This is a genomic window from Streptomyces nitrosporeus, assembly GCF_008704555.1.
Taxonomy (GTDB): domain Bacteria; phylum Actinomycetota; class Actinomycetes; order Streptomycetales; family Streptomycetaceae; genus Streptomyces; species Streptomyces nitrosporeus.
Map to the genome: position 1 here is coordinate 4,750,001 of NZ_CP023702.1, position 230,686 is coordinate 4,980,686.

Annotated in this window: 184 protein-coding genes, 5 tRNA genes, 2 rRNA genes, 1 other RNA gene, 2 pseudogenes and 1 riboswitch (2 of these 195 cut by a window edge); of the genes and pseudogenes, 115 read left to right on the plus strand and 79 right to left on the minus strand. The window is 71.9% G+C overall.

Annotated elements, in window-relative coordinates:
* From CP967_RS21095 to CP967_RS21105, 3 genes are all read left to right on the plus strand, one after another.
* A 23S ribosomal RNA gene (locus CP967_RS21095) occupies positions 1-2,068 on the plus strand; it begins 1,057 nt to the left of the window's first position.
* Positions 2,069-2,147: 79 nt separating this feature from the next.
* Positions 2,148-2,264 (plus strand): 5S ribosomal RNA (gene rrf, locus CP967_RS21100).
* A gap of 174 nt (positions 2,265-2,438) precedes the next feature.
* The gene (locus CP967_RS21105; RefSeq protein WP_150489463.1) at positions 2,439-2,972 is read left to right on the plus strand and encodes a VOC family protein; all 534 of its coding nucleotides are present in this window, start codon (positions 2,439-2,441) and stop codon (positions 2,970-2,972) included.
* Positions 2,973-3,008: 36 nt separating this feature from the next.
* Here the strand turns inward: CP967_RS21105 and CP967_RS21110 are convergent, their stop codons facing one another.
* From CP967_RS21110 to CP967_RS21130, 5 genes are read right to left on the minus strand one after another with little or no spacing between them, the layout of a single operon-like run.
* A complete protein-coding gene (locus tag CP967_RS21110) occupies positions 3,009-4,322 on the minus strand; it encodes a DUF58 domain-containing protein (RefSeq protein WP_150489464.1) in 1,314 nt (437 codons plus the stop codon).
* Positions 4,323-4,332: 10 nt separating this feature from the next.
* Positions 4,333-5,358 (minus strand): AAA family ATPase, encoded by a 1,026-nt coding sequence (locus tag CP967_RS21115; RefSeq protein ID WP_190175078.1) that lies wholly within the window; start codon positions 5,356-5,358, stop codon positions 4,333-4,335.
* On the minus strand, positions 5,355-6,626 hold the full coding sequence (locus CP967_RS21120; protein ID WP_150489465.1) for a DUF4350 domain-containing protein: 1,272 nt from the start codon (positions 6,624-6,626) through the stop codon (positions 5,355-5,357). The genes CP967_RS21115 and CP967_RS21120 overlap by 4 nt, the downstream gene beginning before the upstream one ends.
* A complete protein-coding gene (locus CP967_RS21125; RefSeq protein WP_150489466.1) occupies positions 6,626-7,315 on the minus strand; it encodes a DUF4129 domain-containing protein in 690 nt (229 codons plus the stop codon). The genes CP967_RS21120 and CP967_RS21125 overlap by 1 nt, the downstream gene beginning before the upstream one ends.
* Before the next feature lie 4 nt (positions 7,316-7,319).
* On the minus strand, positions 7,320-8,528 hold the full coding sequence (locus tag CP967_RS21130; RefSeq protein WP_150489467.1) for a DUF7847 domain-containing protein: 1,209 nt from the start codon (positions 8,526-8,528) through the stop codon (positions 7,320-7,322).
* Positions 8,529-8,668: 140 nt separating this feature from the next.
* Between CP967_RS21130 and mtnA the strand changes: the two genes are divergently transcribed.
* The 7 genes from mtnA (at position 8,669) to CP967_RS21170 (ending at position 17,395) form a co-directional block, all read left to right on the plus strand.
* A complete protein-coding gene (gene mtnA, locus CP967_RS21135; protein ID WP_150489468.1) occupies positions 8,669-9,814 on the plus strand; it encodes an S-methyl-5-thioribose-1-phosphate isomerase in 1,146 nt (381 codons plus the stop codon).
* Positions 9,815-9,818: 4 nt separating this feature from the next.
* Positions 9,819-10,508: a two-component system response regulator MtrA gene (gene mtrA / locus CP967_RS21140; protein WP_187282414.1), complete on the plus strand. Its 690-nt coding sequence runs from the start codon at positions 9,819-9,821 to the stop codon at positions 10,506-10,508.
* Position 10,509: 1 nt separating this feature from the next.
* Positions 10,510-12,546, plus strand: coding sequence for an MtrAB system histidine kinase MtrB (gene mtrB, locus CP967_RS21145; protein WP_150489469.1), 2,037 nt, complete (start codon positions 10,510-10,512; stop codon positions 12,544-12,546).
* A complete protein-coding gene (locus CP967_RS21150) occupies positions 12,536-14,404 on the plus strand; it encodes an LpqB family beta-propeller domain-containing protein (protein ID WP_150489470.1) in 1,869 nt (622 codons plus the stop codon). Before mtrB ends, CP967_RS21150 begins: the two co-directional genes overlap by 11 nt.
* A gap of 205 nt (positions 14,405-14,609) precedes the next feature.
* Positions 14,610-15,431 carry a ComF family protein gene (locus CP967_RS21155; protein WP_150489471.1) on the plus strand — a complete coding sequence of 274 codons (822 nt, stop codon included), beginning with the start codon at positions 14,610-14,612 and terminating at the stop codon, positions 15,429-15,431.
* 328 nt (positions 15,432-15,759) lie between these two features.
* Complete coding sequence (gene hpf / locus CP967_RS21165; RefSeq protein WP_150489473.1) at positions 15,760-16,449, plus strand: ribosome hibernation-promoting factor, HPF/YfiA family; 690 nt, start codon at positions 15,760-15,762, stop codon at positions 16,447-16,449.
* A 193-nt stretch (positions 16,450-16,642) separates the two neighbouring features.
* A complete protein-coding gene (locus CP967_RS21170; RefSeq protein WP_150489474.1) occupies positions 16,643-17,395 on the plus strand; it encodes a response regulator in 753 nt (250 codons plus the stop codon).
* A 69-nt stretch (positions 17,396-17,464) separates the two neighbouring features.
* Here the strand turns inward: CP967_RS21170 and CP967_RS21175 are convergent, their stop codons facing one another.
* Together CP967_RS21175 and CP967_RS21180 are read right to left on the minus strand one after the other, a co-directional pair.
* Complete coding sequence (locus CP967_RS21175; RefSeq protein WP_150489475.1) at positions 17,465-18,640, minus strand: winged helix-turn-helix domain-containing protein; 1,176 nt, start codon at positions 18,638-18,640, stop codon at positions 17,465-17,467.
* A gap of 9 nt (positions 18,641-18,649) precedes the next feature.
* The gene (locus tag CP967_RS21180) at positions 18,650-19,240 is read right to left on the minus strand and encodes a GNAT family N-acetyltransferase (RefSeq protein WP_150489476.1); all 591 of its coding nucleotides are present in this window, start codon (positions 19,238-19,240) and stop codon (positions 18,650-18,652) included.
* Positions 19,241-19,480: 240 nt separating this feature from the next.
* Here CP967_RS21180 and secA point away from each other — a divergent pair, with 240 nt between their 5' ends.
* Positions 19,481-22,306, plus strand: coding sequence for a preprotein translocase subunit SecA (gene secA / locus CP967_RS21185; RefSeq protein WP_150489477.1), 2,826 nt, complete (start codon positions 19,481-19,483; stop codon positions 22,304-22,306).
* Between the two features lie 132 nt (positions 22,307-22,438).
* On the opposite strand, the gene CP967_RS21190 is transcribed toward secA, so the two are convergent.
* Positions 22,439-22,873 carry an Rv3235 family protein gene (locus tag CP967_RS21190; protein ID WP_150489478.1) on the minus strand — a complete coding sequence of 145 codons (435 nt, stop codon included), beginning with the start codon at positions 22,871-22,873 and terminating at the stop codon, positions 22,439-22,441.
* A gap of 284 nt (positions 22,874-23,157) precedes the next feature.
* On the opposite strand from CP967_RS21190, the gene CP967_RS21195 reads away from it, so the two are divergent.
* Positions 23,158-23,664 carry a DUF6912 family protein gene (locus CP967_RS21195; RefSeq protein ID WP_150489479.1) on the plus strand — a complete coding sequence of 169 codons (507 nt, stop codon included), beginning with the start codon at positions 23,158-23,160 and terminating at the stop codon, positions 23,662-23,664.
* A gap of 87 nt (positions 23,665-23,751) precedes the next feature.
* Positions 23,752-24,423 carry an HAD family hydrolase gene (locus tag CP967_RS21200; protein ID WP_150489480.1) on the plus strand — a complete coding sequence of 224 codons (672 nt, stop codon included), beginning with the start codon at positions 23,752-23,754 and terminating at the stop codon, positions 24,421-24,423.
* 116 nt (positions 24,424-24,539) lie between these two features.
* Here CP967_RS21200 and CP967_RS21205 read toward each other — a convergent pair whose 3' ends face one another.
* A complete protein-coding gene (locus CP967_RS21205; protein WP_150489481.1) occupies positions 24,540-25,133 on the minus strand; it encodes a TetR/AcrR family transcriptional regulator in 594 nt (197 codons plus the stop codon).
* Positions 25,134-25,226: 93 nt separating this feature from the next.
* Between CP967_RS21205 and CP967_RS21210 the strand changes: the two genes are divergently transcribed.
* Complete coding sequence (locus CP967_RS21210) at positions 25,227-25,442, plus strand: hypothetical protein (RefSeq protein WP_150489482.1); 216 nt, start codon at positions 25,227-25,229, stop codon at positions 25,440-25,442.
* Between the two features lie 444 nt (positions 25,443-25,886).
* Entirely contained in the window at positions 25,887-30,899 is a 5,013-nt protein-coding gene (locus tag CP967_RS21215; protein WP_150489483.1) for an NAD-glutamate dehydrogenase, read from the plus strand.
* A 65-nt stretch (positions 30,900-30,964) separates the two neighbouring features.
* On the opposite strand, the gene CP967_RS21220 is transcribed toward CP967_RS21215, so the two are convergent.
* Together CP967_RS21220 and CP967_RS21225 are read right to left on the minus strand one after the other, a co-directional pair.
* A complete protein-coding gene (locus tag CP967_RS21220) occupies positions 30,965-31,765 on the minus strand; it encodes an ABC transporter ATP-binding protein (protein WP_150489484.1) in 801 nt (266 codons plus the stop codon).
* Positions 31,758-32,705 (minus strand): ABC transporter permease, encoded by a 948-nt coding sequence (locus tag CP967_RS21225; RefSeq protein WP_150489485.1) that lies wholly within the window; start codon positions 32,703-32,705, stop codon positions 31,758-31,760. The genes CP967_RS21220 and CP967_RS21225 overlap by 8 nt, the downstream gene beginning before the upstream one ends.
* A 173-nt stretch (positions 32,706-32,878) precedes the next feature.
* Here CP967_RS21225 and CP967_RS21230 point away from each other — a divergent pair, with 173 nt between their 5' ends.
* Positions 32,879-33,484, plus strand: coding sequence for a TetR/AcrR family transcriptional regulator (locus CP967_RS21230; RefSeq protein WP_150489486.1), 606 nt, complete (start codon positions 32,879-32,881; stop codon positions 33,482-33,484).
* Between the two features lie 211 nt (positions 33,485-33,695).
* Here CP967_RS21230 and CP967_RS21235 read toward each other — a convergent pair whose 3' ends face one another.
* Positions 33,696-37,316: a CDP-glycerol glycerophosphotransferase family protein gene (locus tag CP967_RS21235; protein ID WP_150489487.1), complete on the minus strand. Its 3,621-nt coding sequence runs from the start codon at positions 37,314-37,316 to the stop codon at positions 33,696-33,698.
* A 100-nt stretch (positions 37,317-37,416) separates the two neighbouring features.
* Between CP967_RS21235 and CP967_RS21240 the strand changes: the two genes are divergently transcribed.
* From CP967_RS21240 to CP967_RS21265, 6 genes are all read left to right on the plus strand, one after another.
* Positions 37,417-39,555, plus strand: a complete 2,139-nt coding sequence (locus CP967_RS21240; RefSeq protein ID WP_150489488.1) for a CDP-glycerol glycerophosphotransferase family protein — start codon at positions 37,417-37,419, stop codon at positions 39,553-39,555.
* 89 nt (positions 39,556-39,644) lie between these two features.
* Entirely contained in the window at positions 39,645-40,367 is a 723-nt protein-coding gene (locus CP967_RS21245) for a methyltransferase domain-containing protein (RefSeq protein ID WP_150489489.1), read from the plus strand.
* 11 nt (positions 40,368-40,378) lie between these two features.
* On the plus strand, positions 40,379-41,299 hold the full coding sequence (locus tag CP967_RS21250; RefSeq protein WP_190175077.1) for a TylF/MycF/NovP-related O-methyltransferase: 921 nt from the start codon (positions 40,379-40,381) through the stop codon (positions 41,297-41,299).
* A 116-nt stretch (positions 41,300-41,415) separates the two neighbouring features.
* Entirely contained in the window at positions 41,416-45,030 is a 3,615-nt protein-coding gene (locus CP967_RS21255; RefSeq protein ID WP_150489491.1) for a bifunctional glycosyltransferase/CDP-glycerol:glycerophosphate glycerophosphotransferase, read from the plus strand.
* Positions 45,027-48,095 carry a bifunctional glycosyltransferase/CDP-glycerol:glycerophosphate glycerophosphotransferase gene (locus CP967_RS21260; RefSeq protein WP_150489492.1) on the plus strand — a complete coding sequence of 1,023 codons (3,069 nt, stop codon included), beginning with the start codon at positions 45,027-45,029 and terminating at the stop codon, positions 48,093-48,095. The genes CP967_RS21255 and CP967_RS21260 overlap by 4 nt, the downstream gene beginning before the upstream one ends.
* Positions 48,095-49,246, plus strand: coding sequence for a glycosyltransferase (locus CP967_RS21265; protein ID WP_150489493.1), 1,152 nt, complete (start codon positions 48,095-48,097; stop codon positions 49,244-49,246). The genes CP967_RS21260 and CP967_RS21265 overlap by 1 nt, the downstream gene beginning before the upstream one ends.
* 235 nt (positions 49,247-49,481) lie before the next feature.
* On the opposite strand, the gene CP967_RS21270 is transcribed toward CP967_RS21265, so the two are convergent.
* The 5 genes from CP967_RS21270 to CP967_RS21290 form a co-directional block, all read right to left on the minus strand.
* Positions 49,482-51,716 (minus strand): bifunctional glycosyltransferase/CDP-glycerol:glycerophosphate glycerophosphotransferase, encoded by a 2,235-nt coding sequence (locus CP967_RS21270; RefSeq protein WP_150489494.1) that lies wholly within the window; start codon positions 51,714-51,716, stop codon positions 49,482-49,484.
* A gap of 281 nt (positions 51,717-51,997) precedes the next feature.
* Positions 51,998-52,939, minus strand: coding sequence for a carbohydrate ABC transporter permease (locus CP967_RS21275; protein WP_150489495.1), 942 nt, complete (start codon positions 52,937-52,939; stop codon positions 51,998-52,000).
* Complete coding sequence (locus CP967_RS21280) at positions 52,936-54,312, minus strand: carbohydrate ABC transporter permease (protein ID WP_150489496.1); 1,377 nt, start codon at positions 54,310-54,312, stop codon at positions 52,936-52,938. Before CP967_RS21280 ends, CP967_RS21275 begins: the two co-directional genes overlap by 4 nt.
* Positions 54,313-54,316: 4 nt before the next feature.
* The gene (locus CP967_RS21285) at positions 54,317-55,678 is read right to left on the minus strand and encodes an ABC transporter substrate-binding protein (protein WP_150489497.1); all 1,362 of its coding nucleotides are present in this window, start codon (positions 55,676-55,678) and stop codon (positions 54,317-54,319) included.
* 186 nt (positions 55,679-55,864) lie between these two features.
* Positions 55,865-59,323: an FHA domain-containing protein gene (locus tag CP967_RS21290; protein ID WP_150489498.1), complete on the minus strand. Its 3,459-nt coding sequence runs from the start codon at positions 59,321-59,323 to the stop codon at positions 55,865-55,867.
* A gap of 399 nt (positions 59,324-59,722) precedes the next feature.
* Here CP967_RS21290 and CP967_RS21295 point away from each other — a divergent pair, with 399 nt between their 5' ends.
* The 4 genes from CP967_RS21295 (at position 59,723) to CP967_RS21310 (ending at position 65,164) form a co-directional block, all read left to right on the plus strand.
* Positions 59,723-61,378 (plus strand): serine/threonine-protein kinase, encoded by a 1,656-nt coding sequence (locus tag CP967_RS21295; RefSeq protein WP_150489499.1) that lies wholly within the window; start codon positions 59,723-59,725, stop codon positions 61,376-61,378.
* 145 nt (positions 61,379-61,523) lie between these two features.
* Positions 61,524-62,762 carry a serine/threonine-protein kinase gene (locus tag CP967_RS21300; RefSeq protein WP_150489500.1) on the plus strand — a complete coding sequence of 413 codons (1,239 nt, stop codon included), beginning with the start codon at positions 61,524-61,526 and terminating at the stop codon, positions 62,760-62,762.
* Positions 62,763-62,844: 82 nt separating this feature from the next.
* Positions 62,845-63,951, plus strand: a complete 1,107-nt coding sequence (prfB, locus tag CP967_RS21305) for a peptide chain release factor 2 (RefSeq protein WP_150489501.1) — start codon at positions 62,845-62,847, stop codon at positions 63,949-63,951.
* 361 nt (positions 63,952-64,312) lie between these two features.
* Positions 64,313-65,164, plus strand: a complete 852-nt coding sequence (locus CP967_RS21310; protein ID WP_150489502.1) for an LPXTG cell wall anchor domain-containing protein — start codon at positions 64,313-64,315, stop codon at positions 65,162-65,164.
* A 172-nt stretch (positions 65,165-65,336) separates the two neighbouring features.
* On the opposite strand, the gene CP967_RS21315 is transcribed toward CP967_RS21310, so the two are convergent.
* Positions 65,337-65,528, minus strand: coding sequence for a hypothetical protein (locus CP967_RS21315; RefSeq protein ID WP_150489503.1), 192 nt, complete (start codon positions 65,526-65,528; stop codon positions 65,337-65,339).
* Between the two features lie 270 nt (positions 65,529-65,798).
* Here CP967_RS21315 and ftsE point away from each other — a divergent pair, with 270 nt between their 5' ends.
* From ftsE to CP967_RS21350, 7 genes are all read left to right on the plus strand, one after another.
* Positions 65,799-66,488 (plus strand): cell division ATP-binding protein FtsE, encoded by a 690-nt coding sequence (gene ftsE, locus CP967_RS21320; protein WP_150489504.1) that lies wholly within the window; start codon positions 65,799-65,801, stop codon positions 66,486-66,488.
* Between the two features lie 53 nt (positions 66,489-66,541).
* Positions 66,542-67,462 carry a permease-like cell division protein FtsX gene (ftsX, locus tag CP967_RS21325; RefSeq protein WP_150489505.1) on the plus strand — a complete coding sequence of 307 codons (921 nt, stop codon included), beginning with the start codon at positions 66,542-66,544 and terminating at the stop codon, positions 67,460-67,462.
* A gap of 68 nt (positions 67,463-67,530) precedes the next feature.
* On the plus strand, positions 67,531-68,730 hold the full coding sequence (locus CP967_RS21330) for a S41 family peptidase (RefSeq protein ID WP_150489506.1): 1,200 nt from the start codon (positions 67,531-67,533) through the stop codon (positions 68,728-68,730).
* 18 nt (positions 68,731-68,748) lie between these two features.
* A complete protein-coding gene (gene smpB, locus CP967_RS21335) occupies positions 68,749-69,243 on the plus strand; it encodes an SsrA-binding protein SmpB (RefSeq protein WP_150489507.1) in 495 nt (164 codons plus the stop codon).
* Positions 69,244-69,363: 120 nt separating this feature from the next.
* Positions 69,364-69,751: a transfer-messenger RNA gene (gene ssrA, locus CP967_RS21340) on the plus strand.
* A 318-nt stretch (positions 69,752-70,069) separates the two neighbouring features.
* On the plus strand, positions 70,070-70,492 hold the full coding sequence (locus CP967_RS21345) for an effector-associated constant component EACC1 (RefSeq protein WP_150489508.1): 423 nt from the start codon (positions 70,070-70,072) through the stop codon (positions 70,490-70,492).
* Positions 70,482-74,894, plus strand: coding sequence for a caspase, EACC1-associated type (locus CP967_RS21350; RefSeq protein WP_150489509.1), 4,413 nt, complete (start codon positions 70,482-70,484; stop codon positions 74,892-74,894). Before CP967_RS21345 ends, CP967_RS21350 begins: the two co-directional genes overlap by 11 nt.
* A gap of 68 nt (positions 74,895-74,962) precedes the next feature.
* Here CP967_RS21350 and CP967_RS21355 read toward each other — a convergent pair whose 3' ends face one another.
* Positions 74,963-75,169 (minus strand): DUF397 domain-containing protein, encoded by a 207-nt coding sequence (locus CP967_RS21355; protein ID WP_150489510.1) that lies wholly within the window; start codon positions 75,167-75,169, stop codon positions 74,963-74,965.
* Entirely contained in the window at positions 75,166-76,035 is an 870-nt protein-coding gene (locus CP967_RS21360; RefSeq protein ID WP_150489511.1) for a helix-turn-helix domain-containing protein, read from the minus strand. The genes CP967_RS21355 and CP967_RS21360 overlap by 4 nt, the downstream gene beginning before the upstream one ends.
* A 226-nt stretch (positions 76,036-76,261) precedes the next feature.
* Here CP967_RS21360 and CP967_RS21365 point away from each other — a divergent pair, with 226 nt between their 5' ends.
* On the plus strand, positions 76,262-76,831 hold the full coding sequence (locus tag CP967_RS21365; protein ID WP_150489512.1) for an ATP-binding protein: 570 nt from the start codon (positions 76,262-76,264) through the stop codon (positions 76,829-76,831).
* Between the two features lie 24 nt (positions 76,832-76,855).
* Here CP967_RS21365 and CP967_RS21370 read toward each other — a convergent pair whose 3' ends face one another.
* Both CP967_RS21370 and CP967_RS21375 read right to left on the minus strand, forming a co-directional pair.
* On the minus strand, positions 76,856-77,200 hold the full coding sequence (locus CP967_RS21370) for a hypothetical protein (protein ID WP_150489513.1): 345 nt from the start codon (positions 77,198-77,200) through the stop codon (positions 76,856-76,858).
* 331 nt (positions 77,201-77,531) lie between these two features.
* Positions 77,532-78,749, minus strand: a complete 1,218-nt coding sequence (locus tag CP967_RS21375) for an MFS transporter (protein ID WP_150491976.1) — start codon at positions 78,747-78,749, stop codon at positions 77,532-77,534.
* A 179-nt stretch (positions 78,750-78,928) separates the two neighbouring features.
* On the opposite strand from CP967_RS21375, the gene CP967_RS21385 reads away from it, so the two are divergent.
* The 7 genes from CP967_RS21385 to CP967_RS21415 all read left to right on the plus strand — a co-directional run bounded on the left by CP967_RS21385 (position 78,929) and on the right by CP967_RS21415 (position 87,958).
* Positions 78,929-79,912, plus strand: a complete 984-nt coding sequence (locus tag CP967_RS21385; protein ID WP_150489514.1) for a LysR family transcriptional regulator — start codon at positions 78,929-78,931, stop codon at positions 79,910-79,912.
* A 165-nt stretch (positions 79,913-80,077) separates the two neighbouring features.
* Positions 80,078-80,848 (plus strand): hypothetical protein, encoded by a 771-nt coding sequence (locus tag CP967_RS34745; protein ID WP_229888364.1) that lies wholly within the window; start codon positions 80,078-80,080, stop codon positions 80,846-80,848.
* Positions 80,849-83,053, plus strand: a complete 2,205-nt coding sequence (locus CP967_RS21395) for a bifunctional polysaccharide deacetylase/glycosyltransferase family 2 protein (protein WP_150489515.1) — start codon at positions 80,849-80,851, stop codon at positions 83,051-83,053.
* Positions 83,050-84,474, plus strand: a complete 1,425-nt coding sequence (locus CP967_RS21400) for an acyltransferase family protein (protein ID WP_229888363.1) — start codon at positions 83,050-83,052, stop codon at positions 84,472-84,474. Before CP967_RS21395 ends, CP967_RS21400 begins: the two co-directional genes overlap by 4 nt.
* A 232-nt stretch (positions 84,475-84,706) precedes the next feature.
* Positions 84,707-86,038 (plus strand): nitrate/nitrite transporter, encoded by a 1,332-nt coding sequence (locus CP967_RS21405; protein WP_150489516.1) that lies wholly within the window; start codon positions 84,707-84,709, stop codon positions 86,036-86,038.
* 170 nt (positions 86,039-86,208) lie between these two features.
* Positions 86,209-87,354 (plus strand): uroporphyrinogen-III synthase, encoded by a 1,146-nt coding sequence (locus CP967_RS21410; RefSeq protein ID WP_150489517.1) that lies wholly within the window; start codon positions 86,209-86,211, stop codon positions 87,352-87,354.
* Positions 87,355-87,394: 40 nt separating this feature from the next.
* A complete protein-coding gene (locus tag CP967_RS21415) occupies positions 87,395-87,958 on the plus strand; it encodes a GNAT family N-acetyltransferase (protein WP_150489518.1) in 564 nt (187 codons plus the stop codon).
* Between the two features lie 4 nt (positions 87,959-87,962).
* On the opposite strand, the gene CP967_RS21420 is transcribed toward CP967_RS21415, so the two are convergent.
* Positions 87,963-88,514 (minus strand): GNAT family N-acetyltransferase, encoded by a 552-nt coding sequence (locus tag CP967_RS21420; RefSeq protein WP_150489519.1) that lies wholly within the window; start codon positions 88,512-88,514, stop codon positions 87,963-87,965.
* 190 nt (positions 88,515-88,704) lie between these two features.
* Between CP967_RS21420 and CP967_RS21425 the strand changes: the two genes are divergently transcribed.
* The 4 genes from CP967_RS21425 (at position 88,705) to CP967_RS21445 (ending at position 94,603) form a co-directional block, all read left to right on the plus strand.
* Positions 88,705-89,304 carry a CGNR zinc finger domain-containing protein gene (locus tag CP967_RS21425; protein WP_150489520.1) on the plus strand — a complete coding sequence of 200 codons (600 nt, stop codon included), beginning with the start codon at positions 88,705-88,707 and terminating at the stop codon, positions 89,302-89,304.
* Positions 89,305-89,518: 214 nt separating this feature from the next.
* Positions 89,519-91,903: a HelD family protein gene (locus CP967_RS21430; RefSeq protein ID WP_150489521.1), complete on the plus strand. Its 2,385-nt coding sequence runs from the start codon at positions 89,519-89,521 to the stop codon at positions 91,901-91,903.
* A gap of 578 nt (positions 91,904-92,481) precedes the next feature.
* Entirely contained in the window at positions 92,482-93,915 is a 1,434-nt protein-coding gene (locus tag CP967_RS21435) for an NAD-dependent malic enzyme (protein ID WP_150489522.1), read from the plus strand.
* A 406-nt stretch (positions 93,916-94,321) separates the two neighbouring features.
* Positions 94,322-94,603: an HU family DNA-binding protein gene (locus CP967_RS21445; protein WP_017237029.1), complete on the plus strand. Its 282-nt coding sequence runs from the start codon at positions 94,322-94,324 to the stop codon at positions 94,601-94,603.
* Positions 94,604-95,013: 410 nt separating this feature from the next.
* Here CP967_RS21445 and murA read toward each other — a convergent pair whose 3' ends face one another.
* Positions 95,014-96,354 (minus strand): UDP-N-acetylglucosamine 1-carboxyvinyltransferase, encoded by a 1,341-nt coding sequence (murA, locus tag CP967_RS21450; protein ID WP_150489523.1) that lies wholly within the window; start codon positions 96,352-96,354, stop codon positions 95,014-95,016.
* Between the two features lie 297 nt (positions 96,355-96,651).
* Here murA and CP967_RS21455 point away from each other — a divergent pair, with 297 nt between their 5' ends.
* The 15 genes from CP967_RS21455 (at position 96,652) to CP967_RS21525 (ending at position 115,069) form a co-directional block, all read left to right on the plus strand.
* Positions 96,652-97,251 carry a YqgE/AlgH family protein gene (locus CP967_RS21455; RefSeq protein WP_150489524.1) on the plus strand — a complete coding sequence of 200 codons (600 nt, stop codon included), beginning with the start codon at positions 96,652-96,654 and terminating at the stop codon, positions 97,249-97,251.
* 30 nt (positions 97,252-97,281) lie between these two features.
* Complete coding sequence (locus CP967_RS21460; protein ID WP_150489525.1) at positions 97,282-97,578, plus strand: DUF3039 domain-containing protein; 297 nt, start codon at positions 97,282-97,284, stop codon at positions 97,576-97,578.
* A 254-nt stretch (positions 97,579-97,832) separates the two neighbouring features.
* Positions 97,833-99,137, plus strand: coding sequence for an extracellular solute-binding protein (locus CP967_RS21465; protein WP_150489526.1), 1,305 nt, complete (start codon positions 97,833-97,835; stop codon positions 99,135-99,137).
* A gap of 2 nt (positions 99,138-99,139) precedes the next feature.
* Positions 99,140-100,120 (plus strand): carbohydrate ABC transporter permease, encoded by a 981-nt coding sequence (locus CP967_RS21470; protein WP_150489527.1) that lies wholly within the window; start codon positions 99,140-99,142, stop codon positions 100,118-100,120.
* Entirely contained in the window at positions 100,117-100,965 is an 849-nt protein-coding gene (locus tag CP967_RS21475) for a carbohydrate ABC transporter permease (RefSeq protein WP_150489528.1), read from the plus strand. The genes CP967_RS21470 and CP967_RS21475 overlap by 4 nt, the downstream gene beginning before the upstream one ends.
* Position 100,966: 1 nt before the next feature.
* A complete protein-coding gene (locus CP967_RS21480) occupies positions 100,967-102,622 on the plus strand; it encodes a beta-N-acetylhexosaminidase (RefSeq protein WP_150489529.1) in 1,656 nt (551 codons plus the stop codon).
* A gap of 249 nt (positions 102,623-102,871) precedes the next feature.
* Positions 102,872-103,768, plus strand: a complete 897-nt coding sequence (locus CP967_RS21485) for an FAD binding domain-containing protein (protein ID WP_150489530.1) — start codon at positions 102,872-102,874, stop codon at positions 103,766-103,768.
* Entirely contained in the window at positions 103,765-105,777 is a 2,013-nt protein-coding gene (locus tag CP967_RS21490; RefSeq protein WP_150489531.1) for a 2Fe-2S iron-sulfur cluster-binding protein, read from the plus strand. Before CP967_RS21485 ends, CP967_RS21490 begins: the two co-directional genes overlap by 4 nt.
* A gap of 238 nt (positions 105,778-106,015) precedes the next feature.
* Positions 106,016-108,343, plus strand: coding sequence for a xanthine dehydrogenase family protein molybdopterin-binding subunit (locus CP967_RS21495; RefSeq protein ID WP_150489532.1), 2,328 nt, complete (start codon positions 106,016-106,018; stop codon positions 108,341-108,343).
* Positions 108,344-108,634: 291 nt separating this feature from the next.
* Positions 108,635-109,069: a hypothetical protein gene (locus tag CP967_RS21500; RefSeq protein ID WP_150491978.1), complete on the plus strand. Its 435-nt coding sequence runs from the start codon at positions 108,635-108,637 to the stop codon at positions 109,067-109,069.
* Positions 109,070-109,088: 19 nt separating this feature from the next.
* Positions 109,089-111,434, plus strand: a complete 2,346-nt coding sequence (locus tag CP967_RS21505) for a hypothetical protein (RefSeq protein ID WP_150489533.1) — start codon at positions 109,089-109,091, stop codon at positions 111,432-111,434.
* 251 nt (positions 111,435-111,685) lie between these two features.
* On the plus strand, positions 111,686-112,435 hold the full coding sequence (locus tag CP967_RS21510) for a hypothetical protein (RefSeq protein WP_229888362.1): 750 nt from the start codon (positions 111,686-111,688) through the stop codon (positions 112,433-112,435).
* A gap of 216 nt (positions 112,436-112,651) precedes the next feature.
* Positions 112,652-113,317 carry a hypothetical protein gene (locus CP967_RS21515; RefSeq protein WP_150489534.1) on the plus strand — a complete coding sequence of 222 codons (666 nt, stop codon included), beginning with the start codon at positions 112,652-112,654 and terminating at the stop codon, positions 113,315-113,317.
* 337 nt (positions 113,318-113,654) lie between these two features.
* Positions 113,655-114,248, plus strand: a complete 594-nt coding sequence (locus tag CP967_RS21520; RefSeq protein ID WP_229888361.1) for a hypothetical protein — start codon at positions 113,655-113,657, stop codon at positions 114,246-114,248.
* A gap of 143 nt (positions 114,249-114,391) precedes the next feature.
* The gene (locus CP967_RS21525; protein WP_190175076.1) at positions 114,392-115,069 is read left to right on the plus strand and encodes a hypothetical protein; all 678 of its coding nucleotides are present in this window, start codon (positions 114,392-114,394) and stop codon (positions 115,067-115,069) included.
* 50 nt (positions 115,070-115,119) lie between these two features.
* Here CP967_RS21525 and CP967_RS21530 read toward each other — a convergent pair.
* Positions 115,120-115,194: transfer RNA gene (locus CP967_RS21530), tRNA-Cys, on the minus strand.
* A gap of 199 nt (positions 115,195-115,393) precedes the next feature.
* Between CP967_RS21530 and CP967_RS21535 the strand changes: the two genes are divergently transcribed.
* Both CP967_RS21535 and CP967_RS21540 read left to right on the plus strand, forming a co-directional pair.
* Positions 115,394-116,893, plus strand: a complete 1,500-nt coding sequence (locus tag CP967_RS21535) for an MFS transporter (protein WP_150489535.1) — start codon at positions 115,394-115,396, stop codon at positions 116,891-116,893.
* A gap of 412 nt (positions 116,894-117,305) precedes the next feature.
* Positions 117,306-119,087, plus strand: coding sequence for a DEAD/DEAH box helicase (locus CP967_RS21540; RefSeq protein WP_150489536.1), 1,782 nt, complete (start codon positions 117,306-117,308; stop codon positions 119,085-119,087).
* 52 nt (positions 119,088-119,139) lie between these two features.
* Here CP967_RS21540 and CP967_RS21545 read toward each other — a convergent pair whose 3' ends face one another.
* The 3 genes from CP967_RS21545 to CP967_RS21555 are packed head-to-tail and all read right to left on the minus strand — an operon-like array spanning position 119,140 to position 122,591.
* Positions 119,140-119,787: a hypothetical protein gene (locus CP967_RS21545; RefSeq protein WP_150489537.1), complete on the minus strand. Its 648-nt coding sequence runs from the start codon at positions 119,785-119,787 to the stop codon at positions 119,140-119,142.
* Positions 119,788-119,844: 57 nt separating this feature from the next.
* Positions 119,845-122,142 (minus strand): DUF6571 family protein, encoded by a 2,298-nt coding sequence (locus tag CP967_RS21550; RefSeq protein ID WP_150489538.1) that lies wholly within the window; start codon positions 122,140-122,142, stop codon positions 119,845-119,847.
* Positions 122,142-122,591, minus strand: coding sequence for a hypothetical protein (locus CP967_RS21555; protein WP_150489539.1), 450 nt, complete (start codon positions 122,589-122,591; stop codon positions 122,142-122,144). Before CP967_RS21555 ends, CP967_RS21550 begins: the two co-directional genes overlap by 1 nt.
* 586 nt (positions 122,592-123,177) lie before the next feature.
* Here CP967_RS21555 and CP967_RS21560 point away from each other — a divergent pair.
* A complete protein-coding gene (locus CP967_RS21560; protein WP_150489540.1) occupies positions 123,178-123,822 on the plus strand; it encodes an IclR family transcriptional regulator in 645 nt (214 codons plus the stop codon).
* 121 nt (positions 123,823-123,943) lie between these two features.
* Positions 123,944-124,732, plus strand: coding sequence for a S16 family serine protease (locus CP967_RS21565; RefSeq protein ID WP_150489541.1), 789 nt, complete (start codon positions 123,944-123,946; stop codon positions 124,730-124,732).
* On the opposite strand, the gene CP967_RS21570 is transcribed toward CP967_RS21565, so the two are convergent.
* From CP967_RS21570 to CP967_RS21585, 4 genes are all read right to left on the minus strand, one after another.
* The gene (locus tag CP967_RS21570) at positions 124,662-125,981 is read right to left on the minus strand and encodes an MFS transporter (RefSeq protein WP_150489542.1); all 1,320 of its coding nucleotides are present in this window, start codon (positions 125,979-125,981) and stop codon (positions 124,662-124,664) included. The genes CP967_RS21565 and CP967_RS21570 overlap by 71 nt on opposite strands.
* The gene (locus tag CP967_RS21575; protein WP_150489543.1) at positions 125,981-126,163 is read right to left on the minus strand and encodes a hypothetical protein; all 183 of its coding nucleotides are present in this window, start codon (positions 126,161-126,163) and stop codon (positions 125,981-125,983) included. Before CP967_RS21575 ends, CP967_RS21570 begins: the two co-directional genes overlap by 1 nt.
* Positions 126,164-126,175: 12 nt before the next feature.
* Positions 126,176-126,793, minus strand: a complete 618-nt coding sequence (locus CP967_RS21580; protein ID WP_150489544.1) for an ArsR/SmtB family transcription factor — start codon at positions 126,791-126,793, stop codon at positions 126,176-126,178.
* Positions 126,794-127,005: 212 nt separating this feature from the next.
* Positions 127,006-127,479 carry an Lrp/AsnC family transcriptional regulator gene (locus CP967_RS21585; protein WP_190175075.1) on the minus strand — a complete coding sequence of 158 codons (474 nt, stop codon included), beginning with the start codon at positions 127,477-127,479 and terminating at the stop codon, positions 127,006-127,008.
* Between the two features lie 122 nt (positions 127,480-127,601).
* Here CP967_RS21585 and hppD point away from each other — a divergent pair, with 122 nt between their 5' ends.
* The gene (gene hppD / locus CP967_RS21590; RefSeq protein WP_150489545.1) at positions 127,602-128,747 is read left to right on the plus strand and encodes a 4-hydroxyphenylpyruvate dioxygenase; all 1,146 of its coding nucleotides are present in this window, start codon (positions 127,602-127,604) and stop codon (positions 128,745-128,747) included.
* Between the two features lie 202 nt (positions 128,748-128,949).
* On the opposite strand, the gene CP967_RS21595 is transcribed toward hppD, so the two are convergent.
* The gene (locus CP967_RS21595) at positions 128,950-130,680 is read right to left on the minus strand and encodes a tetratricopeptide repeat protein (RefSeq protein WP_150489546.1); all 1,731 of its coding nucleotides are present in this window, start codon (positions 130,678-130,680) and stop codon (positions 128,950-128,952) included.
* Between the two features lie 98 nt (positions 130,681-130,778).
* Here CP967_RS21595 and CP967_RS21600 point away from each other — a divergent pair, with 98 nt between their 5' ends.
* A complete protein-coding gene (locus CP967_RS21600) occupies positions 130,779-132,146 on the plus strand; it encodes an FAD-binding oxidoreductase (protein ID WP_150489547.1) in 1,368 nt (455 codons plus the stop codon).
* A 38-nt stretch (positions 132,147-132,184) separates the two neighbouring features.
* On the opposite strand, the gene CP967_RS21605 is transcribed toward CP967_RS21600, so the two are convergent.
* On the minus strand, positions 132,185-132,661 hold the full coding sequence (locus tag CP967_RS21605) for an SsgA family sporulation/cell division regulator (RefSeq protein WP_150489548.1): 477 nt from the start codon (positions 132,659-132,661) through the stop codon (positions 132,185-132,187).
* A 416-nt stretch (positions 132,662-133,077) separates the two neighbouring features.
* On the opposite strand from CP967_RS21605, the gene CP967_RS21610 reads away from it, so the two are divergent.
* Positions 133,078-134,616, plus strand: coding sequence for an RDD family protein (locus CP967_RS21610; RefSeq protein WP_150489549.1), 1,539 nt, complete (start codon positions 133,078-133,080; stop codon positions 134,614-134,616).
* 129 nt (positions 134,617-134,745) lie between these two features.
* A complete protein-coding gene (locus CP967_RS21615; RefSeq protein ID WP_150489550.1) occupies positions 134,746-135,405 on the plus strand; it encodes an RDD family protein in 660 nt (219 codons plus the stop codon).
* Positions 135,406-135,505: 100 nt separating this feature from the next.
* Here the strand turns inward: CP967_RS21615 and CP967_RS21620 are convergent, their stop codons facing one another.
* Positions 135,506-135,793 (minus strand): hypothetical protein, encoded by a 288-nt coding sequence (locus tag CP967_RS21620; protein ID WP_150489551.1) that lies wholly within the window; start codon positions 135,791-135,793, stop codon positions 135,506-135,508.
* A 381-nt stretch (positions 135,794-136,174) separates the two neighbouring features.
* Between CP967_RS21620 and CP967_RS21625 the strand changes: the two genes are divergently transcribed.
* Positions 136,175-138,574: an immune inhibitor A domain-containing protein gene (locus CP967_RS21625; protein ID WP_150489552.1), complete on the plus strand. Its 2,400-nt coding sequence runs from the start codon at positions 136,175-136,177 to the stop codon at positions 138,572-138,574.
* A gap of 122 nt (positions 138,575-138,696) precedes the next feature.
* A complete protein-coding gene (locus tag CP967_RS21630) occupies positions 138,697-139,044 on the plus strand; it encodes a hypothetical protein (RefSeq protein ID WP_150489553.1) in 348 nt (115 codons plus the stop codon).
* 37 nt (positions 139,045-139,081) lie between these two features.
* Here the strand turns inward: CP967_RS21630 and CP967_RS21635 are convergent, their stop codons facing one another.
* Both CP967_RS21635 and CP967_RS21640 read right to left on the minus strand, forming a co-directional pair.
* Positions 139,082-139,666: an isochorismatase family protein gene (locus CP967_RS21635; RefSeq protein WP_150489554.1), complete on the minus strand. Its 585-nt coding sequence runs from the start codon at positions 139,664-139,666 to the stop codon at positions 139,082-139,084.
* A gap of 213 nt (positions 139,667-139,879) precedes the next feature.
* Positions 139,880-141,208 (minus strand): nicotinate phosphoribosyltransferase, encoded by a 1,329-nt coding sequence (locus tag CP967_RS21640; protein ID WP_150489555.1) that lies wholly within the window; start codon positions 141,206-141,208, stop codon positions 139,880-139,882.
* A 79-nt stretch (positions 141,209-141,287) separates the two neighbouring features.
* Here CP967_RS21640 and clpS point away from each other — a divergent pair, with 79 nt between their 5' ends.
* From clpS to CP967_RS21675, 7 genes are all read left to right on the plus strand, one after another.
* On the plus strand, positions 141,288-141,605 hold the full coding sequence (gene clpS, locus CP967_RS21645; RefSeq protein ID WP_150489556.1) for an ATP-dependent Clp protease adapter ClpS: 318 nt from the start codon (positions 141,288-141,290) through the stop codon (positions 141,603-141,605).
* 56 nt (positions 141,606-141,661) lie between these two features.
* The gene (locus CP967_RS21650) at positions 141,662-142,249 is read left to right on the plus strand and encodes a DUF2017 domain-containing protein (protein ID WP_150489557.1); all 588 of its coding nucleotides are present in this window, start codon (positions 141,662-141,664) and stop codon (positions 142,247-142,249) included.
* A gap of 299 nt (positions 142,250-142,548) precedes the next feature.
* The gene (locus CP967_RS21655) at positions 142,549-143,985 is read left to right on the plus strand and encodes an amino acid permease (protein WP_150489558.1); all 1,437 of its coding nucleotides are present in this window, start codon (positions 142,549-142,551) and stop codon (positions 143,983-143,985) included.
* Between the two features lie 99 nt (positions 143,986-144,084).
* Complete coding sequence (locus CP967_RS21660; protein ID WP_150489559.1) at positions 144,085-144,519, plus strand: M67 family metallopeptidase; 435 nt, start codon at positions 144,085-144,087, stop codon at positions 144,517-144,519.
* A 142-nt stretch (positions 144,520-144,661) separates the two neighbouring features.
* Positions 144,662-144,775, plus strand: coding sequence for a putative leader peptide (locus CP967_RS35250; protein ID WP_341874673.1), 114 nt, complete (start codon positions 144,662-144,664; stop codon positions 144,773-144,775).
* Between the two features lie 115 nt (positions 144,776-144,890).
* Positions 144,891-145,169 carry a MoaD/ThiS family protein gene (locus tag CP967_RS21670; RefSeq protein WP_150489561.1) on the plus strand — a complete coding sequence of 93 codons (279 nt, stop codon included), beginning with the start codon at positions 144,891-144,893 and terminating at the stop codon, positions 145,167-145,169.
* Entirely contained in the window at positions 145,169-146,119 is a 951-nt protein-coding gene (locus tag CP967_RS21675) for a PLP-dependent cysteine synthase family protein (RefSeq protein WP_150489562.1), read from the plus strand. The genes CP967_RS21670 and CP967_RS21675 overlap by 1 nt, the downstream gene beginning before the upstream one ends.
* Positions 146,120-146,366: 247 nt before the next feature.
* Here the strand turns inward: CP967_RS21675 and CP967_RS21680 are convergent, their stop codons facing one another.
* The gene (locus CP967_RS21680) at positions 146,367-146,855 is read right to left on the minus strand and encodes a type II toxin-antitoxin system PemK/MazF family toxin (protein WP_150489563.1); all 489 of its coding nucleotides are present in this window, start codon (positions 146,853-146,855) and stop codon (positions 146,367-146,369) included.
* A 172-nt stretch (positions 146,856-147,027) separates the two neighbouring features.
* Here CP967_RS21680 and CP967_RS21685 point away from each other — a divergent pair, with 172 nt between their 5' ends.
* Positions 147,028-147,780, plus strand: a complete 753-nt coding sequence (locus CP967_RS21685; protein WP_150489564.1) for an MBL fold metallo-hydrolase — start codon at positions 147,028-147,030, stop codon at positions 147,778-147,780.
* 68 nt (positions 147,781-147,848) lie between these two features.
* Here CP967_RS21685 and CP967_RS21690 read toward each other — a convergent pair whose 3' ends face one another.
* A complete protein-coding gene (locus tag CP967_RS21690) occupies positions 147,849-149,105 on the minus strand; it encodes a PTS transporter subunit EIIC (protein WP_150489565.1) in 1,257 nt (418 codons plus the stop codon).
* A gap of 167 nt (positions 149,106-149,272) precedes the next feature.
* Between CP967_RS21690 and CP967_RS21695 the strand changes: the two genes are divergently transcribed.
* The 4 genes from CP967_RS21695 (at position 149,273) to rdgB (ending at position 151,597) form a co-directional block, all read left to right on the plus strand.
* Positions 149,273-149,548 (plus strand): PTS sugar transporter subunit IIB, encoded by a 276-nt coding sequence (locus CP967_RS21695; RefSeq protein ID WP_268253022.1) that lies wholly within the window; start codon positions 149,273-149,275, stop codon positions 149,546-149,548.
* A 196-nt stretch (positions 149,549-149,744) separates the two neighbouring features.
* Complete coding sequence (rph, locus tag CP967_RS21700; RefSeq protein ID WP_150489567.1) at positions 149,745-150,482, plus strand: ribonuclease PH; 738 nt, start codon at positions 149,745-149,747, stop codon at positions 150,480-150,482.
* Between the two features lie 102 nt (positions 150,483-150,584).
* Positions 150,585-150,974 carry a hypothetical protein gene (locus tag CP967_RS21705; RefSeq protein WP_150489568.1) on the plus strand — a complete coding sequence of 130 codons (390 nt, stop codon included), beginning with the start codon at positions 150,585-150,587 and terminating at the stop codon, positions 150,972-150,974.
* A 20-nt stretch (positions 150,975-150,994) separates the two neighbouring features.
* The gene (gene rdgB / locus CP967_RS21710) at positions 150,995-151,597 is read left to right on the plus strand and encodes an RdgB/HAM1 family non-canonical purine NTP pyrophosphatase (RefSeq protein ID WP_150489569.1); all 603 of its coding nucleotides are present in this window, start codon (positions 150,995-150,997) and stop codon (positions 151,595-151,597) included.
* 49 nt (positions 151,598-151,646) lie between these two features.
* On the opposite strand, the gene CP967_RS21715 is transcribed toward rdgB, so the two are convergent.
* The 5 genes from CP967_RS21715 to bcp form a co-directional block, all read right to left on the minus strand.
* A tRNA-Leu gene (locus CP967_RS21715) sits at positions 151,647-151,721 on the minus strand.
* Between the two features lie 48 nt (positions 151,722-151,769).
* Entirely contained in the window at positions 151,770-152,459 is a 690-nt protein-coding gene (locus CP967_RS21720) for an HNH endonuclease (protein WP_150489570.1), read from the minus strand.
* Positions 152,456-153,115: an HNH endonuclease signature motif containing protein gene (locus CP967_RS21725; protein ID WP_150489571.1), complete on the minus strand. Its 660-nt coding sequence runs from the start codon at positions 153,113-153,115 to the stop codon at positions 152,456-152,458. The genes CP967_RS21720 and CP967_RS21725 overlap by 4 nt, the downstream gene beginning before the upstream one ends.
* Before the next feature lie 150 nt (positions 153,116-153,265).
* Entirely contained in the window at positions 153,266-154,762 is a 1,497-nt protein-coding gene (gene proP, locus CP967_RS21730; RefSeq protein ID WP_150489572.1) for a glycine betaine/L-proline transporter ProP, read from the minus strand.
* A gap of 125 nt (positions 154,763-154,887) precedes the next feature.
* Positions 154,888-155,355 (minus strand): thioredoxin-dependent thiol peroxidase, encoded by a 468-nt coding sequence (bcp, locus tag CP967_RS21735; RefSeq protein ID WP_150489573.1) that lies wholly within the window; start codon positions 155,353-155,355, stop codon positions 154,888-154,890.
* A gap of 148 nt (positions 155,356-155,503) precedes the next feature.
* Here bcp and CP967_RS21740 point away from each other — a divergent pair, with 148 nt between their 5' ends.
* From CP967_RS21740 to CP967_RS21750, 3 genes are all read left to right on the plus strand, one after another.
* Positions 155,504-155,827 carry a DUF3618 domain-containing protein gene (locus tag CP967_RS21740; protein WP_150489574.1) on the plus strand — a complete coding sequence of 108 codons (324 nt, stop codon included), beginning with the start codon at positions 155,504-155,506 and terminating at the stop codon, positions 155,825-155,827.
* 141 nt (positions 155,828-155,968) lie between these two features.
* Positions 155,969-156,307: a GroES family chaperonin gene (locus CP967_RS21745; RefSeq protein ID WP_150489575.1), complete on the plus strand. Its 339-nt coding sequence runs from the start codon at positions 155,969-155,971 to the stop codon at positions 156,305-156,307.
* 140 nt (positions 156,308-156,447) lie between these two features.
* A riboswitch (guanidine-III (ykkC-III) riboswitch) is annotated at positions 156,448-156,513 on the plus strand.
* Positions 156,514-156,549: 36 nt separating this feature from the next.
* Entirely contained in the window at positions 156,550-156,870 is a 321-nt protein-coding gene (locus tag CP967_RS21750; RefSeq protein WP_150489576.1) for a DMT family transporter, read from the plus strand.
* A 71-nt stretch (positions 156,871-156,941) separates the two neighbouring features.
* On the opposite strand, the gene CP967_RS21755 is transcribed toward CP967_RS21750, so the two are convergent.
* Positions 156,942-159,359 (minus strand): transglycosylase domain-containing protein, encoded by a 2,418-nt coding sequence (locus CP967_RS21755; protein WP_150489577.1) that lies wholly within the window; start codon positions 159,357-159,359, stop codon positions 156,942-156,944.
* A gap of 189 nt (positions 159,360-159,548) precedes the next feature.
* On the opposite strand from CP967_RS21755, the gene CP967_RS21760 reads away from it, so the two are divergent.
* From CP967_RS21760 to CP967_RS21775, 4 genes are all read left to right on the plus strand, one after another.
* Positions 159,549-160,349 carry an ABC transporter permease gene (locus tag CP967_RS21760; protein WP_150489578.1) on the plus strand — a complete coding sequence of 267 codons (801 nt, stop codon included), beginning with the start codon at positions 159,549-159,551 and terminating at the stop codon, positions 160,347-160,349.
* Positions 160,342-161,262, plus strand: a complete 921-nt coding sequence (locus CP967_RS21765; RefSeq protein ID WP_229888360.1) for an ABC transporter permease — start codon at positions 160,342-160,344, stop codon at positions 161,260-161,262. The genes CP967_RS21760 and CP967_RS21765 overlap by 8 nt, the downstream gene beginning before the upstream one ends.
* A gap of 9 nt (positions 161,263-161,271) precedes the next feature.
* Complete coding sequence (locus tag CP967_RS21770) at positions 161,272-162,261, plus strand: ABC transporter ATP-binding protein (RefSeq protein ID WP_150489579.1); 990 nt, start codon at positions 161,272-161,274, stop codon at positions 162,259-162,261.
* A 312-nt stretch (positions 162,262-162,573) separates the two neighbouring features.
* Positions 162,574-163,281, plus strand: coding sequence for a DUF1707 SHOCT-like domain-containing protein (locus tag CP967_RS21775; protein ID WP_150489580.1), 708 nt, complete (start codon positions 162,574-162,576; stop codon positions 163,279-163,281).
* 162 nt (positions 163,282-163,443) lie between these two features.
* Here CP967_RS21775 and CP967_RS21780 read toward each other — a convergent pair whose 3' ends face one another.
* On the minus strand, positions 163,444-164,718 hold the full coding sequence (locus tag CP967_RS21780) for an SGNH/GDSL hydrolase family protein (RefSeq protein ID WP_150489581.1): 1,275 nt from the start codon (positions 164,716-164,718) through the stop codon (positions 163,444-163,446).
* A 141-nt stretch (positions 164,719-164,859) separates the two neighbouring features.
* Between CP967_RS21780 and CP967_RS21785 the strand changes: the two genes are divergently transcribed.
* Positions 164,860-166,413 carry a DUF445 family protein gene (locus CP967_RS21785; protein ID WP_150489582.1) on the plus strand — a complete coding sequence of 518 codons (1,554 nt, stop codon included), beginning with the start codon at positions 164,860-164,862 and terminating at the stop codon, positions 166,411-166,413.
* Between the two features lie 61 nt (positions 166,414-166,474).
* Here the strand turns inward: CP967_RS21785 and CP967_RS21790 are convergent, their stop codons facing one another.
* A complete protein-coding gene (locus CP967_RS21790) occupies positions 166,475-166,777 on the minus strand; it encodes a hypothetical protein (protein WP_150489583.1) in 303 nt (100 codons plus the stop codon).
* 131 nt (positions 166,778-166,908) lie between these two features.
* Here CP967_RS21790 and CP967_RS21795 point away from each other — a divergent pair, with 131 nt between their 5' ends.
* The gene (locus tag CP967_RS21795) at positions 166,909-167,475 is read left to right on the plus strand and encodes a hypothetical protein (protein ID WP_150489584.1); all 567 of its coding nucleotides are present in this window, start codon (positions 166,909-166,911) and stop codon (positions 167,473-167,475) included.
* Positions 167,476-167,515: 40 nt separating this feature from the next.
* Here the strand turns inward: CP967_RS21795 and CP967_RS21800 are convergent, their stop codons facing one another.
* Positions 167,516-168,310: a DeoR/GlpR family DNA-binding transcription regulator gene (locus CP967_RS21800; protein WP_150489585.1), complete on the minus strand. Its 795-nt coding sequence runs from the start codon at positions 168,308-168,310 to the stop codon at positions 167,516-167,518.
* Between the two features lie 25 nt (positions 168,311-168,335).
* Complete coding sequence (locus CP967_RS21805; protein ID WP_150489586.1) at positions 168,336-169,178, minus strand: class II fructose-bisphosphate aldolase; 843 nt, start codon at positions 169,176-169,178, stop codon at positions 168,336-168,338.
* A 547-nt stretch (positions 169,179-169,725) separates the two neighbouring features.
* Here CP967_RS21805 and CP967_RS21810 point away from each other — a divergent pair.
* Positions 169,726-171,008 (plus strand): annotated as a pseudogene (locus CP967_RS21810) (ABC transporter substrate-binding protein).
* Positions 171,009-171,124: 116 nt separating this feature from the next.
* Here the strand turns inward: CP967_RS21810 and CP967_RS21815 are convergent.
* On the minus strand, positions 171,125-172,036 hold the full coding sequence (locus tag CP967_RS21815) for a carbohydrate kinase family protein (protein ID WP_229888359.1): 912 nt from the start codon (positions 172,034-172,036) through the stop codon (positions 171,125-171,127).
* A gap of 216 nt (positions 172,037-172,252) precedes the next feature.
* Positions 172,253-173,611 (minus strand): SGNH/GDSL hydrolase family protein, encoded by a 1,359-nt coding sequence (locus CP967_RS21820; protein WP_150489590.1) that lies wholly within the window; start codon positions 173,609-173,611, stop codon positions 172,253-172,255.
* A gap of 259 nt (positions 173,612-173,870) precedes the next feature.
* On the opposite strand from CP967_RS21820, the gene CP967_RS21825 reads away from it, so the two are divergent.
* Both CP967_RS21825 and CP967_RS21830 read left to right on the plus strand, forming a co-directional pair.
* Positions 173,871-174,440 (plus strand): PadR family transcriptional regulator, encoded by a 570-nt coding sequence (locus CP967_RS21825; RefSeq protein WP_150489591.1) that lies wholly within the window; start codon positions 173,871-173,873, stop codon positions 174,438-174,440.
* Positions 174,427-175,362: an SGNH/GDSL hydrolase family protein gene (locus CP967_RS21830; protein WP_150489592.1), complete on the plus strand. Its 936-nt coding sequence runs from the start codon at positions 174,427-174,429 to the stop codon at positions 175,360-175,362. Before CP967_RS21825 ends, CP967_RS21830 begins: the two co-directional genes overlap by 14 nt.
* A 135-nt stretch (positions 175,363-175,497) precedes the next feature.
* Here the strand turns inward: CP967_RS21830 and CP967_RS35140 are convergent, their stop codons facing one another.
* Positions 175,498-179,100: a WD40 repeat domain-containing serine/threonine-protein kinase gene (locus CP967_RS35140; RefSeq protein ID WP_150489593.1), complete on the minus strand. Its 3,603-nt coding sequence runs from the start codon at positions 179,098-179,100 to the stop codon at positions 175,498-175,500.
* Positions 179,101-179,301: 201 nt separating this feature from the next.
* Positions 179,302-179,454, minus strand: a pseudogene (locus CP967_RS34760) (TetR/AcrR family transcriptional regulator); the annotation flags it as partial.
* Between the two features lie 42 nt (positions 179,455-179,496).
* Here CP967_RS34760 and CP967_RS21845 point away from each other — a divergent pair.
* Positions 179,497-179,847 (plus strand): dihydrofolate reductase family protein, encoded by a 351-nt coding sequence (locus tag CP967_RS21845; RefSeq protein ID WP_425281758.1) that lies wholly within the window; start codon positions 179,497-179,499, stop codon positions 179,845-179,847.
* Positions 179,848-180,080: 233 nt separating this feature from the next.
* Here CP967_RS21845 and CP967_RS21850 read toward each other — a convergent pair whose 3' ends face one another.
* The 3 genes from CP967_RS21850 to CP967_RS21860 all read right to left on the minus strand — a co-directional run bounded on the left by CP967_RS21850 (position 180,081) and on the right by CP967_RS21860 (position 183,779).
* A complete protein-coding gene (locus CP967_RS21850) occupies positions 180,081-181,760 on the minus strand; it encodes a cellulase family glycosylhydrolase (RefSeq protein WP_150489594.1) in 1,680 nt (559 codons plus the stop codon).
* 246 nt (positions 181,761-182,006) lie between these two features.
* Complete coding sequence (locus CP967_RS21855; RefSeq protein ID WP_150489595.1) at positions 182,007-182,429, minus strand: hypothetical protein; 423 nt, start codon at positions 182,427-182,429, stop codon at positions 182,007-182,009.
* A gap of 135 nt (positions 182,430-182,564) precedes the next feature.
* Positions 182,565-183,779 carry a MarR family transcriptional regulator gene (locus CP967_RS21860; RefSeq protein ID WP_150489596.1) on the minus strand — a complete coding sequence of 405 codons (1,215 nt, stop codon included), beginning with the start codon at positions 183,777-183,779 and terminating at the stop codon, positions 182,565-182,567.
* 533 nt (positions 183,780-184,312) lie between these two features.
* Here CP967_RS21860 and CP967_RS21865 point away from each other — a divergent pair.
* Positions 184,313-185,944: a carboxylesterase/lipase family protein gene (locus CP967_RS21865; RefSeq protein WP_150489597.1), complete on the plus strand. Its 1,632-nt coding sequence runs from the start codon at positions 184,313-184,315 to the stop codon at positions 185,942-185,944.
* 137 nt (positions 185,945-186,081) lie between these two features.
* Here CP967_RS21865 and CP967_RS21870 read toward each other — a convergent pair whose 3' ends face one another.
* Positions 186,082-186,825 carry a L,D-transpeptidase gene (locus tag CP967_RS21870; protein ID WP_150489598.1) on the minus strand — a complete coding sequence of 248 codons (744 nt, stop codon included), beginning with the start codon at positions 186,823-186,825 and terminating at the stop codon, positions 186,082-186,084.
* 143 nt (positions 186,826-186,968) lie between these two features.
* Entirely contained in the window at positions 186,969-189,476 is a 2,508-nt protein-coding gene (locus CP967_RS34340) for a SpaA isopeptide-forming pilin-related protein (protein WP_208838875.1), read from the minus strand.
* Between the two features lie 180 nt (positions 189,477-189,656).
* On the opposite strand from CP967_RS34340, the gene CP967_RS21880 reads away from it, so the two are divergent.
* From CP967_RS21880 to CP967_RS21895, 4 genes are all read left to right on the plus strand, one after another.
* Positions 189,657-190,166: a hypothetical protein gene (locus CP967_RS21880; RefSeq protein ID WP_150489599.1), complete on the plus strand. Its 510-nt coding sequence runs from the start codon at positions 189,657-189,659 to the stop codon at positions 190,164-190,166.
* 148 nt (positions 190,167-190,314) lie between these two features.
* A complete protein-coding gene (locus tag CP967_RS21885; RefSeq protein ID WP_150489600.1) occupies positions 190,315-190,971 on the plus strand; it encodes a lysophospholipid acyltransferase family protein in 657 nt (218 codons plus the stop codon).
* A gap of 294 nt (positions 190,972-191,265) precedes the next feature.
* Entirely contained in the window at positions 191,266-192,168 is a 903-nt protein-coding gene (locus tag CP967_RS21890) for a helix-turn-helix domain-containing protein (RefSeq protein ID WP_150489601.1), read from the plus strand.
* Positions 192,165-192,374, plus strand: a complete 210-nt coding sequence (locus CP967_RS21895; protein WP_150489602.1) for a DUF397 domain-containing protein — start codon at positions 192,165-192,167, stop codon at positions 192,372-192,374. The genes CP967_RS21890 and CP967_RS21895 overlap by 4 nt, the downstream gene beginning before the upstream one ends.
* 638 nt (positions 192,375-193,012) lie before the next feature.
* On the opposite strand, the gene CP967_RS21900 is transcribed toward CP967_RS21895, so the two are convergent.
* Together CP967_RS21900 and CP967_RS21905 are read right to left on the minus strand one after the other, a co-directional pair.
* Positions 193,013-196,150 (minus strand): DEAD/DEAH box helicase, encoded by a 3,138-nt coding sequence (locus CP967_RS21900; RefSeq protein ID WP_150489603.1) that lies wholly within the window; start codon positions 196,148-196,150, stop codon positions 193,013-193,015.
* A 213-nt stretch (positions 196,151-196,363) separates the two neighbouring features.
* A complete protein-coding gene (locus CP967_RS21905; RefSeq protein WP_229888358.1) occupies positions 196,364-196,576 on the minus strand; it encodes a hypothetical protein in 213 nt (70 codons plus the stop codon).
* A gap of 264 nt (positions 196,577-196,840) precedes the next feature.
* Here CP967_RS21905 and CP967_RS21910 point away from each other — a divergent pair, with 264 nt between their 5' ends.
* Entirely contained in the window at positions 196,841-199,156 is a 2,316-nt protein-coding gene (locus CP967_RS21910) for a SpoIIE family protein phosphatase (RefSeq protein ID WP_150489604.1), read from the plus strand.
* 16 nt (positions 199,157-199,172) lie between these two features.
* On the opposite strand, the gene CP967_RS21915 is transcribed toward CP967_RS21910, so the two are convergent.
* A complete protein-coding gene (locus CP967_RS21915) occupies positions 199,173-199,397 on the minus strand; it encodes a DUF4287 domain-containing protein (protein WP_229888357.1) in 225 nt (74 codons plus the stop codon).
* A gap of 220 nt (positions 199,398-199,617) precedes the next feature.
* Positions 199,618-200,625 (minus strand): tetratricopeptide repeat protein, encoded by a 1,008-nt coding sequence (locus CP967_RS21920; RefSeq protein ID WP_150489605.1) that lies wholly within the window; start codon positions 200,623-200,625, stop codon positions 199,618-199,620.
* A gap of 284 nt (positions 200,626-200,909) precedes the next feature.
* Between CP967_RS21920 and CP967_RS21925 the strand changes: the two genes are divergently transcribed.
* The 3 genes from CP967_RS21925 to CP967_RS21935 all read left to right on the plus strand — a co-directional run bounded on the left by CP967_RS21925 (position 200,910) and on the right by CP967_RS21935 (position 203,117).
* Positions 200,910-201,248 carry a DUF6412 domain-containing protein gene (locus CP967_RS21925; RefSeq protein WP_150489606.1) on the plus strand — a complete coding sequence of 113 codons (339 nt, stop codon included), beginning with the start codon at positions 200,910-200,912 and terminating at the stop codon, positions 201,246-201,248.
* 102 nt (positions 201,249-201,350) lie between these two features.
* A complete protein-coding gene (locus tag CP967_RS21930; protein ID WP_150489607.1) occupies positions 201,351-202,121 on the plus strand; it encodes a YidC/Oxa1 family membrane protein insertase in 771 nt (256 codons plus the stop codon).
* A gap of 135 nt (positions 202,122-202,256) precedes the next feature.
* Positions 202,257-203,117, plus strand: a complete 861-nt coding sequence (locus CP967_RS21935; protein ID WP_150489608.1) for a fumarylacetoacetate hydrolase family protein — start codon at positions 202,257-202,259, stop codon at positions 203,115-203,117.
* 62 nt (positions 203,118-203,179) lie between these two features.
* Here CP967_RS21935 and CP967_RS21940 read toward each other — a convergent pair whose 3' ends face one another.
* Positions 203,180-203,659, minus strand: coding sequence for a heme-degrading domain-containing protein (locus CP967_RS21940; protein ID WP_150489609.1), 480 nt, complete (start codon positions 203,657-203,659; stop codon positions 203,180-203,182).
* 82 nt (positions 203,660-203,741) lie between these two features.
* A complete protein-coding gene (locus CP967_RS21945) occupies positions 203,742-204,830 on the minus strand; it encodes a Gfo/Idh/MocA family oxidoreductase (RefSeq protein ID WP_150489610.1) in 1,089 nt (362 codons plus the stop codon).
* 56 nt (positions 204,831-204,886) lie between these two features.
* On the opposite strand from CP967_RS21945, the gene CP967_RS21950 reads away from it, so the two are divergent.
* The 5 genes from CP967_RS21950 (at position 204,887) to CP967_RS21970 (ending at position 209,732) form a co-directional block, all read left to right on the plus strand.
* The gene (locus CP967_RS21950) at positions 204,887-206,053 is read left to right on the plus strand and encodes an ROK family transcriptional regulator (RefSeq protein WP_150489611.1); all 1,167 of its coding nucleotides are present in this window, start codon (positions 204,887-204,889) and stop codon (positions 206,051-206,053) included.
* 262 nt (positions 206,054-206,315) lie between these two features.
* A complete protein-coding gene (locus CP967_RS21955) occupies positions 206,316-207,332 on the plus strand; it encodes a hypothetical protein (RefSeq protein ID WP_150489612.1) in 1,017 nt (338 codons plus the stop codon).
* Positions 207,333-207,507: 175 nt separating this feature from the next.
* Positions 207,508-208,302: an HAD-IIA family hydrolase gene (locus CP967_RS21960; RefSeq protein ID WP_150489613.1), complete on the plus strand. Its 795-nt coding sequence runs from the start codon at positions 207,508-207,510 to the stop codon at positions 208,300-208,302.
* 190 nt (positions 208,303-208,492) lie between these two features.
* Positions 208,493-209,056: a hypothetical protein gene (locus CP967_RS21965; protein ID WP_150489614.1), complete on the plus strand. Its 564-nt coding sequence runs from the start codon at positions 208,493-208,495 to the stop codon at positions 209,054-209,056.
* A 1-nt stretch (position 209,057) separates the two neighbouring features.
* Positions 209,058-209,732 carry a class F sortase gene (locus CP967_RS21970; RefSeq protein ID WP_150489615.1) on the plus strand — a complete coding sequence of 225 codons (675 nt, stop codon included), beginning with the start codon at positions 209,058-209,060 and terminating at the stop codon, positions 209,730-209,732.
* A gap of 67 nt (positions 209,733-209,799) precedes the next feature.
* Here the strand turns inward: CP967_RS21970 and CP967_RS21975 are convergent.
* A tRNA-Lys gene (locus tag CP967_RS21975) sits at positions 209,800-209,873 on the minus strand.
* A gap of 166 nt (positions 209,874-210,039) precedes the next feature.
* On the opposite strand from CP967_RS21975, the gene CP967_RS21980 reads away from it, so the two are divergent.
* From CP967_RS21980 to CP967_RS21990, 3 genes are all read left to right on the plus strand, one after another.
* Complete coding sequence (locus CP967_RS21980) at positions 210,040-211,335, plus strand: peptidoglycan-binding protein (RefSeq protein WP_150489616.1); 1,296 nt, start codon at positions 210,040-210,042, stop codon at positions 211,333-211,335.
* Between the two features lie 749 nt (positions 211,336-212,084).
* Positions 212,085-213,536, plus strand: coding sequence for an SPFH domain-containing protein (locus tag CP967_RS21985; RefSeq protein ID WP_373300358.1), 1,452 nt, complete (start codon positions 212,085-212,087; stop codon positions 213,534-213,536).
* Positions 213,537-213,695: 159 nt separating this feature from the next.
* Positions 213,696-214,289, plus strand: a complete 594-nt coding sequence (locus tag CP967_RS21990; protein ID WP_150489618.1) for a lytic polysaccharide monooxygenase auxiliary activity family 9 protein — start codon at positions 213,696-213,698, stop codon at positions 214,287-214,289.
* A 159-nt stretch (positions 214,290-214,448) separates the two neighbouring features.
* Here CP967_RS21990 and CP967_RS21995 read toward each other — a convergent pair.
* From CP967_RS21995 to ehuB, 6 genes are all read right to left on the minus strand, one after another.
* Positions 214,449-214,522, minus strand: a tRNA-Lys gene (locus CP967_RS21995).
* 96 nt (positions 214,523-214,618) lie between these two features.
* Entirely contained in the window at positions 214,619-215,377 is a 759-nt protein-coding gene (locus tag CP967_RS22000) for an IclR family transcriptional regulator (protein ID WP_150489619.1), read from the minus strand.
* Between the two features lie 167 nt (positions 215,378-215,544).
* The gene (gene ehuA, locus CP967_RS22005; protein ID WP_150489620.1) at positions 215,545-216,378 is read right to left on the minus strand and encodes an ectoine/hydroxyectoine ABC transporter ATP-binding protein EhuA; all 834 of its coding nucleotides are present in this window, start codon (positions 216,376-216,378) and stop codon (positions 215,545-215,547) included.
* Positions 216,368-217,012 carry an ectoine/hydroxyectoine ABC transporter permease subunit EhuD gene (gene ehuD, locus CP967_RS22010; protein ID WP_150489621.1) on the minus strand — a complete coding sequence of 215 codons (645 nt, stop codon included), beginning with the start codon at positions 217,010-217,012 and terminating at the stop codon, positions 216,368-216,370. The genes ehuA and ehuD overlap by 11 nt, the downstream gene beginning before the upstream one ends.
* Positions 217,009-217,743 carry an ectoine/hydroxyectoine ABC transporter permease subunit EhuC gene (ehuC, locus tag CP967_RS22015; protein WP_150489622.1) on the minus strand — a complete coding sequence of 245 codons (735 nt, stop codon included), beginning with the start codon at positions 217,741-217,743 and terminating at the stop codon, positions 217,009-217,011. The genes ehuD and ehuC overlap by 4 nt, the downstream gene beginning before the upstream one ends.
* A 19-nt stretch (positions 217,744-217,762) precedes the next feature.
* Positions 217,763-218,665 carry an ectoine/hydroxyectoine ABC transporter substrate-binding protein EhuB gene (gene ehuB, locus CP967_RS22020; protein ID WP_150489623.1) on the minus strand — a complete coding sequence of 301 codons (903 nt, stop codon included), beginning with the start codon at positions 218,663-218,665 and terminating at the stop codon, positions 217,763-217,765.
* 406 nt (positions 218,666-219,071) lie between these two features.
* Here ehuB and CP967_RS22025 point away from each other — a divergent pair, with 406 nt between their 5' ends.
* Together CP967_RS22025 and CP967_RS22030 are read left to right on the plus strand one after the other, a co-directional pair.
* Positions 219,072-219,836, plus strand: a complete 765-nt coding sequence (locus tag CP967_RS22025; RefSeq protein ID WP_150489624.1) for a maleate cis-trans isomerase family protein — start codon at positions 219,072-219,074, stop codon at positions 219,834-219,836.
* A gap of 151 nt (positions 219,837-219,987) precedes the next feature.
* Positions 219,988-221,112, plus strand: coding sequence for an LLM class flavin-dependent oxidoreductase (locus tag CP967_RS22030; protein ID WP_150489625.1), 1,125 nt, complete (start codon positions 219,988-219,990; stop codon positions 221,110-221,112).
* Between the two features lie 129 nt (positions 221,113-221,241).
* Here CP967_RS22030 and CP967_RS22035 read toward each other — a convergent pair whose 3' ends face one another.
* The gene (locus tag CP967_RS22035) at positions 221,242-223,080 is read right to left on the minus strand and encodes a putative bifunctional diguanylate cyclase/phosphodiesterase (protein WP_150489626.1); all 1,839 of its coding nucleotides are present in this window, start codon (positions 223,078-223,080) and stop codon (positions 221,242-221,244) included.
* 422 nt (positions 223,081-223,502) lie between these two features.
* Here CP967_RS22035 and CP967_RS22040 point away from each other — a divergent pair, with 422 nt between their 5' ends.
* The gene (locus CP967_RS22040; RefSeq protein ID WP_150489627.1) at positions 223,503-224,759 is read left to right on the plus strand and encodes a M6 family metalloprotease domain-containing protein; all 1,257 of its coding nucleotides are present in this window, start codon (positions 223,503-223,505) and stop codon (positions 224,757-224,759) included.
* 103 nt (positions 224,760-224,862) lie between these two features.
* On the opposite strand, the gene CP967_RS22045 is transcribed toward CP967_RS22040, so the two are convergent.
* The 7 genes from CP967_RS22045 to CP967_RS22075 form a co-directional block, all read right to left on the minus strand.
* A tRNA-Lys gene (locus CP967_RS22045) sits at positions 224,863-224,936 on the minus strand.
* Positions 224,927-225,685, minus strand: coding sequence for a hypothetical protein (locus CP967_RS22050; RefSeq protein WP_150489628.1), 759 nt, complete (start codon positions 225,683-225,685; stop codon positions 224,927-224,929). Before CP967_RS22050 ends, CP967_RS22045 begins: the two co-directional genes overlap by 10 nt.
* 135 nt (positions 225,686-225,820) lie before the next feature.
* The gene (locus CP967_RS22055) at positions 225,821-226,168 is read right to left on the minus strand and encodes a hypothetical protein (protein WP_150489629.1); all 348 of its coding nucleotides are present in this window, start codon (positions 226,166-226,168) and stop codon (positions 225,821-225,823) included.
* Positions 226,169-226,361: 193 nt separating this feature from the next.
* Complete coding sequence (locus CP967_RS22060) at positions 226,362-227,696, minus strand: AAA domain-containing protein (RefSeq protein ID WP_150489630.1); 1,335 nt, start codon at positions 227,694-227,696, stop codon at positions 226,362-226,364.
* Complete coding sequence (locus tag CP967_RS22065; RefSeq protein ID WP_150489631.1) at positions 227,693-229,321, minus strand: hypothetical protein; 1,629 nt, start codon at positions 229,319-229,321, stop codon at positions 227,693-227,695. The genes CP967_RS22060 and CP967_RS22065 overlap by 4 nt, the downstream gene beginning before the upstream one ends.
* Positions 229,312-230,508 (minus strand): hypothetical protein, encoded by a 1,197-nt coding sequence (locus tag CP967_RS22070; protein WP_150489632.1) that lies wholly within the window; start codon positions 230,506-230,508, stop codon positions 229,312-229,314. Before CP967_RS22070 ends, CP967_RS22065 begins: the two co-directional genes overlap by 10 nt.
* Positions 230,393-230,686, minus strand: the final stretch of a protein-coding gene (locus CP967_RS22075; protein WP_150489633.1) for a phosphatase PAP2 family protein. It continues 666 nt past the right edge of the window; the window shows 294 of its 960 coding nt (coding positions 667-960); its start codon lies beyond the right edge, outside the window; it ends in the stop codon at positions 230,393-230,395. Before CP967_RS22075 ends, CP967_RS22070 begins: the two co-directional genes overlap by 116 nt.

The window sequence follows — 230,686 nt, forward strand, 5'->3', positions numbered from 1 at the left end:
GGGATAAGCTCCATGGTCGAGAGGGAAACAGCCCAGAGCATCGACTAAGGCCCCTAAGCGTACGCTAAGTGGGAAAGGATGTGGAGTCGCAGAGACAACCAGGAGGTTGGCTTAGAAGCAGCCACCCTTGAAAGAGTGCGTAATAGCTCACTGGTCAAGTGATTCCGCGCCGACAATGTAGCGGGGCTCAAGCGTACCGCCGAAGTCGTGTCATTCCAGCATGTACCCCCAACGGGGGCTGGGATGGGTAGGGGAGCGTCGTGTGCCGGGTGAAGCAGCCGCGGAAGCGAGTTGTGGACGGTTCACGAGTGAGAATGCAGGCATGAGTAGCGATACACACGTGAGAAACGTGTGCGCCGATTGACTAAGGGTTCCTGGGTCAAGCTGATCTGCCCAGGGTAAGTCGGGACCTAAGGCGAGGCCGACAGGCGTAGTCGATGGACAACCGGTTGATATTCCGGTACCCGCTTTGAAACGCCCAGTACTGAATCAGGCGATGCTAAGTCCGTGAAGCCGGCCCGATCTCTTCGGAGTTGAGGGTAGTGGTGGAGCCGATGAACCAGACTTGTAGTAGGTAAGCGATGGGGTGACGCAGGAAGGTAGTCCAGCCCGGGCGGTGGTTGTCCCGGGGTAAGGGTGTAGGCCGTGTGGTAGGCAAATCCGTCACACGTTAAGGCTGAGACCTGATGCCGAGCCGATTGTGGTGAAGTGGATGATCCTATGCTGTCGAGAAAAGCCTCTAGCGAGTTTCATGGCGGCCCGTACCCTAAACCGACTCAGGTAGTCAGGTAGAGAATACCGAGGCGTTCGGGTGAACTATGGTTAAGGAACTCGGCAAAATGCCCCCGTAACTTCGGGAGAAGGGGGGCCATCACTGGTGAGGGAACTTGCTTCCTGAGCTGGGGGTGGCCGCAGAGACCAGCGAGAAGCGACTGTTTACTAAAAACACAGGTCCGTGCGAAGCCGTAAGGCGATGTATACGGACTGACGCCTGCCCGGTGCTGGAACGTTAAGGGGACCGGTTAGTGCACTTTCGGGTGTGCGAAGCTGAGAACTTAAGCGCCAGTAAACGGCGGTGGTAACTATAACCATCCTAAGGTAGCGAAATTCCTTGTCGGGTAAGTTCCGACCTGCACGAATGGCGTAACGACTTCTCGACTGTCTCAACCATAGGCCCGGTGAAATTGCACTACGAGTAAAGATGCTCGTTTCGCGCAGCAGGACGGAAAGACCCCGGGACCTTTACTATAGTTTGATATTGGTGTTCGGTTCGGCTTGTGTAGGATAGGTGGGAGACTTTGAAGCGGCCACGCCAGTGGTTGTGGAGTCGTCGTTGAAATACCACTCTGGTCGTGCTGGATGTCTAACCTGGGTCCGTGATCCGGATCAGGGACAGTGTCTGATGGGTAGTTTAACTGGGGCGGTTGCCTCCTAAAGAGTAACGGAGGCGCCCAAAGGTTCCCTCAGCCTGGTTGGCAATCAGGTGTTGAGTGTAAGTGCACAAGGGAGCTTGACTGTGAGACCGACGGGTCGAGCAGGGACGAAAGTCGGGACTAGTGATCCGGCAGTGGCTTGTGGAAGCGCTGTCGCTCAACGGATAAAAGGTACCCCGGGGATAACAGGCTGATCTTCCCCAAGAGTCCATATCGACGGGATGGTTTGGCACCTCGATGTCGGCTCGTCGCATCCTGGGGCTGGAGTCGGTCCCAAGGGTTGGGCTGTTCGCCCATTAAAGCGGTACGCGAGCTGGGTTTAGAACGTCGTGAGACAGTTCGGTCCCTATCCGCTGTGCGCGTAGGAATATTGAGAAGGGCTGTCCCTAGTACGAGAGGACCGGGACGGACGAACCTCTGGTGTGCCAGTTGTCCTGCCAAGGGCATGGCTGGTTGGCTACGTTCGGAAAGGATAACCGCTGAAAGCATCTAAGCGGGAAGCCTGCTTCGAGATGAGTGTTCCCACCACCTTGAGTGGTTAAGGCTCCCAGTAGACGACTGGGTTGATAGGCCAGATGTGGAAGCCCGGTAACGGGTGGAGCTGACTGGTACTAATAGGCCGAGGGCTTGTCCTCAGTTGCTCGCGTCCACTGTGTTGGTTCTGAAATAACGAACGGCCGTGTTGTTGTCCGGTGTTGGTTAATTTCATAGTGTTTCGGTGGTCATTGCGTTAGGGAAACGCCCGGTTACATTCCGAACCCGGAAGCTAAGCCTTTCAGCGCCGATGGTACTGCAGGGGGGACCCTGTGGGAGAGTAGGACGCCGCCGAACAATTATTCCGGGGAAGCCCCGCACCTTTTGGTGCGGGGCTTTCCTGCGTTCACCACCGGAACACATCCATGTGCTGTATGAAGCGGTGTGCTGTACGAAGCGGTTCAGAACGGAAGCTGGCCTATAGGGCTCCTGCCTTCGTTGCCAGCAGCTGACGTCAACGAAAGGACCGCGATGCCCGATCAGAACAGTGCAGCGCCGAAGGGCTACACCACGGTCGCCCCCTGGGTCGTGACCGACGACACGGGGGCCTTTCTCGACTTCGTCACCCAGGCGTTCGACGGGCAGGAGCTGGCGCGGGTACCGACCGAGGACGGCTTGATCGGACACGGTGAGATCAGGGTCGGGGACACCGTCGTACTGGCCTTCGACCGCCGTGCCGACTGGCCCGTCATGCCGAGCCTGCTGCGCGTGTTCGTACCCGACGCGGACACAGCCTTCTCACAGGCCGTCGGCGCCGGCGCCCGGATCGTCACGTCTTTGGCGAACGACGCCTTCGGGAGCCGGGGAGGGCGGGTCAAAGACCCGTTCGGCAACATCTGGTGGGTGACCAGCCCCGTGGAGGACCTCACCGAGGAAGAGATGTGGGAACGGCTGAGGGAACCCGTCTACGCCGAGGGCATGCGCGTCGCCCAGAAGACACTTGACGCCGAACTCAGCGGACGGTCCCAAGGACGCAGCAGCGCACCCGTCAGGACGTCCGGCTGAGACTCGAAGCCGCTCCGGGATTCCGTGGCACGGTGTTCAGAGCCGGCCCGATGCCTTGAGGGCCAGATACGCGTCGGCCAGGGAGGGCGCCAGAACGTGCGGTGCCGCGTCCACCACCGTGACCCCGTGCCGTCGGAGCCGGTCAGCTGTCCGACGTCGTTGTTCCTGAGCCCGGGACCCGGAGGCGGCATCGTAAACCGCCTCGATCGTTCCCCTGGCCCGGGCCATGACCTCGACCTGGGGGTCGGTGACCGAGGCCACCAGCACCGTATGGCGCTGGGTCAGCTGAGGGAGGACGGGCAGCAGGCCCTCTTCGACAGGAACGGCGTCCAGACTCGTCAACAGCACGATCAGCGAACGCCGAGGAGCATGGGCCAGCACCGTGGTGCACAGGCCGTGGGCGTCCGTCTCCACCAGCTCCGGTTCGAGCGGGGCCATGGCACCGACCACTGCGGCCAGGGCGTCACCGGCACCGGACGTCCCCCTGACCCGGGCCTTGACGCGCCGGTCGTAGGCAAGGAGATCCACCCGGTCGCCCGCTCGTGCGGCCAGTGCCGTGAGGAGCAGAGCCGCATCCATCGCGGCGTCCAGCCGTGGCACGTCACCGACCCGGCCCGCTGAAGTCCGGCCCGTGTCCAGCACGATGAGGATGTGGCGGTCCCGCTCCGGCCGCCAGGTCCGGACGGCCACCGCGGACTGGCGTGCGGTGGCCCGCCAGTCGATGGAGCGTGTGTCGTCGCCCGGAACATAGGCGCGCAAGCTGTCGAACTCGGTGCCCTCCCCCCGGGTGAGCACACTGGTCCGCCCGTCGAGCTCGCGAAGCCGCGCGAGACGTGAAGGCAGATGCTTCCGGCTGGTGAAGGGGGGAAGAGCCCGTACGGTCCAGGGGACGCGGTGGTACCCCTGGCGGGCGGCGAGCCCCAAAGGGCCGAAGGAACGGACCGTGACCCGCTCCGCCCTCCGGTCACCGCGCCGTGAGGGCCGCAGATACGTGGTCAGCCGAACCCGCTCACCGGCGGGAACGCTCAGCCGGTGATGTGCCGCGGCCTGCTCGGCCTCCGAGGACCAACTGCTGGGCGGCCAGGCGTCCCGGAGACGTGCGCGAAGACGCCGGCCGGATGGGTTGGTCACGGTGAGCCGCACTTCTGCGGCCTCGCCGAGTCGAACGGATGTATCACCGGATCGGGTGAATCGCAGCGAACGTACTGGCGCGGCCAGGAAGTAGTCGCACAGAATTGCCAATGCGAGCGGGGAGTTGACCGCGAGCAGGCCCGCCCAGCTCGGGGCCAGGATGCCTACGGGCAGCGAGCCCAGGGCGGCCAGCAGTGCGGCTCTTCCGGTGAGGGCCATGGTCACCGCCTCATCGGGGAACGGGGACGTGAGCCAGGACCGAGGTGATGACGGAGTCCGCGGTGACTCCCTCCATCTCGGCTTCCGGCCTCAGTTGGATGCGATGACGAAGGGTGGGAAGCGCGAGGGCCTTCACATCGTCCGGGATGACGTAGTCCCGGCCGGTGAGCCAGGCCCATGCGCGTGCGGTGGAGAGCAGAGCGGTCGCACCTCGGGGAGAAGCTCCGAGGACGAGTGAGGGGGATTCACGCGTGGCACGGCAGATATCGACGACGTAAGCGGCGATTTCAGCGGAGACCTGGGTCTTCTCCACCGCGGCACGGGCAGCCTCCAGGTCCGCGGGGCCGGCGACGGGCCGTATGCCGGCCGCACCCAGATCCCGTGGGTCGAAACCGTCGGCGTGCCGGGTGAGGACGTTGATCTCGTCCTCGCGGGACGGCAACGGCACGGTCAGTTTGAGGAGGAACCTGTCCAGCTGGGCCTCGGGCAGCGGATAGGTCCCCTCGTACTCGACGGGATTCTGGGTGGCCGCGACGAGGAACGGGTCGGGCAGGGCGCGGGGGATACCGTCGACGGTGACCTGCCGCTCCTCCATCGCCTCCAGGAGGGAGGACTGGGTCTTCGGAGGAGTTCGGTTGATCTCGTCGGCGATCAGCAGGTTGGTGAACACCGGTCCCGGCTGGAAGGAGAACTCCGCCGTGCGGGCGTCGTAGACGAGAGAACCGGTGACATCGCTCGGCATCAGGTCAGGGGTGAACTGGACGCGTTTGGTGCCCAGTTCGAGGGACGAGGCGAGAGCGCGGACCAGAAGCGTCTTGGCCACGCCCGGGACGCCTTCGAGGAGTACGTGGCCCCGGCAGAGCAGTGCGACGACCAGGCCGGTCACGGCGGGGTCCTGACCCACCACAGCCTTGGCGATCTCGGCGCGCAGGGCCTCCAGAGAGGCACGGGCGCTGTCGGCGGAGGCGGGAGACGTGGGGCTCCCCCCGAGAGCTGTGTGCTCAAGTCCGGCGGGCTCCGGGGTCGGGGCGCTCATGAGGTGCGTATCTCCCTTTCGAGGGCGTCGAGTTGGTCGGTCAGGAGGACAAGGGCGGTGTCGTCGGCCGGAGCCGGGCCGAAGAGCAGGGCGCCGGCGTCGTGGCCTGGTTCGGGCAGGCGTGCGTGGACGGCGGGAAGCAGGACCTCGGGGGACTGGGCGTCATGGGAAGGGACGCCGACGAGGGGGGCGATGCGGCTGCGTGTGGCGGAACGCAGTGCGGTGGCGGCGTGGTCGCGGGCGTCGGTCCTGCGGTAGAGGCGGGCACGGCCCTCCACGGACTCCGAAGCGCGGATGGCCACGGGAAGCCGCTCGGTGACCAGGGGGCCCAGCCGGCGCGCTCGCCAGACCGCGGCGAGGACCGCCGCGAGGGCGAGTTGAAGGGTGCCCCAGAGCCAGCCGGAGGGAATGAGAGCGAGGAAGCCGCTCTCACCGCTCGTGCTGTCGGCACGGTCGGCGCTGTCGTCCCCGGTGTCGTCCTGGCCGCTGTTGCGTCCTTCCATGGCCGATGGATCGGAAAGAGAGGGGAGGTACCAGACGAGATGAGGGCGGGAACCGAGGAGCTGCAAGGCGAGCGAGGCGTTGCCCTGCTGGTCGAGGCGGTCGTTGTACAGGAAGTCGGGGGCACCGAGCAGGACGGTGTCACCGGAGGGGTGCTCGGGGAGGACGAGGAGGGAGGCGAGGCCATTGCCGGGGTAGCAGGCGACGGCCCCCCGGGCGTCCGTCGTGTAGCCGAATCCGCCGGTGTCCGCGGCTCCCGCCGAGCGGGCTGCGGGAAGGTCGCAGCGTGGCGGCCCGGGCTGTACCGGCCGGGGGGCCTCGGCCTCCGCACCGGGGGCCAGCAGCCCGATCGAGCGGGGGCCGGGGGCGACATGCACCGTGCGGCCCCGGGATTCGGCTGCGGCCTGCCGGAGGACGTACTGCTGGTGGCCGGTGAGCACATTGGGGCCGGCCACGAGCAGCGTGGTGTCGGGCCCGCTCGCCGCCGTCGCCTGGTCCAGGGTGGTGACGACGTCGACCGAGACGCCCCGGTCCTTCAGGAGCTCGGCGACGGCCCGGCTGCCGTGCGGGTCGGCCGAGCGGGGATCGAGGCGCCCGTGTGCGCCTCCGGAGCGGAAAGCGGCGAAGGCCACGCCCCCGATGACGAGCAGCAGCAGGGCGAGCAGCAGACCACGCGCCCGCCGCCAGACCTGGTCAGGGGTGCGGGAGACGGACGTCGGGGCGGTGGAGGGCGGCGCGGCCTTCGTGGAGGCCGTGGACGCGGACATCAGGAGACCTCCACAGCGGTTCCCGCGGCCGGCAGGGGCTTGGCGGCTTCGATCTCCTGGTCGAGGGCGCGCAGGCGCCGGTACGCCGCTTCGTCGGCCGGCCGGCCGCCGTATGTGACGTCGTCGAAGGTCCGGGCCGCGGCGCGGAGCCGGGAGGCGTGGGCGGGCAGCAGCCGGCCGGCGTCGGCCGCGGCCTCGTCCGCGGTGCGGCCCGGCCGCGGGTCCAGGAGCGCCCGGTCCTCCAGGGCGCGCACCAGGGCGCGCATGTGCTCCTGGACGGCTTCGGCCCAGCGGTGGGCGTCCGCGTGCGCCTTCGCCGCGGCGCGGTGGGCCTCCGTGCTGCGGACGGGGCCGCCGAAGAGCGCCTCCTCGGGACGCGGGGCGCGTTGCGGGGTGCCGAGCCGCCACCAGAGCGCGGCGGCCAGCGCGAGGACCACCAGGACGATCACGACGAGGCCGAGCGGCCCGCCCGGGGCGGCCCCGGCCACCCCCTCGAAGAGTCCTCCTACCCAGTCCCAGAACCGGTCGAAGGCGCGCTCGAGGAGATTGGGGTCCTGCTCGTGGTACATCGGGTCGGACAGTTCGTCCTGTGCCGCCTCCCGGGCAGGGATCCGGGATATGTCCACGGGTACGTCGTCCGCTGCCCGGACGAGCCGTTGCGCTGTGGTGGTGCCCCCCGTTCGCGTCACGGCATCAGCTCCTGGGGTCCTCGTATCCGGGTACCCCGGCCGCCCTGGCGAGATCCAGGTCCAGTGCCTCGCGGCGGATGCGCTGGTCGATGTAGAGAAGTGCCATCACGCCTGCGGCGAAGGGGTAGGCGAGCGTCGCGACGACCACTTCCCCGATGCCCGTGACGATGAGGAAAGACCAGCCGAAGTCGGTGGAGCCGCTGAGGAATTCGGCCGGTCCGCCGCTTTCCAGGGCCACCGCGAGGACGCCGAACGGAACGGCGATGACCATCGTGACGACGAGGATCAGCAGGTAGGTCAGCGCGAGGACGCCGAACGTCCGCCACCAGGCACCCCTGACCAGCTTCGCGGACCGTCGCAGCGAGGTGAGGACCGGCTGCCGTTCCAGCATCAGCGCCGGCGCGGCGAGGGCGAAACGGACCATCAGCCAGAGCAGGACGACCGCGGCCGCGACCAGGCCGAGGAAGGCCAGTGCGACACCGCCGTTCCCGCCCAGGAGGAGCCCGGGAAGCAGCGCGACGGTCATGATCGCCACGTTCATCAGGCTCAGCAGCAGGGTCAGTCCCAGGAGGGGGAGGATCCGGGGCCGGGCCTCGGCCCATGCCTCGCCCAGTGTCACTCCCCGGCCCAGCACCGAGCGGCTGATGACCACGGTGAGGACGGAGGTGGTGAGGAGTGTGGCGATCATCGAGATGACCGTGGCAGGAGCCATGGAGGACAGCTGCGACTCCATCGAGTCGGTCGCCTGGCGCAGGGCTTCGCTGCCGACGGCGTTCGGGTCGATGGAGACCGGTTCCGGCAGGACGTAGCGCTGCAGGAGGACGATCAGGATCTGGGAGATCACGGAGACGGTGAGGCTGATACCGAGTACCGGGCGCCAGTGGGCCCGCATCGCGGACACGGCACCGTCGAGGATCTCCCCGATGCTCAGCGGGCGGAGGGGGATGACCCCCGGCTTCGCGGCGGCCGGCCCGCGGCCCCACCCGGCGCCCCCGCCGGTGCTGCCGGCCCGCCCCGGGGCGGGGGCGGGCCCGGCCGGTCCGTTTCCGGCCGTGCTCGGTGGGGACCACTGCCCGGCGGGAGGCCGGTCCCTGGACCACTGGTCGGCCGGGCCCTTGTCGTCGGCCGGGGCGGAAGGCCTGGGGATGCCGGTGCCCTCCTGGTCGTCGGAGGGGGCGGATCCGGGCGAAGCCCAGCCCGGAGAGTCGTTCATCATCGCTCCTTCACGGTCCTGACCGCTCATCGGGGCGGCAGGTTGGCAGCCATCGTGCCACGCGCCGCTCCGGTGCGTGCCGGGCACCTTGTCTCCTCCTTGTCTTCTTACGGCGGCCACTCAGAGGGCAGACTGGGCGGATGGTTGATCAGGACGCGTGTTCGTCAGTGGGTGTCGAGCCTCCGGCCCTTTCCGTACTCCGCTGGGACGGGTCGCCCGAAGGCCCCGCCGTGGTGCTTCTCGACCAGACACGGCTGCCGTCGCAGGAGGCCGAGCTGGTCTGTGCCGATGTCCCGGCTCTGGTGCAGGCGATCAGGACGCTGGCGGTGCGCGGCGCTCCTCTGCTGGGCATCGCCGGCGGGTACGGGGTCGCCCTGGCCGCGGCCAGGGGTGAGGACGTGGCCAGGGCCGCGGAACTGCTGGCCGGGGCGCGGCCCACCGCGGTGAACCTCGGGTACGGCGCTCGGCGGGTGGAGAGCGCGTACCTGGCCGCCGTGAGGAAGGGAGCGGACCGGGGGGCCGCCGCCGAAGCCGCACTGGCCGAGGCGAGGGCTCTGCACAAGGAGGACGCCGTGGCCAGCGCGCGGATGGCGCGGTACGGCCTGGAGCTGCTGGCGGAGCTCCTGCCGGGAGGTGCGCACCGGCTGCTGACCCATTGCAACACCGGAGCGCTCGTGTCCGGTGGCGAGGGCACCGCCTTCGCGGTCGCGCTGGAGGCGCACCGCGGGGGAAGTCTGCGGCAGCTGTGGGTGGACGAGACGCGTCCGCTGTTGCAGGGGGCCAGGCTCACCGCGTACGAGGCGGCGCGGAACGGTCTGCCGTTCAGTGTCCTCACGGACAGCGCGGCCGGTTCGCTGTTCGCCGCGGGGGAGGTCGACGCGGTGCTCATCGGTGCCGACCGCATCGCCGCCGACGGTGCGGTGGCCAACAAGGTGGGAAGCTACCCGCTGGCGGTGCTGGCGAAGTACCACCATGTCCCGTTCATCGTGGTGGCGCCGGTCTCGACCGTCGATCTGCTCACCCCGGACGGGGCGTCGATCATCGTGGAGCAGCGCTCCGCGAGCGAAGTGACCGAGTTCACATACCCGGGTGCGGGTCAGGCCGGACCGGAGGGCGCTGCGGCAGGCACGGGGACCCGGCCGGCCCAGGCGTACAACCCGGCCTTCGACGTGACGCCGCCGGAACTGGTCACGGCGATCGTCACGGAGGAGGGTGTCATTTCTCCGGTCACGGGGGCCGGACTGGCGGAGCTGTGTGCCAGGTCATCGCAGGTAACGATTAGCTAATGGGATGATGTCGTTTATGAAGGGACGCGTCCTTGTCGTCGACGACGACACCGCGCTGGCCGAGATGCTCGGCATTGTGCTGCGTGGAGAAGGTTTCGAGCCGTCGTTCGTAGCGGACGGCGACAAGGCATTGGCAGCTTTCCGCGAGGCCAAGCCCGATCTTGTGCTGCTGGACCTCATGCTGCCCGGACGGGACGGCATCGAGGTCTGCAGGCTGATCAGGGCCGAGTCCGGCGTGCCGATCGTCATGCTCACCGCCAAGAGCGACACCGTCGATGTGGTGGTGGGCCTGGAGTCGGGGGCCGACGACTACATCGTCAAGCCGTTCAAACCGAAGGAGCTGGTGGCCCGTATCAGGGCACGTCTGCGCAGGTCCGAGGAGCCCGCACCGGAGCAGCTGACGATCGGTGACCTGGTCATCGATGTGGCGGGGCACTCGGTGAAGCGGGAGGGGCAGTCCATCGCGCTCACCCCGCTGGAGTTCGACCTGCTGGTCGCGCTGGCCCGTAAGCCGTGGCAGGTCTTCACCCGCGAGGTGCTGCTCGAACAGGTGTGGGGCTACCGCCACGCCGCCGACACCCGGCTGGTGAACGTGCATGTCCAGCGGCTCCGCTCCAAGGTCGAGAAGGACCCGGAGCGGCCGGAGATCGTGGTGACCGTCCGCGGCGTCGGTTACAAGGCCGGACCGAGCTGATATGACCCCGGGCAGCGCTGCTCCGAAACCCGGGGGGCCGGGAGTCCGTACGGAGCGGGCTGCCGGCCATGATCCGGCGTCCTCCCGGTTCGGCCGGGTGCTGAGGGGTGGCCGGCTGTTCCACGAAGCGCCGGGAGGGACGGTGCTGCGCCTGCTGATGAGGTGGGCGCGGCGGCCGTTGCTGCCCGCTGTGCGGCTGTGGCGCCGCAATCTCCAGCTCCGGGTGGTCGCGGGCACGCTGCTGATGTCGATCGGTGTGGTGCTGCTGCTGGGCTTCGTGGTGATCGGGCAGGTGCGCAACGGCCTGCTCGACGCCAAGGCGAAGGCGGCGCAGACCCAGGCGGCCGGTGGTTTCGCGGCTGCCCAGGCCAACGCGAACGCCCCCCTCGCCCCGGGTGACCAGGGTGAGGAGGAGGGTGCCGACGGCGTGACGGCGAACACCTCCTGGCGGACGGAGCTGGTCGACCAGCTCGCCAGCGGAGGGGCGAACGCGTTCAACGTGGTGGCGCTGAGCGCGGACTCCGTCGATCAGGGCGCCACCAGCCGGGCCCCCCGGGGTTCCGGCAGTGTCGAGGCGTCGAGTGTTCCGCAGAGGCTGAGAGACGACGTCGCCAAGGGGCCCGGGGCGTTCCAGACGTACACGGAGATCCGGTATTCGTACGGGAAGGATCCCCGGCCGGGGCTCGTCGTGGGCAAGCGGCTCTACGACATCGACCACAACCCGTACGAGCTGTACTACCTCTTCCCGCTCACGCAGGAGGAGAAGTCGCTGACCCTGGTCACGACGACGCTCGCAACGGCGGGTCTCTTCGTGGTCGTGCTGCTCGGCGCCATCGCCTGGTTCGTCGTGCGCCAGGTCGTGACACCCGTGCGGATGGCGGCGGGTATCGCCGAACGGCTTTCGGCGGGCCGGCTCCAGGAGCGGATGAAGGTCACCGGGGAGGACGACATCGCCCGCCTCGGTGAGGCCTTCAACAAGATGGCACAGAACCTCCAGCTGAAGATCTCGCAGCTCGAGGAGCTCTCCCGGATGCAGCGCCGGTTCGTCTCCGACGTGAGCCACGAACTGAGGACGCCGCTCACCACCGTGCGGATGGCCGCTGACGTCATCCATGAGGCGCGGGTGGACTTCGACCCGGTGACCGCGCGTTCGGCGGAGCTGCTGGGCGACCAGCTCGACCGCTTCGAGTCGCTCCTGTCGGATCTGCTGGAGATCAGCAGGTTCGACGCGGGGGCGGCGGCCCTGGACGCCGAACCGATAGATCTGCGGTCGGTCGTGCGGCGGGTCATCGGCGGCGCGGAACCACTGGCGGAGCGCAAGGGCAGCCGGATCGTCGTCATGGGCGACGAACTGCCCGTCGTCGCGGAAGCCGACCCGCGCCGTGTCGAACGGGTGCTGCGCAACCTCGTGGTCAACGCCGTGGAGCACGGCGAGGGCAGGGACGTCGTCGTGCGGATGGGTGTCGCGCAGGGTGCCGTGGCCGTCGCCGTCCGGGACTACGGCGTGGGGCTCAAGCCGGGGGAGGCGACCCGGGTCTTCAACCGTTTCTGGCGTGCCGATCCGGCGCGTGCCCGTACCACGGGCGGTACCGGGCTGGGGCTGTCGATCGCGGTGGAGGACGCCCGGCTGCACGGCGGCTGGCTGCAGGCGTGGGGCGAGCCCGGCGGCGGCTCCCAGTTCAGGCTGACGCTGCCGCGTACGGCGGACGAGCCGCTGCGGGGGTCTCCGATACCGCTGGAGCCCGAGGACTCCCGGCGCAACCGGGAGGAGCGCGAGCGGTCGAAGGCCGCGGAGGCGGCCGGGGACCACCGGCTGATGCCGGTGCCGAGCCAGGGGGGAGCCGCGTCACGGGCACAGCTTCCGGTTCCGGCCCGTGGCTCCATGGTGCCGCGACCGGCCCCGGGGCCGGTCGATCCGGCGGCCCTGCCCGGCAGCGGTGCATGGGTGGTGCCCCGCCCGGCGGGAGAACGGCCGGACGGTGCCGTCGGCCCGGTGACGCAGGAACCCGAGCAGGAGGACACGACCCGTGGACACTGACCACCGGCAGAAAGGCCCCGGCCGCAGGACGCGGGTGTCCGTGCTGCTCGGCTGCGCCACGGTGGTGCTCGCCGGCTGCGGGGCGATGCCGGTCACCGGTGACGTCAAGGCGGTGGAGGCCTCGCAGGCCGGTGACGCCCAGGTCCAGGTGTACGCGGTGCCGCCCAGGGAGGGCGCCTCACCGGTCGAGATCGTCGACGGCTTCCTGGAGTCGATGACGAGCGACGACCCCGACTTCAGGACGACCCGCACCTATCTGACCGAGCAGGCGGGGCGCAGCTGGCAGCCGGGCAAGGGGACGACGGTGCTGGCGAAGGCGCCGAACCGCACCGGGCCCTCGCTCCACGACAAGGAGCGCCGGCCCTCGGAGACCACCTACACGCTGACCGGCGACCAGGTGGCGACGGTCGACGCGCAGAGTTCGTACCGGCCGCTGGCGCCGACGGATTACGCGGAGATCCTGCACCTGGTACAGGAGAAGGGCGCGGACGGCAAGGAGGAGTGGCGCATCGACGTGGTGCCGGACGGTCTGGTGCTCGGGCAGTCCGACTTCAAGCGGCTGTACCGCTCCGTGAACAAGTACTACTTCGCGGCCGGCCGTGCGGAGGGGGACCCGGCACTGGTCGCCGACCCCGTCTACGTACGGAACCGGACCGATCCCGTCACCCGGATGGACACGGCCACCCAGACGGTGCGGGCGCTGCTGGCGGGGCCGACGAACTGGCTGCGGCCGGTTGCCGGTTCGAGGTTCCCCGCGGGCACGGCGCTCGTGAAGGGGACCACCTCGCTGACGCCCGACGACGAGAACGTGCTGAAGGTGCCGCTGACCGGGCACGCGGACAAGGCGCGTCCGGGGGAGTGCCGGATGATGGCGGCGCAGGTGCTGTTCACCCTGCGCGATCTCACCTCGGCCCGGGTGGGGCAGGTGGAGCTGCAGGGCACCGACGGTCCGCTGTGTTCCCTGCGTGCGGACGAGGCCGGGGAGTTCGAGGCCGGCAAGGGCTCCGACGCTCCCGACAGCCAGTACTTCGTCGACGACAAGGGCCATGTGCAGCGGATCCTGGGGAGCACCAAGGGGCTGGGAGTCCCGGCGCCGGTCCTCGGTCCGCTCGGTGAGGGTCCCGTCGCGATGAGCGCGGTCGGGGTCTCCCGGGACGAGCGGCAGGGGGCCGCGCTCTCGCAGAACCAGCAGAACCTCTATGTGTCCTCGCTGGTCGACGGGGGCGAGGAGGAGCTCGTTCCGGCCGTGACCAGTCGCGCCGAGAAGGCGGAGGACCGTCTTTCCGCGCCGAGCTGGGACGGCAACGGGGACTTGTGGGTCGCCGACCGCGACCCGGCCGGTCCCCGGCTGCTCCGGCTGGCCGGCGGGGAGGGGGAACCGCAGACGGTCGCCGTACCGGGGCTGGGCCCGGGGCGGATCGAGGCGCTCCGGCTGTCGGCCGACGGCGTCAGGATCGCGCTGAGGGTCTCTGACGGCGGGCACACGACCTTGCGGATCGGGCGGATCGAGCGCCACGGGCAGGGTGCTGCGGCGCGGGTGTCCGTCGAGGACCTGCGTACCGCCGCACCGCAGCTGACCGATGTGACGGCCGTGTCCTGGTCGGGCCGCAGCCGCCTGGTGGTGGTCGGCAAGGAGGAGGGCGGTGTGCAGCAGGTGCGGTACGTCCAGGCGGACGGTTCGACGCCGTCGTCGGGGGTGCTGCCCGGGGTGAACCAGGTGACGGCCGTCGCCGCGGCTGACGACGAGCAGCTGCCGCTGATGGCGGACACCGAGAGCGACGGGATCGTGAAGCTGTCGCCGGGTGACAACTGGCAGACGGTGCTCAAGGAAGGCTCCTCGCTGGTCTACCCCGGCTGATCCGTTCCCTCGGCCGGCCCCTGGCCCCGGGCTCCCCGGCCGGGGTCCCCGGGCCGCTCGCACGGTCTGCGCGCCGAGGCGGTTCTCGGTGCCCGGGCGTCCGCGGGACGGGAGCGGCCCTCCGACGGGTGAGCCGGTTGTCCACAGAGCGCACCGTCGTCCACAGGCAGAACCACGTCCGGGCGGTACGGGGCACAGTGGTGCCATGAGCGGATGGTGGCGGGAGTTCAACGGACTGGTTCTGCCGGTGGCCTGTGGGGGCTGCGGCAGACCGCGTACGCCGCTGTGCGGGGAGTGCGCGGCGGAGCTGGCGGCCCCGCCGTCCCGGGTGAGGCCGGATCCCGAGCCGCCGGGGCTCCCGGTGGTGCACGCGGTCGCCCCGTACGGGGACGCGGTACGCGCGGCGCTGCTGGCCCACAAGGAACGCGGGGCGCTGGGACTGGCCGGAGCGCTGGGCGGGGCGCTGGCGGACGCTGTGCGGGCGGGAGCGGGCCGCCTGGGCGGTGAGGGGCCGGTGCTGCTCGTGCCCATGCCGTCGTCGCGTTCCGCCACGGCCGCGCGCGGGCACGATCCGGTCCGCAGGATGGCCCGGTCCGCGGCGGTCCGGTTGCGGTGCGAGGGCGTCCCGGCGCGGGTGGCCGCGGTTCTGCGGCAAGGACGGCGGGTGGCCGACCAGGCGGGGCTGGGCTCCCGGGAGCGCCGGGAGAACCTGGCGGGCGCGCTGGTGGTGGTGGACCGGGCTCGGCCGTTGCTCAGGGGAGGCCGGGTCGTGCTGGTGGACGACCTGATGACGACCGGGGCGACCCTGGCGGAAGGAGCGCGGGCGGTGCGTACGGCGTGGGCGGGCGGGCCCGGGGGCGCGGCCGGTGCCGAGGCGGTGCCTCGGGCGGGACCCGCCCGTGCCTGTGCAGGGGCGGGCCGTGCGGGCCCCGCCTCGGCGCGGGAGGCGGGTGAAGGGGCTGGGGTGCGGTTGGCGGCCGCGGTGGTGGCGGCTTCTCCGTCGGCTTTCGAATTAAACCGGAAATGACAGAAAACTTTCATCATTGCAGGTGGCGAGTAGGTAAAGGAGCCCGATCGGAGGTACGCGTGAGTAGCGGGTGCCGACACGGCGGTGGGCAGGCTATGTTCGGTTGTGAGGCATGGTTCCTACCGACCTCGATGAATGCACCACCAGGTTTCGGGCAGGTAACTCACCGACGGGCGACATACCCGGAAAGCGGTGGGGCGGACACCTCGCCGTCTGGGGAGGAGGAGGCGGAAGCCGCCGAGTTCGCGGCTCCGGTGAGTGCCGGAGTCTGGTGCAAAAGGGAGATGCTCCGCACCCGAGGCGGAGCGATCCGGGAACGGAGTTCTGCGTGGACATCGTCGTCAAGGGCCGCAAGACCGAGGTACCCGAGCGGTTCCGCAAGCACGTGGCCGAGAAGCTGAAGCTGGAGAAGATCCAGAAGTTCGACGGCAAGGTGATGAGCCTGGATGTCGAGGTGTCCAAGGAGCCGAATCCCCGTCAGGCCGACCGGGCGGCGCGGGTGGAGATCACACTTCGCACACGTGGGCCGGTCATCAGGGCCGAAGCGGCGGCAGGCGACCCGTACGCAGCGCTGGATCTGGCCACCGACAAGCTGGACGCGCGGCTGCGCAAGAGCCACGACAAGCGCTACAGCCGCCGGGGCAACGGCCGGCTGTCCGCAGCCGAGGTGGCCGAGGTCGTGCCGGGCGTCGCTTCGTTCAACGCGGACGGCGAGCTGATCCCCACGGAGACGCCGCCGTCCGTGCCCACCACCAAGGTCGGTTCGCTCGAGGTGCAGGGCGAAGGACCGCTCGTGGTGCGTGAGAAGACGCACGTCGCGGCACCGATGACGCTCGACCAGGCGCTCTACGAGATGGAGCTGGTCGGGCACGACTTCTACCTGTTCGTCGACTCCGAGACCAAGGAGCCCAATGTCGTCTACCGGCGGCACGCGTACGACTACGGTGTGATCCACCTGAGGACCGACCCGCTGGCCGCCGACGGTGCGGGCGGCGCGGGCGGTGCGCTCGGCGGCTGACACCGCCCGCGCGACTGTGGACACGGTGCCCCCGGAAACGTCCGTACGTCCGGGGGCGCCATGTCCTTCCTGGCGGGAGCACCGCTTCGGCGTGCGGGCATGAAATTATGGCGCCCCGGTCAAGTGGCGCTCCGAGTAGTGCCGTTGGCGGGCAGCCTGTTATCTCAGGCCGTGGCCTTCAGGGGGAGGAACGATGGCGGACACCTTCGGACCCGTGCGCAGGACGAACGGTGCCCACGACACTGCCGCGACGGACCCGGGCGTGGACGACGGCGGTTCCCGGAAAGAGCCCATCAGAGTCCTGGTGGTCGATGACCACGCCCTCTTCCGCAGGGGGCTGGAGATCGTTCTCGCGCAGGAGGAGGACATCCAGGTCGTCGGGGAGGCGGGCGACGGCGCGGAGGCCGTCGACAAAGCGGCGGACCTGCTTCCCGACATCGTGCTGATGGACGTCCGGATGCCCAGGCGCGGGGGGATCGAGGCGTGCACCTCGATCAAGGAGGTCGCCCCCAGTGCGAAGATCATCATGCTGACGATCAGCGACGAGGAGGCCGACCTCTACGAGGCGATCAAGGCCGGTGCCACCGGTTACCTCCTGAAGGAGATCTCGACCGACGAGGTGTCCACGGCCATTCGCGCCGTGGCGGACGGCCAGTCCCAGATCAGTCCGTCGATGGCGTCGAAGCTCCTCACCGAGTTCAAGTCGATGATCCAGCGCACCGACGAGCGCCGGCTCGTACCGGCGCCCCGGCTGACCGACCGGGAACTCGAGGTGCTCAAACTGGTGGCCACCGGAATGAACAACCGTGATATCGCCAAGGAATTGTTCATCTCCGAGAACACGGTGAAGAACCACGTCCGCAACATTCTGGAGAAGCTGCAACTGCACTCCCGGATGGAAGCCGTGGTCTATGCCATGCGGGAGAAGATCCTGGAGATCCGCTGACCCGGACGCCGGCCGGACCGCCGTGCCCTCCACGGAGGTTCTCCGCCCCGCGCTCCCCGCCCGGAGCCCTCAGGCCAGGGCACGGGTGATTTCCGCCTGTAGGGGTTCGCGTAGCTCCGGGGCCTGCACCTTCTCCAGCCGCACATCGGTGCAGCCGACCCAGGAAGCAGCCTCCACCAGGGCCCGGGCCATCGGCTCCACGGCTTTTCGGTCCTCCAGGGAGACCTGCCGGGCGACCAGCGTGCTGCCGTCCCGGGCGGGGTCGACCCGGCCCCGCAGCCTGCCGCCCGCCAGCAGGGGCATCGCGAAGTAGCCGTGCACCCGCTTCAGCCGGGGCACGTAGGCCTCCAGGCGGTGGGTGAAGCCGAAGACCCGCTCGGTACGGGCGCGTTCCCAGATCAGGGAGTCGAAGGGGGACAGCAGTGTCGTGCGGTGGCGTCCGCGCGGTTCCGACTCCAGGGCTTCGGGGGCGGCCCAGGCGGGCTTCTGCCAGCCCCGCACGGACACGGGGACGAGACCGGATTCCGCGACCACGGCGTCGAACTGCTCGGCCCTGAGGCGGTGGTAGTCGGCGATGTCCGCCCTGGTGCCGACGCCCAGGGCGCTGCCCGCCTGGGAGACCAGCCGGCGCAGGCACTCCGCGTCGTCCAGGTCGTCGTTCAGCACCGCGCCGGGGATCGCGCGCTCGGCCAGGTCGTAGACGCGCTTCCAGCCGCGCCGCTCGGTGCAGACCACCTCGCCGTACATCAGGGCGCGTTCGACGGCGACCTTCGACGCCGACCAGTCCCACCACTCGCCGCCGTTCTTCGCGCCGCCCAGCTCCGTGGCGGTGAGAGGCCCCTCGGTGCGCAGTTTTCTGATCACCGTCTCGTACGTCCCGTCGGGGAGGGGGTGGTTCCACTGCGGGCGGGAGCGGTAGGCGCGGCGGCGGAAGGCGAAGTGCGGCCACTCCCGCATCGGCAGGATGCACGCCGCGTGCGACCAGTACTCGAAGGAGCGGCCGCCCGACCAGTACGCCTCGTCGACCGTGTGGCGCCCGAGGGCGCCGAGCCGCGCGTACGGGACGAGTTCGTGCGAACGGGCCAGCACGGAGATGGTGTCGAGCTGGACGGCACCGAGGTGCCGCAGCACCCCGGTGACACCGCCCCTGCGGTCCGGGGCGCCCAGCAGTCCCTGGGCGCGCAGGGCGATCCGGCGGGCCTGGTCGGCGGAGATTTCCAGAACGGGCGTCGGGACTGGCGTCATGCCCGAACTCTAGGACGCGCCACTGACACCGGGTGCCGGGACGTACGGAAGGGTCCCGGCCAGCCCCAGGTCCGAGGGGAGCAGCGCGCCGGTCCAGGTGTCGCGCCAGGTGCCTTTGTTGAGCAGTGCCGAGCGCTGGTCGCCCTCCATACGGAAACCGGCACGCAGGGCGACGGACCGCGACGCGGTGTTGCCGGTCTCGGCCCGCCACTCCAGGCGGTCCGCGGCGAGCACGGTGAACGCCCAGCGGGCCGCTTCGCGTACGGCTTCGGTCATGAGGCCCCGGCCGCGGTGTTCCCGGGCGATCCAGAAACCCACCTCGTAGATGCCGGCCCGGTCGCGGCGGTGGACGCCGAGCGCACCGGCCGGACGCCCGGTCTCCCGTGGCACCAGGGCGAAGCTGTACATCGAGTCGTCCGCCCAGCCGTCGGGGGAGAGCTTGCGGGTGAAGAGCTCGGCGTCGGCGCGGGTGTAGGGGGAGGGGACGACCGTCCAGCGCTGGACGGCCGGGTCCTGGCAGGCGGCGAACACCTCCTCCTCGTCCGTGGGGGCGAAGGGGCGCAGCAGCAGGCGTTCGGTGCTGAGGGTGGTGGGTTCCATGAACGGATTCTGCTGAGTGCGCCGTGCCGGGGCGAGCTCTTTTCGGGCTTCCCGGCACCTTCCGTGCCCCGTGGCCGTTGTTCCTGGAGGGCGGGGCGGGGCCAACGCGGCAGCAGCCCTCCCGGCGCGGCGGGGTCCTCGCTTACGATGGCCGTTGCGGTGGGGCCCACCTGCCGTGCCCGCGCCAGTGTCCATCACACGACCCAGTGCCAGGCCCGACCGGCAAGGAGACCAGCCTCAGTGTCCGTCTTCAACAAGCTCATGCGTGCAGGCGAAGGCAAGATCCTGCGCAAACTGCACCGCATCGCGGACCAGGTCAGCTCCATCGAAGAGGACTTCGTCAACCTCTCCGACGCCGAGCTGCGGGCGCTCACCGACGAGTACAAGGAACGGTACGCGGACGGCGAGAGCCTGGACGACCTGCTTCCCGAAGCGTTCGCGACCGTCCGTGAGGCGGCCAAGCGCGTTCTCGGACAGCGCCATTACGACGTCCAGATCATGGGCGGTGCCGCGTTGCACCTCGGTTACGTGGCGGAGATGAAGACCGGTGAGGGCAAGACCCTCGTCGGTACGCTCCCCGCGTACCTCAACGCCCTCTCCGGCGACGGTGTCCACCTGATCACGGTGAACGACTACCTCGCCTCGCGTGACTCCGAGATGATGGGGCGGGTGCACAAGTTCCTCGGTCTCGAGGTCGGCTGCATCATCGCCAACATGACGCCGGCGCAGCGCCGTGAGCAGTACGCCTGCGACATCACCTACGGCACGAACAACGAGTTCGGCTTCGACTACCTCCGCGACAACATGGCGTGGTCCAAGGAGGAGCTCGTCCAGCGCGGGCACAACTTCGCGATCGTCGACGAGGTCGACTCGATCCTCGTGGACGAGGCCCGTACGCCGCTGATCATCTCCGGCCCGGCCGACCAGGCCACGAAGTGGTACGGCGACTTCGCCAAGCTGGTCACGCGCCTGACCAGGGGCGAGGCGGGCAATCCGCTCAAGGGCATCGAGGAGACCGGCGACTACGAGGTCGACGAGAAGAAGCGGACCGTGGCCATCCACGAGCCGGGTGTCTCGAAGGTCGAGGACTGGCTCGGGATCGACAACCTCTACGAGTCGGTCAACACGCCGCTCGTCGGGTACCTCAACAACGCGATCAAGGCCAAGGAACTCTTCAAGAAGGACAAGGACTACGTCGTCATCGACGGCGAAGTCATGATCGTCGACGAGCACACCGGCCGTATCCTCGCCGGCCGCCGTTACAACGAGGGCATGCACCAGGCCATCGAGGCGAAGGAAGGGGTGGACATCAAGGACGAGAACCAGACGCTCGCCACGATCACCCTGCAGAACTTCTTCCGCCTGTACAGCAAGCTCTCCGGTATGACCGGTACGGCGATGACCGAGGCCGCCGAGTTCCACCAGATCTACAAGCTGGGCGTCGTGCCGATCCCGACGAACCGGCCGATGCAGCGCGCCGACCAGTCGGACCTGATCTACCGCACCGAGGTCGCCAAGTTCGCCGCGGTCGTCGACGACATCGCCGAGAAGCACGAGAAGGGGCAGCCGATCCTGGTCGGTACGACCTCGGTCGAGAAGTCCGAGTACCTCTCGCAGCAGCTCTCCAAGCGCGGTGTCCAGCACGAGGTGCTCAACGCCAAGCAGCACGACCGTGAGGCGACGATCGTCGCCCAGGCCGGACGCAAGGGCGCCGTCACCGTGGCCACGAACATGGCCGGCCGGGGCACCGACATCAAGCTGGGCGGCAACCCCGACGACCTCGCCGAGGCGGAGCTGCGCCAGCGGGGCCTGGACCCCGTCGAGCACGTCGAGGAGTGGGCAGCGGCCCTGCCCGCGGCCCTGGAGAAGGCCGAAGAGGCCGTGCGGGCGGAGTTCGAAGAGGTCAAGGAGCTCGGCGGCCTGTACGTCCTGGGCACCGAGCGGCACGAGTCTCGGCGTATCGACAACCAGCTGCGCGGCCGTTCCGGCCGTCAGGGCGACCCGGGCGAGTCCCGGTTCTACCTCTCGCTGGGTGACGACCTGATGCGGCTGTTCAAGGCGCAGATGGTCGAGCGCGTCATGTCGATGGCGAACGTCCCCGACGACGTGCCGATCGAGAACAAGATGGTGACCCGGGCGATCGCGTCCGCGCAGTCGCAGGTGGAGCAGCAGAACTTCGAGACGCGTAAGAACGTCCTGAAGTACGACGAGGTGCTCAACCGCCAGCGTGAGGTCATCTACGGCGAGCGCCGGCGGGTTCTGGAGGGCGAGGACCTGCAGGACCAGATCCGGCACTTCATGGATGACACGATCGACGACTACATCCGCCAGGAGACGGCCGAGGGCTTCGCCGAGGAGTGGGACCTGGACCGGCTGTGGGGTGCCTTCAAGCAGCTCTACCCGGTGAAGGTCACGGTAGAGGAGCTGGAGGAGGCCGCGGGCGATCTGGCCGGTGTGACGGCCGACTTCATCGCCGAGTCGGTGAAGGACGACATCCACGCCCAGTACGAGGAGCGCGAGAAGAGCCTCGGCTCGGACATCATGCGTGAGCTGGAGCGGCGCGTGGTGCTGTCCGTCCTGGACCGCAAGTGGCGTGAGCACCTCTACGAGATGGACTACCTCCAGGAGGGCATCGGCCTCCGTGCCATGGCGCAGAAGGACCCGCTGGTCGAGTACCAGCGGGAGGGCTTCGACATGTTCAACGCCATGATGGAGGGCATCAAGGAGGAATCGGTCGGCTACCTGTTCAACCTGGAGGTCCAGGTCGAGCGGCAGGTCGAGGAGGTCCCGGTGCAGGACGCGGCCGAGCGGCCGTCCCTGGACAAGAAGGACGCGCCGGTGGCCGCGGGTGCCGGGCGGCCGGAGATCCGGGCCAAGGGCCTGGAGGCGCCTCAGCGCCCGGACCGGCTGCACTTCTCCGCGCCCACGGTGGACGGGGAGGGCGGGGTCGTCGAGGGTGACTTCGCCAACGGTGACGGCGACGGTGCGCGGGGTTCCGGTGACGGGATGACGCGCGCGGAGCGCCGCAAGGCGCAGAAGGGCGGCGGTCGCCGCCGCAAGAAGTAACGCCGGGCGTTCGACGGGGCCGGGGCCGGACACCGAGGGGTGTCCGGCCCCGGCCCCGTCGCTGTGAGGAGGGCCCCGCGGGCCCGCCTGCGGTCCCGGACGGTTCCGATCCCGGCCCCGGTCCCGGCCCGGTCACCGGCCGCCGACGGCGGTGAGGCGTTCGCCGCCCAGGTCCACCGCGGCACAGCGCCACCGCAGATCAGGGCCCTGTTCCAGGCGGAAGGCCATCGCGCGTACCCGTTCCCCGGTGGAGATGCTGGCGAACGCCTCGACCACGCCGGTGGCGGGCTGTGTGCCGCGGCAGGTGCGGACGACCGGGCGCCCGGCGCCCGCCCCGAGCGGGGCGGTCGGCGCGAGCTCCGCCAGCTGGTCGTACGCCTCGCCGATCGTGTGGCCGAGCATCCAGTGCACGGGGCGCTGTCCGCTGAGGACCGCGAGCAGGCGTTCCGCGAACCACTGGTGCGGCCGCAACGGCCGCAGTGGCCGGCGTGGTGCGCGCTGCGGCGGGACGGTGCCCGGCCTCGTCCTGTCCCGTCGGCCTGCCGGCCGTGTCGTGTCCGTGCTCATGTCCTGGCCCCCGTGGCTGGTCTTCGGTGCCCGGGCGGTCACCGGGTGGTAACCGCTCGCAGAGGATCTTCTACGGGCAGGTGTGGCGGGCCCGCAACCGGCCGTGGGGCCGGACGAGGAGCCGGGAAAGGATCACCTATCTGGGTGGTGGGCCATGTGCCGTAAGGGATCCGAGGGGGGTGACGGGCTTCTTCAGGTGGACGGGTCGGGGTGGCTCGCGGGCCCCGATCGGGGACGGGGGCCACGTATCCTGGGTGCGTTGTCGACGAGGAAAGCGGTCAGCCATGCGCGTGTACGTCCCCCTGACTCTGTCCGGCCTTGCCGAGGCTCACGGGGTGGGCGAGATCGGGCCCGGCCCGCTCACGGCCTACGCGGTCACCCCTTCCCTGCGCGAGTGGTACGTGTCCGACGACCTCGAGGAGCTGGAGTACGCGGCGCTCAGCCGTGCCGCCTCCGCCTCGCTGCGGCTGATCGCGGGCCGGCCCGACGAGGCCCGGCGGCGGGTCGTGGTCGCCGTCGACGTACCGGACGGGGAGGCGGTGGCCGATCCGGGCCAGGCGCTGGACGCCTCGTCGGTCGGCGAGGTGCGGATCCCGCGGGCCGTGGCGCTGGCGAAGGCGGCCGCGGTGCATGTGGACGCCGACGACGCGGAGAAGGACGTCGCCGCCGCGGCGGCGGCACTGGGCGCGGCCGATCTCGGGGACGACGACGCGCAGTTCACCGTGGACGGTGCCGAGGACCACGAACTGCTCTGGTTCGGGCTCCAGGAGATCCCCGGCCTCATCGGCTGACACCGCCCCCCGTCCCCGCACCCCCGGCCCCGGCGTCCCGTGACCCGGGGCGGTGGCGTTGTCGTATGCGGCGGGTACCGTCTTGGTATGGCGAACCGGGGGAAGCACCGCACCCATCTGGTCTGGGACTGGAACGGCACACTGCTCGACGACATCGACGCCGTCGTCGGGGCGACGAACGCCGCCTTCGCGGAGGCCGGGCTGGCGCCGATCACCCTGGAGCGTTACCGCGAGACGTACTGCGTGCCGATACCCCGGTTCTACGAACGGCTGCTCGGGCGGCTGCCCAGTGACGCCGAGTGGGAGCGGATGGACGGGATCTTCCACCGGCACTACACCGAGCGGCGGGCCGCCTGCGGGCTGACCGAGGGGGTCGAGGATCTGCTCGGCCGGTGGCTCCGGGCGGGCCACAGCCAGTCCCTGCTCAGCATGTACGGGCACGACCAGCTGGTCCCGACGGTGCGGGAGTACGGCATCGAGCCCCACTTCGTGCGGGTCGACGGGCGCACCGGGCCTTCGGGCGGCAGCAAGGCGCAGCACATGGAGCGGCACTTCGCGAAGCTGGGGGACGTGGACCCCGGGCGGTCGGTGGTGATCGGCGACGCGGTGGACGACGCGGTGGCCGCCGCCCACGTGGGGGCGCGTGCCGTGCTGTACACGGGTGGTTCGCACAGCCGCAGCAGTCTGGAGGCGGTGGGGGTCCCTGTCGTGGACACCCTGGCGGAGGCCGTTGCGGTGGCCGAGTCCATAGGCGGCTGACAGGCCGGGGCGGTGCCGGAGCCCCAGGGACTCCGGACGAAGCCGGGGCGGTGCCGGAGCTCTTGGAACTCCTGACGGGAAGGGGCGCCCGGGACCGGCCCTTCCGCCCGGAGCTCTCAGGCCAGGAGCCGGTCCAGATGGTGGTCCAGCACCCTGAGCGCCTCGTCGGGAGAGCGCTGCCCGAGGGCGACGTCGACGCCCAGACTGGTGGCGAGGTTCCAGCAGATGTCGGCGTCGGTCCGGTCGTCGTCCAGCGCCGGGACGCCCCGCCCCTGCCGGGCCGCGGTGATGAGTGCCGCGGTGAAGTCCAGGAGTTCGCCGCTGCCCGGGGCCAGCACGGTGGCCATGGCCGGGTCCGATATCGCCTTGCCCACCACGGCGACCGAGAGCTGCAGCAGTCGCAGGCTCTCCGGATCACGGGCGAGCATCGCGCGCAGGCACTCCCGCAGTGTCGTCTCCGCGCTCGACGGGCCGGCCGTCCCGACGGATTCCTCGATCCGTGCGTTCAGTGCCCGGACGGCACGGTCGATCGCGTCCCGGACCAGGGACTCCCGGGTGGCGTAGTAGTGCTGCACCTGGCCCATGGACACCCCGGCCTCCACCGCGACCTTGCGCAGCGTCACGCCCTCCAGCCCGTCGCGGAGCGTCAGCGTCCAGACGGCCTCGGCCAGGCGGCGGCGGCGCGCCTCGTGGTCGACGATCTTCGGCATGTGTCCTCCCCGGCGAACCAATGCGTTTGCATTGCGTCGCTCCCGACAGTCTATTACAATGCAAGTGCATTGTTAAAAGTCCGAGGGGGAGCCATGAAGTTCGTCGTTCTGCTGATCGCCGGAGTGGCCCTGGTGGTCTTCAGCGGCCAGGCCGCGATCCGGCTGCTCGCCGACCACGGCAACGGCGGGGTGCTCGACGGCGTGCCGTTCCCGGCCGCACTGTGCGCCTACATCGCCGCCCTGATCGCCGGAGCGCTTCTCGCCGGCTGGGCGCAGGGCCGCGCCAGGGCCCTGGGGCGCCCCGGGTGACACCCGGCGGGACGCGCCGCGGCCGGGCCCCGCGGGCCCCGGGCGCGGGAGCCGTCCGGCGGGGCGACGGCCGGCCGGGTCGCGGGTGTGCCGCGTGGAGTGGTGGAACCGCCCGGCGCGATGTCCGAAGTGTCAAAGTCCGGGGTCTTCTTTTGTACATATGCGGCTCATGACGGTTGTGGGTGCGGGAGAGATAGCCTGGTGCCGTGATCAGCGCGATACGCCTCGGGGGCAGTGCAGCCCCCGGCCTGCGCCCGGAGTGCCACGGCACCCGGGCGGTCCGCGCTTCCCATCTCCCGGACCGCCTGCCGAAAATGGCGCATACGGCCCCGGACATCTCCCCAGGCGGCATAGCGTCGACCCAGACCGGAAACCCCGTGTCGAGGCGGTACGTCGTCTTTTACACCTACGTCACGCAACGGCGCGCGACAGGAGCCAGAGGACATGCAGACCAAGCTGGACGAAGCCAAGGCCGAGCTGCTCGCACGGGCGGCCCGGGTAGCTGACAACAGTCCGGGCGGTGGTGTCGGCGGCCCGGACGGCGCCCCCCGGGTGCGCCTGACCGAGGCGGGCACCGGGGCCGAGCAGGGCGAGCTCTCGGGCACGGCCCAGTTGCTGGCCTACCTCCAGCGCTACTACCTGCACACCGCGCCCGAGGACGTCGTCGACCGGGACCCGGTCGACGTCTTCGGGGCCGCTTCGTCCCACTACCGCCTCGCCGGGGACCGGCCGCAGGGAACCGCAAACGTCCGGGTGCACACCCCGACCATCGAGGAGAACGGCTGGACGTGCAGCCACTCCGTCGTCGAGGTCGTCACGGACGACATGCCGTTCCTGGTCGACTCGGTCACCAATGTGCTGTCCCGGCAGGGCCGCGGCATCCACCTGGTCATCCACCCGCAGATCGTGGTGCGCCGCGATGTCGCCGGGAAGCTCATCGAGGTCCTGGCCGACGACCGGCCGCGCGGTGACGTCGGACAGGGCGGCAAGGGCCGCAAGGACGCCCGGACCGAACTGCCGCACGACGCGGTCGTGGAGTCGTGGATCCACGTCGAGATCGACCGGGAGACCGACCGCGCCGACCTGAAGCAGATCACCACCGATCTGCTCGGCGTCCTGTCCGACGTACGGGAGACCGTCGAGGACTGGGAGAAGATGCGCGACGCCGCCCTGCGGATCGCGGACGACCTGCCCTCCGAGCCGCTCGACGACCTCGGTGACGTGGAGGTCGAGGAGGCCCGCGAGCTGCTGCGCTGGCTGGCCGCCGACCACTTCACCTTCCTCGGGTACCGCGAGTACGAGCTCCGTGCGGACGACGCCCTGACGGCGGTCGCCGGGACCGGTCTCGGCATCCTGCGCTCCGATCCCAAGCACCACGAGGACGAGGCGCACCCCGTCAGCCCGTCCTTCGACCGGCTGCCGGCCGACGCCCGTGCCAAGGCGCGCGAGCACAGGCTGCTGGTCCTGACCAAGGCGAACAGCCGGGCCACCGTGCACCGGAACAGCTACCTCGACTACGTCGGCGTGAAGAAGTTCGACGCCGACGGCAACGTCATCGGCGAGCGGCGGTTCCTCGGCCTGTTCTCGTCCGCCGCGTACACCGAGTCGGTGCGCCGGGTGCCCGTCGTCCGCCAGAAGGTCGCCGAGGTGCTGGAGGGTGCGGGCTTCACGCCCAACAGCCACGACGGCCGCGACCTGCTCCAGATCCTGGAGACCTACCCGCGCGACGAGCTGTTCCAGACGCCCGTCGACCAGCTGCGGTCCATCGTCACGTCCGTGCTGTACCTCCAGGAACGCCGCCGGCTGCGGCTGTACCTGCGCCAGGACGAGTACGGGCGCTACTACTCCGCCCTCGTCTACCTGCCCCGCGACCGCTACACCACCGCGGTCCGGCTCCGGCTGATCGACATCCTCAAGGAGGAACTCGGCGGCACCAGCGTCGACTTCACCGCGTGGAACACCGAGTCGATCCTCTCCCGGCTGCACTTCGTCGTCCGGGTGCCGCAGGGCACCGAACTGCCGCACCTCACGGACGCCGACGCGGACCGCATCGAGGCCCGGCTGGTGGAGGCCGCCAGGTCCTGGGCCGACGGTTTCCAGGAGGCGCTGAACGCCGAGTGCGGCGAGGAGCGCGCGGCCGAACTCCTGCGCCGTTACGCGCACTCCTTCCCGGAGGGCTACAAGGCCGACCACTCGCCGCGTGCGGCCGTGGCCGACCTGGTGCACCTGGAGGCGCTCAAGAGGGACCGCAGGGACTTCTCGCTCAGCCTCTACGAGCCGGTCGGCGCCGGTGCGGGCGAGCGCCGCTTCAAGATCTACCGGACGGGCGAGCAGGTCTCCCTCTCCGCCGTCCTGCCCGCGCTCCAGCGCCTCGGCGTCGAGGTCGTCGACGAGCGCCCGTACGAACTGCGCTGCGCCGACCGTACGCACGCCTGGATCTACGACTTCGGTCTGCGTATGCCGAGGACGACGGAGACCGCCGGCCATCTCGCCGAGGACGCCCGGGAGCGTTTCCAGGAGGCCTTCGCGGCCGTCTGGACCGGTGAGGCGGAGAACGACGGCTTCAACGCCCTGGTGCTGGGCGCCGGACTGGACTGGCGGCAGGCCATGGTGCTGCGCGCCTACGCGAAGTACCTGCGGCAGGCGGGTTCGACGTTCAGCCAGGACTACATGGAGGACACCCTCCGCAACAATGTCCACACCACCCGGCTGCTGGTCTCGCTCTTCGAGGCCCGGATGTCCCCGAGCCGCCAGAAGGCGGGCACCGAGCTGACCGACGGGCTCCTGGAGGAGCTCGACGGGGCGCTGGACCAGGTCGCCTCGCTGGATGAGGACCGGATCCTGCGCTCCTTCCTGACGGTCATCAAGGCGACGCTGCGGACCAACTTCTTCCAGCTGTCCGACGAGCACGAGCCGCACGGCTACATCTCGATGAAGTTCGACCCGCAGGCCATCCCGGACCTCCCGGCGCCGCGCCCGGCGTTCGAGATCTGGGTGTACTCGCCCCGGGTCGAGGGCGTCCATCTGCGCTTCGGCAAGGTCGCCCGGGGCGGTCTGCGCTGGTCGGACCGGCGGGAGGACTTCCGTACGGAGATCCTCGGGCTGGTCAAGGCGCAGATGGTCAAGAACACGGTGATCGTGCCGGTCGGCGCCAAGGGCGGGTTCGTCGCCAAGCAGCTGCCCGACCCGGCCGTCGACCGGGACGCCTGGCTGGCGGAGGGCATCGCCTGCTACAAGACGTTCATCTCGGCCCTCCTGGACATCACCGACAACATGGTGATGGGCGAGGTCGTGCCGCCGGCCGACGTCGTCCGGCACGACGAGGACGACACCTATCTCGTCGTCGCCGCCGACAAGGGGACCGCGAAGTTCTCCGACATCGCCAACGACGTCGCCGTCTCCTACGGCTTCTGGCTGGGCGACGCCTTCGCCTCCGGCGGTTCCGCCGGGTACGACCACAAGGGCATGGGCATCACCGCCCGGGGCGCCTGGGAGTCCGTGAAGCGGCACTTCCGCGAGCTCGGCCACGACACGCAGAGCGAGGACTTCACGGTCGTCGGCGTCGGGGACATGTCCGGTGACGTGTTCGGGAACGGCATGCTGCTCTCCGAGCACATCCGCCTGGTCGCCGCCTTCGACCACCGGCACATCTTCATCGACCCGTCCCCGGACGCCGCCGTCTCCTACGCGGAACGGCGCCGGCTCTTCGACCTGCCCCGCAGTTCCTGGGCGGACTACGACAAGGACCTGCTCTCGCCGGGCGGCGGTGTCCACCCGCGCAGCGCCAAGTCGATCCCGCTCAACGCGCACATCCGCAAGGCGCTCGGCATCGACGCCGAGGTCGCCAAGATGACGCCCGCCGAGCTGATGCAGAACATCCTCAAGGCGCGCGTGGACCTGCTGTGGAACGGCGGCATCGGCACCTACATCAAGTCGTCCGCCGAGTCGAACGCCGATGTCGGCGACAAGGGCAACGACGCGATCCGGGTCGACGGGGCGGACCTGCGGGCCCGGGTGGTGGGCGAGGGCGGCAACCTCGGCGCCACCCAGCTGGGCCGGATCGAGTTCGCCCGTAACGGCGGACGGATCAACACCGACGCGATCGACAACAGCGCCGGTGTGGACACCTCCGACCACGAGGTGAACATCAAGATCCTGCTCAACGGCCTGGTCCGTGACGGCGACATGACGGTCAAGCAGCGCAACAAGGTGCTCGCCGAGATGACCGACGAGGTGGGCCGCCTGGTCCTGCGCAACAACTACGCGCAGAACGTGGCGCTCGCCAACGCCTGCGCCGAGGCGCCCTCGCTCCTCCACGCCCACCAGCGGTTCATGCGCCGGCTGGGCCGGGACGGCCATCTGGACCGGGCACTGGAGTTCCTGCCGAACGACCGGCAGATCCGGGAGCTGCTGAACCACGGCAAGGGCCTCAGCCAGCCGGAGCTGGCCGTGCTGATGGCCTACACCAAGATCACGGCGGCCGAGGAACTGATCACCACCAGCCTGCCGGACGACCCGCACCTGCAGAAGCTGCTGCGCGCGTACTTCCCGCAGCTGCTCGGCGAGCGCTTCCCCGAGTCGGTCGCCGGGCACGCGCTGCGCCGCGAGATCATCACCACGGTGCTGGTCAACGACACGGTGAACACCGGCGGCACGACCTTCCTGCACCGGCTGCGGGAGGAGACCGGGGCGTCGCTGGAGGAGATCGTGCGGGCCCAGTTCGCCGCCCGGGAGATCTTCGGCCTCTCCGCGGTGTGGGACGCCGTGGAGGCGCTCGACAACCTGGTGGCCGCCGATGTGCTGACCAGGATCCGGCTGCACTCGCGCCGGCTGGTGGAGCGCGGTGCCCGCTGGCTGCTCGGCAACCGGCCCCAGCCGGTGGAGATCGCGGAGACCGTCGACTTCTTCCGGACCGGGGTGGAGCAGGTCTGGGACCGGCTGCCGGAGATGCTCAAGGGCGCCGACCTGGAGTGGTACGGGTCGATCCTCCAGGAGCTGACCGCCGCGGGCGTCCCCGATGAGCTCGCGGCGAGGGTGGCCGGGTTCTCCTCGGCCTTCCCGACGCTGGACGTGGTGGCGATCGCCGACCGCTCGGGCACGGAGCCGCTGGCCGTCGCCGAGGTGTACTACGACCTCGCCGACCGGCTGGGGATCACCCAGCTGATGGACCGGATCATCGAGCTGCCCCGGGCCGACCGCTGGCAGTCGATGGCGCGGGCCTCGATCCGCGAGGACCTCTACGCGACGCACGCGGCCCTGACGTCGGACGTGCTGTCCGTCGGCGGCCCCACCTCCACCCCGGCGGAGCGGTTCGAGGCGTGGAAGGAGAAGAACGCGGCGATCCTGGCGCGTTCCCGGTCCACCCTGGACGAGATCGGCGGCTCGGAGTCCTTCGACCTGGCGAACCTGTCGGTGGCGATGCGGACGATGCGGACCCTGCTGCGTACGCACGCGTAGCCGCGGGCCGGCAGGCGGGACGGCGGTCGTGCGGGGTGTTCACACCCCCCGCACGACCGCCGTCGTCACTTCTTCTTCGGCTTCTTCGCCGGGCCGCCGGTGAACTCCTCGTAGGCGGCGACGACCTCCTTGGCCGGGCCGTCCATCCGCAGGGTGCCCGCCTCCAGCCAGATCGCCCGGTCGCAGGTCTCGGTGATCGACCGGTTGCTGTGGCTCACCAGGAAGACCGTGCCGGCCTGCTCGCGGAGTTCCATGATCCGTTCCTTGCTGCGCAGCTGGAACTTCTTGTCGCCGGTGGACAGCGCCTCGTCGATCAGCAGGACGTCGTGGCTCTTGGCGGCGGCGATGGAGAAGCGCAGCCGCGCCCCCATGCCGGAGGAGTAGGTGCGCATCGGCAGGGTGATGAAGTCGCCCTTCTCGTTGATGCCGGAGAAGTCGACGATGCCCTGGTAGCGCTCCCGGATCTGCGCCCGGGTCATTCCCATGGCGAGCCCGCCCAGGACGACGTTGCGTTCACCGGTGAGGTCGCTCATCAGGGCGGCGTTGACACCGAGGAGCGAGGGCTGGCCCTGGGTGTAGACCCGGCCCCGGCTCGGCGGCAGCAGGCCCGCGACGGCCTTCAGCAGGGTCGACTTGCCTGACCCGTTGGAGCCGATCAGACCGATGGCCTCACCCTTGTACGCGGCGAAGCTGACGCCCTTCACGGCGTGCACCTTGCGGGCCCCCCGCGGCTGTCCGCGCGACACGATCCGGTTGAGGGCCGAGGTGGCGCTGCCCCTCCCGGTGCGGGCGCCGTTGACGGTGTAGGTGATGTGCACGTCGTCCACGACGACGGTGGGGACCCTGGTGTCGGGGGTGTCAGCCACGTCCGTAACGCTCCTCGGCCTTCCAGAAGTACACGAAACCGCCGATCCCGCAGACCAGCGCCCAGCCCGCCGCGACGGCCCACACGTGCGGGGGCATCTGGTCGCGGGTGAAGCTGTCGATGAGGGCGTAGCGCATCAGGTCGATGTAGACCGCGGCCGGGTTGAACTCCAGGGCCGTCATCACGAACGACGGGACCCGGTCCTCGGTGACCAGCTTGTCCAGGCTCCACATGACGCCCGAGGCGTACATCCAGGTCCGCAGGATGAAGGGTGTCAGCTGGGCGATGTCCGGGGTCTTCGCGGCGATACGCGCCATGACCATGGAGACGCCGGTGTTGAACAGGGCCTGGAGGGCGAGCGCGGGGACCGCCAGCAGCCAGGACGGCCGCGGGTACTGGCCGAACACCAGGAGGATGAGGAAGAGCGCGCCGAGCGAGAACAGCAGCTGCTGGAGCTGCTGGACGGCCAGCGCGATGGGCAGCGAGGCGCGCGGGAAGTGCAGGGCCCGCACCAGCCCCGTGTTGCCGCTGATGGCCCGGGTGCCGGCCGTGATCGAGCTGGCGGTGAAGGTCCAGATGAAGACGCCGGTGACGAGGAAGGGCACGTAGTCCGGGACTCCGTGCTTGGTGTTCATCAGGACACCGAAGATGAAGTAGTAGACCGTCGCGTTGAGCAGGGGCGTCATGATCTGCCAGATCTGGCCCAGCTTCGCCTGGCTGTACTGCGCGGTGAGCTTGGCCGTGGCGAACGCGGTGATGAAGTGCCTGCGCCCCCACAGCTGCCGGACGTACTCCCCGAGCGAGGGGCGGGCCCCGCTGACGGCCAGCCCGTGCCGGGCGGCCAGCGCGGCCAGCTCGCCCGGGGCGTACGAGGGGAGGAAGGGGGAGGACGCGGGGTCCTCCGGGGCCGGAGCCGGCGGGGCTGCTGTCTGGCTCACCACGATCGCTTTCGACGGGGGCGGGGGAGGGGCGGTGGGGAACGGTCCTCTTCGGTCCTCTCCGGTCCTCTTCGGACGGGTCGGACGGGACGGGACCGTATCGTCGTCACGCTGAGGGTAGGACGTGTGTGCGTCGCAACGCAACCGTTTCGTCCTTACGGCCTATCATCGGGAACATGACCAGCGAACGACGAACGGGCCGCCGGGCCCCGGCGGGTGCCGCGGTGCTGCGCGAGGACGTGACCGACGCGATCCGCGCGGCGGTCTTCGACGAGCTGGCCGCGGTGGGCTTCGCACGGATGTCGATCGAGGGCATCGCCCGGAGGGCCGGGGTCGGCAAGACGGCCGTCTACCGCCGCTGGAAGTCCAAGCTGCACCTCGTCCTGGACCTGGTCGCGGCCGTCGCCGTCCAGGGCATGCCGGCCCCGGCGACGGGATCGCTGTACGGGGACGTACGGGCGGTGCTGGAGCTCGCCGCCTACGCCCTGCGGCATCCGGTGGCCTCACAGGTCATCCCCGACCTGCTGGTCGAGGCGGCACGCAGCCCGGAGATCGCCGAAGCGATCAAGGCGGCTCTGCTGGACCAGCAGCAGGGGGTCGCCGCCGTCGTCGTGCGGGCGGCGGTGGAGCGCGGTGAACTGCCCGAGGGCAGCGATCCGGACCGGGCGCTGGATCTGATCGTCGGGCCGCTGTACTGGCGCCTGGCCGTGGTCCGGAGCGGGCTGCCGAAGGGGTACCTGGACGACCTGGCGGCCTCGGCGGTCCGGGCGCTCAAGAGCTGACCCGGGCACCCGGCGGCGAAGAGCACCGGCCCCGGCCCGTACGCACCGTTCCGTAGGCCCTCCTGACCCGTACGCCCCGGTCCGTGCACCCCCGGCCCCGAGGGCCCGTACGCACCGTTCCGTAGGCCCTGCCCCGTATGACCCGGCCCCGTGGTCCTCCCGCGCTCCCGCCCCCGCGGGGGCCCGTACGCCCCGGCCCCGGGCCGGGGCCTCACGCCCCGGTGTCAGGGCCGGTGGCGCCGGTCCGTGTCCGGGTCCGTGCCAGGGGCCGGGGTGCCGGGGAGGTGCCGTCCTCCCGCAGCAGCCGGTCCACGACCCGGGCCGCCGCCCCGCCGTCGTCGAGGTCGCAGAAGTCCCGCCGGAAGCTGTCGTAGGCGTCGGAGTGCAGGGCGGCCGACTCCCCGATGCGGTCCAGGGCGAGGGCGACCTCCTCGGTGGTCACCAGCAGCGGGCCCGGCGCACGGGCCTCGAAGTCCAGGCAGAAGCCCCGCACGGTGTCCCGGTAGTGCTCCAGGTCGTGGGTGTGGAAGAGCATCGGGCGGCCCGTGAGCGCGAAGTCGAACACCAGCCCGGCGTAGTCGGTGACCAGCACATCGGCGATCAGCAGCAGTTCCGTGGTGTCCGGATGCCCCGAGACGTCCCGCACGGCCGCGCCCTTTGGCACGCTTCCCGTCACGCGCGGGTGCCGCCGCACCAGCAGGGCGGTACGCGGACCGAGCGAACGGGCCAGCGCGTCCAGGTCGAGCGCGGACTCGAACCGGTGGAGCGGGGACGCCCCCTCGGGCAGGGCGCCGGGCTGGAGGGCGAGCTGGTCGCGGTACGTCGGCGCGTACAGCACCACCCGGTGGCCGTCCGGGACGCCGAGCCGCCGCCGTACCCGCTCCGCGGTCTCCTCACGGTCCGGGGCGAACAGCAGGTCGTCGGCCGGCGAACCGGCTTCCAGCACCTCGCCGTCGTAGGCCAGCGCACGGCGCAGCCACGGGGTGGCGAAGGTACTGGGGGAAACCAGGACCGACCACTGCGCCGAGCGGTGGGCCAGGGTCGCGAGGTGCTGGTGGTCGGCGTACAGGGTGCCGGTGAGGTCCAGGCCGAACCGGCCGAGCGGGGAGCCGTGCCAGGTCTGTACGACCGTCTGCCCCGGGCGGCGCTCGAACCACCCGGGCAGCGGTCCCGCGGCGACGATGCGGCGGGACCGTGCCAGGGCCTCGTACCAGGCGGCACTGCCCGCGACGACGGGCACCGCGGCCGGTGGCACCCGGGCCGCGTCCGCGAGGGAGCCGTCGGTGACCCAGAGGTGGGTGGCACCGGTGGCGCGGCGGACGAGCTCGGCGTGCACCGCGCGCGGTGACCCGTCACCGGTGAACAGGACCGTGTCCCGCAGCGGGAGCCGGCGCTGCGCCGGGTGGTGGACGGTACGCAGCCGGGCCTGGCGGTAGGCGCCCCGCTCCTCGTCGTCGAGCGGTCCGTCGGCGTGTACGGCCAGCCGGTCGCCGAACCGCCGGCCGATCCGGAAGGGAAGGGAGGGAGCGGAGGGAAGGGAGGGAGCGGGGGGCAGGGAGGGCACGGAGGGATCAGAGGGGCTGGAGATACCGGAGGGGGCAGTGAAGCCGGAGGGGGCGGAGGGGGCGGAGGGACCAGGGAGGCCGGTGGCGCCCGGGGCGTCCAGGGGGAGGCGGGGGGCGAGCGCGGTGAGGACGCGCACCGGGCGGCCGTCCGCGGACAGCTCCCAGTCACCGGGGCGGGGCGGGGCGGTGATGACCGCCGCGAAACGGCCCGGGGGCAGTGGTTCGACCGGGACGGTGACGCTCTCGTCCAGAGTGGTGTGCCGCAGTACGAAGGGGTCGGCACCCTGCCCGGGGAGGGTGCCGGTGATGCGCAGCCCGCCACCGGGGGCGGGCTCGGCATGGTCCACGACCGGCCCGCCGGCCACCTCGACCACCAGGCGCCCCTCCGGGTCCGCGCACACCGGGTGCGGCAGGTCCGGGGCGGCCGCCAGGGGCAGGACACGGTCGCCCTCGGCCAGCAGTGCCGCCCGCCACGGGCCTCGCGGCCGGTCCGCCGGTGACACGGGCATGGGCGTGGGCGCGGGCGCGGCGAGTTCGGCGAGAGGGACACGGACCGTGAGGAGGTCTCCGTCCTCGCCGCCGGGACCCTGTGCCCGTCCCACGGGAACGGTGCGGTCGGGGCAGCCGTCGCGGGTCAGCAGCAGGGCCGTCGGCCGGAAGGCGTCCGGACGGAGCCGGACCGTCAGCGTCAGCGTGTCCTGCCCGCCGTCGTGCGCCACGGCCAGTGCCGGCGGCCGGGTGACCGTCAGTTCGAGCCGGCCGTCCCGGTGGCCGAGCACCGCGCGCAACCCGCCGGCCAGGTCGTGGACCAGGGGCTGCGCGGCCGCGGCCTCCACCGCGCGCAGGGCCGCCCGCCGTACGGTGCCGTGGCCGGCCACCACCATGCCCACCAGCCAGCTGCCCGGTCCCAGCCGCGCCGGGTCGAGGACCAGCTCGAAACCGGCGTGGTCGTAGCAGTGGCGTTCCTGCCCGGAGTCGGCGGTGGCCCGGACCGACCGGACCGTCCGCACGGCCACCGGCCGCATCCGCCTGCCCCCCGTCTCACGTACCAGCGCCGCCTTCAGCGAATGGCGGGCCGCGGTGGCCGGGAGGTTGCGGATGTACGCGTACCCGCGCAGCGTGAACCGCCCGTCCGGGCCGACGGAGGTGTCCACCACCCGGGCCACCGCGGGGAGGTCCCCCCGGCCCAGCCGCACCCCGGCGGAGTCCGGTACGAGACCCGGGTGCACCGCACGGCGGCGGCCCGGCGGCCCGGCGACGGTGAACGTCCCCGTGCCGTTGGCCCGTTCGAACTCCAGGACGGCCAGCAGGTCGTCCAGTTTGCGCTCGTGCACCAGTTGCCACCGGATACGCGCCTCGGCGGGCAGCGCCTCCAGGGCGCCTCGTCCCGCACGGTCCAGGAAACGGTCCAGGAAGGCGCCCGCGTCCGCCATGAACGCCTCCCGGTAGGCGGGGGAGCCCATCGGCAGCCCTTCCAGGAAGTACACGAAGTCGTCGCGCAGGCAGGAGACGTCGTACAGCAGCCGCTGGCCGGCGTCCCGGTCCGCGAGGAACGCGCTGATCCGTTCGCAGGCCGCGATGCGGTCCCGTACGCCCCGGACGTCCGTACGGCGGCGGGTGATCGAGCCCTCCCGGACCCGCCAGCCGTAGACATGGGCGCGCAGGACGTCCACCGAACCGGCGAGATAGTGCGCCGGGATCATCACGGGGGCGTCCTCGTAGAGCTTGCCGACCGGGAAGGCGAACGCGTGCCGGTCCCAGAAGGAACGCCGGAACACCTTGTTCCAGGCGACCCGGTCGGCCAGCAGCCGGGGGTCGCGGCTGATGTGGGTGCGGAGCCGGTCGGCGGTCAGCCACCGGTACTGCCAGGCCTGCCGCGGGCCGTCCCGCCCGGTCAGCCGCCACACGTTGCCCGTGGCCAGGTCGGAGCCGGTGGACTCCAGGGAGCCCACCAGCCGCGCGTACGCGTCGTGGACGACGACGTCGTCGCTGTCCGCGAACGCCAGGTAGGGCACACCGGGAGTGGTGTGGGCGACCCCGGTGTTACGGGCCGCGCTCAGGCCCGCGTTGGGCTGGTGGACACAGCGGAACCGGCCGTCCCGGGCGGCGAACGCCTCGGCGAGCGACCGGCTGCCGTCGGTCGAACCGTCGTCGACGACGACGACCTCCAGGGCCTTCAGCGACTGGGCGGCCAGGGAGCCGAGGCACTCCTCCAGATACTCCTCGACGTTGTACACCGGGACGACGACGCTGAGGAGTGGTTTCATGCACAGCTCAACCCGGCCCGCCGCCACGGGTCACCTGAGCTGACCCGAACGGGTGAATGGGCCCGGGGAGCGGCGCTCCGCCGCACTACGCTCGGCTGCCATGCTCCTCAGCGTCGTCATGCCCGTCCACCGCGTCCAGGGACACCTCCGGGCCGCTCTGGAGTCGGTGACCGCACAGCCGGAACCGGAGCCGTTGCCGGGCGGCGGGGCCGGGCCGGTGGACTGGGAGCTGATCGCCGTCGTGCCGGAACCCGCTCCCGCCGGGGACGAAGGACCGCGCATCGCCCGGGAGTTCGCGGACCGGGAGCCCCGGGTGCGTCTGCTGCGCACGGACCCCGCGGGTCACCCCGGTACGCATGTGGCCGCCGCCCGTAACGCCGGTGCGGCCGAGGCCCGCGGTGACTACCTGCTCTTCCTGGACGGCGACGACCTGCTGCTGCCGGGCGCCCTGGCCGCGTTCGCCGGACGGCTGGCCGGACCCGAGGCACCGGCCGGACCGGACCGGACAGGCGGACCGGACCGGCCGGGCGGGCCCCGGCCCGACGTGGTGCGGATCGGGCGGGAGGACGTCGACTGGCGGGGCACCGTCCGGCCCGCCGGCACCGCCCTCCCCGCGGCCCGTGACCAGCTCGTCCGCCGCGCCTTCTGGGCCGCGCACGGGCTCCGCTTCACCGAGGACGGACCGTACGACGACGTCGTGCCCGTGCACCGCGCGGTGCTCCTGGCGTCCGGCGCGGGGACCCTCGCCGGGATCGACCGGGTCTGCGTGCGCCACCGGCTGCGCCGTGCCGGTACGCCCGCCGCCCGGCCCGGCCGCGCGCACTTCGCGGTGATCGGCGCCTACACGCGGCTGGCGGAGGAGACCGGCGGCGACCCGCGTGTCCGGGAGCTGCGCACCGCGCACCTGGAGGCGGTGCTGGCCGACCCCGGCCGGATCGCCCCCGGGGACCGCCGGGCCTTCTTCCGGGCCGCCGCGCTGCCCGGACCGTACCTCGTGCACCGGGTCCGCCGGTGGGCGGGCGCCGGGCGCACGCGGGCACGCACGGCGCTGCGCGCCGGCAGGAAGGCGCTGCGCGCCCGCGTGATGCGGCTCGTCTACCGCGCCGACCTGCTCCGGCCGCTCGATCCCCGCCTGGCGGTCTACGGGGCGTACTGGAACCGCGGTGTCGCCTGCAACCCGGCCGCCGTCTACGCCAAGGCCCGCGAACTCGTCCCGCACATCCGGGGCGTCTGGGTCGTCTCCTCCCGCCACCTGGACGCGATGCCGCCCGGTGTGCCGTACGTCATCGAGGGGTCCCGCGCCTACTGGCGGGCCATGGCGCGCGCCACCTACCTCGTCAACAACTCCAGTTTCCCGGGCGGTTTCACCAAACGCCCCGGCCAGACCTACCTCCAGACCCACCACGGCACCCCGCTGAAGACCATGGGCCTGGACCAGCTGCCGTACCCCGCCCTCACCGGCGGAGTCAGCTTCGAACGGGTACTGGCCCACGCCGACCAGTGGGACCTCAGCCTGTCCGCCAACCCGCACACCACCGAGACCTGGGACCGGGTCTATCCGGCCGCCTACACCCACCTGCCGCTCGGATACCCGCGCAACGACGTCTACTTCACGGCGGGCCCCGAACGCACCGGCAAGATCAGGGCGGAGCTCGGCATCCCCCCGGACCGCACGGTCCTGCTGTACGCGCCGACGCACCGCGACTACCGCGAGGGCTTCCTGCCCCTGCTCGACCCCGGTCGCCTCAGCCGTGAACTGGGCGAGGAGTACGTCCTGCTGGTGCGGGCCCACTACTTCTACGGGCGCCCGGCCGGCCGGCCGGGGACGGGGCAAGGAGCCGGGGAGGGGGTCGTCGACGTCACCGGGCACCCCTCGGTCGAGGAACTCTGCCTGGCGTCCGACGCGCTGGTCACCGACTACTCGTCCCTGATGTTCGACTACGCCTGCCTGGACCGCCCGATCATCACCTACGCACCGGACTGGCCCGCCTACCGCGCCGCCCGCGGCACCTACATCGACCTGTTCTCCGGCCGTCCGGGAGACACCCCGGGAGCCGTCGCCACCACCCAGGACGAACTGCGGGACCTGCTGCTGACCGGGGCCTGGCGCTCACCGGAGGCGGCCGCGCTGCGCGCCGCCTTCCGCGCCCGGTTCTGCCCGTACGACGACGGGCGCGCGGCGGAACGGGTGGTGCGGCGGCTCTTCGCGGGGGCCCTGGGGGAGGACGGCGGCGCCTGAGCCGGGGTGTCACCCGTACGGGGCGCGCCCTCGGCGTCCCGCGGTCGTTGTGCCCGGCAGCGCGCACACGGCAACGTTGGGAGAGGGACATGCACCGGTCCGCCTACGAGCAGATGGAGCTCTGCGTCCAGGAGTACCTGCCGACGAACCGCAGGTACCGCGTGGTCGATCTGGGCTCACGCGTCTCCGGGAAGCAGACCCGCACGCACCGGGGGCTGCTGGCCGGCCACGACATCGACTACGTCGGGGTCGATGTGCTCGACGGGCCCAACGTCGACGCGGTGATGACACGTCCGTACCGCATCCCGGTGAAGTCGGGCAGCGCCGATGTGGTGCTGTCCGGGCAGGCTTTCGAGCACATCCCGTTCTTCTGGGTGTCGATGCTGGAGATCGCCCGGGTCCTGAAGCCGGGCGGCCACGCCTTCATCACCGCCCCCTCGCGCGGGCACGTCCACGACGCGCAGGACTGCTGGCGCTACTACCCCGACGGGTTCCGTGCGCTGGCCGCCCACGCGCGGCTCGAACTCCGCGAGGTGTACACGGACTTCCCGCCCACGAAGGGCATCTGGCACGACTACGCCTCCATCGACGCCGAGGCCGCCTACTGGGGTGACACCGTGGGCGTCTTCCGCCACCCGGGACCGCACCGGCGGCCGGTGACCCGTCTGAAGAACCGCCTGGTCGACACGGCGGTGCGGGAGACGGCCGTCTGGTGGGCCAACCGGGCCGGCGGGGTGGACCGGGTGCCGCTGCCCCGCCCGCTCGACGCGAGGGCGCGGTGCGGGAAGCCGGTCACATCAACCAGGGGTTGACGAAAGGTGACATGAGCCGCGAAACGCGCGTACTGTCCCGCCCCATGGCTTGGCGCAACGCCGTCAACGGCGTCCTTCAGCAACTCACCGGATACCAGCTCAGGCGCGTACCCGTGCCGGCGCCCCGCGTCGCCCAGGAACCGTCAGCCACTCCTGGGGCCGCACCGGCCGCATCAACCGCATCAGCCGCACCGGAGGCATCAGTTGCGCCGGCCTCACCGGGCACCCCGGCCGTGCCGGCCGCGAAGAAGGCCCCGCAGCTGCCCGCGGACTACGACGACGAGGCGAAGGAGATCATCCGTGCGGTCAAGCCGTACACGATGACCTCCCCGGAGCGGCTCAACGCCTTCGTCCTCGCGACCCGGCACATCGTCCGGCACGGCATCCCGGGCGCGATCGTCGAGTGCGGGGTCTGGCGCGGCGGTTCGATGCAGGCATGCGCCAGGACGCTGCTGTCGCTCGGCGAGACGGACCGCGACCTCTACCTCTTCGACACGTACGAGGGCATGACGCCGCCCACCGAGGAGGACCTGCGGCGGGACGGCAGGTCCGCCCGGGAACTGCTGGACGCCCAGGGCAAGGACCGGCCGATCTGGGCGGTCGCCTCCCTGGAGGACGTGCGGGCCGGGTTCGAGCAGGTGCCGTATCCGAAGGAGCGTCTGCACTATGTGCGGGGCAGGGTCGAGGACACCGTCCCCGGTGAGGCACCCGAGCAGATCTCCGTCCTCCGGCTGGACACCGACTGGTACGCCTCGACCCGGCACGAGCTGGAGCACCTCTATCCGCGCCTGGTCAGCGGCGGTGTCCTGCTGATCGACGACTACGGCTACTGGCAGGGATCGCGCCAGGCGGTGGACGAGTTCATGGAGAAGACCGGTGAGCGGCTGCTGCTGCTGCGCATGGACGAGGGGCGGATCGCGGTCAAGCCCTGAACCCGTTCCGTACGACCGTTCGTCGCGAGCCCCGTTGCCTTCCCGGCACGGGGCTCGTTCGTCAGACAGCAAGCAGTTGACCGATGTCGTCCGCCCGGAAGGATCGTGCGCAGCGCATGGCACCCCGTCTCACCGTCGTCGTCCCGTTCTACAACGTCGAGGAGTACCTCGGAGCCTGCCTGGACTCGCTGGCCGGGCAGACGGCGGCCGATCTCGAAGTCGTCATGGTCGACGACGGTTCGACGGACAGCAGTGCCAAGACGGCACTGGAGTACGCCCGGCGGGATCCGCGGTTCCGGCTGATCCGGCAGGACAACGCCGGGCTCGGAGCCGCCCGCAACGCCGGGGCCGCCCAGGCGCATCCGGAGGGGGAGTTCCTCGCGTTCGCCGACAGCGACGACGTCGTCCCTCCGGGCGCGTACGCCCGGATGCTCGGCGAACTGGACGCCAGTGGTTCGGACTTCGCCACCGGGAACGTCCTCAGGATCCGGGCCGGCGGGGTGCTGGAGCAGTCCCCGATGTTCCGCAGGCCGATGGAGCGGGCGCGCCGCGCCACCCATGTGACCCGCGACTGGATCCTGCTGGGCGACCGCATCGCGTGCAACAAGGTGTTCCGCCGGTCGTTCTGGGACCGGCACGCCTTCGCCTTCCCCACCGGTGTCCTGTACGAGGACATCGCCGTGGTCCTGCCCGCCCACTTCCTGGCCCGGGGCGTCGACGTGGTGGAGGAGCCCGTCTACCACTGGCGGGACCGCGACGGCTCGATCACCACCCGGCGGGCGGTGCCCAGGGGCATCCGGGACCGGGTCACGGCGGTCTCCGCCGTCAGCCGCTTCCTGGCCGACCGGGGCATGACGGAGGCCAGGACGCGCTACCAGGAGCATGTGCTCTCCGGGGACCTGTGGCTGTTCATCGAGGCGCTCCGGGACGGGGACGCCGCTTTCCACGAGGCGTTCCTCACCCACGCCAACGCCTTCGCCGAGACCGTCGCCCCCGAGGTGTTCGCCGGTCTGCCCCTGCACCTGCGGGTGAAGTGGCAGCTCATCCGGGAGCGCAGGACGGCGGAACTCCTCGCCCTGCTCACCCACGAGGCCACCGACCGCGACACCTTCCACGTGCGGGGGCTGCTGCGGCCCCGGGCGCACTTCCCGGGGGTCGAAGGCCCGCTGCCGCGCGGGACGGTGGCCCTGTCCGCCACGGACCTGCCGGTGCACGCGCACCTCACCGGGGCGGTCTGGCGGGACGGGCTGCTGCACCTGAGCGGATTCGCGTACGTCCGCAACGCCCCCGGCGGGCCCGTCGCGGCGGGCTGGCTGCGCTCGGGCAGGCGGCTGCTCCCGCTCCGGATGCGTACGGCGGTGACGGACGAGGCGGCCGCGCTGTCGGGCCGGACGCTGCACCGGTACGAGCGGTCCGGCTTCGAGACCGTCGTGGACCCGCGCCGGATCGCCGGGCGGGTGTCCGCCCGGAGGGCCAGGACCGTCTGGAAGCTGGAGGCCGTCGTGTTCGGCGGGGGACGGCCGCGCCGGGGCCCGATGCGGCTGCTCGGCCATCCGGCCGCACCGGCCGTCCGGTACGTCGACGCACGCACCCGGGTCGTCCCGCTGCTCTCCGGCAACAAGCTGGAGCTGCGTGCGGAACGGGTGGACGCGGTGCTCGCCGGACACCGGGCGACGGAGTCGGGGGACGGTGTCCGGATCGCCGTACGGGTCCTCGCCACGGGAACGCCGACGGCGCTGCGGATCCAGGAGTGGCGGACGAAGGAGGCCCTGGAGTTCCCGCTGGTGGCCGACGACGGGACGCGGCCGCAACGGGCCGGCGGCGACGGGCCCGGTGGTGAGGGGTCCGGTGGTGACGGTCCGCCCGCCGCCCGTACGGACGGCCGCACGTTCGTCGCGGAGGTGCCGCTGGACGTGTTCGGGGGGGTGGACGGCGACTGGGGAGTGCAACTGGTCGGCGCGGGCCACCGCATGACCGTCGCGGCCCGCCCGGAGACCGACGCGGGCCGGTACCGGCTGGCCGGTGGCCGTGAGGTCTACGCGGCGGCCAACCCGTCGGGCGACCTGGTCCTGACCGACCGGTCCGTCCGGCCCGTGGTCACCGGTGCGAGGTGGGCGCCGGACGGCACCCTCCTGCTGGAGGGCTCCTGCCCCGGGAGCGAATCCGGAAGCGAATCCGGAAGCGAATCCGAAAGCGGGTCCGGAGGCGAACCCGGGGGCGGGCCGGTGCCGGGCCGCGCCGAACTCGTCCTGCGCCACAGCGGCCACCAGGAGGAGAACGTCTTCCCGGTGGAACCGTGGAGTGGGGGTGGGAGCGGGAGGGCCGGGGGTTTCCGCGCCTCGGTGACGCCCGCCGCCGTCCGCTCCGCCGGCGGGGTCCATCCGCTCGCCGAGGGACGCTGGTACCCCTTCCTCCGGGAGCCCGGGGAGACGGACCCGGAGCGCTACCTCCCGCTGCACGTGGTGCACCAGCTGCACGCCGGTCTGCCCTCGCACCACGAGGCGGGCGGGCGCCGGTTCACCCTGGGGCGCCGTTTCCACGACCGGCTCGTCGTGGAGTCCGGCAGCGTCCTGCCGCTGCGTGAGCGCGGTCCGTACGGGCAGCGCAGGCTGCGTGAGGGGTATGCCGGGGCCCGGGGCGCCGGGCTGCGTGACGCGGTGCTGTACTCCAGCTTCGACGGGCGGCAGTACTCGGACTCGCCCCGGGCGGTCCACGAGGAGCTGTCCCGCCGGGCCGTCGGGGCCGAGCACCTCTGGGTCGTACGCGACCAGCAGGCCACCGTGCCCGCCGGGGCCCGCGCGGTCGCTCTGCACAGCGCCGAGTGGTACGACGCGATGGCCCGCAGCCGCTGGGTCGTCACCAACACCCAGCTGCCCGAATGGTTCGAACGGGCCGAGGGCCAGTTCGTCGTACAGACCTGGCACGGCACCCCGCTCAAACGTATCGGCCGGGACCTGGCCGGCACCCCGTACGCGGACGCGGCCTACATGGCGTCCATGCCCCGGCGGGCCGCCCAGTGGAGCGTCCTCGTCTCCCCGAACACCTTCTCCACCCCCGTCCTGCGCCGCGCCTTCGGGTACGACGGCGAGGTCCTGGAGTGCGGTTACCCGCGCAACGACCTGCTGTACGCCCCGGACCGGGCGAAGGTCGCCGCCGCCGTCCGGCGGTCGCTGGAGATCCCGGACGGCCGCCGGGTCGTCCTGTACGCGCCGACCTGGCGCGAGGACCGGCAGAAGCGCGGCGGCCGTTACGGCCTCGACCTCCAGCTGGACCTCGGCCGGGCGCGGCGGGCCCTGGGCGAGGACCATGTGCTGCTGGTGCGCCGCCACTACCTGGTCGGCGGCAGCGTCCCGGAGGACGCCTTCGTCCGTGACGTATCGCGCTACCCGGACGTCGCGGAACTCCTGCTGATCAGCGATGTGCTGGTCACCGACTACTCGTCCCTGATGTTCGACTTCGCCGGGACCGGCCGGCCGATGCTCTTCCACACCTACGACCTGGAGCACTACCGCGACACCCTGCGCGGTTTCTGCTTCGACTTCGAGGACCGCGCCCCCGGGCCGCTGATCCCGGACTCCGCGGGGGTGATCGAGGCGCTGCGCCACCCGGCGGCCGTGACCGCGGCCCACCGGGAGGCGTACGAGCGGTTCCGGGAGTCGTTCTGCGATCTCGACCGGGGGACGGCCGCGGCCGGGGTCGTGGACCTGATGCTGAAGGGGGCGCGGGCGTGAGCGGCCTCGACTTCAGCTGTGTGATCACGGCGGCGCCGGGCGGCGGAACGGCGCTGCGCGCCTCCGTCGAGTCCGTGCTGGAGCAGTCCCTGCGTGCTGCCGAGGCCCTGGTCGTGCTGCCCGGCGGCGGTGACCCGGCCGTCCGCGCGGTGGCCGAATCGCTCGCCGGACGCTTCCCGGACCGGGTGCGGCTGTCGGACGCCGGTGTTCCGGGGGACGCGGTGGCCGCGCTCCGCAACACCGGTCTGGCGGCGGCCCGCGGCACCTACGTCCTGGTCCTCGGCGAGGGGGAGCGGTTGCAGTCCCACGCCTGCCGCAACCTGCTGGAGGCCGCCGCCCGCAGCGGTGCCGACCTCGTCGCGGGGCGTTGGAGCACATGTACCCCGGACGGGGACAAGGAGTGGGAGCCCTCCTGGCAGAAGGCGTTGTTCCCCCGCTCGCGGGTCGTCACCGGGTTCGCGGACGCCCCCGAACTGGCCGTGCGGGACGCGCTGGTGACCGGTTTCTGTGTGCGCCGTGACGTGCTGGAGCGGCACGGTCTGCGCTACGACGAGGACCTCACCCACAGCGAGGCCGTCTTCGGGGTGCTCGTGGCGTCGGCGGCGGAGAGGATCGCCCTGGTACGCCGGCGGATCGTCTCGGGCCGTGCCGTACCCGATCGCGGTCCCGGGCTCGCCGGGCTCGTCGAGGCGCACCGCCGGGTGTGCCACGTCCTCGACGCGCAGGGGCTGGACCAGCTGCGGGAGGCACGGGAGAGCGCCTTCCTGCTCGACCATCTCGTCGCCCTGGTACGGACGTTCCCGCTGCTCCCGGCGGCCGAGCGGACCAGGGTCGCCGCCACGGCCGCCCGGGTGCTGCCCGGGGCCGTGTCCGGGCCCGCCCTGCTCGGGCTCCCGCCCGTCGAGCGGGTGGGCGTACGGCTGCTGGAGCGGGGCGACGCGGACGGGGTGCTGGAGGGGGCGTACGCGCTGCGCAGGAGGGGCACGGTGGCGGCGCCGCTCGTCACGGGCGCGGACGGGCGGGTGTACTGGCGGCCGGCGCGGGGGCCCGCGGAACGGGACGCCCCGGGTGCCGCCGAACCGGTCCCGGGCGCGATCGGCCCCGCCCTGGACACAACCGGCCCCGCCCCGGACACAGCCGGCCCCGCCCCGGACGCGATCGCCCCGGCCCCGGACGCGATCGCCCCGGCCCCGGACGTCCTCGACCCGGCCCTGGACGTCACCGCGCTGGGCCACCGGTACCGCACCTTCGGTGAACTCAGGCTGATGAACCGGCTGACCCGCTACGAGACCGGTGCCGACGGGGTCCTGCTGGAGGGCCGGCTGGTCCTGCCGGACCACACCGGCCCCGGCCCGTCGGTGACGGCCCGGCTGGAGTTCCGGGTCCGGGACGGCGCGCGTACCGTGCGCTTCCCGGTGGACGTACTGCGCCGGGACACCGCCGGCATCAGCTGGCGCGCCCGCGTCGACCTGACGGGCGCGATGCGTCCGGTGGGGGTCCGCGACACCGTCTGGGACGCCCGGATGACCGTCGAGGACGGCGAGGTCCGCTCGGTCAGCGACCTGTTCGCGGCGCGTGACCTGGTGGGCCCGGCGGACCGCTCGCCGGCCCGGCCCCGGCTCGGCCGGGCCGCCGGTGACACCTGGCAGCCCTATGTCACGCTCAAGGACCATCTGGCACTCCGGCTGGAGGCCCGGGGGCGTCTGGCCCGCGCGGCCCGGCGGCTGGTCCACTACGCCGCCCACTTCCGCCCGGCGCGCCGCGCGAAGGCGCTGCTGCGGGCGGTGCGCGCGCGCCGCGACCGGCTGTTCGCCCGGGGGTTCAAGGTCTCCGTCTACCACGCGTGGTTCCTGCGGCTGCCCGTCCGCCGGGGCTCCGTGGTCTTCGAGAGCCACATGGGCACCTGCTACGGCGACAGCCCGCGCGCGGTCCACGAGGAGGTGCGCCGCCGTCGCCTGCCGCTGCGCTGCGTCTGGTCGTACGACGGTTCGCCGGAGGGTTTCCCCAAGGGGGAGAAGCTGGTGGCCCGCTGGTCCTGGCGGTACCTGTGGGCACTCGCGCGGGCCGAGTACTGGGTCGACAACCAGGGTTTCCCGCAGCAGCTGGCCAAGCCGTCCGGGACCACCTATCTGCAGACCTGGCACGGGTCGGCGTACAAGCGGATGGGTTTCGACGAGACGCGGGTGCGCATGCAGAACGCCCCGCAGCGCGAACGGCTGCTGCGGGCGGTCGGCCGGTTCGACCACTTCCTGGTCCGTTCCGAGCACGATGTGCGCACCCTGGCGCGTGCCTACCGGCTGTCCGACGAGGTGGTGCTGCGGACCGGTTATCCGCGTAACGACGCCCTGCTCGCGGCCCGGGCGCGGGACGAGGCGGAGGGCCGGCTGCCCCGGGGGGCGCTCGCCGGGCGGCTCGGTCCGGACGACCACCGGCAGGTGGTGCTGTACGCGCCGACGTTCCGGGGCGGTCCCGGCAGGAACAAGCGGCGGCGGCTGCCGCTGGACGCCGCCCGTTTCGCGGAGCGCTTCGGCGACCGGTACGTCCTGCTGGTGCGCGCGCACTACCTGGAGGCGGCGAGTCTGCCGGTGTGCCCGCCGGGGACGGTGGTGGACGTGTCGGACCACCACGATGTCAGCGGACTCCTCGCGCTGGCCGACGTGCTGGTCACCGACTACTCGTCGATCATGTTCGACTACGCGCTCCTGGACCGCCCGGTCGTCCTGTTCGCCCCCGATCTGGAGGAGTACGCCGCCGAGCGGGGCAGTTACTTCGACCTCAGGGAGAAGGCGCCCGGACCGGTCGTCGCGACGGAGGACGAACTCTTCGAGGTGTTCGACCGGTTGAAGGACACGGACACCGCCTTCCAGGACCGGCGTGCCGCCTTCGCCCGGGAGTTCGGCCGGTACGACCGGGGGGACGCCGCGCGGGCCGTCGTGGACACCGTGTTCGCCCGGCATCTGCCCCCCGTCGTCCCCGGCCCGGCTCCGGCACCGTCCGCGTCGTCCGTACCGTCCGCTTCGTCCGCGTTGTCCGTACCATCCGTACCGTCCGGGGAGGACCGCTGATGAGCAGCACCGGCCGTGACATCTTCATCGTCGCCAACAGCACGGACGAACTCGGGGGAGTGACGGGCTGGATGCACCGGACGGCCCAGCTGTTCCAGCAGCAGGGCCACCGGGTGCACACCGTCGGTGTCCACGCGGCCGAGCTGAAGATGGCCCTGCCCGACCCGCCGGGTTATCCGGTCACCGCCCTGTATCCGGCGCACCCGCCGACCCCCTGGACGCCCCGGGGCGTACGCGACCGCTTCCGGGTCCCGGCCCGGCGGCGGGAGGCGGCCAGGGCGGCGGCCAAGCGGGAGGCCGTCGAGCGGCTCTCCGGGATCTTCCGGTCGGCCCGGCCCGGCGGGGTGGTGATCGTCAGCCAGGTCTGGGCGATGGAGTGGGTCGGCGAGGCGGACACCCGGGGCCTGCGGGTGATCGGGATGAGCCACGAGTCGTACGCCTACTCGCGGGCGAGCCACCGCTACCGCTGGATCAGGAACCACTACGCGGCGCTCGACCGCTGGCTCGTCCTCACCGAGGAGGACGCCGACACCTGGGCCGGGGACGGGATGGACAACGTCGGTTTCATGCCCAACGCGCTGGCCCGGCTGCCCGCGGTGCCCTCCCCGCGTACCGGGAAGTCGGTCGCGAGTATCGGGCGGCTCACCGACCAGAAGGGCATCGACATGCTCCTGGACACCTGGGCCCTGGTCGCCCCCGAACGGCCCGGCTGGACGCTGGACGTGTACGGGGCGGGCGAGGACGAGGCCGCTCTGCGGGCGCGGTGCACCGCTCTGGGGCTGGACGGTTCGGTGCGGTGGCGGGGCCGTACGGACGATGTGCCGGGGGCGCTCGCCGGCTCCTCCGTCTTCGTCCAGTCCTCACGCGGTGAGGGTTTCCCGCTGGCGCTCATGGAGGCGATGGCGAGCGGGCTGCCGTGTGCGGCCTTCGACTGCGCCCCCGGGGTGCGGGAGATCGTGCGGGACGGCGAGGACGGGCTGCTCGCCCCCGCCGGTGACGTCGGTGCCCTCGCCGACCGTCTGCTGCGGCTCACCGGGGACCCGCGGATGCGGGACGCGATGGGGGACCGGGCGCGGGCGGGGGTCCAGCGTTTCTCCGAGGCGGAGATCGTCCGCCGCTGGGAGGAGCTGTTCGCCTTCCTGGAGCGGTGAGGCCCCGGGCACGGCCGGGCCGCTGAGCGCGGCGAAGCCCCCGGGCGCGCTCAGGCCCCCGGGGCGTGGACAGCCCCCCGGGCGCGGACAGACCTCCCCGGTACGGCCAGGCCGCCGGGGCACGGGCAGACCCCCCGGTACGACCAGGCCCCTGGGGCACGGGCAGACCTCCCCGGACGGGCAGGCCGCCGGGCGCGGATGGGCCCGGTCCGGCTGTCCGCCGGCGCCCCGGGGTTCACCCGTTGGTGTACTCCCGCACCATCACCTGCCGGGGCACCCCCGACGGCCGCAGCTCGCCGGAGGCGACCGGCTGGGGCTGCGCCGGAGCGTCCCCCAGGAACACCCGGCGTACCACCCGCTCCGCCGCGTGCCCGTCGTCGTACGGGCAGAACCTGGCCCGGAACGCGGCGCGCCGCTGGGTGGAACGCGGCCCGCGCCAGTGGCCGCTCGTGAAGATCTCGTGCAGCTCCTCCTGGCTGCGGGCCACCGCGCCGGGCGGGAACGCCTCCAGGTCGAAGTAGGTGCCGCGCGCCGCCTCGTACGCCTGCCGGTCCTCCAGGTGGAGGACGACGGGCCGGTCCAGGTTGACGTAGTCGAACATCAGCGAGGAGTAGTCCGTGATCAGCCCGTCGGAGGCGAGGCAGAGCTCCTCGACCGACAGATGGCCGCCGACGTCGATGATCTGCGGGTGCGGGGTGCGCCCGGCCGGGGTCCCGGTGGCCGTGTCGAGGTAATGGGAACGGGCCAGCACCACATAGCGCGGGCCGAGGACCCGGACGAGCTGTTCGAGGTCCAGCGGTCGCTGCCGGCCGCGCAGGTAGTCGCGGTGGGTCGGGGCGTACAGCAGCGCGGTGACGCCCTCCCGCACCCCCAGCTCGGCGCGCAGCCGGGCGATCAGCTCGGGGCGGGCGCGGTGGAAGACGTCGTTGCGCGGGCTGCCGTACTCCAGCGTCGTGTACCCGGAGGGGTAGATGCGCTCCCACACCAGGGTGGAGTGCTGGTTGGCGGAGAGCGAGAAGTCCCACTTGTCGACGTTGCGCAGCAACTGCGCGAAGTCCATGGAGCCGGCCGCCGCGGGCCGGTGCACCAGATCGGTGCCCATGGTCTTCAGCGGGGTCCCGTGGTGGGTCTGCACCAGGACCTGGCCGTGTCTCTTCACCAGCCTGCGGTCGAAGTTGACGTTGTTGACGAGGTACCGGGACCGGGCCAGGGCCGTCCAGTACGCGGCCGTCCCCGGGTGCAGCACCCGGACCCCGTCGGGGACGGTGTGCGCGTACGCGGGGTGGCAGATCCACGAGGTGCGCAGCCCCGGGACGAGGTCACGGGCCGCGGCCTCCAGCGCCGCCGGACTGCAGGTGTAACCGCGGTTCCAGTAGGCGGCGAACACCGCCTCCCCGGGGCGTACGGGCAGCCGCAGCTGCACCCGGTAGTGCAGCTGGAGGGCGGCACCGCGCAGGGCCCGGCGCACCGCCCGTGCCGCGCCGGCCAGGCGTCCGCGCAGCCGCTGCCCGGCCCACAGGGCCCGGTACGTCCGGTGGGCGCCCAGCCGGAACAGGGCGTGCCGCAGCCGTGCGCGGCGCGGCACGGCGGCCCCGGGCGCGCGGTAGCGGCGGCAGTGGGCACGGGCACGGCGGAAGAACTGGGCCCGGGTGCCCCGGGGGAGCCGCCCCGGGGAGGTGAACAGGGTCGAGAAGTGGTCGAGCATCCGCCGGAACAGCACCGGGCGCCAGACGGCCAGTTCGGGCCGGGCGTCGATGAAGGCGAACACCCGGTCGTACTGGTCGAAGACGTCGAAGTGCCTGCGGGTGGTGGTGGAGAGGATGTTGCCGCGGCGCCGCTGCCGGTAGTCGACGCACACGGCGTCCAGGACGGCGATCGATCCGGCGGCCATCAGCACCGGGTAGGTCCAGGGGGTGTCCTCGTAGTAGCCGGGCGGGAAGGTGAACCCTTCCGCCTCGACGAACTCGCGGCGGTACGCCTTGTTCCAGACCACCATGAGGACCTTGAGCAGTTCCGGCCGGTCCGCCAGCCGGAAGGTCGGCGGACCGGTCTCGGCGAGGGCCTGGGAGAAGACGTTGCGCTCGCTCTTCCCGGACCAGTAGGTGCGGGCGTAGTCGTAGACCAGGACATCGGGCCCGCCGGTCTCCTCCAGGCGGTCGGCGACGGCCTGGAGGGCCTCGGGGGTGAAGGTGTCGTCACCGTCGAGGAAGAGCAGGTAGTCGCCGCTCGCCCGTTCCACCCCGGCGTTGCGGGCGGGCCCCAGACCGGAGTTGGCCGGCAGGTGGACGACGCTCACGCGCGGGTCACGGGCGGCGTACTCGTCGGCGATCGAGCCGCAGGCGTCCGGTGAACAGTCGTCGACCACGATGATCTCGTGGTCCTTGAAGGACTGGTTCAGCACGGAGTCGAGACACGCGTGCAGATACGCCTGGACCCGGTACGCGGGCACGATGACACTGAACCGGGGCACAACACATCCAGGGATTCGCTCGCGGGAGGGCAGGTGGCCCGCAAACGGCCGATGGAGTGACTTGGTTACGCCGGATATGGCATTCGGGCGAACTCCGAGGTAGGGCGGCCCGATCGGGAGTGAACGGGCCGCCCTGATATTGACGAACGCGTGTGCTGTCGAGTCTTTTGCGGGCTTCCCCTCCCGGGACGCGCCCTACGCGACGGCGCCCCCTGCGTGACGGTTCCCGCTACGCAGGGGGCGCCCCCTGCGTGAGGGATCCCGCTACGCGACGGCGCCCCCTACTTGACGGCGCCGGCCATCACCCCGGAGACGAACTGCCGCTGGAAGGCGAAGAAGACCGCCAGCGGGATGACCATCGACACGAAGGCACCGGGCGCCAGTACGTCGATGTTGTTGCCGAACTGACGGACCTGCTGTTGCAGTGCCACGGTGATCGGCGGCGAGTCGGAGTCGGCGAAGATCAGCGCGACCAGCATGTCGTTCCACACCCACAGGAACTGGAAGATCCCGAGCGAGGCGATCGCCGGCCCGCCCAGCGGCATCACGACCCGGGTGAAGAGCCGGATCTCGCCTGCCCCGTCGAGCCGGGCGGCCTCCAGCAGTTCACGCGGGATCTCCGCGAAGAAGTTCCGCAGCAGGAAGATGGCGAAGGGCAGACCGAACGCCGTGTGGAAGAGGATCACGCCGAGCGTGGTCTCGAAGATCCCGATGGCGCCGAAGAGTTCGGAGACCGGGATCAGCGCGACCTGGACGGGCACCACCAGCAGTCCCACGACGAGCAGGAACCACCAGTCCCGCCCCGGGAACTCCATCCAGGCGAAGGCGTACCCGGCGAACGAGCCGATCACCACCACCAGCAGGGTGGACGGGACGGTGATCAGGACGGTGCTGAACAGCGAGTCGGTGATCGCCGAATTGTCCAGCAGCCGCTGGTAGTTGTCGAAGGTGATCCGGGTGGGGGCGGTGAACACCTTCCACCAGCCGCTCGCCGCGATCTCGTCCGGGCTCCGCAGCGAGGAGAGCAGCAGCCCGACGGTCGGCATCAGCCAGAACAGGGCCACGAGGAGGAGGAAGACCCGCATGAGGCCGCCCCCCGCCCGGGTGGCGATCCGTGCGGCGAGGGACGGCCGCGCCCTCTCTGCCCCGGCCGCGGTGTCCGGGGAGGCGGCGCGCCCCGCCGCGCCGGCGCCCGCGGTCCCGGCCTCGTCGGTCGTGGTCATCGGCGCCCCTCCTTCCGTATCCGGCGGATGTTGACGAGCATCATCGGGACCACCAGGAGCAGCAGGAGTACGGAGATGGCGCTGCCGACCCCGAGATCGGCGTCCGTGCCGAAGGAGGACCGGTACAGCTGGAGCGCCAGGACGTTGGCGTCGTCCTGGGAGGAGCCCGGCGCGATGATGAAGACCAGGTCGAAGATCTTCAGTACGTTGATCATCAGGGTGACCAGCACCACCACCAGGACCGGGGCGAGCATCGGGACGGTGATCCGGCGGAACACCTGCCACTCGTTGGCGCCGTCCACCCGGGCCGCCTCCAGGAGCTCACGCGGCAGGCCCGCCAGGCCCGCGGCGATCAGCACCATGGCGAAGCCCGCCCACATCCAGACGTAGCTCCCGATGATCCCGGGCGTCACCAGCGTGGGGCCGAGCCAGTCGACGCCGTTGTAGGGCTCCCGGAAGTTGTCCGCCGGGAGCCGGAGGGTGGCGCCGTCGGCCGAGGCGGGCAGGGTGAACACCCCGTCCGCGCCGGCGGTGGCGGTGGCGACGACCTCGCCGTCCCTGACGGCCTCGACCCGGAGGCCCTTCAGGCCGAGTTCCGCCGGGTCGACGGCGTTGGGCTTCCCGCCGCCGCCCCGGGTGAAGTCCAGCCACGCGGTGCCGGTGACCTTCCCGTCGTCCGCCGGCTCCGGGGTCCGGGCCGGTTCTGCGTCGCCGGGCATCTTCGCCGGAGCCACCCCGACGAGCGGCAGCCGCACCGGCTCGCCCGCCCGTACCGGTTCCTTCGTGACGAAGGCACCTCCGCCGCCCGCCTTCAGCGGGTGGACGGGCAGCGGGCGGGCCCTCGGGAAGCCGGAGGACTCCGCGAAGGTGTCGTGCACCCCGACGACGACGGCGTTGGCCACCCCGCGCTCGGGCGCCTGGTCGTACACCAGCCGGAAGATGATCCCGGCGGCCAGCATCGAGATCGCCATCGGCATGAAGACGAGCAGCTTGAACGCCGTCCCCCAGCGGATGCGTTCGGTCAGCACCGCGAAGACCAGGCCCAGCGCGGTGGCGACCGTGGGGGCGAACACCACCCAGACCGCGTTGTTCTTCACGGCGGTGCGGATGGTGTCGTCCGTGAAGAGCGTCTTGTAGTTGTCGAGGCCGGCGAAACCGGTGCCTGCCTGGTCGAGGAAGGACCGGTAGACGGAGTATCCGATCGGATACACGACGAGGGCGCCGAGCAGGACCAGGGCGGGCAGCAGGAACACCGCCGCGACCGCCTTGCGGGTGCCGGTGACGCTCCGGCCGCCCTGTCCGCCCGGACGTGCCCCGGGATGCTTGCCGGCGGGAGGCGCCGCTCCGGCGCCCCCCGCTGCCGTGGTCGTCATCGCGTCAGCCCGCGTACGCCTCGGCGGCCGCGGACTCCAGTTCCTCCTGGGTCCCCGCGATGTCCCCCGGGTTCTTCAGGAAGTCCTGGAGGATCTTCCACTCGCCCTTGCCGGGCGTCCCGCCGAACGACTGGGGCGCCTGGTCGGACATGTCGAACCGGACGTCGTCACCGGCCGCGATCAGCGCCTTCGCCATCGTGCGCTGCACCTCGTTCGGGTAGGCCGCCGGGTCCAGCGCCTTGTTCGGGGAGATGAAACCGCCCGCCTCGGCCCAGATCCGCGCCGCGTCGGTCGAGGCGAGCCAGGTCAGCAGCGCCTGGGCGCCCTTGCCGTCCTTCAGGGCCACCGCCGCGTCACCACCGGTCACCACCGGGGACTCGGCGCCGACCGCCGGGAAGGGGAACACCTTGGCGTCCTTGCCGATCTCGGCCTTGGTCTGCGCGATGTTGACCGAGACGAAGTCACCCTCGAAGACCATGGCCCCCTTGGGGGTGTCGCCGCCGGTGAAGGTCTGGGTCACCGAGGCGGGGAACTCCGTCTGCAGCGCGCCGTCCGCGCCGCCCGCGATCAGCTCCGGCTTGCCGAAGAGCTCCGCGAGGGTGGTCAGCGCGTCCCCGACGGACGGATCCGTCCACTTGATCTCGTGCTTCGCCAGCTGGTCGTACTTCTCGGGACCGGCCTGGGAGAGGTAGATGTTCTCGAACCAGTCGGTGAGCGTCCAGCCGTCCGCGCCACCGACCGAGACCGGGGTGACACCGGAGGCGGAGACCGTCTCGGCGGTGTTCAGGAAGTCCTTCCAGGTCTTCGGCTCACTCGCGCCCGCGTTCTCGAACGCCTGGGCGTTGTACCAGATCAGGGACTTGTTGGCGGCCTTGAAGTAGACCCCGTACTGGGTGCCGTCGACCGCTCCGAGGTCCTGCCAGACCTGCGCGTAGTTCTGCCCCAGCTGGGCCCGCGCCTCGGGGCCGGCCGGCTTGGCCCACTTCTTGGCCACGGCCTGCTGGACCGCGCCCACCTGCGGGATCATCGCCACGTCCGGCGGCTGGCCGCCCGCGATCTTCGTACCCAGGAAGTTGACGATCGGGTCCTGGGCCGGGACGAAGGTGACCGTGGCGCCGGTGCGCTTCTCGAACTCGTCCAGCACCTTGGTGAAGTTGGCCTGTTCGGGACCCGTCCAGACCGCCGCGACGGATATCTCCTCCCCGTCCAGCTTCGGTAAGGCGACACTCGGCGTGCTGTCCTCACCCTTCGGGGAGGCCCCGTCCTTCTTCCCGCCCTTGCCGTCGCCGCCGCAGCCCGTGAGGGCGAGTGCCCCGGCCGCGGTCAACGCCACTGCTGCCCTGCGCATGCGAAGGGTTGTGCGCATTCCTGCCCCGTCTCTTCTGCGCGCATGTGTGCGGACCGGCACCGACGGTGGGACCTGCGGTGCCGCTCACCTCTCACATCGTGCGGTTCACATCGTCCGTGCGCACATCTCTACGCCGGGACCACGGGGCCCGCAATACCGTCATCACCCCCGACCCGGTGATCGTGATGGGCTCGTGACGTGACGTCAGCGGCCGGAGGCCGGAACGGCGGGGATCAGCGGGGGCAGCCGCTCGGCGTTGACCGAGCGGGCCGCCCGCTCCAACGCGCTCGCCAGCAACGCCAGATCGGTGGGCCCGTTGCCCAGCTCCCGCACCGGCCGGCGGGCCGGCGGATCGCCCATCCGCTCCCACTCCAGCGGTACGACCGTGGGGCGCAGGGTCGCCGTACGCGGGATCCGGCCCGTGACCCTGCCGCCCTGGAACGGTGTCACCCGCCCGTCGGGGTGCCCCAGCCTGCCCCGCCCCGGCGCCGCCTCGTCGGGGGACGGCGGCAGGACCGGCGGGTCGAGCACCACGCGCAGCCGGGCGCCGCGCGCCAGCTCGGTGTCCTCGGTGCGGTCGGGGCGGGCGGACGTGGCGACGAGATGGACCCCCAGCCGCTCGCCGTCCCTGGCCACGGCCTCCAGCACCCGCACCACCGAACCGGCGGACGGGCGCCCCGGGCTGCCGAGCGACGGGGCGACCAGGGCGTCGAAGTCGTCGGCCAGGACCACGAGCCGGGGGAGCGGCGAGGGGCCCGGGTCGGCGGGGCGCTGCCCCGGGGGACGCAGCCGCAGGGTGCCGCTGGCGGGGGAGTCGAGGTCACCGCTGTCCGCGGCCGGCCGGCCGGTCCCGGACACCTGGGACTCGTCGTACCGGGCGTGCCAGGTGGCGAAGTCCAGGGTGCCCAGCAGTTCGGCGCGGCGCTTCAGCTCACCGCCGAGCGCCTGTGCGAACTCCCGCATGCGCACCGGCTCCGAGGCGACCAGGTGCGTGAAGACGTGGGGCAGCTCCGTGCACGGGCCGAGCCCCTGCGCGGAGGTGTCGCCCGCCCCGTCGATCAGCAGGATGCCGAGCCGGTCGGGGCGCGCGGCGGAGGCCAGGGACGCGGCCACGGCCCGCAGCAGCTCCGTACGGCCGCTGCCCGCCGGGCCCTCGATCAGCAGGTGCGGCCCCTCGTCGGCCAGATCCACCAGCAGGGGCCCCCGCGGTCCGGCGCCCAGCACGATCACCGGTCTGCCCGGGTAGGAGGCGGCCGCGGCCGCCCGGCCCTCGCGCCGCTGCGCGGGCACGGCGACGGCCGCCGGGAACACCGAGCGGCCGGCCCCCGAACTGGTGGGGCCGCTGCGCCGGTACGGGGACGGGGCGGGCTCGGCGGGGCCGGGGGACCCGGGGCCGGTGCGGCCGGACACGGTGCGCGCGGAGCCGGTACGGCCGCTCTCCGGGGCCTCGCGCTGCGCGCCGACGCGCGGACCGGTGCTCAGCGTGCGGCCGGAGCCCGCCGTGTCCGTCCCGGCCGCCGCCGGGGCCGGGACGGCCGGGCGGACCGTCGCACCGGGCTGTTCCTCCGCCGTCGATGCCCAGCGGGCCATCAGCGAGGCGGGAGTGGCCCGCGCGAGACCCAGCTCGTCCAGCAGCCGGGCCGACGGAGGCAGCGCCGCCGCCACCGGGCGGCCCGGGAGGGGCCCCGCGCCCTCGTCCCGCAGCGGGGCCAGCGCACGGGCGAAGCGCTCGGCCCAGGCCGCCGACACCGCGTCCACGACGGCGACCGTGCCGTGTCCCGCGACCTGCCCGCCCGCCGTGCGCAGCAGCCGCAGCGAGGTCGCCACGTCGCCGCTCAGCATCGCGACCGCGCCGCACTCACGGAAGGGGATCGAGGCCCGGCACGCGGTGTCGTAGGTCGCGTCGACCGGGGAGAGCGGCGAGGCCGCCGGGGCCTGGGCCAGGCAGATCAGATGGATACCGGCCGCCGCTCCGGCGCCCGCCAGTCCGGCCGTCGTCTCACGCAGCGCCGCGGAACCGGGGTCGCCGTCCACCACGACCACCGTGAACGGGCCTTCGTACCGCCGGGCCGCCTCGGCCACCGAGGCCCGGTCCGCGCTGGCCCAGCCGGGGCCCAGCGGTCCTTCGTCCATCCGCCGCACCAGCTCCGCCGCCCGGGCCTCCGCCTGCTCCCGGTCGTACGCCAGCAGCAGCCGGCAGTCCTGGCCGTGCAGCGGGCGCAGATGCGGCAGCCAGCCGAGCCAGGACCACTCCCGCCGCCGTTCCTCGGTGCCGCGCGTGCGGTCCGTGCTGATCAGCACGATCTCCAGGCCGGACGGCGGGTGCAGGGCGGCGAGCTGGGCCACCACCGAGCGGGCCAGCCCCGGCAGCCGGTCGTGCGGCCCGGCCAGTCCGAGCGAACCGGCCTCCCGCAGACCCACGGTGACCGGCACGGCGGGCAGGTCGGCGCGCTCGGTCGTGCCCAGCCGGACGACCAGGGCCTCCGGGTGCGCGCCGTCGCGCTCCCACAGGCGGGGCCCGGGGCCGAGCGCGGTCAGGAGCACCGACGCCGGATCCGGCCAGGTGCCCGCCGGGGCGGCCGGGGCGGCGGTGTGCGCGGCCGGGTCCCCGGGGCCCGCCTGCGGGGCGGGGCCGGGGTGCGCGGGCGGGGCGGCCTCGCCGCGCCCGCCCGCCAGCCGCCGCGCCCACGCGCCTATGCCGCCGCGCCGGGGGGCCTCGGCCGGGACGACCCGGGCGCCCCGGCCGTGGGTGGGCTGCGGCGGTACACCGGCCGTGTCCCGGCTCGCGGGCCCGCGGCCTTCGCCGGGTCCGGGTGCGTCCCGCCGTTCATCGTGCCCGGCGGGGCCGCCGGGCCGGCCGTGGGGGTCCTGCGGGCCGAGGGCGCCGGGGTGGTCGCCCCGGGCCCTGCCGTGGCCGCCGGCCCCGCCCGTGTCCGCCGGGCCGGGCGGTGCTTCCGTGCCGTGCGGCGCCTTTGGGCCGGGGGCGGTCCGGGCCGCCTCTCCACCGCCGGTGCCGGGCCGGGTCACCCGCAGGTGGCCCTCGCCGTCGGGGGCCGTCTCCAGCGTGGGCGTGCGCCCGCCGGCCGTGAGCGTGAGCACCGACTCGCCGAGCCGCAGCAGGGCCCCGGGGGCCAGCCGGACCGGGCGGTCGTGGACCGGGGTGCCGTCCAGCGAGGTGCCGTTCGTGGAGCCCAGGTCGGCGACCGCGACCCGGCCGTCCTCCAGGACGGTGACCGCGCAGTGCAGCCGGGACACGTCGGGGTCGTCCAGCGGTACGTCGGCGTCGGCGGACCGGCCGATCCTGACCTGCCCGCCGTGCAGCAGGTGGACCCCGCCGGCGTCGGGCCCGGCGACCACGTGCAGCCGGGCCGGGGCGGGGTCTCCGGAGCCCTCCTCCTCGCCGGGCACCTGGAGCGAGAGCACCGCCCCGTCCACCAGCGGCGGCTCACCGAGGGTGCGGCGCTGCGCGTCGAGCCGCTCGCGTCCGGCGTACAGCACCACCGCCCCGCCGCCCTGGGAGCCCTCCGGCCCCGTCACCGCGGAGGCGAGGGCCGACGCGACGGCGGCGAGCGCTGTCCCCGCGGGGGCGGTGACGAGCACGTCGCAGGTGCGCGCCGGGGTCTGGCCGCTGCGCGGCGCGAGGACGGTCAGCCGGATCTGCATCGCCGTCAGCGGTCCCTTCTGCGCGGGGCGCCCGGCAGGGGGAAGGCCCTGTGTTCTCCCCCACCCGGCACGGACGCGTCGTCCGGTACAGGTCGTCACGGAGCGAGAGGCTCCCGACCCCGCGGTTCCGTGCTGGAAGGCATCCTCCCATCCGCCACTGACAACACGCCCGGGGGTGACCGCTTAGTGATCATGATTGGCCGGGTGTGGGGGTAAAAGTGCCTGCTTGGCCTTGGCGCGGGAGGTGCTGCACACTCGTTCGGCAACCAACTCCCCGATGGTTGCGTCTTCCCCCGACAACGACCGGCCCCACCGTGGTGCCGGGTCGTTAGAGTGGGCCGGAACATCCGGGCGGGCCGGGGGGCCGCCGAGCACAACGATCAGCAGGGAGCGCGTGACGTGCGGCCAGTCGGCAGCAAGTACCTGCTCGAGGAGCCGCTCGGGCGCGGCGCCACGGGCACCGTCTGGCGAGCCCGCCAGCGGGAGACCGCCGGGGCCGAGGCGGCCGTCGCCGGCCAGCCCGGCGAGACCGTGGCGATCAAGGTGCTCAAGGAGGAGCTGGCCAACGACGCGGACGTCGTGATGCGCTTCCTGCGCGAGCGTTCCGTGCTGCTGCGGCTGACCCACCCGAACATCGTGCGGACCCGGGACCTCGTCGTCGAGGGCGATCTGCTGGCCCTGGTGATGGACCTGGTCGACGGCCCGGACCTGCACCGCTACCTCCGGGAGAACGGCCCCTTCACCCCGGTCGCCGCCTCCCTGCTCACCGCGCAGATCGCGGACGCGCTCGCCGCCAGCCACGCCGACGGCGTCGTCCACCGCGACCTGAAGCCCGCCAACGTGCTGCTCGACGAGCGCGACGGCGGGATGCACCCGATGCTCACCGACTTCGGCATCGCGCGGCTGGCCGACTCCCCGGGGCTGACCCGGACCCACGAGTTCGTCGGCACGCCCGCGTACGTGGCGCCGGAGTCCGCCGAGGGCCGCCCGCAGACCTCCGCCGTGGACATCTACGGCGCGGGCATCCTGCTGTACGAACTGGTCACCGGGCGACCGCCGTTCGGCGGCGGCACCGCACTGGAGGTGCTGCACCGGCACCTCAACGAGGAGCCCCGCCGCCCCGGCAGCGTCCCCGAGCCGCTGTGGACGGTCATAGAGCGCTGCCTGAGCAAGGACCCCGGCCGGCGGCCCAGCGCCGTGAACCTCGCCCGGGCGCTGCGCACCGTCGGCGCCGGGATCGGCGTGCACGCCAACTCGGCCCAGATCGCCGCCGCCGAGGGTGTGGGCGCCCTGCTCGCCCCCGACCCGGCGCCCGCCGCCGTCCCCGGCACCCAGGACGCGGCCGACCCGACCCAGGTGCTGCCGGGCAACGCGGGCTCCTACGACCCGGCCGCCCCGACCAGCGTCCTGCCGCAGACCGGAGGAGCCGGGGGCGGTGCCGGGCACGCAGATCCGACCGCCGTCATGCCGCCGGTGCCGCCGCGCCCCGAGGGCGCGCCGCAGCCCGACGAACCGCACCCCTGGCAGTCCCAGCTGAGGGCGGCCCGCGACCGCAACGAGCAGACGCAGGTGCAGTACCTCGACCCGGGCCAGGACCCGCTCCGCCGCCGTCCGCAGCGCCAGGCCCCCCCGGCTCCGGCCCCCCAGCACCGGCAGCAGCCCCCGCATCAGCAGCCTCCGCAGGCCCAGCAGTATCCGCAGCCGCAGCGCCGCCCGTACGCACCCCCGCCGCAGCCGCAGCACCAGCAGTACGCCCCGCCCCAGCAGCCGCAGCAGCCCCAGCAGCCGCAGCCGCCCGCGCCGCGTCAGCCCCGGCCGCCCCGGCAGCGCAGCGCCAACCCGATGCGCATCCCGGGCCTGGGCTGCCTCAAGGGCTGCTTGTTCACGGTGGTGCTGCTGGTCGTCGCGAGCTGGCTGATCTGGGAGCTGACACCGCTCCAGGGCTGGATCGCGGAGGGCAAGAGCTACTGGGAGGCCATCGGGGACGGGATCTCGAAGGTCACCGGCTGGATCGAGGACCTCGGAGGCGGCTCCGACACACCTACGGGCCAGTAACACCCCCGGCCTGTTTCTTTGTCGACTTCCGCGGGCCGATTCGGCCCGCGGAAGCCGAGGTCGGTGCCGTCCGCGGCCCCCAACGCCCCGATCGCCGCGTAACTTTGTCGACCGGGGGTCAACGCCAGCCGCTGAGGGAGCAGTCGTGGCACGGAATATCGGCAGCCGGTACACGGCCCACCAGATCCTGGGGCGCGGAAGCGCCGGCACGGTGTGGCTCGGGGAGGGCCCGGAAGGGCCTGTCGCCGTCAAGCTGCTCCGCGAGGACCTCGCGTCCGACCAGGAGCTCGTGGGCCGCTTCGTACAGGAGCGCACCGCGCTGCTCGGACTCGATCATCCGCACATCGTGGCCGTCCGCGACCTCGTCGTCGACGGGAACGACCTGGCGCTCGTCATGGACCTGGTCCGCGGCACCGATCTGCGGACCAGGCTCGACCGGGAACGCCGCCTCGCGCCGGAGGCCGCCGCGGCGATCGTCGCGGACGTCGCCGACGGCCTGGCCGCCGCGCACCGGGCCGGGGTCGTCCACCGGGACGTCAAGCCGGAGAACATCCTGCTCGACATGGAGGCCCCCCCGGGCCCCGGCGGCGCCCACCCCGCCCTGCTCACCGACTTCGGCGTCGCCAAGCTGATCGACACGCCCCGCCGCGCCAAGGCCACCAGGATCATCGGCACGCCGGACTACCTGGCCCCCGAGATCGTGGAGGGGCTCCCGCCACGCGCCGCGGTCGACATCTACGCCCTGGCCACGGTCTTCTACGAGCTCCTGGCGGGCTTCACGCCCTTCGGCGGCGGCCACCCCGGCGCCGTACTGCGCCGGCACGTCACCGAGACCGTCGTCCCGCTGCCCGGCATCCCCGAGGAGCTCTGGCAGCTTTTGGTGCAGTGCCTGGCCAAGGCGCCCGCCTCCCGGCTGCGCGCCTCGGAGCTGGCGACGCGGCTGCGGGAGCTGATCCCGCTGCTGGCCGGGATACCCCCGCTCGACGTCGACGAGCCCGATTCCGGGACCGAGTCGCCGGCGTACGACGAGCAGGGCTACGCCCCGGTCCCCGAGGAGCCCCGCCGCCGCGGCGCCGTACCGCTGGTCCCGGGCTCCTCCCCCGACTCCAACCGGGACACCCACACCAGCATGCGGGTCCCGGCCCCCGACGAACTGGCCGGCGGCCCCCTCGGCACCGCCCGCGCCCCCCGCGCCCCGGGCCGGCCCCGCCCGGGATCGGCCCGTAACAGGTCCGGCACCGTCCGCAAGCGTCGTATCACCCTGGGTGTGGCGGCCCTCGCGCTCTGTGCGGCCCTGGGCGTGGGCGGCTGGTTCGCCTTCGGCGGAGACGACCCGGCCCCCACCCCCGAGGACACCCGCAACTCCGCCCCGGCGGCGCCCTGACGGCCGCCCGGACTCTCCCCGGCGGGGCCCGGCTCCCCGGGTGGCGGGACAGGTTCATCCGTGCAGCCGTTACGCTGGACCTGTGGCAGTCGTCGATATTTCCGAAGAGCTGAAGTCCCTCTCCTCGACCATGGGGTCGATCGAGGCCGTCCTGGACCTCGATGCGATGAGGGCCGACATCGCCGCGCTCGAGGAGCAGGCGGCGGCGCCCTCCCTCTGGGACGACCCGGAGGCGGCGCAGAAGATCACCAGCAAGCTCTCGCACCTCCAGGCCGAGGTCCGCAAGGCCGAAGCGCTGCGGAGCCGCATCGACGACCTCGGGGTCCTCTTCGAGCTCGCCGAGGACGAGGGCGACGCCGACACGCAGGCCGAGGCCGAGGCGGAGCTGGAGTCGGTCCGCAAGGCGCTCGACGAGATGGAGGTCCGCACCCTCCTGTCCGGCGAGTACGACGCGCGTGAGGCCCTGGTCACGATCCGTGCGGAGGCGGGCGGCGTCGACGCCGCCGACTTCGCCGAGAAGCTCCAGCGCATGTATCTCCGCTGGGCCGAGCAGCGCGGTTACAAGACCGAGGTCTACGAGACGGCGTACGCCGAAGAGGCCGGCATCAAGTCGACCACCTTCGCCGTCGAGGTCCCCTACGCCTACGGCACGCTCTCCGTCGAGCAGGGCACCCACCGCCTGGTCCGTATCTCGCCCTTCGACAACCAGGGCCGCCGCCAGACGTCCTTCGCGGGCGTGGAGGTGCTGCCGGTGGTCGAGCAGACCGACCACATCGACATCGACGAGTCGGAACTGCGCGTCGACGTGTACCGCTCCTCGGGCCCCGGCGGCCAGGGCGTCAACACCACGGACTCCGCGGTGCGCCTGACCCACCTGCCGACCGGCATCGTCGTCTCCTGCCAGAACGAGCGTTCGCAGATCCAGAACAAGGCGTCCGCGATGAACGTCCTCCAGGCCAAGCTGCTCGAACGCCGCCGCCAGGAGGAGCAGGCCAAGATGAACGCGCTCAAGGGCGACGGCGGCAACTCCTGGGGCAACCAGATGCGTTCGTACGTCCTGCACCCCTACCAGATGGTCAAGGACCTGCGTACGGAGTTCGAGATCGGCAACCCCGAAGCGGTGTTCAACGGCGAGATCGACGGCTTCATCGAGGCCGGTATCCGCTGGCGCAAGCAGAACGAGAAGTAGCCGTACCCGTACGGCGGCCGGGCCCGGGCAGGATTCCTGCCCGGGCCCGGTGCGTTCGGTGCTTCGGGGTCTTCCGCCTTTCGGCGTACGGGAATTGGGGAACGCTAGGCCAGGAGTGTCACAGTCGTGATGCCGAAAAGCCGTCAAGAACCGTCCATAGCGGAGCGTATGCCCCGGAACGGCCTTGACGTTCTCCTTAACTCTGGACAGGGTGCTAGGGCAGCACACGTATGTCTGGGACAGGTGTGATCGGGGGCGGGATGAAACACGGCGACGTGGCCCCGCGGAGAACGACCCCGCTGGGCCGTGGACCGCATATGGCTGCTCCAACGACGAGATCAGCTACTGGGGGTAGCAACAGATGACCAAGAAGACGCGCGTACGCGTCGCTCGGATAGCTGCCGGCGCGGTTATCGCCGCGGGCGCCTCGCTCACCGTCACCGGTGCCGCGCAGGCTGCGGGCTTCATCGGCGTGGACGCTGACGACTCCTCGGTGACCGTCCAGACCGGTTACACGGGTGAGGAGGACGACCCGACCAACCCGGGCGAGAACCCGGACAACCCCGGTGGTGAGAACCCGGGCGGGGAGAACCCCGGTGGTGAGAACCCTGGCGGGGAGAACCCCGGTGGTGAGAACCCTGGCGGTGAGAACCCCGGTGGTGAGAACCCTGGCGGTGAGAACCCCGGTGGTGAGAACCCCGGTGGTGAGAACCCTGGCGGTGAGAACCCCGGTGGTGAGAACCCGGGCGGGGAGAACCCGGGCGGGGAGAACCCCGGTGGTGAGAACCCGGGCGGGGAGAACCCTGGCGGTGAGAACCCCGGTGGGGAGAACCCTGGCGGTGAGAACCCGGGCGGTGAGAACCCCGGTGGGGAGAACCCCGGTGGTGAGAACCCGGGCGAGGAGAACCCGGGCGGGGAGAACCCCGACGGCGAGACGCCGGGAAGCGTCACCGGCGGGTCCACCGGTGGGTCCACCGGCGGCAACGGCTCCGGCTGCACCGTCGACGGCGACAGCATCGCCTGCGCCGACAACACCGACACCAACAGCGCCGGCAACCAGCCGGTCGAGCAGGGCAAGGGCAAGGACGAGCTGGCCGAGACCGGTGCGGCCGAGACCACGTTCCTGCTGATCGGTGCCGCCACGATGATCGCGGGCGGTATCGGCTTCCGTGTCCTGCCGCGCCTGGCCGGCGGCAGCCGCGCGGCTGTCTGAGCCGTACGGGAACAACGTACGACACCGCCCCGCACGGCCGTGAAAGGGCCGTAGAGGCGTACAGAAGGGCCCGGGGAAGCCGTCAGACGGCTCCCCCGGGCCCTTCCGGTGTTCCAGGACCCCCTCGGGGGCCTCATGGCGGTCCCGGCCCGGCACCGGGCGCGCGAGGCGGTCAGGCCGCCTGGTGCACCAGCAGGGCCAGCGCCGCCAGCAGGACCACCATCAGTGCGATCAGCGCCGCCGGTGAGACGTTCGCGAAGAGCCCCTGCTCCTCCATACGCTCCCGGCTCGCCCGGCAGACGCGACAGCGCCCCTCGGCCACCGGAGCCGCGCAGTTCGCGCACACCAGTCGGTCATAGGTCATGCGCATTCCTCCTCCCGCGCGGCGGAGCCGCATCACACGTTCTCTCCGCACAACGCTCAGGGAAACGCGACCGTTCCCCCTTCCACTGTGCCAGCCCCGGCCGGTTTCGGCGCGGCCCGAGGTGTTCCGGAAAGCACGGGCCCGGCCCGCCCCGGTTCGTTCCCCGCCACTTTCCGTCACAAATCCCTCATCGACGGACGCCGACTGCGCGCCTCAGCCCGGTTCGCGTATGGTCACGCACACCTACTCCCGGCCGACCGTGGTGCATCCGTGATCCGATTCGACAACGTCTCCAAGACCTACCCGAAGCAGAGCCGCCCAGCGCTCCGGGATGTCTCACTCGACATCGAGAAGGGTGAGTTCGTCTTCCTGGTGGGCTCCTCCGGCTCCGGTAAGTCCACCTTCATGAAGCTCATCCTCCGCGAGGAGCGCGCCAGCACGGGCACCGTCCACGTGCTCGGCAAGGACCTCTCGCGGCTGTCCAACTGGAAGGTGCCGCAGCTGCGCCGCCAGCTGGGCAACGTCTTCCAGGACTTCCGGCTGCTGCCGAACAAGACCGTCGCCCAGAACGTGGCCTTCGCGCAGGAGGTCATCGGCAAGCCGCGCGGCGAGATCCGCAAGGCCGTGCCGCAGGTGCTGGACCTCGTCGGCCTCGGCGGCAAGGAGGACCGGATGCCCGGCGAGCTCTCCGGCGGTGAGCAGCAACGTGTCGCCATCGCGCGGGCGTTCGTCAACCGCCCCATGCTGCTGATCGCGGACGAGCCCACCGGTAACCTCGACCCGCAGACCTCCGTGGGCATCATGAAGCTGCTGGACCGGATCAACCGGACCGGCACCACCGTGATCATGGCGACCCACGACCAGAACATCGTCGACCAGATGCGCAAGCGCGTCATCGAGCTCGAGCAGGGCCGTCTCGTCCGTGACCAGGCGCGCGGCGTCTACGGATACCAGCACTGAGCGGGCCCGTCCCGCTCACGCCCCCGCACGAGTACCGATACTGAAAGGACGCCATGCGCGCCCAGTTCGTCCTGTCGGAGATCGGCGTCGGTCTCCGTCGCAATCTCACGATGACCTTCGCGGTCGTGGTCTCCGTCGCCCTCTCGCTCGCCCTGTTCGGCGGTGCGCTGCTGCTGCGCGAGCAGGTCGGCTCGATGAAGACCTACTGGTACGACAAGGTCAACGTCTCGATCTACCTCTGCAACAAGAACGACGCCAAGACCACGCCCAAGTGCGCGAAGGGCGCGGTCACGGCCGAGCAGAAGGCACAGATCAAGTCCGATCTGGAGAAGATGGACATCGTCGAGAAGCCGGTGCTCTTCGAGACGGTCGACGAGGCGTACAAGCACTACCAGGAGGAGTTCGGCGACTCCCCGATGGCCGGCAGCATCACGCCGGACCAGATGCAGGAGTCGTTCCGGGTCAAGCTCAAGGACCCGCAGAAGTACAAGGTGGTCGCGACGGCCTTCGCCGGACGTGACGGGGTGCAGTCCGTGGCGGACCAGCGCAGCATCCTGGACAACCTCTTCGAATTGATGAACGGTATGAACGTGGCGGCGATCGTGCTGATGGCACTGATGCTGGTCATCGCGTTGATGCTCATCGTCAACACCGTCCGCGTCTCGGCGTTCAGCCGGAGACGGGAGACGGGCATCATGCGGCTGGTGGGCGCCTCCGGCTTCTACATCCAGATGCCGTTCATCATGGAGGCCGCGTTCGCGGGTCTGATCGGCGGCGTCTTCGCCTGCGTACTGCTGCTGGCGGCACGGTACTTCCTGATCGACGGCGGTCTCGCGCTCCAGGAGAAGCTGAACCTGATCGACTTCATCGGTTGGGACGCGGTGCTCACCAAGCTGCCGCTGGTCCTCGCGATCGGACTGCTGATGCCCGCCGTGGCCGCGTTGTTCGCGTTGCGCAAGTACCTGAAGGTGTGACAAGCGCCCCGTCGGGCTTACGGCTCACCAGCCGTGTACCGACGGGGCGTTGTCCTACACTCGGCCCCATGCCGGACCAAACGCACCGTTTCGGACCCCGCGGTGCCGGCCGCGGGGCCGCTCTGACGTTGGTGTTCGCGAGTGTGCTGGCCACCGCCGCGGTCACCGGTGCCCTCCCCGGGGAGGACGGCGGGCGGGAGGCGGAGATAGCCGCGCGTTCCGTCTCCTCCACGGTCGCTCCGGTCGCTCCGGTCGACCGCGCGGAGATCGAGGAGGCCGCGGCCGGCGCCGAGGCGGACGGCACATCCGTCACCGAGGCCGCCGAGGAGGTCGTCAGCCGCAGCGGGGACCGCTGGGGCGCGGTGTACGACGAGCGGGAGTACGAGGAGTTCGAGCAGGCCCTCGACGGTGCGTACACCGGGGTCGGGATCTCCGCCCGCCGCCCGGCCGGGGGCGAGGTCACCGTGGCCCGGGTCCATCCCGGCGGGCCCGCGGACCGGGCCGGGATACGTGAGGGCGACCGGATCCTGGAGGTCGACGGCCGGGCCGTCGGCGAGCGCCCCGTGGCCGAGGTGGTCGCGTGGCTGCGCGGTGACGCGCAGGACGCCGCCGAGGGGACCACCGTCGTCCTCGGGCTGCGGCGCGGCGGTCGCACCTGGCCGGCGACGCTGACGCGGGCCCGGCTCAGCACGGAGCCGGTCACCGTCCGGCGGCTGGGCGACGATCCCGCCGCCGCCTTACTGATCAAGGTGTCCGCCTTCACCAAGGGGTCCGGCGGGAAGGTCCGCGAGGCCGTGGACACGGCCCCCGGGGGCGCCGGGATCCTGCTGGACCTGCGTGCCAACCAGGGCGGCCTGGTCTCCGAGGCCGTCACCGCCTCCTCCGCCTTCCTGGACGGCGGCCTGGTCGCGACGTACGACGTACACGGTGAACAGCGCGCGCTGTACGCCGAGCCCGGCGGCGACACCGAGCGGCCCGTGGTGGTGCTGGTGGACGGCGGCACGATGAGCGCGGCGGAGCTCCTCACCGGTGCCCTCCAGGACCGGGGCAGGGCGGTGACCGTGGGAACCCGCACCTTCGGCAAGGGATCCGTGCAGATGCCGAGCAGGCTCCCGGGAGGCTCCGTCGCCGAGCTGACCGTCGGGCAGTACCGCACCCCGGCGGGCCGCACCGTCGAGGGCAGCGGCATCACGCCGGACGTCGGGGCGGACGCGGAGGCCGAAGACCGGGCCGAGACGGTATTGAGTGGCCTCGGGGGCGGGTCGTAGTGCGAAAATGACCGCACTATGGCCAAGAGCAAAGACAAAGACAACGGGCGCAAGATGATCGCCCAGAACAAGAAGGCCCGGCACGACTACCACATCCTCGACACCTACGAGTGCGGTCTCGTGCTCATGGGTACGGAGGTCAAGTCGCTGCGGCTGGGCCGGGCGTCGCTGGTCGACGGCTTCGTCCAGATCGACAACGGCGAGGCGTGGCTGCACAACATCCATGTCCCGGAGTACGTCCAGGGCACCTGGACCAACCACGCGGCGAAGCGCAAGCGCAAGCTGCTCCTGCACCGGGCCGAGATCGACAAGCTCCAGGCCAAGTCCCAGGAGACGGGTCACACGATCGTGCCCCTCGCCCTGTACTTCAAGGACAGCCGGGTCAAGGTCGAGATCGCGCTCGCCAAGGGCAAGAAGGAGTACGACAAGCGCCAGACCCTGCGGGAGAAGCAGGACACCCGCGAGACCAACCGCGCCATCGCGGCGGCCCGCCGCCGCCAGCGCCAGGGCTGAGGACCGGGCGGGAAGCGGGCCGGCGCCGGGGCCACCGGAATACAGTGGCATCCGTGTGCGTTGGTCACGTACGATGGGCCGTGCACCTCACAGAGGGTGCGCGTTTTGAAAACACCACATGGGGATGATCGGTTTCGACAGCGGATGTCGAAGCAGGGGAAGCGAGTCGAGGAAGCGGCAATGATCTCGTAAACCATATGTCGCAACCAATAATCGCCAACACCAAGCGCGATTCCTCCGCCTTCGCCCTCGCTGCCTAATTAGCAGCTAAGCGAAGACTCTGCGGAGTGTCAGCCCGGGGGTGATCCCGACCCGGATCCTGGCATCATCAAGGGATCTAAACTTCTGAGCCCGGTCACGGGGCCCAGAAGGAAATCAAACAGTGGCTGGGCCTGTCGGAGGCTTGTTCGCGTGACCTCCGGGGCCGAGAAAAGCACAGCGAACTGCACTCGGAGAAGCCCTGGTTCCGCACCGTTGGACGCGGGTTCGATTCCCGCCATCTCCACCACCCCATGTAAGCCTCCGCCCCGCGAGTTCTCTCGCGGGGCGGAGGCTTTTGTGTGCCGGGTGCCGTGTGCCGTGTGCCGGGTGGATTCCGGTTCCGGCGCCGGTTCCGCCGGCGATCGCGGGCCGACGGCATGCATGTCCGGCGGCAATACGCCATAAGGTCCCGCCCCCCGTTCCGCGGCGACAGCGGCGGCGGCCCGGAGCCACCCCGTCGGACATCCGGGTCCGGCCGGAACCACCTCCCCGCCCGTTCCCGGTGCGGCATGCTGGGCATGCAGCGAAACCGAGACGTCCGACGGGGGGATGCATGCACCTGGTCATGACAGTGCGCGCCGGGGACGGGGGAGACGAAGCGAACGGTGCCGCCGAGCTGCTCCGGTGGCTGCGGAACGAGCCCCGGCTGAAGAGCCGCGTCGGCCGCCTGGACCGGGACGGGGCCCCGGCCGGCGCGATGGGCCCCGTCGTCGATGCCGTCGTGGCGGTCCTGGAGCCGGGAGGGGTGGCCGCGGTGTTCGCGGGGGCGCTGGTCGCCTGGGTGCAGACCCGTCGGGGCAGTTGGACCGTTACCGTGCGCCGCCCCGACGGGACCGAGATCTCCCTCTCCTCCAGCCGCGCCCGTGCGCTCGGCCCCGAGGAGGCCGCGGCCCTCGCCGAGCAGCTGATACGCCCGCCGGGGGACGCGGAGGACACCGGGCCCCGGGCGGAGGACACCGGATCCCAGGCCCCCGGACATGACGGGTGACCTGAGCAGACCCGGCGCCCGTGCCGTGCTCTTCGGTACCGGTACTCACGTCCAAGGGTCGGAACTGGCCGGTCTGCCCTCCGTCGACACCACGCTGGACGACCTCCGGGACGCTCTGGTCGGGGTCTGCGGAATGACGCCCGGCCAGGTCACCCGGGTGCCTCCGGAAGCCGGCGCCGCCGAGGTGATCGCGGCGGTGGAGGACGCGGTGACCGCCGACGGGCCCGTGCTGCTCTACTACGTGGGGCACGGTCTGCTCGGCCCGCGCGACACCCTGTACCTCGCCACGAGGGGTACCCGGTCCGACCGGAACATCGCCGAGGCCGTCGACCACCGCACCCTGTGCGACCTGCTGGGCGAGCCGGAGCACGGCAGTCTGGTCGTGCTGGACTGCTGTTTCTCCGGGACCGGCACCGTGGCGGAGACGGACGGCGGGGTCCGGAGGGCCTTTTCCACCGCCCGGCCCCGGGGCAGCTTCCTGCTCACCTCCTCCTCGTACCTCGAACTGTCCTTTGCTCCCGAGGGCGAGCGGAACACCCTGTTCAGCGGCCGGCTGCTGCGTCTGCTCACCTCCGGGGACCCGGCCGGGCAGCCCTGGCTGACCCCCGACCGGCTGCACATCGCGCTGGACCGGGAGTTCGCGGACGATACGCGCGTCAACCCGGCCCGGCAGAGCCAGGGCAGGCTGGGTTCACTGCACCTGGCCCGTAACCACGCCTACGGCACGGGTGGCTTCCAGGACGCCACCCGTGCCGAACCGCCCGCCGACGTGCCCTGCCCCTATCCCGGCCTGGAGCCCTATCGCACCGAGGACAGCGCCCACTTCTTCGGCCGCGAGCAACTCGCCGCCAGGCTGATCGAACTGGTGGAGCGGGCGGACCCGGACAGCGGGGTCATCGTGGCCGTGGGGGCCTCCGGCACAGGCAAGTCGTCCCTGCTGCGCGCCGGACTGCTCGCGGGCCTGGCCGCCGACTCCCCCGCCCGCCCCGCCCTGCTGATCCCCGCCCCCGGCGCCCACCCGATGCGTACGCTCGCCGGGGCATGGGCACGGACGACCGGCCGGGGTGTGGACGAGGTACGGGACGCACTCGCGCACGGCCACTTTCCCGAGCCGCTGCCCGGCCGGACGGCCTGCCGTCTGCTGGTGGTCGACCAGCTGGAGGAGATGTTCACCCGGTGCGAGGACCCCGCCGAGCGCGCCGAGTTCATCGCCGTGCTGGCCGGGGACGGGCCGGGGCCGCGCGTCGTGGCCGGTCTGCGGGCCGACCACTACGGCAGCTGTTTGGAGTACCCCGCGCTTGAACGGGCATTGGAAAAAGCCCAGTTGACCGTTCCGCCGCTGCGCGCACGGGAGCTGCGTGCCGCCGTGGAGGGGCCGGCCCGTGCGGTGGGTCTGATCCTGGAGGCCGGGCTGACGGACCGGCTGCTGCACGATCTGCGGGCGGGCCGGTCCGCCGCGGACACGGCGGCGATGCCGTTCCTGGCACATGTGCTGCGGGAGTTGTGGCTGCGCCGCAGCGGGGTCCGGCTCACCCTCGCCGGTTACGAGGCCACCCGTGGCATCTGGCGTTCGGTGGCCACCACCACCAAGGAACTGCACCGGTCGCTGGACAAGAACGGCCGCCGGATGATGAAGGAGTTGCTGCTGCGTCTGGTGTACCTCCCGCCGGACGGAGGCGCCGCCGTCGTACGCCACCGGGTCCCGCTGGCCGTGCTGCCGGAGGGGTCGGAGGAGATCCAGGACCTGCTCGCGACCAAGCGGCTGCTGACCGTCGACCAGGACACCGCGCAGATCGCCCACGAAGCGCTTCTGAGGGCCTGGCCCCGGCTGCGCCGGTGGATCGAGGAGGACACGGCCGCCCTGCTGCTGCGCCAGCGGCTCGGCACGGCCGCCGAGGAATGGGAGGTGGCAGGCCGTGACCCGGCGTTCCTCTATCGGGACAGTCGTCTCCGGGAGGCGCTGGCCTTGGCCGAGGAGTCCGTACTGCCGGGGCGTGAAAGGGAGTTCCTGGCGGTCTCGGAGGAAGCGGCCGAGCGGGAGCTGTACCGTGAACAGCGGCGGACGAAGCTGTTGCAACGGGCCCTGGCAGCCGTGGCTGTGGCTCTCTGCCTGGCTCTGGTCGCCGCCTTCGCCGCCGTACGGCAGCAGCACAATGCCGAGGCCCAGCAGCACAACGCCGAGGCCCAACAGCGGGTGGCCACGGCCCGCGCGCTGCTGGCGGAGGCCGGGAACCTGAGCCAGAGCGATCCCCGGACCTCCCTGCGGCTGGGCCTGGCCGCACACGCGCTCCAGCCCAGCGCCGACTCCCGGCACCGGTTGTTCGACACACTGGCCCGCAACCCGTTCCGGGGCGCCTTCGAACTGCCGGCGCGGACCATGGACGGGACGATCGGTTTCAGCGCCGACGGACGCACCCTGGCCGCCAAGGAGACGGACCCGGCACGACTGTCGCTGTGGGACACCGGCCGTGCCCCCGTCCCGGGCGCCCCGTTGGCACGGTTGGACTGTGCGGCGCCGAAGGAGGGCGGCAGCGGCGTGGCCTTCGGCGGGACCGGCGGCCGGCTGGTCGCCTCGGCCTGCGGGACCGATGAACTGAAACTGTGGGACACCGGAGGTCTCCGCGAAGACGTCGTGCCGCGGGAGGTGGCGACGGTGCGCGTGGACGGGCTGTCCGGTGTGCCGGAGTCGGTGGCACTGAGCCCGGACGGCACGCTGCTGGCGGTGGCGGGCTGGAAGAAGTACGTCAGCGCGGGAGTGCTGGTGCTGTGGAGTCTCGCCGACGCGAAGCGACCACGGGTTCTGGCCGTGGTGAAGGCGTCCGACGAGGAACCGGTGGAGACGGACCAGGTGCTGTTCAGTCCGGATGGCCGTCTCCTCGTCACCGCGGGTGGTGGCGGGTCGGCGCTCTGGGACGTCACCTCCCGGGGCCGGCCCCGCTTCCTGGCCGAGGTGGGGGAAGCGGGCGATGTGGTGGCGTTCAGCCCGGACGGCGAACTGCTGGCCGGGGCCGACGACCGTGAAGTCGCCCTGATCGACATCTCCTCACCCCGGCACCCGAAGGAACTGGGCACGAGGACGGGGCACACGGCCCGGGTCGCGGCCCTCGTCTTCTCCCCGGACGGCCGCCGTCTGGCCTCGGGAGGATGGGACGAGACCGTCGTGCTGTGGGATGTCGGCAGGCCGGAGGACCTCGTGGAGCAGTACAGGCTGACCGGGCACCAGTCCTTTCTGGCGGCCGTCGCGTTCGCCTCCGACGGCCGTTCGCTGGTCTCGTTCTCCGACAGCGCCCAGGAGGTCATCCGCTGGGACCTGGCCGACCTCCAGCAGCTCGACCTCCTGGGGCCGGTCTCGCAGGCTGATGAACTCGCCCTGACCCAGGACGGCACGACGCTCGCGGCGTCCTGGGGCGGGAGGATCGCCCTGTGGGACCTCTCCGACCCGGCGAAACCCCGCAGACTCTCCCTCGTGGAGCCTCCGCAGGACGAGCAGGGCGCGGGAACGGGTATCGCGGACGTCGCTCTCAGTGGTGACGGCACCCTGCTCGCCGCTGTGGACTACGACGCACGCGTCACTCTGTGGAGCGTCACCGACCGTGCCCGTCCGCGTGTCGTGGCCACCCTCCACGGGGAGGACGGAGGACTGGGGCCCTCCCTCGCCTTCGCCCCCGGCGCGTCGCTGCTCGCCCTGAACGACGTGCGGAAGATCCACGTCTGGGACGTCACCGATCCGCTACGGCCGGCAGTGGTGGCTACCCGCTCCGACGCCCCGATACGGGACATCGCGTTCAGCCCGGACGGCCGTTACATCCTCGTCCCGGGACGCGAGGTCGGGCTGTGGGACTTCAAGGCCGGGAAAACACGCGCCTTGTCGGTGGGGCACCGGTATCCGGGTTCGGTGGCCGCCTTCGCCCCCGGAGGGGACGCGGTGGCCGCCGTCGACAGCATCGTCCTCACCGGCCAGGACGGAATGCCCGTGCACCTGTGGGAAGCGCGTCCTGGTCACGGTCCTCGCAAGCTGGGCGAAGTCACCCTGACCGATCCGCAGCTCCCCACCATGCGCCATCTGGCCTTCCACCCGGACGGTGCCCTGCTCGCGGGTGCGGCCGATGACGGGTCCGTACGCCTGTGGAGCGTCGCCGACCGGGAGAACCCCTATCTGGCCTACTCCTTCGGCGGGCACTGGAAGGCCGTGAACGACGTCGTGCTGGGCGGGCCGCGTGGACGGACCATGGTCACGTCCAGCAACGGCACCGGCATTGTCTGGGATCTCGGCGACTATCCGCAGATCGCGGCCGACACCGTCAGGATGGCCTGCCGGGTCGCGGGCGGCGGACTGACCCGTGACGAGTGGAAGCGCCGGGTCCCGGACGCCGGTTACCGGGGGACGTGCCCGCGCCGATGAGCGACTGCGGGCCGGGCCCCACGGAGGTGGTCCGTGGGGCCCGGCCCGTGGGGGCGCGGGGCGCCGGGTCAGGCGGTGCCGCGGGCGTCGGCCTTCACGCTGTCGGTGAAGGCGGTCCACTGGGTGGCGGTGAAGAAGAGGCGGGGGCCGTGCTGGTTCTTGCTGTCGCGGACCGCTCGGCCGCCGTCGGAGAGCGGGGCCACTTCCACGCAGGCGTCCTGCTGGCCGCTCGCGGTGGACTTGACGAAAGGCCCGACGACGGTGGAGGTGCTCATGTCTGGTTCCTCTGATCTTGTTCGCGGCGCATCAGGGTCATGATGTCGGTGACGCGCCTCAGTGAATCGGCCGGGCTCAAGGCGCTGGCCCGGAGGTTGTCGAAAGCGTCCGAGAACGCCTTGAGTTGACCGGGCCGGTCCATGAACAGGGTCCCGGTCAGGTTGGCCACACAGGCGATGCTGGGGTCGGTGGGGAAGTCGAAGAGCCAGAACGAACTCTGGACCCCCGCGTGGGCGCCCGCCTCGAACGGCAGGACCTGGAGCGTGATGCTGCTGCGTTCGGCCAGCCGGGTCAGGTGGTGCAACTGGTCGAGCATCACCGCATGGCCGCCGACCACCTGCCGCAACGCGCCCTCGGTGACGATGACCCAGATCTTCGGCGGCTGTTCGCCGTCCAGGATGGACTGACGTTCCATCCGCACCTTGATCAGCGAGTCCACATGGCCGGGCGGCAGCACCGCCGGGCCCGCCGTGATGATGTGGCGGGTGTACTCGGGGGTCTGCATCAGACCGGGCACGATCATGCCCTCGAAGGTGCGGATGCCGGTCGCCGTGCCCTCCAGGGCGATGAAGTCGCGGTACTCACGCGGCAGCGCGTCCTCGTAGGCGATCCACCAGCCACGGGACCTGGCGTCCTTCGCCGCTTCGAGGAAGGCGGCTATCTGCTGTTCGTCGGTGACCTCGTACAGCGCCAGGAGAGCCTTCAGGTCGGTGCGGGAGACGCGGACGTCCCCACTCTCTATGCGGCTCATCTTGGACTGTGAGAAGCCGAGTTCGGAACCGACCGCCTCTGCCGTCATGTCGGACCTGCGGCGCAGTTGCCGCAGGTCGGAACCGAGGCGGCGGCTCCTGATCGTCTGGCCCATCACGCTCCTCGAATATGTCGGGGCTCAGTGTGCCCGGCGGCCGGGCGCGAACGCCAACACATGTTCGTGCATATATGCGAAAGGGGTAGTTGCGAAATGGGAGTATGCGGCACTACTGTGACGCCCTCGGTCACGCAACGTGCTCTCAGTGTGGCGAAGCGTGGCAATGCCCGTGGTGAGAGGTGGAATTCGCCACCTTTCGCCACCCGCCGAGAGGTGAACTCCGGTGCTCAACGAAGAGCAGACCTTTGTCTTCCCGGCTGTCGAGAGCTGTGTGGCGGAGGCTAGAAAACGTGTACGGAGGGTGGTGCGCGGGTGGGGGTTTACCGAGGAGTTCTCGGACACCGCCGAACTGCTCGCCAGCGAACTCGTCACCAACGCCGTGCTGCACGCCTCGGGCGGTGACTCCTGCCGGGTCGTCTGCGCCCTCGTGGGAGACCTGCTCACGGTCAGCGTCATCGACCATGGCAGCGGCATGCCGGTGCTGCGCCAGGAGCGCACGGCCGGGACCGCGACGGGCGGGCGCGGACTGCTGCTGGTGGAGAGCCTCGCCTGTGACTGGGGTGTACGCCCCGTCCTGCGCGGCAAGGCGACGTACTTCGTGCTGTCGGGGAGCCGGGAGGCGGCCGGCGTACCCCGGGCCGCGGGGGAGGCCGGGGTGCGGGAGGGCGTGGGCGGCGGCACGGGGGACGGTTCCCGGAGCGGGTGCGCCCCGGGGGAGGTCCGGGCCGGGCGGCTGCTTCCCGCTGCCCGGCCCGGCCGGCCCGGGCAGCGGTGCTCGTCCTTGAGGGGCTGAAGTCCTCCGAATCCCGGCGCTTCGTCAGCTGAAGACGACCGAGCGCACCTTCAGCCGTTCCGAGGCCCCGCCGGTGTGGGGACGGAGGGCGAAGGAGTCCCCCTCGCAGTCGGCATCGGCGAAGACCGTCGCCCAGGCGTCCGTGCGGTTCTTCGGTGAGTGACCGGGCAGGGGGTTGTCCGGGCCGACGCCGGGGAGGTTGACGCACTCGCCGCTGGGCGGGCTGTTGAGGAAGCCGGTCGCCTCGTACCCCTCGACGGTCACGTAGTCGTAGCGGAACTGTCCTGTGGCGGCCGAGGCGGAAGCCGGAACGGCCGCGAGGAGCAGGACGGCGCCGAGGACGGCGGGGACGGCGGAGCGGAGACGCATGGGCGGGTCTTTCTCTCGGCGGAACAGGTGGAACGGGCGGAGCAGGTGGAACGAGCGGAACGGGTGGAACGGGCGGAACCTTGCGTGGCCCTTTCTGCCCGGTGAACGGGCCCGCGTCCACGCGGTACCCGTACCGCACCCGCGCTTCACCCGTACGGGCAGTGAAGAAACGAATCCGCGTCCGCCGTCCGGCGCAACGGACCCGTGACGCGGCTCCCCGTCCGGAGCGAGGGACCCGTGACGCGGCTCCCCGTCCGGAGCGAGGGGCTCGTGACGCGGCTCCCCGCGCGGAGCGACGGACCCGTGACGCGGCTCCTCACCGGTGGCAGGCTCAGGTGCGGACGGGGCCCGCGTTCCGTGCCGCCCGGCGTCGTGCCGTCGCCCAGGCCGCCGTGACCGTCAGGGCCAGGGCCGCCGCGCCCAGCGGGGCGGCATAGCCGGTGACCGTGCCCGCGTGCTCCACCAGCCAGCCGCCCGCCGCCGATCCGGCGGCTATGCCGCCGAGCAGGGCGGTGACGGCGAGGGTCATGCCCTCGTTGAGCTGGGACGCGGGCGTGAGCCGCTGGACCAGGGTCATGCCGGTGACCATGGTGGGGGCGGTGGCCGCGCCCGCCAGGAGGAGGGCGCAGGCCAGGACCGGCAGGGCCTCGGCCGTGGTGGCGGCGAGCAGGGGCAGCGCCATCAGCGCGGTCATGCCGGCCAGGCAGAGCAGCAGTCTGCGGTGGACGTTCCCGGCGGGGCGCAGCGAACCGTAGACCAGGCCGGCCACACAGGAACCGGCGGCCTGGAGCGCCAGGATCGCGCCCCCCGCGTGGGCGATCGAGACGACCTCCATGGAGCCGAAGACCGCGCCCGTCGCGAGGAAGACGGTGAGCAGTGCGGGCATGCCCGGGGTGCGCAGGGGGGAGGCGGCGCGGGTGCGGGGCGCGACGGGGGGCTCGGTGGACCGCTGGGCGGCGAAGAGCAGTACGCCGGTCATCAGCAGGACGGCCCCGGTCAGGGTCCCGGCCTCCGGGAAGAGCGCCCCGCACAGGACGGCGGCGAGGACCGGGCCGAGCATGAAGCAGAGTTCGTCCGCCGCCTGTTCGAAGGAGTTCGCGGTGTGCAGGGCCGCCGGGTCGCCCTGGTGCAGATGGGCCCAGCGGGCGCGGGACATACCGCCGGTGTTCGGGGTGGTGGCGGTGGCGGCGTAGGCGACGAAGAGCGTCCACAGGGGGGCGTCCAGGCGTACGCACAGCACCAGGGCCAGGGAGCCGAGCACGGCGAGCGCGGTCGCGGGTACGGCGATCCGCGCCTGACCGTGGCGGTCGACCAGCCGGGCCGTCCAGGGGGCCACCACGGCGGTCGTCGCGAGACCGGTCGCGGTGACCGCCCCGGCCAGGGCGTACGAGTCGTACGCGCCCGCGATCATGATGACGGCGCTGACGCTGAACATGCCCATGGGCAGCCGGGCGAGCAGATTGCCCGCCGTGAAGGCGCGTGCCCCGGGGGTGGACAGCAGCCGGAGGTAGGGATTGCGGGCCGTCGTCTTCGGGGGCGCCGTCTCCAGGCGGACGGTCTCCGGAGCCGGTTCCTCAGGGGGGCGGGCGGTGCCGGTCCCCCGGGCGGTGCCGGTCTCCGGGGCGGTGGTGGTTTCGTGGGACACGGGACAAGCCTCACGGCGGGCCGGGAGCACCGTCCAACACCTGATCAGCGCTTATTCACGCAGCTGTGTTGTAAATTCGCCGGGTGGCCGCTCCCGACATCGATCCCAGACTGCTGCGCTCCTTCGTGGCCGTGGCCGAGGACCTGCACTTCACCAGGGCCGCCGCACGGCTCTACGTCGCCCAGCAGGCGCTGAGCCGGGACATCCGCCGGCTGGAGCGGGAGCTGGGCGGCGCGCTCTTCGCCCGTACCACCCGGCAGGTCGCGCTCACCCCCGAGGGGGAGCGGCTCCTGCCGTACGCCCGGCGGGTGCTCGACGCGCACGCGGCCCTCACCGCCGCTTTCGCCGACCCCGCCGCGCGGCCGTTGCTCGTCGACCTCAACACCGACGGGATGACCGCCGCGCGGGTCCTCGCCAGGGCCCGGGAACTCGCCCCCGAGTGCGAGCTGATGGCCCGTTTCGAGAGCGGACTGACCTGGGCCGCGGGCGAGATGCTGGCCGGACGGCTCGATGTGTCCTTCGGCCGGGCCGGGGGACTGGACCCGGAGGTGCTCGCCAGACTCTCCGTACAGCCGGTGCGGTACGAGCCGATGGCCGTGCTGCTGCCGGCTGATCACCCCCTGGCCGCGCGTGAGGTCGTCGCCATGAGTGATCTCTCCGGAGAAACCGTCTATGCCGGGGCGGGCAATGCGCGCACCCGGGAGTGGACCGATCTCGCGGAACGGCTCTTCGCCCGGTGGGACGTCGTGCTGGCGCCACCCGCTCCGCTCGCCGTCGGGGTGGCTGAATTTCAGCGAGTCATGGCCAAGACCGGAAACCCCGTGCTGGCCGTCGTGGACTTCCCTCCGCTGCCCGGAACGGTGCTGCGGCCCTTGGTGCGCCCGGTTCCGCTGTCCCCGCTGCTGATGGTCTGGTGTACCGGAACGAACCATCCCGGTTTGACCGCCTTGCGTACGGCAGTGACGGAACTCGCTGCAACAGAGGGGTGGATGGTATATCCACCTGATTCTTGGCTCCCCGACACGGATGTGTCACTCATGCGTCACGGTTCCTGTGAGAACTGCTGAGAACAGCTGACAGGCGGGGCTGCGGGGCCTTCGCGTGCGCTACATTCAGGGCTCCGGGTGCGTTGCGGCAGACGGCTGTGGGCAGGGGGCGGGGGCCCGATTCATGGCGTAAATCCAGCCATTCCCGCGCGCCTGTTTCCTTGAGTGGGGAAAGAGCAGACAGCTGTGGAGAATTGGCGCGAAGAAACTCGAACCGGACACACCTGTGAGCCGGTCGACGCCACGATCCGGCTCGGCGGACTGGGCCGGCAACTCGCCGATCTGCAGGCACAGGCCACCCCGCCGGACGCCTCGGACAACCCTGTCTTCGTCGACGAGAGCGGCCGCCGCGGCAAGACCTACCGGCGGCTGGGCTGGTTCCTCGCCGCGGTCTGCGCGGTCTACGCGGTGACGCTCGTGGTGGCCGTGCTCGGCGGGAACTCCAGCGCGCCCTGGCTGCCGATATCCGAGCAAGGGCAAGGACAGGAGCAAGGGCAAGGACAGGAGCAGGAGCGGACCGGCGGGGGCGTGACCTCCTCCGACTCGGACCCCGACTCCGGCTCAGGCTCCGACCTCGGCTCCGACCCCGACTCCGGCTCAGGCTCCCGCTCCTCCGCCGGGACCGGCCAGGAGCCCGGCGCCTCCGGAGCCACCACCGGCACGTCCGGGGCGGCCGAGCCCGGGACCGCCGGTCCCGCCACGGCCCCCACCGGGGCCGCCGGCGGCCCCGTGTCCGGGCTCTCCCAGCAGAACGCGGGCTTCCCGGCGTCGAGGACCCCCCTCTCCGCCGGTGACACGGCCGCCGGCGGTTCCGCATCGGATTCCCCCGCCACCGGGTCCGACGCGGACGTCCCCCCTTCCTCCGCGACGGACACCGGGGACCCCGGCGTGGCACGTCCCGCCCCGGCCCCGGTCTCCCCGGAACCCATGGTGCAACCAGACGAAGGCGCTCAGTAGATGACAACCCCCGCCCCGCGGGGCAGGCACAACCCCAGGAAGAAGAAGCGGACCGCACCCCGGCGCCTGCCGATGCGTTATCTGCTCCCCTCGGTCCTCCTCGTGGCCCTGCTCGCCATGCTGATGCTGCGTGGCTACGTACACAGCGAAATCCTCGCGGACCACCGCGTCCAGCCCCCGGCCCCCACCACCCAGGTGCCCGAGGAGATACTCGGCGGCGGGCCGGTCATCGACGCCCGCCGGGCCCAGGAGGCCCCCAAGACGCTCCGTATACCCGACCACAGGATCGTCCTGACCTTCGACGACGGACCGGACCCCGTCTGGACCCCGAAGGTCCTGGACAAGCTGAAGGAATACGACGCGCACGGCGTCTTCTTCGTCACCGGCACCATGGCCTCGCGCTACCCGGACCTGGTCGAGCGGATGGTCGACGAGGGGCACGAGGTCGGGCTGCACACCTTCAACCACCCGGACCTCTCCTACCAGTCCGCCCGCCGCATCGACTGGGAACTCTCCCAGAACCAGCTGGTGCTGGCCGGTGCGGCCGGGATCCGGACCTCTCTGTTCCGGCCGCCGTACTCCTCCTTCTCCGACGCCATGGACAACAAGTCCTGGCCCGTCACCCAGTACATAGGCGGCCGCGGCTACCTCACGGTCGTCAACGACACCGACAGCGAGGACTGGAAGCGCCCCGGCGTCCGCGCGATCATCGACCGGGCCACGCCGGAGCACGGCGAGGGCGCCATCATCCTGATGCACGACTCCGGCGGTGACCGCTCCCAGACGGTGGCCGCCCTGGACCTGTTCCTGCCGAAGATGCAGGAACGCGGCTACGGCTTCACCAACCTGACGGCGGCCCTCGGCGCGCCCAGCGCCCACACCCAGGTCACCGGGTTCGACCTCTGGAAGGGCAAGGCGTTCGTCTTCGCCGTCGGTATATCCGAGCACGTCACCGGTGTCCTGGTGGTCGGTCTCGCGGTCATCGGCGTCCTGGTCTTCACCCGCTTCGGGCTGATGCTGCTGCTCTCCTTCCTGCACGCCCGGCGGGTCCGCCGCAAGGGCTTCCGGTGGGGAGAGCCCTACACCCGGCCCGTGTCGGTCCTCGTGCCCGCCTACAACGAGCGCAAGTGCATCGAGTCGACCGTGCGTTCCCTGGTGGCCAGCGACTACCCGATCGAGGTCATCGTCATCGACGACGGTTCGTCGGACGGCACCGCCGACGTGGTCGAGGCCATGCGGATACCCAACGTCAGGGTGGTCCGCCAGCGCAACGCCGGAAAACCCGCCGCGCTCAACAACGGCATCCGCAACGCCCGCTACGACGTCGTCGTGATGATGGACGGCGACACCGTCTTCGAACCGACCACCGTCCGCGAACTCGTGCAGCCCTTCGGGGACAGCCGGGTCGGGGCGGTCGCGGGCAACGCCAAGGTCGGCAACCGTGATTCGCTGATCGGCGCCTGGCAGCACATCGAGTACGTGATGGGCTTCAACCTCGACCGCAGGATGTACGACGTCCTGGGCTGCATGCCCACCATCCCCGGCGCGGTCGGCGCCTTCCGGCGGAACGCGCTGGACCGGATCGGCGGTATGAGCGAGGACACCCTCGCCGAGGACACCGACGTCACCATGGCCCTGCACCGGGACGGCTGGCGCGTGGTCTACGCCGAGAACGCCCGCGCCTGGACCGAGGCCCCGGAGTCCGTGCAACAGCTGTGGTCGCAGCGCTACCGCTGGTCCTACGGCACCATGCAGGCCATCTGGAAGCACCGCGGATCCGTCGTCGAACGAGGTGCGTCGGGACGCTTCGGGCGCGTCGGACTGCCCTTCGTCTCCCTGTTCATGGTGGTCGCCCCGCTGCTGGCCCCGCTGATCGACGTCTTCCTGCTGTACGGGCTGGTCTTCGGCCCGACCGGCAAGACCGTCTCGGCGTGGTTCGGTGTGCTGGCCGTCCAGGGCGTGTGCGCCGCGTACGCGTTCCGGCTGGACCGCGAGCGGATGTCGTATCTGATCTCCCTGCCGCTCCAGCAGGTTCTCTACCGGCAGTTGATGTACGTGGTGCTGCTCCAGTCCTGGATCACCGCGCTCACCGGCGGCCGGCTGCGCTGGCAGAAGCTCCGCCGCACCGGAGTGGTGGACACGCCCGGAGGAGCCCAGGCCCCCCGGCGCAAGGAAGCGGTGACGCACCGGAGGCCGGCCGCATGACCCACCCGAACGACAGCGTGAACCCGAACCCGGACCCGAATCCGGATCTGGACCCGTATCCGTACCGCGGCCGGAATCCGGACCCCGGCCGGGCCGGGAGCGGCGGGCCCGGGGGCCACGGCCCCCACGGCGGTGGTCAGGACGTCCCCACCACGCGGCTCGCCGTCCTGCCGCCGGGAGCCCGACGGCTGCGCAAGCCCCAGGCGCCCCAGACGCCCCGGGCCACCCAGGTGGCCCAGGGCGCTCCGGAGGAGGCTCCCGAGCCCTCCGCCACCGGTACGGGCAAACCCGGCCGGGACCGCTACCTCGACCTCCTGCGGGCCGTCGCCCTGGTCCGCGTCGTCTTCTTCCACCTCTTCGGGTGGGCCTGGCTGACCGTCGTCTTCCCGTCCATGGGCGTGATGTTCGCCCTGGCCGGTTCGCTGATGGCCCGGTCGCTGTCCCGCCCCGCGGGCAGTGTGATCCGCGGCCGGCTGCGCAGGCTGCTCCCGCCCATGTGGCTCTTCTCGCTCGTCGTCCTGCCGATGATGTTCGCGCTGAGCTGGAAGCCCGTACGGGAGGAAGGACTGTGGTGGTTCGCCAAGCTGGCCTTCTACGTCTTCCCCGTCGGCTCCCCGCCGTACCCGGAGGAGAGCGGCTCCCCCGGCGGTCTGCTGGAACTGAGCTGGGCCGACCAGGGGGTGGGGCCGCTCTGGTACATCCGGGCCTACCTCTGGTTCGTCATCGCCTCGCCGCTGCTCCTGCGGGCGTTCCGCAGGCTGCCCTGGGCGACCCTGCTCGCCCCGGTCGCGCTGACAGCCGTGATCGGTACGGGCCTGGTGGACGTGCCCGGTGTGTTCGGCGAGGCGCTGACCGACTTCGCGGTCTTCGGGGCCTGCTGGATCCTCGGATTCGCCCACAACGACGGTCTGCTGAAGGAGGTGCCGCGCTACCTGGCGGTCTCCACCGCCGCGATCGTCATGGGCTTCGGCCTGTGGTGGGCGTCCGGCCACCTCACCGAGGAGGGCTGGAACCTGGACGAGATCCCGCTGGCACAGGCCACCTGGTCGCTCGGCTTCTGCGCGATCCTGCTCGTGTACGCGCCGTCCTGGCGGACGCTGCCCGGGAAGTTCGCCGGCTGGGACAGCCTGGTCACCCTGGCGAACAACCGGGCCGTGACGATCTACCTCTGGCACAACCTCCTGCTGATGGCGGCCGGCCGGATCGTCGAGATGAGCTGGGACATCCCGTGGTTCGGCGACACCTTCGACACCTACATCGAGAAGTCGTACGACGCGCTGATCCTCATCCTGATCTGGCCCCTGCTCGGGCTGGCGATCCTGGCGTTCGGCTGGGTCGAGGACGTCGCCGCCAAGCGCCGCCCGCGGCTGTGGCCCAACGGCTCCGGGAAGCCGGCCGGCCGGCGCCGCACGGCCGGCTGACCCTCCGGGGAGCCCGGCGGGCCCGTGCCCACGGTCCGGGCCCGGTCCGCCGCGTCCCCGCCCCGGTCCGCCGCGTCCCCGCCCGGGGGCGGGGCGGACCGGGACGGCTCACCGCGCCCCCCGGGGCCGAGTGAGAGCAAGGTTGCGCTCCGGTCACCTCGCGGCACCCCGTGCCGAAACGCGTGCTCCCTAGCGTCGTTCCCAGGACAACCCGACCCTGTGGAGGCGCGTGATGGCCGGTCGTTGGATCGAGCAGTGGGAACCGGAGGACGAGAAGTTCTGGCGTGGGACGGGCGAGAAGACCGCCCGGCGCAACCTGTGGTTCTCCGTCCTCTCCGAGCACGTCGGCTTCTCCATCTGGTCCCTGTGGTCCGTGATGGTCCTCTTCATGGGCCCCGAGTACGGCATCGACCCGGCCGGCAAGTTCTTCCTGATCTCCACCGCCACCCTGGTCGGGGCGGTCGTCCGGGTGCCCTACACCTTCGCCGTCGCCCTCTTCGGCGGCCGCAACTGGACGGTCTTCAGCGCGCTTTCGCTCCTCGTGCCGACGGGCTTCGCCTTCGCGGTGATGGAGCCCGGGACCTCGTACACCACCTTCGTGGCCGTCGCCGCCCTCACCGGTATCGGCGGGGGGAACTTCGCCTCGTCGATGACGAACATCAACGCCTTCTTCCCGCTCCGGAAGAAGGGCTGGGCCCTCGGCCTCAACGCGGGCGGCGGCAACATCGGCGTACCGGTGATCCAGCTCGTCGGACTGCTGGTGATCGGTACGGCGGGCGCCGCCCACCCCCGGATCATCCTCGGCGTGTACCTGCCCTTCATCGTGGTCGCGGCCGTGTGCGCCTGGTTCCGCATGGACAACCTCAGGCCCGTGCAGAACGACACCGGGGCCGCCCTGCAGGCCGTGCGCGAACGGCACACCTGGATCATGGCGGTGCTCTACATCGGCACCTTCGGGTCGTTCATCGGCTACAGCTTCGCCTTCGGACTCGTCCTGCAGACGCAGTTCGGCCGGACCCCGCTCCAGGCCGCCTCGCTCACCTTCATCGGCCCGCTGCTCGGTTCCCTGATCCGGCCCGTGGGCGGCTGGCTTGCCGACCGGTACGGCGGTGCGCGGATCACCCTGTGGAACTTCGCGGGGATGGCCGCGGCGACCGGAGTCGTCGTCTACGCCGCCGGGACCGAGTCGCTGGCCGTCTTCCTCGTCGGCTTCATCGCGCTGTTCGTGCTGTCGGGGCTGGGCAACGGCTCGACGTTCAAGATGATCCCGGGCATCTTCCACGCCCAGGGCATCGCGAAGGGCCTGCGGGGCGAGGAGGCCGCGGCGTACGGCCGGCGGCTGTCCGGCGCCTCCATGGGGCTCATCGGGGCGGTCGGCGCCCTGGGCGGGCTCGCCATCAACCTCGCCTTCCGCCAGTCCTTCCAGACCTCGGGTTCCGGCACGGCGGCCTTCTGGTCCTTCCTGGTCTTCTACGCCGTCTGTTTCGCGCTCACCTGGTCGGTATACCTTCGGCGGCCCGCGGCGGTCTCCGCGAAACCTCAGCTCAGCTACGCCGAGGTGTGAGACTGGCCGCGGGGCGTCGGACGACGTAACGGGCGGGAAATACAGGTGAACCGAGACTGTCACGCAGGGTTGGCAGTCTCGGTCCCCGCATCATTGAGCTGGGGCGTGCCGTGCGTCGCAGGGCCGGGCGGGCGGGCGCACCCAGCGGGACGAGAGCCGGGTATCCACACATGCACGACGACGACGCACAGCAGGGGCCGCTCGCCGGTTTCACGGTCGGGGTCACCGCTGCCCGCCGCGCGGAGGAGCTGGGAACCCTCCTCACGCGCCGGGGCGCGGCGGTCCTGCACGCACCCGCGCTGCGGATCGTGCCCCTCGCGGACGACAGCGAACTCCTCGCCGCCACCAAGGAACTGATCGACGACGTCCCCGACGTCGTGATTGCCACCACCGCCATCGGGTTCCGCGGCTGGGTCGAGGCGGCGGACGGCTGGGGCATCGGCGACCGGCTGCTGGAGGTCCTGGGCCGCGTCGAACTCCTCGCCCGCGGCCCCAAGGTCAAGGGGGCCATCAGGGCCGCGGGGCTCACCGAGTCGTGGTCGCCCGCGTCGGAGTCGATGGCCGAGGTCCTGGACCGGCTGCTGGGCGAAGGCGTCGACGGGCGGCGGATCGCCCTCCAGCTGCACGGGGACCCGCTGCCCGGCTTCGTCGAGTCGCTGCGCGCGGCGGGGGCCGAGGTCGTGGGGGTGCCCGTCTACCGGTGGATGCCTCCCGAGGACATCACCCCGCTGGACCGGATGCTGGACGCCACCGTCTCCCGCGGGCTGGACGCGCTGACCTTCACCAGCGCCCCGGCCGCCGCCTCCTACCTGGAGCGCGCCGAGACCCGCGGCATCCTGCCCGAGGTGCTGGACGCGCTGGGCCACGACGTCCTGGTGGCCTGTGTCGGCCCGGTCACCGCGCTGCCGCTCCAGGCCCGGGACGTCGACACCGTCCAGCCGGAACGTTTCCGGCTCGGCCCGCTCGTCCAGCTGCTCTGCGCCCAGCTGCCCGCTCGTGCCCGTACGCTGCCGGTCGCCGGGCACACGGTCGAGATCCGGGGCCACGCCGTGCTGGTCGACGGGGCGCTCCGCCCGGTCCCGCCCGCCGGGATGGCCCTGCTGCACGCGCTCGCCCTCCGGCCCGGCTGGGTGGTCTCCCGTGCCGACCTGCTGCGGGCACTGCCCGGCAGCGGCACCGACGAGCACGCCGTGGAGACGGCGATGGCCCGGCTGCGCAGCGCGCTCGGGGTGCCGAGACTCATCCAGACCGTCGTCAAGCGGGGTTACCGCCTCGCCCTGGACCCCCTGGCGGACAGCAAGTACGCGGACGCCTGAGCTGCGGGGGAGGGTCGCATGCTGTGGTTACTGTGCGGGGATGACTGAGAACGTTCATGAGTTGACCGCCGGTGTCTGTCTGCGTCCGGCGGTGATCAGTGACGCGGAGTCCTTCGCCGTCGCCCTGACCCGCAGCCGGACGTACATGAAGCGCTGGGAACCCGGGCGGCCCGAGGCGTACTACACGGCCGAGGGCCAGCACCGCAGGCTCACCGGTCTGCTGGCGGACCACGAGGCGGGCCGGGCGATGCCGTGGGTGCTGGCCGACGAGGAGGACCGGGTCGTGGGCGCGGTGAACCTCGGCCCGATCGAGCGCGGGCCGTTCCGCAACGCCCGGCTCGGCTACTGGGTGGACGTGGACCGGGCCGGCCGGGGCCTGGCCACCGCGGCCGTCCGCCGGGTCTGCGAGGACGCCCGGGACCGCCTGGGCCTGCACCGCGTCGAGGCGGGCACGGTGGTCGACAATGCCGCCTCGCAGCGGGTGCTGGCCAAGGCCGGCTTCGAAACCATCGGCACGGCCCCCCGCTACCTCCACATCGCCGGAACCTGGGCCGACCACCGGCTGTTCCAGCGCATCCTGCACGACGGGCCGCCGGAGCGCTGACGCGTCACCGGTCCGAGGCGCCCGGGGACGCGTGCCGGACGTGCCGGTGGCCGGGCGCCGGACGGGGCGGGGCGACGATTTCCGCCAGTGGGTAGCCGCACCGCTCGGCCACCCGGCAGGACCCCTCGTTCCCGGCCCGGTGGAACAGCTCCAGCCGCCGCAGCCCCGCAGAACCGGCGAACTCTGCGAACGCCCAGCCGGTCAGCGCTTCCAGAGCCCGTGACGCCACCCCCCGGCCGCGGGCGGCCGCCGTCGTCCAGTAGCCGACCTCGGCGCTCCCCGTGCCCGGGACCAGTCCCTTCAGGACGACATGGCCGACGAGAGCGCCGTCCGCCGCCGGGTCCGTCACGGCGAAGCCGAAACGCCCGCCGCTCTCCCAGCCCTCCCGCTGGACCAGCAGCCAGCGCTCCGCCTCGCCGGCGTCCCGGACCACCGTGGCCAGCCGGTGCCGCATCACGGGGTCCTCATGGGCGGCGAGCAGGGCAGGGGCGTCGTCCGGCCGCCAGGGGCGCAGCAGCAGAGGCCCCGCGCTCAGCGCCAGGCTGTCGGTGTTCACGGCTCCACGGTACGGATCCGGCCGGAAGGCCCGGAGGGCAGGCGCCCGGAGCGGCGGAGGCGAGTGTCCCGAGGGGGTGCGGCACGAGGGGTTCCGGGGCGGGCCGGGGGCGGGCACTCTGGAGTGACCCCACGGAGCGCCCGAGGCGCTCCGGCTTCCACCACCCGACCCCCAAGGCGGTGACAGGCTCATGGCAGCGGGCACCGGTGCGCGAGGCCGGCGGTTCGAGCCCGGCCGGCTCTGCCTGGACCTGCTGGCGACCGCGCCCGGCCCCCTCGGCGAGGGCGAACAGCTCGACGGCCCGGCCCGCCTGGCCCACTGGCTGTACTCCTCGGGTGCCGTGCCCCCGGGCACCGCGCTGGCGGAGCTGGACGACACCTGGCCGGGCCGGTTCAGGCGGCTGCGCGACGGCCTGGACCGGCTGATCACGGCGGAACTGGCCGGTGAGGCCGCTCCCGCCGCCCTGGAGGAGGTCAACGCGCGGGCCGCGGCTCCGGCCCCGGGAGTCGGAGCCGTGCACCGGGGCGGCACCCTCGTACGGGTGCTGAGCACCGATCCGGGCTGCGGCGCGCTGCTGGCCGCCGTCGCCCGGGACGCGGTGGAACTGCTCACGGACCCGGTGGCCCGCGCCCGGCTGCGCCGGTGCGAGGGCGACGCCTGCGGCCGGCTCTATCTGGACACCTCGCGCGGGCGCCGCAGACGCTGGTGCTCCAGCGCGGTCTGCGGCAACCGGGAGCGGGTCGCCCGGCACCGGCGCCGGGCGAAGGCCGCCCCTGACCCGCCCCCCTGACCCGCCTCTCGGCCCGCCCCGTGACCAGCGCCCCGGTCCGCCCCGTGCCCAGCGCCCCGGTCCGCCGTCCGGCGGACCGCTCCCAAGGGGCCCGGCGGACACCCGCCGGATCGACGCGTAACCGCAACCCGGCACCCCGGGGGCGCAGGTGCGCTCCGGGCACCGCGTCGCGTACGGTTGACGGCTGCCCAGTGCACGTCAGAAAGGGGCCCCGGTGGCCGCGCAGGATGCCGCTGTCGATTCGTTGCGGGACCGGGAGACCGGAATCGAGCAAGAACATCTGGACCGGGTCTACCGCCGCCTGGAGGAGAAGATCGACGAGGCGGAATTCCTCATGCGGGACGCCGGGAAACGCGGCCAGGTCGGCACGCCCGGGGCGCTCGCCGAGCGGGACGCCCAGGTCTTCCGCGCGGGGATCCACCTCAACCGGCTGAACAACGAGTTCGAGGACTTCCTCTTCGGCCGCATCGACCTGCTGCCCGGCAAGGACGGGGAGCGCGGCCCGGACGGCGCCTACACCTCCGTGGAGCCCGCCGACGACGCCGTACGCGAGGACAACACCGCCGACATCGCCGAGACGCTGCACATCGGCCGCATAGGAGTCCTGGACTCCGACTACGCGCCGCTGGTCATCGACTGGCGCGCCCCGGCCGCCGCGCCGTTCTACCGCTCGACGCCGAAGGCCCCGGGACGGGTCGTACGCCGCCGGGTCATCCGCTCCAAGGGGCGCCGGGTCCTCGGGGTCGAGGACGACCTGATGCGCCCGGAGCTGACCGCCTTCCTGGACGGCGGGGAACTGCCCGTCATCGGTGACGGCGCCCTGATGGCCGCCCTGGGCCAGGCCCGCAGCCACACCATGCGGGACATCGTCTCCTCCATCCAGGCCGAGCAGGACCTGGTGATCCGCGCCCCCGCCGCCTCCGTCACCGAGGTCTCCGGCGGCCCCGGGACCGGCAAGACCGCGGTGGCGCTGCACCGGGCCGCGTACCTGCTCTACCAGGACCGGCGCCGCTACTCGGGCGGCATCCTCGTCGTCTCGCCCACCCCCCTGCTGGTCGCCTACACCGAGGGCGTACTGCCCTCCCTCGGCGAGGAGGGGCAGGTCGCGATCCGCGCGGTCGGCTCGCTCTCCGACGAGGCGGCGGGCGTCGAGGGCGCGACCACCTACGACGAACCCGCCGTGGCCCGGATCAAGGGCTCCTCCCGGATGCTCCACGTGCTGCGCAAGGCCGCCCGCGGCGCCCTGGAGCAGCCCGCGCCCCGCCGCGCCGCCACGGAGGAGGACGGCCAGCTGTCCTTCGGCGACGAGGAGGCCCCGCGGCCGCCGCGGGGCACCCCCGACCGGCTGCGGGTGGTGGCCTTCGGCGCCCGGATCGAGCTGGAGGCCGACGAACTCAAGCGCATCCGCCACAACGTCCTCGGCGGCAGCGCCCCCGTCAACCTGCTGCGCCCGCGCGCCCGCAAACTGCTCCTGGACGCCCTGTGGAACAAGTCGTCGGGCAAGGGCCGCTACACCGACCCCGAACTGATCGCCGAACTGCGCTCCTCCTTCGACGAGGACGTCTCGACCGAGACGCCCTTCCTCACCTTCCTCGACGCCTGGTGGCCGGAGCTCACCCCCCGTCAGGTGCTGGCCGCGATGGCCGACGAGCGCAGGCTCGGCCGGTGGGCGCGCCGGATCCTCAACCCGGGCGAGGTGCGCAGGCTGGCCCGGTCGCTGAAGCGGCTGGACGCGGACGGCAGGGGGCCGCTCTCCGTCCACGACGTGGCTCTTCTGGACGAGCTGCACACCCTGCTGGGCACTCCGCACCGTCCGAAAAGGAAGCGCGAGATGGACCCGCTGGACCAGCTCACCGGGCTCCAGGAGCTGATGCCGCAGCGCGAGGAGACCCAGTGGGAGCGTGCCGAGCGGCTGGCGGCGGAACGCACCGAGTACGCCCACGTCATCGTCGACGAGGCACAGGACCTGACACCCATGCAGTGGCGCATGGTCGGCCGCCGGGGCCGGCACGCCACCTGGACGATCGTCGGCGACGCGGCACAGTCGTCCTGGTCCGACCCGGACGAGGCGGCCGCCGCGCGGGACGAGGCGCTCGGCAGCCGTCCGCGCCGCCGGTTCACCCTGACCGTCAACTACCGCAACCCGGCGGAGATCGCCGAACTCGCCGCGAAGGTGCTCGCGCTGGCGATGCCCGGCATGGAGTCCCCGGCCGCGGTCCGTTCCACCGGCGTGCGCCCGCGCTTCGAGACCGTACGCGACGGCGGCCTCGCCGAGACCGTGCGCGAGGAGGCGCGCCGCCTGCTGGCCGAGGTGGACGGCACCGTCGGTGTGGTCGTGGCGATGGACCGCCGCGCGGAGGCCCGCGGCTGGCTGGCGGAGCTGGGCGAACGGGTGGTGGCGCTGGGCAGCCTGGAGGCCAAGGGCCTGGAGTACGACGCCACGGTGGTCGTCTCCCCCGCGGAGATCGCCGACGAGTCGCCGGCCGGGCTGCGGGTGCTGTACGTGGCCCTGACCCGCGCGACGCAGCAGCTGACCGTGGTCTCGGGGGAGCGTGACCTGCCGGACGAGGACGGCGTACCGGACCTGCTGAGGGACTGAGGGACTGAGGGACTGAGGGGCCGGGAGGCCGGGGGTGAGGGGCCGGGGCCCTCGCGCGGGGAGGGCCGGAGGGCCGGGCGGGGAGCGCCGGAGGAACGGTTCGGTGATCCGTCGGGCGTGAGGGAATCACTTCCGGGCGGTCTTTGTTAGCCTGGGTGTCGGCACCGGCCCGATCCAAGCCCCCGGGCCCAACCTTCGTCGCTTCGAGCGACCACTTGCCGCGAGGCGAGCATGGCGGGCCGGTGTCGTCGAACGAAAGAGACAGACCCGTGTCACCTGACGGTGGCGCGGGTCTGTTCTCGTTGGCCCCGGCCCCTTCCTGCCTCCGGGCCCTCCGCCCTCGCCGGCCCCCGTCCCGGTCGCCCGAGCGGCTTTCGACGGGCTCTCAGGGTTCCCCCGGTTCTCTCGGTACGGGGGTTCCCTCACGACCCCGAACTCTCGTATGGTGGAAAAAACTTTCCGAAAGGTGGCAGTCATTACCGGCTACTCGCCGGTAGGTGCGACGATCGGAGACGCGCGTACGGGGCGGTGCCCTCATCTGCGCGCGGCAATGAAGCTAAGAAAGTGAAGGACTCGCCATGGCAACGGCGCCCAGCGTCTCGTACTCGATGACGGTCAGGCTGGAGGTGCCCGCGAGCGGCACCGCGGTCTCCCAGCTCACCACAGCCGTGGAGTCCTCCGGCGGTTCGGTCACCGGCCTCGACGTGACCGCGTCCGGCCACGAGAAGCTGCGGATCGACGTCACCATCGCGGCGTCCTCCACCGCGCACGCCGAGGAGATCGTCGAGGGACTGCGGGGCATCGAGGGCGTCGTCCTCGGCAAGGTCTCCGACCGTACGTTCCTGATGCACCTCGGCGGCAAGATCGAGATGGCGGCCAAGCACCCCATCCGCAACCGTGACGACCTCTCGATGATCTACACCCCGGGCGTCGCCCGGGTCTGCATGGCCATCGCCGAGAACCCCGAGGACGCCCGCCGCCTCACCATCAAGCGCAACTCCGTCGCCGTCGTCACCGACGGCTCGGCCGTCCTCGGGCTCGGCAACATCGGCCCGAAGGCCGCGCTGCCGGTGATGGAGGGCAAGGCGGCCCTCTTCAAGCGCTTCGCCGGCATCGACGCCTGGCCGATCTGCCTGGACACCCAGGACAGCGACGCGATCGTGGAGATCGTCAAGGCGATCGCCCCGGGCTTCGCCGGGATCAACCTGGAGGACATCTCCGCGCCCCGCTGCTTCGAGATCGAGGCGCGGCTGCGTGAGGCCCTGGACATCCCCGTCTTCCACGACGACCAGCACGGCACCGCGATCGTGGTCCTGGCCGCCCTCACCAACGCCCTGCGCGTGGTGGGCAAGGGCATCGGCGACGTGCGGGTCGTCATGTCGGGCGCCGGTGCCGCCGGTACGGCCATCCTGAAGCTCCTCATCGCCGCGGGCGTCAAGCACGCGGTCGTCGCCGACATCCACGGTGTGGTGCACGCAGGCAGGGAGGACCTGGTCTCCGCCGACCCGGACTCGCCGCTGCGCTGGATCGCGGACAACACCAACCCGGAGGGCGTCACCGGCACCCTCAAGCAGGCCGTCGCCGGTGCCGACGTCTTCATCGGCGTCTCCGCCCCCAACCTGCTGGACGGGTCGGACGTCTCGGCGATGGCCGAGGGTGCGATCGTGTTCGCGCTCGCGAACCCGGACCCGGAGGTCGATCCGGCAATCGCCCGCGAGACGGCGGCGGTTGTCGCCACCGGGCGCTCCGACTTCCCCAACCAGATCAACAACGTGCTGGTGTTCCCGGGTGTCTTCCGAGGTCTGCTGGACGCCCAGTCCCGTACCGTCAACACGGAGATGATGCTGGCCGCCGCCAACGCCCTGGCCGATGTCGTCGCCGAGGACGAGCTCAACGCGAACTACATCATCCCCTCGGTCTTCAACGACAAGGTGGCGGGCGCCGTCGCCGGTGCCGTGCGCAACGCGGCGAAGTCCGCGGGGGTCGCCGCCGCCCCGGCCGATCCCGCGTAGGGCCGTCCGCCACGGAAGCCTCCGGGGCCGCCGGGACCCGTGCTCCGGGTGCCGGACATCACCTCGGGGACGCCACCGGCACCTTCAGGGGGCTTCCGTACGGCGCGTCGCGTGTCGCCGCGTCCCAAACGCCCCTTTAGGGTGGGCGGGCAGCGAGTCCCCGGCCCTGGCATCCGCTGCGGACGGCTTCAGAGGGTCGACGGAACGTCACCACGGGCACTCGGCGGCGCTTTTCGTGTGACGCCGGAGGGTTCCGGATTGGCGTTAGCGCCGCAGGTGGGGGCAGGATGCGTAATCGGGCGCGAGGGTCTGACATCAGACCCGGGTCCGGGGACTGTCAGAGGGCCCTGGCAGCATCGGCTTCGATCTCACGCCTCACAGGCAAGAAGAACACGGGAGTAACAACATGAACCGCAGTGAGCTGGTGGCCGCCCTGGCCGACCGTGCCGAGGTGACCCGCAAGGACGCCGACGCCGTTCTGGCCGCGCTCGCCGAGACCGTCGGCGAGGTCGTCGCCAAGGGCGACGAGAAGGTCACCATCCCCGGCTTCCTGACCTTCGAGCGCACCCACCGTGCCGCTCGCACCGCTCGTAACCCGCAGACCGGCGACCCGATCAACATCCCGGCCGGCTACAGCGTGAAGGTCTCCGCGGGCTCGAAGCTCAAGGAAGCCGCCAAGGGCAAGTAAGCCCCCACGGCATCAAGGAGGGCGGCCGTCCTGGACCGGGGCGGCCGCCCTCCGGCATGTCCAAAGCCCCTCCACAGGGGCCCTGCGGGCCTCGCAGGGCCCCTGTGCGGCCCCTGGGGCGCCCCGGGGGCCGCGCCAGGCCTCCTCCGCCCGGTTCCGGCCTCCTCCGCCCGGCACCGGGCCTGCGGGCCGCCTTCGCCCCCGTACGGGAACGGCCGCCCCGACCCCGTACCGGAACGGCCGCCGCCCCGGACCCTGAACGGGTTCCGGGGCGGCGGCCGTGGCGGGAGCCGCGGGGCGCGGACGGCGGGCGTGGCGCGCCGGGCGCGCGATGCTGTGCGCGGCAGCACCGCGCGTACGCCGGAGCGCGGACGGCGCGCGCGGCCGGACGCGGCGTGGACGCCGTGGGGTCAGACGAGTGAGCCGCCCGGCAGCTCGACCTTGGCGCCCAGCTTCTCCAGCTTGTCCATGAAGTTCTCGTAACCGCGGTTGATCAGATCGATGCCGTGGACCCGGGACGTGCCCTGGGCCGCCAGGGCGGCGATCAGGTACGAGAACCCGCCCCGCAGGTCGGGGATGACCAGATCCGCGCCCTGGAGCTTCGTGGGACCGGACACGACCGCGGAGTGCAGGAAGTTCCGCTGGCCGAAACGGCAGTCGGAACCGCCGAGGCACTCGCGGTAGAGCTGGATGTGGGCACCCATCTGGTTGAGCGCCGAGGTGAAGCCGAGCCGGGACTCGTACACCGTCTCGTGGACGATCGACAGCCCCGCGGCCTGGGTGAGGGCCACCACCAGCGGCTGCTGCCAGTCCGTCTGGAAGCCGGGGTGCACGTCCGTCTCCAGGGCGATGGCGTTCAGCGGGCCGCCGGGGTGCCAGAAGCGGATGCCCTCGTCGTCGATCTCGAAGGCGCCGCCGACCTTGCGGTAGGTGTTGAGGAAGGTCATCATCGACCGCTGCTGGGCGCCGCGCACGTAGATGTCGCCCTCGGTCGCCAGGGCCGCCGACGCCCAGGAGGCCGCCTCCAGGCGGTCGGGGAGCGCCCGGTGGGTGTAACCGTCGAGCCGGTCGACACCGGTGATCCGGATGGTCCGGTCGGTGTCCATGGAGATGATCGCGCCCATCTTCTGCAGTACGCAGATGAGGTCCTCGATCTCCGGTTCCACGGCGGCGTTGGTGAGCTCGGTGACGCCCTCGGCCAGGACGGCCGTCAGCAGGACCTGCTCCGTGGAGCCCACCGACGGGTACGGCAGCCGGATCTTGGTGCCGCGCAGCCGCTGCGGGGCCTCCAGGTACTGTCCGTCCGCCCGCTTCTCGATGGTCGCGCCGAAGCGGCGCAGCACCTCGAAGTGGAAGTCGATCGGCCGGCCGCCGATGTCGCAGCCGCCGAGACCCGGGATGAAGGCGTGGCCCAGGCGGTGCAGCAGGGGACCGCAGAAGAGGATCGGGATGCGGGAGGAACCCGCGTGGGCGTCGATGTCGGCGACGTTCGCGCTCTCGACGTGCGAGGGGTCGAGAACCAGTTCGCCCGGCTCGTCGCCGGGACGGACGGTCACACCGTGCAGTTGCAGCAGACCCCGCACCACCCGCACGTCACGGATGTCGGGGACGTTGCGCAGCCGGCTCGGCCCGCTGCCGAGCAGTGCGGCGACCATTGCCTTCGGCACCAGGTTCTTGGCGCCTCGGACGCGGATCTCGCCCTCGAGCGGGGTGCCGCCGTGGACAAGCAGGACATCGTCTGTGCCGGTCATGTAACTCGCGTTCCGGAGTGGTCGGGCAGGGGCCATCGGCAAGGGTAATGGCCCTCCACCCTCCTTCCGTAAGGCTCAGGGGGGAGTACGAACGTCATGAATCCGCCACAACACGCTGTGCTGGGCGGGGCTTGCGGAGGGTCACCGTCCGGATGCCGGTCCCCGGGGCCCGAAGGGCGCGCCTTCGCGCGCCCGTGCGCCGCGTGTGCGCGCCCCGAGCAGGCAGGAACCCGTCGGCGGCCGTCGCGGAGGACCGGACCGGCCCCACGGGAGGGGAAGATGCGGGATCATTCCTCCATGACGGAGGTGTCCTCGCTCACAGGGCGGCTGCTCGTGGCCGCGCCCGCTCTGTCGGACCCGAATTTCGACCGCACCGTGGTGCTGCTCCTCGACCACGACGAGGAGGGTTCCCTCGGTGTGATCCTCAACCGCCCGACCCCGGTCGGCGTCGGGGACATCCTGGCGTCCTGGGCCGGGCTGACCGGCGAGCCCGGAGTGGTCTTCCAGGGCGGTCCGGTCTCGCTCGACTCGGCGCTGGGCGTCGCGGTGGTCCCGGGGGACGAGGGGCCCTTTCCGGGCCCCCGGCACCGTCCGGGCCGGGGGGAGCCCGTCGGCTGGCGGCGGGTGCACGGGGCGATCGGCCTGGTGGACCTGGAGACGCCCCCGGAACTGCTCGCCCCGGCGCTCGGAGCGCTGCGCATCTTCGCCGGGTACTCGGGCTGGGGGCCCGGCCAGCTGGAGTCGGAGCTGGCGGAGGGCGCCTGGTACGTGGTCGAGTCCGAGCCCGGCGACGTGTCCTCACCGCACCCGGAGAAACTCTGGCGCGCCGTTCTGCGGCGCCAGCGCAGCGAACTGGCGATGATCGCCACGTATCCGGACGACCCTTCGCTGAACTGATGCCCGGAGCTTTCAGTACGCTTGGCGGTTATGAGCACTCTTGAGCCCGAGCGCGGGGCAGGTACGGGGACCCTCGTAGAGCCGACGCCGCAGGTGTCGAACGGCGACGGCGACCACGAGCGCTACGCCCATTACGTCCAGAAGGACAAGATCATGGCGAGTGCCCTGGAGGGCACCCCCGTGGTGGCACTGTGCGGCAAGGTCTGGGTCCCGGGCCGCGACCCCAAGAAGTACCCGGTCTGTCCGATGTGCAAGGAGATCTACGAGTCCATGGGCGCCGGCGGCGGCGACAAGGACAAGGGCGGCAAGGGCGGCGGCAAGAAGTAGCCCCGGCCTCCCGAGGACCGTCCGGCCCGGCCCCGCCGGGCGGAGCGGGGGCCCCGCCCGGCCCGTCCGTCCGTCCCCACGGCCCCCGGGGCGCGCACATCGCGCGCCCCGGGGGCCTTCTGCGTGCCGGGCGCGGGTCACAGAGTGGTTGAGACCACTTGTCGGCACCGGAACACACCCTTACGCTCCTGCCAGTTGTGCAGAACGAAACGAGCGTTGCGTATGGTGCAACGACTGACCGGTAAGGGTTCCGGATGAAGTTCTCTGCCCGAATAGCCGCCCCCGCCGCCGCCCTGGTGCTGGCCGGCCTCACCGCCACCGCCTGCGCGCCCCAGACCTCCGACACCGGCGCCACCTCGGACGAGAAGAGCGGGACGCTGCGCGTCTGGCTCTTCCAGGAGGTCGGCAACAAGCCCAAGGAGAAGGTCGTGAACGCGGCCGTCGCCGACTTCGAGAAGGCGCATGAAGGGGCGGAGGTCGAGGTCGAGTACATCCCCGTCGACACCCGGGCGCAGCGGATCAAGGCAGCCTTCAACGACCCCAAGAGCGCCCCCGACCTGATCGAGTACGGCAACACCGACACCGCCGGCTACGTGAAGGACGGCGGACTCGCCGACATCAGCGAGGAGTTCGCCGCCTGGGACGAGGCGAAGGACACCGACCCCGCCGCCGAGCAGTCCGTGACGGTCGGCGGCAAGGTCTACGGCGCCCCGCTCTTCGTCGGCGTCCGCGCGCTGTACTACCGCACCGACGTCTTCGAGGAGCTCGGCATCGAGCCGCCCGCCTCCCAGGACGAGCTGATCACCACCGCGAAGAAGATCCGCGAGAAGAAGCCCGACCTCTACGGCCTCGCCGTCGGCGGCGCCTACACCTACGGCGCCATGCCCTTCATCTGGGCGCACGGCGGTGAACTGGCCGACGAGACCGGGGTGACCTACAAGTCGGCCATCAACAGCGACAAGGCGCGCAAGGGCATCGAGGCATACACCTCGCTCTTCGGCGAGGACAACTGCCCCGCCGACAAGTGCGCGGCCATGGGCGGCAACGCCACCGTCACCGCCTTCGCCTCCGGCAAGGCCGCCATGGCGATCGGCGGCGACTTCAGCCACGCCGCCGTCGAGGCCGGCGCCGTCAAGGGCAAGTACGCGGTCGTCCCGCTGCCCGGTGTGGAGAAGGGCTCGATCGCCCCGGCCTTCGCGGGCGGGAACAACATCGGCGTCCTGAAGAGCAGCTCGCACCGCACCCTGGCCGTCGACCTGATGAAGTCGCTCACCGGCAAGAAGGCCCAGGCCGAGATGTTCGACGCGATGGGCTTCCTGCCCACCTACACCGATGTACGGGCCACCGTCGCGGAGAAGGAACCCTTCGTGGAGCCCTTCGTCAACACGCTCGGCGCGGGAGCCAAGTTCGTCCCCGCCTCCCCGGCCTGGGGGCAGATCGACGCCTCGCTGATCCTCCCGACGATGTTCCAGGAGATCGCCGGCGGCCGTAAGGACGTCGCCACCGCCTCGGACGACGCGGCGAAGAAGATGGACGCGGCGTTCGCCGAAGCGGGCTGACGATGACCGCGGACACGACGGCGTACAAGACCGAAGGACCGGGTGCCGCCGCCCGGAGGGGCGGCGGACCGGCCCGCCCGCCACGGCGCCGCCCGGCGTCCTCCACCCGGCGCCCGGGATGGACCCCCTGGCTCTACCTGCTGCCCGCGCTGGTCCTGCTCGGCGGGCTCCTCGTCTACCCGATCTACCAACTGGGCCTGATCTCCTTCCTGGAGTACACCCAGGCCCAGGTCAGCGGCGGCGAACCGACCACCTTCCAGGGGTTCGGCAACTACGCGACGCTCTTCGGCGACAGCCAGTTCTGGCAGGTGCTCCTGGCCACGGTGCTCTTCGCCGCCGCCTGCGTCGTGGCCACCCTGCTGGTCGGCTGCGCCCTGGCGGTCCTGCTCACCCGCGTCCGGGCCCTGCCCCGGCTCGCCCTGATGATGGCCGCGCTGGGCGCCTGGGCGACCCCGGCGATCACCGGCTCCACCGTCTGGGTCTTCCTCTTCGACCCGGACTTCGGCCCCGTCAACAAGGTGCTCGGACTCGGCGACTTCTCCTGGACGTACGGCCGCTACAGCGCCTTCGCACTGGTCCTGCTCGAAGTGCTCTGGTGCTCCTTCCCGTTCGTGATGGTGACCGTGTACGCCGGTATCCGGGCCATCCCCGCCGAGGTGCTGGAGGCCGCCTCGCTGGACGGCGCCTCGCAGTGGCGGACCTGGCGCTCGGTCACGGCCCCGATGCTCCGGCCCATCCTGGTCGTCGTCACCATCCAGTCGATCATCTGGGACTTCAAGGTCTTCACCCAGATCTACGTCATGACCAACGGAGGCGGCATCGCCGGCCAGAACCTGGTGCTCAACGTGTACGCCTACCAGAAGGCGTTCGCCTCCTCGCAGTACAGCCTCGGGTCGGCGATCGGTGTCGTGATGCTGGTGATCCTGCTGGCCGTCACCCTCGTCTACCTGCGCCTGATGCGACGGCAGGGGGAGGAACTGTGACCACCCGCACGCTCCTGCGCGTCCGCCGGCCCGGCAGACTGGCGGCCGAGGCCGCCGCACTCGTCATCGCCGCCGCGGTCGCCTTCCCGCTCTACTGGATGCTGCTCTCCGCCTTCAAGCCGGCGGGCGAGATCCAGTCCACCGAAGCGCGCCCCTGGACCCTGGCCCCGTCACTCGACTCCTTCCGCCGGGTCTTCGAACAACAGGAATTCGGACGCTACTTCGTCAACAGCCTGATCGTCGCCGGGAGCGTGGTCGTCGCCTCCGCGCTGATCGCCTTCCTCGCGGCGACGGCCGTGACCCGGTTCCGCTTCCGGTTCCGCACCACGCTGCTCATCATGTTCCTGGTGGCGCAGATGGTGCCCGTCGAGGCCCTGGCCATCCCGCTGTTCTTCCTCATGCGGGACATGGGACAGCTGAACACCCTCGGCGCGCTGATCCTGCCCCACCTGGCCTTCTCGCTGCCGTTCGCCATCTGGATGCTGCGCGGCTTCGTGAAGGCCGTCCCCGAGGCGCTGGAGGAGGCCGCCTACATCGACGGCGCGAGCCGCACCCGGTTCCTGTGGCAGATCCTCTTCCCGCTCGTCCTCCCCGGCCTCGTCGCGACCAGCGTCTTCTCCTTCATCTCCACCTGGAACGACTTCCTGTTCGCGAAGTCGTTCATCATCAGCGACACCTCCCAGTCGACGCTCCCCATGGCGCTGCTGGTCTTCTTCAAACCCGACGAGAACGACTGGGGGGGAATCATGGCGGCCTCGACCGTGATGACCGTCCCCGTCCTGGTGTTCTTCGTACTCGTACAGCGCCGCCTGGTCTCCGGACTGGGCGGGGCGGTAAAGGACTGACGTGCACAACCTCGTTCCCGCACCCCTGCGCACCGGCGGAAAGGCGACGGGCGCCTTCCTCCCGGACCACGCCACCACCATCACCGCCCATCCCGGCACCGAGGGCACGGAGCGCTGGCTGCGCACGGTCCTCCAGGCGGCCTTCGGCCTGCCGCTGCACCCCGCCCGGCTCCCCGCACAGGACCCCGGCACCGGCGGCGCCGGGAACACCGTCGAGCTGCGCATCGACCCCGCGCTGGAGCCCGAGGGCTACCGGCTGAGCGTGGACGCGGCACGGGGCGCCACCCTCACCGGAGGCAGCGCGGCCGGGGTGTTCTGGGCAGCGCAGACACTCCGCCAGCTCCTCGGACCCCGGGCGTACCGGCGCGCCCCCCTCGGCGACGGCCCCCGCCCGGGCATCGACGCCGTCGAGATCGAGGACGGCCCGCGCTTCGCCTGGCGCGGCCTGATGCTCGACGTGGCACGGCACTTCATGCCCAAGGAGGACGTGCTGCGCTACCTCGACCTGCTCGCCGCCCACAAGCTGAACGTCTTCCACTTCCACCTCACCGACGACCAGGGCTGGCGCATCGAGATCAAGCGCTACCCCCTCCTCACCGAGAAGGCATCCTGGCGCGCCCGCACCAAATACGGCCACCGGGACTCCGAACTCTGGGACGAGACCCCGTACGGCGGCTTCTACACCCAGGACGACATCCGCGAGATCGTCGCCTACGCCGCCGAACGGCATATCCGGGTCGTCCCCGAGATCGACATCCCGGGGCACTCGCAGGCGGCGATCAGCGCGTACCCCGAACTCGGCAACACCGACGTCATCGACACCTCCGCCCTTTCCGTGTGGGACACCTGGGGCATCAACCCGAACGTACTCGCCCCCACCGACAACACCCTGCGCTTCTTCGAAGGCGTCTTCGAGGAGGTGCTCGGCCTCTTCCCCGCGGAGACCTCGCCGTTCATCCACGTCGGCGGTGACGAATGCCTCAAGGACCAGTGGCGGGAGTCCCCGGCGGCCCAGGCCCGGATCGCCGAACTCGGCCTGGGGGACGAGGAGGGGCTCCAGTCCTGGTTCATCCGGCACTTCGACACCTGGCTCACCGCCCGCGGACGCCGGCTGATCGGCTGGGACGAGATCCTGGAGGGCGGACTCGCCGAGGGCGCCGCGGTCTCCTCGTGGCGGGGCTACGCGGGCGGCGTCGCCGCCGCGGAGGCCGGCCACGACGTGGTGATGTGCCCCGAGCAGCAGGTCTACCTGGACCACCGCCAGGACGGCGGCCCCGACGAGCCGATGCCCATCGGATACGTACGCACCCTGGAGGACGTCTACCGCTTCGAACCCGTGCCCCCGGGGCTGTCCGAGGAGGCGGCCCGGCACATCATCGGCACCCAGGCCAACGTCTGGTCCGAGGTCATGCAGAACCGGGCCCGCGTCGACTACCAGGTCTTCCCGCGGCTGGCGGCCTTCGCCGAGGTCGCCTGGTCCGCCCTCCCGGCGCCCGGTGCCCGGGACTTCGCCGGCTTCGAACGCCGTATGGAGGAGCACTACGCGCGCCTCGACGCCCTGGGCGTCGCCTACCGCCCGCCGGCCGGACCGCACCCGTGGCAACGGCGGCCCGGCATCGTCGGTCGCCCGATCGAGGGACCGCCGCCGACCGTGTGAACCCCGTCCGGGCCCTGCGGTGCGTGAAGTGAACAAGTCATACCAACCAGCTGAAGCACGGCAAATCGTGCGGGGGGCAGAAGACCTCTGAAAGGTGATTTATCACCAGGTCAGGGGTGGAAGCACCCTTCGTGGACCCTCGCGTCGGTCCGCCCCGAAGATGTGCCAGAGTTGCCACGTCCCGGCCGTGAGCACGTACCGTACGGCGGACAGGCGGGACTGCCGGGACACCGGGAAGGGGCAGCTGGGTTGACCACGCACGCACCGCAGGCGACGCAGTCGGTGACGCTGCCGGCCTCGCTCGACGAGGCCGTGGCGGCTCTCGGCGCCATGCCTGCCGCCGTTCCCGTAGCCGGGGGTACGGACCTCATGGCGGCCGTCAACAAGGGCCTGCTGCGGCCCTCGGGACTGGTCGGCCTGAGCCGGATCAGCGAGCTGCGGGGCTGGCACTACCAGGACGGCCACGCCCTGCTCGGGGCGGGGCTCACCCACGCACGCATGGGGCGGCCCGACTTCGCCGCCCTGATCCCCGCGCTCGCCGCCTCCGCGCGCGCCGCGGGGCCGCCGCAGATCCGTAACGCGGGGACACTCGGCGGCAACATCGCGACCGCCGCCCCGACCGGCGACACCCTGCCGGTGCTGGCCGCCCTGGAGGCCGACCTCGTCGTCGCCGGGCCCGGGGGCGCCCGCCGCGAGCTCCCGGTCTCCCACCTGCTGGCGGGCCGCGCGATGCTGGAGCCCGCGGAGCTGATCGGCTTCGTCCGGGTGCCGCTGCTGCACGCCCCGCAGGTCTTCCTCAAGGCGACCGGCCGCACCGGCCCCGGCCGTGCCACGGCCTCGGTCGCGGTCGTCCTGGACCCGGCGCGGCGCGGGGTGCGCTGTGCGGTCGGCGCGATCGCCCCGATGCCGCTGCGGCCCCTGGAGGCGGAACGCTGGATCGCCTCACTGATCGACTGGGACGGCGAGCGGGGCCTGGCTCCCGACGCGCTGGCCGCCTTCGGCGAGTACGTCGCCGCGGCCTGCATCCCGGACCAGGCACCACCGGACGACGGAGGGCAGGCACCGCCGCTGTCCCCGGCCGTCCTCCACCTGCGGCGCACGGTCGCCGCACTGGCCCGACGCGCGCTGGGGAGGGCACTGTCGTGAGCAATGAGGAGAACCCCGGGGGGCAGTCCGGGCAGCCCGGCCCCTACGGCGGCTGGCAGCCGACCCCGCAGGGCGGCGAGTACGACGACGGCGCGACCGCCTTCGTCCACATCGACCCCGACGAACTCGCCGGCCTGGGCAACGGGAACGACCCGCTGGCGGCGCCCGGCCACGGCTACGTACCGCCCATGATCCTTCCGCTGACCCCGGCGGCCGGTCTCGACCCGGCCGTCACGGGCAGCTGGGTCGTGCAGACGCAGAGCGGCCGGCAGGACCACCGGGAGCAGGCCGGCGGGGAGACCCCCGGCGCGGTGCACTGGCCGGACCCGAACCAGCAGGCGGAGTACGGGCAGCAGCCCTACCAGGACGCCTACCGGGACCCGTTCGCGGACGGGTACCAGGACATCGGCCAGGACGCCCCTGCGGACACCTCCGGGCCGTACGGGCGGACCTCGTCCACGACGGCCCGGTGGGACTTCGACGGGGCGGCCCCGGCGCCCGCCGCCGGCCACGCGGACCCCGCCCACCACACCCCCGGGGGAGAGCCGGACCACCTGGGGTACGACCACGGCGGGCAGGACCGTACGGCGCACGAGGGCACGTCACACGAAGGCGCGGCGTACGAAGGCGTGGCGTACGAAGGCGCGGCCTACGAGGACGCGGTGCGCGAGGACGCGGAACGCCCCGGGCACACCGGGCACACCGGGCAGTGGACGATCCCGGTGGCCGACGGTGATCTCCCGGAGGAGTCCGGCGAGTTCGCCGCCTCCTCGGTCACGTCCTCCTGGTACGCCTCCACGCCCCCGGCGACGCTCCCCGGCGGCGCCCCGGCGCCGTGGGCGGTCCCCGAGCCCGCCCAGGAGGGCGCCCCGGACGCCACGGCACCCCAGGACCCCTCCGAGGCCGCCGCGTTCCCCGGTCCGGACGGTGACACGGAGGAACCCCCCGCGTCCGACGGCCCGGAAGCGGTGCGGCCGGAGGAACTCCCCGGACCGGCCGGACACTTCGAGCCGTCCGTCTCTCCCGGGCCGTCCGAGCCGTCCGAACGGTACGGAGAGCCCGAAGCGCCTGGAACACCCGGAGCGCCCGGAACACCTGAGGAGTCCGGCCTGCCGGTGGCGCCCGCCCCCGGCGGCGAGGAGCCCCCCGCCACCGGCCCGGCCCCCGGACCGGTCCCGGAACCCGCGCGGGAGCAGACCCCGGACCCCGACCGGACCCCGGACCCCGTGGAGGCCCCAGGCCCCGTGGAGGCACCGGATCCTGTGGAGGCCCCGTCCCCCGTGGAGGACCGGAGCCACCCGCACGCCCCGGCCCACCCGCACGCCCCGGAGGAACCGGCCGGCGCCGGCGCTCCCGCCCCCGCCCCCGCCCCCGGTCCCGACGAGCTCGCCGGGACCGGCGAGGAGCCCGGCGCCGTCCTCACCGTGCCCAGCGAGCACCCCGCCGCCTCGTACGTCCTGCGGGTGAACGGCGTGGACCGCCCCGTCACCGACGCCTGGATCGGCGAGTCCCTGCTGTATGTGCTCCGGGAACGGCTCGGCCTCGCGGGCGCCAAGGACGGCTGCTCGCAGGGCGAGTGCGGTGCGTGCAACGTCCAGGTGGACGGCCGCCTGGTGGCCTCGTGCCTCGTCCCCGCGGCCACCACCGCGGGCAGCGAGGTCCGTACGGTCGAGGGCCTGGCCCAGGACGGCGAGCCCTCCGACATCCAGCGGGCGCTGGCCCGGTGCGGGGCCGTCCAGTGCGGCTTCTGCATCCCGGGCATGGCCATGACCGTCCACGACCTGCTGGAGGGCAACCACGCCCCGAGCGAGCTGGAGACGCGCCAGGCGCTCTGCGGCAACCTCTGCCGCTGCTCCGGCTACCGGGGTGTGCTCGACGCCGTGCGCGAGGTCGTCGCGGGCCGGGAGACCGCCGCCGCGGACGAGGACGGGCTCCGCATCCCGCACCAGGCGCCGCCCGGGGCGGGCGGTGTCCAGGCCGCCGAGCCGCATGAGGGAGACGCCCGGTGAGAAGCTGTGCTCCGCCCCTCTCCCGGGGCCGGGGGGCCCGGCACCGCCGTCTCCGGCCGCCGGCGCTCCGCGCCGGCTCCCCCCTCAGCCCCGGCCCCGACGCCACCGGCCCTTCCGGCCTGTCCCGGGACGGGGCCGGACCACGGCTCCCGGGAACCGCGTCCTGCGCACCACCCGTCACCCGTACCACCGACGACATCAGCTGCACCCGCAGCGGGGCGAACGACAAGGAGGCGGCGTGACCAGCGACGCAGCCACCGCGACAAGCACCACCGGCATCGTGCCGCAGAGCGAGGACCCCGGCCGGGAACCGGCCGCGCGCGGCCTGGGCGCCTCGCTCCTGCCGGCCGACGCCCGCGCCAAGACGGAGGGGACGTTCCCGTACGCGGCCGACCTCTGGGCCGAGGGCCTGCTGTGGGCCGCGCTGCTGCGCTCCCCGCACCCGCACGCGCGGATCCTCTCGGTCGACACCTCGGCCGCCGCCGCGATGCCGGGCGTACGCGCGGTCATCACGCACGAGGACGTCCCCGGGGACAGCGCCTACGGGCGACGGGTCGTGGACCGTCCCGTCTTCGCCGCGGACCTGGTACGCCACCACGGGGAGGCCATCGCCGCCGTCGCCGCCGACCACCCGGACACGGCCCGGCTGGCCGCCGCCGCGATCACCGTCGAGTACGAGGTCCTCGAACCGGTCACCGACCCGGAGAAGGCGTTCGAAGCCGAACCCCTGCACCCCGACGGCAACCTCGTCCGCCACATCCCGCTGCGCTACGGCGATCCGGACACCGTCGGCGAGGTCATCGTCGAGGGCCTGTACCGCATCGGCCGCCAGGACCCCGCCCCGATCGGTGCCGAGGCCGGCCTCGCCGTGCCGCGCCCCGACGGCGGCGTGGAGCTCTACACGGCCTCCACCGACCCGCACACCGACCGCGACCTGGCCGCCGCCTGCTTCGGGCTGGAACCCGACCGCGTCAAGGTGGTGGTGACGGGTGTCCCCGGCGCCACCGGCGACCGCGAGGACCCGGGCTTCCAGATCCCGCTCGGACTGCTCGCCCTGCGCACCGGCTGCCCGGTCAAGCTGGCCGCCACGCGGGAGGAGTCCTTCCTCGGCCACACCCACCGCCACCCGACCCTGCTGCGCTACCGCCACCACGCGGACGCCGAGGGACGGCTCGTCAAGGTCGAGGCCCAGATCCTGCTGGACGCCGGCGCGTACGCCGACTCCTCCTCCGAGTCCCTCGCCGCCGCGGTGGCGTTCGCCTGCGGCCCGTACGTCGTCCCGCACGCCTTCATCGAGGGCTGGGCCGTGCGTACGAACAACCCGCCCTCCGGGCATGTGCGCGGCGAGGGCGCCATGCAGGTCTGCGCGGCCTACGAGGGCCAGATGGACAAGCTGGCAGCCAAGCTGGGCATCGACCCGGCCGAACTCCGCTTCCGCAACGTCCTGGCCACCGGCGACATACTGCCCACCGGCCAGACCGTGACCTGCCCGGCCCCGGTGGCCGAACTCCTGCGCGCGGTACACGACTTCCCGCTGCCCGCGCTGCCGAAGGACACCCCGGAGGACGACTGGCTGCTGCCCGGCGGCCCGGAGGGCGCGGGCGAGCCCGGAGCGGTGCGGCGCGGTGTCGGCTACGCCCTGGGCATGGTGCACATGCTCGGAGCCGAGGGCGCGGACGAGGTCTCCACTGCCACGGTCCGGGTCCACGACGGCGTCGCGACGGTCATCTGCGCGGCCGTGGAGACGGGCCAGGGCTTCACCACCCTGGCCCGCCAGATCGTCCAGGAGACCCTGGGCGTCGACGAGGTCCATGTGGCCGCCGTGGACAGTGACCAGCCCCCGGCCGGACCGGCCACCCACGGGCGTCACACCTGGGTCTCCGGCGGCGCGGTGGAACGCGCGGCCAAGATGGTCCGCACCCAGCTGCTCCAGCCGCTGGCCCACCAGTTCGGCATGTCCACGGAGCTCCTCCAGATCGCGGACGGCAAGATCACCTCGTACGACGGGGTGCTGTCCACGACGGTCACGGAGGCGATGGACGGCAAGGAGCTCTGGGCCACCGCCCAGTGCCGCCCCCACCCGACCGAGCCACTGGACGAGGCGGGCCAGGGGGACGCCTTCGTCGGCCTGGCCTTCTGCGCGGTCCGCGCGGTCGTCGACGTGGACATCGAGCTGGGGTCGGTCCGGGTGGTCGAGATGGCCGTCGCCCAGGACGTCGGCCGCGTCCTCAACCCGGCCCAGCTCGCGACCCGTATCGAGGCTGGGATCACCCAGGGCATCGGCGCCGCCCTCACGGAGAACCTCCGGACCGCCCGGGGCATCGTGCGCCACCCGGACCTCACCGGCTACGCGCTGCCGACGGCCCTGGACGCCCCGGACATCCGCATCGTCAGACTGGTCGAGGAACGCGACGTGGTGGCCCCCTTCGGCGCCAAGGCCGCGTCCGCGGTGCCCGTGGTGACGTCCCCGGCCGCGGTGGCTGCGGCCGTCCGCGCCGCCACGGGCCGCCCCGTCAACCGGCTCCCGATCCGACCGCAGTCGGCGGTCGCCTCGTCCAGGTCCTGACCCCGGCGGCACCCCCCGGGCCGGGGGTGCCACCGTTTTCCGGCCGGATATGCGGACCCGCCCCTTCCCGGCGGGTCCGCATATCCGGCCGGTCCGGTTCTCCCCGGAAACGCGGGAACCCTTATCGCACTTCACGTCCCGTTTTCCCGGAACATTCCTCCTTTGTTCGGAAGGCGTAACAGCCCTTCCCGTCCCCGAGGCGTCGGCGGAGAGGAAACCGATACGGTGGAGGGGTCGGTGGCCGCATTCTTCGGACAGGGCGGCCAGCAGGGAAGGATTTTGGGGGAGTTCGTGTCGTTCGACGAGGAATGGGCCCAGCTCCGCGAGGCGGCTGCGGCGCGGCGGAGTGCCATGCAGCTCAACAGCCTTCCGGCGGAGGGCGGCGGCGGTGGCGGCGGCAACGCGGACCTGGTGGTCAACCAGGACGAGCTCGGTGCCATCGGGAACGACGCCTACGACCTGCGGGTGCGGCTGTCGAAACAGGGCGACCACGCCCGGCCCGCCACGTTCGACGCGGCGATCGCACTGACCAACGGCAACTTCGCCAGCGGCTCGGCGGTGCTGAAGGTGCACGACTTCTGGCAGACCCATCTGAAGACGCTGCTGGATTCTCTGGCGCACATATCGAACCACCTGGATTACACCAAGGCTCAGCATGCGAAGGACGACGTGAAGGTCGAAGGGGATCTGGCGCCGATCTCCAAGCTCACGGAATACATGAAGTAGCGGTCGGGGGAACACGCACATGCTGAAGTACGAGGACATAGTCGACGCCCCGGTGGCGAAACTGAAAGCCGCCGCCGACGACTGGGACAAGATGGCCGGCGACCTGGACAAGCTGGCCACCGAGGCCGGCGACGGGATGAAGGCCAAGGCGGACAAGGCGAACTGGGAAGGCCTCAACGCCGGGGTCACCAAGGCGTTCGTGACCAAGACGGCCAAGGAGTGCGCGGACGCCGCCCTTGAGGCCAAGGGCGTGAAGGCCATCCTCCAGGAGGGCTACACGGCCATCAAGAAGGCCAAGGACGACCTGGTCAACATCCGGGACAACGAAGGACCCGCGGCCGGGATCAAGGTGGACGGCGCGGGCAAGGTCAGCGCCCGTCACCCGGTCTCGGACATCCCTCCCGCCCAGCGCGCCCACGACCCCGACTACCCCGACCTGGTGCGCCGGGAGAGGGAGAACATCGCCGCCTGGCAGAAGAAGATCGATCTGATCGTCGACAACTGCAACGACACCGACGTCTCCTTCAAGAACTCCCTCGAAGCCAACGTCACCGACCGCAAGGACTTCAGCGCCCCGAAGTTCACCAAGATGGACCAGGAGGAGGCCCACCGGGCCGCCGGTCTGGCCGCCAAGGGCCGCGACATCACGCACGCCGAACTCCAGGAGCTCAACGAGCTGCTGAAGGACAACAGCGGCTCGGTGGAGTTCTCGAAGAACTTCTACGAGAAACTGGGCCCGGAGAAGTCGCTCGCGTTCTTCGGCCAGCTCTCCACGGACACGTACGAGTACGGCAAGGTCGACAGCGAGCGGCTCAAGGACGTCCAGGAACTCCAGAAGAACCTGGGCCTCAACCTGGCCACCGCCTCCCATGACAAGGCGTTCACCACGGAGTGGGGCCCGGAGCTCCGCAAGCTGGGCACGGAACGCATCCCGCTGTCCAAGCACGACTACGGCGGGCCGTTCGGCTACCAGCTGCTCGGCGGGATCATGCGGTACGGGAACTACGACGCGAAGTTCCTGAACCCGATCGCCGAACACGTGGCGCAGCTGCACCAGAAGGACCCGGACCTGTTCGCCCAGAACAAGGTGGTGAACAGCCCCTTCAAGAACCCGTTCAACCCCTCCGGCGTCAACGGGGCCGGCTACGACCCGACCACCGCGATGCTGGAGGCGCTCGGCAACAGCCCGGAGGCGGCGAAGAAGTTCTTCACCGACGATCCGACCGCGTACAACGAGGACGGCACGGTCAACCACGGCGCCAAGGCAGACCTCGGCAAGAACGAGGCCGGCAAGGAGATCGTCAACTATCTGGACTTCTTCGGGAACGAGAAGTGGGACACCTTCGGGGACGTCAACTCGCTCGACGAGGACGAACTCAAGGGGTCGCTCAACCACATGCCCGACGCCCTGGGACACGCTCTGGAGGCCGCGACGCTCGGCTACCCGGCCGGGGACCCGGACCCGAGCGTGGTGCGGGACGCGGACAACGCCGCGGTCATGCAACAGGTCATGGAGAAGTACAGCGAGGACGCCGGTCTGCTCAAGGAGCACGAGGCGATGGCCGACAGCCTGGGCACGATGGGTGCCGGGTACATCGACGACATCAACTGGGCACTGGACAAGGGACGTACTGACAGCGTTTTCGCTCCTGGTAGTAATTCCGAAGGGCGCATAGATTTCGAGGACGGCGAAGAAGGCAGGAGCGTCGTACGCGGCTTCTTGAGTGTCCTGGGGCAGCACCCGGACGCCTACGCGACGGTTTCGACCGCAGAGCAGGTCTACACCAGGAGCGTTCTGGAGAGCCAAGTGGGCGCGGACGGGAAGATCGACCAGGGGGCGGCCCGGTCCACCGTGCATGTCGGTGCCGAGGTGCAGGGCATGCTCGACCAGTCCCGTGCCGACCAGGTCCAGGCGGAGCACATGAAGACGCACGAGGACTACGAGAAGGCTGTCGCCAAGCGCTCGGGCTGGGTCGAGTTCGGCGCTGCGGCCGGCATTGCCGCAGGCGTGGCCTTCCTGCCCGCGACTGCGGCCGTGGGTACCGCGGCGGTCCTCATCCCATTGGCCACTGACACGGCCGCCGGCGGTCTCGAACAAGTCATCGGCCAGGTCGTCGGTGACATCTCCGACAACTCGGTGGACAAGAGCAAGGAGAAAGCCGAGGAACTGACCGAAAAAGAATGGAACAACATCTACCGCGCCGGTGAGTCCATGGCTGAGGCCCCGATGGAGGAATTCATGAGCCGGAACGGTATCGATGGTTCGAGCGTATTCGGTCAGGATCTGAAGGAATCGATGCGAGCTGGTTATTCGACCGGGAATGATCGCGAGAACCAGCAGGGCAGAGGGCCGGAAACCGGCTGAGGTTGTGAAGGGAGAGCGGCAGGGTCGGGGGGTAGAACATTTACCCACCACCGCCGACTGAAGGCTGTCCCGTAACTCGTGTCAGAGGCCAGTGGATCTCGGAAAGTGGATCGAATTGTCTGGTCGTGCCCCTGATTGAAGTGTCAGCGGGATCCTGGCCGAGCGAGTCGAACCGAACATTGGAAAGTGGTCTCGGAGTTACGGGACAGCCTTTGGGTACTCCTGGGTGGCGGTACGAGAAACCACATGGGATGACGCTGTGCCAGGAGTCTCTTGGGTTTGGTGACGTGAACGATCGTGGAACGGCGGATGGAATGGACCGGATGCGAGACGAGCGAAGTGGGATAGGGCTGATGCGGCGAGCGCTGACGGCTGTCGGCGCGGTCCTGCTCCTGGGAGCCGGGAGCGTGGCATGTGCTGCGGACGAGGAGGAGCACCCGCAGTTCGTCGGGGCTGACGAGGTGTGTGGTGGTCTGTTCGCCGGCGCGACGGCGGAGATGCTCGAGAAGGTGACAGGGGACAAGGTCTTCGCCTGGGAGAGCGGAGAAGGAATGGAGAAGGTGGTCTCCGCTCTCAAGGAAGGATATGAGTCCGGCCGTTCGTGGGCCCGGGGGGCGGACCTGTGCGAACCCCAGCCGAAGGGCGGGGGCGTGAAGGAGGAGGCGAACGTCTCATTCTCCATGTATGCCCCGCAGGATGTCGAGGACGAAGGGCTCCCGGCCGGTGCCGAGCTGTACACCATGGGCGTGCAGTCCTCGGTGAGGAAAGGCGGCGCCTCGCTCTACTTCGAGTGCACGAGCCCCCGGTTGGAGGGTTCGGACAGGACACCGCTGCGGGTCTACGGGGGTTTCGGGCGCGGAGAGAGCGATGCCCCTGATAACCGCGAGTACCGCAACATGAATATGCAGATCCTGCACGCCGTCACACTCAAGCTGGTGAAGGAACTCGACTGCGAGAACAACGCAGGTTTGCCGAAGAGTCCCGTACTCACGCCGAAGTAGCGGCCCTGGCACAAGGCGACGGCCGCCCCCGCACGGTGGGGCGGCCGACGACACGAGAAGGACGCTGACAGTGATCAGTCATAGGGGCATGTGTCGGGGCCTTTGCAGTGCGGCCGTGACCGGCACGCCGGAGAGCGAGAAGCGGCAGCTTGTCGTGGACATCGAGACCAGCTACGGGAACGGCAAAACCGCGGCCAGTGATCAGGGGCGGGTCAAATGACGATGATGCTGCGCCGCTCGAACCGGCTGACCGCCATCGCGGTTCTGGCCATCGCCGGACTCCTCGCGGGATGCTCCTCGGGCGAGGACAGCGCGGAGAGCGCCGGCTCCCCGGAGCTGGGGCGGTGCAAGTCGTTGCTCGGTGCCGAGAACGTGGCGGCGGCGATCGGGACGACAGGCGCGAGCGATGTCGAGGTGAGCGGGACACCTCAGGCGGATGTGCTGGCGGACGGTCTCGTGCGGGAGGCGAAGCAGTGGCAGAAATCGGATCTGCTGCACAACTCCCATACCGGTTGCCGAATGGACGCGTTCGAGGGAGACCACGTCAGCGACACCGTTGACGTATCGGTGAAATGGTCCGCCCTCTCGCTCGGGATGATGGACGACCCGAAGAACAGCCGGACCTGGCGCCGGGTGAACGAAGCGGTGTACGTGGCACCGGAACCCGGGCCGGGCCGCATGCAACTGCTCGCGGTGTGCGCGGTGCCCGGAGCGATTGCCGAGCAGTCGTCCGGTCTGCCGCTCCAGTTCGAGGTGTCGGGTGCGAGCCTCGGAGCGGAACTCCGGTGGGAGTTGCTGAAGTCGTTCGCCCGGTCGGTGACGGAGGAGATGGGATGCACGACGCCGCCCGACGTCCCCTCCGCACTGCCTGCGGCCACGTGACGCGGGAGGTCTGACACCGGAGCGGCCGGTCTCCAGTGTCACGCCTCCTTCGCGTGGCCGGTCATCGTGGGTGGCTTCGGCCCTGGTCGCGACGCGTGGTGCGTAGGCGCCCACGGGCCTGCCTCCCCCCGGCCCGGACCGTTGACGACGGTCCACCGCTCCGGGATACGGTGCGGGCACTCGACGCCTGTCCGGTGCCCTCTGCCTCCTTGAGGCGACGAACGATCGTGGAACGGCGGATGGAATGGACCGGATGCGAGACGAGCGAAGTGGGATGGGGCTGATACGGCGAGCGCTGACGGCTGCCGGCGCGGCCCTGCTCCTGGGAGCCGGGAGCGTGGCATGCGCTGCGGACGAGGAGGAGCACCCGCAGTTCGTCGGGGCCGACGAGGTGTGCGGTGGCCTGTTCGCCGGCCCGACGGCGGAGATGGTCGAGAAGGTGACGGAGGAGAAGGTCTTCTTCTGGAAAAGCGATAAGGGCATGGGCAGGGTGGTCACGGCGCTCGAAGAGGGTTATGAATCCGGCCGCTCATGGGCGCGTGGAGGCCGGCTCTGCGCTCTGAGTCCCAAGGGTGCCAGACAGACGGACCGCGGTGGGATCAGTTACTCCATGTACGCCCCGCAGGATGTCGAGGACGAAGGGCTCCCGGCCGGTGCCGAGCTGTACACCATGGGCGTGCAGTCCTCGGTGAGGAAAGGCGGCGCCTCGCTCTACTTCGAGTGCACGAGCCCCCGGTTGGAGGGTTCGGACAGGACACCGCTGCGGGTCTACGGGGGTTTCGGGCGCGGAGAGAGCGATGCCCCTGATAACCGCGAGTACCGCAACATGAATATGCAGATCCTGCACGCCGTCACACTCAAGCTGGTGAAGGAACTCGACTGCGAGGACAACGCCGGCCTGCCGAAGACCCCCGTACTCACACCGAAGTAGTGCCCCCGGTACGAGGAAGCGGCCGCCCCGCACCAGGGGGCGGCCGCCCTTTCCGTCTCCTCCGGCCGCGGGAACCGGCAGGATCAGGATCCGGAGACCGGCTGAGCCCCCGGGCAGCCGGCGACACGAGAAGGACGCTGACAGTGATCAGTCGTAGGGGTGCGCGCCGGGGGCTTCTCGGCACGGTCGTGGCAGGCTGCCTGGTCCTCACCGCCGCCGGCTGCGGGGGAGAGGGCGACGCGGCGGAGAGGAAGACCACCGGCAGGACCGTGGCTGCCGGACAGCTCTGCGGAGGCGGCGCGGTGTCCGCGGAGGCGGCCGGGGCGCTGGAGGCGATCACCGGCTCGGACCGGTTCGAGGCCACGGGTGAGGAATCCACCGTCGCCGCCGCCGCGCGGGCGCTGACCGGCCGGGGCACCTCCTCCGCCGCCGGGAACGGTGACGTCTGCCGGATCCACGCCCCCGAAGGCACCCCGGAAGACGAACTCCGCATCACCTGGCAGCTGTCCGACAGCGCCCTCGAAGCCACCCCGGCCCCGAAGTTTACCGTGCTGGAGATGGGGGAGCGGACCCTCGCCGCGCCGGACAGCGCGTACATCACGTTCGCCTGCCGGAGCGGGAAGCTGCCCGGTGCCGACCCGGACCGCATCGAGATCGGCGTCGAGCACGGAGGTATGCCCAGGGAACCCGAGGGCGACACCGGGGCACTGGAGGACGCCCATGTGGCCGTGGCCCACTCCTTCGCGCTGGCCATGGCGAAGGAACTGGGCTGCGGGAAGGACGGAGGGCTCCCGGCCCGGCCGTCCCTGGACCCGGCATGACCCGTGACACACGGGAAGGCCGCCCCGCATCATGGGGGCGGCCTTCCTCCTGGAGACCGTGACCGGATTCGAACCGGTGTAACTCGAGTTGCAGTCGAGCCCCTGAGCCTCTCGGGCACACGGTCAGGCGGTGTGTTCCTGTGCTCATGACCGTACGGCCGTGCCGTGACCGCCCTCAAGGGGTTCCCTGGGCCCGCAACACGACTGCCATACGGCGTTCACGTCCCGGCCGGACGCGGGGGCGCGGACCTACGGCCGAGGACCGAACCGGAGTCCTCCCACCGACAGGTCCCATATGCGGTTTCGACCCTTACCCTTGACGCCATGAGTGCCCTGGAACCACGTGACGCCGACGTCACCCCCGATCCCGTCGCCGGCGTCACCGGCCCCACCGCCGTTCCCGCCGCGCGCACCGCGCCCGCCCCGTCCGAGGGCGTGCTGGGGCCGACGTACCGGGCACTCAGCGTCGGCATCGTCTCCGTCGTGCTGCTCATCGCCTTCGAGGCGACCGCCGTCGGCACGGCGATGCCGGTCGCGGCCCGGGAACTGCACGGCATCCCGCTGTACGCGTTCGCCTTCTCCGCCTACTTCACCACCAGCCTCTTCGCCATGGTGCTGTCCGGGCAGTGGGCCGACCGGAGCGGTCCGCTCGCGCCCCTGGCCTCGGGCATCGGGGCGTTCGGGGCCGGCCTGCTGCTGTCGGGGACGGCGGGCGGCATGTGGATGTTCATCCTGGGACGCGCCGTCCAGGGCATAGGCGGCGGCCTCGTCATCGTGGCGCTGTACGTCGTCATCAGCCGGGCCTACCCGGAGCGGATCCGGCCCGCGATCATGGCCGCGTTCTCGGCCGCGTGGATCGTCCCGTCCGTCGTCGGACCGCTCGCCGCCGGTACGGTCACCGAACACCTCGGGTGGCGCTGGGTTTTCGTCGGCATCCCCGTCCTCATCCTGCTCCCGCTCGGCCTCGCGCTGCCCGCGATCCGGCGGATGGCCTCCGGCCCGGCCGACACGGCGGCCGCCGCCGAACCCTTCGACCGGCGGCGCCTCCGGCTCGCCCTCGGGATCTCGCTGGGTGCCGGGCTGCTCCAGTACGCGGGCCAGGAGCTGCGCTGGCTCTCGCTGCTGCCGGCCGCCGTCGGGGCCGCCCTCCTCGTGCCCGCCGTGCTCGGACTGCTGCCCCCGGGCACCGTACGGGCCGCGCGCGGACTGCCCGCGGTGATCCTGCTGCGCGGGGTGGCGGCCGGCTCGTTCATCGCCGCGGAGTCGTTCGTCCCGCTGATGCTGGTCACCCAGCGCGGGCTCTCCCCGACCATGGCCGGGCTGTCGCTGGCCGCCGGCGGACTGACCTGGGCGCTCGGCTCGTACGTCCTGGCCCGGCCGCGTCTGGAGCGCCACCGGGAGTCCCTGATGACCGGCGGCATGGTGCTGGTGGCCCTGGCACTCGTGGCCGCGCCCGCCGTGCTCGTCGAGGCGGTACCGGTGTGGACCCTGGCCGCCGTCTGGGGCGTCGGCTGCTTCGGCATGGGCATGGTGATCGCCTCGACGAGCGTCCTGCTGCTCAAGCTGTCCGCCCCCGAGGAGGCGGGCGGCAACTCCGCCGCCCTGCAGATCTCGGACGGCCTGGCCAACGTCCTGCTGCTCACCGGCAGCGGGGCGGCCTTCGCCGCGCTCGGCGGCGGCACGCTGGGCGCCGCCGCCCACGGAACGGCGGCGGGCGGCGCGACCGGGGCGCACCCCGGGGCCTTCGCCGCGGTGTTCCTGCCGATGGCGGCGGTGGCACTGGCGGGAGTGTGGGTGGCGACCCGGGTGCGGACGAAGGCCTGACGCGCCCGGAGATCCGCCGGGTGCGAACGGAGCGGCCCGACACGGCCTGGGGCCCGCCGGGTGCGGACGAAGGTCTGACGCGCCCTGGGATCCGCCGGCGGACGGAGCGGCCCGACGCGCCCCGGCACCCGCCGGGCGCGGACGAAGGCCCGGCGCGCCCGGTTCCCGCCGGGCGGGGCCGCCGCCACCGGTCGGGCGCCCAGCCCGCGAGGCCGGCCCCGCGTTGTGAACAGGGTCTCACCGTGGCCGGACCGGCCCCCGTTCGTACGAGGTCGTGCCCCGCCCGCCGGTAGGGTGGCCCGGTTGTCATATCGCGCCCGGGTCCGTCCAGGCCCGTGCCGCGTCACGTCCGGGCCCGTCCCGGCCCGTGCGGACAGCGCCACACGTACCCGAGTGCCCCGAACCGGAGACCGTGACTACTACCGCCTCCCACCACCTCTCACCCGCCTTTCCCGGCCGCGCACCCTGGGGCACGGCCGGCAAGCTGCGCGCCTGGCAGCAGGGCGCCATGGAGAAGTACGTCCAGGAGCAGCCGCGCGACTTCCTCGCCGTCGCGACCCCCGGCGCCGGGAAGACCACCTTCGCGCTGACCCTCGCCTCATGGCTGCTGCACCACCACGTGGTGCAGCAGATCACCGTCGTGGCACCGACCGAGCACCTGAAGAAGCAGTGGGCCGAGGCAGCGGCCCGTATAGGCATCAAGCTGGACCCCGAGTACAGCGCCGGGCCCGTGAGCAGGGAATACCACGGTGTCGCGGTCACCTACGCCGGGGTCGGCGTACGCCCGATGCTGCACCGCAACCGCTGCGAGCAGCGCAAGACGCTCGTCATCCTCGACGAGATCCACCACGCCGGTGACTCCAAGTCCTGGGGCGAGGCGTGCCAGGAGGCATTCGACCCGGCGACCCGGCGGCTCGCGCTCACCGGCACGCCGTTCCGGTCCGACACCAACCCGATCCCCTTCGTGGCGTACGAGGAGGGCAACGACGGCATCCGGCGCTCCTCCGCCGACTACACCTACGGGTACGGCAACGCACTCGCCGACGGCGTCGTCCGCCCCGTGATCTTCCTCAGCTACAGCGGCAACATGCGCTGGCGGACCAAGGCCGGCGACGAGGTCGCCGCCCGCCTCGGTGAGCCGATGACGAAGGACGCCATCGGGCAGGCCTGGCGCACCGCCCTCGCCCCGACCGGCGAGTGGATCCCCAATGTGCTGGCCGCCGCCGACAAGCGGCTGACCGAGGTGCGCAAGGGCATCCCCGACGCGGGCGGGCTGGTCATCGCGACGGACCAGGACTCGGCACGCGAGTACGCCAAGATCCTCAAGAGGATCACCGGTGACCGCCCCACCGTGGTCCTCTCCGACGAGAAGGCCGCGTCGAAGAAGATCGACACGTTCAGCCAGGACGATTCCCGCTGGATGGTCGCGGTCCGGATGGTGTCGGAAGGTGTCGACGTGCCGCGCCTGGCCGTCGGCGTGTACGCCACCACCATCTCCACACCGCTCTTCTTCGCCCAGGCCGTCGGCCGTTTCGTACGGTCGCGGCGGCGCGGTGAGACGGCCTCCGTCTTCCTGCCCACCATCCCGATGCTGCTGGACTTCGCCAACGAGATGGAGGTCGAGCGCGACCACGTGCTCGACAAGCCGAAGAAGGGCGGCGAGGAGGAGAACCCCTTCGCGGAGGAGGACCAGCTCCTCGCGGACGCGGAGAAGCTGGAGGACGAGGAGACCGAGGAGCAACTGCCCTTCGAGGCCCTGGAGTCCGACGCGGTCTTCGACCGGGTGCTGTACGACGGCGCCGAGTTCGGCATGCAGGCGCACCCCGGCAGCGAGGAGGAGCAGGACTACCTCGGCATCCCCGGGCTCCTCGAACCCGACCAGGTGCAGCTGCTCCTCCAGAAGCGGCAGACCCGGCAGATCGCGCACAGCCGCCAGAAGCCCGCGGCGGAGGCCGACCTCCTGGAGAAGCCGGCCGAGGCCCGGCCCGTGGTCACGCACAAGCAGCTGCTGGAGCTCCGCAAGCGGCTCAACACCATGGTCTCGGCGTACACCCACCAGAGCGGCAAGCCGCACGGCGTGATCCACACCGAGCTGCGCCGGGTGTGCGGAGGCCCGCCGAGCGCCGAGGCGACGGCCGGGCAGATCCAGGACCGGATCGCGAAGGTCCAGGAGTGGGCCACCCGGATGCGGTGAGCCGGTGGCCGTGCGGCCCCGGTGCGTTTTGCCGCGCACCGGGGCCGCGCCGTCAACCGGCCAGGGCCTCGGGCACTTCGGCGGGCAGTTTCGCCTTCGCGGCGCAGCCGAGTTCCTCCGCCAAGGCGCGGGACACGTCGTTGAGGACGGCCATCCGGTCCTTGCCGCCGGCGTCGGCCTTCATCTTCCCTTTCGATGTGTACATGCTGGCCTTCACATAGCGGGTTCCGCCTTCGCTCCGCTTTGTGGGGCACTCGAAGAAGAGGGAAGCGGCGGTGTCACCCCCCACGGACGCGTACACCCCGAGCGGATAGAGCACCTGGCCGTGGTCCGGGTCCTTCGCTGCCTCCGACGGGTCCGGGTGGCTCTTGCGCGCGGTGAACCCGATCATCATCAGGGGTGTTCCGCTGTCGTCTCCCTCCAGGTACAGGCTGCATTCGTAGTCGGAGTCCGCGGAATCCTCCAGGCGCTTCGCGGCGGTCCCCGGCGACCATCTCCCCGGGTCCTCCAGCTCCGTGTACTTCTCCTGACCACCGATGCGCCGCAGGGCGGCCGCGCCCGCCGCGGACAGCGTTCCGCCGCAGACCTGGGACGCCGGAAGGGCCTCGGGGGCCTTGTCCGTACGGACGTCGTCGCAGGCGGTCAGGCCCATGGCGATCAGCAGCACTCCGGACGCGGCATGAAAGCGTTTCTTCCTCATCGGTTTCCCGTTCTTCGCAGGTGCGCGTGACAGATCGGCACGTGTCCGGCCTCTGGATCAGTCCTTGTACGGCGCGCGCCCGCGGAAGTCGTTCTGAGCTGAACCGGTGCCGAGATAACCGCTCTTGATCTCTTCCACCCAGTTCTGCCGATCTCCCTCTTCCCGCATCTTCGGGTTGGCATCGGCATAGGCGCTGTATGCCTCCCCCAGCTGGTCCAGGCCCGCGTCGTAGAACTTCGCACTGGTCATCTGCGACTTCTCGGTGGCATCCTGTTCGGCGTCGCTGATGCTCTTGTCGACCTCATGCCCGATAAAGGTGTTCACCATGTCGCCGACGGTGTCCGCCGCCATGGGGGCGACCACCAGAGCCGCCGCCGTGGAGCCGGGCAGCGGGATCGCCGCGATGCCACCGCCGACCACCACGCCGGCACCGAGCTTGACCCAGTCCCCAGACCGGCCGAGAGACTTGTTGGCCTCCTCGGCGTCTGCCTTGTACGTGGTCTCCGCCTGTTGCACACGCGAGTGGTCCAGGATGCCCCTGGCCTCGGCCCCGGTGGTGAGAGCGTCGTGCGCCTTGTCGATGTTGGCGTCGCTCGTGGCCGGATAGGCGTCCAGCGCGCTCAGTGTGTACAGGTGCTGTGCCGCTGTGACCACCCCGTGCGAGGTCTCGTTCTGGCCCAGCACACTCAGGAAGTTGACGGCACCGTCGTTACCGAAATTCGCCCGGCCCTGGTACTTCGCGGGGAAGGTGCCGTCGTCCTGCGCGTGGTCCCCGATGCCCGACAGGCTGTAGTCGATGTCGTCGATGTATGCGGCACCCATTTTGCCCAGGCTGTCGGCGAGCTCCGACTGTTCGTGCAGCATCTTGGGCCCGTCCTCGCCCCCGTAGAGGTAGGCCACCTGCTCCATGACACCCGCCGTCGCCGCCGTCCGGTGGTCCCCGCTGCCGGGGATCATCGGGTCTTTGCCCGCCATCGGGTCAGCGTCGTACGCATAGCCGGTCGTCGCTGCTTCCAGGGCGTGACCCAGTGAGTCCTTACCGGCGTTGTTCTTGCCGTCACCGTCGAGGGTGGGGTCGGCGAGCCAGATGCGGTCCTTGGTCAGGTATGTGAGGTGATCGTTCACCTCGCCATCCTTGTCGACGGTGTCTCCCGCGCCCTCGGGCTGGGCGAAGAACTGCGTCGCGGCGTCCGGGTTGTGACCCAGGGCTTCCATGAAACCGGTCATCGGGTCGCGGCCTCGGTCGTCCTTGCCGTAGAAGTTGAGGTCTCCCTGGTTCCAGTTGTTGACCCAGGGGCTCATGTCCTCGACATTGCGTTCCTTGTCGTAGGCGATGAGCTTGTCACCGTAGGCATTGAGGAACTGGTCGTCGTAATCACCGAAGCGCATGAGGTTGCTCATGACGCCGAAGCCCGTCGGGTCGGTGGCGTCGTCGGTGCCCAGCCGGTCGGGACCCAACTTCACCATCTTCGCCTCCCAGTCCTCCATCTTGTCGCTGTCGGAGAGCGTGGCAGTGCCCAGTGCGATACCGAGGTTCTTCTGGAGTAGCTTCGCCTGCTCGAAGAACTTCGGGTCCCGCCCGAAGCCCTGGTACGGATCGGCGACTCCGGCGTAGAACTCGAGAACCTTCTTCGGCCCCACCTGGGTCGCGAACTGTTCAGCGAAGAGCGGGTTGTTCTTGTAGGAAGCCAGCGTGGTGTTGAGCGTATTGAGCTCGGTGAGCGTGACGTCATGCGGGTTCTTCTTCAGGATCTTCGCCGCCTCCTCGGCTTTCGCCACGGCCTCGGCTGCGGAGTCGCGATCCTTGTATTTTGCGCCGGAGAATCCCTGCTTGGCCTGATCCACCAGGAGATTGAGGACTTTTGCCGCTGATGTGTCGCTTTCCGTGGCATTCCTCAGAATGTTCTGGATCTCGTCCCGGAACGAGTCCACGTCCTGCTGGGTGTGCTCCGGCACCGTGGTGCCTTTCGCCGCCCGGTCGGGGTGGATGTTCATGGTGACGGTGAACGACCCCTCGCCCATGTCCCGTACGGTGAGGTTCTTCTGCAAGCCGCGTTCGATGGCGGCGTTGAGCTGGGTGCGATACCCGACGAGTTCACCGCGGGTGTCGGTGAGGATCTTCGTTATGGTATCGGCCTGGGTGTGGGCGTCGGTGAATTCACCGGCTGTCTTGTCCACGAAGGAGCGGGTCACGGTGGCGTTTTCGCCAGCCCAGTTCGCTTTGTCCGATTTCGCCTTCAGGTCGTTCTTGGCGTCGTCCTGGAGGACCTTCAGTTTGGTGACCATCTGACTCCAGTCGGTGATGGCCGAGTCCAGGTCGGAGAAGTTGGCGAAGCGCAGGGAGTCGAGATCCATCAGGAACCGGCCCTCTCGTCGAAGCCCTTGTCGAGCGTGTCGATGCCGCTGATGACCGTGCTGATATAGACCTCGTCGCCGGCGTGGGCGCCCTTGGTGAAGTCGAGATGGTTCGATATGTGGGCACAGGCGTCCAGGAGAGAGCGGACCTGGTCGATCCAGCGCGAAGCGACATGATCGAGTGCCGCTCCCAGTGCGAACGTCTCCGATGTGAGGCCACTGGCGGCCTTCTGGGTGGAGGCCCGGGCGTGGTCGCCGGTCTTCTCGAGGTCCCCGTATAACAGGAACGCGGCGTTGCCGATCTCCGCCAGGTCCTTCTGGTTTACTTTCAGGTCGCCCTGGGGAGGCGGCCCGCCACCCGCTTCGGGCGGCAGCTGATTCAACCGCATCCGAGTCGCACGCCTCTCCGCGGCATCAGACTTCAGCTGCTCCCATTCGTCCCACGCCATCGGCGGTTACCTTCCCCGTAGTCCGCGTATTTCTCGTACGTCTCTCTTGCGATTGGAATACGACATGCCAACTTACCAACTCCTGAAGGTAGTTACCGCAGGAGTGGACCCGGAATCCAATGATCGGCCGTGAAGGGTGTGTGCCGGTGTGCCGGGGCGCGCGTGTGCGGGCGCGAGGTGCGCCGTCGCCGGTTTCGGCGGATGGGGGCGGGGCGGGAGGAAGAACTTTTCGGCGCGGCGCACGGGCGGCTCCCCGCCCGGCGGGCGGGCGGTGTCAAGGCTGCCGGGGACGTCGTCCGACAGGGACGCGCGTAGATGTTCGCTTTCCGGACGGTATCCCGCTGACCGGCGGTTATCGTCCGGCGTCAACACGGAGTTCCGTCGCGGGACCGGATTCTGGACGAGGGCTTCCGCTGAGCGGACTCGCTCGCTAACCTCCCCGAAACATGAACGCCCCGTGGCAATGTGGCCTCGGAGCGCATCCGGTGCCATGGCCAGTCGGGGGCCTCTCGGTGCGTCGCCGCTGGGACCGGCGTCGTCATCTCGCAGAGATCCGCCCCCCTCACCAGAAGAGGGAGAGGGCGTCGTGACCGCAGAGACTTCTCAGACGCTCGACCGGGGACTGCGCGTCCTCAAACTGCTCGCCGATACCGATCACGGCCTGACCGTCACCGAGTTGTCGAACAAACTCGGCGTCAACCGCACGGTGGTCTACCGGCTGCTCGCCACCCTGGAACAGCACGCCCTCGTCCGGCGCGACCTCGGCGGCCGCGCCCGGGTCGGTCTGGGCGTGCTCCGCCTGGGCCGGCAGGTGCACCCGCTCGTCAGGGAGGCGGCGCTGCCTGCCCTGCGTTCACTCGCGGAGGACATAGGGGCCACGGCCCACCTCACCCTGGTCGACGGGGCGGACGCGCTCGCGGTGGCCGTCGTCGAGCCGACCTGGACCGACTACCACGTGGCCTACCGGGCCGGCTTCCGGCACGCGCTGGACCGGGGCGCTGCGGGCCGGGCGATCCTCGCCGCCCGGCAGAAGTCGCTCGCCGGCCACCCGGGATACACCCTCACCCAGGGCGAGTTGGAGGCCGGTGCCTGCGGGGCGGCGGCGCCGCTGGTCGGGGTGTCGGGCGTGGAGGGCAGCGTGGGCGTGGTGATGCTCGCCGACGCCGTACCGGAGCGCGTCGGCCCGCGCGTCCTGGACGCCGCCCGGGAGGTCGCCGACGCCCTGCGCTGACGCGCCCCGCCGCCACTCCCCGGCCCCGGCCGGCCCCGGGGCACGCTCGCCCCGGGGCCGGGGCGAGCGTGCCCCGGGGCGGCGGGGAGGGGGCGTCCGGCCGGACCGTTAGATTGGACGGGTGCTCTCTCGTCTCTCACGCCCCCGTACCCTCGCGCTCTGCGCCCTGCCCGCCCTCGCCCTGTTCGGCACGGCGGCCCTGGCGCCGCTCCCGTACACCCTGGCGCAGCCCGGTACGACCGCGAACGTCCTGGGGGACGACAAGGGGACCCCGGTCATCACGATCAAGGGCGCACCGACCCGCCCCACCGAGGGCAAGCTGCTGATGACCACGATCGTGGCGACCGGCCCGAACGCGGACGTGGGGGTCGCCGACGTCGTCGACAGCTGGTTCCGTACGGACCGGGCGGTCATGCCCCGTGACTCGGTCTACCCCTCCGGGGGCTCCGAGAAGGAGATCGAGGAGCACAACCTCCAGGACATGCGCGACTCGCAGAACGTCGCCGTCGACGCCGCGCTGAACTACCTGGACAGGAAGCCCGGTTCGGTGGACGTCACCCTGCATCTCGCCGACGTCGGCGGTCCGAGTGCCGGGCTCTTCTTCTCGCTCGGCATCATCGACAAGCTGGCCGGTGACGGCTCCGGGGGCGATCTGACCGGCGGGCGCACGGTCGCCGGGACCGGCACCATCGAGGCCGACGGCACGGTCGGCGCCGTCGGCGGGGTGCCCCTCAAGACGCAGGCCGCGCGTCGCGACGGCGCCACGGTCTTCCTGGTGCCGAAGGCCGAGTGCGGCCAGGCGAAGGCCGAACGGCCGGACGGCCTCCGCCTGATCCCCGTCACGACGCTGAAGAGCGCGGTGGACTCGCTGCGCGCCCTGGAGCGGGGCGGGAAGGTCCCGGGCTGCTGACCGGTGCCGCGGGCGCCGTCTCGTCCATGGTGCGCCAGACCGGGAACACCAGCGGGCTCAGTGTGGCCAGCAGGTAGACCCCGCCCATCGCGAGCAGGGCCCCGGTGGCGCCCACACCCTCCACCAGCAGGCCGGCCGCGAGCCCGCCCACCGGCATGGCGAGCTCGCAGCCCGCGGTGAGCGCCCCCGAGACCCGGCTGCGCAGCTCCTCGGGAACCCGTTCATAGGTCAGCGTCGTCAGGATCGGGTTCAGCACGCCCGCCGCCAGTCCGCTCAGCGCCATGGTGAGGGCGAGGGGCGGTGTCGTGTCCGTCAGGGCGGCGACCAGGAACCGGGGCCCCCCGCACAGCACCACGCACACCGTGAACACCGCGCGCCGGGAGAAGCGGTGCCCCACCGCCCCGTAGAGCAGGGCGCCCGCCAGCGCGCCGCCCGCCATCAGCGAGGTGAGCAGGCCCAGCTGGGTGGAACCGCCCAGTTCGGCCTCGGCGTGCACGGGCAGCAGGACCGCGAGCCACCCCTGGTCGGTGCCGTTCATGAAGAGGACCATCACGACCATGGCGAGCAGCAGCCGGTGGCCGAGCACATAGGAGTACCCCTCGCGGAGCTCCGACGCGTACGTCCGCAACGACACCGGCGCAGCCTTGCGCGGCTCCGCCGCCCGCACCCCGCGCACCCCCGCGGCCACCAGCAGCGCCGAGAGCGCGAACGTGCAGGCGTCCAGCAGCAGGACCGTCTCCGCGCCCACGGCGGCGATGAGCACCCCCGCCAGCGCGGCCCCGACCATCCGGGCACCGCGCGACACCGCGTCGTAGAGGCTCGCCGCCCGGGCCAGTGTGGTGCCGGCGTGCTCGGCCAGATCCGGTACGAGGACGTAGCGCGCGGTGTTGCCGGGGGTGTGGGCGAAGCCGTTGAGGGCCATCAGCGCGCACAGCATCCAGAATTCGAGCAGCCCCGCCGCGTGCAGCAGCGGCACCGCCGCGACGGCGGCCCCGCAGACCGCGTCGGAGGCGACGGCGACCCTCCGCCGGCCGATCCGGTCGATGACGGGTCCGCCGGCCAGCGCGGCCGCCACGATGGGCAGGGTCGCGCAGAAGGCGACCACGCCCGCCCGCGCGGCGCTCCCCGTGGTCTCCAGGACGAACCAGGGGACCCCGATCAGGGTGAGTGACGTGCCGGCGGTGGAGACCGAGTTGGCGGCCAGCACGGAGACGAGCGGGATACGGCCCCGCGCCTGCCCGCCCCGCATCAGGCGGCCCGCGCGGCGGGGACCGGTCTGCCCTGGGCGAGCCGCAGGCCGATCTCCACCAGCGCCCAGCCCATCCGTCCGCGCAGACCGGGCGGAGAGGCGAGGGCCCTGGACCTGTCCGCTTCGGCCAGCAGTTCGGCGGAGCGGTAGGTGTGCAGCATGAGGTGTACGTGGTGGTGCACGGGGTGATCCCCTCAGTCGGCCGAGCGCGGGAACATGTGGAAGTGGGTGCGGACCATGGCCGATCCCTCGGTGCCCTCGGGGACCCGCTCGCGGTAGCTCTCCACCAGCGAGTGGACCTCTTCGGCGAGTTCCAGGGCCAGTTCAGGGGTGAGCCGGGTCTTGAAGTCGCTGAGGTCCGACCCGCGCCGCCACGTGTCGGGCCACTCGTGCTGGGTGCCGAGCCAGGTGTTCAGCTCCTGCGCGTGCAGGGAGGCGACCTCGTGCAGCACCACCCCCATGGCGCCCCGCACCTCCGGGTCGGCGTGGTCCGTGAACTCGGTGGTGGACCCGAACACGGTCCCCTCGTGCGCCGCCTTCCACCACCGCTCCCGCCCCTTGCCGCGTGCCGGGTCGTCCTCCACGAAGCCGTACGCGGCGAGCTGCCGCAGGTGGTAACTGGTGGCGCCGCTGGACTCGCCCAGCCGTTCGGCCAGGCCCGAGGCGGTCGCCGGGCCGAACTCCCGCAGGGTGCTCAGCAGCCGGATGCGCAGCGGATGGGCGAGGCCGCGCAGGGTGCGGGCGTTGATCTGGTGGAACTTCCGGTCCGCGGTCGGGGACGTCCGCTCCGGCTCTGGCTCTGTCGTCGGCATGGGAGGACCGTAAGCATGCAAAGGTCTCTTTGCAAGTACTTCTTTGCACAGATCTCTTTGCATAGGCCGGCGCGCACGAACTGGCGCGCACGAACCGCCGCGCACGGACCGGCCCCGTGGTTCTCCTCGCGCGGTTCCCCTCGTGCGGGTCTCGTCGTACGGTTCTCCTCGCACGGGCCCCCGCATGGGCGCGGGCGGGGGAGCGCGGGCTCTCAGCCGCCGTCCCGCGCCGCCTGCTCCACGAGCGGGATGATCCGCAGGGGCACCGGGTTCTCCATCACGATCGCCGTGGACGCCCGGACGATGCCCTCGAAGCCCACGACCAGGTCGATCACCCGTTGCAGATCCGCGTTGGACCGGGCCACCAGTCGGCAGAGCATGTCCCCGTGCCCGGTCGTGGTGTGCAGCTCCAGCACCTCGGGCACGCCCCGCAGGTGCTCCCGTACGTCCGCCCCCTGGCCCTGCTTGATCTCCAGGGTGGCGAAAGCGGTGACCGGATAGCCCAGGGCCGCCGGGTCGACCTCCGGGCCGAAGCCGCGGATGACTCCGTTCGACTGGAGCCGGTCCATCCGCGCCTGCACGGTCCCGCGCGCCACTCCCAGGCGCCGGGACGCCTCCAGTACGCCGATACGGGGCTCACGTGCCAGCAACGCGATGAGCCGGCCGTCCAGATGATCGATCGCCATGATCCGTCTCCCGATGGTCACCCTGTACAGATAGCCAGGCAATGGTGGCCAACCGCTGGTCATGTTGACCAGTGAACGCGCGAACTGTTGCGCACCTTGCGAACCGGCGGGAACCTTCGGACATGACTGAGACTCTGCACACCACGCCCGAGACGTCCCGGCAGGCCGACCCCTTCCCGGTCAAGGGAATGGACGCGGTGGTCTTCGCGGTGGGCAACGCCAAGCAGGCGGCGCACTACTACTCGACCGCCTTCGGCATGAAGCTCGTCGCCTACTCCGGACCGGAGAACGGCAGCCGGGAGACCGCGAGTTACGTCCTGACCAACGGATCGGCCCGCTTCGTCTTCACCTCCGTCATCAAGGCGTCCACCGAGTGGGGCACCTTCCTGGCCGACCACGTCCACGCCCACGGCGACGGCGTGGTCGACCTCGCCATCGAGGTACCGGACGCCCGCGCCGCGTACGCCTACGCCGTCGAGCACGGCGCGAAGGGCGTCACCGAACCGCACGAGGTGAAGGACGAGCACGGCACCGTGGTGCTGGCCGCCATCGCCACGTACGGCAAGACCCGCCACACCCTGGTCGAGCGCGGCGGCTACACCGGCCCGTACCTCCCCGGCTTCGCCGCGGCCGACCCGATCGTCGAGCCGCCGGCCAAGCGCACCTTCCAGGCCGTCGACCACTGCGTCGGCAACGTCGAACTCGGCCGGATGAACGAGTGGGTCGGCTTCTACAACAAGGTCATGGGCTTCACCAACATGAAGGAGTTCGTGGGCGACGACATCGCCACCGAGTACTCCGCCCTGATGTCGAAGGTCGTCGCCGACGGCACGCTGAAGGTGAAGTTCCCGATCAACGAGCCGGCGATCGCGAAGAAGAAGTCGCAGATCGACGAGTACCTGGAGTTCTACGGCGAGGCCGGCGTCCAGCACATCGCGCTCGCCACGAACGACATCGTCGCCTCCGTCCGGACGATGCGCGCGGCCGGTGTGCAGTTCCTGGACACCCCCGACTCCTACTACGACACGCTCGGCGAGTGGGCGGGCGAGACCCGGGTGCCCGTGGAGACGCTGCGCGAACTGAAGATCCTGGTGGACCGTGACGAGGACGGCTACCTGCTCCAGATCTTCACCAAGCCGGTCCAGGACCGTCCGACGGTCTTCTTCGAGATGATCGAACGCCACGGCTCGATGGGCTTCGGCAAGGGCAACTTCAAGGCCCTCTTCGAGGCGATCGAGCGCGAGCAGGAGCGGCGCGGCAACCTGTAACGGCCCGCTCCCGGACGACGGACGGGCCTCGCGGAGGGGCCCGCCCGCCCACGGTGCCAGGCGTCCCCGGCGTCACGTGTCTCCGGCGTCACATGTCCCCGGTGTCATGTGCCCCCGGTGTCACCCGCCCACGACCGACAGGCCCCGGGTCACGGCCCGCAGTCCCCGGTCACAGGACCCCGCGCCGCCGTACCGTCCCCGGTCACGGAGTCGCCGCCCGCGCCGTCGTACCCGGCCCCGGGTCACCCGTCCCGGGCCCGCCCGCCCCGGCACCTGGACCGGCCCCGGCACCACCCGTCCCGGTGCCCGCCGCCCCCGTCCCGCCCGCGCCCTGCCCCTGCGGGGCCGGAGCGGGCGCCGGCCCCGCACCGGCCCCCGGGGGGTTCGGGGCAGGTGACGCGGCCGGGGCGGCCGGAGCGGGTACGGGCGAGGGCGTGGGGGACGGAACGGGCGCCGGAGCGGGCGCCGGCCGCACGTCCGCCGGGCCGCCCGACGCCGGTTCACCCAGGGCCTCCAGGGCCTCCCGGGCGGCCGGACCGCCCAGCGGGGAGAAAACGGGGTTCGTGCGGACGGCCGCCTCCAGGTGCCCGCGGGCCGGCCCCTCCTGCCCGAGCGCGGCCTCGATCACCCCCAGGTGGTAGGCGTACGACGCGTTCCGCGCCCCGCTCTCCACCGCCTTCTCCGCGTACTGCACCCCCTCCTGCGGCCGGCCCGCCCGGTACAGCGCCCAGCCCAGCGTGTCCGCCACCGCCGCACTGCGGCGCAGCGCCGACCACTCGGCCCGCATCAGCTCCACCGCCTCCTCCGGATCGCCGTGGTCGGCCTCGAAGCGGGCCTCGGTCAGCGACTCGTTCACCCCGGCCTTCTCCGCCCGCTCCAGCAGCTCGCGGAGCTGTGTGTACTGTGCGTCCGCGTCGCCGTCCAGGCCCTGCGACTCGTACAACTCGCCCATCGCGAGCACGATTTCGGGGTCCGGCAGCTTCGCGGTCACCCGCCGGTAGTCGGCCAGTGCCTCGTCCGCGCGGTCCAGGGCCGCCAGCGCGCGGGCCCGCCCCGCCCGGGAGACGAGGTGGGCGGGGTCCGTGCGCAGCGCCGCGTCGAACTGGGCCAGCGCCTCGGCCGGTTCACCCCGCTCGAAGGCCAGGTCGCCCAGCCGGTGCAGCGCCACGGCCTTCTCGGCGGGGGTCTTCGCGCGGTCCGCGGCCTCCTGGGCGGTGGCGAGGGCGTCCTCGCGCCAGCCCCGGGCGCGGTACATCTCCGAGGTCCGGCCCAGGGCGGGGACGCCCTTGCGCAGCGTCCCGAACTTCTGGGTGGCCTTCCCGGCGGCCGCGTACTCGCCCAGCCCGTTGTACGCGTCGATCAGGACCGGGTAGGCGGTCCAGTCCGCGGGCCGCCGCGCCCGCACCGTCTCGCCCCACTTCTTCGCCGCCGGGTAGTCGTGGCGCGCGTTGGCCAGCGCGCCCAGCGCCACCCACGCCCGTGTGTTGCCGCGCTCGCCCGGCTGGGCGGCCAGTGAACGCTGGATCGCCTGCTCGGCGCGTGTGAAGTACACCGTGTCGGCGGACCGCCTGCCCCACTCCACGTACGCCGAACCGAGCGCCGCCCAGGCCGGGGCGTCGGACGGGTGTGTCTCCACCCACTTCCTCCGGTCGCCGATCAGGGCGGTGAGGTCGGACAGCGCCGCCGTGGAGCCCGCCGCCGCGGCCATCTCGGCCCGGGCCACCGGCCCGGGGGCCGGCGGCGCGGCACGCTCCGGTTCGTCCGGTACGGCGACCAGCGCACCGGTCACCAGCACGGCACCGGCCACGGCGCCGACGGCCGCCCGGCGCAGGGTGGTGCGCATCGGCGCGGGGTGGGGTGACAGGGCCGTCGCGCCCACGGGCGGCAGGGAGGAGAGGGAGGGCTCCGGATTCTGCTGCGGCTTGGCATCCATGGCCATCACTCTGCGTCAGTGTGAAGATCACATCGGTCTGCGGGGGAGGGTCACACAGGCGGGTTCACACCATTGGCCCCGGGTGGCACGCTGGCGCCATGGACGCACTCGTGGAACAGCTGCTCTCGGGCCTCCCGGCCGAAGCCCTGATCGTGGACCCGGACGTCACCGCCTCCTACGCCCACGACATGGCGGGCTTCTGCGAGGCCGGGGCCCCGGCCGTCGTGGTGCTGCCGCGTACGGTCGAGGAGGTCCAGCACGTCATGCGGACCGCCACCGCCCTACGGGTGCCCGTGGTGCCGCAGGGCGCGCGGACCGGCCTGTCGGGCGCGGCCAACGCCGTCGACGGATGCATCGTGCTCTCCCTGGTGAAGATGGACCGGATCCTGGAGATCAGCCCGGTCGACCGCGTCGCCGTCGTCGAGCCGGGGGTCGTCAACGCCGCCTTGTCCCGGGCCGTCGACGAGCACGGGCTGTACTACCCGCCGGACCCCTCCAGCTGGGAGACGTGCACCATCGGCGGCAACATCGGCACCGCGTCCGGCGGGCTGTGCTGCGTGAAGTACGGCGTCACCGCCGAGTACGTGCTCGGACTGGAGGTCGTGCTGGCGGACGGGCGGCTGCTGAGGACCGGGCGCCGCACCGCCAAGGGCGTCGCGGGATACGACCTCACCCGGCTCTTCGTCGGCTCCGAGGGCACTCTCGGCATCGTCGTCAAGGCCGTGCTGGCCCTGCGCCCCCGGCCGCCCCGGCAACTGGTCCTGGCCGCCGAGTTCCCCTCCGCGGCCACCGCCTGCGACGCGGTCTGCCGGATCATGGAACGCGGCCACACCCCGTCACTCCTCGAACTGATGGACCGCACCACCGTCCGGGCGGTCAACAGGATGACCTCCATGGGCCTCCCCGAGTCCACCGAGGCCCTGCTGCTCTGCGCCTTCGACACCCCCGGTGCCGCGGCCGACCTCGCCGCCGTCGGGGAGCTGTGCACCGAGGCCGGGGCGAGCGGGGTCGTGCCCGCGGACGACGCGGCCGAGTCCGAACTCCTGCTCCAGGCGCGCCGGATGTCCCTCCCCGCGCTGGAGACCGTCAGGCCGGCCACCATGATCGACGACGTGTGCGTGCCCCGTTCCGCGCTCGGCGCGATGCTGGAGGGCACCGCCACGATCGCCGAGAGGTCCGGTCTGACCATCGGTGTCTGCGCCCACGCCGGTGACGGCAACACCCACCCCGTCGTCTGCTTCGACCCCGAGGACCCCGACGAGTCCCGGCGGGCCCGCGCCTCCTTCGACGAGATCATGGCACTCGGCCTGGAACTCGGCGGCACCATCACCGGTGAACACGGCGTCGGCGTACTCAAGAAGGAGTGGCTGGCCCGCGAACTGGGCGAGGTGGGGCTGGAGATGCAGCGCGGCGTCAAGGCGGCCTTCGACCCGCTGGGGCTCCTCAACCCCGGCAAGCTCTTCTGAACGGCCGCCGCCCGCCGCGTACTCCGGTCGCGCCCCACTCAGGCGTCGCCGTCCTGGTTCTCGTCGGACGACCACGGGTCGCCCAGCCACAGGTCGTCGGCCGGCAGGGGGGTGAGCAGCTCGGCGAGCGCGCCGTCCAGCCCCAGCAGCGCGCTCTCCGTGCCGGGCGGCACCACCCGCAGCGTGCGCTCCGTCCAGGCGGCGACGGCGGTCGACGGCATCTCCAGCAGGGCGTCGCCGTCCGGTGAGGTGAGCGCGACACAGATGACCTGGCGGTTCCCGGTCCTGGTCGGCCAGATCCGTACGTCCCCGTGCCCGCACGGCCGGAAGACCCCCTCCACCAGCAGTTCCCGGGCGAACGTCCAGTGCACGGGCGTGTCCGAACCGATGTGGAAGGTGATGTGGACGGCGTAGGGGTCGGCGGAGAGGTAGGAGAGCCGGGCCGGTACGGGGACCGAGCGTTCGGGTGACAGGACCAGCTTCACTTCCAGCTCACGTTCCACGACGTTGTTCATGAGAGTGCACGACCTTCCGGTACTCGTAGGAACCGGTCCCCTGACCGGTCCGCACAAGGGGAGAGCGCCCTCCCCGCCCGCCATGACGCGACTTCCCAGAAAAACTTCACCGGACCCTGAAAGTGGTCCAAACGGCAGGACCGGCCCGGACGTGCGCGGACGTCTGATAAATGTGGACCCTTAGGGTTACCCCGAGATCCCCGGCGGGCGCACGACGACAGCCACGGCACCTCGCGGCATTGCCGTAACGTCCGCATACATCCAGTATGCGAACACCCCTCCGCCTTGCGGCGCATCGCGTCCGGCGCCGCACGCCGATCCGCCGCGGATCACGGGACAACCCTTTGGATCGGGGCCGACCGGCACGACGGAACCGCGGTCGGCCCGAGGCCTCGAAGAGATACGGGACCACGGTGATGAGCGCCCCAACCCCGGCACCCGGTGACGAAAGCCCCCGCGAGGGGTACTACCCCGACCCGTCCATCCCCGGCTACGTCCGGTACTGGAACGGCGCTTCGTGGGTCCCCGGTACGAGCCGGCCGGCCCCGCAGGGCGGTACGGCCCCCGCACAGCCCGCCACCGGGCAGCCGGCCGTCCCCGCACCGGCCGCCCGGCGTCCCGCGCCGGTGGAGGAGACGGGACCGGTCTACTTCGACGAGGCGGACGAGGACGGCGGCGCCGCCCCGGACCGGGCGGAGCCCGGCGGCCGCCCCGAACCCGCTACCGCCTGGCAGGCCGACACCTCCCGGCAGACCGGCTTCGGCGGTGAGCGCGACCGCCGTGTCTCCTGGGGCGGGGCGGGCTCCGACCCGCGCGTGGGCGGCCCCGCGGAGGGCGCGGGCCAGGCGCCCGCCGACCCGCGCCTGCCCGCCGCGGCGGGCCCGGCCGGCGGGGCGGTGCCCGCGATGCGCGACGGCGGGGACGACGGCCCGCGCGAGGGCGGACGGGAGGACCGGAACGGCGGCGGGCGGGAGGGTGACGCCCAGGACGGCACGGTGACCATCCGCGCGGTGGGGCGGGGCGGCGCCCCCCGTGCTCCTCGTACGCGTGAGGAGGGTCCCGCGGCGGCCGACGGCACGCTGACGATCCGGGCCCACCGGCCCGGCCCGGACGCTCCGGCGAACACCCGGCCCCCGGGCACCGCGGCACCGGCCCCCGCACAGGCTCCCGCCCCCGCCGCACAGCCGCCCGCGGCGTCCCACCGGCCCGCGCTGCCCGCCCAGGGGCGGCCGCCCGTGGCCCCCCAGCCCCTTCCCGGCACACCCCAGCCCCTCGGCCCCGTGGCAGGTCAGGGTGCCTCCTGGGCGCAGCAGGTCCATCAGCTCGCCCGGCCCGAGCAGCCGGTCCACCCGCAGCAGGCCGGTCCCGTCCCGGTGCGGCAGCCCTCGCCCCAGCAGGAGCAGCAGCAGCCGGTCACGCCCTGGAAGCCGCCCGTCGACGACCCCTTCCAGCAGCTCGCCCGCGCCCAGGCGTCCGCCCGGCCGGCCGGGCTCGGCAAGCGGCTGGCCGCCCGGATCCTGGACTCGGTGGTGCTCGGGGCCCTGGTCGGGGCGGTCGGTTTCCCGCTGGCGACCCGGGCGCTGGAGCACATCGACCGGAAGATCGAGGCGGCCGAGCGGACCGGAGAGACGGTCACCGTCTGGCTGCTGGACTCCACCACGGCCGGTCTGCTCGGCGCGGTCATCGGCGCCTTCCTGGTGCTGGGCTTCCTGCTGGAGGCCCTGCCCACCGCCAAGTGGGGCCGCACCCTGGGCAAGAAGCTCTGCGGGCTCGACGTACGCGACATCGAGTCCCACGACGCCCCCGGTCTCAAGGCCGCGGTCCGCCGCTGGCTGGTGTATGGGGTGCTCGGGCTGCTCGTCGTGGGCGTGGTCAACGTGCTGTGGTGCCTGATCGACCGCCCCTGGCGCCAGTGCTGGCACGACAAGGCGGCCCGTACGTTCGTCGCGGGCTGACCCGGCGCACCGGCGCGGCCGCCGGTGCGCGGCACGCCGACGGGCCGTGTACGCCCGTGTGCTGACGGGCCGTCCCCCGAAGGGACCTGATGCGTTGCGGGGCTTTCGGGCCCGGGGTGCACTGCCCCCATGAGCAACGAACCGCCGCCCGGCGGGCCCCCCGAGGACGACGATCCCTTCGCCAAGCGGCCGCCGCAGGGCCCCCCGCCCCCGCAGGGTGGCTCGCCCTACGGCAGCGCACCGCCCCCGCCGCCGTACGACCCGGGTCCGTACGGCGGCGGGGGCCCTTACGGCGGGGCCGATCCGCTGGCCGGCATGCCGCCGCTCGCCGAACCGGGCAAGCGGATCCTGGCGCGGCTGATCGACTTCCTGATCATCTCGATCCCGCTCTACCTGATCTCGCTGCCCTTCGGCGGGGCGGTCGACGTCTCCTCCGAGGACGGCGAGGACTTCGGCAACGCGGTCGGCAACTCCTACACCGGGCACCAGCTGGTCTGGTCGCTGATCGGCCTGGTGGTGTACGTCGCCTACGACACGTACTTCACGCACAAGGACGGCCGGACCCCCGGCAAGCGGCTGCTGAAGATGCGGGTGGCGATGCTCAACGACGGGTCGGTGCCCGACACCAGCTCCGCGCTGATGAGAGCCGTGGTGCTCTGGCTGCCCGCGCTGCTGTGCTGCCCGTGCCTGTGGTGGCTGATCAACATCGTGATGATGTTCACGGACAAGCCCTACCGGCAGGGGCTCCAGGACAAGGCGGGCAAGACCGTCGTCGTCAGTGTCCGCTGACGGGGTGCCCGCGGTGTCCGGCGGCCGGGTGCCCGCGGTGTCCGGCGGGGCGTCCGCCGGGCGCCCGCTCCCGCCCGGCCCCGGCGGTCCGGTCCCCGGTTCAGCGGCGCAGCGAGTGCTCGTCCACGCGTGCCCGGCGGGTGCTCTCCCCGTCCCCGCGCGGGGTTTCGGGCAGTGCGCCGGTGAGGGCGGGGGCCGCGGTCCTCGGAGCGGCTTCGGCCCGTCCCGGCACCGTCACGGCCACCAGCACCCCGAGCGCCAGGGCGGCGGTCCCGATGACGGCCACACCCGCCCCGGACTCCACGCCGGACAGCAGGAGCATGGCGAGGGCCGAGAGGATGACGGTGGCCGAACCGTAGGAGAGCTGGGCGGCGGTCAGTCGCGGCATGACGGTGTCCGTCCTCGGGTGTCGTTTCGGGGCGGTCTCCCGGCGCTTTCGCACTGCCGATCGACTCTACGACGGTGGATGCCCGTCACAGACGCCCGGTATGCGTGACTCTTACCCGGGGAGCCGGTGCACGGGGGGCGCACGGAGTCACGCGGACCGTGGCGGGGCGGCGTGACGCGCCGGTCGGGCAGGGGCCCGCCGGGGCAGGTGTCCGGATAGCGGAAAACGGCCCCCGCATAGTGCAGTTGGCCTGTTCAAGTCAAGACCTGTCTTTTCTCGCGCAACTCCGATCGAATGTCGTCACTTGTGACGCGTTGACGCGCGCGGCCGCTCTTCACCCCCCTGGCCGCAGACCGCGCACGCCGGGGAGGACTGCATCAAGTGAGCAATCAGAGAAGGGCGCTTCGCGCCACCGCGGTGGCCGTGGCGCTGGCAGCCACCGCCGCCACCGCTTCGGCCTTCGCCACCGCGCAGGCGGACGACAGGACGCCGGGTTCCGGCGCCGCGGTCGTCGACCGGCACGACCCCGCGCCGGAGAAGGCGCACGAGCACGACCTGGAAGGCCCCTTCAGCAAGGAGCAGGACGAGCGGCGCCAGGCCGCGCTGGAGCAGGTGCTGTCCGGCGACAAGAAGGTGACGGCCCGCGGCGGCTCCAAGGTCGTCAAGCTGGGCAAGAGCAAGTACGTCGAGCTCGGCCGGGAGAAGACCGACAAGATCTTCACCATCCTCGTGGAGTTCGGCGACCAGGTCGACGACACCACGATGTTCGACCCGGACGGCGACGGCCCGAAGCCGCCCGTCAAGAAGTACGGCGGCACGCCCGGCCCCCAGCACAACGAGATAGCGAAGCCGGACCCGAAGAAGGACAACAGCACCGCCTGGCAGGCCGACTACAGCCAGGAGCACTTCCAGGACCTCTACTTCGGTGAGGGCAAGGGCAAGGAGTCGCTGAAGACCTACTACGAGAAGACGTCCTCCGGGCGCTACTCGGTCGACGGCGAGGTCTCCGACTGGGTCAAGGTCCCGTACAACGAGGCCCGTTACGGCTCCAACTACTGCGGTTCGACCAACTGCGCCAACGTCTGGGACGCGGTCCGCGACGGCGTCAACGCCTGGGTCGCCGACCAGAAGGCCAAGGGCCGCACGCTGGAGCAGATCAAGGCCGACCTGGCGCAGTACGACCAGTGGGACCGCTACGACTTCGACGGCGACGGCGACTTCAACGAGCCCGACGGCTACATCGACCACTTCCAGCTGGTCCACGCCGGCGAGGACGAGTCGGCGGGCGGCGGTGTCGAGGGGACCGACGCGATCTGGGCGCACCGCTGGTACGCCTACGGCACGGACGCCGGCGCGACGGGCCCCGCGGGCAACAAGGCCGGTGGCGCCGAGATCGGTGACACCGGCATCTGGGTCGGCGACTACACCGCGCAGCCCGAGAACGGCGGCCTGGGCGTCTTCGCCCACGAGTACGCCCACGACCTCGGCCTCCCGGACCTCTACGACACCTCCGGGGGCGGCGAGAACTCGGTCGGCTTCTGGTCGCTGATGTCGGCCGGTTCCTGGCTCGGCACCGGTGACGGCCAGATCGGCAACCTGCCCGGCGACATGACCGCCTGGGACAAGCTCCAGCTCGGCTGGCTCGACTACGACACGGCCAAGGCCGCCACGAAGTCGACGCACAAGCTGGGTGTCGCGGAGTACAACACCAAGGACAAGCAGGCGCTCGTCGTCGAGCTGCCGAAGAAGACCGTCACCACCGAGGTCACCGAGCCCGCCGAGGGCACCGGGCAGTGGTGGAGCGACATGGGTGACGACCTGTCGAACACCCTGTCCCGCCCGGTCGACCTGACCGGCAAGGCGTCCGCCTCGCTGGACCTGTCCGGCTGGTACGACATCGAGGCCGACTACGACTACCTCTACACCGAGGTCTCGGACAACGGCGGCGCCTCCTGGACCGCGCTGGACGGCACGGCGGACGGCAAGGCCATCCCGCGCGACGCCAGCGACAAGCCGGCCCTGACCGGCGTCTCCGGTACGTACAAGAAGCTGTCGTTCCCGCTGGACGCCTACGCGGGCAAGAAGATCGACCTCCGCTTCCGCTACCAGACGGACGGCGGCGCGGGCGGCAAGGGCTTCACCGCCGACGCCCTCACCGTCACCGCCGACGGCGCCGCGCTCTTCACCGACGGTGCCGAGGGCGACGACAACGGCTGGACCGCCAAGGGCTTCTCGCGTATCGGGGCGTCGTTCACCAACGACTACCCGCAGTACTACATCGCGGAGAACCGCCAGTACGTCTCGTACGACAAGACCCTCGAGGTCGGCCCGTACAACTTCGGCTTCTCCACCACGCGCCCCGACTGGGTCGAGCACTACTCGTACCAGAACGGCCTGATGGTGTGGCTCTGGGACACCTCCCAGAAGGACAACAACACCTCGCAGCACCACGGCCGGGGCCTGATCCTGCCGGTGGACTCGCACGCGAAGCCGCTGAAGTGGAAGGACGGCACGGTCCTGCGCAACAAGATCCAGCCGTTCGACGCGCCGTTCAGCTGGTACCCGAACAAGGGCTTCACGCTGCACAACGCCGACGTGCCGCTGAAGATCAAGCCCTCGCTGGGCGTGCCGGTCTTCGACGACCGCAAGGGCACCTACTGGTACGAGGAGAACCCGACCGGAAGCGTCAAGGTCTCTGACACCAACACCCGGATCTCGATCGTCAGCGAGCCGCTCAGCGGCTCGACGATCACCGTGAAGGTCGGACCCTCGGCCAAGTAACCGGTGAAACCGCAGGTCAGATCATGATCGGCCGTCGCCCCCTAGCGGGCGGCGGCCGATCGTGTTTAGGTGCGTCTTGACCGATCCTTATTGACGCGATGTCTCACGGGGGAGTGCTGAGCATGGCAGGCGGAGGTTTCTGCAGATTGCCGGACGGCACGGTGGTGGTGGCGCTCACCCTGAGCCGCCCGCCGGAGGGCTCAGGGTGCCCCGACGCCCCGGTACGGGTGCTGGTGCACGCCGTGAACCGGGCACGCGCCCTGACCAGGCTGCGCAACCTGGGGCTGCGCGCGGTCTACCTCAGGGGCAACAGCCAGCCCCCCACGCCGGACGAGATCACGGCGGTGCTGCACCACCCCGACGGGCTGCTGTGGCGGACGGCGCCCCAGGCCGGGCAGGAGCTCTGGCACCCGATCCGGGCGCTGCTCGGGCCCACGGGGTACGCGGGACCCGCCCGGCCGGCCGCCTGAGCGGCTCGGAGCGGGCCCGTACGCCCGCCTCAGGGGTTCAGACGACCGGGGTGCCGGACAGGTCCACGCCCGCGGCCCGCAGCTCCTCCAGGGCCCGCTCGGTCGTCTTCGGAGCCACCCCGGCGGTCAGGTCCAGCAGTACACAGGTGGCGAAGCCCTCACGGGCCGCGTCCAGCGCGGTGGCCCGCACACAGTGGTCGGTGGCGATCCCGACGACGTCGACGGCGGTGACGGACCGGTCCCGGAGCCACTGGGCGAGCCCGGTGCCGTTCTCGTCCACCCCTTCGAAGCCGCTGTAGGCGGCGGCGTACGCCCCCTTGTCGAAGACGGTGTCGATGGCGCCGGAGGCCACGGCGGGAGCGAAGTTCGGGTGGAAGCCCACCCCCTCCGTGCCCGCGACGCAGTGCGCCGGCCACGAGTGCTCGAAGTCAGGGCTGTCCGAGAAGTGCCCGCCCGGGTCGATGTGGTGGTCCCGGGTGGCCACCACATGGCGGTAGCCGGGCCGGGCCTCACCGATCAGGTCGGTGATGGCGGCGGCGACATCGGCACCACCCGCCACCGCGAGGCTCCCGCCCTCGCAGAAGTCGTTCTGAACGTCGACGACGATCAAGGCGCGATGCATGACAGATGTCCTTCGGTGGGGGACGGGCGGAATACCGGCGGACCGGCGGGGCCGGGGGCCCCCGCCGAGCCTAGAGAATCAGCGCGGCGGGGGGAATCGGCACGGTCCGCGGGCCCGGCCCGCACGGCCGCTCCCGGCGGGCGGCCCCCGCCGGACCCCGCCCTGCGGGCCGCGGCCCGCAGGGGCGCCCCGCCGCCCGTCCCCGCCCGGACCTCATACGTACTCGGTCGGGATCACCGGCTCGCCCCGCGACAGCTGGATCGCCGACATCGGCAGCCCGGTCCGGGCCGCGATGTGCCGCTCCCTCGCCGCCTCCAGCGGCTCCCGGGCGACCACCCGGCCGCCCCTGACCAGCTCCACCTGCAACTGCTCCGCCGCCAGCTCCGCCGGGACCTCCCCGGTGCCGATCACCTCGGCCTCGGCCACCCCGTGCCCGTCCAGCCTGCGCGCCGCCCACTTGCGGCCGCCCCGCGACGACTTCGCGCCCAGCGACTTCTTGACCACGGGCAGCAGCGGGGCGGCCGGATCGGCGGACTCCGCGCGGGCCACCAGCTTGTAGACCATCGAGCACGTCGGGTGCCCGCTCCCGGTCACCAGCTGCGTCCCCACCCCGTACGTGTCCACCGGGGCGGCGGCCAGCGAGGCGATCGCGTACTCGTCGAGGTCGGAGGTCACCACGATCTTCGTCTCGGTGGCACCCAGCTCGTCCAGCTGCTGCCGCACCCGGTGCGCGACCAGCAGCAGGTCACCGGAGTCGATGCGTACGGCACCGAGCTCGGGCCCGGCGACCTCCACCGCCGTCCGTACCGCCTCGGTCACGTCGTAGGTGTCCACCAGCAGCGAGGTGCCCCGCCCCAGCGACTCCACCTGCGCCCGGAAGGCGTCCCGCTCGCTGTCGTGCAGCAGGGTGAAGGCGTGCGCACTGGTGCCGACGGTGGGGATGTTGTAGCGGAAGCCCGCCGCCAGGTCCGAGGTGGTGTGGAAACCGCCGACGTACGCGGCACGGGCCGCGGCCACCGCCGACAGCTCGTGGGTGCGGCGCGCGCCCATCTCGATCAGCCGGCGCCCGCCCGCGGCGGCGGACATCCGGGACGCCGCGGCGGCGATCGCCGAGTCGTGGTTGAGGATGGAGAGGATCACCGTCTCCAGCAGCACGCACTCGGCGAAGGAGCCCTCGACCCGCAGCAGCGGCGAGCCCGGGAAGTACACCTCGCCCTCCGGGTAGCCCCAGATGTCACCGCTGAAGCGGTAGTCGGCCAGCCAGTCGACGGTCGCCGCGTCCACGACGCGCTGGTCGCGCAGGAAGCCGAGCATCTCGTCGTCGAAGTGGAAGTTCTCCACCGCGTCCAGCACCCGCCCGGTGCCCGCGACGACGCCGTAGCGCCTGCCCTCGGGCAGCCGCCGGGTGAACGCCTCGAAGACGGAGCGCCGGTCGGCGGTGCCGGCCTTCAGTGCGGCCTGCACCATCGTGAGCTCGTACTGGTCGGTGAAGAGCGCGGTCGACGGCACACCGACCCGTCGCCCAAGGTCCGCTGAGTTCATGCCGGCGACTCTACCCCCTATTCGTCAAAGTGACGAGATGGGGCCGCCGTTTATGCGCGAGCCCTGCCCGGGTGGCAGCATGGGACAGGTGAGCGTTGCTTCCCCCGTAGAGATCGAACGTCCCGAATCGGCCGAGGAGACCTTCGTCGTCCCCGAGCCCGACGTCCCGTGGGTGACGCTGGTGCACAACGACCCGGTCAACCTCATGAGCTATGTGACGTATGTCTTCCAGGCCTACTTCGGCTACTCCAAGGACAAGGCGCACAAACTCATGCTGGACGTCCACCAGAAGGGCCGCGCCGTCGTCTCCAGCGGAAGCCGGGAGGAGATGGAACGCGACGTCCAGGCCATGCACGGCTACGGCCTCTGGGCCACGCTGACCCAGGACCGCAACTGACGCACCGCCGCCCCAGGCCCCTCCCCGCACCGCCCGACCCACTCATCGGAGAATCCATGGCCGGCCACTTCGAGGCCACCCCCGGCGGCGGCGCCGCCGTCGCGCTCGACGAGGTGGAGATCGCCATCCTGCGCTCCCTCGCCGTCCAGCTGCTGGAACTGATCGGGCCCGGCGACGAGCCGGCCGAGGGCGAGGACCCGCTCGCCGCCCTCTTCGCCGAAGGCCCCAGCGAACCGCCCGCCGACCCGGCCCTGGCCCGGCTCTTCCCCGACGCCTACAGCAACGAGGACGAGGAACTGCGGGAGGCGTCCTCCGAGTTCCGCCGCTTCACCGAGCGGGACCTGCGCGGCCGCAAGCGCGAGGACGCGCTCGTCGTCGTACGCACCCTGGACACCCTCACGCCCGCCGGCGACGGCGGCGCGGTGCTCACCCTCGACGCCGGGGAGTGCCGGCACTGGCTCGGCGCCCTCAACGACCTGCGGCTGACCATCGGCACCCGGCTGGAGGTCGACGAGGAGGACGAGGGGCAGGACGGATCGCTCTACCGGCTGCCTGACAGCGACCCCCGTAAACCCATGGTGATGGCCTATCTCTGGCTCGGCGCGCTCCAGGAAACACTCATCGAAACGCTGATGCCCGACTGACATCGGACGTTCGCTCAACGGGCACTCAAATCCGAATAACGATCGCGTCACCCGAACAGCCTCCTTTGCCGCACCGGACGCCTCTTGTCCGCTTTTTCCTGTGGTGTGCGCCACAGAATGTCCGACGGTTCCCCGGGGCACTCGTGATAGATCTTCACGACCGCCGGGGACGCCACCCCTGTCCCCGGGGTCGCCACAGGCCGGCCGAACGCCGGCGGCACTCCATCCATATCCGGGGGGATCAGGACCTGATCCGACGCCTGCGAGGGCGCGGATCGGCGTGGAGAAAGGCGCACACCATGACATCGGCGCAGGTGGACGAAGGACAGGCGGACGACCCGAAGGGCCGGGAGTCCGGCAGATCGGCGGAGGGCTACCAGCGCGGCCTGGGAGCCCGGCAGATCCAGATGATCGCCATCGGCGGCGCCATCGGCACCGGACTCTTCCTCGGTGCCGGCAAGGCCATCGACCGGGCGGGACCCAGCCTCATCCTGGCGTACGCCGTCGCGGGCCTGGTCATCTTCTTCATCATGCGGGCCCTCGGCGAACTCCTCATGTACCGCCCGGTCTCCGGGTCCTTCTCGGAGTACGCGCGCGAATTCATCGGCCCCTTCTTCGGATTCGTCACCGGCTGGACCTACTGGCTTTTCTGGGTTGTCACGGGCATCACCGAAGTCACCGCGGCGGCCCTCTACATGACGTACTGGTGGGACATCCCGCAATGGCTGTCCGCCCTCGTGTTCACCGTCATCCTGTACGGCGCCAACCTCATCTCGGTGAAGGTCTTCGGAGAACTCGAGTTCTGGTTCTCGATGGTGAAGGTCACCGCCATCGTCGGCATGATCCTCATCTGTGCGGGCGTCCTCACCCTCGGCTTCTCCGACGCCGGTGACACCGCCACCGTCGCCAATCTGTGGAACGACGGAGGCTTCTTCCCCGAGGGCATCGGCGGCACCCTGATGACCCTGCAGATCGTGATGTTCGCCTTCCTCGCCGTCGAACTGGTCGGCGTCACCGCGGGCGAGTCCAAGGACCCCAGGACCGTCCTGCCCAAGGCGATCAACACCGTCCCCTGGCGCATCGCCGTCTTCTACGTCGGCGCGCTGATCATGATCCTCTCGGTGGTCCCCTGGAGCACCTTCACCCCGGGCGTCTCGCCCTTCGTCGCCGCCTTCGAGGAGATGGGCCTCGGGGTCGGGGCCGCGATCGTCAACTTCGTCGTGCTGACCGCCGCGCTCTCCTCCTGCAACTCCGGCATGTACTCCACCGGCCGGATGCTGCGCGACCTCGCGCTCAACGGACAGGGCCCGAAGCTCTTCACCCGGCTGACGGGGAACGGCCTGCCGCTCGTCGGCACCACCTTCTCCGCCGCCCTGATGCTCGTCGGCGTCTGGATCAACTACCAGTGGCCCGGCGACGCCTTCAACTACGTCGTCTCCTTCGCCACCATCTCCGGCATGTGGGCCTGGATCATGATCCTCGTCAGCCAGATCCGCTACCGGGCCCGCGCCGACCGCGGCGAACTCCCGCAGTCCTCCTTCAGGGCCCCCGGCGCACCCTTCACCTCCTGGTTCGCCCTCTCCTTCATCGGCCTGGTGGTCTTCATGATGGCCATCGACGAGGACACCAGGATCTCGCTGTACTGCGCCCCGCTGTGGGCCCTGGTCCTCGGCGTCTCCTACCTCGTGCTCAAGGCCCGCAACCCCGGCAGCCCGTCCTTCGCCAAGCGCCGCTGAACCCGCCCGGACCGGCCCCGCGAAAGGGCTGTGTCCAGGATCCGGGCCCTCCCGTACCACCCCTCGGTACGGGAGGGCCCGTCTGCTTATCCTGGCGCCATGCTGACCATCACCCAGGAGCTGTACGACCGGATCGTGGAGCACTCCCGAGCCGACCACCCCGACGAGGCGTGCGGCGTGGTCGCGGGTCCGGCCGGAACGGGCCGCGCCGAACGCTTCATCCCGATGCTCAACGCCGCACGCTCACCCACCTTCTACGAGTTCGACTCGACCGACCTGCTGAAGCTCTACCGCGAGATGGACGACCGTGACGAGGAGCCGGTGATCATCTACCACTCCCACACGGCGACCGAGGCATACCCCTCCCGCACCGACGTCTCCTACGCCAACGAGCCCGGCGCCCACTACGTACTGGTCTCCACCGCCGACGCCGACGACGCGGGCCCCTTCCAGTTCCGCTCGTACCGCATCGTGGACGGCGAGATCACCGAGGAAGAGGTCCAGGTCGTCGAGGCCCACCCGCCGACGGCCTGACCCGCCCGAGGGGCGGACCCCTGCGCCGCACGGGCGTCCGCCCCCACCCGCCACCCTACCCATGCCCGCATACTGGACGCGGACCGTCCGCCATGCGGGATCACACTCCGGGTTCCCGTACGGGAATCGATACGATGAGCGCATGGTTCTCCATGACGTGAGCGAAAAGACGCCGGGCATGCTGCTCGTCGCGCGGCTGCACGTCGACCTGTGCAGGTTGTCCAGCGCGATGTGTCCCGTCTCCGCATGCCCGTGAACCGCACGGCCTGAGCCGCGTTCCGAGCCCCACACACGTACGCCCCACCCCTGCGCGGGGGCACACAAACGCGCGCCCCACGCCACACTCCCCGTTTCCGACAGGAGCCCACGCCATGGCCATCGAGGTCCGCATCCCGACCATCCTCCGCACCTACACCGACGGCGCCAAGGCGGTCGAAGGCAACGGGGAGACCCTCGCCGACCTCTTCACCGACCTGGAGAGCCGCCACACCGGCATCCGCGAGCGCATCGTCGAGGGCGACAAGCTCCGCCGCTTCGTGAACGTCTACCTCAACGACGAGGACGTCCGCTTCCTCGACGGCATCTCCACCAAACTCAGCGACGGCGACAACGTCACCATCCTCCCGGCCGTCGCCGGCGGCATGCGCTGATGCGGTACGACTCCCCGCTGGCGGCCGTGGGCAACACCCCCCTGGTGCGGCTGCCCCGGCTGTCCCCGTCCGAGGACGTCCGCGTCTGGGCCAAACTGGAGGACCGCAACCCCACCGGCTCGGTCAAGGACCGCCCCGCGCTCCACATGGTCGAGCAGGCGGAGAAGGACGGCCGCCTCACCCCGGGCTGCACGATCCTCGAACCCACCAGCGGCAACACCGGCATCTCCCTCGCCATGGCGGCCAGGCTCAAGGGCTACCGCATCGTGTGCGTCATGCCGGAGAACACCTCCCAGGAACGGCGCGACCTGCTCACCATGTGGGGCGCCGAGATCATCTCCTCCCCGGCGGCGGGCGGATCCAACACCGCCGTCCGCGTCGCCAAGGAGCTCTCGGCCGAGCACCCGGACTGGGTGATGCTCTACCAGTACGGCAACCCCGACAACGCCGGTGCCCACTACGCCACCACCGGCCCGGAGATCCTCACCGACCTCCCCTCCATCACCCACTTCGTCGCGGGCCTCGGCACCACCGGCACCCTCATGGGCGTCGGCCGCTACCTGCGCGAGCACAAGCCGGACATCAGGATCGTGGCGGCGGAACCGCGCTACGACGACCTCGTCTACGGACTCCGCAACCTCGACGAGGGCTTCGTACCGGAGCTCTACGACGAGACCGTGCTCACCACCCGCTTCTCGGTGGGCTCCGCCGACGCGGTCACCCGCACCCGCGAACTGCTCCAGCAGGAAGGCATCTTCGCGGGCGTCTCCACCGGAGCCGCCCTCCACGCGGCGATCGGCGTCGGACAGAAAGCGGTCAAGGCCGGTGAGACGGCCGACATCGTCTTCGTCGTCGCCGACGGCGGCTGGAAGTACCTGTCGACGGGCGTCTACACCGCCCCGACCACCGAAGCCGCCATCGAGACCCTGCAGGGCCAGCTCTGGGCCTGACGGCCCGCGGCTGACGGACCGGCGGCCTCCGGCCGGACGGACACACCCGGGCCCGGCCCGGTGCGGCGCCCCGAACGCGCCCCACCGGCCGGGCCCGCCCGCGTCCGCGTACCCGCCCCGGACCCCGCGTGCCCGGTGCCCGCCCCCGCCCCGGCCTCCCGCACGTGCCCGGTGCCCGCCGCCCTCCCGTGCGTGCCCGGTGCCCGCCCCCGCCCCGGGCCCCGCGTACTTGGCGGCCGGCGGGCCGTCAGCCCAGACCCCGCACCCGGCCCCACACCTCGGACCCCACCTCACCGACCCTCCGGCGGAACCCCGCCACAGGGACGTCCCGCAACTCGTCCGTCTCCAGGAAACTCGCACGCCCCCGCGCGTCCCCCACCGCACCGGCCGGCAACGCGATCACCCCCGGCCGCTCCGCGTGGTGCTTACTGGTGATCTTGACGACCACCGCCGTGCCGCCCCGCACCGACAGCACCAGACACGGCCGGTCCTTCGACCCCGGCCCGTCCTCGTACGGCACGTCCGCCCACCAGATCTCCCCGGGCCGCGGCCCGGGGCCCCCGCGCCCCCCGGACGGCGGAACCGTCCGCTCCGGCACCCGCCCCCGCGGACGCCGCGGCCCACCCGGCCGGCGGCCCCGCGGCCCACGGCCGCTCCGCCCCCACCCGTCGGAAACCGAAGCGGCCAGAGCCAGCAGGACAACGGCGGCCAGCGCCACCCACCACCACGTGTTCATCCCCCGACCGTACCGGCGGCCCGCACCACCCCGTCTTCCATCGAACCGGTGACAGCACAGGTGAGTTCCCCCACAACGGCAGGCCGCAGAGGCGCGAGGGGTCGTACGGACCCTTACTCTCGACGGACCGCACGAACCCTCCCCGTTCCCACGTCACGGAGGTTCACGCCCCATGAAGCTCACCGTCGTCGGCTGCTCCGGCTCCTTCCCGTCCGCGGGTTCGGCCTGCTCGAGCTACCTCGTAGAGGCCGACGGCTTCAGGCTGCTCCTCGACATGGGCAACGGCGCCCTCGGCGAGCTGCAGCGCCACGCGGGTCTCTACGACCTCGACGCCATCTTCCTCAGCCACCTCCACGCCGATCACTGCATCGACATGTGCGCGTACTTCGTCGTGCGCTACTACCGCTTCGACGGCGGACGCCCCGCCCCGATCCCGGTCTACGGACCCGAGGGCACCGAACAGCGGCTGACCACCGCCCACGCGGACACCCCGTCCGAGCACGCGATGAGCGAGGTCTTCGACTTCCGCACCCTGAAGTCCGGATCGTTCGAGATCGGCCCCTTCTCCGTCCGTACGGAACAGGTCAGCCACCCCGTCGAGACCTTCGGCATCCGCATCGAGCACAACGGCCGCACCCTCACGTACTCCGGGGACACCGGAGTCTGCGAGGCCCTGGACGAACTCGCGGAAGGAACCGACCTGTTCCTCTGCGAAGCGTCGTTCGTCCACGGCAAGGAGGACATCCCGGACCTCCACCTCAACGGCCGCGAAGCCGGCGAGTACGCCGCACGCGCCGGAGCGGGCCGGCTGGTCCTCACCCACATCCCCCCGTGGACCGACGCCGAACGCAACCGCGCCGACGCCCGCGCCGTCTACGACGGCCCGGTCGAGCTGGCCGCCCCCGGCGCCGTGTACGAGGTGTAGGACGCAAAGGCGCGGGGCGCGCACGAACCGGGGGCTCCCGTGGAGGAGCCCCCGGCCGGCGGCCACCGCTACTTCGTCAGGTTCCGCTCGGTCTCCTTCTCCTCCTCCTCGGGCTCACGCCCCGGAGTGGGAAGGTCGAACCTGGTGATCGCGAACCGGAAGACCACGTAGTACACCACCGCGAAGCACAGGCCGATCGGAACGACCAGCCACGGCTTGGTGTCCAGATGCCAGTTGACGACGTAGTCGATCAGACCCGCCGAGAAACTGAACCCCGCGTGCACACCGAGCGCCCAGGTCACGCCCATCGAGACACCCGTGAGCACCGCGTGCACCCCGTACAGCAGCGGCGCGACGAACATGAACGAGAACTCCAGGGGCTCGGTCACACCCGTCACGAAGGACGTCAGCGCCACCGACAGCATCAGCCCGCCGACCTCCTTGCGCCGCTCCGGCCGTGCGGTGTGCGCGATCGCCAGCGCCGCCGCGGGCAGACCGAACATCATGATCGGGAAGAACCCCGAGGTGAACTGGCCGGCCGACGGGTCCCCGGCGAAGAACCGCGAGATGTCACCCTGGACGGTCCCGTCGCCTCCGGTGTACTCGCCCGCCTGGAACCAGAAGAACGTGTTCAGGAACTGGTGCATACCGATCGGGATCAACAACCGGTTCGCGAAGCCGAAGATGGCCGCGCCCCACGCGCCCAGATCGATCAGCTGCTTGGAGAACCAGGTCAGCGCGTCCCCGACCGGCTGCCACAGCAGACCGAACGCCACACCCAGGACCACGCACAGGAACGCCATCAGGATCGGCACCAGGCGGCGCCCGTTGAAGAACCCCAGCCAGTCCACCAGCTTCGTACGGTGGTAGCGCTGCCACACCACGGCGGTCAGCAGGCCGATCAGGATGCCGCCCAGCACCCCCGGGTTCTGCGGCTCACCGTCCGGCACCGCCTCGGTCACCGTGCCGTCCACCGGGAACGCCGCCAGCACACCCCGGTACACGAGGAAGCCGACGACCGCCGCGAGCGCGGTCGAGCCGTCGGCCTTCCTGGCGAAACCGATCGCCACACCGATGCAGAACAACAGCGGAAGCCCCACGGTGCCGTCCAGGATGGCGTTGCCGCCGTTGAGCAGGACCTTGGACGTCTTGTCCCAGAAAGCGCCGTGCAGATACGAGTCGAAGAGGTTGCCCAGGCTGACGAGCAGACCGGCCGCGGGCAGCACCGCCACGGGCAGCTGAAGGCTGCGGCCCACCTTCTGAAGGCCCTGGACCGGGCCGTTCCACCACTTGCGGCGCGGTTCCGCCGTCGCGGTCGCACTCATCGGCTTCCTCCCGGGACACATCGGATCTGACAGCCGCCGCGAACCGGCCGCCGGACGGATGCCGTCCGCGCACAGGGCACGGGGCGTGGTGATCGTCATCCTTCGGGACCCCGGGAGCACCCGCCCGCGAAGTTGGGCCAACCGTGCGTTACCGTGACGAAACGGACTTGCGGGGGCCCGCCCACGCACCGAAGAACCAGGGAGAACCCATGGCCACCAAGGCTGAGAAGATCGTCGCCGGACTCGGAGGCATCGAGAACATCGACGAGATCGAAGGCTGCATCACCCGCCTCCGCACCGAGGTCCACGACCCCGGCAAGGTCGACGAAGCCGCGCTCAAGGCCGCCGGCGCCCACGGCGTCGTCAAGATGGGCAACGCCATCCAGGTGGTCATCGGCACCGACGCCGACCCCATCGCCGCCGACATCGAAGACATGATGTGACCCGCTGACCCGCTGACCCGCTGACCCGGTCCGCGTCCGCCCCGGTCCGTGCCCGGCCCGCGTCCGCCCCGGTCCGCGTCCTGCCCGGTCCGCGCCCACCCCGCAGGCCCCGCGCTCCCGCCGCCCCACGCGGACGGGCCCGGGGCCCGCGTCCCACCCGAACGGACCCGCCCCCGCCGGCCGGTAGGCTCGCGCCATGTCTCGAATCGACGGCCGCACCCCCGAACAGCTCCGCCCCGTCACCATCGAACGCGGATGGAGCAAGCACGCCGAGGGCTCCGTACTCATCTCCTTCGGCGACACCAAGGTCTTCTGCACCGCCTCCGTCACCGAAGGCGTCCCGCGCTGGCGCAAGGGCAGCGGAGAAGGCTGGGTCACCGCCGAGTACTCCATGCTCCCCCGCTCCACCAACACCCGCGGCGACCGCGAATCCGTGCGCGGCAAGATCGGCGGCCGCACCCACGAGATCAGCCGCCTCATCGGCCGCTCCCTGCGCGCGGTGATCGACTACAAGGCCCTCGGCGAGAACACCATCGTCCTGGACTGCGACGTCCTCCAGGCCGACGGCGGCACCCGCACCGCCGCCATCACCGGCGCCTACGTCGCCCTCGCCGACGCCGTCGCCTGGGCCCAGGGCAAGAAGATCGTCAAGGCCAACCGCAAGCCGCTCACCGGCACGGTCGCCGCGGTCAGCGTCGGCATCGTCGACGGCACCCCCCTCCTCGACCTCTGCTACGAGGAGGACGTCCGCGCCGAGACCGACATGAACGTCGTCTGCACCGGCGACGGCCGCTTCGTCGAGGTCCAGGGCACCGCCGAGGCCGAACCCTTCGACCGGGCCGAGCTGAACGCCCTCCTCGACCTCGCCACCGCCGGCTGCACCGACCTGGCCAAGCTCCAGGAAGCCGCACTCGCCCGCACAACCGCCGGGTAAAGAGGGAACCACCCGCACGGTGTGCCGCGTTGTTACGGGTACGGGCGCACGGGTCGAACCGTGCGCCCCGTCCATGTATCCGCCCGGGGGAGGAACCACACCATGGCCGCGCGCCGCCACCGACGCACCGCACTCGCCGCCACCGCCGTCCTGCTGACGCTCACCGCGGCCGCGGGCTGCGCCGGCGTGGAGAAGGCCCTGGACTGCGTCCGCACCGCGGACGCCATCGCCACCAGCGTCGACAACCTCCAGCAGGCCGTGTCCAACGCCTCGAACGACCCGACGCAGGCGTCCGAATCCCTCGACCGGATCGACAAGGAACTGGGCAACCTCGGCGACACCACGGACGACGCGGACCTCTCCAAGGCCGTCGACGACCTCCAGGCCGGTGTCACCAACGTCCGGGAAGCCATCGAGAACGGCGACGCCACCCCCGACATCGCCCCGGTCACCGACGCCGCCACCGAGATCGGCAAGGTCTGCAGCCCCTGAGACCCGGCGATAATCAGGACATGACCCGCCTGATCCTCGCCACCCGCAACGCCGGGAAAATCACCGAACTCCACGCGATCCTCGCCGACGCCGGCCTCACCCACGACCTCGTCGGCGCGGACGCGTACCCCGAGATCCCCGACGTCAGGGAAACCGGCGTCACCTTCGCCGAGAACGCCCTGCTCAAGGCGCACGCCCTGGCCCGGGCCACCGGCCACCCCGCCATCGCCGACGACTCCGGCCTCTGCGTCGACGTGCTCGGCGGGGCCCCCGGCATCTTCTCGGCCCGCTGGTCCGGCACCCACGGCGACGACACCGCCAACCTGAACCTGCTCCTGGCCCAGCTCGGCGACATCTCCGACCCCCACCGCGGGGCCTACTTCGCCTGCGCCGCGGCCCTGGCCCTCCCCGACGGCACGGAACGCGTGGTCGAGGGCCGCCTCGAAGGCACCCTGCGCCAGGCCCCGGCCGGCACCCACGGCTTCGGCTACGACCCGATCCTCCAGCCGGACGGCGAGGACCGGACCTGTGCGGAACTCTCCCCCGCGGAGAAGAACGCCATCAGCCACCGCGGCAAGGCGTTCCGGGCGCTGGTGCCGGTGGTGCGGGAGCTGGTGGGCTGACGCATTGATGCCTGGCCGTCCGGTGTGGAGGGCCAGGCATCAGGGACAGTGCGCCCGGTCGGATTCGAACCGACACAAACACGACCACCTAAAGATCGCCGCTCACCAGTTGGCGTACGGGCGCGTAGCAGTCCTCAGCTTACTGCCCTCCGCACAGCAGGGGCAGCAGGTGTCAGGAAGAGGCTCCGTCGCGCGGACCAGGAACCCCGTGTTTCTTGCCGCCCCTGCACCAGGTAGCGGTGACAGAGTGGCAGTTCGGACACAGCAGGCGGAGATTCTCCCTGCGGTCGTCACTCCAGTCCCCGTTGATGTGATCCACTTCCAAGGTCATGGGCTTGTCCAGCCAGACCGCGCCGGTCCCGCACTCGGCGCACTCTTCCGGGACGCCGGTCTCCCGCAGCGCGCGGCGTAGCAGCGCTGTCCTCGTACGGCGTCCGCCATCGTGCTTGACCAGGAGTTGTACAGCGGTCTTGGGTGCGGTGTTCCCGGCCTGTCCTCGCTGATGGCCTTGACCCAGGAAGTGTGAAGTGGTGAGTCCGTCCTCGGCGACCCACTCGCGCAGGCGGCTCCGCTGACTCGTGTTGTCCGGACGGCCCAGTCGGCGGAGGGCGTCGGCGATAGAAACGGCAGCGGCGACAGCTTCGCTCAGCTCTGCGGGGGAGGGCCGTTCCCTGGCGCTGGGGTGGACGCGGCGAGGAAAGTGGGAGACATCGATCCCGTAGTGCTCGAAGCGCCTGAACAGGTAACGGCGGAGCTGGCTGTAGGGGCGGACGCCCAGGAAGGTGACGACTTCCTGGATGTCGGCGCATCTCATCGCCGCCTCGGCCAGTCGTTCCCGTGTGTAACGGCTGGCGGCGGTCATCGCTCCTCGCCGCATACCGGGTCGCGACGCCTTTTTCCACGGCCTCGGTAGGTGTCGGTCGTCGAATGGCAGTTGGGGCAGAGCAGCCGCAGGTTTCGTAGCCGGTTGTCCTGCCAGTCGCCGTTGATGTGATCGACTTCGAGTGGCAGGGGCCGGCCCCGCCACGTCGGATCTGTACCGCACAGGGCACAGCGTTCGGCGCAGCCCATGGAGATCATGGCTCGCTTGAGCCGCTCACCGGATATACGTCGGGCAAGGGTTCCACTCCGGTTGACGAGCAGTTCCTCCGGACGTCGGCAACGTACCTCTCCCTTCCTTGACGGTGCGGTGAAGTGCGATGTGTCGATGCCCAGAGCCCTCACGCGCCGACTGATGTGGGTGTGCTGGCCCCCCACGACCTCGAGGCCGAGTCGGCGCAGTACGTCACACATGCTGGACGAGGACGTGACCGCCGCTTGGAGGACCTCCTTCGTCCATCGCGCGCCTTCTCTCTCGAAGTGGCGGGTGTCCACGCCGAGTCTCCGCATGCGCGCGAGGAGATAACGGCGTGACGAGCTCTTCGGATCCACCCCGAGCCTGCCCAGGGCTTCGGACAGTGTTCGTGATGACGCAGCCGCCGCTGTGAGGCGTTCGCGTGTGTACGGACTCGCCGGCACGTTCCCTCCATCCCCGGCCGTGCGTGCGCGGCCTCGTACGGAGCAACGAACCGTTGAGCGGACGGTCACGTCCGGAATGCGATGAGATGCGGAAGGGCCGGTACCGCTTACTGTGAAGCGGTACCGGCCCTTCCGCGGGGTGCGCGTGGGTCAGAACTTCGGGTCCGGGCTCTGGGCCTCGACCAGTTCGACCGCCTCCTCGGGGGTCTCCACCGAGGGCGGGGAGCCGGCCAGGGGCTTGTTGGCGGTCTCCTTCATGCAGGCGACCGCGATCACGCCGATCAGGGCCGCGGCCATCGCGTAGTACGCCGGCATCAGGTTCGAGCCGGACCAGCTGATCAGGGCCGTGATCACCAGCGGGGTCGTGCCGCCGAAGATCGACGCGGAGAGGTTGTAGCCGACCGACAGGGAGCCGTAGCGGACGTTGGTCGGGAAGAGCGCCGGGAGCGCGGCGGACATCGTGCCCAGCATGCAGACCAGGGAGAGGCCCAGCATCAGCATGCCGGCGGTGATGGCGACGATGCTGCCCTGGCGGATCAGCAGGAACGCGGGGAGGGACAGGAAGAGGAAGCCGAGCATGCCGGCCATCAGCAGCGGTTTGCGGCCGAAGCGGTCGGACATCTTGCCGAACCGGCTGATGATCAGCATCAGGAAGACCATGACCACGAGCAGGATGAGCAGACCGTGGGTCTCGCTGTAGCCGAGCTCGTCGGAGAGATAGGTCGGCATGTACGACAGCAGCATGTAGTCGGTGATGTTGTACGCCCCGACGAGGGCGATGCAGAGGATCAGCGTCGGCCAGTACTGCCGGAAGATCTTGGCCAGATCGCCCTTGGCGGTGGACTCGACGTGGTCGGCGGCCTCGGTGGCGTGGGCGGTGCCGCCCTCCAGCTTCTGGAAGGCCGGGGTCTCGTCGAGCCGGAGCCGCAGGTAGAGGCCGACCAGGCCGAGGGGTCCGGCGACCAGGAACGGGATGCGCCAGCCCCAGGATTCCATCTGGGGGGTGTCCAGGACCGCGTACAGGGCGGTGACCAGGCCGGCCGCGCCGACGTAGCCGGCGAGGGTGCCGAACTCCAGGAAGCTGCCGAAGAAGCCGCGGCGCTTGTCGGGGGCGTACTCGGCGATGAAGGTGGAGGCGCCGCCGTACTCGCCGCCCGTGGAGAAGCCCTGGAGCATGCGGAAGACGATCAGCAGGACGGGTGCCCAGATCCCGATGGTGTCGTGGGAGGGGATGACGCCGATCGCGAAGGTGCCGATCGCCATGAGGATCATGGTGAGGGCGAGGACCTTCTTGCGGCCGATCTTGTCGCCCATCGGTCCGAAGAACATGCCGCCCAGCGGCCGGACCAGGAAGGCGACGGCGAAGGTCGCGAAGGACGAGAGCAGCTGGGTGGTGTCGTTCCCGGACGGGAAGAAGACGTGGCCGATGGTGACGGCCAGGTAGGAGTAGATGCCGAAGTCGAACCACTCCATGGCGTTACCGAGGGAGGCCGCCTTCACCGCGCGCTTGACCGCCTGGTCGTCGGTGACGGTGATGTCGGTCCGACGGAGCCGGGGGTTCTGGCGCTTCCTGATGGCACGGAAGAGGGCGGGATGGCGTTTGACCGCTTCAGGGTCGGCCGCCTGGTGGGGGTCGGAGGCCGCCATGGCCGGTTCCTTTCCTCGAAGGGTGTTCCAGGAAAGGCTTCTGCGCGGTCATGGCGGCTGCAAACCGAATTCACGGCCGAATGCGACGCCGGTCACATGTTTTCGGCCAAGGGATGGCCGAAGGGTCAGATGCCGAGATCCTTGATGATCTTGGCTACGTGGCCCGTCGCCCTGACGTTGTAGAGAGCCTGCTCCACCTTGCCCTCCTCGTCGACGACGATCGTGGAGCGGATGACGCCTGTCACCACTTTGCCGTAGAGCTTCTTCTCGCCGTAGGCGCCGTAGGCCTCCAGGGTCTTCTTGGAGGGGTCGCCGACCAGCTTGACCTGGAGGTTCTCCTTCTCGCGGAAGGCGGCGAGCTTCTCCGGCTTGTCGGGGGAGACGCCGATGACGTCGTAGCCCGCGCCGGAGAGGAGTTCCAGGTTGTCGGTGAAGTCGCAGGCCTGCTTGGTGCAACCGGGGGTAAGTGCGGCGGGGTAGAAGTAGACGATGACCTTGCGGCCCTTGTGGTCCGCCAGCGAGACGTCCTTGCCGTCGGCGTCCGGAAGGGTGAAGGCGGGTGCGGTGTCGCCGGGCTGGAGTCGCTCGCTCATGGTTCTCCTCGGGTGGCAGGCGGGCTGTACGGGACCGAGCGTAGTAGGGCGTGTCAGGGGAAGTAGGGGGTGCCGCCGGGTGTACGGGCGGCCGAGCTGACAGACTGTCGATGAAGGTTTACCGGACGACGACCACGGAGGCGGCGCAGTGTCGGATACCAGGACCCCTGCGCAGATCGAGGCGGACATCATCGGCAGGCGTGAGCAGCTGGCGCTGGTGCTGGACGAGATCGGTGTGCGGGTGCACCCCAAGACGATCATGGGTGACGCGAAGGCCAAGGTGGCGTCCACGGTGGACCGGACGGCGGGGCGGGCTTTCGTCGCGGTGAACCGGTCGGTGTCGGATGTGAAGGCGCAGTTCGTGGCGGAGGACGGTTCGCCCCGCCTGGAGCGTGTGGTTCCGGCGGCGTTGCTGGTGGCGGGCGCGGTTTCGCTGCTGGTGGTGTCGTCGCGGCGCAGGAAGCGCTGCTGAGTCCGCGGGTGCGGCGGGGGCCGCGGCCGTGGTGCCCGGGGCGTTCGCCGGTGTCCGCCCCGCCGGTCGGTCCGGTGTCCGGGAGGGCGGGTCGTGGCCCTGGGGCGTGCGGGCGGGGCCGGGGCAGGTAGGTTTCGGGGCGTGAGTGAGAACACCGACGACAAGCTGCCCATCCGGATGCTGCACGACCGCGTGCTGGTCCGGTCCGATTCCCCCGAGGGTGAGCGGCGTTCCGGCGGCGGCATCCTGATCCCGGCGACGGCGGCGGTGGGCCGGCGTCTGGCGTGGGCCGCGGTGGTCGCGGTCGGTCAGAACGTGCGGACCGTGGAGCCGGGCGACCGGGTGCTGTACGACCCGGAGGACCGTGCGGAGGTCGAGGTCCGCGGTGTGGCGTACGTGCTGATGCGGGAGCGGGACCTGCACGCGGTGGCGGCGGACCGGTTCGAGGGTGCGGTGGATTCGACCGGGCTGTATCTGTAGCGGGACGCGGTGCCCGCGGGGTGCCGCGGGGCTTCGCGCGGATGGTTCACGCGGGCGGTGTGCGTGGAGGGTCCGCGTGGACCGGCCGTGTGGGGGAGGGCCCGGTGACCGTGGTCACCGGGCCTTTCGCGTGGGCGGCGGCGCTTGTTACGGTGGATGTTCCCGACGAGACGCGCCGTACCGGGTTTCCGCAAAGACGACGCACCTGTTGTCCGTGTGTTCCGTCGTGTGGAGGTGCCGTCATGGCATGGGTGCTGCTGATCGTCGCGGGTCTGCTGGAAGTGGGCTGGTCGATCGGGATGAAGTACACCGAGGGGTTCACCCGGCTGTGGCCGAGTGTGTTCACCGGTATGGGGATCGTGGCCAGCATGATGCTGCTGTCGCAGGCGGCGAAGACGCTGCCGATCGGGACGGCGTACGGGGTGTGGGTCGGGATCGGTGCGGCGGGTGCCGCGGTGCTGGGCATGGTGGTGCTGAACGAGCCGGTGACGGCGGCCCGGATCTTCTTCGTCTGTCTGCTGCTGGTCGCGGTGGTGGGTCTGAAGGCGACCTCGGGGCACTGAGGCTCCGGACGGGTCGAGAGGGGCGCCGCGAGCCGGGCGCCCCTCTTCGTCCGTCTTCCCGGCCGTCCTGCTCAGCCGTGGGAGCCGGTGGCGGGGGTGGGGCCGGCCGTCTCCTGGCGGGGTCCCGGTGCCGGGGCGGCCGGTGTGTTCTTCGTGGGCGGTGCGGTGGGCTTCGTGTCCGCCGTGCCGCCCGCGGTGGTTCTCGCGGTGGGTTTCGTGGCGGGTTTCGCGGTGCGGCGGTCGGCGGGGGAGCCGCCCGGGGGAGAGGTGTCGCCGCCTTCGGCTTCCTCGGTGTCGCCGGTGTCCTCGGGGGCCCTGGAGGGGTCCGGGCTGCCGGAGGCGTCGGGGTCGTCCTCCTCGGGGCCTTCCTCCGCGTCCAGTTCGAAGCCCTGCACCTCGCTGCCCCGGAGGGCGGCCCGGGTGTAGGCGCCCCAGGTCTGGGCGGGTGCGCCGCCGCCGTTCATACGGGCGAGGCCCAGTGCTCCGTACAGGGATTTCTGGATGCCGGTCTCGGGGTCCTGGCCCATGACGGCGATGACGGTGGCGAGGCCGGGGGTGTAGCCGGCGAACCAGGCGGCGCGGTCCTCCTCGGCGGTGCCGGTCTTGCCGGCGGCGGGGCGGCCGGCGGCCTGGGCGGCGGTGCCGGTGCCGCCCTTGACGACGCTCAGCAGGACGGAGGTGGTGGTGTCGGCGGCCTTGCGGCTGATGGCCTGCCGGGCGTCCCTGGCGGGGAGGTCGAGATCGGTTCCGTCCTTGCTGATCTTCACCACGAGTGTGTGGGGGCGCTGTCTGCCGTGGTCGGCGAGGGTCGCGTAGGCGGAGGCCATGTCGACGACGCTGGCGGTGGCGGGGCCGAGCGCGATGGAGGGGGAGGCGGTGAGGTCGGGGGTGTCCGTGGGGATGCCGAGGGCGACGGCGGTGCTTCTGACCTGTTCGGGGCCGACGTCCTGGGCCATCTGCGCGTAGACGGCGTTGACGGACTTGTCGGTGGCTTCGCGGACGGTGATGTGTCCGTAGTCGACGTCGTCCTCGTTGGCGGGGGAGTAGCCGGTGGAGCCGGCCTTGCTCTGGACGGTGCGTTCGTTGGTGCCGTCGTAGCGGGTGTTGGGGGTGATGACGCGTCCGTCCTGGGTGGTGGAGCCGTTGTCGAGTGCGGCGGCGAGGACGAACGGTTTGAAGGTGGAGCCGACCTGGTAGTCGCGGCGGGTGGCGTTGTTGACGTACTGCCTGGTGTAGTCGACGCCGCCGTAGAGGGCGACGACGTGGCCGTTGGCGGGGTCGACCGAGGCGCCGCCGGCGCGGACGTTGCGGTCGGCCTCGCGTTCGTCGTCGGTCCTGGCGAGGACGTTCTCCTCGACGGCGGCGACGAGGGCGTCCTGCTTGCCCTTCTGGAGGGTGGTGGTGATGCGGTAGCCGCCGGTGGCGAGGGTCTCCGTGTCGATGATCTTGTTGGCGGCGAGGTACTCCTCGACGGCCTGGACGATGTAGCCGCGCTGTCCGGAGAGGGCGGTGGCGGGCTTGGCCTCGCCGGGTACGGGGAAGGACATGGCTTCGCGGTCGGAGGAGCTGAGCCACTTCTCCTTGACCATGCCGTCCAGGACGTAGTTCCAGCGGGCGAGGACGGCCTTGCGGTTCTCGGGGTGGACGACGACGTCGTAGTTGCTGGGGGAGTTGAGCAGGGAGGCGAGGTAGGCGCCTTCGCCGATGCCGAGTTCGTCGACGTCCTTGCCGTAGTAGGCGTGGGAGGCGGCCTGGATGCCGTAGGCGTTGCGGCCGAAGTAGCTGGTGTTGAGGTAGCCCTCGAGGATCTCGTCCTTGCTCTGTTCGCGGTCGAGCTTGATCGAGATGAAGAACTCCTTGGCCTTGCGGACGAGGGTCTGCTCCTGGCCGAGGTAGTAGTTCTTGACGTACTGCTGGGTGATGGTGGAGCCGCCCTGGCGGCCCTTGCCGGTGACGGTGTTCCAGCCGGCGCGGAGGGTGGCCTTCACGTCGATGGCGTCCTCGGAGTAGAAGTCCCGGTCCTCGGCGGCGAGTACGGCGTGCTGGATGTCGCGGGGGATGCGGGAGAGGGGGATCTTCTCGCGGTTGATCTCGCCGTCGCGGGCGATGACGTCGCCGTCCTCGTACAGGTAGACGTTGGACTGGGCGGTGGCGGCGGCGTTGGCGGCGGGGATGTCGACGAGCTGGTAGCCGATGAGGAAGCCGCCGGCGAGGAGCAGGGCGAGGACGGCGGTGGCGCCGAGGGCCATGCGCCAGGTGGGTACGGCCCGCCGCCAGCCGGTGCGCCTGGGGCGCTTGCGTTTTTTGCGGGCGCCGTCCGCTTCGCCCGGTGCGCCGTCCGTGTCCGTGGGGGCGGGGTCCGGGGTGTGCGCGTCGGCCGGGTGGCCGGGGCCGGGTGTGTGCTCCGCGGCCGGGGGGTCCTGGGGGGTCCGGTCCTCGGGGCCTTGCTGACCGGGGTCTGAGCTGTGCTGTGGTGGCTCGTTGCTCATGACGGTGGTGGCTCCTCGACGACGAGTGATTGTCCCATAGTGCCCTTTTTGTGCCGTTGACCCCTGGATCCGTTACGGAAATCGGGTCGCGGCGGCCGCCCCGGGTGGACTAGCGTCGTGCGCTTTGGTCCGGAGTGCCGTCGAGGCGCGTCCGGCGGGTGTCCGGTGTGCCGGGGTGAGGGGGACGTGGTGCGGCTCTACTCCGTGGTGGCGGCCGGAGGGTTCCGGCGGTACGCCACCTACCGGGTGGCGACGGCGGCGGGGGTGTTCACCAACACCGTCTTCGGCTTCATCGTCGCGTACACCTACATGGCGCTGTGGGAGACCCGCCCCCGGCTCGGCGGGTACGACATGTCCGAGGCGCTGACGTACGTGTGGCTGGGGCAGGCGCTGCTGGCGGCCTGCGCGATGATGGGCGGCGGTTTCGAGGAGGAGATGGTCGAGCGGATCCGTACGGGTGACATCGCGGTGGACCTGTACCGGCCCGTGGACCTCCAGCTGTGGTGGCTGGCGGGGGACCTCGGGCGGGCGGCGTTCCAGCTGCTGGGGCGGGGTGTCGTACCGATGGCGCTGGGCGCGCTGGCGTTCGATCTGGCGCTGCCGGGCTCACCGGTGACGTGGGTGGCCTTCCTGGTGTCGGTGACGCTGGGGGCGGTGGTGAGTTTCGCGCTGCGGTTCCTGGTGGCCCTGTCGGCGTTCTGGCTGCTGGACGGGGCGGGCGCGATGCAGATCTCGATGCTCGCGGGGCTGTTCTTCTCCGGCATGGTGCTGCCGCTGACGCTGTTCCCGGGACTGCTGGGCGAGGTCGCGCGGGCGATGCCGTGGTCCTCGCTGTTGCAGGTCCCCGCCGATGTGTTCCTCGGCAAGCACACGGGCTGGGGCCTGGTGCGGGCCTACGCCTTCCAGGCCGGATGGGCGGTGGCGCTGTTGCTGGCAGGGCGGCTGCTGCAGTCGGTGGCGACCAGGAGGGTGGTGGTCCAGGGTGGCTGAGACCGGGGCGGAGCGGGCCGGGAGGGCCGAGACCGGGGCGGAGCGGGCCGGGAGGGCCGAGGCCGGGGCGGAGTGGTTCGAGGAGGCCGGGTTCGACCGGCGCTCGCGTGCGGTCGAAGGGGTGCGGGCGTACGCGCTGATCGTGGCGATGTGGGTGCGGTCCACGCTGGCCTACCGGGCGTCGTTCGTGATGACGGCGGCCGCGAACTTCATGGTGACCGCGTTCGACTTCGTGACGATCATGCTGATGTTCACCCATGTGGACGCGCTGGCGGGTTACTCCCTGCCGGAGGTCGCGCTGCTGTACGGGACGTCGGCGACGGCGTTCGGGCTGTCGGATCTGCTGATGGGCTCGGTCGAGCGGCTGGGGCGGCGGGTGCGGGACGGGACGCTGGACACCCTGCTGGTGCGGCCGGTGCCGGTGCTGGCGCAGATCGCCGCGGACCGGTTCGCGCTGCGCCGGGTGGGGCGGCTCACCCAGGGCCTGGTGGTGCTCGGGTACGCCCTGGTGAGTGTGGACGTGGACTGGACACCGCTGAAGGTGCTGATGCTGCCGCTGATGGTGCTGACCGGGGCGGCGATCTTCGGGGCGGTGTTCGTGGCGGGGGCGGCGTTCCAGTTCTGGGCGCAGGACGCCTCGCAGGTGCAGCACGCGTTCACGTACGGGGGGACGACGCTGTTGCAGTACCCGCCGGCCGTCTTCGCGAAGGAACTGGTGCGCGGGGTGACGTTCGTGGTGCCGCTGGCCTTCGTGAGCTGGCTGCCCACGCTGTACGTGCTGGACCGGGACTATCCGCTGGGGCTGCCGTCCTGGGCGGCTTTCCTGGGGCCGGCCGTGGCGTGCGGGTGCCTGGTGCTCGCCGGGCTGGCGTGGCGGACGGGGCTGCGGTCGTACCGCAGCACGGGGAGCTGAGGAGTGGGCGTGGACAGCGATTTCATCGAACTCGACGGGGTCGAGAAGGTCTTCGACGTACGTCGTAAAGCGGGTTTCCTGCGGCGGGAGCGGCAGGAGGTACGGGCCGTGGACGGCATCAGCTTCCGGGTGCCGCGCGGGGAGATGGTGGGTTACATCGGGCCGAACGGCGCGGGCAAGTCGACGACGATCAAGATGCTGACGGGGATCCTCACCCCCAGCGGGGGCCGGCTGAGGGTGGCCGGGATCGACCCCTCCCGGGAGCGTACGAGGCTGGCCCACCGGATCGGGGTGGTGTTCGGGCAGCGCACCACCCTCTGGTGGGACCTGCCGCTGCGTGACTCGTACCGGCTGATGCACCGGATGTACCGGGTCCCGGACCGGCGTTTCCGGGAGAACCTGGACCGCTGTGTGGAGCTTCTGGACCTGGGTGCCCTGCTGGACGTGCCGGTGCGTCAGCTGTCGCTGGGGCAGCGGATGCGCGGGGACATCACGGCGGCGCTGCTGCACGATCCGGAGGTGCTGTACCTGGACGAGCCGACGATCGGGCTCGATGTGATCTCCAAGGTGAAGGTGCGGGACTTCCTGCGCGATCTGAACGCCGAGCGGTCCACGACGGTGCTGCTGACCACCCACGACCTGACCGACATCGAGCAGTTGTGCCGGCGGGTGATGGTGATCGACCACGGGCGCCTGGTGTACGACGGGGCGCTGGACGGGCTGCACGAGGCGGGCCGGAGCGAGCGCGTCCTGGTGGTCGACCTGGAAAGGGAGCTGCCGCCGGTCGAGCCGCCCGGTGAGCTCTCCGCCCGGGTGGTGAAGGTGGAAGGCCCCCGGCAGTGGCTGGCGTTCCCCGCGTCGGCGTCGGCGGCTCCGCTGGTGGCGTGGCTGGCGGCGGCCCACCCGCTGGTGGACCTGTCGGTACGGGAGCCGGACATCGAGGCGGTCATCGCGAAGATGTACGCGGCCGGCCGGGAGGCCGGTGACCGGAACACCTGAGGGGCCCGGTACCGCGGGCCGGCCGGGTCCCCTTTTCGCGGCCGGGGCCGTCGAGGGCTGTCCTGTGCTTCCCGGCGGGCGTGCGACGGCAGCCACGGCACCGCGCGGTGTCGCCGGGACGTCCGCGTACTCCCCCGGTGGTTCCGTCTGGGGGCGCCTCCGTCCGTAGGTGAACCCCCTCCGCCTCGCAGCGCTCCCCCACAGCCTGAACGGTGTGGGAGGGGCTCTGCCGCCTGACGCCGTGCGCCGGTCCACCACGGATTGCGGAGCAGCCCTTAGGCGGTGTCCGGGTTGCTCTATAGGCTGCTCGGCATGACAAGTGAACGTCCGGACATGCGGGCTTCCGATGCGGAACGTGAGCGGATCGCCGAGACGCTGCGGGAGGCCGTGGCCGAGGGCCGGCTGGAGATGGACGAGTTCGAGCAGAGGCTCGACGCGACGTACAAGGCCCGTACGCACGGGGAGTTGGAGCCGCTGGTGCGGGATCTCCCCGCGCCGGGCACGGCGGTGGCGCCGGTGAGCGGTCCGGCCGCGGTGTCCGCCGGGCGTGCGGCGGGGGCGGTGGACTGGTCGCGGCGGATCGGGAAGCCCGCGACGTCCTCGGGGGGTTTCGCGTTCTGGGGCGGGTTCGGCCGTAAGGGCCGCTGGACGGTCAGCCGGGTGTTCACCGCGTTCGCGATGTGGGGCGGGGGCGAGATCGACCTGCGCGAGGCGGACTTCGAGGACCGCGAGGTCGTGATCCGCTGTTTCGCGATCATGGGCGGGATCCAGGTGAAGGTGTCCCCGGACGTCCATCTGCACGTCAACGGGGTCGGCATCATGGGCGGGTTCGACGAGCAGACCAAGGACGCCGCCTTCGACGACCCGGCGCCCGACGCGCCCCGGGTCCGGGTGACCGGCTTCGCCCTGATGGGCGGGGTGGGTGTGGACCGCAAGTGGAGCAAGGCGCAGCGGCAGCGGCTCAGGGCGGCGGAGCGCGACGAGCCGCGGGGCCGGCTGGAGAAGCGGGACGGGGACTGAGCGCCCGGCGCCCGGTCCGGGCCGGTCCGGGCGGTGGCTGGGGCTTGCGCGGCCCGGTCCGGGGCGGGCCCGGTGGCGGAAGGGGCCCGCGAGGACGGGTCCGGGCCCGGTGGTGGAGGCAGCCCGCGCGGTCAGGGCCGGGCGTCCGCGCGGGCGCGGGTGTCAGAAGGCGCCGGCCTTCGGGGCTCCGGAGAGGGCCGTGAGGTCGATCAGGTCGCCCAGTGCCTGGTAACCGGTGTCGTTGAAGTGGAGCCCGTCGCCGGAGTCGTAGGCGGGCAGCACCCGGGCGGGGGCGGACGGGTCGCGTACGGCGCGGTCGAAGTCGGCGAAGTCGTCGAAGACACCGCCGGACCGGATCCGCTCGTTGACCGCCTGGCGCACGGCCTCGCGCTCCGGGGTCCAGGTGGGGAACCCGCCGAACGGCGTCAGGGTGGTGCCCACGACGCGCAGACCGCGTGCCTCGGCGCGCTCCACGAGGGAGCGGAGACCGTCCACGATGCGTCCGGCGTCGGGCTCGGCGGGTGCCTGCTGGACGTCGTTGATGCCGAGCGAGACGATCACGGTCTTCGCCCCGGAGACGGAGAGCACATCGCGTTCGAAGCGGTGGATTCCGGCCTGGCCGCCGATGCCGCCCCGGGTGGCCGGGCTGTCGAGCAGCAGCCGGTTCCCGGCGATCCCCTGGTTGGCGATGCCGTAGCGGTGCTGGAGGCGGTCGGAGAGCACGTCCGTCCAGCGGGTGTTGGCGTCGGTGGTGGAGCCGCTGCCCGCGGTGAGCGAGTCGCCGATCACGACGATCGCGCCCGGCGCGGTGTCGTTCAGGACCTCGACCGCGGTGAGGTAGCGCCAGTTGGCGGTGGACCAGGTGCCCTTGTCGTCGGCCAGGTAGGACGTCTGGTGGGTGTTGGGGTGGTAGGTGACGGGCCCGCCGCCGGCCGGGGTGCGCAGGGCGACGACGAGATCGGCGTCCGGGGCGACCGGGACGGTCACGGGGTCGCTGACGACCTGCCGGCCGGCCGCGATCGTGACGGTGGCGCTGCCCTCGAAGGTGACCGGGCGGGTGTTGACGGTGGCCTGGTCTATGACGAGCGGCGCGGTGCCGAAGAGGTTGGACAGGGTGATGCGGGCCGCGTCACCGCCGATGCTGGTGTGGACGGTGTTACGGATGACATGGCCCGGGTAACCGCTCTCGGTGTCCGGTTCGCCGCTGACGGGCGCCCCGGTCCAGGTCACGATCCAGGTGCCGGCCGCGTTGGCGGGTGCGGCGGGGGTGGCGGCCGGGACGGGATTGCGCGGTACGGACCGTGCGCGTCCGTCGTCGAAGGACGGTGAGCGGCGGTCCGCGGTGATCAGCGACGTACCGAAGGCGAGTGCTGCGGCGAATGCGGCAGTGCCTGCCACGAGGGCGATGAGCAGGGCGTACCCCTGGCGCCTGGGCATGGGTGGTGGTTCTCCTTGCGATGATCTTGCTGGTCCCATCATGCGACAGGCCCTGGGGAACTCGGCGTGCGGCCCGGGAGTAGGTCAGGCAGGGACAATCGCGTACGACACGGGTGACGCGCCGGCGGACAGGTGGAGCGGATGGAAAAGGACGCGGGGCAGGGAGCGGGCACGGGCCCCGGTGCGGAGCGGCCGGACCCCGGCGCGGAACCGGGTACGGGTGCGGGTGTGGGGCAGGGCGGGGAAGCGGATACGGGGCAGGGCCGGGAGCCGGGGCCGCCGGCGCGGCCGGAGGAGACACCGGATACGGGCGCGGTCGCGGTGGGCGGCGCGCCGTCCGGCGTACCGCCGGGGGCGGCTCCGGGCGGGCGTGCGGCCGGGGGCGGGCCTGCCGGTGAGCGGCGGACCGCGGGTGCGGCCGGGGGTCTGGGGGGTTTCGCGTACACCGCCGCCGACGAGGAGAAGCGGCGTGGTGTGCGCCGTATGAAGACCACCGCCACCGGTCTGCTCCTGCTCGTCGCGCTCGTGTACGTCCTCGCCACCTGGGCGAAGAACTCGGGTGTGGGCGGCTGGCCGGGCTACGTCGCCGCGGCAGCCGAGGCGGGCATGGTGGGCGCGCTCGCCGACTGGTTCGCCGTCACGGCGCTGTTCCGGCGCCCGCTCGGCCTGCCCATCCCGCACACCGCCATCATTCCCACCAAGAAGGATCAACTCGGAGCCTCACTTGGTTCCTTCGTGGGCGAGAACTTTCTCTCCGGAGACGTCGTCCGTGACCGAATTCACGCTCTGGGCGTGGGTTCCCGGCTCGGTACGTGGCTGGCGCAGCCGGAACACGCCGACCGGGTCACCGCCGAACTGGCCACCGCCCTGCGCGGTGCGCTGACCGTGCTGCGTGACTCCGACGTCCAGGCGGTGGTCGGCGAGGCGATCACCCGGCGGGCGGACTCGGTGGAGATCGCCCCCGGCATGGGCAAGATGCTGGACAAGGTCGTCGTGGACGGCGGGCACCGCAAGGTCGTCGACCTGGTCTGCACCCGGGCCCACGACTGGCTGGTGCTGCACGGGGATTCCGTGATGGACGCGGTGCAGGGCGGGGCGCCCGGGTGGACCCCGCGTTTCGTGGACAAGCGGGTGGGTGAGCGGGTCTACAAGGAACTGCTGCGGTTCGTCACGGAGATGCGCGACATGCCCGGCCATCCGGCGCGCGGTGCGATCGACACGTTCCTGACGGACTTCGCCGCCGATCTCCAGACCGACCCGGACACCCGCGCGCGGGTGGAACGGCTGAAGTCGGAGATCCTGGGCCGCGGTGAGGTGCAGGACGTCATCGCCTCCGCCTGGTCGGCGGTCCGGGCGATGGTCATCGCGGCGGCCGAGGACGAGCGGAGCGAACTGCGGCTGCGCGCCCGGGCGTCGCTGATGTCGCTGGGGGCCAGGCTGGCGACGGACGAGCGGCTCCAGGGCAAGCTGGAGGGCTGGCTGGAGGACGCGGCGGCCTACGTCGTCACCACGTACCGCACGGAGATCACCTCGCTGATCAGCGACACGGTCGCCGGGTGGGACGCGGACCAGACCTCGAAGAAGATCGAGGCGCACATCGGGCGCGACCTCCAGTTCATCCGGATCAACGGCACGGTGGTGGGTGCGCTGGCCGGCCTGGCGATCTACTCGGTCTCCCACGCGCTGGGAGGCTGAGCGGGCCGGGCACGCGTGGGGCCCGGGGCCGCCGACGCGTGCCCCGGGCCCGTCCGTGGGGTCAGGCGCCGCGCCGGGTGACGGCCCAGGACGCCGCCGCCACACCGCCGGCGACGGCGAACACCGCGGGCCAGGCGCCGACCTTCTTGGCCAGCGGGTGCGATCCGGCGAACGCCGCGACATAGGCGACGGTCAGCCCGGTGGCGGCCCGGGCCCCGGCCTGCCGGTTCCACTCGTAGGCGGCCACCGAGCCCGCCGCGGCGAGCGCGACCCCGCCCAGGGGGCGCTTCTTCGTCCACCGGGCGACCCCGTACCCGCCGACGAGACCGCTCGCCGCCACCACCGCTGCCGGAACCTTCACCATCGCCGCCACCTTCGCTCTCTGTCATCGTGGTCCGCTGTGTCCGAGGTTAAGCGCTGTCCCGCCGTCCTCGGCGGCCGGTCCGGTGGTACGGGGGGCGGTAGGGTTCCGGACCGGTCGACGAGGGGGGCCTCATGTCCGTACGTACAGTTCTGCGTGCCGCGATACCGGCGATCGCACTGGGGGCGTGTCTGGCGGGATGTTCACTGATCGGCTCCACCCCCGAACCGGCGGGCGCCGTGCCCGGGGGTCCCGGCGAGGAGGGGGCCGTCGCGGCGGACACCGGTGAGGCCGAACGGGCGGACGGGGCCGCGGACCCGTCGGTGACCGCGACGCCCGGTCCGGGTACGTCCGGTCCGGGTACGGGTGCCGAAGGCGACGGCCTCCACCCCGAACGGGTCCGTGACGCCTTCGCCGGACTCCAGGCGACCCTGAACGAGACCTGCACCCCGGGTGCCGGTGACTGCGCCTACTTCCTGGGCAGGGTCCACCAGGAACTGAACGGCCTGGACGCGGCGATGAAGGCGGACGGGCAGGGCCCGGACCACTTCAAGGAGCCGCCGGCCTGGATGGGCACCCTGCGCACGACTCTCGGCGACGACGTGTCCACGCCGAATCTGGAGAAGCACTTCGACGACCTGGTCGGTACCCGTGACCGGATCAACACCTGGATGCAGGGCCACCCGGAGGACTACCGCTGACCGGTGGCCGCTCGTCCGCTGTGCCACCGCCGAGGGCGGATCAGACGCGGCGTACGTCGATGCCCAGGGCGGTGAACTCCTCGACGGCCTCGTCCGGGGCGCCCCGGTCCGTGACCAGGACGGACACCGCCGTGCTCTCACAGACCTGGGCGAAGGCGCGGCGGCCCAGCTTGGAGGAGTCGGCGACCACGACGACGGTGCCGGCGCACTCGGCGAGCGCCCGGTTGGCGCCGGCCTCCGCCTCGTCGTGGGTGGCCGCTCCGAAACGCGGGTGCACCGCGTCGACGCCGAGGACCGTGTAGTCCAGGGCCAGGGTCCGCAGGACCGAGTCCACGAGCGGCCCGACGAGTTCGTAGGAGTTGGGCCGGGCGACCCCGCCGGTGAGGACCAGCTTCACATGGGGGCGTACGGCCAGTTCGTTGGCGATGTTGATCGCGTTGGTCACGACCGTGAGGGCCGGGTGGCCCCCGCTCCCCGAGGCGCCCTCCGGGCCCGGCCGTACGGCGAGTTCGCGGGCCACCTCGGAGGCCGTCGTCCCGCCGTTGATGCCGACGGTGGAGCCGGCGGGGATCAGCTCCGCCGCCGCCCGGGCGATGCGCTGCTTCTCGTCGGCCTTGCGGGCCGCCTTGTAGCGCAGCGGCAGGTCGTAGGCGACGGTGCTGACGACCGCGCCGCCACGGGTGCGGGTCAGCAGGTTCTGCCGGGCCAGCTCGTCCAGGTCGCGGCGGACCGTGGCGGCGGAGCAGCCGAGCCGCTCGGCCGCGTCGAGTACGTCGAGGTGGCCCTGGTCGCTGAGGATCTCCAGCAGCCGGGTCCACCGGGTGTGTGCCGCCACCAGGCCTCCTTGTCCGCAGCGAACCCTATCGCCCGGGACGGGCCAGGATGCCCAGCAGGCGGGTCACCTCCGCGGCGACCGCGTCACGGGCGGGGCCGAGGTAGGCCCGGGGGTCGGCCGCCCGGGGGTGGGCGTCCAGGTGGGTGCGGACGGCCCGGGTGAACAGCTTGTTCAGGTGGGTGGAGATGTTCACCTTCGTCATGCCCGCGCCGACGGCCCTGGCCAGACCCGCGTCGCCGACCCCGGACGAACCGTGCAGGACGAGCGGCACGCCGACGGTGTCACGCAGCCGGGAGATCAGGGCGAAGTCGAGGACGGCGTCCCGGGTGAGCATCGCGTGCGAACTGCCGACGGCCACCGCCAGGGCGTCGGCGGTGGTGGCGGCGACGAACGCCCGCGCCTCGTCCGGGTCGGTCCGTACGCCCGGGGCGTGCGCCCCGTCCTTGCCGCCGATCTCCCCGAGCTCCGCCTCCACCCATACGCCACGGCCGTGGCAGTGGTCGGCGACGGCCCGGGTCGTGGCGACGTTCTGCTCGTACGGGAGCGTGGAGGCGTCGAACATGACCGAGGTGAAGCCGAGTTCGACTGCTTCGTGGACCAGTGGGGCCGAGGTCGCGTGGTCGAGGTGGACGGCCACCGGGACGCTCGCCGCCCGGGCGAGGGCGAGCGCGGCGAGGGCGATCGGTTCGAGCGTTCCGTGGTAGCGGGCGGTGTTCTCGCTGATCTGGAGCACCACGGGCAGCCCGGCCGCCTCCGCCCCGCCGACGATGGCCTGCGCGTGTTCGATCTGCACCACGTTGAAGGCCCCGACGCCCGTCGCGGCGGTACGGGCGTCGTGCGCGAGGACACCGGTGGATATGAGCGGCATGGGCTTCCTTCGGGATGTGTGAATCCTGATGGATGGTGCTCGAAGTTGCTCATTTATAGCGTGCTTGAAGCAGATTGGAAAACATCAGCCGCCCCCGGCGGAGGGCCGGGGGCGGCTGGCATGTGGGAGGCGTCGTGTCCTGTTCGCGCCTGCCCGTTCAACTCACCTGTGTGTTCGGCTCGCCTGCTCGCCTCGTCCGCTCGTCCGTTTGTTCACTCGCAGGCGACTTTGTCGCCGTCGCGGCCGGCGGGCGCCGCGACCGGGTGATCCACATGCGGGGGGACGGTACCGGCGCGAGGATCGGGGTTACGGGTGGTGGCCCACATCGCGCCCCGGCCCCCCGGGCCGGTGTTCTCCCTTCCGGGCGCAGTGGACCGCCCCCGGCCCGTTCCGGCGGCTCCCGTCTTTCCGGAGCCCGGAGCCTCGTGGCCCGGCGGCGCGGTGGTCCGGCGGCGCGGTGGCCCGGTGGTCCGGCGGCCCGGCGGCCCGGGACCCTCGGTCCGGTGAACCGATAATCGGTTGCCCGCCGGTGACGGCGGTGGATGCAATGTCCGGCATGGCCACCCAGGTGCACCCGCCGCGGCGGGACGAGACGAACGTATGCGGGCGGGCCTTGCCCCCGCTCGGCCCCGGTACACCGCGACCGAGCCGCCGGGCGGGGGGCTCCGGGACATGAACGCACCGGCGACACCGCCCGGAGCGGGCCCGGCCGACGTCTCGTCCGCCCGGACCGGTCCCGCCCGGACCGGTCCCGCCCGGACCGGTCCCGTCCGGGTCGGCGTCCTCGTCCCGCTGTCGCGCCCCGGTTGGACCGAGGCGGGCCGGCATCTGCTCGCCGGGCTCGAACTGGCCGTCCGTGAGGTCAACGACGCCGGTGGGATCGGCGGACGGCCACTCGAACCGGTGGTCCGGGACACCGCGGCCGATCCCCGGGGCGCCGCGGCGGCCGTGGACGAACTGGCCGGGCTGGGCGTGGCCGCGGTGGCGGGGGAGTACCACAGCGTCGTCGCGCGTGCCGCCGCCGCCAGGGCCGACGCCCTCGGGCTGCCCTTCCTGTGCTCCTCGGCGGTTCTCGACGCGCTCACCGGGCGGCCCACCCCGTGGGTCGCGCGCATCGCCCCGCCCCAGTCCCGGGGCTGGCGGGTCTACGCGGACTTCCTCCTCGGCGCGGGCCACAGCCGCGTCGCCGTGGTGGCGGAGCCGAGTGTCTACTGGGAGTCCGGGACCCGCGTCCTGCGGGAGTACCTCGCTCCGCGCGGTGGCACCGTCATCGGACTCGACGCGCACGCGCACGCCCCCACGGCCGTGTGCGACGAACTCGCCGGCAGCGGTGCGACAGCCCTCCTGCTCCTGGTCGGCCAGCCGGATCCGGCCGTGCCGATCGTCAGGGCCCTCCGCCGCGACCGGCGCCTCGCCGGGGTCATGGCCGGTGCCCCGGCCGGGCAGCCGGAGTTCGCCGGATGGGCCGGGCTGCTGGGCGGCGACGGCGCGGGGATCCCGTTCCTGCGCTACCTGCCCCAGCGTCTCGGCCCGCTCGGCGCACATGTCGGGAAGGCCCTGCGGGAGCGGCTGGGCGAAGAGCCCTCCTTCGTCGCCTTCGAGGGGTACGACACGATCGCCGTCCTCGCCGAAGCGATGCGCTCCCACGGCGTGGACCGGGAGCGCATCGCCGCGTCCTGGCCGCACCTCGCGGTCGAAGGAACCCGCGGGCAGATCCGGTTCTCCCGCGCGCCGGGCACCGGGATCTGGCAGGGGGAGCGGATGCCGGTCCAGGTCGTGGACCGGGACCCGGAGGAACCGGGCCGCTTCCGGATCCTGCACACCGGTTGAGGGAGCGCCCCGGTTGAGGGAGCACACCGGCTGAGAGGGCGCACCGGCCGACGGGGTCCGGTGCCCGCCGCCCGGACCGGACGGCGGGCAGCCACCCGCCGTCCGGCCCGGATGGTTCAGACCGTCAGGGTGTGCTCGGTCGCCCTGGCCAGTTCCTCCCGCCCGATCTGGACCTCGTGCGTCCCGTGGTGGGTGCAGGCGAAGGCCCCGGACACCGCGCCGGCGTGTACGCAGTCCTCGGTGCCGCCGCCCGCGAGGAGCGTGTACAGGAAGGCGGTGAGGAAGCCGTCCCCGGCGCCGTTGCTGTCGACCACGGGCCGTTCGGGCCGTACGGCGGGGAAGTGGCGTACCTCGCCCGCGCCTTCCCGTTCCAGTACGTGGCAGCCGTTCGCCCCGTCGGTGGCCACCGCGATACGGGCCCGGCCCCGCGCCATGATCTGCCGCAGCACCTCGGGGGCGCGGTCCTTGACGGTGGCCGCGCTCATGAAGACGAAGTCGGCGCCGTACGCCCAGGGTTCGGCCGAGGCGTCCACCCCGTCCCATGCGTGCAGGTCCGTCGAGACGGGCGTACCGCGCCGTACCGCCTCGCCGAAGATCTCACGGTTGAAGTGCGAGCGGGACAGGTGGACGTGGCGGGCGCGGTCGAGGTGGGGGCCGTAGAAGGACATCGGCATCAGGAGGTCCTCGGGGTGCCGCCCGTCGTAGAAGGAGAACCTGCGGCCCTCCCGGTCGACCAGGTTGACGCTGCGCGGGGTGCCGGCCGGGGCCGGGAGGTGGTCGAAGTCCAGCCCCACGGAGACGTACCGGTCGAGGATCTGCCTGCCCAGGTGGTCGTCCCCCAGGTAGTCGATGAACTGCGTACGCAGCCCCAGGGCGTGGAAGCCCAGGGCCACGCCGTTGCCCGTGTGGGCGACGTAGTCGCGGATGGGCGGTACGCCGACGGAATCGCTGTCGGGGACCTTGAGTTCGTCGACCTGGACGATGGTGTCGATGCCGGAACCACCGATGACCAGAACGTCGTAGTGCACTGTGTTGCTCCCTGTTCCGAGGACTCTGCACGGACGGGGGCCCCGCGCTGTCCCCCATGGGGCAAGCATGCCCGGACGGGAGCGGCCACCGGTCCGTGTTCCCGGTATACGGACCGGTGGCCCGGGCGGACCGGTGCCCTGTGCGGACCCGTGGCCCGCACAGGGTCGTGGCCTGCGCGGGCCGGTGGCCCCGGTGGTCCGGGGGCGTGCGGTGCGTCAGTGGTAACCGAAGCCCCGGGGGAGAGGGGACCGGTGGAAGAGGCGGGTGGGGACCGCGTCGGCGAGCGCCTGGTAGCCGGTGGGGTTGAGGTGCAGATGGTCACCGGTGTCGTAGGCGGCCCTGAGCTGACGCGGCTGGTGCGGGTCACGGGCCGCGCGGTCGAAGTCGATGACGCCGTCGAACCGGCCACTGGTACGGATCCAGGTGTTGACGGTCTGCCGGGCCTCCTCGCGGTAGCCGCCGGGGTCGTCGTAGCCGGTGTTCCCGCCGATGGGGGTGAGGGTCGCCCCGTAGACACGGATCTGCTGGGCGTGGGCCCGGGTGATGATCTGCTTGTACGCCGCGATGACGTCGGCCGCGGCCTGCTTCTGCGCGGCGGGCGTGGCCCCGGCGGTGCCGATGTTGTTGATCCCCTCGAAGACGACCAGCCAGTCCACCCCGCTCTGCGACAGGACGTCACGGTCCAGGCGGGCCAGGCCGTTGGGGCCGAGGCCGTCGTTGAGCAGGCGGTTGCCGCCCGCCGCCTGGTTGACGACGGCGGTCTTCGTGCCGGCCGGAGCCCCGGTGGCCAGCCGCTCGCGCAGCAGGTCCGGCCAGCGGTCGTTCATGTTGGTGGTCGAGCCCCGGCCGTCGGTCAGCGAGTCGCCGAGGACGACGGCCGCCGAACTGGTGTGGCGGGACCACACCTCGACACCGCTGAGGAAGTACCAGTGGTCGGTGGGCGTCGCACCGGTGAGATCCGTGGCGTCGGTGTGGTCCCCGGACTTCAGGTAGGACGTCGTACGGGACCCGGGGTGCGAGGTGACGGCGGTGGAGGCCTGGCCGTCGGCGAGGTAGACCGTCGCCGTGAGGTTGGAGTCGGCCTTCAGTGAGAAGTCCAGCGGGTCGGAGACCGCCTGGGCCCCGGCCGGGACGGACACGGAGGACCGGCCCTGGAAGGTCACCCGGTGGGTGGTGCCGGGCCGGACCGCGCTCGTACCGGCCTTGCCGCCCTCGGGCAGGGCCACCGTCACCTCGCTGATCGGCAGCACCGCACCGCCGAACGCGTTCGAGAAGCGCAGCCGGATGTGCTCGCCGCCGGTGGTGACGTGGACCGTCTGGCGCAGGGTGGCGTCGGTGAGCACCGAGTGCTCGCCCGTGAACGGCGCCGGGGGCATGTTGCCCGGTTCCGTCAGCTGCGGCATGGACGCCCAGGTGCTCACCCAGTGGGCGCCCCGCTCCGTGGGCGCGGGGGAGCCCTCCGGGCCGTGTCCGTCCCCGGCGCCGAGTGCCGGGGAGACGACGGCTGCGGTCAGCGCGCCGGCGGTCAGCGCACCGGCTGTCAGCAGGCCGAGGATCGACGTTCTTCGGTTCACGGTGGTGCTCCCTCTGCGTGGGTGGGAAGCGGCGCCGGTCCGGGGGTGCGGGCGGCGTGTGCGCGTACGGCCCTGGAGCCGTGCGGCAGGCTAGCGCCCCCGATAATTTCGGTCAACGGTTCGAAATATTTCGCTAGTTGAGGCCTCTTACTCAATTAATTGCCTAGTCCTATCCTTGAGTACGTTCTGCGTGCGGTTCCACGCGCACGGGGCGGTGGAAGGCCCCGTGCGGGGCCCGGCGGGGAAGGGGTGGCGGGCGATGGCTCTGCGGCACGCGGTGCTGGCGGCACTGCTGGACGGGGAGTACAGCGGGTACCAGCTGGCGAAGGCGTTCGACATCGGTGTGGCGAACTTCTGGCACGCCCTGCCCCAGCAGCTCTACGCCGAACTGGCCCGGCTGGAGAAGGAAGGGCTGGTCGCGGGCCGGCAGGTGATCCAGGAGGGCCGCCCCAACAAGCGACTCTTCCGCGTCACCGAGGCCGGTCACGCCGAGCTGGAACGCTTCGCCGCCGACGTACCCAAGCCGTCCTTCATCCGGGACGACCTCCTCGTGAAGGTGCAGGCCGTCGACGGCGTCACCGCCGGCCCGGTCATCGGACAGCTGGAGGAACGGGCCACGGCCGCCGAGGCCAGGATCGAACTGCTCGGCGGTCTGCTCCACAAGCTCCGCGGTGGGGCCACCGAGGAGGAGTTCCTGCGTACCGGTGACCGCATCGGGCCGTATCTGACGTGTCTGCGTGGCCTGTCCCTGGAGGCGGACCACCGTGACTGGTGCCTGCGGACCGCGGGCGTGCTGAGGGAGAGGCAGAGGAACCATGCCGAGCGATGAACGCCCGCGCGGTGAGCACCTGAGCCGTGAGCGCCTGAGCGGTGAGCGCCTGGGCGATGACCACCCGGGCGGTGAGCGCCTGGGCGATGACCACCCGGGCGGTGAGCGTCCGCGCGGTCGGTATCTGCGTTATGTCGCGCTGGGTGACAGTCAGACGGAAGGCGTCGGCGACGGTGGCGGCGCGGCCGGCCTGCGGGGCTGGGCGGACCGCCTCGCCGAGCACCTCGCCGCCGCCGGCCCGGATCTGCGGTACGCCAACCTGGCGGTACGGGGACGGGTCGCCCGCCAGGTCCGTGCCGAGCAGCTCGGACCGGCTCTGGCCCTGCGCCCCGATCTGGCCACCGTCGTCGCGGGTGTCAACGACCTGCTGCGGCCGAAGTTCGACGCCGAGGAGGTGGCGGGGCATCTGGAGGCGATGTTCGCCGAACTCACGGCGGGCGGGGCGCGGGTGCTGACCCTGACCTTCCCCGACGTCGCGAAGATCGCGCCGGTCGCCCGGCCGGTCCGGGGCCGGGTGTTCGACCTCAACGACCGTATCCGCGCGGCGGCGGCCCGGCACGGGGTGGTCGTCGCCGACCTCGCGCCGCTGCCGGTGGCCACCGATCCCCGGCTGTGGGGCGAGGACCGGCTCCACGCCAGTCCGCTGGGCCATGCGCGGATCGCGGCCGCGGCGGCGTACGCGCTCGGGCTGTCCGGCAGCGACGACTCCTGGGCGCGGCCCCTGCCGCCGTGGGAACCCCCCTCACGGCTACGGGCGGCCGGGGCCGAAGTGCGCTGGGCGGCCGGGTTCCTGGGCCCGTGGATCGGGCGCCGGCTGCGCGGCCGGTCCTCCGGCGACGGGCGGACGGCGAAGCGGCCCGAGCTGCTGCCGGTGGCCGGGGCGCCCGTCCCGGTCCCCGCGCCCGGACCGGACCCGGCCTGAGGGGCGGCGTCACGCGGCGGTCCCGCCCCCCGTCCGCTCCTGCCCCGTCCGCCCCTGCCCCGGCTCGCCCGGCCGCCCCCGGGCCCGCTCACCCCGCCCCCGGGTCCGCCCCACCCCGCTCCGGCCCCGCCCCGGTCACCCCGGACAGACGGAACGGTAGGCCGCCCCGCCGGCGTACGTGTCCCACTCGCCCCGGGTGATGTCCCGTCCGACCCGGCGGCATATCTTCTGCACCGAGCGTTCCGGGTCGAGGTCGAGGGACTGGGCGTAGACCCCCGTCCCCAGCAGGCGCAGCACGTTGTCCGCGTCGACGGCGATGCCGAACAGGCCGTCACCGACCACCGACATGGGCGGGGTGAGGGCCACTCTCGCGTCCAGGTCCCACACCTGGACGGCCGTGTCACCGACCTGGACGGCCAGATAGCGCCCGTCGTCGGAGACGACCGGGGAGCTCAGGAGTTCGCCCGCGTGGCTGCCCCCCACCACGGCCCCGCTGACCAGCACGAACCGGCGTTCCCTGCCGTCGCCGTCCCAGATCTCCACCCGCCCGGAGGGGGTGGTGGCGGCCAGGGTCCTCCCGTCGGAGGAGAAGCCCACCTCATCGATGTCGCTGCCGGGGAACGCGTCCTTCCGGCGTTTGCCCGAGGGCAGTTCCACCACGTCCCCTCCGCCGCTCATCAGGAGGGAGCCGTCGGGGCTGATCGTGATGAGCCCGCGCACGCCGGGGATGTCGCGGATGTGCCGTCCGGTCGCGGCGTCCCACAGGCGTACCGTCTCCGTGCCGTCCTTGCTCCCGTAGGTGAGGACCCACCGCCCGTCGGGGGAGAGGTCGGGGCCGCCGTACTCGCCGTCGCCGTCCTCCGCCTGGAAACGGACGATTCTGCGCTGCTCGCGTACGTCCCAGACCGTCACGTGGTACGCCTCGGCCTCACCGTCGTAGTCGGTGAAGGCCAGCAGGGAGCCGTCCCGGCTGAGGGCCGCCCTGCTGTCGGGGCCCGCCTCGGCGTTCTCGTGTTCCGGTACGGGAGGACCGATGGTTCTCCCCGTACGCATGTCCACCAGCCGCTGCTCGCTGTCGACCTCGTAGGGCCGGAGCACCGCGGTGAGCCCGCCGGGGGAGAGGAACCCGAGCATGGCTCTCCCGTTCAGCGATCCGGTGGCGAGGGCGCTGGGCACGTCGAGTGTGAGGACGAGGTCGTCGGCGGTGGCGAAGACCAGTTTCCGGGCCTCGGCGTCGAAGGCGAACGCCGAGACGTCGCGTCCGTCCGATCCCTCCTGGCCGGGCCGGAAGTCCCGGAACAATGGGGCGACCGCTTCCGACGCGGGCCGTATCTCGATGCCGTTTTCCGTCGAACTCGAGACGAGGAAGCGTCCGTCGTCGCTGAACACCGCTCCGCTCTCGGCCGTCCCCGTCCCGAGCGTCTTCCCTCCGGCGGCGTCCCAGATCGCGAGTTCCCCTCCGCCCATCGCCACCTTCTTCCCGTCCGGGCTGAACAGCACGTCCCCCTCCCTGTCGTCGCACCCCCACAGCTCACCGGCGGGGCCCAGCGGTACCTCGGCGGGCTCGGCGCCCCGCAGGTCCCAGAGCGCCGGTACGCCGTCCTCGCAGTAGGCGACCCGTGATCCGTCGGGCGACAGCGCCACCAGGTTCGTGTTCGGCCCGTACGGCATGTCGAACACCAGCCGGTGGCCGCCCGAGGTGCGCCACACCTGGGTGCGGGGAGCGTCGGACGAACCGGCCAGCAGCACCGTGCCGTCCGCGGCCACGCTGTCCACCGTCAGACCGGAAGGGACGTCCAGCGGCTTCCCGAGCGCGGTGCCGCTCTCCGCCTCCACCAGCCGGACCCCCTCGTCCTCGACGACGGCGACCACCCGCAGGGCCGGGTCGGCCGCCCACTCCACGGCCTGGCCGGGGGATCCCGGCAGCGGCACCCGGCTCGTCCGGCGCTTCTTCCGTACGTCCCACGCCTCGATGTGCTGGTCGACGACCCTGAGCAGCCGGTGCCCGTCGGGGGACAGGGCGTGGCGCTGGTACATGCCGTTCTCGGCCCTCGGCATCAGCAGGGCGTCCGCCTGGTGCTGGGCCGAGGCGGCGTACAGCGCGGCCCGCGCGGCCGGGGTGGGGGACAGCCGCCAGGCCCCGACGCTGAGCAGCATCGCGGTCGCGGGCTCCGCCACCCGGAGCCGGTCGGCGGCCTCGGCCATGGTGCCCGCCTGCTCGCGGGCCTGCTGGAGCGCGTTCTGTCTCTGCTGCTGCCAGGCGAGACCGCCCGCCACCAGCGCGGTCACCAGGAGCACGGCCAGACCGGACAGCAGTCTGCGCTGCCGTCTCGCGGCCCGGGTGCCGTGCTGCCTGCTCGTTTCGAGGTAGCGGCGCTCCAGCGGGCTGAGCCGCAGATGCGGCGGGGACGTCGCCGCCCAGTCCAGTGCCCTGCGCAACGACGAACCGCCGAGCAGGTCGTCGGACCGGCGGCCCGAACCCTCCCACTGCGCCGCCGCGCTCCCCACCTGGTGGCGTACCGGCAGCGCGGCGCGGTCCTCGTCGGTCCACGCGCGCAGCCTCGGCCAGGCCCGCAGCAGTGCGGCGCTGACCGGCCGCACCGCGCCGTCCGGTTCCGCCAGGAGGAGGCCGCCGCCCACCAGGGCGGTGACGGCCTGGCGCGACGGCTCCGCCTCCTCCTCCGTGCGTTCCGCGAACAGTTCGGCGTGCGACGCGGTCCGCACCGTGTCCTGGGAACCGTCCGGGGCGCTGCCCGGCACCACCAGGCGCATCAGCAACTCCCGTACGGCACCGTGTACCGAGGCCGGCAGTGCGGCGAACGCGCTCTCGGCCCGCGCCCCGAGGTCGGGGGAGGGGTCCTCCGCGGGCCGCTGGTCGGCGGGGGTCGCCGCACCGGACGCCCCCGCGTCCAGCAGGGCGAGACGCGGATCGGCGGAGGCCGGGCTCCCGCCGACCAGCCCCATCAGCAGCTCGGTCGCGAGCGGCCGGAGTCCGGGGTCCTGGGAGAGCGCCGCCGACACCAGGGGGCGCAGCCGCCTCGGCAGGGCCGACAGATCGGGACGCACCCGCACGGTGCGGTAGACCGCCTCGGCGAAGTTCTCCCCGCGGAACGGCTCCGTACCGGTGAAGGCGAAGAGCACCAGTGCTCCCCAGGCGAAGACGTCCGAGGCGTATGTTGCCGGCTTCCCGGCCAGTACCTCCGGCGCCATGTACCCGAGGGTGCCGATGACCCCGTCGGTGTTCGTCAGCGACATGTCCGGTGCCCGGGCGATGCCGAAGTCGATGACCCGAGGCCCGTCCGGGCCCAGGACGACGTTGCCCGGCTTGAGGTCCCGGTGCACCACCTCCGCCTCGTGGATCGCGGCCAGGGCGGTGGCCACCCCCAGCGCGAGCCGGACGGCCGCGTTCTCGGGGAGCGGGGCGTCCTCGTACACCCGGGCCGCGAGCGTCGGTCCGGAGATGTACTCGCTGACGATGTACGGCACCTCCGCGTCCAGGGAGGCGTCCAGGATGCGGGCGGTGCAGAAGGAGTCCACCCGCCGGGCCGCCGCCAGCTCCTTGGCGAAGCGGCTGCGCAGCGACTCGTGGGCGTCGTGGAGCAGCGTCTTCAGGGCGACCCGGGTGCCCTGGGCGTCGTACGCCTCGTACACCAGCCCCTGGCTGCCCTGGCCGAGCCGCGACGCGAGTACGTACGCGCCGATCCGCTCCGGATCGTTCGGCGTGAGCGGTTTCCCCATCAGTCCCCCATCCCCCGCGGGCCGGTCACCGGGCGTCGCACCGGTTCAACTCCTGTCGTCCCTGGGCTTATTGAACAGCCGACAGGAGGCCGGGGCCATGGGGAACCGGTCACGGGGCGGTGTCGGATCGGCGCGGAGCCGGGCGGGGCGGCGGGACCGGGTCCGTGCGGGGGCGGGGCGGGTGCGGCCGGGGGCGGGGACTCAGGCCGGGGTGCCGGCCGGGACGATACGGGCGACCGCCGCCGTGACCAGTTCCACGCGCTCCGCCTCGGTGAACACGTCGGGCAGGGTGAGCTGTTCGACGATGAGCCAGCTGACCGCCAGGTAGAGGAGCCGGACCGCGGTGGGGTCGCCGGTCTCACGGACGCGCCCAACCGGCGCTTCGACACGGTCCTGATGGGGCTCGGCAGCTACCGTCCCGCCTACGACAACGGCATCACCAGTCCGTACGCGCACCTGCGCCAGTACGTCGTCTCCACCACCCTCGACCGCGAGGTCGACCCGGCCGTGACCGTCGTGGGCCGGGACCCTCTCGGCCTGGTCCGCGCTCTCAAGAAGGAGGAAGGGGGACTGGACATCTGGCTGTGCGGGGGCGGCAAGCTGGCCGGGGTGCTGCTGCCCGAGCTCGACGAGATGATCGTCAAGAGCTACCCGGTGGTGGCGGGGGCGGGGTCCCGGTGTCCGACGGGGGCTTCGACCCCACCGTCTTCGACGTGGCCGACCGCACCCTGTTCGACAACGGGGTGACGGTCACCCGGTACATCCGGCGGTGACCCCGCGGGCGCCGCACGTCCCGGAAGCGCCGCAGGTGCGGCAGGTGCGGCGGGTGCCGGTGGGCCGGTCCCGGGCGCCGGGCGCCCGGCGGGGACGAGGGACGCCGGGGAGGGGGCGCGGGACGCGCCTGCACGCCGACCGGCAGGGACGGATGCGGGGATGGAACGCCCCTGCCGGTCGGCGTGGATCGTGAACGGCCGGATGGATCAGGCCGTGGTGCAGGCACCGCCGTTGAGCGTGAAGGCGCTCGGCGCGGTGTTGGTGCCGGTGTGGCTGCCGGTGAAGCCGACCGTGACCGAACCGCCGGCCGTGATCGTCGACGTGTACCCGGCCGGGGTGACGGTCACCGCGGAGCCGGACTGTGCCGGGGTCCCGCCCCACATGTTGGAGACGGTCTGGCCGTTGGGGAAGGCGAAGCCCAGTGTCCAGCCGTCGATGGCCGTGGTGCCGGTGTTGCGGATGGTCAGCTCGCCCTGGAAGCCGCCCGGCCACTGCCCGACGATCCGGTAGCCGACCGAGCAGGTGCCCACGGGGGCGGTGCCGCCCTCGTCGGTGGTGACCTGCACGGTGCCCGAGCGTTCCGAACGGTTGCCGGCCGCGTCCCGGGCGTACACCGCGAAGGTGTACGCGGTCCCGGCCTCCAGGCCGGTCACCGAGACGGAGGTGGTGGCCGAGGAGGCGACCTTCGTCTCCGTGCCGCCGTCGATCCGGACCACGTCGTACGCGGTGACGCCGACGTCGTCCGTGGCGGCCGCCCAGCTGAGCTCGGCGGAGGTGTCCGTCACGGCCGAGGCGGCCGGGGTGCCGGGTGCGGTCGGGGCCTCGGTGTCGCCGGCGGAGCCGCCGAAGACCGTGGCCTCACGGGAGGTCTCGGCGATGCCGTTCGGACCGTTGAAGATCCGCTCACCCCAGGAAGTCATCTGCGCCGGGTCGAAGTTGAGGACCAGGTCGAGGATCGGGTCGGTGTTCCCGCTCCAGGACCAGGCGAGGTAACCGAGCCCCAGCTCCTCGGCGGTCGCCATCATGGTGTCCTCGTCCGGGTCGCCCCACTGGTCACCGGGGCCTCCGAACTCACCGATGAGCAGCGGAAGTCCGGCGTCCACGAACGCGTTGAGGTAGTCGGTGACCTTCTCGGCGGTGTTGTAGACGCTGTACATGTGGATCGAGAAGATCAGGTTGCCGGTGGTGTCGGCGTCGTACACCGCCTGGGCGTTGGCGCGCATGACGCCCTGCCAGTCCTGGCCCCAGTTCGGCGCGTCCACCATGATCGTGTGCTCGAAACCGGCGTTGCGGAGCTTCTGGATCGCCGCAGTGGTCGGAGCGGTCCAGCCGGCCGGGTCGGTGTTGCCCCAGGGCTCGTTGCCGATGTTGATGATGACGTAGTTCTCTTCGCCGTCGAGTACGTCCTTCAGCCCGATCCAGTAATCCGCGGCGTGGTCCAGGGTCCCGGCGGCGGCGTCCTCGCCGTACCCGGTGGTGTCGTGCACCTCCAGGACGCAGATCAGCCGGTTGGCCTTGCACTCGGCGACGACGGAGGCGACGTCCGCCGGGCTGTTCTCGCTCCAGCGGTGCCCGTCGGACAGGACGACGCGGACGGTGTTGGCGCCGGTCGCCTTGATGTCGGCCAGCGACTGCGTCTCGCCCGGATACCAGGTGTGGGCGTGGTTGACGCCCCGCATGACGAAGTCGTTGCCGTTGCCTTCGACCAGGCGGCCGTCACTGATGTGCAGGCCGGTGGCGAGCGCCCCCGCCTGCTCGTCCCGCTCGCTCGCCTGCGCCGTGGCGGGTCCGAGAGCACCGAGGGCGAGTAGTCCGATGAGTGTGGCCAGCGCCGTCATCAGGGCGGCGACGGGACTTCTGCGTGCCGTACTTCTTGCTGTTCTCACTGCGGCTCCAGAGAGAGTGAGGGGATCAAGAAAATCAAGCGGCGATCAAGCGTGGTTCAGGGGGCGTTCGCATGGGGGTGCATACGCGGGGAGGGCGGAAGCACTTCGTGGGAGCGCTCCCATTCGGTGCGCTCCTATCAAGCCACCGAGTCAGGGGCACGTCAAGACATCGGACGTGTTCGATTGAGATCGAAGACGGTTCGGCAGACGCTGCCTCCGTCTCCGCTCCCACTGCCGCCCCTCGCCTCAGCTCCCGCCCCTCCCTCCTCCGCTCCTGCCTCTGCCCCCGTTTCTGCTCCGGAACGGTGCGATGAGTTCCCGTACGACTTCGGCGGCGTCCCGGTGGTCGTCGCCGTGGGCGAGGGTGCTGAGGAGTTCCCGGAGGTTGAGGACCGGCATCCGTTCCTCCCAGCCGTCCGGGAGCCCGGCGACGGCCTGGTCGACCGTGAAGAACCGGTCGGTGGCGGGGGATCGCGTGGAACACCACAGGGTGCTGATGTCGGCCTCGGGCCAGGAGCAGGAGGCGGCCGGGTCGATGAGCGTGGGTGCTCCGGCGCGGGCGGCGACGATGTTGCCTGCGGCGACCACCCCTCCGTCGGCTTTCTCGACGTGCTTCACGGCGTACCCCGCTTCACGGAGCCGCTCGGCCAGTGCTTCTTCGTAGGGCATCCGCAGACGCGAACACGAATCCCGGGTGCGCGCCAGGGAGCGCCCGTACGGAGGTACGCGCGTGATGACTGCCATCGCCCGGCAGTTCAACCGCCCTGCGTAGTCGGGGCTTCGGGATGGACCGAGGGGGCTCTGTCACCGGGAGGCGCGGTGGCGGTGGCGGAGGATCTCGACGTACGCGCTGATGTCCCGGTCCGTGGAGGGCGCCGGTGGGGCCGCTGCCGCGTCCACGGGCGGCGGGGTCGTGCGGCAGAGGCGGCAGAGGCCGTCCGGCAGGGCTTCGGCCGGGCCGGGCCGCCCGCACTCGGCGCACTCGACGAGGAGGCGGCGTACGGGGGTGCCGGACGCGCCCGGGGCCGGGGACGACGGGAGCCGGGCCGGGATCTTGTCGGTGAGGCGGCGGCGTACGAGGCCGACGGGGGAGCCGACCTGCTGGGGCAGGCCTGAGGTCAACGCGTGGGTGAGGTAGTCGGCGCTGACACCGCGTGCGAACCAGGCGGCGGCCAGCGGTTCCAGGGCGGCGCAGTCGGCGGCGGAGAGGGCCAGGCGCGGCTCGCGGTGGCCGAGTCGGGCCAGCGCGAGGTAGGCGGGAGAGGGGGAGCCGGGCACCGCTGCGGCGGCGGTGGGCGGCGGAGCCTGCGGCGGTACCGGACGCTCGGCGGGGTCCTGAGCACGCTGGTGCGGTACGAGGGGGAGGGGCGCGGAGCCGGCCACCGGTACGGGCGTGGGTGCGGGCGCGGTCTGCGGGGCGGGAGTGGTCTGCGGCGCGGGGGTGGTCGGCGGGGCGGGGGTGACCGCGGGCCGGTCTGCGGCTGCGGGGAGGGGAGTCGCCGCGCATCCGGCCGGGAGCTCCTGTGTGCCGGTAGCCGTTTTGGCCCTTTCCACGGAGGTAGCTGCCTCGGTCCCGCCCTCAAAGACCCCTGGTCCGCCCTCGGGAGCCCCTGCCCTGGCCTCGGTGGCGAGGTGGGCGGTCCACCACTCGTTGTCGTGTGCGGTGCGGGACCAGTGGGTGCGGGTGACCCACCGGTACTGTCCGTCGGTCTTGATGCGGCGGTGTACGCGGCGCAGGTGCCCGGCGACGGCGAGGGCGCGCAGGGCGCTGCCGATGGCCATCTGGCCGTACAGGGGGAGGTCCTTGGCCAGGGACTTGATGTCCATGGCGGCCCCGTCGGGCAGGCGGTCGAGGTATCCGGCGATATGACGCTCGCGCTCGGGGAGGAAGGCGAAGTCCTGAGAACTGGAGGCGCGTTGGCCGTGAACGGTCTGCTTGCCGTAGCCGGGACGGGCCCTGCGGGGCGGGGGTGGTACTGCGGCGGCGGGCAGGGCGGCGTTAAAGTGCTGAACAGCCACGAGATCGCCTTTCTACGGTGTCGATCTTGGGTGAGACCCCGGCCGGTGCTGCTTACACCGTGTCGGGGTCGCTTCGTCGAGGGCACCGTAAGCAGCCGCGACTCTCCGCTGCAAGTCGCTCACGATTAGTCATACTTGCTGGCCGTGACGGGGTAGGGAGGGTGGGGAGGTTTCCTCTTTCCCTCTTTGGAAACCCTTCCTGCCCCCCCGGATGAACAACACCGCTCGAACCTCGGATCCCGGAGTCCGGGTCTTGGGGCCCGGCCCCCGGATCCCGGAGCTCAAGCGCCGGGAGGTGGCGGCCGGTTGTCCCCCGGAAGAGTGAGGATCCCCGGGCCCGGACTTCGGGCCCCGAGCCCTGAGACCCAAGACCCAAGCCCCGGGATCCGGGCCCCGAGCCCCGGCTCCTGCCCCGCCCCCCGCCTCCGCTCCCGGGAGGTGCTGGCGGTATCGACCCGGGTGGGGCTGGCCCCACCCGGGTCGGGCGGCTGCCCGGCTCACCTCTCCGCAGCCAACTCCCTAGCTTCGTCACCATGTTGAAGCGAACAGCACAGGCATTCATCAGCGGCTCCCTGGTCCTGGGGACAGTGACCGCCATGGGCACCACCGGCGCGGCGGCGGCCACCGGGCCGTCCTCCCTCACCGTGTCCGAGGCTGTCACGGCACCGGGTCGCGCCGAGCCCGTACGGGTGCGTACCGACAAGGGCGTCGTGCGCGGCCGGGTGGCCGAAGACGCGCGTACCTTCCAGGGCATCCCCTACGCCGCCCCGCCCACAGGGCCGGGCCGATGGGCTCCGCCCGCCCCCGCCCGCCGCTGGGACGGCGTCCGCGACGCCACCGAGCCGGGGTCGGCCTGCCCGCAGACCGGTTCCATAGGCCCGCTCGGTCCTCACTCCGAGACCGAGGACTGCCTGTTCGTCAACGTCACCACTCCGCGCACCGCAGCTGCGCGGCCCCGGCCCGTCATGGTGTACCTGCACGGTGGCGACCACACGGACGGCGAGGGCGCCATGCACGGGGCGAACCGGCTGGCCTCGCGGGGAGACGTGGTCGTGGTGACGGTGAACTACCGGCTCGGCGCCCTCGGCTACCTCGCCCACCCGGAGCTGGAGAAGAACGGCGAGTCCGGCAACTACGGTTTCCTCGACCAGCAGGCGGCCCTGCGCTGGGTGCAGCGCAACGCCACCGCCTTCGGCGGCGACCCGGACAACGTCACGCTCTTCGGCCAGTCCGCCGGTGGTTACAGTGCCTGCGCGCACATGGCCGCCCCGTCCTCCGCCGGCCTCTTCGACCGGGTCATCCTCCAGAGCGCCGCCTGCACCACGCCCACGGACGGCCGACGAGACCGCGAGGACGCCCTGGCCCAAGGCGCCACGGCCGTCGCGGAGATCGAGGAGAACGGTGCGGAGGACTGGCGTACCGCTCTTCCCGGACAACTCGTCCACCCCTTCGGTACGGGGCCGGCGTACGCCCCCTCCTACGGCGGCGCCCTGCTCCCCCGTACCCCCGCCGAGGCGTTCGCCACGGGCCGCTTCAACCAGGTCCCGGTGCTCCAGGGCATCAACCGGCAGGAGGACGCGGCCGGTGTGTACAACCTCGAAGCGATCAAGCGGGCGCAGACCGGCGACCCTGACGCACGACTCGACGCCGCCGACTACCGCGCCCACCTGGAGGACGAGTTCGGCAGCGAGAAGGCCGGGGCGATCGCCGCCCGCTACCCGGTCGAGGACTACGGCGGCTCACCCGCGCGGGCACTCGCCGCAGCCCTGACCGACGGCCACTGGGCGCAGTACAGCGTGGAGACCGGCCGCGCGCTGTCCCGCCATGTGCGGACGTACTCCTACGAGTTCGCCGACGAGGAGGTCCCCTGGTACACGGACCCCGTGTACGCGAAGCCCGGGTTCCTGATGGGTGCCGCGCACACCTTCGAGCTGCCCTACCTCTTCGAACTCGATGACTTCGAACCGCTCACCCGGGCCCAGCGCGGACTCTCCGACAAGATGATCGACATCTGGACCGACTTCGCCCGGACCGGTGAGGCCGCCTGGAAGCCCACCACACCGGCGTCCCCCAACGTCCGGTCGCTCGCCTCGGGGCCGGGAGGCGTCCACGGGGTCGACTTCGCCGAGGAGCACCACTACGGCTTCTGGAAGTCCCTGCGCTGACGGTACGCGGCCGGGCCCGGCCCCGGCCCGTGGCCCCCGGCCCCCAGGCCACGGGTCCACGGGCCTGCGGGGCGCGGGACCACGCCCTACGGATGCCGGCTCACGGATTCCGGCCCACCGGTTTCAGTCCGCCGGTTTCAGTCCGCCGTGCCCGGCTTGGCGCCCCAGATGTAGACCAGGTCGTCGACATCGAGGAGGTTCCAGAGCTTCTCCGCGTTGTCCAGCGACAGATTGACGCAGCCGGCCGAGCCCCCGCCGTCGTACAGCGGGTCGAGACGCCCGTGAATGGCCTGGCCGCCGTCGAAGAACTGCGAGTAGGGCATCGGGGCGTTGTTGTAGATGGTGGACACATGGTCGCGCGAGCGCCAGTAGACCGAGTGCCAGCCGAGCCGGGTCTCCTCGGTGTCCCGGCCGCTGCGGATCGGTACGGGCCCGAAGTCGACGGAGTCCGACGTCTGCACCCACAGCAACTGGCGGTCGAGATCGACACAGGTGACGCGCTCCTTCCGGACCGGGCAGTCGCCGTCCGCGTTCGGGTCGTCGGCTGCTTCGGCGGCGACCATGGTGCGGTACGTGGCGAGGGAGGCGTAACCGTTGGTGGTCTCCACGTCGTGCTCGACCTGGAAGGCGCGGATCGCCTCGCAGTCGGCGGTGGACTGGGTACCGTCCACCGGGCGGCCCAGGTACTTCTCCAGCGGACGCTGATACGGGCCCGTGCCCGCCGTACACGCCTTGGCGCCCGCGACGGCCGGGGCGTGGGCGCCGGCCGTCGCGGCCGTACCCAGCAGGGTCAGGCAGCTCAGCGTGAGCGCGGTCGCGGTCCTCGCGGTCCTCGTGGACCTGGCGGTCCTGGCGTTCCTCGCGGTGCTTCCCGGTCGCATGATTCCTCCCGAACGTGATGTGACGATTCGTCAGACAACTGCTCCCAGAATCACGTTCACCGGCCCGGCCCCCCACTCAGGGAGGGCCGAACCGGTGACAGGTGGGTCATACGGTGGGGCGGGACGGGAGGCCGGACGGCGTCCTAGCTGTAGTCCTTCCCGCCTTCTTCCTCGCACTCCTTGTCGTCGCCCTTGCCCTTGCCCGGCTCGCCGCGCTCGTTGCTCAGCTCGACCGTGATGCCGTCCTCGACGGTGTCCTCGTCCAGGACGAGAGGGCCGGTCACCGGGTCACGCGGCAGGACGTACCCCTCGGGAACCGCGGTCTCCAGCAGGTAGTAGGAACCCTGCTCCAGGTCCTGGAAGGAGCAGCGGCCCGCCTCGTCGGTGGAGCACCCGTTGCCGATCCGGGTGTCGGGGTCGGCCCCGGTCGTCTGGAGACCGGGAACGTCGTTGGTCTCCTCCCAGAGCTCGAAGACGGCCCCGGCGAGCGGCTCGCCGTTCTTGGCGTCCGTCTTGACCACATCGATCCCACCCGTGGGAGGCGTGGCGGTGGGAGTGTTCTCGACGGTGGTGGTGACACCCTCCTCGGCGTTCTCCTCGGTCACGGCGAAGGGGCCGAAGACGTTGGGGTCGGGGAGGTCGTAGCCCTCGGGGGCCTGGGTCTCGCGCCAGTAGTAGTCACCGAGGGGGAGACCTGTGCTGGTGCAGGTGCCGTCCGCGGGCGTGGTGCAGACGCCGCCCACCCGGGTGTCCGGGTTGATCCCGGTGGTCTGGAGACCGTCGGTCCCGTTGGTCTCACGCCACAGCTCGAACTCCGCACCGGCCAGCGTCGCACCCGTCTCCACGTCCGTCTTGACGACAGTGGCCTCACCGGTGACGGGGGGTTCGTCGGTGGGGGTGTTCTCGGCGGTGAGGGTGATGCCGTTTTCGGCGTTGTCCTCGGTGAGGGTGAGGGGGCCGAAGATGTTGGGGGCGGGGAGGTCGTAGCCGTCGGGGGCTTGGGTTTCCAGCCAGTAGTAGGTGCCGGTGGGGACGGTGTTGGTGCAGGTGCCGTCGGCTGGGGTGGTGCAGGTGTCGATCAGGGTGTCGGGGTTGGCTCCGGTGGTCTGGAGTCCGTCGGTGTTGTTGGTTTCCTCCCAGAGTTCGAAGTGGGCTCCGGTGAGCGGGTCGCCGGTTTCGGAGTCCGTCTTCAGGATGCTGACGTCACCGGTGACGGGGGGTTCGTCGACGGGGGTGTTCTCGGCGGTGAGGGTGATGCCGTTTTCGGCGTTGTCCTCGGTGAGGGTGAGGGGGCCGAAGATGTTGGGGGCGGGGAGGTCGTAGCCGTCGGGGGCTTGGGTTTCCAGCCAGTAGTAGGTGCCGGTGGGGACGGTGTTGGTGCAGGTGCCGTCGGCTGGGGTGGTGCAGGTGTCGATCAGGGTGTCGGGGTTGGCTCCGGTGGTCTGGAGTCCGTCGGTGTTGTTGGTTTCCTCCCAGAGTTCGAAGTCGGCTCCGGCGAGCGGGGCACCGGTCTCCGAGTCGGTCTTCAGGATGCTGACGTCACCGGTGACCGGCGGCGTGGACCCGCAGTCCGGCAGGTCACCGTTGAACGGGTACGCGTGGAACTCCTGGCCGCCACCGCCCGAGGCCGCACTCGTGTGTGTCAGCGAACCGGTCGTGAAGAAACGGCCGTTGACGCCCGGGAGCGTGACCTCCGTGTCGGAGGCCTGGTTGCCGATCAGGAAGCTGCCCTGGAACTGCCCGGTCCCGTTCAGGCTCACCGTCGTGGCGTCGGGGAAGTTCCACAGCAGCCGCTCACGGTAGGCGTTGAGCGGGTCGGTCGCGTCGTCGATGCCACCGCTGTAGGTGTTGATCGTCCGATCGGCGCCGATCACGTTGACGAGGATCGTCGCGCCGGCCGGGATGTTCTCGAAGACGACGCCCTGCTGCGCGCCGCCGACGCCCGTCATGTCGAAGTCGACGTTGAACACCTGGAGCGCGGACGTACCGTCACCCGTGAAGGTGGTCTGGAAAACCTCGTTGACCGCGGTGCCCGTGGCCGGGCGGGTCTGGCCGTCGATACGCGCGTAGCACTGGCTCGCCTCGGTGAGCTGGTCGCGCAGCGCCGTGTACGGGGCGGCCGCGTTCGGGTCGTTCACCACCTCGGACGCGACCACCGTCCCGGTGAGGGTCCCGCCGTACCGTACGACACCGTCCTCCGCGACGACCTGCTGACCGTCGGCGATCGTGATGTCATGGCCCGCGGTGAGCCAGTCCGCACTGATCGGGGGCGGTACCCGGGAGCCGACGCCGGCCTCGCCCACGAAATAGCTGCCGCCGTCCGCCGTGTTCCTGTCGACATCGACGTCATCGAGGACGACGACCCGCCCCTCCGCCTCCACGGCGCTTCCCCGTACGAAGAAGTCGTTGCCGACGTAGAGGTTGATGGCGTTGTCCCGGCCCGCGATCGGACCGTTGTTGATGCCCGGGAACGGGTCGGGACAGTCGCCGGGCACACACGGCCCCAGCCCGCCGGGCAGCGGAGCCGCGACGACCGGTGCGGCCGCGCCGAACACCAGCGCGGGTGCCGCCGTGGCGGCGACGGCGCAGGCCAGCCCGGTGGCCCCCGCCCGTGCGCGCAACGCCGAGAGGCGTTTCCTGAAATCTCTCATTCCGGCAGCATCGCGACGGTTTCCCGGGCTCGCGGAGCACGACACCCGACTTGGGCCGTTTGGCAACTGTTTGCAGCTATTTGTGTTACTCCGCATGAATCTCATGACTGTGACGCCCCTGTTGCCGGAACTGTGGCCTCCGTCACCTCCGCCCGGGCCACGCGCTGGTGGACTCGCCCGATGGCATATCTGCTCCTGCTGTTCCTCCCGCTCGCCGCCATCGCCGTCTTCGCCCTCCTGGGGTACGGCTGCGGCACCCTCGGCCGGCTCGGCGTACGGCAGGCGGGGCGCGAGATCAGGCTCCGCTGCGCCGCCGCCGTCCTGGCGGCGCTCGCGGTCGGCATGCACGCCTGGGGCATGCTGCACGTCGCCGGCGCGGTCCTGGAAGCGGAGGACGGCGGCACGAGCTCGTCCCCGATCCCGTCCTGCCGGACGAGCGACGAGGCACGGTGGTACCACGTCATCGACTACCACGTGTCCTACCTGCCACTGCGGTTCGTCTGCGAGACCACCGACGGCGGCGGCTACACCCCCGACACCGTGCCCGGTTACGTCGGACCCTCCGCGGCCCTCCTCGCGCTGGCGGCCGCCGGGACAGGGGCCACCGCGGCCATCGAGTCGGAACGCCGCGCCACGCGTGTCCGGCGCGGGACGCGAGCCGTACAGGGGAAAGCGGACGACGCGGGCTGACCGCCGGGCCCCGCCCGGGCGCGCGTACGAGGACTCAGCCGCCTCCCCGTAACGCTCGATGCGAACGAGTACACGTACTCAGGCTCCCGCCGCTCCCCGCCGCGACGATGAGAGCACCAACCGTCCGAGACACAGCCACAGGACCACCGTGCTCAGTCACCTCGCTTCCCGCATCGTTCCGGCCATGGGCCGGCTGACGACCTCGACGTCGGCAGAGCCGGCCGCCCTCCGTGCCCCGGGGATCCTGGTCGCCAACCACACCTCCCTGGCCGACCCCGGCGTCGTCCTCGCCGCGCTGCACCGGACGGGCATCGAACCCGTCGTCCTCGCCACCGCCGGGCTCTGGCGTGTCCCGCTCCTCGGCCGGCTGCTCGACCGGGGCGGCCATGTGCCGGTCCACCGGCGTACCGCCCACGCGGCCGACGCGCTGGACCGGGCCGCGGCCGTCCTGCGCGAGGGCCGTCACGTACTCATCTACGGCGAAGGCCGCCTGCCGCTCCGCCGGGACGCCGGCGAAGCGGCCCCGGCCGCGTTCCGGAGCGGTGTCGCACGGCTCGCCGCGGCGACCGGCGTACCCGTGATCCCGGTCGGCCAGGCCGGAGCCCGCCGGATCTCCTCGGGCGGCAACTGCAAGCAACTGGCCGGATTCCTCACCGCCCCGGCCCGCCGCCCCCGCCTCCACGTCCACATCGGCACCCCGGTGCGGCTCCCGACGGACGTGGCGGCGGCGAGCGAAGCGGCCCACCGAGCCGTCACCACGGCCTGGCACACGGCGGCCCGCAGCCTGGGGGAGACGGCCGCGTGAGGGTATTCGGCGGCAGCACGTCGCAGTTCACCGGAGCGTGGATCTCTGTGACCCGATGGTGGTAATTCCTGTTGGCGCAGTGGAGCACGGTAAGGGGAACAGCCAGGTGAACTTCCCTCCGGGAGCCGGATGTTCAGTTCGAGCGATTCTCTGGGTGCCATTACCCAGGGTGGCGGGCGCGCGTACCGTGAAGTGTGATGGGGCGGTTACGTAAGGCGATTGCCCGTGCTGGCCAGTGCTGTTCCGGCTGTCTGAGAGGACGTACCGGGATGGCAGAGGGCGGGTGAGCGCGGCATGCACGTCGGAAGCGGGGCACGGGTGAGCACGGGCGAGGCGGACGCGGGGTGCGGGAGCGGCGAGACTGACGAGCCCGGCTGGGAGGTTGACCCAGACGACGAGCCGGGGGCGGCGGTGGTCGCCACGGTGGGGCGCCAGATCAAGGCATGGCGGGAGTCGGTGGGCATGCGGGCCGGCGAGTTCGGGGCCGCGATCGGGTACGGCGAGGGCTTGGTCTACAAGGTGGAGGGAGGCAAGCGCATCCCCCGGCCTGAGTTCCTGGACAAGGCGGACGAGGTACTGGGTGCGGGCGGGAAGATCGCCATGATGAAGGGGGATGTGGCGGAGGTCCGGTACCCGAAAAAGGTGCGGGACCTTGCGGGCGTAGAGGCGAGGTCTGTTGAGATCGCCGCTTATGTAGCGCACGGTCTCCACGGCCTGCTGCAGACTCCTGGCCACGCGCGGGCTTTGTTCGAGGCCCGGCAGCCTCCGTACTCGCAGGATGAGGTGGAGCGGATGGTGGCCGCGCGCATGGCACGGCAGGCGATCTTCGACCGGCTGCCCGCGCCGGCCCTCGGCTTTGTGCAGGAGGAGTCGGCGCTCAGACGCCCCATTGGAGGGGTGGCGGAGTGGCGGCGGCAACTCGGACGCCTGCTGGAGATCGGACGGCTGCGAAACGTGACGCTGCAGGTGATGCCCACACACCGTGAGGCGCACCCCGGGATGGACGGGGACATCACCGTGCTGAAATTCACGGACGGCACGGCGGTGGGACGTTCACAGGGTGCGTTCAACGGACGCCCCGTGACCGATGCGAAGCAACTTCGTATCCTTGAGCTGCGGTACGGGATCATCCGGGCCGAGGCTCTCAACCCCCGGGAGAGCCTGGCCCTCGTCGAGAAAGTGCTGGGAGAGACATGACTCGCAGAACCTCCGCGCAAGGCGCTTCCGGGCTGGCCTGGTTCAAGAGCAGCTACAGCAGCAATGGCAACGAAGGCGACTGCGTCGAGGTCGCGACCAGCCCCGGTGCCGTCCACATCAGGGACTCCAAGCACGTATCGGGACCCGCTCTGGCTGTCACGCCGGCCGCATGGGCAGACCTCGTCTCACACCTGTCGGGAAGCTGAGCACACACGCTCCGACGCCGCTCCCTCCGGTCCTGGCGTCAGGGAGCGGCGCCATGTCCGGACCTCGGCCTGGGCAGTGTGAAGGCGTGCCGGCGAAACCGCGAGAGATGTGTTCGCCGCGGAAGATCACGGCATGAATGCCCTGGCACCGGACAGTGCGCTCCCCGCAGAGCCCGTCCTGTGGTTCCTCAGTCCTCGGAGGGACTTCGCACGCGGTTGGGCCGGGCATCTCTCACTGGGCGGCAGCGGCCAGCAGGCAAGCGACGTCCTCGTGCCGGCCGGCCCGGCTGAGAGCCGCGGTGATGTTCAGCACCGCCTGCTTGTCGGCACGTCTGGCAGCGTTGATCAGTATGGTTTCGGCCGGTGGCCGCCGGAACTTGAGCGGCAGCCGTCGGCGTGCATGGGAGCGCTGTGCTCAGGCGCATGGGTCCAACGCGACATTCACCCCGGCACGCGTCAGCAGACCGGTGGCTATCTCGCAGGTGCGTACCCTCATCCGCGCTGATAGGTCGGCGCCGTCTCCACCTGCTCCGCGGCGGTGATGTCTGGCGACGCCTGGCGGAGGGACCGCCCCGCAAGGCTGGCGACGAGATCGAATGTTGATCGCGCCGCCCTTGCGGCTGCCAGGAACGCAGAGGTCAACTTGCGGCGATTGCCGAGTAGGTCAGTACGTCTGCGGGAATCTGGTGCCGCAACTTCCAGATGATGCCCATGGGCTTGCTCCCCTCATGCTCGACGTACTCGGCGGGGCCCAGGAGCATCCAGGGCTGCGGGCCCCCGATGTCGGTCTTCTTGTACCGGCGGACGAAAAGAAGGACGTGCGAGCCCATGCTCTTGTGGTTCTGGTAGCGCATTCCTGTCGGTGAGGACTCTGACGTCTGGTTCTGGGACTCCCAGTGGAACAGGAAGTCGTTGCGTGCGTAGTCCTTATACCTGGTCTCCGGAGAGAAGTCCTTCTCGTCCTTCTCCAGCGTGATGAGGAGGGCATCGGTCTGGATGTTCTCGCACCACTTCACGCCCTCCCGGAAATGTCCGGGCATGAAGCCGCCTGTGACGGACTGCCCCAGTGCAGGGAGGATCTCCTCGCGGCTGTACGAAGAGTGAACTGTCAGGGGGAGGCTTGCCTGAGTGCCGAGGAGGGGGAGGGGGAGGTGGTCGGCCTCGCCCAGTACCCAGTCCAGCACTTGGCGCAACTCATCGCGAAATGCGCTTTGGGGGCGCAACGTGTCAAAGCCGGCCTGGTAGCTGTCGAAGCCTCCGCCCAGTGGCCACAGGGAGAAGAAGAACATGCGGGCGAACGCCTGCTCTGTCTCTGTGAGGTCGTCGTAGGCGGGTGCGTCATCAGTCAGGAGGCGGGTGTAATGGCCGACACGAAGCGGGTCGTCCACGTGGAGGAAGGCGGACATGCGCTTCAGGAGCGCCGTCTCGCCGTCAGGCCCGGATGGAGCCAGCAGATTTGCGCGGCGGAGGAGGCCCGTCCATGAGTTCCCGTTGCCACGGTACAGCTCCTTCAGCGACCGACCGCTCTCTCTGAGGTAGTCGGCAAGGCGTGGCTGGGCGTAGGCGGCAACCTCGCGTGCGAGCTGTGTGACATTGACGCCGATCTGACTGCGGATGTTGTCTATGATCAAATCCTTGGCCTTTGACTCAAGGACGATCTGGCAGCCCGACGGAAGCTGAGGAAACCCCTTCTCGATGCTTGACAGGAGACGGTTTCGGGTCAAGTTGGTCAGTGCGCGGAACTGTTCCTCGAACCGGAATTCCTTCCGGTGCTGGCCGATGAAGTCCAAAACGGTGAGCACGGCCTTGTCTTCGGTGCGGCGCAGCCCCCGTCCCAGTTGCTGAAGGAAGACAGTGGCGCTGGAAGTGGGGCGCAGGAGCAGCAAGGTGTCCACATCAGGGACATCGAGCCCTTCATTGAACAGGTCCACGGAGAAGATCACTTGGAGATCCGCAGAGCGAAGCTGTTCCAGGGCGGCCTTACGCTCATGACGCGGGGTCTCTCCCGAGAGCGCGAGAGCTTTGATGCCGGCGCGCCGGAAGAAGTCCGCCATGAAGTGGGCGTGATCCACCGAGACGCAGAAGCCCAGGGCTCGCATGGACCCGGGATCGGTCACCTTGTCCATCACTGCTTGCACGACGAGCCTCGCGCGTGCTTCGTTGCCGGTGAAGATGTTGCTGAGTGCCGATGAGTCGTACGCGCCGCGTTTCCAGGCGACCGCTGTCATGTCGGTGTTGTCGGTGATGCCGAAGTAGTGGAAAGGGCTCAGGAGTTCGTTCTCCAGAGCTTCCCAGAGGCGCATCTCGGCGGCGATGCGACCGCCGAAGAACTCGTCCTGGACGTTCTGGCCGTCCATGCGCTCTGGGGTTGCAGTGAGTCCGAGAAGTTCCTTGGGCTCGAAGTGATCCAAGATCTTTCGGTACGTGGGGGAGGTACCGTGGTGGAACTCATCGATGACGATGACGTCAAAGTGGTCGGGGGTGAAGCGTTCCAGGGTCTGGGCATTGAGGGATTGAACGCTAGCGAATACGTGATTCCAGCGGTTTGGGTTCTCGCTGGCGAAAAATAGCTCGCCGAAGTTCGCGTCGATCAGAACGTTCTGGTAGACACGCAGTGATTGTTCAAGGATTTCCTTGCGGTGGGCCACGAAAAGCAGCTTCAAATCCTGGCCGAATGCATGGCGTAGCCGCTTGTAGTCCAATGCGGCCATCACCGTCTTGCCGGTCCCAGTGGCAGCCACCAGCAGGTTGCGGTGGCGGTCGTGCACTGTACGTTCGACTTCGAGACGTTCGAGCATATCCCGCTGGTGCGGGTATGGCCGGACTTCGAGGCCGGAGAGCGTGATGGTGTTGCGGGCGGGCTGGCCGGAACCGCTTGCATGCGACAGTGCCTCGTCGAGGCGTTGAGCATCGGAATCCGGGTCGTACGTCTCGAAGGCGTGGTCGCTCCAGTACGCGTCGAATGTGGCCTCGAACTTGTTCAGAACGGACGGTGTGGCCACGGAGGACAGGCGTACGTTCCATTCGAGCCCGTCGAGAAGGGCTGCCTTGGAGAGGTTTGAGCTGCCTACATAGGCGGTGTCGAAGCCGCTGTCGCGGCGGAAGAGCCACGCTTTGGCGTGCAGCCGTGTGGAGCGGAGTTCGTAATTGACCTTTACTTCGGCGCCGAAGTCGCGGACGAGGCGGTCCAGGGCGCGGCGCTCGGTGGCGCCGATGTATGTAGTGGTCAGCACCCGGATCGGCACACCTCGCGCATGGGCCGAGGCCAGGGACGATTCAAGGACGCGGAGGCCGTGCCATTTTACGAATGCACAAAGGAGGTCGACGCGATCGGCCGTAGCGAGCTCGGCCCGCAGCTCGAAGCCGAGACTCGGGTCCTCGGGGGAGTTGGTGATCAGCGCAGTCTCGGAGAGGGGTGTAGCCGGGCGGATCGCATAAACGCCAGGGGCCTCCTGCTCGGCCACCGAAAGAAGCTGGCGCGGCCCGTCCGTGATCAGATCGACCCACTGTGCCGCGCCCTCAATGGTGTTGAGCGACTCCAGGATCTGGTTGGCAGCGATCACTTGCTCCGCTGGAGAGAGACCTTGGAGGATACGTCGCACGATGTCACCGACGTGGCGTGCGAGTACATGAGGCGCGGACTCTTCCCCCACGAGGGCGTCAATGGGTTCTCGGCCCGTGTGGTCGAGCTGCTTCAGGCGCTCCTGGAGGCGGCGGGTGATGAGCGTTTCGTACAACCCGACGACCGGGGCTGTCTGGGCGGAGCTGCTGGACATGGCCGAGTCCCCTCATCTCGTAACCTGCTGTGCGCATTTGTATCAAGGGGGACTGACACGCCGAGCGTCAGGTGAGCGGCTCAAGAAGGTCGGCGCCGGTCGACAACAGGCTCGGTAGGACCACGCTCGCTGGTGAGGGCTGACCTGTGTGTACTTCCCCGGCCGCTCATCCCCCGCCCCCCGGCAGCGCCTCCACCCCGTCCAGGACCCGGGTCAAGCCGAACTCGAAGAGGGTGCCCAGTTCCAGGTCGAAGCCGCCCCGTCGAAGAGGGTGGACAGGACCGGGGAGGAGCCCGGCGTCTGGACGGCGTCCATGCGGGGTTCGTCGGCGGTCATCCACTCCTCGGCCGACATCCCGGTGTCCTGCCGGGCCAGGGACTCCAGTTCGACGCCTGCCCGGCGGGGCGCCGTATGCCGACGCGGCACGCGAGACCCCGGGAGGGCCGGCCGCGGTCACCGCCGGGCTCCCGGGCCGGGTCGGAGGGGACAGGGGGTGCGGCGAAGGCCGCGGACGCGCCGGGTGCGGCGCGCGCGGTACGGACACCGGGCGCGGCCGGGGAGCCGGGAGTACGGGGGAGGTGGCCCCTCTCCGGTAGCGGGGGGCGGTACGCGGGCCGATGCTGGTCTGCGTGGTGGTCGTCATGTACGGAGGCTCGTTCCCGGGTCCCGTGAGGGGCGAAGGAGCGGTTCATGGCTGACGCGTTCCTGATGGTCGTGGACGGCGCCGGCACGGTCACCGGGTGGAGCCCGGAGGCCGAGCGGCGCTTCGGGCTCACGTCCGCGGAGGCGGAGGGCCGCCGGATGGCGGACGTGCTGGCCCGCGGGCGGCGGAGCGAGGGGGGCGGAAAGGGCGCGGAGGGCCTGCGCCTGCTGCCCCTGGAGGGAGCGGACTGGGAGGTCAGAGCCGCCGGCCAGGACGGTACCGCCCTCGGCAGGGCACTGCTGGACGTGCTGTTCACCCAGGGACATGTACGCGTCTACGTACTCGACCCGGACCTGACCGTACTGCGGGTCAGCGACCCCACCGAGGACGGGGCCGTCGCGGACCGGAGGGTCGGCCGCCCCTTCGGCGACGCCGCCGGTTTCGAGGACCGGCGGCGTGTGCACCGCTACCTGAAGGAGGTCCTCGACACGGGGACGCCCGGCGTCGAGCGGTCGTTCCGGGCCCGTCCGGAGAGCAGGGGAGGCAGGTGGCGCACCATCTCCCTGACGGCTTCCAGGCTCCAGGAGGGGCACGGTGCGGGGCCGGGCGCGGAAGGCCGGATCCTGGGCCTCGCCGTGTGCGCCACCGACATCACCGAGCGGACACGGCGGCAGGGCCGGGACGAGGCGCTCGCCGCGGTACGCGAGAAGGTGGGATCCACCCTGGACGTCGAGGCCACCTGCCGGCTCCTCGTCGACGCGCTGGTCCCCGGTTACGCCGACGTGGGCACCGTCGAGGTCGTCGACAGCGTCCTGCGCGGCGAGAACCCCAGGACCGGCCCGCTGGACCGGGGGGTGCCGCTGCGGCGGGGCGCCTACGCGGGCAGCGAGGCTCCGGCCCACCCGGTCGGGGACGTACGCGCCGTGCCGCCGGGAACGCCCTACCAGCGGGCCCTGACCGACCTGCGGGCGCGTGTCGTCCCGCTGGCCGAGCTGCCCTGGGCCGACGCCGACCCGGCACGCGCCCGGTCCGTCCGCTCCATCGGCGCCCACTCGATGCTGCTGGCGCCGCTGTCCCTGCGCGGAGCGGTCCTCGGACTCATCAGCCTCTACCGCTGCGGGGACTCCGAGCCCTTCACCGAGGAGGACGTCCCGGCCGCGGCGGCCATGGCGTCACGGACCGCCCTCGGCATCGACAACGCCCGCCGCTACGTGCGCGAGTACACCATCGCCAGCACGCTCCAGCGCCGGCTGCTGCCGCAGCGCCCCGCCGCCCAGCCCGCCGTGGAGACCGGCCACCTGCTGCTGCCCGGCGGGGGCAGCGGCTGCTGGTTCGACACCATCTCCCTGTCCGGGGCACGCACCGGCCTGGTCATCGGGGAGGTGGCCGAGCACGGCATCCACGCGGCCACGGCCATGGGGCAGCTGCGCACCGCCATCCAGGCCCTCGCCCCCCTCGACCTGGAACCGGACGAACTGCTGGCCCGGCTGTACGACACGGCGGCACGGCTGGCCGAGGAACGCGCGCAACTGCCGCCGAGCGACCCGCTGCACCGCGAACGGCTGACCGCGACCTGCGCGTACGCCGTGTACGACCCGTTCGCCGAAACCTGCACCATCGCCTCGGCCGGCCACCCCGCGCCGCTCGTCGTGGGCCCCGACAGCCGTTCGTACATCGCGGGGCTGCCGGTGGGGCCGCCGCTGGGAACCGTGGACCGGGAACCCGTCGCCGCCTCCACCTTCCCACTCCGCGAGGGCAGTCTCCTCGCGCTCTACAGCAGCGCCCTGCAGAGCCACGCCGAACCCTCCTCCGGCGTGCTGCGCCAGGCGTTCGCACGGCCGGAGCGCCCGCTGCGGGAGCTGTGCGACGAGGCTTCCTACGTGCTGCCCGACACCCCGGAGATCCGCGGAGCCGCCCTGCTCCTGGCCAGGACCCGGGCGATGCCCGCCGACCGCTACGGGGCCTGGGAACTGCCCTACGACAAGACGGCCCCGGCGACCGCCCGCCGGCTGACGCACAAACGGCTGTCCGACTGGCAGCTCGACGGCGACACCGGGGAGGCCACCGAACTCATCGTCAGCGAACTGGTCACCAACGCGGTGCGCTACGGAAGGCCGCCGGTCGAGCTGCGCCTCATCCTCGACCGGGGTCTGACCTGCGAGATCCGCGACGGCAGTACCACCGCCCCGCACATGAAGTACGCGGGGGCCGTGGACGAGGGCGGCCGGGGACTGTTCATCATCTCCCAGCTCGCCACGCTGTGGGGCACCCGCTACGCGTCGGAGGGCAAGACCGTCTGGTCGGAACAGGCGCTGCCGGAGCCGGAATCGGAACAGGCGCTGCCGGAACCGGACGGGGAATGACCCCGCGGGCGCCGGGTCACGCGCCGGCGTCCTCCGCCCGGACGTGGGCGACCAGGGCGTTGGCGTGGCCGTGGCCCATCGCGTGCTCGGACTTGAGCCAGGAGACCAGCTCCATGTGTCCGGTCAGCGGTGAGGCGCGGATGAGCTCCTTCCACTCCGCGACCGGCCGGCCGTACTTCTTCTCGATCGCGGGGAAGTAGCTCGCGGGGCCCTTCACCCGGCCGTCCGTCCGGTCACTCACAGCCGTCCTCCGTCACGCTCGTCCGGTTCTCGCTCGTTCGTACGGATGGTCAGACCTCTCCCGAACACGGAACTCATCGGCCGTCACCGGCTCCGGTCCGGAACGGTCCGGGCCGATCCGATCCGGTCCGGAACGGTCCGGGCCGATCCGGCCTGGGCTGTTCCGTTCCGGTCCCGCCTGGGCCGATCCGGGTCCGGTCCGGGGCGGGCAGCGGCCGCCGTCAGGCCGTGCCGTGGCAGTCGCGGTAGGCGCGCTCCGTCCCGCACCAGCACGCCGCGGCGCGTGCCGGGGGCCACGGCACCGCGCGGCCACGGGCGGCGAGCGTGGTGGCGTACTGGGGGAGCAGGTCCGGATCGGACGGCGAGGCCGCCTCGGACGCGGCGAACGCCTCGTACGAGGGGACCGTGCCGGTGACGATGCCGAGATGCGCGGTGCCCGCCGCCCGCAGGTCGCGCAGCGCCGCCTCCAGCCGGTCCAGGTGGACGGTGTGGCCGGTGTACTCCCGGCGCAGCTCCGGATAGGCGGTGAGAAGCTCGCCCAGCTCGTCCTCGGGCCAGTGGAGCACCGCGACCGGGAAGGGCCGGGACAGCGCCGCGCGGTAGGTGCCCAGCTCCGCGCGGAGCCGGGTGATCTCCGCCCGCAGCTCGCCCGGGTCGGAGGAACCGAGGGACCACAGGCGCTTCGGGTCGTGCAGTTCGTCCAGCGGCACCGCGGCCGTGTGCAGGGTGTCCGCCAGCTCGTCCCAGGCGTCGTGCCCGGCACCCATCAGCCGCCGCACCCGGTGCCGCCCGGTCAGCAGCGCCCTGGTCGCGTAGGGCACCTCCTCGCCCGGGGTGAGGAGGTCGTTCAGCGCGGTGGAGAAGAAGTCGAGGGCCGACTCCAGCTCGTCGTGCGCCTCCAGGGTCTGGGCGGCGATGTCCCACGCCGCCGCGTCCAGCGGGCCCGCGGTACGCAGCCCGTCCAGGATCGCGCGGGCCTCCGCCTCGTGGCCGTACTCCCAGAGGTTGGCGGCCTTGAGCGCTTTGACCAGGTGCGGGTTCTCCACGGCCGTGTCCGGGGAGCCGAGCAGCCGGTCGTAGAGGGTGGTCGCGCGGGCGCGGTCGCCGGCCAGTTCCAGATGGGCCGCGGCCTGGAGGAACAGCGGTTCCTGGTCCTCGGGGTGCTGCGCCGCGGTACGCAGCAGTCGCTCGGCTTCGGTGATGTGCTCGGCAGGCGTGTCGGGGCGCATGGACCACACCGTACTGCTGTGCGGGGGCCGGACGAGAGAGCCCTCGGTGGAGTGCCGGTGGAGTTCTGTGTACCGCCGGACGGGTGACGGGGATATCCGGCCGGGAGCGGCCCGCCCGCACCGCGCGGGACGAGCGGGGCGGAGCCGTCCCGTACGGGAGTGTGAGACCGTTCGTGTATAACGGCTTGAGGACCGTACGGACCCCTGTCCGTCCGTACCGGGCCGTCGGCGGGCACATCCGCGCCGGCCCGCACGAATGAGGACACACGAGGGGAGGGGACGCGATGCGCGACGGCACACGCCTGCGCGACGCCGCCGCCCGGCTCCTGCGACCGGTCGTCAGGCCCGCCGCCTTCCTCGTCCTGTTCCTCACCGAGGTCCTGCTCGCCGAAGGCGGCGGCCTCTACGCCGTCGCGATCGCCGCCACCGCGGCCGCCGGCTCCGCCCTCCTGGTCTGCGCCGTCATCAGCGCCCGCTGCGCGGCCCCCGTGCCCCGCACCCGGGTGCGCACCGCCTTGCGCGACCGTGAGAAACGCACCGCCTTCCTGCCGCAGCGGGACCCCGACGCCAAGGGCCGCACCCGGCCCCGGGCCCCCGGGGCCGCCCTCCTGACGGCCGCGTAGGGACCCGCACCCTCCCGCTCGTACACCCGCCCGCTCTCGGCGCGGTCCGTCCTGCCGACCTCTCCTCACCCCGGCACGACGAGACCCCCGGAGGGCTCACCCATGTCCGCTTTCATGTCCGCTTTCGCCGGCCTGGTCGGCGCGCTCGCCGACCTGCTCCAGCCGCTTCTGGCGACCGCGTCCACCGCCGCCGCGATCGTCCTGTTCACCGCACTCGTACGGCTCGCCGTACACCCCCTGTCGAGGGCCGCGGCCCGGGGGCAGAAGGCCCGCACCAAGCTCCAGCCGCAGATCGCCGAACTGCGCAGGAAGCACGCCGGGAACCCGGAGCGGATGCAGAAGGCCCTGATGGAACTGCACGCGAAGGAGAAGGTCTCCCCGCTCTCCGGGTGCCTGCCCAGCCTGCTCCAGATGCCGGCCTTCTTCCTGCTCTACCACCTCTTCTCCAGCCAGGACATCGGCGGTGAGCCCAACCGGCTGCTCGGCCACGACCTCCTCGGGGCCCCGCTCGGCGAACGCTGGCACCACGCGCTCGGCGAGGGAGGCCCCTTCGGGCCGCAGGGCCTGGTCTACCTGGGGCTCTTCGCGATCGTCGCGGCCGTTGCCACCTTCAACTACGGACGTACCAAGCGCCAGATGGCGGCGAACCCCGTCACCCCGGCCACCGGCCCCGACGGGCAGCCGGTGCCGGGCATGGGGGCCATGACGAAGCTGATGCCGATGATGTCGTTCCTGACGCTCCTCTCCGTGGCCGTGGTCCCGCTGGCGGCGGCGCTGTACATCGTCACCAGCACCACCTGGACCGCGGTCGAACGCGCGTACCTCTACCGGGACGCCCCCGCCGCGGAGGCCGCCGTGGCACCCGCCCTCTGAGGGGCCGCCACCGGTACGGGTCCAGGGTGTGAACAGGGTCTTGCGGAGTGATCCGATGTCTTGGACGATCGGACGAGCCTTTCGCTGGCCGCTACCCACCGACGGGCTCGATCACGACCAAGGGGAGATGGACCGTTGAAGCTGCTTCGAGTCGGTACGGCGGGCGCGGAACGTCCCGCGCTGCTGGACCGTAACGGGACCTTGCGTGACCTCTCGGGCCTGGTGTCCGACATCGACGGTGAGCTGCTCGCCGACGCGTCGGCGCTGGACCGGGTGCGGCAGGCGGCCGATACACCCGACGTACTGCCGCCACTGGACGCCGAAGGGCTGCGTATCGGCCCGCCGGTCGCCCGGATCGGCAAGATCGTGTGCATCGGGCTGAACTACCACGACCACGCCGCGGAGACCGGTGCGGCGACCCCCGGGGAGCCGATCCTCTTCCTCAAGTCCCCCGACACCGTCGTCGGACCGGAGGACACGGTGCTGGTGCCGCGCGGCAGCCGGAAGACCGACTGGGAGGTCGAGCTCGCGGTCGTCATCGGCCGCACCGCCCGCTACCTCGGCTCCGCCGAGGAGGCGCTGGGACACGTCGCCGGGTACGCCACGGCGCACGACGTCTCGGAGCGGGAGTTCCAGCTGGAACGGGGCGGCACCTGGGACAAGGGCAAGAACTGCGAGACCTTCAACCCGCTCGGCCCGTGGCTGGTCACCGCCGACGAGGTGCCCGACCCGCAGGCGCTGGAGCTGAAACTCTGGGTCAACGGCGAACTGAAGCAGAACGGCACGAGCGCCGACCAGATCTTCCCGGTGGGCGAGGTCGTGCGCTACCTCAGCCACTTCATGACGCTCTACCCCGGCGACGTCATCAACACCGGCACCCCGGCGGGCGTGGCGATGGGGCGGCCCGAACCCAAGCCGTACCTGCGGGCCGGGGACGTCGTCGAGGTCGAGGTCGTGGGCCTGGGACGGCAGCGGCAGGCGCTCAAGGACGCGTAGGGCCCGCTTGGCGGACGCGTGTGCGGGGGAGGCGGGCCGTCCCGCCTCCCCCGCACCGCCCCTCAGGAGAAGTGCCGGGTCAGGAACTGCTCCAGGGCCTCCACCACCAGGGCGTGGTCCTCGGCCTGCGGAAGGCCCGAGACCGTCACCGTGCCGATGACGCCCGCGCCCTCCACCGCGACCGGGAACGATCCGCCGTGCGCCGCGTAGACGTCCGGGTCCAGCCGGGAGGACTCGTCGAAGGTGGTGCCCTTCGCCCGGAACCGGGTGCCGACGAGGTACGAACTCTCGCCGTACCGCTCCACCACCCGGCGCTTGCGGTTGATCCACGCGTCGTTGTCCGCGCTCGACCCGGGCAGCGCCGCGTGGAAGAGCTGCTGGGCCCCGCGCCGGATGTCGATCGCCACCGGGGCGTGCCGCTCACGGGCGAGCGAGACCAGCAGCCCGCCCAGCGCGTACGCCTCGTCGTAGCCGAAGCGCGGCAGGGTCAGCCGCCGCTCCTGGGCGATCAGCTCGGAGATGGTCGGCGCGGTGGCGCTCATGCGTGCGGCTCCTCTTCGTGTCGCGTACGTCGTGCCGCCGGCCCGGACGCCGGGGCGGGTCGTGCCGGGGCGGGACCGGCGGTCATGCCGAGGGGGAGAGCGCCACGGTGACGCCCTCACGGGCCGAACGGCGTGCGGCCTCCAGGACGTCCAGCGCGGCGGCGGCCTCCAGGGCGGTCACCGGGTTCTCCCCGTCGCCCCGCAGCGCGGCGGCGACCGCCCCGTAGTACGCCGGGTAGTCGCCCGGCAGGGTGGGGACCGGGTCACCGCCGCCGGTCAGCGGCGACTCGCCGGCGCCGATCCGCCCCCACCGTTCCCGCGGCTCCTCGCCCCACGGCTTCCCGGACACGGGCCGGCCGCCCTCGCGCAGGGCGGCCTCCTGCGGGTCGAGACCGTACTTCACATAGCCGGCCTTCGAACCGAGCACCCGGAAGCGCGGACCGAGCTGGGCCGTGGTCGCGCTGACGTACAGATGGGAGCGGACGCCGTGCGCGTGCGTGATCGCGAGGAACGTGTCGTCGTCGGCCGCGGCACCCGGACGGCGCACATCGGACTCCGCGTACACGCTGAGCGCCGGACCGAACAGGGTCAGGGCCTGGTCCACGACGTGGCTCCCCAGGTCGTACAGCAGACCGCCGATCTCCTCCGGGTCCCCCGACTCGCGCCAGCCGCCCTTCAGCTGCGGCCGCCACCGCTCGAACCGGGACTCGAAGCGCTGCACCTCACCGAGCTCACCGTCCTCGATCAGACGGGAGAGCGTGAGGAAGTCGTTGTCCCAGCGGCGGTTCTGGAAGACCGAGAGCAGCAGCCCCCGCCCGTCGGCCAGCGCCGCCAGCTCCCGGGCCTCGGCGGCCGTACCGGCCAGCGGCTTGTCCACGACCACCGGCAGCCCGGCCTCCAGGGCGGCCCGCGCGATCCGTACGTGCGTCTTGTTCGGCGAGGCGATCACCAGCAGGTCCAGCTCGCCGGCGCGCGCGAGCAGCTCCTCGGGAGAGGCGGCGAGCCGCACCCCCGGATACGCGGCGCGGACCGCGGACCGCCGCTCCTCGTCCGAGGTGACGACCGTGTCCAGCACGAGGCCCTCGGTCGCGGCGATCAGCGGGGCGTGGAAGACGGAGCCCGCCAGGCCGTAGCCGACGAGTCCGACGCGGACGGGAGCGGTGTCAGTCATACCGACCACTTAAGCAACGCTGTTGCCAAAGCGCAAGCGAGGGGGACAATGGTGCCGTGAACAGGAGCAGCAGCAGGAGCGGCGGGGCCAATCTGCCCGCCCTGCGCCACCACAACGCGTCGCTCGTGCTCGACCTGCTGCGCGTGGCCGGCGAGACCGGGATCAGCCGGCTGGAGCTCGCGGAGCGCACGGGCCTCACCCCGCAGGCGGTCAGCAAGATCACCACCCGGCTGCGCACCGAGGGCCTCGCGGCCGAGGCGGGCCGGCTGGCCTCCACCGGCGGCAAGCCCCGCACGGTGCTCCGCCTCGTCCCCGGCGCCGGGTACGCGGTCGGGCTCCACCTGGACCGGGACGAACTGACCGCGGTCCTGACCGACCTCGCCGGGACCCCCGTCGCGGTGCACGTGGCCCCGCTGGACCTCGGTGCCCCGGCCGGCCGGGTGGTCGGCGCGGCGGCCCACGCGGTGGAGACGGTACGGGCCGGCGCCCCCCGGACCGGGGACCGCCGGATCTTCGGCGTGGGCGCCGCGCTGCCCGGCCCGCTGGACCACCACGGCGGGGTGCTGCACCGCGTCACCGGCTTCCCGCAGTGGGACGGCTTCCCGCTGCGGGACGTCCTGGCCGGGCGGACGGGCCTGCCGGTGGTCCTGGACAAGGACACCAACGCGGCCGCCCTCGGCCTCGCCCTGCGCGCCCGGTCCGCCTCCGACTTCGCCTACCTCCACCTGGGCACGGGCCTCGGCGCAGGGCTCGTACTCGGCGGCTTCGTGCACCGGGGCGCCCGCACCGGCGCGGGGGAGTTCGGCCACCAGACCCTCCAGCTGGACGGCCCCCCGTGCGGCTGCGGCGGGCGGGGCTGCACCGAGGCGCTCTGCCTGGCCGCCGTCGCCCGGGGCGACACCGCCGAGGCCGCACGGGTGCTGGGGGCGGGCGCCGCCAACCTCGTCGGGCTGCTCGACATCGACCGGCTGGTCCTGGGCGGCCGTACCGTCGCCGCCCACGAGCGGACCTTCGTGGACGGCGTACGCGCGGTCGTCGGGGAACGCGCCCGCCGGGACGGCACCGGCCCCGCCGTCCCGGTCACAGCCGCGGGGGGCGACCGCCTGATCGCCGAAGGCGCCGCCCAACTGGTCCTGGCCCCGCTCTTCGGCCGCGCGGGCGAGGGCGTCGGGCCGCCCCGGACGGGCGGGGACGGGCCGGCGCGTACGGACGGGCCGGCCTGACCCGGCGGGGAGGGGCGTGGACGGCGGGGTGCCCCGGCGGGGAGGGGCGGAAGGGGTGTGGCCGGCGGGGTGCCCCGGCGGGGAGGGGCGGAAGGGGTGTGGCCGGCGGGGTGCCCCGGCGCCGTTCGGGCGGTTTCCTCCGCCCGATCGGGCGGACTTCCCCGGCCGGCGGTTGGCGGACCGCGCACACCCGTGGCAGCGTCGCCGTCACCGCCGGTGGCCTCCGCCCCGGCCGTCCGCGAGCAGCAAAGGGTGACCCCCGATGCCCACCAAGCCCCCCGCACGACTCCGCGACGGACGCGTGCTGATCCGCCTGGGACTCGCCGCGGGCCTCGTCGTCCCGGCCGGGCTCCTCGGCACCCCGGCCCCCGCCGCCGTACCGGCGGCCGCCCCGTCGGCGTCCGTCTCCGGGGCCCCGGACGCCGTACCGGCCGGGGCGCGGCCGGTCTGCGGCGACCCGGAGGCCGGGGAGTTCCCCATCGGCACCCGCATCCACGGCGGCCCCGACACCTACGCCTCCGGCGGCGGATACGGCACCTGGTACCTCGACCTGACCAACACCACCTCCAGGACCTGCCACGCCATCCACCCCGTCCTCGTCCTCACCGACGAGGGCCGCGAACTGACCCCCGAACAGATCCAGCTGGAGTTCGTCGAACGGACGCACCCCGACGAGGAGCACCGGGTCAGCTGGGAGTCCACCGACCGCGACGAGCAGATCGGTGTGTTCGGCGGCGAGGAGGACGACGACTTCCCCGGCTTCACCGTTCCCGCCGAACGGACGGTCACGGTCGAGGTGCGCATGGCGTTCACCTCCGACACCAGACCGGGCACGGTCACGGCGAACGCCGCCGTCGTCCAGCGGCGCGCCGCACGGGACGGCCAGGGGCAGGAGCCCGGGGAGGCGGACGGCGACTGGGTCGGTGAGTCCGCCGACTACACCTTCACCATCGTCGAGGGCGCGATCGACGGCGGTACCGACAGCCTCGGCGCGGGGAACGACGGCGGCACGGACGACGGCGGCACGGATGACGACGGCACAGGGAACGACGGCGCGGGCGACGAGGGCACGGACGGCGACGGCACCGGGACCACCGGGGCCCTGGACCGCGAGGGCGCCGGGGCCCGGCGCGGGACGGCGCAGGGCGACGGGCTGCCCGAACTGGCCCGCACCGGCCGGGCACCCGCCGCGTGGACCGTCCCCGTGGCCGGGGCGCTGGTGTCCGCCGGGGCGGCGGCCCTGTTCCACGCCCGCAGCCTGCGCCGCCGCTCCCGCTGAGAGGCAGCCCGGCGGCCCCGGACCCGCCCCCGCGCCACCGGTGTGACCCGCCCCGCGGAGCCGGTTCCGGCCGGTCGAACGGGCAGCCTAAGATCGGGACGTCGGCGCTGCACAACGCGGTGCCGCCGGCGTCCAGCACCCCCGGTGCACAGCGCGTACGGCAGGAGCCCGTGACATGGCAGAGCGCAAGGCGATCGAATCCTGGCTGACCGACATGGACGGCGTCCTCATCCACGAGGGCACGCCGATCCCGGGGGCCGACGCCTTCATCACACGGCTGCGGGATTCCGGGAAGCCGTTCCTGGTCCTCACCAACAACTCCATCTACACCGCCCGCGACCTGCACGCCCGGCTGAAGCGCATGGGCCTCGACGTGCCCGTGGAGAACATCTGGACCAGCGCCCTGGCGACCGCCCGGTTCCTGGACGACCAGCGGCCGGGCGGCACCGCGTACGTCATCGGTGAGGCGGGCATGACCACCGCGCTGCACGACATCGGCTACGTGCTCACCGACCACGACCCCGACTACGTCGTGCTCGGTGAGACGCGGACGTACAGCTTCGAGGCGCTGACCAAAGCGATCCGGCTGATCAACGCGGGGGCCCGGTTCATCTGCACCAACCCGGACGAGACCGGCCCGTCCGCCGAAGGGCCGCTGCCCGCCACCGGCTCGGTCGCCGCGCTGATCACCAAGGCCACCGGCAAGGCGCCGTACTTCGCGGGCAAGCCCAACCCGCTGATGATGCGCACCGGGCTGAACGCCATCGGGGCCCACTCCGAGACGTCCGCGATGATCGGCGACCGGATGGACACCGACGTGCTGGCCGGCCTCGAAGCGGGGATGCAGACGTTCCTCGTCCTCACCGGCCTCACCACGACCGCGGACATAGACCGTTACCCCTTCCGGCCGTCCACCGTCGTCGACTCGATCGCCGACCTGGTGGAGCTGGTGGACATGCCCGCGGAGTGACTTCCGCCGCCGCCCCGGGGCGGCGGCACGGGTGATCCGGCGGGGCGCGTGGTCCGGCCGTGGTACGTGGTCCGGGCGGGTGAGCGGGCGGGGCTTTTGGAACGCGCTCCGGCGGCCGGCCTCACCCGGCCGGTCTACAGCGGATGCGAAACGCCCACGCGCGCGTGAACCTTCGGGCAGGAGGTTTACGATGCGCTCACTGTCCCTCACTTTCTGTGCCGCCACTGCGGCGGCCGCGGCGATGTCCCTCTCCGCGTGCGCCGCGCAGGCCCACCCCCAGCATCCGAACGGACCCGGGGGCTCGGGGACGGTCACCGTCACCCCGTCCCGTGCCGCCCCGGGCGGGGAGGTGGAACTCTGGACCGACGCCTGCGGCAAGGCCACATCGGCCAGGGGGACCTCCGAGGCGTTCTCGTCCGAAGCGCGGTTCACCGAGGCCGGGAAGAAGGGCCTCCACGCCACGGCCCGCATCCGCCCCGGCACGGCCCCCGACACCTATGACATCCGGGTGACCTGCGAGGGCGGCCACGGGCGGGCCACCGGAACCGTCACCGTCGTCCACCGCACCCACCCCTCGCCCGCCGCCCCCGTCCGGGCCGGCGGCGGCGGCACCGCGACACTCGCCGCCCGGCAGGCGGCCACCGGGCAGGACGGCTCCACGGTCCCGTACGCGGTGGCCGGTACGGCGCTGGGAGCGGTCGCCGTCGGGGCCTTCGCGCTGCGCGGGGCGCGCCGCCGCCGGGTACGCGGCTGACATGGCGGCCGAGGACCGCCCGGCCGGGTCCGGACGGCTGCTGACCGGTATCGCGTGGGCGGTGCTGCTGCTCGGCCTGTGGCTGTGGGGCAGGGAGGCCACCGGCGGCAGTTCGGCCCCCACGACCGGGGACGTCGCCGCGGTGGGCCGGCCCCTGGGGGCCCCGCTGCCCCCGGCACACGAACCGATCGACGGCGCGGTGCCGCGGAGGGTGGAGATCCCCTCGCTGGAGATCGCCGCACCCGTCGTCCCGCGGGGACTGGACGCGGCCGGCGCAATCGAACCACCGTCGTACGGGACCCCCGGCACCGTCGGCTGGTACGGCGACGGCACCGAACCCGGGGCCGAGGGCGCCGCGCTCCTCGTCGGCCATGTCGACACCGAGACCGACCCCGCGGTGTTCTACGACCTCAGCACGGTCCGGCCGGGTGAGAAGGTCCGGATCGGCCGGGACGACGGCACGGTGGCCGAGTTCACCGTCGACGACGTCCAGGTCTTCACCCGGGAACGCTTCGACGCGCGGAAGGCGTACGGCCCGCACGAGGACGGGCGCGCCGAACTCCGGCTGATCACCTGCGGCGGTACGTACGACCCCGAAGCGCGCGCCTACACGGCCAATGTGGTGGTCTCGGCCTATCTGACCGGCCGGAGCGGCGCCCCCGGAGGCGATGCCTGACCCGGTGGCCGCTCCCGGGAACACGCAGAAGGCCCCCTCACGCTCGGTGAGGGGGCCTTCTGGTGCGTGCGCCGCCAGGGACTCGAACCCCGGACCCGCTGATTAAGAGTCAGCTGCTCTAACCAACTGAGCTAGCGGCGCCTGCTGACCTGGAGAACTTTACCCGACGGGCGGGGGTGCTCCCGACCAATTCCGTTCCCCCTGCCTGTCGGATGGTCGTTTTTTACCTTTTGTCAGTCAACATGAGTTTCGTTGTGAAAGTTGAGGCGCGAAAGATCTCGACGACGGCCGAGGGAAGGGGAGCCGCATGGCGATGCCGGCCTTCGAGGAGTACGAACCCGCCGTGGACTGCGGCTGCGCGGGGTGTGCCGGACAACGCCGTACGGCCGCCGTACAGCCCGCACGGTGCCCCGGGCACCGGCACCGGGCCACGCGCGGGGCGGGGCGGGCACTGCTGCTGGTCACCACGGCGGGGGTGGTGCTCTCCTGCGGGGCCGCCCAGGCCGCCGTGGCCGCCGCTGGCAGCCGGATCCCCCGGGCGGACACCGCCGCCGGCCCGCGGCCGGACACCCCGCAGGGGCCGGCCGGGCCGCTCGTCGGCGGCGGGCTCCCGGGGACACCGGCGCCGGGAGCCCCCGCGGGGACGACCACCAGGGCCGCCGTCATCGACCGGGCCAAGAAGTGGGTGGCCGCCGAGGTGCCGTACGACATGACGGCGTACTGGTCGGACGGGTACCGGCAGGACTGCTCCGGCTTCGTGTCGATGGCCTGGGGGCTGGGGAGCAACGAGTGGACCGGCAGCCTCGCCTCCTTCGGGACGAAGATCGCCCGGGCCGACCTGCAGCCCGGGGACATCCTGCTCTTCCACAACCTCGCCGACCCGGGCGCCGGGTCCCATGTCACGGTCTTCGGCGGCTGGACGGACAGCACGCACCGCCACTACCTCGCGTACGAACAGGTCCGGCCGCACACCCGCCGGGCGACGACGCCGATGGCGTACTGGACCGACTCCTCGAAGTACGTGGCGTACCGCTACAAGGGACTGACCGGACAGGCGGACGGCAGCGGGACGGGTACGGAGTTCCCGGGAGCGGGGCGGTTCGGGCCCGGCGCCGACAACGCGTACGTCACCCGGCTCGGGGAGCTGCTGATCGCGCAGGGCGGCCGGCGTTTCTACGGGGTCGGGGCGGGACCGCTATGGACGGACGCCGACCGGCGGGCGACCCAGGCGTTCCAGCGGGCCCAGGGATGGAGGGGCGAGGAGGCCGACGGCACCCCCGGCCCGGACACCTGGGAACTGCTGCTGGCGGGCACCGGCCGGAAGATCCCCGCGGCGACGGACGCGGGCGCGGACGGCACCGCCGGTCCGGCCTTTCCGGGACGCGGCTGTTTCCGGCCGGGCCGAAGCGACAGCCGGATCCAGCTCCTCGGCGCCCAGTTGGTGAAGAAGGGCTACGGCAAGCACTACGCCTCGGGCCCCGGCCCCCGCTGGACGGAGGCCGACCGCCGCAACGTCGAAGCCTTCCAGCGGGCCCAGGGATGGCGCGGGAGCGAGGCCGACGGTTACCCGGGTCCGGAGACCTGGCGACGGCTCTTCACCTGACCGGCCGGGAGAGGCGGGGCGAGCGGCGCAGCACGGACGGAACAGGCAGGACAGGCAGGACGACAGGCAGCACAGGCAGGCGGACCAGGACGGAGGCGGGAATGCGGTACGCGGAGAACGAGCGGGACGAGACGTACGCACAGGGGGGAACGGACGCACAGGGCGCGGCCCCCGCGCGGGACACGGGGGCAGCGCCGCCCCCGGCCCCGGGCGCGGGCCGGCCCGGCTGGGAGGAGCGTGAGCCGCCTGCCTGGCGGGACACCGCCACCGTCCACGAGGCCGCCCCGGCCCACGGGCGTACAGGGTGTCCGGCGCCGGAGCGGAAGGACGGCCCGGAGGGGGCGGGCAGCCCGGGGGAGGGGGGAAGCGGTCCCGGGGAGGGTGGTCCGGAGTGGGGCGGCCCCGGAGAAGGCGGTCCGGAGGAGGCTGACCGCCCCGCCGGACCGGCGGGATCCGCGCCGTCCGCGCCATCGGTGGCCGCAGTGGGCCCGGCCGTCGCCCCGCCGCCCTCGGCCGCCGCGGACCCGGTGCCCATGACGGACGCGGCGGGTACGGCGGACGCGGCGGATGCAGCGGATACGGCGGATACGGCGGACGTGGTGGAGGCGGCCGGCCGGCCGGGATCTTCCGGAGCGGCGGAGCGGGGCGGGCCTCAGACCGGGACGGCCGGACCGGCCGTGGGCCGGGAAGCGCCCGTCACCCTCCCGGCACCCGCCGGAGAGAGAGGGGCGGACCCGGAGGAAGCACCGGTGGAGGTGCCCGCCGACCTCGGTCCCGCCCTCGACGCGGTGGCCGGCGTCGGGCGCGGTGCGCGGTCCGAGGGGATGACACCGCTGGTCACCCTGGTGGGTTCCGGTGCCCACACGCCCGGCACCGGCCACCGTGCGGCGGCTTTCGGCGGTGGCGGGCAGGGCAGGACCACCGCGACCGGCCCTGTGACGGCCGGCACCGCGTTCGCCGCCATGTCCGCGTCCACGTCCGGGCCCGCGTCCACATCCGGGCCCGTGTCCGTCTCCGCGTCCGCGCCCAAGTCCACGTCCGGGCCCTCGCCCGTCTCCGCACCCGAGCCCCCGTCCGGGCCCGCACCCGCGCCCGCCGGCGGGACCGGAGCCGCGACGGCCGGGGCCCCGGCCGCGGCCCGTTTCGGTGGTGGCACCGGCGACCGGCCCGGCCCGGCGGTACGGCCCCCGGTGCCGCGCACTCCGCAGGGCCCGCGCACCCACCGGCCCGGTACACAGGCGCAGACGCGGCCACCGGCCCATGGGCCCGGCCGCGCCGTCGGCCGGGAGGCCCCCGCGCCCGACGCCCGGCTCACCGAGAGGCCCGGACCCGTGCTCCCCGGCTGGGCCGCCCTGCTCGCCGGGACGGCCGCGGTGGGCGGCGGCCTCGCCCTGCTCGCCCTGCACGGGGTGCTGCCCACCGCGGTGAGCGGCCGGCTGGGGCTCGTACGCCCTTACGAGCCGCTGGGCACCGGATCCTGGGCGCTGCTCGGGCTGCTCGTCGCCGTGGCGGTGTTCGCGTTCGGGGGCGTCGGGCGCGTCCGGGCCGGTCACGCCTCGGTGCTGACGCTCTTCGGGGACTACCGGGGCAGCGTCCGGCGTACCGGCCTGATCTGGGCCTCGCCGCTCCTGCGGCGCCGGCGCGTCGACGTACGGCTGCGGCACTGGCGCAGCGAGCCGCTGCCCGCCGTCGACGCGGAGGGCACGGCGCTGCGCGTGGTGGTGCTGGTGGTCTGGAGGGTCGCCGACACCGCGCGGGCGGCGCTCGGCGTCGCCGACCACGAGCAGTACCTGCGTGACCAGGTCGAGGCGGCGCTGGCGCGGGTACTGTCCCAACTGCCCGCCGACGCCTTCCTGGAGGAGGCCCGCACCCTGCGGGACGCGGAGGCGGTGGGTGACGCGCTGACCCGGATGCTGAAGGCGGACTGCGAACCGGCCGGCATCGAGGTGTACTCCACGCAGCCGACCGGCATCGAGTACGCCCCGGAGGTCGCGGCGGCCATGCAGCGGCGCCGGGTGACGGCGATCGACGCCAGACACCGCGACAGCGTCCTCACCTCCGTGGTCGACGCCGTGGACGAAACCGTCGGCCGGCTGACGGCGCGCGGCATCGTCGAGCTGGACGACTACGAACACAAGGCGCTGGTCAGGGACTTGACGGTGGCTTTCTACACCGGGCGCGGCAACGGCGGGGGCGCGTGAAGAACAGGTGTGCACGGAGTGGGTGCGTTGAAACATCACCCATATTGGTCTGGACATGTTCATGCGCTGTCAATAATCTGAACTTGGTCTAGACCGCACGACTCTTGCGCGCAGCAGAGCCCCCGGAACATCCCCCACGTTCTCTAGGAGCGACAAACCATGCGGAAAAGGGCAAGCGCGGCTGTTGTGGGCCTCGCCATCGCAGGCGTCTCCATGTTCGCCACCGGCAGCGCCAGCAGCCACGGCTACACCGACTCCCCGATCAGCCGTCAGAAGCTGTGCGCCAACGGCACCGTGAGCGGCTGCGGAGCCATCCAGTGGGAGCCGCAGAGCGTCGAGGGCCCCAAGGGCTTCCCGGCGGCGGGACCGGCCGACGGCAAGATCTGCGCCGGCGGGAACAGCGGCTTCGCCGCGCTCGACGACCCCCGCGGTGGCAACTGGCCCGCCACGCAGGTCACCGGCGGCCAGGGCTACAGCTTCCGCTGGCAGTTCACCGCCCGCCACGCCACCAGCGACTTCCGCTACTACATCACCAAGAACGGCTGGGACTCCACCAAGCCGCTGACCAGGGCGGCCCTGGAGTCGCAGCCGTTCATGACGGTGCCCTACGGCAACCAGCAGCCCCCTTCGACGCTGGTCCACCAGGGCTCCATGCCCACCCAGAAGTCCGGTAAGCACGTCATCCTGGCCGTCTGGAACGTCGCCGACACCCCCAACGCGTTCTACGCGTGCTCGGACGTGAAGTTCTCCTGACCGAGGCCCCCCGGTGCGCGTAGCCGCCGCGCGCCATGTGAGAGCCGGCCCGCCCGCCGTCCGGTGCCCCCGGACCGGGCGGGCCGTTCCCGTCCCCGCCCTCACACGCACAAGGCGAAAGGCGGCCTCCGGTTACGGAGACCGCCTTTCGCGTGTCTGTGCGCCGCCAGGGACTCGAACCCCGGACCCGCTGATTAAGAGTCAGCTGCTCTAACCAACTGAGCTAGCGGCGCCTGCTGACTCGAAAATAATACCTGGTTCCCGGGGGTGCTGATGACACGTGTCCCACCGGCCCCGCCGGATCGCGGCAGGGGACAGGAAAGCCCAGGTCAGAGCGCCATCGACAGCAGGAGCGGCGCGGCCCGGCGGTTCAGTGTCGCCGCCGCCGAGCGCAGCCGGTGCGCGTCCTCGATCGGCAGGGAGAGCGCCAGGCAGCCCGCCGACGACCCGGCCGTCAGCGGGACCGCCGCGCAGACCGTGCCCACCGCGTACTCCTGGATGTCGAGCACCGGGACCGTCGCCGGCTGGCTGTCCAGCTTCGAGAAGAGCACCTTCTCGCTGGTGATCGTCCGCGAGGTGAGCCGGGCCGTCCGGTGCCGGGAGAGATGGTCCCGCCGGCCGTTCTGGTCGAGCTGGGTGAGCAGGCACTTGCCGATCGCGCTGGCGTGCGCCGCGGCGCGGAAGTCCACCCACTCGTTCACGGCGGGGGTACGCGGGCCGTCGGCCACCTGCGTGATGCGGACCTCTCCGTCGACGTACCGGCTGACGTAGACCGCCGCGCCGACCGAGTCCCGCAGCTGCGTGAGCGTCCGCTGGAGGCGTGCCTCCATCGCCTTGCGGCGGGTGGCCCCGGACCCGAGCTCGGCGAAGGCGGACCCGGCGACATAGGCGCCGTCGGCGACCTGCTCGACGTACCCCTCACGGCGCAGGGTCAGCAGGAGGGGCGCGAGATGCCCGACGGGGAGCCCCGTCTCGCGGGAGAGCCGCTCCTCGGTCACACCGTCACCGTGCGTGGACACGGACTCCAGTACGCGCAGGGCGTACTGCACCGAGTGGAACGGCGCCTTCGGCTCGGGCTTCAACGCCACGGTTTCCCCCTACCAGGTTGTGACCGCCAGCTTTTCTTCCACCATAGCGGTCAAACCACCCTCCCGGAGGGGGTGTTGAGGAGACGCCCGGCGCGCCCCGGGGACATGTCCCGGGGCGCATCCGTTTGGCATATGCCAAAGACGCGGGCGTTCCGCTACGGCCGAGGTCACAGCACCGCGTTGAGGAACTCGCGCGTACGTGCGTGCTCCGGGGCGGTGAAGATCTTCTCCGGCGAACCGGACTCCACCACGCGGCCCGCGTCGAACATCAGGACCTTCTCCGAGACGTCACGGGCGAAATTCATCTCGTGGGTCACGCAGACCATCGTGATGTCGGTGCTCCTCGCGATGTCGCCGAGGAGGTCCAGCACACCGGCCACCAGCTCCGGGTCCAGCGCCGAGGTGACCTCGTCGAGCAGCAGGATCTCCGGGCGCATCGCGAGCGCGCGGGCGATCGCCACCCGCTGCTGCTGTCCTCCGGAGAGCTGTGAGGGGTGGGCGTCGACCTTCCCGGAGAGCCCGACCAGGTCGAGCAGTTCGCGGGCGCGCGCCTCCGCCTCGTCGCGGTCCATGCCCAGGACGTTGACCGGCGCCTCGGTGATGTTCTGGAGCACCTTCATGTTCGGGAAGAGGTTGAACTGCTGGAAGACCATCCCGATCTTCCGCCGGGCCCTGCGGAGTTCCTTCTCGCCGGCCGGCTTCAGCGAGCCGTCCGGCCTGCGCACGTGCGACAGCGGTGAGCCGTCCACCCAGATGACGCCGCCGCTGACCTTCTCCAGCGTCATCAGCAGCCGCAGGATCGTGGTCTTGCCCGAGCCGCTCGGCCCGATCAGCGTCACGTGCTCACCGCGGCGTACGGTGAAGTCCAGTTCGTCCAGGACCACATGGCTGCCGTACCGCTTGACGACCTTGTCGAAGCGGATGAGCGGTTCCACGCCGGTGTCCTCGGCCGGCGGGGCCGCGTCCGCGGGCTCCTTCAGGGGGGCGGAGTCAGTGGCCAAGACGCTTCTCCAGCTTTCTCATCAGCAGTGAGGTGGGGTAGCTCGCGATCAGGAAGACCAGTCCCGCGAGCGTGAACGCCTCGGTGTACGCGAAGTGGTCGGCCCCGTACTTCCGGGCCTCGAAGACCATCTCCTGCACCGTGATCACGGCGAGGAAGGGCGTCTCCTTGAACATCGAGATCGCGTAGTTGCCGAGGGCGGGCAGCACGTTGCGTACGGCCTGCGGCAGGATCACCGCCTGCCAGGTCCGGCGGGGCGGCAGCGAGAGCGCCCGGCATGCCTCCCACTGGCCCTTGGGCACACCGTCGATCCCGGCGCGGTAGACCTCGGAGGTGTACGTGGCGTAGTGGACGCCGAGCACCACGATGCCGATCGTCAGCGGTTCCACCGAGGTGAACAGCGCGGCGGCGCCCACCAGCTGGACCAGCAGCGGGGTGGCGCGGACGAACTCCATCACCGCCTTGACGGGCACCGTCACGAAGCGGGACGGGGCGCGTCCGGCCACCGCGATGGCCAGCCCGAGCACCGCGGCGACCAGCGTGCCCAGCACGGTGGCGAGCAGGGTGACCCGGAATCCTTCGAGCAGCAGGGGAAGGGCGTCCTGGACGGCCTCCCAGTCGAACGACCGGCTCACCGCGCACCTCCGGTCGTGGCGGCGGCCTCCGCCGTACGGGTCCTGAGCAGACTGCCCGCCCCGGTGTGCAGGCCGAGCCGGCGCTTGGCGGACCGTTCCAGCAGGTTCATCAGCAGGGTCAGCGCATAGGCGAGTACGAAGTAGACGGCCAGCAGCAGCAGATAGGCGGTGAGGGTCTCACCGGTCCGGCTGCGCACGTGCTCGACGGCGGTCATCAGGTCGGCCGCCGAGATCAGCCACAGCAGCGGCGTGCACTTCAGCAGCTGGATCAGCAGGTTGGTGAAGGACGGGATCATCTGCACCCAGGCCTGCGGCAGGATCACCTTCCGCATGCGGTGGAAGGGCGTCATGTTCAGCGCGACGGCGGCCTCGTACTGGGCGCGGGGCACGGAGTTGACCGCTCCGCGCACGATCTCGGACCCGTACGCCCCGTAGTTCAGGCCGAAGGCGACCACCCCGCACAGGAGCGGGGTGAGTTCGTAGCCGGTCAGCTGGGGCATCGCGTAGTAGAGCCAGAACAGCTGGATGTAGAGCGAGGTGCCGCGGAAGAACTCCACGACCGTCCGGGAGACCCCGCGTACCAGGAGCAGCTTGCTGCCCGCCATCAGACCGAAGGTGAAGGACAGCAGCAGTGCCAGCAGCGAGCCGAGGACGGTCGCCTCGATCGTCACCCACAAGCCCGCCCTGACCTGGGGAAACTCATCGAGGAGTGTGGAGAGGAAGTCATTCATACGTGAGGGCTCCGCCCTGTCAGCCCTTGCACAGGTCGGCGGTCTTCAGCGTGGCCGGAGGGATCTCCGTGGCGCCGAAGCCGTACTCCTGGAGCAGGCCCACATAGCGGGAGCGGTCCGAGACGATCTTCTTGAGCTCGCGGTTGAAGGAGTCCCGCAGGTCCTCGTTGCCCTGGCGGAACACCGCGCCGCCCGGGGAGAACTGCTGCTTGCCGTCCAGTTCGGGTACGAACGCCTCGGTGACCTCGGTCTCCGGGTTGGTCTTCGCCAGCCAGCGCAGCGAGATACCGGTGAGCAGGAAGGCGTCGATACGGCCGCCCTTGACGGCGTCCGCGCCGTCCTGCGGCTTCTGCACCGTCTTGATCTTCGACTCCGGTATGCCGGCGCCCTCGGCGTAGGAGCCCTCGACCGCGCCGGACATCACGCCGATCGTCACCCCGGCGGCTTTCGCCGAGGCCAGGTCGGTGAGCTCCTCCGGGTTGCCCTTCCGCACCATCAGGGCGGTGGGGGAGATGAACTCCGGTTCGGAGAAGAGGGCGTTGGCGCAGCGCTCCGGGGTGATCGCCATGCCCGCGCTGACCACGTCGTACTTCCCGGCCTGGAGGCCGGGGATCAGGCCGTCCCACTCGGAGAGCGTGGGCTTCAGTTCGTCCACGCCGAGCGCCTTGAAGATCTCCCGGTGCAGCGTGGGCGCCTCGCCCTTGAGCTCCTCGCCCTCCATGTAGCCGTACGGCGCCTCGTTGGCGTACGCGACCCGCACGAATCCCTGCTTGCGGAGCTTGTCCAGCGCGCCCTCGCCGTCGGCGGCACCGGCGTCGGCCTTGCTGCACGCGGAGAGGAGGCCGGGGACGACGAGCAGTCCGCCCACGGCCGCCGACCGGTTGATGAAACCTCTGCGGGACAGGTTCGGGAAGTCAGCCATGGTCAGCAATCTCCTGGGAGGTTCGAACAGTCCGGACAAGGTGAGCGCCTGCCCGATCCAGGGGGTCTATTCAGACGGCGCCTGCATGTAATCGAACGGTGGCCGGAGGGTGACCTTCCCGTGTCCGGTCGCGGGCGGAGGGCGACGGACGGTGTGCGGGGCGTATTCCCCGTGTGGTGTTGGTTCATGACTGCCTGTTATGTCGCGTTGTCCCACGGAAGGGCGATAGCCGGGCGTATGTCCCGGCGGCGGTGCCCGGTGACCGAGGGGTGCCGCGCGGGCGCCCTGCGTGCCCGAGGCGGCGGAGGGCGTCCGACGGGGGAATACTTGGTCCAGGCGGGGGCAACAGGGACAAAGCGCGCGGAAGTGCGCGGTGGGACATCCGGACGACACCGGAAGGATGGACATGACGACCGTAGGACTTCTCTATCCGGGCCACGCGGCGGAGGACGACTTCCCGCGGATCGAGGTGATGCTCGACAGCGACATCAGGCTGCCCCTGTTCCACACCGGCGTCGAGGGTGACTCCCGGGGCGTCGAGGCCCTGCTCGCGGCGGGCGAGCCCGAACGCCTGGCCGCCGGGGTCGAGGAGCTGCGGCTGGCCGGGGCCGAGGCGCTCGTGTGGGCCACCACCGGCGGCAGCTCCGTACGCGGCTGGGAGGGCGCCCAGGAGCAGATCGCCGGCCTCGCGCGCACGGCCGGGCTGCCGGCCTCCAGCGCCTCCTTCGCCTTCGCGCACGCCGTGGGCGAACTCGGCGCGAGCCGCGTCTGCGTCGCCGCCACCTACCCCGAGGACCTCGCCGGGCTCTTCGCGGACTTCCTCCGGCGGGCGGGCGTCGAGGTGACCGCCGTCCGGGGCGCCGGGGTCGTCGACGCGTCCGAGGCGGCGGCATGGGACGTGGAGCGGATCAAGGAGCTGGCCGTGGCCGGCGACCACCCCGACGCCGAGGTCCTCCTGCTCCCCGACAACGCCCTGCACACGGCCGCGCACATCCCCGAGCTGGAGGAGCTGCTGGGCAAGCCGGTCCTCACGGCGAACCAGGTCGCGGTCTGGGAGGGGCTCCGGCTCGCCGACCGGCGGGTCTGGGCGCCGCCTCTGGGCACCCTCTTCGCGACCCGTGAGCCGCCGCCGGGCATGGTCGAGCACGGCGGGATCGAGGTGCGTGAGTGAGCGCCGCGTGACCGGGGCCCCGCCCGTCCCCGGTCCGCCGGGCGGGCCCCTGAGGGCCGGCCGGTGCGGGTGCCGGGAATAAGCGGAGTCGTCCTCCTGTTGCATCTCCTCGGTAACCAGACGCGCACGCACCACCGGAGAGGCCCGACACGTGGACGAGAACCGAGGCGAGACGAAGCGAGGCGGCGGGATCCGCGGCACCGCGCACGGGACGGCTTCCGTACCCCTGTCCGTGCTGGACCTGGTCACCGTCGGAGCGGGCCGGACCGCGAGCCAGGCCCTGCGTACCAGCGTGGACATCGCCAGGCTCGCCGAGAACCGGGGCTTCCACCGCTTCTGGGTCGCCGAGCACCACTCCATGCCCGGCGTGGCCTCCTCCTCGCCCGCCGTCATCCTGGCGCACCTGGCCGCCCACACCGAACGCATCCGGCTCGGTTCCGGCGGGGTCATGCTGCCCAACCACGCCCCTCTGGTGATCGCCGAGCAGTTCGGCACCCTGGAGGCGATGGCCCCGGGCCGCGTCGACCTGGGCCTGGGCCGCGCGCCCGGCACCGACGGCGCCACCGCCGCGGCCCTGCGGCGCACCGACCGGCTGAACGAAGGCGCGGACGACTTCCCGCAGCAGCTGGCCGAGCTGATCCGCTTCCTGGACGACGACTTCCCCGACGGGCACCCCTACGCCCGTATCCACGCCGTGCCCGGACCCGTGCAGGCGACCTCTCCCGGCGGTGTCCAGTCGGCGCACCGGCCGCCCGTCTGGCTGCTGGGCTCCTCCGGTTTCAGCGCCCGGCTGGCCGGAATGCTCGGCCTGCCCTTCGCCTTCGCCCACCACTTCTCCGCCCGGAACACCGTCCCGGCGCTGGAGCTGTACCGGGAGTCCTTCGAGCCGTCCGCCGTCCTCGACGCCCCGTACGCCCTGATCGGGGTGTCCGCGCTGGCCGCCGACGACGCCCGCGAGGCACGCCGCCAGGTGCTGACCGGCGCCCTGTCGATGGTCCGGCTGCGCACCGGCCGCCCCGGCCTGGTGCCCACCCCCGAGGAGGCGGAGGCGTACGACTTCAGCCCCATGGAGCGCGACTTCGTCGACAGCTGGCTCGCCGACATCGTCCACGGCACGGCGGACGAGGTACGCGCCGGGCTGGACGCGCTGGCCGGGCGCACCGGCGCCGACGAGCTGATGATCACCGCGAACGCGCACGGCGGCGAAGCCCGGCTGCGGTCCTACGAGCTGATCGCGGACGCGTACGGCCTGCCCGCCGGCCCGGCTCTCGGCTGAAGCCGGCGGGGGCTCGCGGGAACCCGCGGACCGGCCGCGGGCGGCGCTCCCGCCCGCGGTCCGGTACCGGGCGGCGTGCCGCTCGCCGTGCGGCACCGGGTGGTGCCCGCGGTCCGGTACCCGACCGGCTCAGGTCTCCCGCGGGGGTGAGCCGATCAGTTCGGCGATCCGTTCCGGGGCCACCGCCCGCGAGTAGAGCCAGCCCTGCCCGGTGTCGCAGCCGATCCGCCGCAGCCGCTCCGCCTGGACGGTGGTCTCCACGCACTCCGCGGTGACCGTCAGCCCCAGGCGGTGCGCCAGCTGCACCATCGCCTCGACGATCGCCTCGTCGGCGGGGGAGGCGTGCGGGCCGCCGCCCTCCCGGCGGAACCCCCGGACGAACGAACCGTCCAGCTTCAGCACGGAGACCGGCAGCCGGCTGAGATAGGCGAGGTTGGAGTACCCGGTGCCGAAGTCGTCGATCGCGATCCGGACACCCATGTCGCTGAGCTCCTGGAGCACCCGCAGCGGCCGGCCCGCCGAGCCGGTCACCGCGGACTCGGTCAGCTCCAGCTGGAGCAGACCGGGCGCGAGACCGGTCTCGGCCAGCACCTCCGCCACCTCGGCGACCAGATCGCAGTCCAGGAGCTGGCGTACCGCGACATTGACGCTGATGAACAGCGGTGTCTCCGCCGGGTGTTCCAGCTGCCAGCGGCGCGCCTGGCGGCACGCCGCCCGCAGGACCCACCGCCCCAGCTGGACGATCGTGCCGTCCTCCTCGGCGATCGGGACGAACCGGTGCGGCGGCAGCATCCCGAACCGGGGGTGGTTCCACCGGACCAGCGCCTCCACGCCCCGCACGACCTCGTCCGTCATGCCCACCAGCGGCTGGTACTCCAGGGTGAACTCGCCGCGCTCCACGGCGGAGCGCAGAGTGGCCGAGAGCGCCTGACGGGTCATCCGGTGCGCGTTGCGCTCCGCGTCGAAGAGCGTCCACCGGCCCCGGCCGTCCGCCTTCGCCCAGTACAGGGTGGTGTCCGCGGCCTGCATCAGGGCGGTCGCGGAGACGTCCTCCGTACTCCGCTCCACCACCCCGATCGACGCGGACACCGAGAGCCGCTGGCCGCCCACGTCGAAGGGCCGCTCCAGCGCGCCGAGCACCGAACCGGCGAGCTCGGTGAGCTGGTGCGGCCCCGACGAGTCCTCCACCAGGACCGCGAACTCGTCCCCGCCGAGCCGGGCCACCAGATACCCGCCGGGCCGGTGCTGCCCGGCCGCCTCCGCGCAGTCCGTCAGCCGGGCGGCGACAGCGGCCAGCAGCCGGTCGCCGGCATGGTGGCCCAGCGTGTCGTTGACCGCCCTGAACCCGTCGAGGTCCAGGTAGCACAGGCCGATCCGGCCCCGCCGGGGCCCCGCACCGCTCCGGGACGAGGCGTCCTCCAGGGCGGTCGAGAGCCGTTCGAAGAAGAGGGTGCGGTTGGGCAGCCGGGTCACCGGGTCGTGCATCCGCAGATGCCGCAGCCGGAGCTGGAGTTCGTGCCGGTCGCTGATGTCCTCGACGGACAGCAGCGCACGGCCCGCGCCGTCCGGCGGACCGGCCGTCGGCACGAGCGTGACCTCCGCCCACAGCGACCGGCCGTCCGGGTGCTTCAGCGGCCGGGTGCAGCGCAGCCGCGCCCGGGTGCCGCCCAGGACCTCCTCGTACGCCTGCCGGCTGCGCGGATCCCCGGCCAGGTCCAGCAGTCCGGCCGCCGGCCGGCCCGGCAGGGACGCGGGGTCGGTGCCGAGCAGGGAGGCCAGCGCGTCGTTGGCGCGGACGACGACGCCCCGGCGGTCGACCACGGCCATGGGGAGCGCGGCGGCCCGGAACGCGGCACGGTAGTCGCGTAGCTCCCGGGGCCCCTCGCCCTCACCGTCGGTGACCGTCGGCGGCCGGGCGAGAGGCGGTCCCCCCGGCCTGGACGCCGGTCCTTCGAAAGTTCCGCTCACCGCTCGCTCCCGCTGTGCCGATCGTCGTGAAACAGAAGTGGCCGGCCTGGGCGGGAAGAGGTCGGGGCGTTGCACCGCAGGCGGAAACCACGCAGGAAAGCGAGGTGAAGCATAGAGGGTGGCGACTCGCGTGTACCAGCGTGTCCCTCGTTTCGGACGCGGGGCACACGGTGTGTCCCGCGCATGGCCCAGCCGCCGGGCGCGCCCGGGCGCCGCGTCCGGTTCATCCGGTATTGATGAGATCCGCAGTCCTCCTGGCCGGACATGAGGGCGAGGTGACCGACGGTCACCTTCCGTGATCGTGGTGTGCGTGTGGGCCATCCGGCCCCCTGACCCGTGTGGGGCAGCACAACGAGGCGTACGGCATCCGACCGGCACAGGGTGAGTGGATCGGGATCCCGCAGCCGCCACCGGAGGTATACGTGCCGCGTCAGCACAGACACGGGGGGACGGAGGGATTCAGTCTGCGCAGCGCGGCGGCCGCGCTCACCTCGCTCCTGGCGCTCGCCGCCACCGGCCTCGTCGCCGGACCCGTCGCCGCCGCGACCCGGGACGCGACCCCCTGCGCACTGCCCCGCACCGACGCCCACCACTCGCTGGGCCTCGACACCTGGAACGATGCCTACCCGCGCCCCGAGCGGAACCTGGAAGCCGTCATGGTCTTCCTCTCCTTCCCCGACTCCGAACCGTTGCTCCCCCCGGACGTGCTGGCGGCGGACCACTTCCCCGCCACCGCGCGCTTCTTCGAGCACGCCTCGTACGGCGCGTTCACCCTGCGCGCCCACCCGCAGCGGCAGTGGGTGAGGATGCCCCGCCCCTCCACCTGGTACGGGATACAGCGGGACTGGGCGTCCGAGCGGCGCAGCGCCTACTTCCGTGACGCCGTCGAGGCCGTCGACGACCGGGTCGACTTCTCCGCGTACGACATCGTCTACCTCGTCGCCGACCCGGACGCGCCCGGAGTCGACTCCGACGCCACCAAGGTCGTCAACTTCGACCGGCCGCTCACCGCCGACGGTACGGACATCCGGCGCGTGGTCACCGTCTTCGAGGAGCACCCGCCGGACCGCAACGTCCTGGCGCACGAGACCGGCCACGTCTTCGACCTGGCCGACCTCTACCACCGGCCGGAGGACGGCAAGGGCGACTGGGACACCTACGTCGGCGACTGGGACGTCATGGGCAGCCAGTTCGGGCTCGCCCCCGACCTGTTCGGCTGGCACAAGTGGAAGCTGGGCTGGCTCGGCGGGGACGAGATCGTCTGCGTCCAGGGCGGCGCCGACCTCACCCTGGTCCCGATGGCCGAGGTACCCCCGCCCGGCGCCTCCAAGGGGACCAGGCTCGCGGTCATCAGGACCGGCCCGGACAGCGCCCTGGCCGTCGAGGCCCGCAGCGCCGTCGGCAACGACCGGACCACCTGCACCGAGGGGATCCTGATCTACCGGATCCACAACGGGACGCCCTCCGGCGGCGGCCCCGTGGAGGTGCTCGACACCCACCCGCACTCCGAGGCGTGCCGGGACCGCTCCGTCTACCCGCCGCTCGCGGACGCCCCCCTCGGGGAGGGCGAGCGGTACACCGTGCCCGGCGGGCACGTACGCATCGAGGTCGCCGGCCGGACGGCCTCCGGCGCCTGGACCGTGCGGATCACCACCGGGGCGGACGAGGGCGACGCCTGAGCCGCACCTCCCGGACTCGCGGGGCGCACGCGCTCATGGGGACGCGCTCATGGGGGCGCACGAAGAAGCCCCCTCACTCGCGTGAGGGGGCTTCTTCCGTCTGTGCGCCGCCAGGGACTCGAACCCCGGACCCGCTGATTAAGAGTCAGCTGCTCTAACCAACTGAGCTAGCGGCGCCTGCTGACGTCGTAGACATTAGCACCCGGATCGGCGGGAGGAAAAATCGAATGTCCGGTGGTCGCCGGGGCCGCCGCCCTGCCCGCCCGCACACAGGCCCAGAGCAGTACGTCCGGGCCGGGGAGCCAGGGAGCGCGGGTGTCCGGGGCGACCAGCCAGCGCGGCTCGTCCCCCGCTCCGGGGCGGGGGGCCAGGGGCGGCACCGTGACCGCGTCCCCCGTGCCGTGGCAGAGCAGCGCGGGGAGGGCGGCGGTGCGGGGGACGACCCGGGCGGGGGTGTCCGGGGAGGCGTCCCGGACGGCGGCGGCGCCTTTTGTGGTGGCGGCGGAGACGCGGCCGGCACCTCCCGTGGTCCCCCACTCCTCCCAGGCCAGCAGGGTCGGCAGGCGCTGGGCCGTCCCGGGGGCGGCGAAGAGCAGCACCCGTCCGCGGTGCGAGGCGGCCGGGCCGGAGCCCGGCCCCTCCGACCACAGCTGTTCCAGCACCCGCCGGCCGAAGAGGGCGGGCAGGTTCACCACGTCGAAGGACGAACCGCACGGCAGCACACCGGGGACCGAAGGGTGTGCCTCCCACCGCGCGAGCGTGCTCCGGGGGTGCGCCGAGGCGCCCGCGAGCCAGGCCGCGCCGGCCGCGGTGACCTGGGCCGCCCGGTCCCGGCCGCCGTCCCGCAACAGAGCGAGGAGGTCGACGCCGTGGTGCGGGGCGGCACCGGTGTGCAGGGTCGTTTCGTCCTTCAGCCATGCGCTCATGACGACAGGTCTACCGGCGGTTACGGCGCCGTACCGTAAGAGTTACCGAAAGGGGGACGCGGCGGGCCGGGAAGGGGTATCTTGCCCGTCGGCATATGCCACAGGTGTACCCGCGGTGCCGTTCCGCAGGGGCGGTCAGGGCCGTATCGGGTCGCCGGCCAGCAGGGACCGCCCGAACTCGATCATCTTCTCGGCGTAGTCCTCGGTCCACTCCGCGCGCTCGGCTATGTCCGCGGCCGTGAGCCGGTCGAACCGGCGGGGGTCGGCGAGCTGCGCGGCCGCCACGGCCTGGAACTCGACGGCCCGGTCGGTCGCGGCCCGGAACGCCAGCGTCAGCTCCGTCGCCCTGGCCAGCAGCTCCCGTGGATCGTCCATCGACTCCAGGTCGAAGAAGTGCTCCGGGTCGGCCGCCGCCGCGGACGGCTCGAAGAGCAGGGGCGCGGGACGGAGCCGCCGCTGCTCGCTCCGCTCGGGTTGTGCCATGTGGTTCTTTCCTTCCTCGCACGGCCGGACGGCCACCTTCCATTGTCCCGCCCGGCGCAAGAGGGCTTCCCGCCCCGGGAGCACCCGATGCGCGCCGCCCGGCACTTCCGGGGGCGGCCCGGCGCACGGGCCGGCCCCCGGGCGCGGGCCGCGACGGTCAGGGCCGCCCCCGGGCGCGGGGCCGCCGCGGCGGTCAGGGCCGCCAGCGGACGCGGTGCCCGGCCAGGTGGGCCAGGACCGCGTGGTTGGCCTCCCACCCGTCCGGGAACTTCACCGTCACGCCCAGCTGGACCGGTTCCGTCGACGGGTGCTCGTCCAGCAGGTCCGCGACCCCCTCCCGGCACACCACCACACACGCGTGGCGATGCCGGGAGGCCAGCACGCACAGGCGGCCGGTCTCCAGATGGAAGGCCGTGGCGTCCGGGCGGCCGGAGAGCGGGTGCAGGACCACCGTCACGTCGAACTCGCGTCCCTGGAGCCGGTTCGCGGTGTCCACCGTCACGCCCCTCATGTCCAGCTCCGCCAGGGCCGCCCGCACCGCCGCCGCCTGGTCGCGGTGGGCCGTACCCACGGCGACCCGGCCGGCCGTCACCGGGACCGGGTCCGGGGAGCGCTCGCCGGTCGCGAGGCCGCCCCGGTCCAGCAGTCTGCGCACCACCAGGGCCACCGCGCGCACGGCCTCCGGGTCGGTACGGGGCGTGTGGCGGGCGGGCAGCTCCAGCAGGCCCCAGCCCGACTCCGCCGCCTCGTCCAGCACCCGGTCGGGGCCCGAACCGTCCGACGGGACACCGAACGACAGACGCCGGTCGCCGTGGTCCGTACCGCTGCGGAACGGGGTGTACGGGTAGAAGGCGGCCGAGACCAGTGGGGCCGCCGACGCCGGGAGCCGCCAGGACACCGGGAGCCGGTGCTGCGGCAGATCCGGGTTGTGCGCCAGCAGCGTGGAGACCGCGCTCGCCGACGGGTCGTACGCCAGCCCCGCCCACTGGTCCGCGCCCACGATCGAGAAGGGGTCCAGCTGGCCCGGGTCCCCGACGAACAGCGCGCGCTCGAACAGCCCCGCCACGGCGAGCAGCGCGTCCGAGCGCATCTGGTACGCCTCGTCGACGATGGCGTGGCCCCACGGCTCCACGTTCTTCACATGGGCCCACTTCGCGGCCGTGGACAGCACGATGTCCAGGCCCGCCAGATCCGCCGCCTTCGACGACGTGACCACGTTGTCCAGGCTGTCCAGGACCTTGTCGTACGGATCGGAGTCGCTGCTGTGCAGCCGGCCCACCGGCAGCTCGGGGGCCTTCTCGGCCAGCCGGGTCACCAGGTCGTCCACCTGGGCGTTGGTCTGCGCCACCACCATCAGCGGGCGGCCCGCGGCGGCCAGCTCCAGAGCGGCGCGCACCACCAGCGTCGACTTGCCCGCACCCGGCGGCGAATCCACCACCACCCCGCGCGCCGTACCCCGCAGGGTGTCCGTGAGGATCGCGTCGGTCGCCCGCGCCGCCGCCGCGGACGGGTCGGTCACGGCAGTCACAGGAGGTCCTCCGCGGTGACGGGGTCGGGCTGCTCGGCCGCTGGGGCGGAGCCCGGAGGCCCGCCGTGCGTCCACGGGGTGTCCTCCGCGTCCGGCAGCTTCGGGCCGCCCCGCTGGTCGTGTTCGAACAGTGTCCAGACGATACGGTCACCCGGCTCGGGCACCGAACCGGCGGCCGGCTCCCTGCCCCGCCCCATCCGGTCGGTGATCCGCAGCACCACCAGGACGGCGGGGTCCGCCGCGTCCCCGGCCGGGGCCGGCTCCCCGGCGGCGTAACCGACGAACTCCGCCGTCTGCGGCTTCCCGTCCAGCGAGCGGTAGACCTTGGTGCGTTCCCCCAGATGCGGACGCTCCTCGGTGAGCACCGTCACCAGCGGGCGGGGGGAGGGGCGCTTCGACTCGGTGTACGCCATCTCCACACCGGTGACCTCGCCGAGGAACGCCTCCCCGGCCAGCCGCCGCCCCGCCAGCACCAGCGGATCGTCCAGCGCCTCCTGGGCCTCCAGCTGCGCCTGGGCCGCCTCCCGGGAGGCCAGCTTCCGGGCCGCCGTCACCGCGTCGTCCCGGCGGGGCTGCGGCGGTTCGCCCGCCCGCACCCGGTCCCGGTGACCGGTGAACGACCAGCGGTCCCTGGTCCAGCGGTCGGCCACCCGGGAGCCCTCCGGCAGCTCCCGCAGCAGATCGAGCGCGCGCCACACGGCGTCCCAGGTCGGCAGCATCACCTGGGCGAGCAGCGCCCGGACGCCCTGCTCGGCGCGGTGCACCTCGCCGAGCAGGGCGTCCGCCGCGAGGCCGTCCTGGGCCGCGGCCAGGGCCGTGCGCGCCCGGTCGTACGCCTCGATCGCAGGCGCCAGCAGCTTGTTGTCGAAGGCCGGGTCCGTGGCCGGACCCGCCGGCGGGCAGCGCAACTGCCCCTCGCCGTCCCGGTCCAGCTCGGCACGGAGCGCCGCCTCGGCGCCGCTCTCCCCGGCCGGCGGGTCGATCCAGGCGAGGAGCGCCCCCAGGTGCTGGTCCTCCAGACTGCTCTGGCCCGTCGCCCAGTGCCGGTTCAGCAGGTCCGTCGCCGCCGGCAGCAGGGAGGAGCCGGGAACCCGGGCCCGCTCGCCGTAGTGCGTCAGCCAGCGGCCCAGCAGCGGGACGCGGGCCGGCGCCGGGTAGGGGATGTCCGGATCGTCCTCGGCCGTGCGCCGGAACCGCATGGACCGCCCGAGCAGCCGGACGAAGTCGACGCCCGCCCTGCTCGGCACGACCAGCTGCGCGGCGTCCACGCAGAGCTCCACCTCGACCTTGGTCTTCCGGCCCGTCTCCGGGTCCACCTCGCTGCGCTCGGCCGGCTCGACGGCGTCGGCGTGCGCGTCGATGTGCGGCAGCACGGCCTCCGCCAGCTCGGCCAGGAACGCGAAACGCAGATCGCGGTCGCGCGGCTGGGCCACCGCGAGCAGCCGGGGCGCCCGGCGGTCCGTACCGACCAGCGCGCCGAGCGGGGCGCCCGCCTCACCGGCGGTGGTCAGCGGGACCAGGACCAGCGGCCGGTCCGTCAGACGGCGGTGGCGCACGGTGGCCAGCGGCTGGGCCCGCCCGCTGTCCACCGCCTCCAGCCGCGCCAGGGTGTCGATCAGTGACACGGAGCGGCCTCCCGTGCGGTCCGGAGCGCCTGGGCACGCAGCGCCGCGGCCCGGCGCAGGGCGGCCACGGCCGGATCCGCCGGGTCACCCTCCTTGCCGGCCGCGGCGGCCAGCACCCCGGCCACCGTCGTCAGGCCGCCGAGCTCCCCCCGCACCCCGCGGCCCAGCGCCTCCACCGCCCCCGCGGCGCGGGCCTTCGCCCGGCAGTGGAAGGCCAGCTCACAGGCGGACAGGCATTCGGGGGCGTACGCGGCGGGCACCGCGTCGACGGCGGTGCCCAGCTCCCCGGGTGTACACGAGGGATCGAAGGTGACGCCCTCGGGGAGGGCGGCGGCGATGTCCTCCACCCGGGTCAGCCGGTCCAGCTGCCGGCGGGTCACCGCCCGCTGCCTGCGTACGTCCACCACCGAGGCCGTCGGCAGGTTGGAGAAGTCCTTCGGGCAGACCAGCAGCACCTGGTGCCCGATCCGCGCACCCTCGGTCAGCGCCGCAGTCCGCTCCAGCGCCAGGACGTAGACGGCGGACTGGCGGGCCGCCGCACCGACCTTCGCGGCGTCCGCCGACCCGTCGATCATGGGGAACGACTTGATCTCGACGACCGTCCAGGTGCCGTCGGGGTGCACCACCACGGCGTCCGGCTCCAGGTGGACGGGCGAGCCCGCCACCTCCAGGGCCAGCATCGGATGGTCCAGCAGCGTCCAGCCGCCCGCCGCCGTGGCCTCGCGCAACGCCAGTGCCGTCCGCGCGGTGCGGCCCTCGGGACCGGCGGCCGTCAGGTCCGGGACCACCGCCTCACCGGGGGCGTCCGCCCCGCCGCCGAGCCGTTCGGCCAGCAGCCGCAGCAGCTCCGTGCCGCCGTCGGCCTTGACCCGCGCCTCGAAGGCGTTGCCCCGGACGAAGGCGAACTGCGACTGCCCGAACGCGGCCGACACGCCGAGCGCGTCCGCCAGGACGCCCTTGTCGACACCGGCGCCGTCCAGGAGGGCGCGCCGCTTGCACCCGGGGTTCGCGGCGAGCGCGGCCAGTGCGCGGGCGTCCAGCGGGTGCGGGGGGACGGACGCGCCGCGCAGCTCAGCGAGCCGCTGCCGGAGCGTCGTCGTCGGCGGCTGCCGTGGCCCCGGCGGCGGTAGGGCCGCCGGCTGGGACGGGATCTGCGGAGGCGGTTCGCTGGCCGGGAATTCGCTCACCCGCGGAAGTCTTGCATCCGCCGCCGACAATCGGGGACCCCACGGGGGGTACGGGCGCGGGAACAGGGGTGCCGCGGGCCCGGATCCGGGCCTTGACCCGGTCGGCGATCCGCATGACCGGCCTGGTCAGCAGGGCCCCGGCCCCCATCACGGCGGCTCCGGCGACCGCGTCGAGGAA

Bases quoted from the DNA above. Each gene is read 5' to 3' on its own strand.
- CP967_RS21990 (WP_150489618.1), top strand. From the start codon at position 213,696: ATGCGGAAAAGGGCAAGCGCGGCTGTTGTGGGCCTCGCCATCGCAGGC.
- CP967_RS21580 (WP_150489544.1), bottom strand. From the start codon at position 126,793: ATGCCGACGACAGAGCCAGAGCCGGAGCGGACGTCCCCGACCGCGGAC.
- CP967_RS21555 (WP_150489539.1), bottom strand. From the start codon at position 122,591: ATGGCGTGGGACGAATGGGAGCAGCTGAAGTCTGATGCCGCGGAGAGG.
- CP967_RS21275 (WP_150489495.1), bottom strand. From the start codon at position 52,939: ATGACCACGACCGACGAGGCCGGGACCGCGGGCGCCGGCGCGGCGGGG.
- CP967_RS21545 (WP_150489537.1), bottom strand. From the start codon at position 119,787: ATGAGGAAGAAACGCTTTCATGCCGCGTCCGGAGTGCTGCTGATCGCC.
- CP967_RS21210 (WP_150489482.1), top strand. From the start codon at position 25,227: ATGAAGTTCGTCGTTCTGCTGATCGCCGGAGTGGCCCTGGTGGTCTTC.
- CP967_RS21360 (WP_150489511.1), bottom strand. From the start codon at position 76,035: ATGGGCCAGACGATCAGGAGCCGCCGCCTCGGTTCCGACCTGCGGCAA.
- CP967_RS21115 (WP_190175078.1), bottom strand. From the start codon at position 5,358: ATGAGCGCCCCGACCCCGGAGCCCGCCGGACTTGAGCACACAGCTCTC.
- CP967_RS21670 (WP_150489561.1), top strand. From the start codon at position 144,891: ATGGCCATCGAGGTCCGCATCCCGACCATCCTCCGCACCTACACCGAC.
- CP967_RS21930 (WP_150489607.1), top strand. From the start codon at position 201,351: ATGTCCGCTTTCATGTCCGCTTTCGCCGGCCTGGTCGGCGCGCTCGCC.
- CP967_RS21610 (WP_150489549.1), top strand. From the start codon at position 133,078: ATGAGCGCCCCAACCCCGGCACCCGGTGACGAAAGCCCCCGCGAGGGG.
- hppD (WP_150489545.1), top strand. From the start codon at position 127,602: ATGACTGAGACTCTGCACACCACGCCCGAGACGTCCCGGCAGGCCGAC.
- CP967_RS21455 (WP_150489524.1), top strand. From the start codon at position 96,652: ATGACGGAGGTGTCCTCGCTCACAGGGCGGCTGCTCGTGGCCGCGCCC.
- proP (WP_150489572.1), bottom strand. From the start codon at position 154,762: ATGGCGGCCTCCGACCCCCACCAGGCGGCCGACCCTGAAGCGGTCAAA.
- CP967_RS21180 (WP_150489476.1), bottom strand. From the start codon at position 19,240: ATGGAACCCACCACCCTCAGCACCGAACGCCTGCTGCTGCGCCCCTTC.
- CP967_RS21865 (WP_150489597.1), top strand. From the start codon at position 184,313: ATGTTGAAGCGAACAGCACAGGCATTCATCAGCGGCTCCCTGGTCCTG.
- CP967_RS21290 (WP_150489498.1), bottom strand. From the start codon at position 59,323: ATGCAGATCCGGCTGACCGTCCTCGCGCCGCGCAGCGGCCAGACCCCG.
- CP967_RS21315 (WP_150489503.1), bottom strand. From the start codon at position 65,528: ATGACCTATGACCGACTGGTGTGCGCGAACTGCGCGGCTCCGGTGGCC.
- CP967_RS21910 (WP_150489604.1), top strand. From the start codon at position 196,841: ATGGCTGACGCGTTCCTGATGGTCGTGGACGGCGCCGGCACGGTCACC.
- CP967_RS21550 (WP_150489538.1), bottom strand. From the start codon at position 122,142: ATGGATCTCGACTCCCTGCGCTTCGCCAACTTCTCCGACCTGGACTCG.
- CP967_RS21630 (WP_150489553.1), top strand. From the start codon at position 138,697: ATGGCAGGCGGAGGTTTCTGCAGATTGCCGGACGGCACGGTGGTGGTG.
- CP967_RS21940 (WP_150489609.1), bottom strand. From the start codon at position 203,659: ATGAGCGCCACCGCGCCGACCATCTCCGAGCTGATCGCCCAGGAGCGG.
- CP967_RS22050 (WP_150489628.1), bottom strand. From the start codon at position 225,685: ATGAGCGCATGGCTGAAGGACGAAACGACCCTGCACACCGGTGCCGCC.
- CP967_RS21750 (WP_150489576.1), top strand. From the start codon at position 156,550: ATGGCATGGGTGCTGCTGATCGTCGCGGGTCTGCTGGAAGTGGGCTGG.
- CP967_RS21680 (WP_150489563.1), bottom strand. From the start codon at position 146,855: ATGAACACGTGGTGGTGGGTGGCGCTGGCCGCCGTTGTCCTGCTGGCT.
- CP967_RS21920 (WP_150489605.1), bottom strand. From the start codon at position 200,625: ATGCGCCCCGACACGCCTGCCGAGCACATCACCGAAGCCGAGCGACTG.
- CP967_RS22025 (WP_150489624.1), top strand. From the start codon at position 219,072: ATGACGACCGTAGGACTTCTCTATCCGGGCCACGCGGCGGAGGACGAC.
- CP967_RS21690 (WP_150489565.1), bottom strand. From the start codon at position 149,105: ATGAGTGCGACCGCGACGGCGGAACCGCGCCGCAAGTGGTGGAACGGC.
- CP967_RS21570 (WP_150489542.1), bottom strand. From the start codon at position 125,981: ATGCGGGGCGGGCAGGCGCGGGGCCGTATCCCGCTCGTCTCCGTGCTG.
- CP967_RS21965 (WP_150489614.1), top strand. From the start codon at position 208,493: ATGCGCTCACTGTCCCTCACTTTCTGTGCCGCCACTGCGGCGGCCGCG.
- CP967_RS21245 (WP_150489489.1), top strand. From the start codon at position 39,645: ATGCACCGGTCCGCCTACGAGCAGATGGAGCTCTGCGTCCAGGAGTAC.
- CP967_RS21330 (WP_150489506.1), top strand. From the start codon at position 67,531: ATGCCGGACCAAACGCACCGTTTCGGACCCCGCGGTGCCGGCCGCGGG.
- CP967_RS21130 (WP_150489467.1), bottom strand. From the start codon at position 8,528: ATGAACGACTCTCCGGGCTGGGCTTCGCCCGGATCCGCCCCCTCCGAC.
- rdgB (WP_150489569.1), top strand. From the start codon at position 150,995: ATGACCCGCCTGATCCTCGCCACCCGCAACGCCGGGAAAATCACCGAA.
- CP967_RS21105 (WP_150489463.1), top strand. From the start codon at position 2,439: ATGCCCGATCAGAACAGTGCAGCGCCGAAGGGCTACACCACGGTCGCC.
- CP967_RS21650 (WP_150489557.1), top strand. From the start codon at position 141,662: ATGGCCGGCCACTTCGAGGCCACCCCCGGCGGCGGCGCCGCCGTCGCG.
- CP967_RS21265 (WP_150489493.1), top strand. From the start codon at position 48,095: ATGAGCAGCACCGGCCGTGACATCTTCATCGTCGCCAACAGCACGGAC.
- CP967_RS21655 (WP_150489558.1), top strand. From the start codon at position 142,549: ATGACATCGGCGCAGGTGGACGAAGGACAGGCGGACGACCCGAAGGGC.
- CP967_RS21755 (WP_150489577.1), bottom strand. From the start codon at position 159,359: ATGAGCAACGAGCCACCACAGCACAGCTCAGACCCCGGTCAGCAAGGC.
- ftsX (WP_150489505.1), top strand. From the start codon at position 66,542: ATGCGCGCCCAGTTCGTCCTGTCGGAGATCGGCGTCGGTCTCCGTCGC.
- CP967_RS21780 (WP_150489581.1), bottom strand. From the start codon at position 164,718: ATGCCCAGGCGCCAGGGGTACGCCCTGCTCATCGCCCTCGTGGCAGGC.
- CP967_RS21635 (WP_150489554.1), bottom strand. From the start codon at position 139,666: ATGCATCGCGCCTTGATCGTCGTCGACGTTCAGAACGACTTCTGCGAG.
- CP967_RS21970 (WP_150489615.1), top strand. From the start codon at position 209,058: ATGGCGGCCGAGGACCGCCCGGCCGGGTCCGGACGGCTGCTGACCGGT.
- CP967_RS21215 (WP_150489483.1), top strand. From the start codon at position 25,887: ATGCAGACCAAGCTGGACGAAGCCAAGGCCGAGCTGCTCGCACGGGCG.
- CP967_RS21230 (WP_150489486.1), top strand. From the start codon at position 32,879: ATGACCAGCGAACGACGAACGGGCCGCCGGGCCCCGGCGGGTGCCGCG.
- CP967_RS21660 (WP_150489559.1), top strand. From the start codon at position 144,085: ATGCTGACCATCACCCAGGAGCTGTACGACCGGATCGTGGAGCACTCC.
- CP967_RS21445 (WP_017237029.1), top strand. From the start codon at position 94,322: ATGAACCGCAGTGAGCTGGTGGCCGCCCTGGCCGACCGTGCCGAGGTG.
- CP967_RS21120 (WP_150489465.1), bottom strand. From the start codon at position 6,626: ATGTCCGCGTCCACGGCCTCCACGAAGGCCGCGCCGCCCTCCACCGCC.
- CP967_RS21685 (WP_150489564.1), top strand. From the start codon at position 147,028: ATGAAGCTCACCGTCGTCGGCTGCTCCGGCTCCTTCCCGTCCGCGGGT.
- CP967_RS21195 (WP_150489479.1), top strand. From the start codon at position 23,158: ATGCGCGTGTACGTCCCCCTGACTCTGTCCGGCCTTGCCGAGGCTCAC.
- mtnA (WP_150489468.1), top strand. From the start codon at position 8,669: ATGGTTGATCAGGACGCGTGTTCGTCAGTGGGTGTCGAGCCTCCGGCC.
- ehuC (WP_150489622.1), bottom strand. From the start codon at position 217,743: ATGAATGACTTCCTCTCCACACTCCTCGATGAGTTTCCCCAGGTCAGG.
- CP967_RS21175 (WP_150489475.1), bottom strand. From the start codon at position 18,640: ATGACGCCAGTCCCGACGCCCGTTCTGGAAATCTCCGCCGACCAGGCC.
- CP967_RS21675 (WP_150489562.1), top strand. From the start codon at position 145,169: ATGCGGTACGACTCCCCGCTGGCGGCCGTGGGCAACACCCCCCTGGTG.
- CP967_RS21515 (WP_150489534.1), top strand. From the start codon at position 112,652: ATGACGATGATGCTGCGCCGCTCGAACCGGCTGACCGCCATCGCGGTT.
- CP967_RS21460 (WP_150489525.1), top strand. From the start codon at position 97,282: ATGAGCACTCTTGAGCCCGAGCGCGGGGCAGGTACGGGGACCCTCGTA.
- CP967_RS21405 (WP_150489516.1), top strand. From the start codon at position 84,707: ATGGCCGGTCGTTGGATCGAGCAGTGGGAACCGGAGGACGAGAAGTTC.
- CP967_RS34340 (WP_208838875.1), bottom strand. From the start codon at position 189,476: ATGAGAGATTTCAGGAAACGCCTCTCGGCGTTGCGCGCACGGGCGGGG.
- CP967_RS21310 (WP_150489502.1), top strand. From the start codon at position 64,313: ATGACCAAGAAGACGCGCGTACGCGTCGCTCGGATAGCTGCCGGCGCG.
- murA (WP_150489523.1), bottom strand. From the start codon at position 96,354: ATGACCGGCACAGACGATGTCCTGCTTGTCCACGGCGGCACCCCGCTC.
- CP967_RS21190 (WP_150489478.1), bottom strand. From the start codon at position 22,873: ATGAGCACGGACACGACACGGCCGGCAGGCCGACGGGACAGGACGAGG.
- ehuB (WP_150489623.1), bottom strand. From the start codon at position 218,665: ATGGCTGACTTCCCGAACCTGTCCCGCAGAGGTTTCATCAACCGGTCG.
- CP967_RS21415 (WP_150489518.1), top strand. From the start codon at position 87,395: ATGACTGAGAACGTTCATGAGTTGACCGCCGGTGTCTGTCTGCGTCCG.
- CP967_RS21235 (WP_150489487.1), bottom strand. From the start codon at position 37,316: ATGAAACCACTCCTCAGCGTCGTCGTCCCGGTGTACAACGTCGAGGAG.
- CP967_RS21955 (WP_150489612.1), top strand. From the start codon at position 206,316: ATGCCCACCAAGCCCCCCGCACGACTCCGCGACGGACGCGTGCTGATC.
- CP967_RS22055 (WP_150489629.1), bottom strand. From the start codon at position 226,168: ATGGCACAACCCGAGCGGAGCGAGCAGCGGCGGCTCCGTCCCGCGCCC.
- CP967_RS21705 (WP_150489568.1), top strand. From the start codon at position 150,585: ATGGCCGCGCGCCGCCACCGACGCACCGCACTCGCCGCCACCGCCGTC.
- CP967_RS21795 (WP_150489584.1), top strand. From the start codon at position 166,909: ATGTCCGTACGTACAGTTCTGCGTGCCGCGATACCGGCGATCGCACTG.
- CP967_RS21250 (WP_190175077.1), top strand. From the start codon at position 40,379: ATGAGCCGCGAAACGCGCGTACTGTCCCGCCCCATGGCTTGGCGCAAC.
- CP967_RS21615 (WP_150489550.1), top strand. From the start codon at position 134,746: ATGAGCAACGAACCGCCGCCCGGCGGGCCCCCCGAGGACGACGATCCC.
- CP967_RS21465 (WP_150489526.1), top strand. From the start codon at position 97,833: ATGAAGTTCTCTGCCCGAATAGCCGCCCCCGCCGCCGCCCTGGTGCTG.
- CP967_RS21355 (WP_150489510.1), bottom strand. From the start codon at position 75,169: ATGAGCACCTCCACCGTCGTCGGGCCTTTCGTCAAGTCCACCGCGAGC.
- CP967_RS21285 (WP_150489497.1), bottom strand. From the start codon at position 55,678: ATGCGCACAACCCTTCGCATGCGCAGGGCAGCAGTGGCGTTGACCGCG.
- CP967_RS21775 (WP_150489580.1), top strand. From the start codon at position 162,574: ATGACAAGTGAACGTCCGGACATGCGGGCTTCCGATGCGGAACGTGAG.
- CP967_RS21960 (WP_150489613.1), top strand. From the start codon at position 207,508: ATGGCAGAGCGCAAGGCGATCGAATCCTGGCTGACCGACATGGACGGC.
- CP967_RS21155 (WP_150489471.1), top strand. From the start codon at position 14,610: ATGAGCGGATGGTGGCGGGAGTTCAACGGACTGGTTCTGCCGGTGGCC.
- CP967_RS21900 (WP_150489603.1), bottom strand. From the start codon at position 196,150: ATGTCCAGCAGCTCCGCCCAGACAGCCCCGGTCGTCGGGTTGTACGAA.
- mtrB (WP_150489469.1), top strand. From the start codon at position 10,510: ATGACCCCGGGCAGCGCTGCTCCGAAACCCGGGGGGCCGGGAGTCCGT.
- CP967_RS21870 (WP_150489598.1), bottom strand. From the start codon at position 186,825: ATGCGACCGGGAAGCACCGCGAGGAACGCCAGGACCGCCAGGTCCACG.
- CP967_RS21855 (WP_150489595.1), bottom strand. From the start codon at position 182,429: ATGCCCTACGAAGAAGCACTGGCCGAGCGGCTCCGTGAAGCGGGGTAC.
- CP967_RS21640 (WP_150489555.1), bottom strand. From the start codon at position 141,208: ATGAACTCAGCGGACCTTGGGCGACGGGTCGGTGTGCCGTCGACCGCG.
- CP967_RS21585 (WP_190175075.1), bottom strand. From the start codon at position 127,479: ATGGCGATCGATCATCTGGACGGCCGGCTCATCGCGTTGCTGGCACGT.
- CP967_RS21595 (WP_150489546.1), bottom strand. From the start codon at position 130,680: ATGGATGCCAAGCCGCAGCAGAATCCGGAGCCCTCCCTCTCCTCCCTG.
- CP967_RS21435 (WP_150489522.1), top strand. From the start codon at position 92,482: ATGGCAACGGCGCCCAGCGTCTCGTACTCGATGACGGTCAGGCTGGAG.
- CP967_RS21240 (WP_150489488.1), top strand. From the start codon at position 37,417: ATGCTCCTCAGCGTCGTCATGCCCGTCCACCGCGTCCAGGGACACCTC.
- CP967_RS35250 (WP_341874673.1), top strand. From the start codon at position 144,662: ATGGTTCTCCATGACGTGAGCGAAAAGACGCCGGGCATGCTGCTCGTC.
- CP967_RS21200 (WP_150489480.1), top strand. From the start codon at position 23,752: ATGGCGAACCGGGGGAAGCACCGCACCCATCTGGTCTGGGACTGGAAC.
- CP967_RS35140 (WP_150489593.1), bottom strand. From the start codon at position 179,100: ATGGGGAAACCGCTCACGCCGAACGATCCGGAGCGGATCGGCGCGTAC.
- CP967_RS21925 (WP_150489606.1), top strand. From the start codon at position 200,910: ATGCGCGACGGCACACGCCTGCGCGACGCCGCCGCCCGGCTCCTGCGA.
- rph (WP_150489567.1), top strand. From the start codon at position 149,745: ATGTCTCGAATCGACGGCCGCACCCCCGAACAGCTCCGCCCCGTCACC.
- CP967_RS21720 (WP_150489570.1), bottom strand. From the start codon at position 152,459: ATGACCGCCGCCAGCCGTTACACACGGGAACGACTGGCCGAGGCGGCG.
- CP967_RS21600 (WP_150489547.1), top strand. From the start codon at position 130,779: ATGGACGCACTCGTGGAACAGCTGCTCTCGGGCCTCCCGGCCGAAGCC.
- CP967_RS21510 (WP_229888362.1), top strand. From the start codon at position 111,686: ATGACGCTGTGCCAGGAGTCTCTTGGGTTTGGTGACGTGAACGATCGT.
- CP967_RS21845 (WP_425281758.1), top strand. From the start codon at position 179,497: ATGGGGCTCGGCAGCTACCGTCCCGCCTACGACAACGGCATCACCAGT.
- mtrA (WP_187282414.1), top strand. From the start codon at position 9,819: ATGATGTCGTTTATGAAGGGACGCGTCCTTGTCGTCGACGACGACACC.
- CP967_RS21980 (WP_150489616.1), top strand. From the start codon at position 210,040: ATGGCGATGCCGGCCTTCGAGGAGTACGAACCCGCCGTGGACTGCGGC.
- CP967_RS21620 (WP_150489551.1), bottom strand. From the start codon at position 135,793: ATGCCGCGACTGACCGCCGCCCAGCTCTCCTACGGTTCGGCCACCGTC.
- bcp (WP_150489573.1), bottom strand. From the start codon at position 155,355: ATGAGCGAGCGACTCCAGCCCGGCGACACCGCACCCGCCTTCACCCTT.
- CP967_RS21345 (WP_150489508.1), top strand. From the start codon at position 70,070: ATGACAGTGCGCGCCGGGGACGGGGGAGACGAAGCGAACGGTGCCGCC.
- CP967_RS21205 (WP_150489481.1), bottom strand. From the start codon at position 25,133: ATGCCGAAGATCGTCGACCACGAGGCGCGCCGCCGCCGCCTGGCCGAG.
- CP967_RS21170 (WP_150489474.1), top strand. From the start codon at position 16,643: ATGGCGGACACCTTCGGACCCGTGCGCAGGACGAACGGTGCCCACGAC.
- CP967_RS21280 (WP_150489496.1), bottom strand. From the start codon at position 54,312: ATGACGACCACGGCAGCGGGGGGCGCCGGAGCGGCGCCTCCCGCCGGC.
- CP967_RS21825 (WP_150489591.1), top strand. From the start codon at position 173,871: ATGGCTCTGCGGCACGCGGTGCTGGCGGCACTGCTGGACGGGGAGTAC.
- CP967_RS21255 (WP_150489491.1), top strand. From the start codon at position 41,416: ATGGCACCCCGTCTCACCGTCGTCGTCCCGTTCTACAACGTCGAGGAG.
- CP967_RS21945 (WP_150489610.1), bottom strand. From the start codon at position 204,830: ATGACTGACACCGCTCCCGTCCGCGTCGGACTCGTCGGCTACGGCCTG.
- CP967_RS21605 (WP_150489548.1), bottom strand. From the start codon at position 132,661: ATGAACAACGTCGTGGAACGTGAGCTGGAAGTGAAGCTGGTCCTGTCA.
- CP967_RS21505 (WP_150489533.1), top strand. From the start codon at position 109,089: ATGCTGAAGTACGAGGACATAGTCGACGCCCCGGTGGCGAAACTGAAA.
- CP967_RS21110 (WP_150489464.1), bottom strand. From the start codon at position 4,322: ATGGCCCTCACCGGAAGAGCCGCACTGCTGGCCGCCCTGGGCTCGCTG.
- CP967_RS21400 (WP_229888363.1), top strand. From the start codon at position 83,050: ATGACCCACCCGAACGACAGCGTGAACCCGAACCCGGACCCGAATCCG.
- CP967_RS21425 (WP_150489520.1), top strand. From the start codon at position 88,705: ATGGCAGCGGGCACCGGTGCGCGAGGCCGGCGGTTCGAGCCCGGCCGG.
- CP967_RS21535 (WP_150489535.1), top strand. From the start codon at position 115,394: ATGAGTGCCCTGGAACCACGTGACGCCGACGTCACCCCCGATCCCGTC.
- CP967_RS21805 (WP_150489586.1), bottom strand. From the start codon at position 169,178: ATGCCGCTCATATCCACCGGTGTCCTCGCGCACGACGCCCGTACCGCC.
- CP967_RS21890 (WP_150489601.1), top strand. From the start codon at position 191,266: ATGCACGTCGGAAGCGGGGCACGGGTGAGCACGGGCGAGGCGGACGCG.
- CP967_RS21395 (WP_150489515.1), top strand. From the start codon at position 80,849: ATGACAACCCCCGCCCCGCGGGGCAGGCACAACCCCAGGAAGAAGAAG.
- CP967_RS21895 (WP_150489602.1), top strand. From the start codon at position 192,165: ATGACTCGCAGAACCTCCGCGCAAGGCGCTTCCGGGCTGGCCTGGTTC.
- CP967_RS21410 (WP_150489517.1), top strand. From the start codon at position 86,209: ATGCACGACGACGACGCACAGCAGGGGCCGCTCGCCGGTTTCACGGTC.
- smpB (WP_150489507.1), top strand. From the start codon at position 68,749: ATGGCCAAGAGCAAAGACAAAGACAACGGGCGCAAGATGATCGCCCAG.
- CP967_RS21370 (WP_150489513.1), bottom strand. From the start codon at position 77,200: ATGCGTCTCCGCTCCGCCGTCCCCGCCGTCCTCGGCGCCGTCCTGCTC.
- CP967_RS21785 (WP_150489582.1), top strand. From the start codon at position 164,860: ATGGAAAAGGACGCGGGGCAGGGAGCGGGCACGGGCCCCGGTGCGGAG.
- clpS (WP_150489556.1), top strand. From the start codon at position 141,288: ATGGGACAGGTGAGCGTTGCTTCCCCCGTAGAGATCGAACGTCCCGAA.
- CP967_RS21880 (WP_150489599.1), top strand. From the start codon at position 189,657: ATGGCATATCTGCTCCTGCTGTTCCTCCCGCTCGCCGCCATCGCCGTC.
- CP967_RS21790 (WP_150489583.1), bottom strand. From the start codon at position 166,777: ATGGTGAAGGTTCCGGCAGCGGTGGTGGCGGCGAGCGGTCTCGTCGGC.
- CP967_RS21830 (WP_150489592.1), top strand. From the start codon at position 174,427: ATGCCGAGCGATGAACGCCCGCGCGGTGAGCACCTGAGCCGTGAGCGC.
- CP967_RS21350 (WP_150489509.1), top strand. From the start codon at position 70,482: ATGACGGGTGACCTGAGCAGACCCGGCGCCCGTGCCGTGCTCTTCGGT.
- CP967_RS21470 (WP_150489527.1), top strand. From the start codon at position 99,140: ATGACCGCGGACACGACGGCGTACAAGACCGAAGGACCGGGTGCCGCC.